The 226,791-nt window shown below is 35.5% G+C and carries 195 protein-coding genes, 3 tRNA genes and 1 pseudogene (1 of these 199 running past the window's edge); 138 read left to right on the forward strand and 61 right to left on the reverse strand.

Going from position 1 to position 226,791, the window contains the following annotated elements; all coding sequences use genetic code 11:
* Positions 1 to 406 carry the final stretch of an OmpA family protein gene (locus MR062_RS06510; protein ID WP_242203286.1) on the forward strand. 458 nt of this gene lie to the left of the window's left edge, so the window shows 406 of its 864 coding nt (coding positions 459–864); its start codon lies beyond the left edge, outside the window; its stop codon occupies positions 404 to 406.
* Between the two features lie 5 nt (positions 407 to 411).
* On the opposite strand, the gene MR062_RS06515 is transcribed toward MR062_RS06510, so the two are convergent.
* The 3 genes from MR062_RS06515 to rpiB form a co-directional block, all read right to left on the reverse strand.
* Positions 412 to 855, reverse strand: coding sequence for a GNAT family N-acetyltransferase (locus MR062_RS06515; protein ID WP_242203287.1), 444 nt, complete (start codon positions 853 to 855; stop codon positions 412 to 414).
* A gap of 107 nt (positions 856 to 962) precedes the next feature.
* Positions 963 to 1,880: a cation diffusion facilitator family transporter gene (locus MR062_RS06520; RefSeq protein WP_242203288.1), complete on the reverse strand. Its 918-nt coding sequence runs from the start codon at positions 1,878 to 1,880 to the stop codon at positions 963 to 965.
* Entirely contained in the window at positions 1,881 to 2,315 is a 435-nt protein-coding gene (rpiB, locus tag MR062_RS06525) for a ribose 5-phosphate isomerase B (RefSeq protein WP_242203289.1), read from the reverse strand.
* 627 nt (positions 2,316 to 2,942) lie between these two features.
* On the opposite strand from rpiB, the gene MR062_RS06530 reads away from it, so the two are divergent.
* The 9 genes from MR062_RS06530 (at position 2,943) to MR062_RS06570 (ending at position 19,755) form a co-directional block, all read left to right on the forward strand.
* Positions 2,943 to 5,189 (forward strand): ribonuclease R family protein, encoded by a 2,247-nt coding sequence (locus MR062_RS06530; RefSeq protein WP_242203290.1) that lies wholly within the window; start codon positions 2,943 to 2,945, stop codon positions 5,187 to 5,189.
* An 89-nt stretch (positions 5,190 to 5,278) separates the two neighbouring features.
* Positions 5,279 to 5,956, forward strand: a complete 678-nt coding sequence (locus MR062_RS06535; RefSeq protein WP_242203291.1) for a head GIN domain-containing protein — start codon at positions 5,279 to 5,281, stop codon at positions 5,954 to 5,956.
* Positions 5,957 to 6,134: 178 nt separating this feature from the next.
* Positions 6,135 to 8,951, forward strand: coding sequence for a helix-turn-helix and ligand-binding sensor domain-containing protein (locus MR062_RS06540; RefSeq protein WP_242203292.1), 2,817 nt, complete (start codon positions 6,135 to 6,137; stop codon positions 8,949 to 8,951).
* 218 nt (positions 8,952 to 9,169) lie between these two features.
* Positions 9,170 to 12,268 (forward strand): SusC/RagA family TonB-linked outer membrane protein, encoded by a 3,099-nt coding sequence (locus MR062_RS06545; protein WP_242203293.1) that lies wholly within the window; start codon positions 9,170 to 9,172, stop codon positions 12,266 to 12,268.
* Between the two features lie 6 nt (positions 12,269 to 12,274).
* Positions 12,275 to 13,843: a RagB/SusD family nutrient uptake outer membrane protein gene (locus tag MR062_RS06550; protein ID WP_242203294.1), complete on the forward strand. Its 1,569-nt coding sequence runs from the start codon at positions 12,275 to 12,277 to the stop codon at positions 13,841 to 13,843.
* Positions 13,844 to 13,875: 32 nt separating this feature from the next.
* A complete protein-coding gene (locus MR062_RS06555) occupies positions 13,876 to 15,711 on the forward strand; it encodes a hypothetical protein (RefSeq protein ID WP_242203295.1) in 1,836 nt (611 codons plus the stop codon).
* Between the two features lie 162 nt (positions 15,712 to 15,873).
* Entirely contained in the window at positions 15,874 to 16,680 is an 807-nt protein-coding gene (locus tag MR062_RS06560) for a glycoside hydrolase family 16 protein (protein ID WP_242203296.1), read from the forward strand.
* Positions 16,677 to 18,977, forward strand: a complete 2,301-nt coding sequence (bglX, locus tag MR062_RS06565; RefSeq protein ID WP_242203297.1) for a beta-glucosidase BglX — start codon at positions 16,677 to 16,679, stop codon at positions 18,975 to 18,977. Before MR062_RS06560 ends, bglX begins: the two co-directional genes overlap by 4 nt.
* A gap of 91 nt (positions 18,978 to 19,068) precedes the next feature.
* A complete protein-coding gene (locus MR062_RS06570; protein WP_242203298.1) occupies positions 19,069 to 19,755 on the forward strand; it encodes a LysE family translocator in 687 nt (228 codons plus the stop codon).
* Positions 19,756 to 19,787: 32 nt separating this feature from the next.
* On the opposite strand, the gene MR062_RS06575 is transcribed toward MR062_RS06570, so the two are convergent.
* Positions 19,788 to 19,858: transfer RNA gene (locus MR062_RS06575), tRNA-Cys, on the reverse strand.
* Positions 19,859 to 19,975: 117 nt separating this feature from the next.
* Positions 19,976 to 20,338 (reverse strand): dihydroneopterin aldolase, encoded by a 363-nt coding sequence (folB, locus tag MR062_RS06580; protein WP_242203299.1) that lies wholly within the window; start codon positions 20,336 to 20,338, stop codon positions 19,976 to 19,978.
* A 394-nt stretch (positions 20,339 to 20,732) separates the two neighbouring features.
* Between folB and MR062_RS06585 the strand changes: the two genes are divergently transcribed.
* From MR062_RS06585 to MR062_RS06600, 4 genes are all read left to right on the forward strand, one after another.
* Positions 20,733 to 22,730, forward strand: a complete 1,998-nt coding sequence (locus MR062_RS06585; protein WP_242203300.1) for a glutamine--tRNA ligase/YqeY domain fusion protein — start codon at positions 20,733 to 20,735, stop codon at positions 22,728 to 22,730.
* 90 nt (positions 22,731 to 22,820) lie between these two features.
* Entirely contained in the window at positions 22,821 to 23,300 is a 480-nt protein-coding gene (locus MR062_RS06590) for a DUF1761 domain-containing protein (protein WP_242203301.1), read from the forward strand.
* Between the two features lie 67 nt (positions 23,301 to 23,367).
* Complete coding sequence (locus tag MR062_RS06595; RefSeq protein WP_242203302.1) at positions 23,368 to 24,522, forward strand: GNAT family protein; 1,155 nt, start codon at positions 23,368 to 23,370, stop codon at positions 24,520 to 24,522.
* A gap of 64 nt (positions 24,523 to 24,586) precedes the next feature.
* Complete coding sequence (locus MR062_RS06600) at positions 24,587 to 24,805, forward strand: hypothetical protein (protein WP_242203303.1); 219 nt, start codon at positions 24,587 to 24,589, stop codon at positions 24,803 to 24,805.
* A gap of 58 nt (positions 24,806 to 24,863) precedes the next feature.
* Here MR062_RS06600 and MR062_RS06605 read toward each other — a convergent pair whose 3' ends face one another.
* A complete protein-coding gene (locus MR062_RS06605; protein ID WP_242203304.1) occupies positions 24,864 to 25,787 on the reverse strand; it encodes an SPFH domain-containing protein in 924 nt (307 codons plus the stop codon).
* An 84-nt stretch (positions 25,788 to 25,871) separates the two neighbouring features.
* Here MR062_RS06605 and MR062_RS06610 point away from each other — a divergent pair, with 84 nt between their 5' ends.
* Positions 25,872 to 26,555: a hypothetical protein gene (locus MR062_RS06610; RefSeq protein WP_242203305.1), complete on the forward strand. Its 684-nt coding sequence runs from the start codon at positions 25,872 to 25,874 to the stop codon at positions 26,553 to 26,555.
* Positions 26,556 to 26,592: 37 nt separating this feature from the next.
* On the opposite strand, the gene gltX is transcribed toward MR062_RS06610, so the two are convergent.
* A complete protein-coding gene (gene gltX / locus MR062_RS06615) occupies positions 26,593 to 28,107 on the reverse strand; it encodes a glutamate--tRNA ligase (protein WP_242203306.1) in 1,515 nt (504 codons plus the stop codon).
* A 255-nt stretch (positions 28,108 to 28,362) separates the two neighbouring features.
* Here gltX and MR062_RS06620 point away from each other — a divergent pair, with 255 nt between their 5' ends.
* The 6 genes from MR062_RS06620 (at position 28,363) to MR062_RS06645 (ending at position 37,340) form a co-directional block, all read left to right on the forward strand.
* Positions 28,363 to 31,758 carry a DUF4175 family protein gene (locus MR062_RS06620; RefSeq protein WP_242203307.1) on the forward strand — a complete coding sequence of 1,132 codons (3,396 nt, stop codon included), beginning with the start codon at positions 28,363 to 28,365 and terminating at the stop codon, positions 31,756 to 31,758.
* A gap of 14 nt (positions 31,759 to 31,772) precedes the next feature.
* Positions 31,773 to 33,182: a hypothetical protein gene (locus MR062_RS06625; protein WP_242203308.1), complete on the forward strand. Its 1,410-nt coding sequence runs from the start codon at positions 31,773 to 31,775 to the stop codon at positions 33,180 to 33,182.
* Positions 33,175 to 33,585, forward strand: coding sequence for an rRNA maturation RNase YbeY (gene ybeY, locus MR062_RS06630; protein ID WP_242203309.1), 411 nt, complete (start codon positions 33,175 to 33,177; stop codon positions 33,583 to 33,585). Before MR062_RS06625 ends, ybeY begins: the two co-directional genes overlap by 8 nt.
* Before the next feature lie 84 nt (positions 33,586 to 33,669).
* Complete coding sequence (gene mnmG / locus MR062_RS06635) at positions 33,670 to 35,541, forward strand: tRNA uridine-5-carboxymethylaminomethyl(34) synthesis enzyme MnmG (RefSeq protein ID WP_242203310.1); 1,872 nt, start codon at positions 33,670 to 33,672, stop codon at positions 35,539 to 35,541.
* A gap of 190 nt (positions 35,542 to 35,731) precedes the next feature.
* Complete coding sequence (locus MR062_RS06640) at positions 35,732 to 36,592, forward strand: class I SAM-dependent methyltransferase (protein WP_242203311.1); 861 nt, start codon at positions 35,732 to 35,734, stop codon at positions 36,590 to 36,592.
* Between the two features lie 229 nt (positions 36,593 to 36,821).
* Positions 36,822 to 37,340 (forward strand): OmpH family outer membrane protein, encoded by a 519-nt coding sequence (locus MR062_RS06645; RefSeq protein WP_242203312.1) that lies wholly within the window; start codon positions 36,822 to 36,824, stop codon positions 37,338 to 37,340.
* A gap of 151 nt (positions 37,341 to 37,491) precedes the next feature.
* On the opposite strand, the gene MR062_RS06650 is transcribed toward MR062_RS06645, so the two are convergent.
* Positions 37,492 to 37,896 (reverse strand): DUF6438 domain-containing protein, encoded by a 405-nt coding sequence (locus MR062_RS06650; RefSeq protein ID WP_242203313.1) that lies wholly within the window; start codon positions 37,894 to 37,896, stop codon positions 37,492 to 37,494.
* A gap of 360 nt (positions 37,897 to 38,256) precedes the next feature.
* On the opposite strand from MR062_RS06650, the gene MR062_RS06655 reads away from it, so the two are divergent.
* Genes MR062_RS06655 through MR062_RS06665 form a run of 3 tightly spaced genes read left to right on the forward strand, consistent with a single transcriptional unit; the run spans position 38,257 to position 42,157 of the window.
* On the forward strand, positions 38,257 to 38,769 hold the full coding sequence (locus MR062_RS06655; protein WP_242203314.1) for an RNA polymerase sigma factor: 513 nt from the start codon (positions 38,257 to 38,259) through the stop codon (positions 38,767 to 38,769).
* Positions 38,770 to 38,823: 54 nt separating this feature from the next.
* Positions 38,824 to 39,756 carry a FecR family protein gene (locus MR062_RS06660; RefSeq protein ID WP_242203315.1) on the forward strand — a complete coding sequence of 311 codons (933 nt, stop codon included), beginning with the start codon at positions 38,824 to 38,826 and terminating at the stop codon, positions 39,754 to 39,756.
* A 52-nt stretch (positions 39,757 to 39,808) separates the two neighbouring features.
* On the forward strand, positions 39,809 to 42,157 hold the full coding sequence (locus MR062_RS06665) for a TonB-dependent receptor plug domain-containing protein (RefSeq protein WP_242203316.1): 2,349 nt from the start codon (positions 39,809 to 39,811) through the stop codon (positions 42,155 to 42,157).
* Between the two features lie 6 nt (positions 42,158 to 42,163).
* On the opposite strand, the gene MR062_RS06670 is transcribed toward MR062_RS06665, so the two are convergent.
* Positions 42,164 to 43,318, reverse strand: coding sequence for a DNA polymerase III subunit (locus MR062_RS06670; protein WP_242203317.1), 1,155 nt, complete (start codon positions 43,316 to 43,318; stop codon positions 42,164 to 42,166).
* Between the two features lie 148 nt (positions 43,319 to 43,466).
* Between MR062_RS06670 and MR062_RS06675 the strand changes: the two genes are divergently transcribed.
* The 4 genes from MR062_RS06675 to MR062_RS06690 all read left to right on the forward strand — a co-directional run bounded on the left by MR062_RS06675 (position 43,467) and on the right by MR062_RS06690 (position 48,371).
* Positions 43,467 to 44,318, forward strand: a complete 852-nt coding sequence (locus MR062_RS06675) for a T9SS type A sorting domain-containing protein (protein WP_242203318.1) — start codon at positions 43,467 to 43,469, stop codon at positions 44,316 to 44,318.
* A 228-nt stretch (positions 44,319 to 44,546) separates the two neighbouring features.
* Positions 44,547 to 45,734, forward strand: coding sequence for a phosphoglycerate kinase (locus MR062_RS06680; protein WP_242203319.1), 1,188 nt, complete (start codon positions 44,547 to 44,549; stop codon positions 45,732 to 45,734).
* An 83-nt stretch (positions 45,735 to 45,817) separates the two neighbouring features.
* A complete protein-coding gene (locus tag MR062_RS06685) occupies positions 45,818 to 47,371 on the forward strand; it encodes a LysM peptidoglycan-binding domain-containing protein (protein WP_242203320.1) in 1,554 nt (517 codons plus the stop codon).
* A 25-nt stretch (positions 47,372 to 47,396) separates the two neighbouring features.
* Positions 47,397 to 48,371: a DUF4837 family protein gene (locus tag MR062_RS06690; RefSeq protein ID WP_242203321.1), complete on the forward strand. Its 975-nt coding sequence runs from the start codon at positions 47,397 to 47,399 to the stop codon at positions 48,369 to 48,371.
* 187 nt (positions 48,372 to 48,558) lie between these two features.
* On the opposite strand, the gene MR062_RS06695 is transcribed toward MR062_RS06690, so the two are convergent.
* Complete coding sequence (locus tag MR062_RS06695) at positions 48,559 to 48,738, reverse strand: Sec-independent protein translocase subunit TatA/TatB (RefSeq protein WP_242203322.1); 180 nt, start codon at positions 48,736 to 48,738, stop codon at positions 48,559 to 48,561.
* A gap of 116 nt (positions 48,739 to 48,854) precedes the next feature.
* On the opposite strand from MR062_RS06695, the gene MR062_RS06700 reads away from it, so the two are divergent.
* The 29 genes and pseudogenes from MR062_RS06700 (at position 48,855) to MR062_RS06840 (ending at position 82,171) form a co-directional block, all read left to right on the forward strand.
* The gene (locus MR062_RS06700; protein WP_242203323.1) at positions 48,855 to 49,724 is read left to right on the forward strand and encodes a M23 family metallopeptidase; all 870 of its coding nucleotides are present in this window, start codon (positions 48,855 to 48,857) and stop codon (positions 49,722 to 49,724) included.
* Between the two features lie 179 nt (positions 49,725 to 49,903).
* The gene (locus MR062_RS06705; RefSeq protein WP_242203324.1) at positions 49,904 to 50,995 is read left to right on the forward strand and encodes a hypothetical protein; all 1,092 of its coding nucleotides are present in this window, start codon (positions 49,904 to 49,906) and stop codon (positions 50,993 to 50,995) included.
* Positions 50,996 to 51,009: 14 nt separating this feature from the next.
* Entirely contained in the window at positions 51,010 to 52,512 is a 1,503-nt protein-coding gene (locus MR062_RS06710) for a GH3 auxin-responsive promoter family protein (protein ID WP_242203325.1), read from the forward strand.
* A 27-nt stretch (positions 52,513 to 52,539) separates the two neighbouring features.
* A complete protein-coding gene (locus tag MR062_RS06715; RefSeq protein ID WP_242203326.1) occupies positions 52,540 to 54,228 on the forward strand; it encodes a DUF6909 family protein in 1,689 nt (562 codons plus the stop codon).
* An 8-nt stretch (positions 54,229 to 54,236) separates the two neighbouring features.
* On the forward strand, positions 54,237 to 55,310 hold the full coding sequence (locus MR062_RS06720; protein ID WP_242203327.1) for a hypothetical protein: 1,074 nt from the start codon (positions 54,237 to 54,239) through the stop codon (positions 55,308 to 55,310).
* A gap of 219 nt (positions 55,311 to 55,529) precedes the next feature.
* A pseudogene (locus tag MR062_RS06725) lies at positions 55,530 to 55,604 on the forward strand (NAD-dependent epimerase/dehydratase family protein); the annotation flags it as partial.
* A 126-nt stretch (positions 55,605 to 55,730) separates the two neighbouring features.
* Positions 55,731 to 56,999 carry a nucleotide sugar dehydrogenase gene (locus MR062_RS06730; protein ID WP_242203328.1) on the forward strand — a complete coding sequence of 423 codons (1,269 nt, stop codon included), beginning with the start codon at positions 55,731 to 55,733 and terminating at the stop codon, positions 56,997 to 56,999.
* Between the two features lie 295 nt (positions 57,000 to 57,294).
* Entirely contained in the window at positions 57,295 to 57,906 is a 612-nt protein-coding gene (locus MR062_RS06735; protein ID WP_242203329.1) for a sugar transferase, read from the forward strand.
* Positions 57,907 to 58,086: 180 nt separating this feature from the next.
* On the forward strand, positions 58,087 to 59,235 hold the full coding sequence (locus tag MR062_RS06740) for a DegT/DnrJ/EryC1/StrS family aminotransferase (protein ID WP_242203330.1): 1,149 nt from the start codon (positions 58,087 to 58,089) through the stop codon (positions 59,233 to 59,235).
* Positions 59,236 to 59,817: 582 nt separating this feature from the next.
* Positions 59,818 to 60,825: a UDP-N-acetylglucosamine 4,6-dehydratase (inverting) gene (gene pseB / locus MR062_RS06745; protein ID WP_242203331.1), complete on the forward strand. Its 1,008-nt coding sequence runs from the start codon at positions 59,818 to 59,820 to the stop codon at positions 60,823 to 60,825.
* A gap of 99 nt (positions 60,826 to 60,924) precedes the next feature.
* Complete coding sequence (gene rfbB, locus MR062_RS06750; RefSeq protein ID WP_242203500.1) at positions 60,925 to 61,971, forward strand: dTDP-glucose 4,6-dehydratase; 1,047 nt, start codon at positions 60,925 to 60,927, stop codon at positions 61,969 to 61,971.
* A gap of 90 nt (positions 61,972 to 62,061) precedes the next feature.
* The gene (gene rfbA, locus MR062_RS06755; protein WP_242203332.1) at positions 62,062 to 62,931 is read left to right on the forward strand and encodes a glucose-1-phosphate thymidylyltransferase RfbA; all 870 of its coding nucleotides are present in this window, start codon (positions 62,062 to 62,064) and stop codon (positions 62,929 to 62,931) included.
* A complete protein-coding gene (gene rfbC, locus MR062_RS06760) occupies positions 62,928 to 63,473 on the forward strand; it encodes a dTDP-4-dehydrorhamnose 3,5-epimerase (protein ID WP_242203333.1) in 546 nt (181 codons plus the stop codon). Before rfbA ends, rfbC begins: the two co-directional genes overlap by 4 nt.
* Complete coding sequence (rfbD, locus tag MR062_RS06765; protein ID WP_242203334.1) at positions 63,470 to 64,309, forward strand: dTDP-4-dehydrorhamnose reductase; 840 nt, start codon at positions 63,470 to 63,472, stop codon at positions 64,307 to 64,309. Before rfbC ends, rfbD begins: the two co-directional genes overlap by 4 nt.
* Positions 64,310 to 64,408: 99 nt before the next feature.
* The gene (locus tag MR062_RS06770) at positions 64,409 to 64,990 is read left to right on the forward strand and encodes a hypothetical protein (RefSeq protein WP_242203335.1); all 582 of its coding nucleotides are present in this window, start codon (positions 64,409 to 64,411) and stop codon (positions 64,988 to 64,990) included.
* Positions 64,991 to 65,872, forward strand: coding sequence for an N-acetylneuraminate synthase family protein (locus MR062_RS06775; RefSeq protein ID WP_242203336.1), 882 nt, complete (start codon positions 64,991 to 64,993; stop codon positions 65,870 to 65,872).
* Positions 65,869 to 67,029 carry an acylneuraminate cytidylyltransferase gene (locus MR062_RS06780; protein WP_242203337.1) on the forward strand — a complete coding sequence of 387 codons (1,161 nt, stop codon included), beginning with the start codon at positions 65,869 to 65,871 and terminating at the stop codon, positions 67,027 to 67,029. The genes MR062_RS06775 and MR062_RS06780 overlap by 4 nt, the downstream gene beginning before the upstream one ends.
* A complete protein-coding gene (locus tag MR062_RS06785) occupies positions 67,029 to 68,249 on the forward strand; it encodes a polysaccharide pyruvyl transferase family protein (RefSeq protein WP_242203338.1) in 1,221 nt (406 codons plus the stop codon). The genes MR062_RS06780 and MR062_RS06785 overlap by 1 nt, the downstream gene beginning before the upstream one ends.
* Entirely contained in the window at positions 68,250 to 69,686 is a 1,437-nt protein-coding gene (locus MR062_RS06790) for a lipopolysaccharide biosynthesis protein (RefSeq protein WP_242203339.1), read from the forward strand.
* Positions 69,683 to 71,056 (forward strand): hypothetical protein, encoded by a 1,374-nt coding sequence (locus tag MR062_RS06795; RefSeq protein WP_242203340.1) that lies wholly within the window; start codon positions 69,683 to 69,685, stop codon positions 71,054 to 71,056. The genes MR062_RS06790 and MR062_RS06795 overlap by 4 nt, the downstream gene beginning before the upstream one ends.
* 55 nt (positions 71,057 to 71,111) lie before the next feature.
* Complete coding sequence (locus MR062_RS06800) at positions 71,112 to 72,260, forward strand: hypothetical protein (protein ID WP_242203341.1); 1,149 nt, start codon at positions 71,112 to 71,114, stop codon at positions 72,258 to 72,260.
* On the forward strand, positions 72,235 to 73,362 hold the full coding sequence (locus tag MR062_RS06805; RefSeq protein WP_242203342.1) for a glycosyltransferase family 4 protein: 1,128 nt from the start codon (positions 72,235 to 72,237) through the stop codon (positions 73,360 to 73,362). The genes MR062_RS06800 and MR062_RS06805 overlap by 26 nt, the downstream gene beginning before the upstream one ends.
* Positions 73,363 to 73,367: 5 nt before the next feature.
* A complete protein-coding gene (locus tag MR062_RS06810; protein ID WP_242203343.1) occupies positions 73,368 to 74,636 on the forward strand; it encodes an O-antigen ligase family protein in 1,269 nt (422 codons plus the stop codon).
* 14 nt (positions 74,637 to 74,650) lie between these two features.
* On the forward strand, positions 74,651 to 75,742 hold the full coding sequence (locus MR062_RS06815; RefSeq protein WP_242203344.1) for a DUF1972 domain-containing protein: 1,092 nt from the start codon (positions 74,651 to 74,653) through the stop codon (positions 75,740 to 75,742).
* A complete protein-coding gene (locus MR062_RS06820) occupies positions 75,739 to 76,893 on the forward strand; it encodes a hypothetical protein (RefSeq protein WP_242203345.1) in 1,155 nt (384 codons plus the stop codon). Before MR062_RS06815 ends, MR062_RS06820 begins: the two co-directional genes overlap by 4 nt.
* Positions 76,894 to 77,017: 124 nt before the next feature.
* Positions 77,018 to 78,412, forward strand: coding sequence for a UDP-glucose 6-dehydrogenase (locus MR062_RS06825; RefSeq protein ID WP_242203346.1), 1,395 nt, complete (start codon positions 77,018 to 77,020; stop codon positions 78,410 to 78,412).
* 253 nt (positions 78,413 to 78,665) lie between these two features.
* Positions 78,666 to 79,823 carry an ATP-binding protein gene (locus tag MR062_RS06830; RefSeq protein WP_242203347.1) on the forward strand — a complete coding sequence of 386 codons (1,158 nt, stop codon included), beginning with the start codon at positions 78,666 to 78,668 and terminating at the stop codon, positions 79,821 to 79,823.
* A gap of 10 nt (positions 79,824 to 79,833) precedes the next feature.
* A complete protein-coding gene (locus MR062_RS06835) occupies positions 79,834 to 80,820 on the forward strand; it encodes a UDP-glucuronic acid decarboxylase family protein (RefSeq protein ID WP_242203348.1) in 987 nt (328 codons plus the stop codon).
* Between the two features lies 1 nt (position 80,821).
* Entirely contained in the window at positions 80,822 to 82,171 is a 1,350-nt protein-coding gene (locus MR062_RS06840; RefSeq protein WP_242203349.1) for an undecaprenyl-phosphate glucose phosphotransferase, read from the forward strand.
* Here MR062_RS06840 and MR062_RS06845 read toward each other — a convergent pair.
* From MR062_RS06845 to MR062_RS06855, 3 genes are read right to left on the reverse strand one after another with little or no spacing between them, the layout of a single operon-like run.
* Entirely contained in the window at positions 82,168 to 83,334 is a 1,167-nt protein-coding gene (locus MR062_RS06845; protein WP_242203350.1) for a glycosyltransferase family 4 protein, read from the reverse strand. The genes MR062_RS06840 and MR062_RS06845 overlap by 4 nt on opposite strands.
* Before the next feature lie 2 nt (positions 83,335 to 83,336).
* Entirely contained in the window at positions 83,337 to 84,428 is a 1,092-nt protein-coding gene (gene wecB / locus MR062_RS06850; RefSeq protein WP_242203351.1) for a non-hydrolyzing UDP-N-acetylglucosamine 2-epimerase, read from the reverse strand.
* Positions 84,425 to 85,744, reverse strand: coding sequence for a phenylacetate--CoA ligase family protein (locus MR062_RS06855; protein WP_242203352.1), 1,320 nt, complete (start codon positions 85,742 to 85,744; stop codon positions 84,425 to 84,427). The genes wecB and MR062_RS06855 overlap by 4 nt, the downstream gene beginning before the upstream one ends.
* Before the next feature lie 155 nt (positions 85,745 to 85,899).
* Here MR062_RS06855 and purD point away from each other — a divergent pair, with 155 nt between their 5' ends.
* Positions 85,900 to 87,171, forward strand: a complete 1,272-nt coding sequence (purD, locus tag MR062_RS06860; RefSeq protein WP_242203353.1) for a phosphoribosylamine--glycine ligase — start codon at positions 85,900 to 85,902, stop codon at positions 87,169 to 87,171.
* Here purD and MR062_RS06865 read toward each other — a convergent pair.
* On the reverse strand, positions 87,166 to 87,393 hold the full coding sequence (locus MR062_RS06865) for a DUF6341 family protein (protein WP_242203354.1): 228 nt from the start codon (positions 87,391 to 87,393) through the stop codon (positions 87,166 to 87,168). The two genes, purD and MR062_RS06865, sit on opposite strands and share 6 nt — an antisense overlap.
* Positions 87,394 to 87,462: 69 nt before the next feature.
* Here MR062_RS06865 and MR062_RS06870 point away from each other — a divergent pair, with 69 nt between their 5' ends.
* On the forward strand, positions 87,463 to 88,386 hold the full coding sequence (locus MR062_RS06870) for a DUF6427 family protein (RefSeq protein ID WP_242203355.1): 924 nt from the start codon (positions 87,463 to 87,465) through the stop codon (positions 88,384 to 88,386).
* Here MR062_RS06870 and upp read toward each other — a convergent pair.
* Positions 88,375 to 89,034 carry a uracil phosphoribosyltransferase gene (gene upp / locus MR062_RS06875; RefSeq protein WP_242203356.1) on the reverse strand — a complete coding sequence of 220 codons (660 nt, stop codon included), beginning with the start codon at positions 89,032 to 89,034 and terminating at the stop codon, positions 88,375 to 88,377. The two genes, MR062_RS06870 and upp, sit on opposite strands and share 12 nt — an antisense overlap.
* A gap of 529 nt (positions 89,035 to 89,563) precedes the next feature.
* On the opposite strand from upp, the gene MR062_RS06880 reads away from it, so the two are divergent.
* Together MR062_RS06880 and MR062_RS06885 are read left to right on the forward strand one after the other, a co-directional pair.
* Positions 89,564 to 90,169 (forward strand): DUF4254 domain-containing protein, encoded by a 606-nt coding sequence (locus MR062_RS06880; protein ID WP_242203357.1) that lies wholly within the window; start codon positions 89,564 to 89,566, stop codon positions 90,167 to 90,169.
* 166 nt (positions 90,170 to 90,335) lie between these two features.
* On the forward strand, positions 90,336 to 91,376 hold the full coding sequence (locus MR062_RS06885) for a glycosyltransferase family 9 protein (RefSeq protein WP_317235786.1): 1,041 nt from the start codon (positions 90,336 to 90,338) through the stop codon (positions 91,374 to 91,376).
* Between the two features lie 107 nt (positions 91,377 to 91,483).
* Here the strand turns inward: MR062_RS06885 and MR062_RS06890 are convergent, their stop codons facing one another.
* From MR062_RS06890 to MR062_RS06900, 3 genes are all read right to left on the reverse strand, one after another.
* On the reverse strand, positions 91,484 to 92,542 hold the full coding sequence (locus MR062_RS06890) for a ferredoxin--NADP reductase (RefSeq protein ID WP_242203358.1): 1,059 nt from the start codon (positions 92,540 to 92,542) through the stop codon (positions 91,484 to 91,486).
* A gap of 228 nt (positions 92,543 to 92,770) precedes the next feature.
* Positions 92,771 to 93,052: a type II toxin-antitoxin system RelE/ParE family toxin gene (locus MR062_RS06895; RefSeq protein WP_242203359.1), complete on the reverse strand. Its 282-nt coding sequence runs from the start codon at positions 93,050 to 93,052 to the stop codon at positions 92,771 to 92,773.
* Between the two features lie 2 nt (positions 93,053 to 93,054).
* On the reverse strand, positions 93,055 to 93,279 hold the full coding sequence (locus tag MR062_RS06900; RefSeq protein WP_242203360.1) for a hypothetical protein: 225 nt from the start codon (positions 93,277 to 93,279) through the stop codon (positions 93,055 to 93,057).
* Positions 93,280 to 93,483: 204 nt separating this feature from the next.
* On the opposite strand from MR062_RS06900, the gene MR062_RS06905 reads away from it, so the two are divergent.
* The 20 genes from MR062_RS06905 to MR062_RS07000 all read left to right on the forward strand — a co-directional run bounded on the left by MR062_RS06905 (position 93,484) and on the right by MR062_RS07000 (position 112,724).
* A complete protein-coding gene (locus MR062_RS06905; RefSeq protein ID WP_242203361.1) occupies positions 93,484 to 94,962 on the forward strand; it encodes a DUF5687 family protein in 1,479 nt (492 codons plus the stop codon).
* A 12-nt stretch (positions 94,963 to 94,974) separates the two neighbouring features.
* Positions 94,975 to 95,670, forward strand: coding sequence for an ABC transporter ATP-binding protein (locus MR062_RS06910; protein WP_242203362.1), 696 nt, complete (start codon positions 94,975 to 94,977; stop codon positions 95,668 to 95,670).
* Between the two features lie 117 nt (positions 95,671 to 95,787).
* Positions 95,788 to 98,358 carry a type IX secretion system periplasmic lipoprotein PorW/SprE gene (gene porW / locus MR062_RS06915; RefSeq protein ID WP_242203363.1) on the forward strand — a complete coding sequence of 857 codons (2,571 nt, stop codon included), beginning with the start codon at positions 95,788 to 95,790 and terminating at the stop codon, positions 98,356 to 98,358.
* 10 nt (positions 98,359 to 98,368) lie between these two features.
* Positions 98,369 to 98,800, forward strand: a complete 432-nt coding sequence (locus tag MR062_RS06920; protein WP_242203364.1) for a bactofilin family protein — start codon at positions 98,369 to 98,371, stop codon at positions 98,798 to 98,800.
* Positions 98,751 to 98,993, forward strand: coding sequence for an AtpZ/AtpI family protein (locus MR062_RS06925; RefSeq protein ID WP_242203365.1), 243 nt, complete (start codon positions 98,751 to 98,753; stop codon positions 98,991 to 98,993). The genes MR062_RS06920 and MR062_RS06925 overlap by 50 nt, the downstream gene beginning before the upstream one ends.
* Positions 98,993 to 99,382, forward strand: a complete 390-nt coding sequence (locus MR062_RS06930) for a DUF6168 family protein (protein ID WP_242203366.1) — start codon at positions 98,993 to 98,995, stop codon at positions 99,380 to 99,382. Before MR062_RS06925 ends, MR062_RS06930 begins: the two co-directional genes overlap by 1 nt.
* A 193-nt stretch (positions 99,383 to 99,575) precedes the next feature.
* Positions 99,576 to 100,661 (forward strand): F0F1 ATP synthase subunit A, encoded by a 1,086-nt coding sequence (gene atpB / locus MR062_RS06935; protein ID WP_242203367.1) that lies wholly within the window; start codon positions 99,576 to 99,578, stop codon positions 100,659 to 100,661.
* A 32-nt stretch (positions 100,662 to 100,693) separates the two neighbouring features.
* Entirely contained in the window at positions 100,694 to 100,888 is a 195-nt protein-coding gene (atpE, locus tag MR062_RS06940) for an ATP synthase F0 subunit C (RefSeq protein WP_104735064.1), read from the forward strand.
* A gap of 79 nt (positions 100,889 to 100,967) precedes the next feature.
* Complete coding sequence (locus MR062_RS06945; protein WP_242203368.1) at positions 100,968 to 101,468, forward strand: F0F1 ATP synthase subunit B; 501 nt, start codon at positions 100,968 to 100,970, stop codon at positions 101,466 to 101,468.
* A 133-nt stretch (positions 101,469 to 101,601) separates the two neighbouring features.
* Entirely contained in the window at positions 101,602 to 102,138 is a 537-nt protein-coding gene (atpH, locus tag MR062_RS06950; RefSeq protein WP_242203369.1) for an ATP synthase F1 subunit delta, read from the forward strand.
* 58 nt (positions 102,139 to 102,196) lie between these two features.
* On the forward strand, positions 102,197 to 103,771 hold the full coding sequence (gene atpA / locus MR062_RS06955) for a F0F1 ATP synthase subunit alpha (protein WP_242203370.1): 1,575 nt from the start codon (positions 102,197 to 102,199) through the stop codon (positions 103,769 to 103,771).
* A 106-nt stretch (positions 103,772 to 103,877) separates the two neighbouring features.
* Positions 103,878 to 104,738 carry an ATP synthase F1 subunit gamma gene (gene atpG, locus MR062_RS06960; RefSeq protein ID WP_242203371.1) on the forward strand — a complete coding sequence of 287 codons (861 nt, stop codon included), beginning with the start codon at positions 103,878 to 103,880 and terminating at the stop codon, positions 104,736 to 104,738.
* A gap of 559 nt (positions 104,739 to 105,297) precedes the next feature.
* Entirely contained in the window at positions 105,298 to 105,804 is a 507-nt protein-coding gene (locus MR062_RS06965) for a hypothetical protein (RefSeq protein WP_242203372.1), read from the forward strand.
* A 58-nt stretch (positions 105,805 to 105,862) separates the two neighbouring features.
* Positions 105,863 to 107,323 (forward strand): oligosaccharide flippase family protein, encoded by a 1,461-nt coding sequence (locus tag MR062_RS06970; protein ID WP_242203373.1) that lies wholly within the window; start codon positions 105,863 to 105,865, stop codon positions 107,321 to 107,323.
* Position 107,324: 1 nt separating this feature from the next.
* A complete protein-coding gene (gene dut / locus MR062_RS06975; RefSeq protein ID WP_242203374.1) occupies positions 107,325 to 107,759 on the forward strand; it encodes a dUTP diphosphatase in 435 nt (144 codons plus the stop codon).
* A gap of 130 nt (positions 107,760 to 107,889) precedes the next feature.
* Positions 107,890 to 108,297 (forward strand): GIY-YIG nuclease family protein, encoded by a 408-nt coding sequence (locus MR062_RS06980; protein WP_394800527.1) that lies wholly within the window; start codon positions 107,890 to 107,892, stop codon positions 108,295 to 108,297.
* Positions 108,245 to 109,264 (forward strand): sugar phosphate nucleotidyltransferase, encoded by a 1,020-nt coding sequence (locus MR062_RS06985; RefSeq protein WP_242203375.1) that lies wholly within the window; start codon positions 108,245 to 108,247, stop codon positions 109,262 to 109,264. Before MR062_RS06980 ends, MR062_RS06985 begins: the two co-directional genes overlap by 53 nt.
* A 94-nt stretch (positions 109,265 to 109,358) precedes the next feature.
* On the forward strand, positions 109,359 to 110,720 hold the full coding sequence (locus MR062_RS06990) for a tetratricopeptide repeat protein (protein ID WP_242203376.1): 1,362 nt from the start codon (positions 109,359 to 109,361) through the stop codon (positions 110,718 to 110,720).
* 10 nt (positions 110,721 to 110,730) lie between these two features.
* The gene (locus MR062_RS06995) at positions 110,731 to 111,501 is read left to right on the forward strand and encodes a DUF4292 domain-containing protein (protein WP_242203377.1); all 771 of its coding nucleotides are present in this window, start codon (positions 110,731 to 110,733) and stop codon (positions 111,499 to 111,501) included.
* Positions 111,501 to 112,724: a murein hydrolase activator EnvC family protein gene (locus tag MR062_RS07000; RefSeq protein WP_242203378.1), complete on the forward strand. Its 1,224-nt coding sequence runs from the start codon at positions 111,501 to 111,503 to the stop codon at positions 112,722 to 112,724. The genes MR062_RS06995 and MR062_RS07000 overlap by 1 nt, the downstream gene beginning before the upstream one ends.
* Positions 112,725 to 112,773: 49 nt before the next feature.
* On the opposite strand, the gene MR062_RS07005 is transcribed toward MR062_RS07000, so the two are convergent.
* The gene (locus MR062_RS07005; protein ID WP_242203379.1) at positions 112,774 to 113,283 is read right to left on the reverse strand and encodes an acyl-CoA thioesterase; all 510 of its coding nucleotides are present in this window, start codon (positions 113,281 to 113,283) and stop codon (positions 112,774 to 112,776) included.
* Between the two features lie 239 nt (positions 113,284 to 113,522).
* On the opposite strand from MR062_RS07005, the gene MR062_RS07010 reads away from it, so the two are divergent.
* The 7 genes from MR062_RS07010 to MR062_RS07040 all read left to right on the forward strand — a co-directional run bounded on the left by MR062_RS07010 (position 113,523) and on the right by MR062_RS07040 (position 121,228).
* The gene (locus MR062_RS07010; RefSeq protein ID WP_242203380.1) at positions 113,523 to 114,689 is read left to right on the forward strand and encodes an HlyD family secretion protein; all 1,167 of its coding nucleotides are present in this window, start codon (positions 113,523 to 113,525) and stop codon (positions 114,687 to 114,689) included.
* A gap of 21 nt (positions 114,690 to 114,710) precedes the next feature.
* Complete coding sequence (locus MR062_RS07015) at positions 114,711 to 115,046, forward strand: HTH domain-containing protein (protein ID WP_242203381.1); 336 nt, start codon at positions 114,711 to 114,713, stop codon at positions 115,044 to 115,046.
* A gap of 85 nt (positions 115,047 to 115,131) precedes the next feature.
* Positions 115,132 to 115,281, forward strand: a complete 150-nt coding sequence (locus MR062_RS07020; RefSeq protein ID WP_242203382.1) for a class IIb bacteriocin, lactobin A/cerein 7B family — start codon at positions 115,132 to 115,134, stop codon at positions 115,279 to 115,281.
* Between the two features lie 40 nt (positions 115,282 to 115,321).
* Positions 115,322 to 115,480, forward strand: coding sequence for a hypothetical protein (locus tag MR062_RS07025; protein ID WP_242203383.1), 159 nt, complete (start codon positions 115,322 to 115,324; stop codon positions 115,478 to 115,480).
* A 719-nt stretch (positions 115,481 to 116,199) separates the two neighbouring features.
* On the forward strand, positions 116,200 to 117,729 hold the full coding sequence (locus MR062_RS07030; RefSeq protein ID WP_242203384.1) for a cysteine peptidase family C39 domain-containing protein: 1,530 nt from the start codon (positions 116,200 to 116,202) through the stop codon (positions 117,727 to 117,729).
* 266 nt (positions 117,730 to 117,995) lie between these two features.
* A complete protein-coding gene (locus tag MR062_RS07035) occupies positions 117,996 to 118,157 on the forward strand; it encodes a hypothetical protein (protein ID WP_242203385.1) in 162 nt (53 codons plus the stop codon).
* A gap of 905 nt (positions 118,158 to 119,062) precedes the next feature.
* The gene (locus tag MR062_RS07040; RefSeq protein WP_242203387.1) at positions 119,063 to 121,228 is read left to right on the forward strand and encodes a peptidase domain-containing ABC transporter; all 2,166 of its coding nucleotides are present in this window, start codon (positions 119,063 to 119,065) and stop codon (positions 121,226 to 121,228) included.
* Here the strand turns inward: MR062_RS07040 and MR062_RS07045 are convergent.
* Positions 121,225 to 122,565 (reverse strand): HU domain-containing protein, encoded by a 1,341-nt coding sequence (locus tag MR062_RS07045; RefSeq protein WP_317235789.1) that lies wholly within the window; start codon positions 122,563 to 122,565, stop codon positions 121,225 to 121,227. The two genes, MR062_RS07040 and MR062_RS07045, sit on opposite strands and share 4 nt — an antisense overlap.
* 108 nt (positions 122,566 to 122,673) lie before the next feature.
* On the opposite strand from MR062_RS07045, the gene dprA reads away from it, so the two are divergent.
* Complete coding sequence (gene dprA / locus MR062_RS07050) at positions 122,674 to 123,792, forward strand: DNA-processing protein DprA (RefSeq protein WP_242203389.1); 1,119 nt, start codon at positions 122,674 to 122,676, stop codon at positions 123,790 to 123,792.
* A 160-nt stretch (positions 123,793 to 123,952) separates the two neighbouring features.
* Here dprA and trpS read toward each other — a convergent pair whose 3' ends face one another.
* Positions 123,953 to 124,924: a tryptophan--tRNA ligase gene (gene trpS / locus MR062_RS07055; protein ID WP_242203391.1), complete on the reverse strand. Its 972-nt coding sequence runs from the start codon at positions 124,922 to 124,924 to the stop codon at positions 123,953 to 123,955.
* A 105-nt stretch (positions 124,925 to 125,029) separates the two neighbouring features.
* On the opposite strand from trpS, the gene MR062_RS07060 reads away from it, so the two are divergent.
* Entirely contained in the window at positions 125,030 to 125,761 is a 732-nt protein-coding gene (locus MR062_RS07060; protein ID WP_242203394.1) for a lysophospholipid acyltransferase family protein, read from the forward strand.
* Between the two features lie 222 nt (positions 125,762 to 125,983).
* On the opposite strand, the gene MR062_RS07065 is transcribed toward MR062_RS07060, so the two are convergent.
* The 4 genes from MR062_RS07065 to recA all read right to left on the reverse strand — a co-directional run bounded on the left by MR062_RS07065 (position 125,984) and on the right by recA (position 129,641).
* Positions 125,984 to 127,540 (reverse strand): PorT family protein, encoded by a 1,557-nt coding sequence (locus tag MR062_RS07065; RefSeq protein ID WP_242203395.1) that lies wholly within the window; start codon positions 127,538 to 127,540, stop codon positions 125,984 to 125,986.
* Positions 127,540 to 128,082, reverse strand: a complete 543-nt coding sequence (locus tag MR062_RS07070) for an RNA polymerase sigma factor (protein ID WP_242203396.1) — start codon at positions 128,080 to 128,082, stop codon at positions 127,540 to 127,542. The genes MR062_RS07065 and MR062_RS07070 overlap by 1 nt, the downstream gene beginning before the upstream one ends.
* Before the next feature lie 36 nt (positions 128,083 to 128,118).
* On the reverse strand, positions 128,119 to 128,541 hold the full coding sequence (locus MR062_RS07075; protein ID WP_242203398.1) for a hypothetical protein: 423 nt from the start codon (positions 128,539 to 128,541) through the stop codon (positions 128,119 to 128,121).
* 101 nt (positions 128,542 to 128,642) lie between these two features.
* Positions 128,643 to 129,641, reverse strand: a complete 999-nt coding sequence (gene recA, locus MR062_RS07080; RefSeq protein WP_242203400.1) for a recombinase RecA — start codon at positions 129,639 to 129,641, stop codon at positions 128,643 to 128,645.
* A gap of 412 nt (positions 129,642 to 130,053) precedes the next feature.
* Between recA and trhO the strand changes: the two genes are divergently transcribed.
* The 6 genes from trhO (at position 130,054) to MR062_RS07110 (ending at position 136,964) form a co-directional block, all read left to right on the forward strand.
* Entirely contained in the window at positions 130,054 to 131,127 is a 1,074-nt protein-coding gene (gene trhO, locus MR062_RS07085) for an oxygen-dependent tRNA uridine(34) hydroxylase TrhO (protein ID WP_242203401.1), read from the forward strand.
* Positions 131,128 to 131,131: 4 nt separating this feature from the next.
* Positions 131,132 to 132,376, forward strand: coding sequence for a peptidase U32 family protein (locus MR062_RS07090; protein ID WP_242203403.1), 1,245 nt, complete (start codon positions 131,132 to 131,134; stop codon positions 132,374 to 132,376).
* Entirely contained in the window at positions 132,376 to 132,606 is a 231-nt protein-coding gene (locus MR062_RS07095) for a ferredoxin (RefSeq protein WP_242203404.1), read from the forward strand. Before MR062_RS07090 ends, MR062_RS07095 begins: the two co-directional genes overlap by 1 nt.
* Positions 132,607 to 132,845: 239 nt before the next feature.
* Positions 132,846 to 134,036, forward strand: coding sequence for a PSP1 domain-containing protein (locus MR062_RS07100; protein WP_242203405.1), 1,191 nt, complete (start codon positions 132,846 to 132,848; stop codon positions 134,034 to 134,036).
* Entirely contained in the window at positions 134,023 to 134,517 is a 495-nt protein-coding gene (locus tag MR062_RS07105) for a gliding motility lipoprotein GldH (RefSeq protein ID WP_242203406.1), read from the forward strand. Before MR062_RS07100 ends, MR062_RS07105 begins: the two co-directional genes overlap by 14 nt.
* A gap of 101 nt (positions 134,518 to 134,618) precedes the next feature.
* Positions 134,619 to 136,964 (forward strand): penicillin-binding protein 1A, encoded by a 2,346-nt coding sequence (locus tag MR062_RS07110; protein ID WP_242203407.1) that lies wholly within the window; start codon positions 134,619 to 134,621, stop codon positions 136,962 to 136,964.
* Between the two features lie 157 nt (positions 136,965 to 137,121).
* Here the strand turns inward: MR062_RS07110 and MR062_RS07115 are convergent, their stop codons facing one another.
* Positions 137,122 to 139,089, reverse strand: a complete 1,968-nt coding sequence (locus tag MR062_RS07115; RefSeq protein WP_242203408.1) for an acetoacetate--CoA ligase — start codon at positions 139,087 to 139,089, stop codon at positions 137,122 to 137,124.
* Between the two features lie 545 nt (positions 139,090 to 139,634).
* Between MR062_RS07115 and MR062_RS17635 the strand changes: the two genes are divergently transcribed.
* The gene (locus tag MR062_RS17635; protein ID WP_262916823.1) at positions 139,635 to 139,757 is read left to right on the forward strand and encodes a hypothetical protein; all 123 of its coding nucleotides are present in this window, start codon (positions 139,635 to 139,637) and stop codon (positions 139,755 to 139,757) included.
* Here the strand turns inward: MR062_RS17635 and MR062_RS07120 are convergent.
* From MR062_RS07120 to MR062_RS07155, 8 genes are all read right to left on the reverse strand, one after another.
* On the reverse strand, positions 139,752 to 141,434 hold the full coding sequence (locus tag MR062_RS07120) for an ABC transporter ATP-binding protein (protein ID WP_242203409.1): 1,683 nt from the start codon (positions 141,432 to 141,434) through the stop codon (positions 139,752 to 139,754). The two genes, MR062_RS17635 and MR062_RS07120, sit on opposite strands and share 6 nt — an antisense overlap.
* A gap of 163 nt (positions 141,435 to 141,597) precedes the next feature.
* Positions 141,598 to 142,311 carry a 3'-5' exonuclease gene (locus tag MR062_RS07125; protein WP_242203410.1) on the reverse strand — a complete coding sequence of 238 codons (714 nt, stop codon included), beginning with the start codon at positions 142,309 to 142,311 and terminating at the stop codon, positions 141,598 to 141,600.
* A 4-nt stretch (positions 142,312 to 142,315) separates the two neighbouring features.
* On the reverse strand, positions 142,316 to 144,514 hold the full coding sequence (locus MR062_RS07130) for a S41 family peptidase (RefSeq protein ID WP_242203412.1): 2,199 nt from the start codon (positions 144,512 to 144,514) through the stop codon (positions 142,316 to 142,318).
* A gap of 81 nt (positions 144,515 to 144,595) precedes the next feature.
* Positions 144,596 to 145,756 (reverse strand): serine hydrolase domain-containing protein, encoded by a 1,161-nt coding sequence (locus MR062_RS07135; RefSeq protein WP_242203413.1) that lies wholly within the window; start codon positions 145,754 to 145,756, stop codon positions 144,596 to 144,598.
* Positions 145,757 to 145,830: 74 nt separating this feature from the next.
* Positions 145,831 to 146,361, reverse strand: a complete 531-nt coding sequence (locus tag MR062_RS07140; protein ID WP_242203414.1) for a methylated-DNA--[protein]-cysteine S-methyltransferase — start codon at positions 146,359 to 146,361, stop codon at positions 145,831 to 145,833.
* Complete coding sequence (locus tag MR062_RS07145; RefSeq protein ID WP_242203415.1) at positions 146,361 to 147,449, reverse strand: CNNM domain-containing protein; 1,089 nt, start codon at positions 147,447 to 147,449, stop codon at positions 146,361 to 146,363. Before MR062_RS07145 ends, MR062_RS07140 begins: the two co-directional genes overlap by 1 nt.
* A gap of 24 nt (positions 147,450 to 147,473) precedes the next feature.
* On the reverse strand, positions 147,474 to 148,772 hold the full coding sequence (locus MR062_RS07150) for a serine hydrolase domain-containing protein (protein ID WP_242203417.1): 1,299 nt from the start codon (positions 148,770 to 148,772) through the stop codon (positions 147,474 to 147,476).
* A 409-nt stretch (positions 148,773 to 149,181) separates the two neighbouring features.
* On the reverse strand, positions 149,182 to 150,255 hold the full coding sequence (locus MR062_RS07155) for a PA0069 family radical SAM protein (protein WP_242203418.1): 1,074 nt from the start codon (positions 150,253 to 150,255) through the stop codon (positions 149,182 to 149,184).
* A gap of 312 nt (positions 150,256 to 150,567) precedes the next feature.
* Between MR062_RS07155 and MR062_RS07160 the strand changes: the two genes are divergently transcribed.
* On the forward strand, positions 150,568 to 151,923 hold the full coding sequence (locus MR062_RS07160) for a sulfatase family protein (protein WP_242203419.1): 1,356 nt from the start codon (positions 150,568 to 150,570) through the stop codon (positions 151,921 to 151,923).
* A gap of 218 nt (positions 151,924 to 152,141) precedes the next feature.
* Entirely contained in the window at positions 152,142 to 152,606 is a 465-nt protein-coding gene (locus tag MR062_RS07165; RefSeq protein ID WP_242203420.1) for a DinB family protein, read from the forward strand.
* A 14-nt stretch (positions 152,607 to 152,620) separates the two neighbouring features.
* Here the strand turns inward: MR062_RS07165 and MR062_RS07170 are convergent, their stop codons facing one another.
* The 5 genes from MR062_RS07170 to MR062_RS07190 all read right to left on the reverse strand — a co-directional run bounded on the left by MR062_RS07170 (position 152,621) and on the right by MR062_RS07190 (position 157,597).
* Complete coding sequence (locus tag MR062_RS07170) at positions 152,621 to 153,403, reverse strand: enoyl-CoA hydratase/isomerase family protein (protein WP_242203421.1); 783 nt, start codon at positions 153,401 to 153,403, stop codon at positions 152,621 to 152,623.
* Between the two features lie 4 nt (positions 153,404 to 153,407).
* On the reverse strand, positions 153,408 to 154,859 hold the full coding sequence (locus MR062_RS07175; RefSeq protein WP_242203422.1) for a sensor histidine kinase: 1,452 nt from the start codon (positions 154,857 to 154,859) through the stop codon (positions 153,408 to 153,410).
* Positions 154,860 to 155,067: 208 nt separating this feature from the next.
* Positions 155,068 to 155,613, reverse strand: coding sequence for a CopD family protein (locus tag MR062_RS07180; RefSeq protein WP_242203423.1), 546 nt, complete (start codon positions 155,611 to 155,613; stop codon positions 155,068 to 155,070).
* A 3-nt stretch (positions 155,614 to 155,616) separates the two neighbouring features.
* Positions 155,617 to 156,648 (reverse strand): ferrochelatase, encoded by a 1,032-nt coding sequence (gene hemH, locus MR062_RS07185; protein WP_242203424.1) that lies wholly within the window; start codon positions 156,646 to 156,648, stop codon positions 155,617 to 155,619.
* A gap of 64 nt (positions 156,649 to 156,712) precedes the next feature.
* Complete coding sequence (locus MR062_RS07190) at positions 156,713 to 157,597, reverse strand: helix-turn-helix transcriptional regulator (protein WP_242203425.1); 885 nt, start codon at positions 157,595 to 157,597, stop codon at positions 156,713 to 156,715.
* 203 nt (positions 157,598 to 157,800) lie between these two features.
* Between MR062_RS07190 and hemA the strand changes: the two genes are divergently transcribed.
* The 10 genes from hemA (at position 157,801) to hemB (ending at position 167,834) form a co-directional block, all read left to right on the forward strand.
* A complete protein-coding gene (hemA, locus tag MR062_RS07195; protein WP_242203426.1) occupies positions 157,801 to 159,072 on the forward strand; it encodes a glutamyl-tRNA reductase in 1,272 nt (423 codons plus the stop codon).
* 141 nt (positions 159,073 to 159,213) lie between these two features.
* Positions 159,214 to 160,800, forward strand: coding sequence for a hydroxymethylbilane synthase (gene hemC / locus MR062_RS07200; RefSeq protein WP_242203427.1), 1,587 nt, complete (start codon positions 159,214 to 159,216; stop codon positions 160,798 to 160,800).
* Positions 160,801 to 160,909: 109 nt separating this feature from the next.
* Positions 160,910 to 161,935: a uroporphyrinogen decarboxylase gene (gene hemE / locus MR062_RS07205; protein WP_242203429.1), complete on the forward strand. Its 1,026-nt coding sequence runs from the start codon at positions 160,910 to 160,912 to the stop codon at positions 161,933 to 161,935.
* Positions 161,928 to 162,689, forward strand: coding sequence for an EI24 domain-containing protein (locus MR062_RS07210; RefSeq protein WP_242203430.1), 762 nt, complete (start codon positions 161,928 to 161,930; stop codon positions 162,687 to 162,689). The genes hemE and MR062_RS07210 overlap by 8 nt, the downstream gene beginning before the upstream one ends.
* The gene (locus MR062_RS07215; protein WP_242203431.1) at positions 162,673 to 163,218 is read left to right on the forward strand and encodes a GNAT family N-acetyltransferase; all 546 of its coding nucleotides are present in this window, start codon (positions 162,673 to 162,675) and stop codon (positions 163,216 to 163,218) included. The genes MR062_RS07210 and MR062_RS07215 overlap by 17 nt, the downstream gene beginning before the upstream one ends.
* A gap of 1 nt (position 163,219) precedes the next feature.
* Positions 163,220 to 163,567: a 5-carboxymethyl-2-hydroxymuconate Delta-isomerase gene (locus MR062_RS07220; RefSeq protein ID WP_242203433.1), complete on the forward strand. Its 348-nt coding sequence runs from the start codon at positions 163,220 to 163,222 to the stop codon at positions 163,565 to 163,567.
* 705 nt (positions 163,568 to 164,272) lie between these two features.
* Complete coding sequence (gene hemF, locus MR062_RS07230) at positions 164,273 to 165,175, forward strand: oxygen-dependent coproporphyrinogen oxidase (RefSeq protein WP_242203503.1); 903 nt, start codon at positions 164,273 to 164,275, stop codon at positions 165,173 to 165,175.
* Between the two features lie 23 nt (positions 165,176 to 165,198).
* A complete protein-coding gene (locus tag MR062_RS07235; protein WP_242203435.1) occupies positions 165,199 to 166,326 on the forward strand; it encodes an ImmA/IrrE family metallo-endopeptidase in 1,128 nt (375 codons plus the stop codon).
* Positions 166,327 to 166,329: 3 nt separating this feature from the next.
* Positions 166,330 to 166,833, forward strand: coding sequence for a DUF4411 family protein (locus tag MR062_RS07240; RefSeq protein ID WP_242203436.1), 504 nt, complete (start codon positions 166,330 to 166,332; stop codon positions 166,831 to 166,833).
* Between the two features lie 8 nt (positions 166,834 to 166,841).
* Positions 166,842 to 167,834 (forward strand): porphobilinogen synthase, encoded by a 993-nt coding sequence (gene hemB, locus MR062_RS07245; RefSeq protein ID WP_242203437.1) that lies wholly within the window; start codon positions 166,842 to 166,844, stop codon positions 167,832 to 167,834.
* Positions 167,835 to 167,926: 92 nt separating this feature from the next.
* On the opposite strand, the gene MR062_RS07250 is transcribed toward hemB, so the two are convergent.
* Entirely contained in the window at positions 167,927 to 168,520 is a 594-nt protein-coding gene (locus MR062_RS07250) for a hypothetical protein (protein ID WP_242203438.1), read from the reverse strand.
* 318 nt (positions 168,521 to 168,838) lie between these two features.
* Between MR062_RS07250 and MR062_RS07255 the strand changes: the two genes are divergently transcribed.
* On the forward strand, positions 168,839 to 169,711 hold the full coding sequence (locus tag MR062_RS07255; RefSeq protein WP_242203439.1) for an AraC family transcriptional regulator: 873 nt from the start codon (positions 168,839 to 168,841) through the stop codon (positions 169,709 to 169,711).
* Positions 169,712 to 169,713: 2 nt separating this feature from the next.
* On the opposite strand, the gene MR062_RS07260 is transcribed toward MR062_RS07255, so the two are convergent.
* The 5 genes from MR062_RS07260 to MR062_RS07280 form a co-directional block, all read right to left on the reverse strand.
* A complete protein-coding gene (locus tag MR062_RS07260) occupies positions 169,714 to 170,370 on the reverse strand; it encodes an HD domain-containing protein (RefSeq protein WP_242203441.1) in 657 nt (218 codons plus the stop codon).
* A 5-nt stretch (positions 170,371 to 170,375) separates the two neighbouring features.
* Positions 170,376 to 171,368, reverse strand: a complete 993-nt coding sequence (locus MR062_RS07265) for an acyl-ACP desaturase (protein ID WP_242203443.1) — start codon at positions 171,366 to 171,368, stop codon at positions 170,376 to 170,378.
* A gap of 9 nt (positions 171,369 to 171,377) precedes the next feature.
* The gene (locus tag MR062_RS07270; protein WP_242203445.1) at positions 171,378 to 172,115 is read right to left on the reverse strand and encodes a lysophospholipid acyltransferase family protein; all 738 of its coding nucleotides are present in this window, start codon (positions 172,113 to 172,115) and stop codon (positions 171,378 to 171,380) included.
* Positions 172,116 to 172,140: 25 nt separating this feature from the next.
* Positions 172,141 to 172,536: a hypothetical protein gene (locus tag MR062_RS07275; RefSeq protein ID WP_242203446.1), complete on the reverse strand. Its 396-nt coding sequence runs from the start codon at positions 172,534 to 172,536 to the stop codon at positions 172,141 to 172,143.
* 156 nt (positions 172,537 to 172,692) lie between these two features.
* Complete coding sequence (locus tag MR062_RS07280; RefSeq protein WP_242203447.1) at positions 172,693 to 173,103, reverse strand: BrxA/BrxB family bacilliredoxin; 411 nt, start codon at positions 173,101 to 173,103, stop codon at positions 172,693 to 172,695.
* A gap of 118 nt (positions 173,104 to 173,221) precedes the next feature.
* Here MR062_RS07280 and MR062_RS07285 point away from each other — a divergent pair, with 118 nt between their 5' ends.
* Positions 173,222 to 173,965 (forward strand): TerB family tellurite resistance protein, encoded by a 744-nt coding sequence (locus MR062_RS07285; protein WP_242203448.1) that lies wholly within the window; start codon positions 173,222 to 173,224, stop codon positions 173,963 to 173,965.
* An 84-nt stretch (positions 173,966 to 174,049) separates the two neighbouring features.
* On the opposite strand, the gene MR062_RS07290 is transcribed toward MR062_RS07285, so the two are convergent.
* Entirely contained in the window at positions 174,050 to 174,289 is a 240-nt protein-coding gene (locus tag MR062_RS07290) for a hypothetical protein (protein WP_242203449.1), read from the reverse strand.
* Positions 174,290 to 174,518: 229 nt separating this feature from the next.
* On the reverse strand, positions 174,519 to 175,538 hold the full coding sequence (locus MR062_RS07295; RefSeq protein WP_242203450.1) for a S66 peptidase family protein: 1,020 nt from the start codon (positions 175,536 to 175,538) through the stop codon (positions 174,519 to 174,521).
* Positions 175,539 to 175,763: 225 nt separating this feature from the next.
* On the opposite strand from MR062_RS07295, the gene metG reads away from it, so the two are divergent.
* From metG to MR062_RS07360, 13 genes are all read left to right on the forward strand, one after another.
* Positions 175,764 to 177,872, forward strand: coding sequence for a methionine--tRNA ligase (metG, locus tag MR062_RS07300; RefSeq protein WP_242203451.1), 2,109 nt, complete (start codon positions 175,764 to 175,766; stop codon positions 177,870 to 177,872).
* Between the two features lie 154 nt (positions 177,873 to 178,026).
* A complete protein-coding gene (locus MR062_RS07305) occupies positions 178,027 to 178,497 on the forward strand; it encodes a lipocalin family protein (RefSeq protein WP_242203452.1) in 471 nt (156 codons plus the stop codon).
* Positions 178,498 to 178,500: 3 nt separating this feature from the next.
* Positions 178,501 to 179,205, forward strand: coding sequence for an OmpA family protein (locus MR062_RS07310; RefSeq protein ID WP_242203453.1), 705 nt, complete (start codon positions 178,501 to 178,503; stop codon positions 179,203 to 179,205).
* A 115-nt stretch (positions 179,206 to 179,320) separates the two neighbouring features.
* Positions 179,321 to 180,163, forward strand: coding sequence for a helix-turn-helix domain-containing protein (locus MR062_RS07315; RefSeq protein ID WP_242203454.1), 843 nt, complete (start codon positions 179,321 to 179,323; stop codon positions 180,161 to 180,163).
* A gap of 91 nt (positions 180,164 to 180,254) precedes the next feature.
* Positions 180,255 to 180,419: a hypothetical protein gene (locus MR062_RS07320; RefSeq protein WP_242203455.1), complete on the forward strand. Its 165-nt coding sequence runs from the start codon at positions 180,255 to 180,257 to the stop codon at positions 180,417 to 180,419.
* 94 nt (positions 180,420 to 180,513) lie between these two features.
* Complete coding sequence (locus MR062_RS07325) at positions 180,514 to 181,062, forward strand: carboxymuconolactone decarboxylase family protein (RefSeq protein WP_242203456.1); 549 nt, start codon at positions 180,514 to 180,516, stop codon at positions 181,060 to 181,062.
* Between the two features lie 26 nt (positions 181,063 to 181,088).
* The gene (locus MR062_RS07330; RefSeq protein WP_242203458.1) at positions 181,089 to 181,460 is read left to right on the forward strand and encodes a cupredoxin domain-containing protein; all 372 of its coding nucleotides are present in this window, start codon (positions 181,089 to 181,091) and stop codon (positions 181,458 to 181,460) included.
* Between the two features lie 90 nt (positions 181,461 to 181,550).
* On the forward strand, positions 181,551 to 183,677 hold the full coding sequence (locus tag MR062_RS07335; protein ID WP_242203459.1) for a Tex family protein: 2,127 nt from the start codon (positions 181,551 to 181,553) through the stop codon (positions 183,675 to 183,677).
* A gap of 108 nt (positions 183,678 to 183,785) precedes the next feature.
* Positions 183,786 to 184,379 (forward strand): TetR/AcrR family transcriptional regulator, encoded by a 594-nt coding sequence (locus MR062_RS07340; protein WP_242203461.1) that lies wholly within the window; start codon positions 183,786 to 183,788, stop codon positions 184,377 to 184,379.
* 255 nt (positions 184,380 to 184,634) lie between these two features.
* Positions 184,635 to 187,013, forward strand: a complete 2,379-nt coding sequence (locus tag MR062_RS07345; protein ID WP_242203463.1) for an efflux RND transporter permease subunit — start codon at positions 184,635 to 184,637, stop codon at positions 187,011 to 187,013.
* Between the two features lie 23 nt (positions 187,014 to 187,036).
* Complete coding sequence (locus MR062_RS07350) at positions 187,037 to 187,810, forward strand: outer membrane lipoprotein-sorting protein (protein WP_242203464.1); 774 nt, start codon at positions 187,037 to 187,039, stop codon at positions 187,808 to 187,810.
* An 88-nt stretch (positions 187,811 to 187,898) separates the two neighbouring features.
* A complete protein-coding gene (locus MR062_RS07355; RefSeq protein WP_242203466.1) occupies positions 187,899 to 189,098 on the forward strand; it encodes a hypothetical protein in 1,200 nt (399 codons plus the stop codon).
* Between the two features lie 10 nt (positions 189,099 to 189,108).
* A complete protein-coding gene (locus MR062_RS07360) occupies positions 189,109 to 189,357 on the forward strand; it encodes a hypothetical protein (RefSeq protein ID WP_242203468.1) in 249 nt (82 codons plus the stop codon).
* Between the two features lie 101 nt (positions 189,358 to 189,458).
* Here the strand turns inward: MR062_RS07360 and MR062_RS07365 are convergent, their stop codons facing one another.
* Positions 189,459 to 190,043, reverse strand: a complete 585-nt coding sequence (locus MR062_RS07365) for a tetratricopeptide repeat protein (protein ID WP_242203469.1) — start codon at positions 190,041 to 190,043, stop codon at positions 189,459 to 189,461.
* Positions 190,044 to 190,605: 562 nt separating this feature from the next.
* Positions 190,606 to 191,037 (reverse strand): tellurite resistance TerB family protein, encoded by a 432-nt coding sequence (locus MR062_RS07370; RefSeq protein WP_242203470.1) that lies wholly within the window; start codon positions 191,035 to 191,037, stop codon positions 190,606 to 190,608.
* Between the two features lie 354 nt (positions 191,038 to 191,391).
* Here MR062_RS07370 and MR062_RS07375 point away from each other — a divergent pair, with 354 nt between their 5' ends.
* The 3 genes from MR062_RS07375 (at position 191,392) to MR062_RS07385 (ending at position 197,090) form a co-directional block, all read left to right on the forward strand.
* Entirely contained in the window at positions 191,392 to 191,910 is a 519-nt protein-coding gene (locus tag MR062_RS07375; protein ID WP_242203471.1) for a ferritin, read from the forward strand.
* Between the two features lie 401 nt (positions 191,911 to 192,311).
* Complete coding sequence (gene mfd, locus MR062_RS07380) at positions 192,312 to 195,731, forward strand: transcription-repair coupling factor (RefSeq protein ID WP_242203472.1); 3,420 nt, start codon at positions 192,312 to 192,314, stop codon at positions 195,729 to 195,731.
* A gap of 30 nt (positions 195,732 to 195,761) precedes the next feature.
* On the forward strand, positions 195,762 to 197,090 hold the full coding sequence (locus tag MR062_RS07385; RefSeq protein ID WP_242203473.1) for a TlpA family protein disulfide reductase: 1,329 nt from the start codon (positions 195,762 to 195,764) through the stop codon (positions 197,088 to 197,090).
* Positions 197,091 to 197,208: 118 nt separating this feature from the next.
* Here the strand turns inward: MR062_RS07385 and MR062_RS07390 are convergent, their stop codons facing one another.
* The 6 genes from MR062_RS07390 to MR062_RS07415 all read right to left on the reverse strand — a co-directional run bounded on the left by MR062_RS07390 (position 197,209) and on the right by MR062_RS07415 (position 204,040).
* Entirely contained in the window at positions 197,209 to 197,568 is a 360-nt protein-coding gene (locus MR062_RS07390) for a YraN family protein (RefSeq protein ID WP_242203475.1), read from the reverse strand.
* Between the two features lie 146 nt (positions 197,569 to 197,714).
* Positions 197,715 to 198,875, reverse strand: coding sequence for a metal ABC transporter permease (locus MR062_RS07395; protein WP_242203505.1), 1,161 nt, complete (start codon positions 198,873 to 198,875; stop codon positions 197,715 to 197,717).
* Positions 198,868 to 199,995, reverse strand: coding sequence for a metal ABC transporter permease (locus MR062_RS07400; RefSeq protein WP_242203477.1), 1,128 nt, complete (start codon positions 199,993 to 199,995; stop codon positions 198,868 to 198,870). Before MR062_RS07400 ends, MR062_RS07395 begins: the two co-directional genes overlap by 8 nt.
* Positions 199,995 to 200,732, reverse strand: a complete 738-nt coding sequence (locus tag MR062_RS07405) for a metal ABC transporter ATP-binding protein (protein ID WP_242203479.1) — start codon at positions 200,730 to 200,732, stop codon at positions 199,995 to 199,997. Before MR062_RS07405 ends, MR062_RS07400 begins: the two co-directional genes overlap by 1 nt.
* Before the next feature lie 105 nt (positions 200,733 to 200,837).
* Entirely contained in the window at positions 200,838 to 201,746 is a 909-nt protein-coding gene (locus MR062_RS07410; protein ID WP_242203480.1) for a metal ABC transporter solute-binding protein, Zn/Mn family, read from the reverse strand.
* A 50-nt stretch (positions 201,747 to 201,796) separates the two neighbouring features.
* Entirely contained in the window at positions 201,797 to 204,040 is a 2,244-nt protein-coding gene (locus MR062_RS07415) for a TonB-dependent receptor (RefSeq protein WP_242203482.1), read from the reverse strand.
* A 101-nt stretch (positions 204,041 to 204,141) separates the two neighbouring features.
* Between MR062_RS07415 and MR062_RS07420 the strand changes: the two genes are divergently transcribed.
* From MR062_RS07420 to MR062_RS07445, 6 genes are all read left to right on the forward strand, one after another.
* The gene (locus MR062_RS07420; protein ID WP_242203506.1) at positions 204,142 to 204,798 is read left to right on the forward strand and encodes a metal-dependent transcriptional regulator; all 657 of its coding nucleotides are present in this window, start codon (positions 204,142 to 204,144) and stop codon (positions 204,796 to 204,798) included.
* A 118-nt stretch (positions 204,799 to 204,916) separates the two neighbouring features.
* Positions 204,917 to 205,507, forward strand: coding sequence for an RNA polymerase sigma-70 factor (locus tag MR062_RS07425; protein WP_242203483.1), 591 nt, complete (start codon positions 204,917 to 204,919; stop codon positions 205,505 to 205,507).
* Positions 205,508 to 205,575: 68 nt separating this feature from the next.
* Entirely contained in the window at positions 205,576 to 206,526 is a 951-nt protein-coding gene (locus MR062_RS07430; RefSeq protein ID WP_242203484.1) for a FecR family protein, read from the forward strand.
* A gap of 79 nt (positions 206,527 to 206,605) precedes the next feature.
* The gene (locus MR062_RS07435) at positions 206,606 to 210,082 is read left to right on the forward strand and encodes a TonB-dependent receptor (RefSeq protein ID WP_242203485.1); all 3,477 of its coding nucleotides are present in this window, start codon (positions 206,606 to 206,608) and stop codon (positions 210,080 to 210,082) included.
* Between the two features lie 10 nt (positions 210,083 to 210,092).
* Positions 210,093 to 211,667 carry a RagB/SusD family nutrient uptake outer membrane protein gene (locus MR062_RS07440; RefSeq protein ID WP_242203486.1) on the forward strand — a complete coding sequence of 525 codons (1,575 nt, stop codon included), beginning with the start codon at positions 210,093 to 210,095 and terminating at the stop codon, positions 211,665 to 211,667.
* A gap of 137 nt (positions 211,668 to 211,804) precedes the next feature.
* Positions 211,805 to 215,179 (forward strand): VCBS repeat-containing protein, encoded by a 3,375-nt coding sequence (locus tag MR062_RS07445; RefSeq protein WP_242203488.1) that lies wholly within the window; start codon positions 211,805 to 211,807, stop codon positions 215,177 to 215,179.
* 235 nt (positions 215,180 to 215,414) lie between these two features.
* On the opposite strand, the gene feoB is transcribed toward MR062_RS07445, so the two are convergent.
* The 3 genes from feoB to MR062_RS07465 all read right to left on the reverse strand — a co-directional run bounded on the left by feoB (position 215,415) and on the right by MR062_RS07465 (position 218,927).
* The gene (gene feoB / locus MR062_RS07455) at positions 215,415 to 217,514 is read right to left on the reverse strand and encodes a ferrous iron transport protein B (RefSeq protein WP_242203490.1); all 2,100 of its coding nucleotides are present in this window, start codon (positions 217,512 to 217,514) and stop codon (positions 215,415 to 215,417) included.
* A complete protein-coding gene (locus MR062_RS07460; protein ID WP_242203491.1) occupies positions 217,507 to 217,740 on the reverse strand; it encodes a FeoA family protein in 234 nt (77 codons plus the stop codon). Before MR062_RS07460 ends, feoB begins: the two co-directional genes overlap by 8 nt.
* A 518-nt stretch (positions 217,741 to 218,258) precedes the next feature.
* A complete protein-coding gene (locus MR062_RS07465; RefSeq protein WP_242203492.1) occupies positions 218,259 to 218,927 on the reverse strand; it encodes an SCO family protein in 669 nt (222 codons plus the stop codon).
* 171 nt (positions 218,928 to 219,098) lie between these two features.
* Between MR062_RS07465 and rseP the strand changes: the two genes are divergently transcribed.
* Both rseP and MR062_RS07475 read left to right on the forward strand, forming a co-directional pair.
* Positions 219,099 to 220,442, forward strand: coding sequence for an RIP metalloprotease RseP (gene rseP / locus MR062_RS07470; protein WP_242203493.1), 1,344 nt, complete (start codon positions 219,099 to 219,101; stop codon positions 220,440 to 220,442).
* A gap of 180 nt (positions 220,443 to 220,622) precedes the next feature.
* Positions 220,623 to 220,696: transfer RNA gene (locus tag MR062_RS07475), tRNA-Asn, on the forward strand.
* A gap of 162 nt (positions 220,697 to 220,858) precedes the next feature.
* Here MR062_RS07475 and MR062_RS07480 read toward each other — a convergent pair.
* Positions 220,859 to 222,292 carry an amidohydrolase family protein gene (locus MR062_RS07480; RefSeq protein ID WP_242203495.1) on the reverse strand — a complete coding sequence of 478 codons (1,434 nt, stop codon included), beginning with the start codon at positions 222,290 to 222,292 and terminating at the stop codon, positions 220,859 to 220,861.
* Between the two features lie 416 nt (positions 222,293 to 222,708).
* Here MR062_RS07480 and MR062_RS07485 point away from each other — a divergent pair, with 416 nt between their 5' ends.
* Entirely contained in the window at positions 222,709 to 223,299 is a 591-nt protein-coding gene (locus MR062_RS07485; RefSeq protein ID WP_242203497.1) for a hypothetical protein, read from the forward strand.
* Positions 223,300 to 223,607: 308 nt separating this feature from the next.
* Positions 223,608 to 224,027: a hypothetical protein gene (locus MR062_RS07490; protein ID WP_242203498.1), complete on the forward strand. Its 420-nt coding sequence runs from the start codon at positions 223,608 to 223,610 to the stop codon at positions 224,025 to 224,027.
* A 176-nt stretch (positions 224,028 to 224,203) separates the two neighbouring features.
* Here MR062_RS07490 and MR062_RS07495 read toward each other — a convergent pair whose 3' ends face one another.
* Both MR062_RS07495 and MR062_RS07500 read right to left on the reverse strand, forming a co-directional pair.
* Positions 224,204 to 225,049 carry a sulfite exporter TauE/SafE family protein gene (locus MR062_RS07495; protein ID WP_317235792.1) on the reverse strand — a complete coding sequence of 282 codons (846 nt, stop codon included), beginning with the start codon at positions 225,047 to 225,049 and terminating at the stop codon, positions 224,204 to 224,206.
* A 311-nt stretch (positions 225,050 to 225,360) separates the two neighbouring features.
* Positions 225,361 to 226,104, reverse strand: a complete 744-nt coding sequence (locus tag MR062_RS07500; protein WP_242203499.1) for a hypothetical protein — start codon at positions 226,102 to 226,104, stop codon at positions 225,361 to 225,363.
* Between the two features lie 342 nt (positions 226,105 to 226,446).
* Here MR062_RS07500 and MR062_RS07505 point away from each other — a divergent pair.
* A tRNA-Arg gene (locus tag MR062_RS07505) sits at positions 226,447 to 226,518 on the forward strand.
* Positions 226,519 to 226,791 lie beyond the last annotated feature (273 nt).

Genomic DNA, 226,791 nt, shown 5'->3' on the forward strand with positions numbered 1-226,791 from the left:
AAAGGCGACTGCCGAAGTTATTAAAGGCGAGATTAAAGTAGGGGATAAAATCCGTTTTGAAAATATTTTGTTTAAAACGGGTTATAGTACCGTAACGACAGAATCTAAAAAAACACTGGAAAAAATCGCTAAATCCCTCGTAGAGCGTAAAAATATTTACTTTACCATTCAAGGACATGTATGTTGTACGCAATATAGCCGGGATGCCGTAGATAGAAAAACCAAAAAACGCAACCTCTCTGAAGCCCGGGCAAAATATGTATACGAGTACCTAGCTAAAAAAGGGGTCGATAAAAAACGAATGCGCTATATGGGCATGCGAAGAAAATTTCCTTTAGGTGGTGATCCAAAATACGATAGGCGCGTTGAAATATTAATAACACACATTAGCGCAAGCAATAATTAAAAACACTACGTTTTAACCATCGCTATATGTGGAATACCATCTTCTAGATACGCCGCTCCTACCGCTACAAATCCAAGATTTATATAGAAGTTTCTTAAATAACACTGTGCCGAAATTTTAATAACGGTTTCATTAAAATAATCTTTTACAGCCTTAATGGAAGCATGCATAATATCATATCCATATTTATGTTGGCGTTCATTTTTAGCCACCACTACCCTACCAATACTGGCTTCCTTAAAATAAAGGCCTGGTTTGAATATACGCGTATAAGCTACTAAGTTTTCATTTTTATATCCCAATACATGCAATGCCTTTTGGTCTTTACCGTCAACATCTTGATATACACAATCTTGTTCAACAACAAAGACTTCACTACGTAATTGAAGGATATCGTAAAGCTCTTGAATGGTTAATTCTGAAAATTGTTTGGTTTGAATGTGTAGCATATAAAAGATAATTTAAATGGTGACTTCGAGAGCCTCAGTCACCATTATTAACTTCCATTAATAAAGATAATCTTTTAGAGATAAGATTCCTTTATAAAACATAATCTTTAATCCTGAACAATAACCTCCTTAGGGTCGTTTTTATCGTACTCTGGCTGAATGGTTACATGGTTAATATTAAACTGTTCATGTAAAACAGTTTCTATTTCCTCAAGTAATTTATTAAATTCTGAAACCGTTAAGTTCTCATACAAATCTAAATGCGCTTCCAAATGCAGCTCTTCGTCACTTAAGCTCCAAATATGAACATGGTGCAATTTTTTTACTTTGGATATGTTATTAACAAGCCTAACAACATCTTTTATATTGATGTGTTCTGGTGTAAATAACATTAATACTTTAGTTGATGTTTTTAAAAGATCGTACCCTACCCAAATTAAATATAAGGCTATTAAAAAAGTAAGCACACTATCTACCCAAAATACCTGGTAAAACTTCATTAACAAGCCACCAATTAAAACCGCAACACTGGCCAACATATCTGTTAATAAATGGAGATAGGCCGATTTTATATTAATGTTATTCTTAGAATCTTTCTTTAATAATAAAACACTAAAACCATTAAAAACTATAGCTATTACGGCCAACCACACAACTAAATTAGAATCAATAACTTGTGGGTGCTTAAAACGTTCAATAGCTTCCTTTATTAAAATAATAGCAACAATTATTAAAGTAGAAGCATTAACAAAAGCCGCTAAAATTTCAGCACGTTTATAGCCAAAAGTTCTATTAACAGAAGCTTTTTTTTTAGATAATTTAGAGGCTACATAACTTACAATTAATGAAAGGACATCACTAAAATTATGAAGGGCATCACTTAATAAGGACAAACTCCCCGAAATTAAACCACCAACAACCTGGGCCGCCGTAATCAATACATTTAAAAGAATAGAAATCATAAGATTCTTATCCTTCATATCATGATGATGGGTGTGGCTATACGAATGGTGACTGTGTGCCATTTAGCAAGATAATGGAATTTTATCTATTCTACCTTGATGGCGACCACCTTCAAACTCTGTATTTAAAAACGTATCCACCATTTCAACAGCTTGTTGTACCGCTGTAAATCGTGCAGGAATACATAAAATATTGGCATTATTATGACTGCGAATAAGATGCACAATCTCCTTATTCCAGCACAATCCAGCTCTTATTTTTTGGTGTTTATTAGCCGTCATGGCAACACCATTGGCACTACCACAAATAAGTATACCATAAGTCGCTGTTTTATTTTCTACATCGTCTGCAACAGGATGCACAAAATCGGCATAATCTACACTACTACTATTATCTGTACCATGGTTTATAACGGTAAAACCTTTAGTTTCAAGATATTCTTTTATAGCAAATTTATAATCGGTACCAGCGTGGTCGTTTCCTATAGAAATAGTCATAATCTTATATGTTTAATTAACTACTACAAAGGTAACAATTATAAACATTGTGCATTACTATATTCATTACTTGTTAATAACTGTTTATTCTTTTCTAAAAGAAAAATTAGGAGTATTCAATTATTTTTTACAAACAAAAAGCACTTGTAAATAACCAAAAAAGAAAGCCACTTTTTTTAGAGATTTTATCAGTCTAAAATAAACCGTAATGAACACCACTTTTAAAAAAAGTTATAAGATAAAAGAAGTTAATTTAGGTTGTTAACAACTGTGTATGAAAATTTAAAAATCATTATAAATTAAACTGTTAAGAAGATATGTTATGTTAATAGCTATTTAATAGAATGTAAATTTTAAATTATCAAAATAAAGTTCGAAAAAGTTATACCAGATATTAACAAGCTATAATAACCATTATTTATTTTTTTAAATTTTAAAAAGAAATTATTATTAATGTATATAATGTGGATAACCATGTTTTAAACTTAAAATAACAAGGCTATAATAGTAGTTAATATTAAAATCGTAGCTTTGTAAAAAATAAATAGCAGTTCTTCTCCTAAACTTAAGCTATTTAATAACACAATTTCCAGTATCTTAGGAAATAAATATGATTACAAGAATTACATGAGCAGAAAGAAAAAAGGGAAATCCAGAAAAGGAGTTCCAAACCTAACAAATACAATCTTAAGTATTTTAAAAAAAGAAAAGAATAAAACATTTAATTATAAACAAATTGCTGCCAAACTAGGTGTTAACGATGCCAGTAGTAGAAACCAAATCATTAAGACCTTAGCCAAATTAGCGGCAAAAGAAGAAATCATTCAAGTAGAGCGCGGAAAGTTTAAAGCCGTCGTTAATGCAGAATATCATATAGGAATTTTAGATCTATCGGCTAGAGGATCTGGATATGTTATTTGTGATGGTTTTGATGAAGATGTATTTATAGCATCAAATAATATTAATAAAGCCTTAAATGGTGATGAAGTAGAATTCTATGTTTACAAACGCCGTAAACGTGGTAAGATGGAAGGTGAAATTACCAATGTTATAAAAAGGGCAAAATCCGATTATGTAGGTGTTATACAAATACAAAAGAATAGTAATTATGCATTTGTAGTACCCGATAGTAATTCCATGTACAAAGATATTTTTGTACCCATAAACAAAACCTTTAAAGCTGAAGATGGCGATAAGGTATTAGTGAAATTTGAAGATTGGCCAGAGAACGCCGATTCCCCTTATGGAAAAGTAGTTAAGGTACTTGGTAAACCAGGAGAACATAATACCGAAATACATGCCATTTTGGCCGAGTATGGTTTACCATATGAGTTTCCTTATCAAGTAGAAGAATATGCTAATACTTTAGATACTTCTATTACTGAAACTGAAATTGCCAAACGTAGGGACATGCGTAAAGATTTAACCTTTACCATAGATCCAAAAGATGCAAAAGATTTTGATGATGCCTTGTCGTTTAAAGTCTTGGATAATGGTTTATATGAAATAGGTATCCATATAGCCGACGTGTCCCATTATGTAAAAGAAGGCTCTGTTTTAGATGAAGAAGCTTACCAACGGGCAACGTCCATATATTTAGTGGATCGGGTAGTACCTATGTTACCCGAAATATTATCTAACAATGCTTGTTCGTTAAGACCACACGAAGAAAAATACACTTTCTCTGCAGTTTTTAAAATTAACAATAAAGCTGAAGTAAAGGATCAATGGTTCGGTAGGACCGTAACCTATAGCGATACCCGTTTTGCTTACGAAGAGGCACAAGCCATTATAGAAAATAATAATGATTTTGACATTCCTGCGAAGGCAGGAATCCATAACAAACCAGATATTAATACAGAAATACCACAAGACGTATCCCTCACAGGAAAAGCCTATAATACACAACCAGAAATTGCTGAAGCTATTTTAGTTTTGGACAGACTCGCTAAAGTGATGCGAAAAAAACGCATGAAACAAGGCGCTATTTCTTTTGATAAAGTTGAAGTAAAATTCAATTTAGACGAAGATAATAATCCGGAAGGAGTATTCTTTAAAACCAGTAAAGATGCCAATAAACTAATTGAAGAATTTATGTTATTGGCCAATAAAAAAGTAGCTGAATTTATAGGAAAACAATCGCCTAAGAAAACATTTGTCTATCGTGTACATGACGAACCGGACGATAGTAAATTAGCGGCTTTACAAAACGTAGTTGGGCGCTTTGGATATAAGCTTAATTTTAAGGACAGAAAATCGATTACGTCCTCGCTAAACAACCTGTTACAAGATGTGGTAGGTAAAAAAGAACAGAACCTGGTAGATACATTAACCATACGAAGTATGAGTAAAGCCGAATATACCACTCAAAATATTGGGCATTATGGTTTAGCTTTCGATTATTACACGCATTTTACATCGCCTATTAGGCGTTATCCCGATGTGATGGCACATCGCTTACTGCAATACTATTTAGATGGCGGAAAGTCGGTTAGTGAAGCCGATTATGAAGAAAAATGCCAACATTCCAGTAATATGGAAAATTTAGCGACCAAAGCAGAAAGGGATTCTATAAAATACATGCAAATAAGATTTATGGAAGACCATAAAGATCAAGCTTTTGCAGGAGTAATTTCTGGTGTAACCGATTGGGGTATTTATGTGGAAATTATAGAAAACAAATGCGAAGGCATGGTAAGTATAAGAGATATAACAGACGACCAATATGCTTTCGATCAACAACACTATGCTTTAGTTGGTAGACATACTAAAAATATGTACCAACTAGGAGATGAAGTTATCGTTAAAGTAAAAAATACCGATTTGGTTAAAAAACACCTTGATTTTAATCTAATAGGAAAAAATGTAGATTAAGATAAATTCTGAATTATTGTGGAATAATTATTGATATGATGCGTTAAACAGTAAAAATATCAATCATTAAAAAAATAAATTATAAGCACATGAAAAGAATAATCATTTTAATTACAATTGTTCTAACATCAACAACCTTTGCCCAAAAGGCAGTAGATAAAGAAGTAGGAGAGTTTACCGAATTAAAAGTATATGATCTTATAGAGGTAGAAATGGTTAAATCCAGTGAAAATAAAGTTGTTATAACAGGAGAAAATAAGGAAGACGTTATTGTAACCAACAAAAATGGGAAGCTTAAAATAAAAATGACTTTGAATGAGATTTTTGATGGCGCAGAAACTAAAGTAGTGTTACATTACACCCATGTAGATATTATAGATGTAAATGAAGGCGCTAAAGTGTATTCAAACGATACTATAAAGCAATTTGAAATCGATTTCAAAGCACAGGAAGGTGCTACTATTGCAATACCTATAGATGTAAAATACGCTAATATAAAAGCCGTAACAGGAGGTATTATAAAAACATCGGGACATTCAAATAGTCAAGACATATCACTATCTACAGGAGGGGTTTATAAAGGAACCGATTTAAAGACTGAAAAGACAGAAGTTTCCATTAATGCTGCAGGAGAAGCATATGTAAATGCATCAAAATTGGTTGATATAAAAATTAGGGCAGGAGGTGATGTATTTGTTTATGGTAATCCAGAAACTGTAAACGAAAGTAAAGTTTTTGGAGGTCGCGTAAAACGTATGGAAAACTAGCATTTAAATAAATATGCAATAAAAACCCAATACTTTTTAGGTATTGGGTTTTCCTTTTTTATGTGATACCTTGGAATAATATACATAAGTACTATTTCATTTCTATACACTAACTATACATAATAGCGTTTATCCTTTATTTTTATTAACTTAGTAACTATACAATATGTGTTTTGTTATGAAGCTGAAAAAAGGGATAGTACTTTTATTATTGAGTTTAATTTGTTGGGTTTCGGTGGCTCAGGAACACCCGCCTATTAATGTATATACACCTAACGATTATGGAGCCGAAAATCAAAATTGGTCCATTTCCCAGGCGGCAAACAAATACATATATGTTGCCAATAATAAAGGTCTTCTGGAATATAATGGAGCCGAATGGACCCTTTATCCTTCACCTAATCAAACCATTATACGATCTGTAAATGCCACTACCAAGCATATTTATACCGGAAGTTATAAAGAGTTTGGGTATTGGACTAGAAATGAACTAGGCATATTAATCTATCATTCGCTTTCCAAAGAACTCAAAATATCATTTCTGGAAGATGAAGAATTATGGAATATTATAAGCATAGACGATTGGGTGTTGTTTCAATCCTTAAAGCGCATTTATATTTATAATAAAAGAGACCATTCCTATTCTATAATTAATTCCAACACAACCATCTATAAAATGTTCAGAATAAAAGAGAGCATTTATTTTCAAAAAGTAAAGGATGGTGTATATGAAATAAAAAATGGTGTCGCCAAGTTGATTTCAAACAACGATATTTTAAAAGAAAACTTATTGGTTAATATTTTTAATCATAACGGACGTCTTTTATTTCAAACTGAGGACAATGGCTTTTATGTTTTTAACAATCCTGGACTAAGTAAATGGCAAATTTCAGCTAACGATGTCCTTAGTAAACATAGAATATTTAGTAGTAAACAATTAAAGGACAATAGCTTCTTATTGGGAACTATTTCTAATGGTATTTTCCATCTTACTCCCGAAGGTGACATTAATTATCAGATCAATCAAACCAGTGGATTAAGTAATAATACTGTACTTTCTGTTTTCGAGGATACAGAAAATAATATATGGCTTGGCCTGGAAAATGGGATTAACTGTATAAACATAAAATCACCATTTAGTATTTACAACGATCAATTAGGAAATATAGGAGCAGTGAATGCCTCGGTTCTATATAAGGGTCATTTGTATATAGGAACCAACCAAGGGCTCTTTTATAAGAGAATAGGGGTCGATCATAAATTCAAATTTATAGAAGGTACCCAAGGCGCTGTATGGTGTTTATCGGAACTAAAGAATACCTTGTTTTGTGGCCATAATTCAGGAACTTTTATAATAAATAAAGATAAAGCAAGACTAATAGCAGATGTGTTAGGTACCTGGAACCTCAGGGCAATAGAAAACAAGGAGGATGTATTGCTTCAAGGAAACTACAGTGGTTTATATATTCTTGAAAATAAGGAAGGAGAATGGCAGCTAAGAAATAAGATTGAAGGTTTTGATATATCAAGTCGATACTTTGAAATGCTTAACCCAACAGAAGTGTTTGTTAGCCACGAGTATAAAGGTGTTTTTAGAATAGAGTTGGATGAAACACTAACAAGAGCTACTTTGGTTACCATTGAGACTTCGGTTGAAAAAGGATTGAAAACCAGTTTATCTAAATATCAAGACCATATATTATATGGCCATAAAAAAGGCATTTTTAAATTTAATTTAAAAGCGCGTAAATTTATAAGAGACTCGGTTTTTAGTGCACTGTTTAAAGAAAAAGAATATACCTCTGGAAAATTGGTAAATGATAATGTTAATAATTGGCTTTGGAGCTTTTCTTTGAATGGATTAAATTATTTATCTCCTAGAGAATTAAGTCATATCCCTAAAATAAACCGCATATCATTTCCGAGTAATGTAAGAAATGATGTTTCGGGTTACGAGAACATTAGCCATATTGGTGATAATAAATATTTGTATGGCACCTCTATGGGGTATGTCATAATTGATCTGAATAAACTATATAACAAACCTTTTGATGTAAATATCAACCAGATTACCAATAGCACTTTCAAAAATACATTTAGATCCAATTATATAGATAAATCCAAAGATGGACAATTTAGAAACAGAGAGAATAATATCGAATTTAACTATAGTGTTCCGGTGTATAATAAATACTTAGTACCAGAATATCAATATAAATTAGAGGGCATATATAACGAATGGAGCCCTTGGTCTACTAGGTCCAGTGAGTTATTTGAAAATTTACCACATGGCGATTACACTTTTCATGTAAGAGCTCGTTTGGGAAATGAAATTTCAACAAATACCGAAAGCTATAGTTTCAATATCCAAGCACCCTGGTATCTTACCAGAACAATGATAGCGCTATATGTTGTTCTTTTTATACTATTTTCTTTGTTAATGCACAATATATATAGGCGGTATTATAAAAGACAAAGAGAAAAGCTCCTCCAAAAAAACAAAAGGGAAATGGAGTTAAAAGAGCTTGAAAACAAGCAACAACTCATGCGCTTAAATAATGAAAACTTAAAGCAAGATGTTGAAAATAAGAATAGGGAATTAGCTATATCTACCATGAGCTTGATTAAAAAGAATGAATTTTTAAACAGTATAAAAAAGGAACTAAAGGAAGTTGGTAACAACAATAAAAGCTTGAAACATGTCATTAAGATTATTGATAAAAATCTTAACAATACAGACGATTGGCATGTATTTGAAGAAGCCTTTAATAATGCCGATAAAGATTTCTTAAAAAAGGTAAAGACACAACACCCATCATTAACCACCAATGATTTACGGCTTTGTGCATACCTCAGGTTAAATTTATCATCAAAAGAAATAGCTCCGTTGTTAAATATATCGGCCAGAAGTGTGGAGGTAAAACGGTATAGATTGCGTAAAAAAATGGAATTATCGCATGAATCAAGCCTTACTGATTACATTTTAGAAATTTAGATTCGCTACAAATGTGAATTTTACCTATACAACACCACAACATTGATGTCTTTTGTGGTTTTTGAAGTTATGTTATGAATATGGTTAAAAACCCACTGTTATTGCTGTTTTACAAATAAAACAGAGGTTTTTTTACGATGTATATTTTTTGTTGAGGTATAAAATTAAGATACAACAATATTAATATATAGGTTTACATAAACTCAAAAACTAAACTTATGAGACATAAGCTCTTTAAAATTTTAATGTTATTCTTTATAACATATTCCAGTGCCCAGAATCTGGAAATTAAAGGAAAGGTTCTGGACGAAGGTGGAATACCTATTCCTGGAGTCAACATCCTTATAAAGAATACAACCAAAGGAACTGTTACAGATTTCGATGGTGGCTTTACAATGACCGATGTAGCCTCTGGAACAATTCTTTCATTTAGTTATATAGGGTATATAACCAAAGAAGTAACCGTAAACGACAACACCGAACTAACAGTAGTATTGGAGGAAGATATTGCTAAGTTAGATGAGGTAGTAGTAGTTGGATACGGTACACAACGAAAAAAAGAAGTTACTGGTGCTGTTTCGGTGGTAGATTCCGAAGCCATTGAAAAGCTAAACCCCCAAAGGGTGGAACAAGCTTTACAAGGCCAAATTGCTGGGGTAAACGTAACGGCCTCGTCTGGTGCTCCTGGAAGCGGATCCAATATTAGGATTCGTGGTATTACTACCAATGGAGATAACAGACCATTAATTTTGGTAGATGGTAACGTTATTGAGGACCTGTCGGTTATTAACCCTAATGATATTAAAAGCATAAACGTGCTTAAGGATGCCACAGCTGGTATTTATGGTGTACGTGGTGCCAACGGGGTTGTTTTAATTACTACCAAAACAGGCCGTAAGAATTCAGAATTAAAATTCCAGTTCGATGCTTATACTGGATTTCAAACAACCAGTAAAGAAATTGATCTTTTAGATCCGTTAAACTTTGCCATCTATGTTAACGATGCCGCAGATAATACAAGGTATTTTGTCTATCCACAGGAAGGTACCGATTGGCAGGATGAGGTGTTTCGAACTGCAGCCATTTCAAATGTAAATTTTAGTGGTAGTGGTGGTACCGAAAAATCGGCCTATACTTTTGGTGTATCCTATTTAGATCAAGATGGAATTGTTGGCGGAGGTAAGTCGAACTACAATAGGTTTACGGGCCGTTTAGGGTACCAGTACGATATTTTAGATAACCTTAAATTATCGGCAACAGCCTTATATACTAACTCTACAAAAAATAACTTACCCGAAGGCGGTATAGGTTCTGTGCTGTATAGTGCAGTGAACATTAATCCCGATTTGCCCGTAAGAGATGAAAATGGGGAATTTTCACAGGCTAATGATATTTCACAGATTGAAATTATTAACCCATTGGCACAAATAGCCAATACCTATAATATGACAAGGGTTGATAAATACAGCGGAACACTGGGGTTGGATTATACATTTTTGGAACACTTTACCGTAAGTTCTAAAATCCAAATAAATTATTCAACAGTTTTAAACGATGTGTTCAATCCAATAGTAAATTATGGTAATGGTAAGTCTTCTAACAGAGCCGATAATGAAGTGCAGGATTTTAGGGACTTATATACCGATTATACCTGGGATAACTATATAAATTATAATAACACTTTTGGAGATGATCATGATTTAACAGTGTTATTGGGTACCTCAGTATTTAGAACCAGAGGGCACTTTTATGGAATGCAGGGCATGATGTTACGCAATGGCAGTAATTCAGTTTCAGATGCTTTTGCCAATATTCCTCTAGCAGAACGAGTTGAAGGTGTTATTACAGACAGAATTACCGATGCTTCAAAAGCGGTAGGAGGAGATCAATTCGATTCACGATTATCATCAACTTTTGCAAGAGTACAATATAGTTATAAAGGTAAATACCTGTTATCAGGTGTATTACGTAGGGACGTGTCCTCTAGATTTTCTACTATTAACAACAATAATGTAGGCTACTTTCCATCAGGGTCGATTGGATGGAATGTCTCAGATGAAGATTTTTTCAATACCGATGGATGGATAAGCTCTTTAAAATTAAGGGCAAGTTACGGTATTATTGGTAATGATAGAATAGGTGATTTTGCCTATGTAACACTTTTAAATGGAGAAGCTACCATAGATTCTGGTAATACCACAGCAGAAGACGATTTGCTAAATGGTGTTGGAGCAGGTAGACTGGGAAATATAAAGCTAAAATGGGAGGAACAGGAAACAGCCAATATAGGTTTGGATGTCAGACTATTTAATAATAAAATAAGTATAACAGCCGATGCTTTTAGAAAGCAAACTAAGGATTTGTTAATTGCACCACAGGCTTCTGGATTACTCGGTACAGCCGCTCCTGGTGCATCAGCTCCTTTTATCAATGCCGGTACGGTAGAGAATAAAGGTCTTGAATTTATGATTAGTTATGAAGATAATTTTTCTGAAGATTTTAAGTTTAATGCCAGTTTCAACTTTACATATCTTGAAAATGAAGTGACTTCATTAAATGGCAACCAAGCACCAGCATTAGGAGAATTTGGAGTTGGTATTAGTCAAAATGATATATCACGTATGGTTGTTGGTTTACCATTAGGTTATTTTCATGGCTATAAAACCGATGGGATTTATCAAACCCAAGATGAAATAGATGAATTAAATACCAATGCCACAGCAAATGATAATATATACCATGCAGGTGCTGCTCCAGGTGACTTAAAATTTGTAGACACTAACGGCAACGGCTATATAGATGATGGCGATAGAACAAATATTGGAGACCCCATTCCAGATTTTACAATGGGCTTTAATATTGGGTTCTCCTATAAAAACATAGATTTTAGTGCCAATGCATTTGCTTCCGTTGGAAATGATATGGTAAGGGATTATGAACGTAAGGATTTATTTGCCAACAGAGGAACATACATGCTGGAAAGATGGCAAGGTTCTGGTACAAGCAATACAATACCTCGTGCGGTATCTGGAGCCTCTATTAATACCGACTTATTTTCAGATTTTGTTGTTGAGGACGCTTCCTTTGTCCGTTTACAAAACATACAATTAGGGTATACACTTGGCCCTAAAGCATTGAAGAATACTGGGGTAGATAAGCTTAGAATTTACCTGTCGGGAAACAACGTCTTTACTATAACAGATTACAAGGGTTATGACCCATCTGCTACGAACGGAGCACCTCTTGGAGGGGGCATAGACAAAGGATTTTATCCTATTGCTGCTACTTATTTATTAGGAGTTAATTTAAATTTTTAAAAAAAGATGAAAAAGATTATAAACTTAAAGTATTTAATATTAACTGCACTGGTAATCTTCACATCTTGTGATGACTTTGTAGAGGTAGATCCTATAGGACCAGATGCTGCTAATTTTTTCAATACTGAAGAAGAGTATGAAGATGCTTTAATTGGAGCCTACGATTTATTACAGGCCACGTTCTGGAATAATTTATTAGCAGTTTCTGCATCGGATGATTTTGGTTCTGGAGGAGATGCGTTTAATTACGATCAACCTGTAGTACAGAATGTAAACTACATGATACAAACGCCAGACGATGGAGAACAATTACGGTTTGTTTGGCAATATATGTATGCGGGAATCAATCGTGTAAACTATTTGTTGGAGAATAAAGACAAATTAGATTTTTCCGGAAAGGAAAACATGATAGCCCAAGCTTATTTTTTAAGAGCTTATTACACGTTTGAATTGGTAAAATTTTATGGCAATGTTCCTTTAAAAGTAGAAGAGCGCAATGGCGTAAATAGAATAGTAGACGCACAGGTTTTAGCAGGAGACCAATTAACAATGGAAAGAACAGCTAGTAAATCTGCAGCATATGGTTTAATACAAGAAGATTTAAAAGAAGCCATTCCTAATCTACCAGTTACCCAAGATATGCCTTATAAAGCCACAAAAGGCGCTGCTCAGGCACTTTTAGGAAAGGCTTATTTGTATGATGGAAAGTTTGGTGATGCCGCTACGGTTTTAAATCAAGTTATAACAAGCGGTCAATACAGTTTAACAACAGGAAACGATTATCTCAATCTGTTTTTGACAATTGGAGAAAATGGGCCAGAATCTGTTTTCGAGATCCAGTATACCAATGTTGAAGGCGCTGGTTGGGATTGTTTAGTTTGTAGTGAAGGGTCTTACTTTGTTCAGTTTAATGGACCAAGATCGCCTTTTGATGATTCGGTATATGCTACTGGATGGGGATTCTTGTTGCCTTCACAAGCACTGTACGACATTTACGATAATAACGACATAAGAAGGGATGTAACCATTCTGGACCTTAGGGCGCTAAGCGATGCAGGAGATAATTCTAAATATTCTGCACCTAGGGAAGATACAGGTTTTTATAATCATAAATATGTACCAAGAAAAGATGATAAAGGAGGAAACCAAAGTGTTGCAGAACTTGTACATAAGAACAATTACAGATCTATCCGTTATGCCGATGTGCTACTTATGGCAGCCGAAGCCGAGGCGCAAAGTGGCGGAGCTAATGCAGAGACCTATTTAAATATGGTAAGAGCAAGGGCGTATGGAGATAATAGTATGGACTATGCGGCTAGCGAAGGCCCTCTTTTAGATGCGATATATGAAGAGCGCCGAAAAGAGTTGGCTGGTGAAGGACATCGGTTTTTTGATCTCGTAAGAACAGGAAGGGCTAAAGCAGCATTTGATGCTTATAATGCTTCAAAACCAGAAGATTTTGTAGCGGTTAATTTCACGGAAAACAAAAATGAAGTTTTCCCGATACCTAGAATAGAACTAGAACTTGCTCAAGCAGAAGAGCGCTGGGGACAAAACCCAGGCTATACGAATTAAAACTAAACTACTAAACTTAAAAAATATTAAAAATGAATTTAATTAAAAAAGGATTATACATGGTAGCAGCACTTGTGTTGAGTATTGCTCCAGTTTCTTGTAATGATGACGATTTTGAAGTTCATGATATACAAGTGTTAGACTTTGTTGTTGCTACTCTTAATGTTGAAGGCACTAAAATAGGCGTGCTTCCAACTACAGCAAATGCAGATAATAGAATTATTTATACCGTAGATTTTGGTGCCACTTCAGACGACACAGATGTGATGCAAACCAGTGGCCCTATGTTAACCTATACTTATCCTAATGAAGACGCAACGTATACTATTACAGTTACTGCTTCTTTAGTAAATACTCAAGACGTTTCTGTTTCAAAAGTTATTGAGATTAAAGAATACATACCGCCATCAACTGGACCAGGTAATACCATAGTAGGTACTTGGCGTTTGGCACCAGAAGCAGGAGCTATAGGTGTAGGCCCTGCTCTAGATGATGTTTCTTGGTGGTCTAATAGTGTAGAAGATGTCACTACAAGAGCCTGTTTGTTTGATGATGCCTATGTCTTCGGTGAAGATGGATCATTCCAAAATGTATTGGGAACAGAAACATGGGTAGAGGCATGGCAAGGAACAGATCCAGAAGCATGTGGTTCACCAGTGTTCCCTCACGATGGCACAGCAACAGCAACTTACGATTATAATGAAGGTGCTGGTACAGTAACCATAAATGGCAAAGGTGCTTTTTTAGGTTTAGCTAAAGTAATTAATGGCGGGGAGCTTGCTAATCCAGGAGATGCAGTAGATTCTATAACCTACATAGCTAAATTAAGCGGGGACATTTTAGAACTTGATATAGAAATAGCAGGTGGCGGTTACTGGTCTTTCAAATTGAAAAAAGATGCACCCCCAGCAATAGCAGGAACTTGGCGTTTGGCACCAGAAGCAGGAGCTATAGGTGTAGGCCCAGGGCTTAATGATGTTTCATGGTGGTCTAATTCATCTGAAGATGTCACCACAAGAGCCTGTTTGTTTGACGATACCTATGTCTTTAATGAAGACGGATCATTCCAAAATGTATTGGGATCAGAAACATGGGTAGAGGCCTGGCAAGGTAACGATCCAGAGGGGTGTGCTGCACCAGTATTTCCACATGATGGAACAGCAACCGCAACTTATGATTATAATGCTTCTGCAGGCACCGTTACAATAAATGGTAAGGGTGCATTCTTGGGCTTAGCTAAAGTAATTAATGGAGGAGAACTAGCCAACCCAGGAGATGCAGTAGACTCTATAACCTACATAGCTAAATTAACTGGAGATGTAATGGAACTCGATATAGAAATAGCGGGTGGAGGTTATTGGTCTTTCAAACTTGTAAAAGATGCGCCTCCTACTGTTATTGGTACTTGGAAACTTGCTCCAGAAGCAGGAGCTATAGGTGTAGGACCTGCATTGAACGATATTTCATGGTGGTCTAATTCATCAGAAGATGTCACCACAAGAGCTTGTTTATTTGACGATGAGTATGTCTTTAATGCAGATGGATCATTCCAAAATATTTTGGGATCGGAAACATGGGTTGAAGCCTGGCAAGGAAACGACCCAGAGGGTTGTGCTGCACCAGTATTCCCACATGACGGAAGCGCAACAGCAACCTTTGTACACGATGAAGGTGCCGGTACCATAGCAATAAGTGGTAAGGGAGCCTTTTTAGGATTGGCAAAAGCCATAAATGGGGGTGAGCTTGCAAACCCAGCCGATGCACCAGATTCTGTTACATATTTGGCTAAACTTACTGGAGACGTATTGGAGTTAGATATTGAAATAGCTGGCGGAGGTCATTGGTCTTTCAAATTGGCACGACAGTAAATAATAATAATAATAATAATAATAATGTGTGTTGCTATTATTAATTGAGAGGGGTTATTTTATTAGAAGCTGATAACACACAGTTTATTGGTAAAAGGAGGTGTGATACAACGCCTTCTTTTGCCTTCTCTCTTTAAAATCCTTAGAAATAAAATGTTTAAAATGCTATATACCATTTATATAGGGTTATTGCTTCTTTTGTCTTGTTCCGGAGGTAACGAGGAGTCAACAGTGCCCGAATTAGAAGAAACATTGGTTTGGAGTGATGACTTCAATACCGATGGCACTCCGGATCCCTCAAAATGGAGTTTTGAAATAGGAAACGGTTGTGATAAACCAGCAGGTTGTGGTTGGGGCAACGGCGAATCGCAATATTATACCAACCGTTTAGATAATGCCAAAGTAGAAGATGGTGTATTAAAAATAACAGCCAAGAAGGAAAGTTATCAGGGAGCATCATATACATCGGCCAGATTAATATCAAAAGACAAATATGAGTTCACTTATGGTAAGGTGGAGATTAGGGCAAAACTACCAAGTGGTTCAGGTACTTGGCCTGCTATATGGATGTTGGGAGCCAATATAGATGAGGCGGGTTGGCCTGCTTGTGGTGAAATTGATATCATGGAACATTGGGGGCATAATCCAACATTGGTTTCTAGTGCTACCCATACACCAGCATGCCATGGGGGCTGCGGTAGTACCAAAGTTGGAGAAACGACGGTTTCAGATTATGCAACAGCATTCCATGTATATACTTTAGAATGGACTGAAGATACCTTGCGTTTTTCATTGGATGGAAGCTTTTTGTATGCTTATAAACCAGACGTTAAAGATAGTAGCAACTGGCCTTATAACAAGCCACAGTTCTTTATCCTAAATATAGCTATGGGAGGCAGTTGGTTTGATATAGATGAAAATTTTACAGAATCGACCATGGAAATAGATTATATAAAAGTATACCAATGAAAACAGATTTAGAAAGTTTATACATAGCCCTTTTTACCCTCCTAATACTGTTTTCTTGTAACAATAATCAGGAAGGTGAAGATTCAGATAAGAATATTGCAGAAGTTTCCGAATCAATAGATAATAAAGTTGCAGATTTATTGGATAGGATGACCCTTGAAGAAAAAATAGGCCAGATGAACCAATACAATGGTTTTTGGGATGTCACTGGGCCTACGCCAGAAGCTGGAGATGCAGCTAAGAAGTATGAACATTTAAAAAAGGGCTATGTGGGCTCCATGTTAAATGTTACTGGTGTCGATGAGGTTAGGGCCGTACAAAAAATAGCAGTCGAAGAAACCCGTTTGGGCATACCATTAATTATAGGGTTCGATGTTATTCATGGATATAAAACCATTAGTCCAATTCCACTTGCAGAAGCAGCCAGTTGGGATTTAGAAGCTATAAAAAAATCGGCGGAGGTTGCAGCTAAAGAAGCTGCGGCAGCAGGCATTAACTGGACCTTTGCGCCTATGGTGGACATTTCAAGAGATGCCCGTTGGGGGCGAGTTATGGAAGGTGCTGGCGAAGACCCTTTTCTAGGATCAAAAATTGGTGTAGCAAGGGTTAAAGGGTTTCAAGGCGAAGATTTGTCGTTGCCATCAACCATTGCAGCCTGTGCTAAACACTGGGCAGGATATGGTTTTGCTGAATCAGGAAGAGATTACAATACCGTCGATATTGGCACATCAACATTAAACAATATTGTATTCCCGCCGTTTAAGGCTTGTAGTGAAGTTGGTGTAAAAACATTTATGAATTCATTCAACGAATTGAACGGCATACCCGCTACAGGTAATGCCTATTTGCAGCGTAATATTTTAAAGGATAAATGGAAGTTTGATGGTTTTGTAGTTTCCGATTGGGGATCAATAAACGAAATGATAGCCCATGGTTATGCCAGAGATAAAAAACAAGCAGCAGAATTAGCGGCTAAAGCAGGATCGGATATGGATATGGAGTCTTATGCCTATGTAGATGAATTGGCTAATTTGGTTAGAGAAGGGACGGTTTCAGAATCACTTATAGATGATGCCGTTACACGTATTTTAAAAGTTAAATTTGAATTGGGTTTATTTGATGAGCCGTATAGGTATTGCGATAAGGAGCGAGAAGAAACAATAATTGGGAGCGAAGAAATTCAGGAAACGGTTTTGGATATGGCAAAAAAATCCATAGTACTTCTAAAAAATGAAAACAACATACTGCCACTTAAAAAACAAGGACTGAGAATAGCTTTAATAGGAGCCTTAGCAAGCGATAAAACCAGCCCCCTTGGAAGCTGGCGCTTGGCAGCCGATGACAGTACGGCCGTTTCAGTTATGGAAGGGATGTTACAGTACAAGGAAAACAACTTAGAGTATGCAAAAGGAGCCGATGTTGCCTTAGGTGAAACAAGTTTTCCATTTGAAGTTAAAATAAACACTACAGATAAAAGCGAATTTAAACGTGCGATTGGCATCGCTAAAAATGCAGACGTCGTTGTAATGGTCTTGGGTGAGCATGGTTTCCAGAGTGGAGAAGGTAGAAGTAGAACATCATTGGATTTACCAGGGGTACAACAAGCGTTATTAGAGGCAGTATACAAGGTGAATAAAAATATTGTTTTGGTGTTGAACAATGGAAGGCCCTTGGCCATTACCTGGGCAGACAAACATATTCCTGCTATTGTAGAAGCTTGGCAGTTGGGAACGCAAAGTGGTAATGCCATTGCACAGGTGTTGTATGGCGATTACAATCCGAGTGGTAAGTTGCCTATGACATTTCCAAGAGATGTAGGGCAAGTGCCTATTTATTATAATTATAAGAACACGGGAAGACCTGTAATTCCAGCGCCTAACCAAGTATTTTGGTCCCACTATATCGATGAAAGCAATACCCCTTTATATCCATTCGGACACGGGTTAAGTTATACATCGTTTTCTTATAGTAATTTAAGGACTGAAACACTGTCCCAAAATGAAATTAAGGTTTCTGTAGATGTAAAAAATGTTGGACCTGTAGAAGGCAAGGAAGTTGTACAATTGTATATTGGTGATTTGGTAGCAAGTATTACCAGACCCGTTAAAGAGCTGAAGGGTTTTGAAATGGTTGCGTTAGACGCCAATGAGTCTAAAACGGTCACCTTTGTGTTAACAAACAAAGAATTAGGATTTTATAATAATGAAGGCGTATTTGTTACGGAACCAGGAGCATTTAAAGTATTTGTTGGCGGAAGCTCAGATACCGTCTTGGAATCCGGTTTCGAATTAAAATAAACCGATTACGGATATTCAATAAAAATCCGAAAAGTAATGTGGTACTAGAGTTTAAAATATTTCTTTTCTTTGTGTAAAGATGTTTTTACACATGTTAGACGATGTTTTAGCAGCGATCCCTTTTGGAATTATATTGGCTTTTACAATTGGCCCAGTTTTTTTCGTCCTATTGGAAACGAGTGCTACCAAGGGATTTAGAAGTGCTTTAATATTTGATTGTGGTGTAATACTCGCCGATATTCTTTTTATTTTAGTGGCTTTTTTCAGTACCAATAAATTACTTGAAAAGATAAAAGACGACCCTAATTTTTTAATATTTGGGGGTGTTTTGCTGGTTGTTTATGGGTTTACCTCTTTCATAAGAACTTCTAAATCTTTTCGGGAAATTGTTAAGGAATACCATAAAATTGATATCCAAAAAAAGTACGGCAAACTGTTTTTAAAAGGCTTTCTGCTTAATTTTATTAATATAGGAGTACTACTGGGTTGGGTTGCTTTTATCGTAATAGCGAATACCATAACAGATTCTACAGAAGGCGTAATAACATTCTTAAGCACCATACTTTTAGTTTATTTTTTAGTGGATATGGTTAAGATTGTAGTTGCCAAAAAACTAAGGAACAGATTAACTCCGAGACTCATTTTTAAAACAAAAAAAATAATAGCATTGGTGATCCTAGGCTTTGGGGTATTATTATTGGTCCAAGGGTTTTTTCCAAAGGAAAAAGAACTTATCAAGGAAAAACTGGAACAGATAAAGATCAATCCTATAAAATAAAAAAAGCCTCCAGAATTAACTGAAAGCTTTTGAGGCGTCAAGCGGATTCGAACCGCTGTAGAAGGTTTTGCAGACCTCTGCCTAGCCACTCGGCCATGACGCCATTCGAAAAAAAACACATCAAAGTTTGCTTAGATGTATCCTTATTTATTTGTCATTCCTGTGACGACAGGAATCTGCTGCAAATGTAAAAAAAAATAAGAGTTTACAATACTTAAAATTACTTTTTACGTTTTTGAGTCATTTTTACGGTTACTTGTTCTACATCACCACCTATTGGCGGATTAAGCTTACTTACACTAACAGAAGCTTTTGTTACCAACTTATCCTCGTTAAAAATACGATCTAAAATACGCCTGCATACGGTTTCAAGTAATTGTGAAGGTTTATTCATTTCTTCTCGTATAATGCGGTTTAAAAACACATAATCTACAGTGTCCTTTAAATGATCACTTTTAGCCGATGGTTGCAAATTGGCTTTTACCTCCAAATCTACGCGATAATCACTCCCAATTTTAGTTTCTTCTTTTAAACAGCCATGGTGGGCAAATACACGAATATTTTCAACTTTTATAATTCCCATCTAATCTTATTTAAGTCGAACTCATTTAGACTTTTTAGGTTGAAGCGAAAATTACCCTTTTTTGTTCATTTGAAGGCTTTTTTGAGTTGCATAGCTGGGCTACAGAAGGAGAAAAAGACAAAAAATGAACAAAAAAGGGTAATTTTATAGCCAATTGAAAAAGTTTAAATGAGTTCGTCGGCAAAATTACCTAATTTTGCTCAAAAGTACTTGAGTTTTTTAATTTGATAATTCAAAAAAAAACAAATTAAAAAATTACATGTACTAATGAAATGGTTACTGAAGTGAAGCTGAATTTTGTATTTAATTAATCACAAAATTTAGCTTTTACTGAAGAAAATAAATTGTTTAATCATAAGAGTTTCCAAGCATTAAGTTTGGATGTTTAGTTTATATGTCTGAAGAAAGAAAATCCCTTAATTTCATAGAGCAAATTATAGAAGACGATTTGGCGAATGGTATGCCAAAAAACAAATTGCGTTTTAGGTTTCCACCAGAACCCAATGGATATTTACATATAGGACACACCAAGGCCATAGGGATAAGCTTTGGAATGGGGGAAAAGTACAATGCTCCAGTTAATTTACGTTTCGATGATACCAATCCAGCTAAGGAAGAGCAGGAGTATGTAGATGCAATAAAGCAGGATATTGCTTGGTTAGGGTATCAATGGGACAAAGAACTATATTCTTCAGATTATTTTCAAACCCTTTACGATTGGGCCATTCAATTAATAAAAGAAGGTAAAGCTTATGTCGATTCACAATCAAGTGAAGCCATGGCCGAGCAAAAAGGAACCCCTACACAACCCGGAGTAGATGGCCCATTTAGAAATAGGAGTGCTGCAGAAAATTTAGACTTGTTTGAGCGCATGAAAAATGGCGAGTTCGAAGAAGGCGAGCATATATTGCGTGCTAAAATAGACATGCAACACCCTAATATGCTTATGCGTGACCCCATTATGTACCGTATCTTAAAAAAAGATCATCATAGAACAGGGAGCGATTGGTGTATTTACCCTATGTACGACTGGACCCATGGCGAGAGCGATTATATTGAGCAAATCTCACATTCGTTATGTTCGTTGGAGTTTAAGCCTCATAGAGAGCTTTACGATTGGTTCTTGGACCAAGTAGTCGATCCAGACAAATTAAGGCCTAAGCAACGTGAATTTGCACGTTTAAACCTAAGTTATACCATTATGAGTAAACGTAAGCTACTTAAATTGGTGGAAGATGGTATTGTTAATGGTTGGGACGACCCTAGAATGCCTACCATTTCAGGATTACGTCGAAGAGGCTATACACCAAATGCCATTAAAAAGTTTGTGGAGACCGTTGGTGTGGCCAAGCGTGATAATGTTATTGATGTATCGTTGTTGGAATTTTGTGTGCGTGAAGACCTCAATAAAGTAGCACCTCGGGTGATGGCCGTTTTAAATCCGGTTAAATTAGTAATTACTAATTACCCTGAAGATAAAGTAGAATGGCTAGAAGCAGAAAACAATCCAGAAGATCAAAATGCTGGGTATAGAAAAGTGCCCTTCTCCCGCGAATTGTATATTGAAAAGGAAGACTTTAAGGAAGAAGCAGGAAACAAGTTTTTTAGGTTGAAGCTGGGCGGAGAGGTACGCCTTAAAAATGCTTACATCATCAAAGCTGAAAGCGTAGTAAAAGACAATGAGGGAGATGTAACAGAAATACATTGCACCTATTCCGAAGATACCTCCCGTAAAGTTAAGGGAACCTTGCATTGGGTGTCTATAGAACATGCAATTAAGGCAGAAGTTAGGGAATACGATAGATTGTTTATGGATGAAGCTCCAGACAGTCACCAAGACAAGGATTTTATGGAATTTTTAAATCCGAATTCTTTAAAAACTGTTGAAGCTTATGTAGAACCAAGCCTTAAAGAAGCTAAGAAAGGAGATAGGTTCCAGTTTCAACGTTTGGGGTATTTTAATGTTGATAATGATACTGCTTCAGACCAATTGGTGTTTAACAAAACAGTTGGATTAAGAGATACTTGGGCCAAACAAAAGGCTAAGCCAAATCAAAATAATACAACACAAAAGCAAAAGCAAGAGCCGCCAAAACGAAAGGCAATTGATGTGATACAGCAGTTGGGCAAAAAGTACACCAATTTACCCGAAGCCAAGCAGCAAAAGGTTAAGGCCGAGATTCAAGAGTTGGCGAAGAACGTTAGCTATGAAGAATTGGCTCCTTTATTCAATACGGCAGTAAAGAAAGTAGGAACCCGCATAGCTGTGGCAATTACTTTAGGGGTGCTGTTAGATAATGGATTGTCTAAAAACGAAGAAATTTCAGGTTTTGTAACTAAGGCTCTTGAAGATAAAAATGAGTTACTTGTTGCCGAGGTAAAGTCTCTTTAATGGTGTTGGATTAGTTTACAAAATGTTAAAATAAAATAAGGTTATTCTTATTTTAACTATATTTAACTACTAACTAATCTTTATATCATTATGGAAATTAATTTTTTAGCAGTTCTTGTTGCTGCAGTTTCTGCCCTTGTTGTTGGGTTTATTTGGTACAATCCTAAAGTATTTGGAAATGCATGGATGCAAGCCGCAGACATGACCGAAGAAAAGATGAAAGGCGCCAATATGGCTAAGATTTTTATTCTGGCTTTTATTTTTGCTTTTTTATTAGCATTAGCTTTGTTGCCAATGACTATTCACCAAATGGGAGCTTTTAGTTTAGCCCAAGGAGAATTAGGGATGTTACCTTCTTATGACACGTTTATGGCAGATTACGCTAATGAATTTAGAACGTTCAAGCACGGTGCTCTGCATGGTGTTATTGGAGGACTTTTTATTGCATTGCCTATTTTAGGTACCAATGCATTATTTGAGCGTAAAAGTGCTAAATATATATTAATTAATAGTGGGTATTGGATAGTTACCATGGGTATTATGGGAGCAATTATATGCGGATGGCAATAACTATTTTGTAAAGTTTTAAAATAAATAAAGACTGAAGCGTTTTAACTTCAGTCTTTTTTCTTGGATATTGAAAACATTTCATATTTATAAATCATATAAGGAACTTCCTTCGTCTTGGGATGATTTGGTAAGCCACGATGTTTTTTTACAAACGACTTATCTTGAAGCCTTAGAGCAAGCTACCCCAAGCAATATACATCTTTTTTATATAGGTGTTTTTAATAACGATACACTTGTAGGAGCCGCTATTATACAACGGGTACAGCTTTATCTTAAAGACATGTTTAGAAAGACTACGGTATCTTGTATCAAGGAGTTCTTTAAAGATCTTGTGTCAAGGGTTTTAAAAGGTAATGTTTTGGTTGTTGGTAATTTAATGCATACCGGCCAACATGCTATTTACTTTAATGAAAACCAAATTAACCAAACCTACTTTTTCAACGCTATTTTTCAAGGGTTGGATGTTTTGATAAAGCAAATAAAAGAAACCCACGGTAAAAAAATAAGGGCACTTATTATGAAAGACTTTTTTGTGGGAGATACTATACTTAAGGATAAAAGGATTTTAAAAACCCATGGATTATATGAAGTTGCTGTTCAGCCCAATATGATTTTACCAGTCCCCGAACATTGGTCTTCAATAGATGATTATATAAAGGCCTTGCATAAGAAATATAGACACCGGTATAGACGGGCTATAAAGAAATTTGGGGCAATACAAAGTAAGGAATTGGATTTGCACTTCATTGAAGCCAAGTCAAAAACCCTACACCAACTGTATTTAAACGTCTCTAACAATGCTAAGTTTAATACCTTCATTTTACCTAAAAACCATTTTTATAGCTTAAAGCTAAAATTGAAAGAAAACTTTAAAGTATTTGGGTATTTTTTAGAGGATGAATTAGTTGGTTTTTACACCCTTATTTTAAATGAACAACATTTAGAGACTTACTTTTTGGGTTACGATGCAGAGCACCAATACCCTAATCAACTCTACCTAAATATGCTGTATGATATGCTGGAATTTGGTATTGAAAATAGGTTTTCATCCATAGTTTATGCAAGAACCGCAATGGCCATAAAGAGCTCGGTAGGAGCGAAGGCTGTACCAATGGTTTTATATATGAAGCATACTAACACAATCATGAACGCCATTTTAAAACCAATTTTCGCACTAATGAACCCAAAACAGAACTGGGTAGAACGGCATCCATTTAAATAAATTACTGAAAACGAATAGCTTATATAGATGAATTTTATTATTTTTAATTGTAAAAGCTTTCGGCATGGACTTAGAAACCAATAAAATATTGAAAGACATTTCGGTTTTGACGCTTAAAATTCAAGAGGATTATCCAGAGTTGCAAAAGTATCTAGATGAACAAAGAAGCACCCTCCCACACGATGATTTAATTGGCAGCACTTTAGACTTAGATGCGTTGCAAAGCTATAGGGATGGTTTAAAAGAGCTGATAGACCATTACAAGGAAAATCATATGCATTAAATTAAAGAGACTGTCTAAAAGCATAAGTTTCAAACAGCCTCTCTTTTGTAGGTTAAAGTTATTTACCTTTCTTTTTAGCTTCTTTCATGGCCTCACCAATTTGGTTACTGGCAGCAAAACTGGCTACCATGTCGTTAAGCATATTACTACCCGCTTGAGGGGCATTGGGTAATAAAATGAGGTTACTATTGGTTTCCTCTCCTAAAGATTGTAGGGTGTCGTAATGCTGTGTTACAACAATTAGCGCCGAAGCTTCTTGGCTATTAATACCAACACGATTCAATACTTCAACCGATTCTTCCAAACCGCGTGCAATTTCACGACGTTGGTCCGCTATACCCTGTCCTTGTAAACGCTTGCTTTCGGCTTCAGCCTTGGCTTTTTCCACAATTAAAATACGGGCAGCATCACCTTCATATTGAGCCGCTATTTTTTCGCGTTCGGAGGCATTAATACGGTTCATGGCAGCTTTTACCTGGGCATCGGGATCGATATCTGTAACTAAGGTTTTTATGATATCGTAACCATAATCTATCATGGCATCGTTTAATTCAGTTTTTACAGCAATAGCAATATCATCTTTTTTTACAAACACATCGTCCAGTTTCATTTTGGGCACTTCTGCGCGAACCACATCAAATACATAACTGGTAATTTGGTCGTGGGGATAATCCAATTTATAAAACGCATCATATACTTTATCCCTTATCACCTTGTATTGCACCGATACTTTTAAGCGTACAAAAACGTCATCTAAGGTTTTGGTTTCAACAATAACATCCAGTTGCTGGATTTTAAGGCTTAATCGTCCAGCGATTCTATCAACCAATGGGATTTTTATTCTTAGTCCAGAATGTCGTATGGCTTCAAAACGACCAAACCGCTCAACAATAGCCGCTGTCTGTTGTTTTACGATGAAGAAAGCTGAAATTAGGATAATTAGCCCAAAAAAAAGGGCAATGGGTAAGAAAAGATAGTTCATGATAAATGTTTAATTAGGTTTAAAAAATTAAGATACAAAAATTGTACTATATTTGATGGTTACATGTAACTAATTAACCAACAAATGATACAAAACCTTCGTACACTATTAGTAGTACTATTACTTACTTTTGTTACAAAAAATTTTGCACAACATAAAACCTATAAAATTACCAATGGCATTGGTATCTTTGGAGGACTTACCAAATTAGATATTAAAACCGATAATTTTATCACCAAACAAGGCAATGGATTTTTATTCGGAGCTTCTGCAACGGTAGACATTCCCCACAGGTGGTATAACATGAGTTATGGCATGCAGCTTTCTGAAAACTATATAACTATAGAAGGAAGACCTACATCCTTAGGATCTGGGCAAGAGCTAATAGAGTACAAATTGTTTGCAGCCCAACTGGCTTTATTGGGACATATTAAATTAATAGGCAGCCATATAACCATTGATGTTGGTCCTATGCTACAGTATAATGGAGAACTTGAACTGAAAGATAAAAATAAAGAGGGCTACTACATTAATAACTATACAAACTTAAAAGCAACCGATATTAGCTCCATTTCCCAATTCAATTTTAACGGCTTAATAGGCGCATCGGTAGGGTATAGCTTCTTTAGGTTTAAGGCCCAATATATTTATGGGTTTACCAATATTTTAAAGAAACTTGAAAACAAAAATTTAGACACAACTGGTGGTGATGCCCGTTTTAAAGGCAACCAGTCTATGTTGGTTTTTGGAGCAATGGTTTCTTTTTAAAACGGGTTAATTATAGTAATGATCTTTAATTAACTTTTTACTGCAATTTGCTAACCATAGCCTTAATGCGGCTAACCGTTTCAGTTTTGCCAATCATAAACATGATATCGAATACATCGGGGCCTTGTAGCGCACCAACCAAAGCTAAGCGCAGTGGCATCATAACTTTCCCAAACCCTATCTCGTTGCTGGTTATCCAACTCTTTATGGTTGTTTGAAGGTTTTCTGCTGAAAATTCATCAATAGCATTTATAAGAGCCACGATTTGTCCCATGATTTCGGAGGTATCATCCTTAAAGGCTTTTTTGGCTGCTTTTTCGTCATATTGCTTAGGAGCCTTAAAAAAGTAATAGGTTAAATCCCAAAAATCGCTAATAAAAGTAGCACGTTCCTTTACCAACCCAATAACTAAAGCAATATAATTCACATCAATATTACCTAAGGTATCGTGTTGTGATTTAAACGCTTCGGCTAAAGCGTCATTGCTTTGTGTTTGCATGTAATGGTGGTTAAACCACGTTATTTTATCAGGATCAAAACGCGCTCCAGCCTTGTTTACACGAGCAATATCAAAAGCATTGATAAGTTCATCCAAACTAAATATTTCTTGTTCGGTACCTGGGTTCCAGCCTAAAAAAGCTAAGAAGTTAACAACCGCATCTGGAAAGTAACCGTCTTCCTTATACCCTCTCGAAATGTCGTGTGTCTTTGGGTCTTCCCATTCTAATGGGAACACAGGAAAACCTAGTTTATCGCCATCGCGTTTGCTTAATTTACCTTTTCCGGTAGGCTTTAAAATTAATGGCAAATGAGCAAATTCTGGAGCTTCCCAACCAAAGGCTTTATATAATAAATAATGTAATGCTAAAGATGGCAACCATTCTTCACCGCGAATTACATGGGTAATTTGCATAAGGTGGTCGTCTACAATATTCGCCAAGTGATAGGTAGGCATACCATCACTTTTAAACAGGATTTTATCGTCTAGGATATTAGTGTCAATCTTAATATCTCCCCGAATCATATCTTTTAAATGTAGTGTTTCGTCTTGGGGCGATTTAAACCGAATTACATAATCTTCACCGGCATCCAATTTAGCTTGGGTTTCTTCTTTACTAAGCGATAAAGAATTGGTTAATTTTAAACGATTATGCCAATTGTAAATAAAGGTCTTGCCTTTGGCCTCATGATCTTTTCTATGAAAATCTAAGGTTTCGGCAGTATCAAAAGCATAATAGGCATTACCAGATGCAATTAACGTATCGGCGTACTGTTTGTAAAGTGTTTTGCGTTCACTTTGTCTGTAAGGACCAAACTTTTCGTTTTTCCCTGGACCTTCGTCAAAAGGAATGCCACACCAATTTAATGCCTCAACAATATAGTTTTCTGCACCTTTAACATAACGGTTTTGATCGGTATCTTCAATTCTTAAAACAAAAGTTCCGTTATGTTTTTTTGCAAATAAATAGTTAAATAAAGCAGTTCTTACACCACCAATATGTAAAGGTCCTGTTGGGCTTGGCGCAAAGCGCACACGTACAGTGTTGGTCATTTTTTGTTATTTTGTGCAAAAGTACATGAATTTTTTTCATTTTAAATTTTATAGATTCAAATGAGAAAAATTATATGGACTAACAGAGTGGTTACTGAGGGAATACTAATTTTTGTTTCCTAAAAATCACAACATTTGGCATTGCCGAAGTAAGATACAATTAACACATTATTATAAGCGCTGTACTAAATAAAATTGTAGTTTAGTCTATTAGAACAGTTTTTTATTCCGCAGTTGCGGAAATCTATCTAAACGATGACCAATTTCAATACCATATTAAACAAGCTGGAGCAATTTATAAGGAAGTATTACCTTAATGAGTTGCTTAAGGGGGCAATCCTTTTCTTTGCCATAGGGCTCTTGTATTTTTTATTCACCCTGTTTATTGAATATGTATTGTGGTTAAATCCCACGGCAAGGACTGTTTTGTTTTGGTTGTTTGTGATTGTAGAGGCACTCTTAATGGTTAAGTTTATAGTAATGCCTTTAGGCCGGTTGTTCAAACTTCAAAAAGGGATAGATTATCAAGTGGCTTCAAAAATTATTGGCAGGCATTTTCCAGAAGTTAACGATAAGTTACTTAATGTCCTTCAACTGAATCAAAATCCTTCGAAATCAGAATTACTATTGGCCAGTATCGAGCAAAAGTCTATTGAACTTAAGCCCATTCCGTTTAAGCTGGCTATAAATTTCAAAAAGAACACCAAGTATTTAAAGTATGCTGCGATACCTCTGTTGATAATACTTTTAAGTTCCGTAACGGGTAATATGAGTTGGTTTAGCGATAGCTACAAACGGGTGGTACATTATAAAACGCCTTTTGAACCGCCGGCACCCTTTCAATTTTTTGTAGTGAATGAGGAGTTAAATACGCTGGAGGGCAATGATTTTAAACTTATTGTGAAAACAGTTGGGGAAGTTGTTCCAGAGCATGTTCAAATACAATACAATAACGAATCTTATTTTTTACAGAAAGCAGGGACAGGGGCATTCGAGTTTGTGTTTACAAAACCTAAAAGCAATATAGAATTTCAACTAATTGCCAATGAAGTGGAGTCGAAACCGTATACCTTGGGTGTTATAGAAGTGCCTGAGTTGGTGAATTTTGAGATGGTATTGGACTATCCAAACCATACAAAGAAGCATAACGAAGTTTTAAAAAGCACGGGCAATGCTGTGGTTCCAGAAGGGACTAAAGTAACGTGGAATTTAAATACCAAGTCTACAGATGCAGTACATCTTTTTGCTAAGGACACACTTCTTTTCGAATCGGAGGAGAATAGCCATTTCGAGGCCTCTAAGCAGCTTTTTAATAATTATGCTTATACTATTAGTACGAGTAATAAAAACATCCGTAATTATGAGAATTTGGCCTTTAAAATTACTGTTGTTAAAGATGAGTTTCCTGAGTTAGACATCAAGGTGGAAATTGATAGCTTAGACCAACAAACGCTTTATTTTTATGGGCAGGCAAGTGATGACTATGGGTTGACCAAGCTGGAATTGGTGTATTATTCTATTGATAATGAGAATGATAAGATATATAAGGCTATAGCTATTCCAAATTCTAATGTGGCACAATTTATAGATGCTTTTCCTAACGATTTAGGTATTCAGCCAGGGGTGCCTTATGAAATGTATTTTCAAGTATTTGATAATGACAGGGTTAATGGTTTAAAGCGTGTTAAAAGTAGCGTTTTTACCTATAGAAAGCGGACCCAAGAAGAAGAGACCAAAAGACAACTTGAGCAACAAAGCGAAACGATTAAAGATTTAAATAAATCATTAAAGAACTATAAGCAGCAGGAAGTAGAGCTTAAGGAACTTACAAAGACCCAAAAGGAAAAGACAACTTTAAACTTTAATGACAAAAAGAAGTTAGAATCATTTTTAAAGCGTCAGGAACAGCAGGACGAGATGATGAAAAATTTCAACAAAAAGCTCAAGGATAATTTAGAAGAGTTTCAAAAGGAAAACCCCGAACAAGATACTTTTAAGGATGATTTAAAAAGGCGTTTGGAAGAACAGGAAGAACAGTTAAAACAAGATGAAAAGTTATTAGAAGAACTTAAGGAGCTCCAAGAAAAAATTAACCAAGAAGAGTTGGTAAACAAACTAGAAGAGTTGGCTAAGCAAAACAAGAACAAAAAACGCAGTTTAGAGCAACTTTTAGAGTTAACCAAGCGGTTTTATGTTGAAAAGAAATTAGAGAAGCTTAGAGATAACCTAAACAAATTAGCTGATGATCAAGAACAGTTATCCAATGCCCCTGAAGAAAAAAACACCAAAAACAAGCAAGACGATTTAAACAAACAGTTTGAAGAGTTTAAAAAAAGTATGGAACAATTGGAAAAGGATAGTAAGGAACTAAAAAAGCCAATTGAAATACCGCGAGATATATTAGATGAGCAAGAAGTAGACAAGGAGCAACAAAAGGCTTCGGATGCATTGGAAAAGAAAGAACAAAACGCTTCGGAAAACAACAATCAAGAACAGCAGGACAAATCCAAAGAACAATTAAATAAGGCACAGCAAAGTCAAAAGAAGGCTTCTAAGAAGATGAAAAAAATGAGTGAGATGATGCAGGGTTCTATGCAGGCTGGTGGAGGAGACCAAATGCAAGAAGATATGGAAATGCTAAGACAAATTTTAGATAATTTGGTGTTGTTTTCTTTCGATGAAGAAGCCTTAATGAACAATTTTAAGGACATAGATGACAACCATAATAAATATGCCTCATTCTTGCGAAAACAGCATGATCTTAAAGAACACTTCGAGCATATTGATGATAGTTTATTTGCTTTGTCGTTGCGCCAACCAAAGATTTCAGAACAAGTTAACAAAGAGATCACAGAGGTTTTTTTCAATATAGATAAGGCGTTGGATATGTTGGCAGAGAGTCAAGTAGCTCAAGGTGTTTCCAAACAACAATTTGCTATTACAGCAACCAATAATTTAGCTGATTTTTTGAGTAATATTTTGGACAATATGCAAGAAAGCTTAAGTATGTCCCCAGGTCAGGGAGGAGGAGATATGCAGTTGCCAGATATTATTATGAGTCAGGAAGAGTTGAATAAAATGATGCAGGAGGGCATGAAAGAAAGTGAAAATGGTCAGCAAAAAGATAAGGGTAAGCAACCAAAGAATAATGGTGAAAGTGATCAAGAAGGGGAAGACCAACAGCAAGGTAAAGATGGAAAGCAGACTGGAGGTGAAGGAGAAAATAATTCTGATGAGTTTTTAAACGGTAAATTGTTTGAAATTTACCAGCAACAACAACAATTAAGAAAAGCTTTAGAAGAGCGTTTGGATAAAGAAGGTAAAGGTGGTATTGGAGATCATATTTTAAGGCAAATGGAGGATGTAGAGCTTGAGTTATTAAACAGAGGATTTACCAATAGAACCTTACAAAAAATGATGCAACTGCAACATCAATTGTTGAAATTGGAAAACGCAACCTTTCAGCAAGGAGAAGACGATAAACGTGAGTCTGAAACTAATAAGGATAGATTTGATAACAATACAAATAATCAAATCCCCAAGGCCAAACAATATTTTAATTCTACTGAAATATTGAATAGACAAGCCTTACCTTTGCAACTTGAATATAAGCGTAAAGTTCAGAATTATTTTAAAATTCAACAGGATTAAATCATATGAATATTATGAGGAACTTTTTTACCCTAATTACCTTTTTGGTTTTTAGCTTCTACACATTTGCTGATAATAAGATTCAATTGGAAGATCATTATAAAGTTATAGGTACTTTTTCAGGTGATATTGAAAAGTCTAATTCATTTCATATTGTTATAGCAAAAAATAAAGAGAGTAAAATGTATGAAATTATTCCGGTATCTTATTTTGAAATGAATTTAATAAGATTACCATCAATTTCATTTAAAAAGCAACCTTCTATTAAATCCTTTCATTCTAATAATAATGTTGTTAGTCTCATAGTTGCTATAGGAAATTCTTATCCAATTCAAAAGAAGATTTTGGATGTTAATTTTGTGACTGGTGAGTATAAATTATCGAAATCTATTACCGTAAACAAGTTAAAAGCCATAGTTAGAAAAGAAGATAAAAGTTATATAATAACTGGTGATGAAGGTAGGTTATACCTTACAAAGATAAAGAGTTCAGATCAACTAGTTTCGGTTAAAATTGTTAAAGGAGAGAATAACGCCCTTTTTTTTAAAAAAATATCCAATTCTAGTTTTAGCGCGGTTGACACAGATGAATTTGTTAAAAATGGCCCTGTACAACCTTACAAGGTTTATTGTTATGATGACGATGTTATGTATATCACAAAAGACAATTTTTCAAAAAAGCACACATCTGTTATTAGTGTGATGATTGATACTACAGACACGAATACCAATATTGGTTCTGTAGAGTTTAGCTATGAAAGGTTTAAATCACCTAAAGAAGCCTCTTCTTTTCTTCATAATGGTAAGGTTTTTCAATTTGTCCTTGATAAAAAATTGGGGTTGATTAAAATTACCGATTTTAAAACTCATGAGTATAAAAGTCTATTGTTGAAAGAGGAATTATTATATTCTAAAGGTGAAGGATTTGATGATTTAAACAACTTTTTAGACCAAGCATCTAAAGGTAAGTATAAAAGCACGATTACTGTAAATGAGTCTACAGACGGAAGGCTTATTATTAGATGTGATTATGTTAATCCAACGGTCTATGGATATAATTATAATTGGTGGTGGCATCATCAACAGTTTATTTGGCATCATCAGCAAATGATGATGAATAATATTCCAAAGTTTGGACCTAACAGCAATTGGTTTAATGCTTTTAAAAGCTTTGATTATTATGCAAAAGACCATTACTTTGAGATTGTTCTTGATAAGGAGTGTAATATCATTACTAATAATGGGGAAACCATAAAACCATTAGTCCCTACCATTGAAAAGAAAAAGTATACAAAAGAAGTTGATGAAGATGAAAGCATAGATTTTGTTTCTTCTGTTTTCTTAAAAGATGAATTTGTATACTTCTATTTTGATAAGAACTACGATTCGTTTAGGGTTTCAAAAAAAGCTATTATCAATGATTGAGTTTAATTACGAAACCGATTTCAATTTAAAAGATGAATCGCTTATTAGCGATTGGATAGCCAACGCTATTGTTTTGGAGGGCTTCACTCTAGGAGACATTAATTATGTGTTTTGTGATGATGATTATTTGTATAAGTTAAATGTTGAGTTCCTTAATCACGATACGTTAACAGACATTATTAGTTTCGATTATACGCTAGGCAAAACAGTACATGGTGATATTTTTATTTCTGTTGAACGCGTTGAAGATAATGCCAAAGACTTTAACGTACCGTTTTATAACGAACTGTGTCGAGTCATTATCCATGGTGTGTTGCATTATTGTGGTTATAAGGATAAGACTCCCGACGATGCTAAGTTGATGCGAAGTAAAGAAGACTACTATCTACAGTGCTTAACCTAAAAGTCAAGAATTAGGCGTATATTTGCAAGCTAAAAATTTATAAGTGTTCCACGTGGAACGTTGTAAAAATCAAAACGGTTAATTATGTTTAACGAGGTTTATGATGTTATAGTTGTTGGAGCGGGTCATGCAGGAAGTGAGGCGGCAGCCGCGGCGGCTAATATGGGAAGCAAAACCTTATTGGTTACCATGAATCTGCAGAACATCGCCCAGATGTCCTGTAATCCTGCTATGGGAGGTATCGCTAAGGGGCAAATTGTTCGTGAGATTGATGCGCTTGGTGGATATAGTGGTATTGTTTCAGATACTTCGGCTATACAGTTTAAGATGCTAAATAAATCTAAAGGACCTGCTATGTGGAGCCCTAGGGTGCAGAGTGATCGTATGCGATTTGCTGAAGATTGGAGGTTACTTTTGGAGCAAACACCCAATCTTGATTTCTACCAAGAAATGGTGTCTGGTTTGCTTATTGAAAATGATTGCGTTGTTGGGGTTAAGACATCGTTGGGTGTTGAAATAAAATCCAAAACCGTTGTACTTACTAATGGGACTTTTTTAAATGGATTGATCCATATTGGTGATAAAAACTTTGGGGGTGGTAGAGCTGGTGAAAAAGCTGCTACCGGAATCACCGAACAGTTGGTCGATTTGGGTTTCGATTCAGGAAGGATGAAAACTGGAACACCACCAAGAGTTGACGGACGATCTTTAGATTATTCCAAAATGTTGGAGCAACCAGGTGATGATGATCCTGAAAAGTTTTCCTATTTAGATATAACTAAACCATTAGAGAAGCAGCGATCGTGTTATATGACTTATACAAGTGAATTGGTTCATGATTTACTTCGAGAAGGGTTTAACAGGTCGCCAATGTTTAATGGTAGGATTAAAAGTTTGGGGCCACGTTATTGTCCTTCGATAGAAGACAAGATCAACCGCTTTGCAGATAAAGACAGGCATCAATTATTTATTGAACCAGAAGGGTGGAATACGGTTGAGGTTTACGTTAACGGATTTTCTACATCCTTGCCAGAAGATGTTCAGTTTAAGGCATTGCGGTCTGTGGTTGGGTTTGAAGGCGTTAAATTTTTTAGACCAGGTTATGCTATAGAATATGATTATTTTCCGCCTACACAGCTTAAACATACTTTAGAAACTAAGTTAGTTTCTGGTTTGTATTTTGCAGGACAAATTAATGGGACTACAGGCTATGAAGAAGCGGCGTCCCAAGGTTTAATGGCGGGTATTAATGCGAGCTTAAAAGTTAAGGAGAAAGAACCTTTTACTTTAAAAAGAGATGAAGCTTATATAGGTGTTTTGATTGATGATTTGATTACCAAGGGAACCGAAGAGCCATATAGGATGTTTACGTCAAGGGCAGAATACAGGACCTTGTTGCGTCAAGATAATGCAGATTTAAGATTAACGCCCAAAGGTTTTGAAATTGGTTTGGCTTCAGAAAAGCGTTTAAGACGCATGGAAGAAAAGCATAATGCTGCTAAGGAATTTGTGTCGTTTTTTGAAACCACCAGCGTGAAGCCTGAAGAGATAAATCCTATTTTAGAAAGCAAAAATTCGGCACCAGTTAATCAGTCAGGTAAGTTGTTTAAGATTTTTGCACGTCCTAATGTTCAAATGGATGACATTAGAAAAGTTGAAAGCGTAGAGGCTTATATACAAGAAAATAATTTGGATAGGGAGGTTGTTGAGCAAGCAGAAATTCAAGTTAAGTATTCTGGTTACATAGCTAAGGAAAAGAATAATGCTGATAAGTTAAGCCGATTGGAGTATGTCAAAATCCCAGAGAATTTCGATTACTCTAAAATCAAATCCATGAGTTTTGAGGCTCGGGAAAAGCTTAAAAGGATTCAGCCAACAACGGTGTCGCAGGCCTCCAGAATAAGTGGTGTTTCACCAAACGATATTTCCGTTTTGTTGGTTTATATGGGTAGGTGATTTTATTGTGTTCCACGTGGAACATGTGTTTTTTTAAAAAAAAAATAATGTTCCGTTGTCGCGTTTTGAGTCAAGGTCATTGGTCGAGTTTTCAGTATAAATTAAAAACTAAAGCGTTTACAGGGAGCATACGTTTTAAAAGACAGCAGAAAAATGTCTTCATAAATCTTTAGAAACTATTCGTAAATTAGTGGTAGAAGAAAAATCAAATCAGAACTATTTAAAGGTAAAAGACCATTCGGTATCCGGAGAAACATTTCAATTAATGGAAAACACCGAATACGGTTTTTTGGAAACCACACCTTCACCTTCGGCAGAACAATTACCTAAATACTATAAAAGTGAAGATTATATTTCACATACCGATGCCAAAAGAAATTTGTTTGAAAAGGCATATCATTTTATAAGAACAATTGCCCTAAAGAAGAAACTAAATTTAATCAATAGTTATACTGGCAAGAGTAAAACGTTGTTGGATGTTGGATGTGGTACTGGAGATTTTTTGAAAGTGGCACAACAAAACCAATGGATGGTTTCTGGAATTGAACCTAACGAACAGGCTAGGGGTATAGCAAATAAAAAAAACAATAATTCTGTTTACGATACAGAACAACTTTATAAATTTGAAAGCAACAGTTTTGATGTCATTACATTGTGGCACGTTCTAGAACATTTGCCAAATCTTAAAGATCAAATAACATTATTAAAAAAGCTATTAAAGCCAAAAGGAACTTTAATAGTTGCTGTACCAAATTATAAAAGTTTTGATGCAACGTATTATAAAAACTTTTGGGCTGCCTACGATGTGCCTCGCCACCTTTGGCATTTTAATAAGGATTCTATACGTAAATTGTTTACTAAGCAATCTATGGAAGTTGTAAAAATAAAACCGATGTGGTTCGATGCCTTTTATGTGAGTCTACTCTCTGAAAAATATAAAACAGGAAAAATGAATTTTGTTAGAGGGTTTTGGTTTGGCTTACGTTCAAATTTAAAAGCCATTATAACAAAAGAGGCTTCGTCTTTAATTTATGTCATTAAAAACAAGTAAAACGCAATTACGGGCTTTTTAAAGGCTTTTTGCGCTTTTTGCTTGTGATTTGTTGGCTGATTTTAATTTTGTGCTTAAAATGCCTTAAATCGATTCTTTTTTAATAGAATTAAACTATTGTTTTAAAAAGAATCTATAATTTATTTTTATAATTAAAAATGAAAACTTTTCAGCACTAAATTACGTGCTACTTTACTACTTTTGTTCGAATTCTAAAATTAGGGTAATAATGAAAAATATAATTTATGTTTTAGCAGTAGCTTTTGCATTTACTGCCTGTCAAAAAGAGAAAAAGATTGGCTATGTAGAAAATGGCACTGTAATTAATGGATATCAAGAGAAAAAGGATATTGAAACAAAATACCAAGCAAAGGAAGAAACTTTTAATAAAAAAGCAGATAGTATTGGTAAAGCATTTCAGTTAGAAGTACAGCAAACACAAATTGACGCTAGAAAGTCTTCACAAAAAAAGGCACAAGAACTTATGCAAGGTTTACAACAAAAACAACAAGTTCTACAACAACAAATGCAATTTGAACAACAACAGTTGACCCAAGCCTTTCAAACCGAAATGGATTCTTTGATTGTAAAGGTTAAAGATTTTGTAAAAGACTATGGTAAGAAAAACAATTACACATACATTTTAGGGACTAGTGATGCAGCGGCATCGGTTTTGTACGGAACCGAAGAAAATAATTTGACCCAAACTATTTTGGATGCCTTAAATGCTGAATATAAAACAGAATAATATTTTAAGAATCATATTAAAAAGCCCTGTGACAGTTTTGCCACAGGGCTTTTTATTTGTCCATTACAAAAAAAACCTCCGACATTAGGTTGACGGAGGCACACAAATAAAGTTTGAACCCTCATTCTCTTTTATTTGTTCTTTTAGCTATCTATAGTTCTTTGTTTATGTTAATGACTATATATTCTAATAAATTATGTAATTCCAATAAGTTACCCTTAGCTCTTGAAGATTGATAAACAACCTTCCTATTATTAAATTTTAATATGGTTAATGGGTTCTCCCGTCCTTTGGCCTTGCCAACTTCGTTAGGTGTTAGGTTTCTTGCAAAGCTTTTAATTCTATTAATAACATCTAACGATATTTCTGTTTTGTGTACACCAATTTTTTCAACATTTGATATGCCTTTATATATAATATTTCCGTCATCAAAAATCCACAAATCGTACACAGGGCCATTGTTTGAGCTCTTCCCTTTAAATAAACTTAAGAAAGCATCATGCGTGTTTTTGTTTAACGGTTGCTTGCTCGCAAAATAAGAGGTCAATAAGGTCATAGTAAGCTTTGTTCTATTCTACATTAATTCAAGTTGCAAACTTGCGACAAAGACTTACTGATTGGGGACATGCTTTGACGCAAATTAGCTAACTCAACATTTTCACATAATTAAATTCTGAACGCAATACGTATTATATCCTATTTTAAACCAAATCCTAAATAACATATAAACACCGTAAAGTATTTCAAAACAGTTGTAGGCAAAATGGTAAATATGGGGCTTGGGGCTAAAAAACAATAGTATTAATTGGGGCGTCAACACTATTGTTTATATGTAAAACAGTTAAAAAACATATTACCCTACTTTTTTATTTAAATTTTTTACTTTTGGTGAATAAGCCTCGTTATTAGTATACTTATGAATAGGGACACCAAATCTGTTTGCGAACAAAAAAACTACGAACAGCTCTTTAATGCCCATTCCAAAACCTTATTCAACTTTATATACTATAAATGTGGTGATACCCAACAGGCTGAGGATATTGTTCAAGATGCGTTTGTGAAGCTTTGGCGCAATTGTGCTAAAGTGCACTTTCAAAAGGCAAAATCGTTTTTATTTACAGTAGCTAGAAACCTTTTTTTAAATGAGGTAGCACATAAAAAAATTGTGCTTCAACATGAAGCTGCACCTACTAAAAGTTCTACCAACGAAACCCCAGAGTTCCTTTTAGAGGAGCAGGAATTTATGCTAAAACTTAAAAATGCTATTGCCAATTTGCCAGAAAAGCAACGCGAAGTGTTTTTGTTAAGTAGGATAGATAAAAAGACTTATGCCGAAATATCAGAACTGGTGGGTATATCGGTTAAAGCGGTAGAAAAACGTATGAGTTTGGCTTTAATGGCCTTAAGAGATAAATTAGGCAACATTTGAAGTAGGGTAAAACCAAAAACAACTGTTTTATAATTATAAGAAGGATAACATAGCATGGAAAATTTTAATAAAGATGAAACTTTTTTAGCGCGCTGGATAGCTGGAAAGCTTAGCCCCGAAGCGCTTAAAGAGTTTGAAAATTCTAAAGATTATCCAGTTCTTAAAAAAATTAATGATGCGTCCCAAAATCTAAAAGCACCTACTTTTAACGATCAAGCACTATTAACAAAATTAAAAGAACTAAATAAAACACAGCCAAAGGATAAGGTTAGAAGGCTTATGCCCAAATGGGCTTATGCTGCGGCAGCAGTTTTGGTAGTGGCTCTAGGTTTACTATATGTCATGACCATGAGTTCACATTACCAAACAGGTTATGGCGAGCAATTAGCTGTGTTGCTTCCCGATGATTCTTCAGTAAAGCTTAATGCGAATTCCCAGTTAGAACACAAAACTCTAAATTGGAAGTCTAACAGAATACTAGAATTGGAAGGCGAAGCTTTTTTTGATGTAGAAAAGGGTGAGTCGTTTAAAGTATTGACCAGTTTGGGTATGGTTGAAGTTTTGGGAACCGAGTTTAATATGATATCACGAGGTACTTATTTTGAAGTCCAATGTAGGGAAGGGAAAGTAAAAGTAACCAGTAATGTATTAAGTAAAGAGGTGATTTTATTGCCAGGAAAAGCAGTAAGGGTTGCTAACAATGCACTTGAAGAATGGGCATTCGATTTAGATGAAGCTAATTGGACACTGGGAGAATCAACGTTTTTCAATACCCCTATATCACAAGTTTTACTGGCTTTGGAAAATCAGTTTAATATTACGTTTGATAAATCTAACATCGATTTGAATAAACGCTTCACGGGAGCATTTACCCATAAAGATTTAAGCTTGGCATTAAAAACCGTATCGGCTCCAATGGGTATTTCTTTTACTGTAGACAAGGAAAATGGTGTAATTCTGCTTAATTCATATAATAATAGCCACTAATTCGGTTATTTTATCCTAAATTTGGATATCCCTGGATTAATAAGAATAGTAAATGAAGTATCGCTTATCGGCTCTCTTTTTCTTTGTTACTGTAAGTATAATTGCCCAGCAAACCACTACGGTTAATTATCTAAACACTCCTTTAAGCGAAGCTTTTGCAGATTTAGAAAAAACCTTTAATGTAAAGTTTTCCTTTAATTCAGAAATAGTCAATAATAGGGCCATAACCTTTAATTTAAGCGAGGCCACATTAGATGAGATTCTAATTAATATTGAAGAACAATTATTCCTTAAGTTCAAAAAAGAATCAAACCGTTATTATACGGTTAAGCTTGTAAAGAAACAGTTAACCGATACCCAAGAGCTAGATGAGGTGTTGATTGAAGAATACATTACATCTGGGATTAGTAATGATAAAGATGATGCTTCGGTATCGATTTCACCAGAAAAATTAGGCATTCTTCCAGGGTTGACCGAACCCGATGTTTTACAGAGTATACAATTGATTCCTGGGGTACAAAGCCCTTCAGAAACTGCTTCAGATTTGTTTATAAGGGGAGGCACACCAGATCAGAATTTAATTCTTTGGGATGGTATCAAAATGTACCATACAGGGCATTTTTTTGGAACAATTTCTGCGTTTAATCCTTATATCACAGATCAGATAAAACTTTATAAAAGTGGTACTAAAGCGAAATATGGAGGTCGTATTGCTGGCGTTATAGATATTGAGTCCGATAAAACCATTCCAAAATCAACGGAGGGCGGCTTTGGATTTAACATGACCCATACCGATGCCTTTATTAAGGCGCCCTTAAATAAAAAAACAGCTGTTTTGTTTTCTGCAAGACGCTCTATTACAGATGTTTTTGATACTGAAACATTTAGAAACTTGTCAAAAAGGGTGTTTCAGGAAACTAAAATCTCAAATGGTAATAAGGTGTTTGGTGACGACGAAGTTACAACAACCAACGACCTATTCTATTTTACAGATTTCACGGCAAAAGTAATTGTAAATCCAAATGAAAAAAATGCGCTGGAGGTAAGCAGTTTGTATACTAAGAACAAATTAGATTATGGTTTTTTGATTGAAGCTTTTGAAGAAGCATCACAAGATAAATTAGACATTGTAAATCAAGGCATAAGTTTAAATTGGAAACATGATTTTAATGCGTCCTTTTCACATAACTTTAATGCCTACTACTCCAATTTCGACTTAGAATACGTTGGAACGAATAGCATTTCAGGCGAACTTGATAACCAATTAGATAAACATAATAGCATTAAAGATTTTGGAATGGCTTATAATTTAGATTGGAATCTTAGTGAAACATCGTCGATTGGCTTGGGCTATCAGTTTTCTTCAAATCAAGTAAAATACAAATTAATTTATGAAGCACCGGATAGCCCAGAGGATAACTTTGTTAAGTCTAGTATAGAAACCAATAATATAACACACGCACTCTATTTTGACCATCAATATAAATTGGATAAAAAATGGTTTGTTAATACAGGCTTAAGAGCTAACTATTTTTCAGTTATAAACAAGTTTTATATTGAACCTAGGTTGCAGCTTAGCACTAATTTAAACCCGTTTTTAAAATTTAAGGTTTCTGGGGAAAGGTTACACCAATCGGTAAGTGAGGTTTTAGAGTTCAATACCCGAGAATTTGGACTGGAAAATCAAGTTTGGGTATTGTCAGATGGTGAAGAAATCCCCATATTAAAAAGTACCCAGTTAACCACAGGTTTCGTGTTTAGCAAAAATGGATGGGGTATAGATTATGAAATGTATTATAAAAAGGCAAATGGCTTAACAACATTAGGGTTCGATAGGATAGAAGATTTTTTCTTTAAAGGAAAAAGTAATGTGTTTGGAATAGATTTTTTAGTTAAAAAGAAAATTCAAAACTACAGAACATGGCTTAGCTATTCTTTGATTAATAATGATTTTGAATTTGAAGCCATTAACGATGGAAAAAAATTTCCGGGCAATACGGACATTACACATAATTTTGTTTGGTCGCATACTTATGAATGGAATCATTTTAATGTGTCATTGGGCTGGAACATAAGGACTGGAATACCGTTTACAAAAGCGACAGGGATCCAGGACACACCCGATGGTGCAGAAATTGTATTTGAAAGCACGAATAGTTCGCGTTTACCAAATTACCATAGGTTGGATGTTTCTACCACTTACACGTTCAATATTTCAAAAAAAAGTAATTGGAAAGGGAAGTTAGGATTGTCGTTACTAAACATATACAATAGAGAAAATATGTTAAGCAGAACTTACGAAATAAGGCAAAGCACCCAAAATAGTGAAGACGAGCTTAGGGAAATAAATAAGACATCTTTGGGTTTAACGCCAAATATGGTTTTTAGGGTTGAATTTTAATACCAATCAAGCCGATTTTTTGTGTAGCAATCGCGTAAGTTTAATAGATAAATCGGTTAAAATAATTTTAGAATTACCATTGCGCTCAATATGATATATAGCATCTTGAATTTCATCACTAATTTCAAGGATATTGTTGTTGTGAATGAAAGGCGCGAAATTTTCCAGTTTAAAGTTTTTAGACTTAGGCTCTAAAAACACCAACTCTTGGGCATTGTAATTTAACAGTAGGGCTTGCCTAATAAAATTAAGGCAAAAATGTAAAAATTGCTTTTGGGTTTCACGACCGGTTTTTGCAATATCCTCGCTCCAAGAAATAAGATCGTGAATGGCCGCTTTGTTTCCTTTGGCTTTAAAGGCACTGCGAATCCAGAAAATAAACCAAGTTTCAAATTGCAAATCTTCAGAGTCCTGATACACTAAATCGCAGGCTTTATTATAATTGCCATTAGCCTGGTGTGCAATTTTAGTGGCAACAGCAGTATCCAAATCGTAACTACTTACTAAGGCCTGGGTAATCACATTTTCGGCAAGAGGGGGAAAATGTAATATTTGGCAACGCGATCTAATCGTGTTTATTATTTGCTCTTCATCTTCAGCAATAAGAATAAAAATAGTTTTGTTTGGCGGTTCTTCAATAAGTTTTAAAAGTTTATTGGCACAGGCAAGGTTCATTTTCTCGGCCATCCATATGATCATGACTTTATAGCCTCCTTCATAGGATTTTAGAGATAACGATTTTACAATATCCTGTGCTTCATCAACACCAATTTGCCCTTGCTTATTATCAACCCCAAGGAGTTTGTACCAATCAAACAAGTTACCGTATGGCTGGTCGTTTAATAATTGTCGCCATTCTTCTAAATAATTGGCAGAAACAGGGTGGCTTTTTGCTTTATCGCTAGTAACCACGGGAAATGCAAAATGTAAATCGGGGTGCGAAAAGGTTTTAAACTTAATATTACAAGCTTCATTCCCTGTATTGTTTTCTCCGTTTATATTTTTACAAAGTAGGTATTGGGCATAGGCTATTGCCATGGGCAGGGTGCCACTGCCCTCATTGCCAACAAACAACTGGGCGTGTGGAATTCTTTGATTGTCAACACTTTGTGTCAAGTGCTTTTTAATGTGGTCTTGGCCTAATACGTCGCTAAATAACATGGAACAAATATAGTAGAAAAGGTAAATTTAAGTGCAATAAGACTAAATAAAAGGCGAATCGTCGAGTTTTGTGGGGGCGGTACACTTTTTGTATTAGATTTGAAGTGCTCGTTAATCTATTCGTTTTTAATTGCATAAAGTTAAAATCATGAATAATACTACTAAAACTACACTTCTTGTTTTGCTTGTTGGCATGTTTTTAATAAACGCACAGGTAGCAAAACAAGGCTTTGAAAATAAAACAGAAGATAACTGGGCTTACACTTCAAACATTCCTTTTTATTCCAAGAATAATAAAACAGATGTTTGGTTGAACCAACCTGGTTCTAATGGACGTATTCCTGGGCCTTTTGCAGGATCCAGTTATTTGGCAGGCAGGGATTTAGATAATCCTTACACTGAACAGTATACAGGTTTAGCATCACCTGAACATATTCTTACCTTCACGCCAATTGTTGTAAACGGATTATCTGCAGAGGTCTCATTTAGAGTGCATTATGTTGGTCTTAATGATACGGATTATATTTATTATGAGCTGAGATACGATAATGATTCAGATTGGAACTATTCAGATTATAAAGAAAATATTTTTAAAACAACCAAATCGGGAAATTTTAGTTCTACAGGTTGGGAGAAAATCAATTATGAAGTTCCTTCGGGGCATAGCCATGTTAGAATGCGATTGGTGGTGTATCAAAACGGAAATGAATATTTAGGGTTTGATGATTTTGAGCTTAAAACCGCAACCTTATCCAATAAATACAACTTAATAGAGGGCTTTGCTTTTGGTCCCAACCCAACTTTTGATGTTGTGACTTTTAAAGCCAATACCGTTTTAGAAGAGGTTTTGGTGTATAATGTTCTTGGAAAGGAAATAATAAGGAAAAAAGGTAATCTTAAATCTATGTCAGTCGATTTAAGCCACGTGCCAAGTGGTATTTATTTAGCACAAATAAAATCGGGAGAGATTGCCCAAACCTTAAAGCTTATTAAAAAATAGCAAAAGATAATTATAATTTTCGCTTTAAATCCGAAAAGTCCAAGCCATGGTTTTTTCGGGTTTTTTTATGTCAAAAGATCAGTGTTTAATAGAAAATAGTTAAGGCAATGAATATTTTTTGAAAATTTATTCAGCTTCAAACGTTTTCGTTAAAAAACACATTTTTTGGCACTTTTTAATTAGTTACATTTGTGAATCAATTACTTAAAACCTAAAAAAAGGATATCAATGAAAACGCTCAACGATTTTAATTTCGAAAATAAAAAAGCCTTAATACGAGTCGATTTTAATGTACCGTTAAATGAAAGCTTCCAAGTTACAGATGCAACTAGAATTGTGTCTGCAAAACCAACTATTATAAAAATTTTAGAGGATGGCGGAAGCTGTATTTTAATGTCGCATTTGGGGCGTCCAAAAGGAGTTCAAGATGAGTTTTCTTTACGCCATATTGTTCCTAAAGTTGAAGATGTGTTAGGCGTAGAGGTTAAGTTTGTTGACCAATGTGTTGGTGAAACAGCAGAAACAGCCGCGGCAAACTTAAAGCCAGGTGAAGTTTTGTTGTTAGAAAACCTAAGGTTCCATAAAGAAGAAACGGCAGGCGATGTAGATTTTGCAAAACAACTATCAAATTTAGGCGATGTTTATGTAAACGATGCTTTTGGAACTGCCCATAGGGCCCATGCTTCTACAACTATAGTCGCTCAATTTTTCCCTGAGCATAAGTGTTTTGGAAATTTATTGGCTCAAGAAATTGAAAGTATCGAAAAGGTTATGAAAACTGGTGAAAAACCTGTTTTAGCCATACTGGGAGGTGCTAAGGTGTCTTCAAAAATTACCATTATTGAAAATATTTTAGATAAGGTAGACCATCTTATTATAGGTGGAGGAATGTCTTTTACTTTTGTTAAAGCCCAAGGCGGGAGCATAGGGAACTCTATTTGTGAGGATGATAAAATGGATTTGGCCCTAGATATTTTAAAGCAGGCCAAAGCAAAAAATGTACAGGTTCATATTCCAGTTGATGTGGTTGCAGCCGATGCCTTTAGTAACGATGCCAATACCCAGATAGTGGATATAAATAAAATACCAGATGGCTGGGAAGGTGTAGATGCAGGCCCACAATCTTTAGAACAATTCCATGATGTAGTAAACCAGTCTAAAACCATACTATGGAACGGACCATTGGGTGTTTTTGAAATGGAAAGTTTTGCCAAAGGAACCATTGCTTTAGGAAATTCTATTGCCGAAGCCACTAAAAATGGAGCCTTTTCATTAGTAGGAGGAGGCGATTCGGTGGCAGCTGTTAAGCAATTTGGTTTTGAAGATAAGGTGAGTTATGTAAGTACTGGTGGTGGCGCTATGCTAGAAAGTTTAGAAGGAAAAACGCTTCCAGGAATAGCCGCTATTTTAGAATAATTAAAATTATTTTTTATAAATACCTTAAAAAATACGAATTTAGCCGTATAATCGTTCAAACTATAATTAAAAGAATAGATTATATGGCTTTTCGTTTTTTTATATGCGTCCTCCTTTTTAATCTTGGGTTTTGTTTTTCACAAACCCAAGACACCCTCCAGGTAAAGAAATTCTTGGTAAAAGACTCATTAGTCGATAGTAATAAGTTAGGCTTAAAGCCAGTTTTGGCAAACCAAGATAGTATTTCAATAAAGCATATTGAAGATCACGATCTTGCAGCCCAGTTTGATGGTAAATGGCAAGAGGAACTATACAGCAATCAACTATTTGATTCCATTTACAAATCGATTACCGATTTAACCTTCGAAGACGTTGATTACCCAGAACTTCATACAGATACACTCAAGGCGCGCTTAAAAGCATTAGATGCCAAAACACCTTTTAATGTTGAGTATAACCCTTCATTAGAAAGTGTTATTAAATACTACCTGAAAAGCAGAAGGGAGTTACTCCAAAAGCTAATTAGCCTTAGTGCGTTTTACTTCCCTATGTTCGAATACGAATTGGATAAGTATGATTTGCCATTAGAAATCAAATATTTAGCTATAGTGGAATCGGCGTTAAAACCACGTGCAAAGTCAAGGGTAGGGGCAACGGGCTTATGGCAGTTTATGTTTGCCACAGGTAAGATGTATGGTTTGGATGTAAGTAGTTATGTCGATGAACGCTGTGACCCTATAAAATCTACCGAGGCAGCAGCCAAATACTTGTCTAAACTGTATGAGATTTTTGGAGATTGGGATTTAGCTTTAGCGGCGTATAATTCGGGACCCGGTAATGTTACCAAAGCCATAAGGCGATCTGGAGGCTATAAAAACTATTGGAACATTAGGCATAATCTACCTCGGGAAACGGCTGGCTATCTACCTGCTTTTTTAGCTAATATGTACATTTTTGAATATGCCGAGGAACATGGTTTTAAAAAAATAAAACCAGAACATACTTTAGTAGAGACCGATACTATTAGGGTAAAACACATGATTACCTTAGATCAAGTTTCAGAAGTAACAGGAACACCTATAGAAGCACTTCAATTTTTAAATCCATCATATAAGTTGGATATCATTCCATTTATAAAAGGAAAAAATTATGTGTTGCGCTTGCCAAGGAATGTCTCTGGTGCTTTTGTAAATAATGAAGAACAGATATATGCTTATGTAAAGGAAGAGTTTGCTAAAAGGGAAAAACCATTACCCCAATTTTTTAATACGAGTGATAGGGTACGTTATAAAGTAAGGTCTGGGGATTATTTAGGAAAAATTGCAAGACGATATGGTGTTAGGGTTAGCCAGATAAAACGATGGAATGGTTTACGGAGCAATAATTTAAGAATTGGCCAGCGCTTAACCATATACCCTAGAAAGCCATATGTGGCGTCCGCTTCAACAACCACTAAAGCAACAGCTTCTAAGCCACTTTCAGGAAATATTACAACCTACACCGTAAAAAGCGGAGACTCTTTATGGAGTATTTCCCAAAAATTTTCTGGAGTTTCTGTACAAAATATTAAAGATTGGAACGGTATTAGTGGTACAAAGTTAAAACCAGGAATGAAGCTTAAAATAGCCAAAGGCTAAATTCTGCAAAAAACTAGCTTTAATTATGCAAAAAATTCTTTTAGTAATCGTATCTGTTTTGTCTATAGTATCTTGTAAAGATGATAAAAAAGAAGAAAGATTTTTAACGGATTCTTCGGGGATTATAAATGAAGTTTCGGTAGTATTGGATAACACATCATGGAAAGGTCGGGTAGGTGAGGCGATTCGTGATGTGCTGGCAGCACCAGTATATGGTTTGCCTCAAGACGAGCCGTTATTTACCATTAACCAAATTCCCACTAGTGTATTTAGTGGCTTTGTTACCAATAACAGAACCATTCTAAAAATAGAAATGGGTAAGGAGGCTGAAACTAAATTTTTAAACAATGTTTATGCAAAACCTCAAAAAGTTGTTGTAGTTTCAGGAAAAACAAAGGATGAAATCATTCATCAGCTTAAAGAAAATGGCGATCGAATAGTTGATGTATTCAAAAAAATGGAGGTTAACGAAAAACAACGTTTAATAAGAAAGGCTCTGTACAATTCCAGTTTTATAAAGGAAAAGATAGGCGTGGATATTCAATTTCCAACGGCCTATCGTGTTGCAAAAGACACTAGCTCCTTTTTTTGGATTCGAAAAGACATCAATACAGGTACGTTAAACTTAATGGTCTATGAGTTATCACATGATAAAATTAAGCGTAACGATAGTATCATTAATCAAATTATAGCTATCAGGGATTCTATAGGCAAGGCACATATTGCAGGTCCTACCGAAGGCACATATATGAGTACCGAAAATGCTTATACGCCATTTCAAACAGAAACGATTTTAGACAATAAACCTGCTTTGGAAACCAAAGGGATGTGGGAGGTAAAAAAGGCGTTTATGGCCGGGCCTTATATAAACTATGCTATTGAAGATAAAATAAACAACAGATGGATAGTGGCTGAAGGTTTTGCATTTGCGCCGTCGGTAGAAAAACGCGATTACATGTTCGAGCTAGAGGCTATTATAAAATCCATAAAAATCAAATAACCTCTTTGTATTAAAGAGACTTCTAAAATTTAAAATTCAAGGCTTTCGAAAAATTAAAAACGGAGTTTACCTGCTGTAAATGAGTGTTTTAATTTTGAAGCGTAACGAAGAAGTTTGAGTTTTAGAAGTTTATTTAACAAAAAAGGCCAACGCATTGCGTTGGCCTTTTTTGTTAAACAGAAACATCTTATTCTGTTTTGTTATCTTTTGGTTTATCGTCTTCTTTGCTAGCGTCTTTAAATTCTTTAATACCGCTGCCTAATCCACGCATTAATTCTGGTATTTTTTTTCCTCCAAACAACAATAGCACAACTATTACAATTAATGCTATTTGCATGGGCCCTATTGCTAATATATATAAACTCATAATTAAATAATTTAGAGCAAAGTTAATAATTAAAGTTTAATAATCCCGTTTATAGCATAACTTTAGCATTTCTAAAAATAGGTTGTGGGATAATTTTATTTAATTTTGTTTTCAATATGGGCAAGAATAAAAAAGGAGCCAAAAAAATTAGAAAAAAACTACTCGATAAATATCGTTTGGTTATCCTTAACGAAGATACTTTTGAAGAGCGTTTAGCCTTTAAGCTTACGCGGCTTAATGTGTTTGTATTTGTATCTGTGGCTGTAATCATTTTAATGCTGTCTACCTATTTTTTAATAGCGCATACATCCTTGAGGGAGTACATCCCAGGATATTCATCAACAGCCTTAAAAAAGCAAGCGACTGAGTTAAGTTTTAAAACAGATTCGCTACAAAGGGTTATTGCTTTAAACGAAAGCTATTATAATTCCATTAAAAATGTATTGAAAGGCGACATTAGCGCAGAAGACTTAAAGAAAGATTCCATTATCCAAGCGGTAAAATTAGAAGCCAGTGAGGTCGATTTAAAACCTATTGCCGAAGATTCCCTATTACGTGAAAAAGTAGATAAAGAAGATAAGTACAATTTGTTCGAATCGGCTACATCGGCTACCAGCTTTGTGCTATTTCCACCAGTTAGTGGAACAGTAAGCGAGCCATATAACCTAAAAGAAAAGCATTATGCTATAGATGTCGTAGTTGCAAAGGATACTCCGGTTAAAGCCGTGGCAGACGGTACCGTGATTTTTGCAGAATGGACTGCCGCAACAGGTAATGTTGTTATTATTGAGCACAGCCATGGCTTAATTTCGGTGTACAAACACAATGGGGCATTAATAAAATCGCAGGGCGATTTGGTAAAGGCAGGTGAAGTTATTGCAACAGCAGGAAATTCTGGAGAGTTATCTACAGGACCTCATCTGCATTTCGAACTTTGGAACGATGGTTACCCTATTAACCCTTCAAATTTTATAGATTTTGAATAATTTTAAGCATTAAGACTAGACCTGGACATATGCTTTTGTTTGAACCTAACACCTTACACTGCAAACCCAGTTTTAATTATTTTTGATGTTTTATAATGTAAAATATAGCTAAAAGTTATGACTCGATATACCAAAAATTAACCTTAAAACCAATTATACTAACCAATTTAACCCAAAAAATGAATAGAGAATTACCCCAGCAATCTCCTTCGGAAGAAGTTGATTTAGGACAATTATTTAAGCTTATAGGAAAAGCTTTTGATCGATTATTAAATTTTATTAGGTCTATTTTTAAATCCATTCTAAACGTTATCGTTTTTATTTTAAAAAAAATTTTAGACAACTATAAACTCATCGCAATATCAGTAGGTATTGCTGCTGTTTTAGGTTTTGGACTGGAAAAAACGTCCAGTAAGGTCTATGCTTCAAAGATGCTGGTCAAGCCTTATTTTGATTCTAAATACCAGTTGGTAACTAATGTAGATTATTATAATGCGTTAATTCAAGACAAAAACCACAAACGTTTAGCTGAAATATTCCAGATCGATCAAAACAAGGCAGAGGCGCTGTTGGAATTTGAAATTAAGCCTGGACCAGAAACCCATAACGACCAATTGCTTCAATATGAAAATTTTATAAAGCAAATTGATAGCGCTAGACAGCAAGATATCCGTTTTGAGGATTTTATTGAGAACAGAAGTGTTTATTCTGGTACATTATTTGAGATTAAGGTCAGGTCTTTAAAAAACGACATTTTTAGGGCTTTGGAGCCAGGGTTAAATTCAAACTTTACGAATGAATACTCCAAGAAAAAAATGCAAAAGAGGGATTCGTTAATAGTTGTGGAAGAAGCCCGAATTAAAGAATCGTTAAGCCAAATCGAAGCTTTAAAGAAGGTGTATGTTGAAGTGATGCAAACGGAGTCTAAATCCAACACAGGTTCCATTACATTAAAGGATGGTATGTCTATGGTTCAGGAGCGGGTAAATACACGAGAGTATGAATTACTGTCCAAAGAATTGGAGCTAAGAAACGAGTTGACCAAATTAACGGCACAGCAAATAGAAGAAGACGCCTATTTTGATGCTGTTTCGAGTTTTCAGGAAATAGGATCGGTAGATAAAGATATTTGGAACAGGTATTGTTTGGTATTTCCTGTTTTGGTTTTTATTGTTTTAATAGTTGTCTTTATACTAAACCAATTAATACAGTTTGTAAGACGTTATGAGTTTTCTAGAGAACAATTTGAAGTCTCCGGAAAATTAACCTAGTTAAGAAAAAATTGATGTTATCATTAAAATCGGCTTTAGCCAAACCATTTGCAAAGCGAATATATAAGCGCATTCAAAAGTGGGCCAATAACCCTATTGAAACACAGGAAAAGGTCTTTCAGGAATTAATAGCTAAAGCGGTATCGACTAGGTTTGGAAAGGATCATGATTTTGTGAGTATAAACAACCATGACGATTTTGTAAAACGCGTTCCCATTCGAGACTATGAAGGTTTAAAACCTTATGTAGAATCTGTTGTAGAGGGAGAAGAGAACGTGCTTTGGCCAGAAAAGCCCATATATTTTGCCAAAACATCTGGTACTACCTCTGGAGCTAAATACATTCCAATAACCAAGGAAAGTATGCCTAGCCACGTTGAAGCGGCGAGAAATGCCATTTTAATGTACATCCATGAAACAGGGAATAGTCGTTTTGTTAATGGAAAAATGATCTTTCTACAAGGCAGCCCCATACTAAAAGAACAAAATGGCATTCAAATAGGAAGGCTTTCGGGTATTGTGGCGCATTATGTGCCTAAATATCTTCAGAAAAATAGGTTGCCGTCTTGGGAAACCAATTGCATTGAAGATTGGGAAACCAAGGTAGATGCTATAGTTGAAGAGACCTTACCAGAGAATATGACGGTTATTTCAGGTATACCGTCCTGGGTACAGATGTATTTTGAAAAACTGCAGCAAAAGACAGGAAAGAAGGTTGGTGACATTTTTAAAAATTTTAACCTTTTTATTTTTGGAGGGGTTAACTACGAACCTTATCGCGCTAAATTTGAGAGTCTTATTGGGCGCTCAGTCGATAGCATTGAGCTGTATCCAGCGAGTGAAGGCTTTTTTGCCTTTCAGGACAAGCAGCACGAAAAAGGCATGTTGCTTCAGCTTAACTCGGGGATATTTTATGAATTTGTTAGGGCCGATGAATTTTTCAATGACAATCCCAAGCGTATTACCATAAAAGATGTTGAAATAGGGGTCAATTACGTGATGATTATTTCAAGCAATGCAGGGCTCTGGGCCTATAATATTGGCGACACGGTCGAGTTTACCTCAACTAATCCCTATCGTGTTATTGTTTCTGGACGTATCAAGCATTTCATATCGGCTTTTGGCGAGCATGTTATAGGCAAGGAAGTAGAGCAAGCCATGGAAGAAGCTGTAAAAAATACTGAGATCCGTATTTCAGAATTTACTGTAGCTCCTGAAATTAATCCAGAAGAGGGATTGCCTTACCACGAATGGTATATCGAATTTGAAAATGAACCAGAAGATTTTTCAGCTTTTGCTAAACAGATAGACCAATCGCTTCAAAATCAAAATACCTATTATTTCGATTTAATTCAAGGTAAAGTGTTGCAGCCTTTAAAAATTACTAGGGTGGTGAAAGATGGATTTCAAGAGTATATGAAGTCGGTTGGTAAATTAGGGGGTCAAAATAAAATACCTAGGCTATCTAACGACAGGAAAATAGTTGAAGCCATAAAAGCCTTACATTTGGTGAAATAAAGTATCTTTGCCCTAGCAAAACAGACAATGAGTAACAAAAAACTACACGAGAGAACCAGGGCCCAGGAGAGCTCTAATGCTATTGAGCGTATGTACGTAACCATGCGGCATTTGTTCAATAGGGGGTTTTATAAGCCTATGGGGATTTCGGGCGAAACTTTGCGGGAATCGTTACTGTTGCTCAAGCCCGAAATCTATGGTTCTGTAGGTGATGAAAAAGCCGAGTTAGAGGGCTTGCTTTATGTTATGGACAGGTTGCCTATAGGTATTGAAGAATGCACCTATATTAACCTAACCAGTGATGAAGGTTATGCTAATTCGCACTTTAAACCCATTATTCCAGAAAAACGCCGACGTAATTGCTACAGAATAGATGCAGAGCAAATGAATATTGAGATTACCAGGGGACGTTCAGAAATTTATGATATTTTAACCCACCTTACGTTTCTCTTTATAGAATCGCATAAAATAAGCAAACGGGTCGTTATAAATGGTGATGGCGCTACGACTAGAGATTGGAAAAAGCTTGAAAAAGCAGTCTTGTCCAAAAAGAAACTTACTCAAGAAGAACGTGAAGTCGCCATTACCCATACGGCTTATATATTAGGGCGCACCTTTAAGGAGCTAACCAATATTTATAAAGCTTTCGCAACACCACAACAGCCCGAACGCTTATTACGTATTGTGTATTGGTTAGGCAAGTTGGCTATTGAAGAACAGGTAAACCACAATAAACGAACCATAACCTTTAGTCCTGTTTTACGGGAGCGTATTGGCCATCATATACATGGGGAGATTTGGGCAAACAACATTAAGGAAGTTCTGCATAAAAATAACATGCTAGATAGGGAGGTTCATATTATAAGTGCTAATATGCATAGTGTTATGAATACGCTTTTTGCGCCAAAGGCATTAAGCTCTATGACTGCTAAAAACGATATATTTGATGTTTATGAATTGCTAAGTAAAACGGATAGTGAAACCTATCGTCAAAAAGTCAATAAAGAGGCAGTTAAGAACGGCATGACTTATATTAAGGACACTTCGGGGACCAATATAGATGTTCAAATTTTTGATTCAACGCGAATCAACCCTTCCGAAGTAGATATTAATATGGATGAAGCGTATATAAAATCAAAAAAGCCAATTATATTGGTTATGGATTATGCGTTTGGAGAGCAAGCCTACGAAACAATAGATGAACTTTTAAAACCTTACAAAGTGAAAGGAGAAAAGGCGCATCTTAACGTGAAATCAATTTCTATTATGGGTAAAGCGGGTATCCTTGAAGGAGGGAAAGGTGATATTATGATACCTTCGGCACATATTTTTGAGGGTACTGCAGACAATTATCCCTTTAAAAATGAGTTAAAGAAGGAAGATTTAGAAAGTCAAGGGGTCAATGTATACGAAGGCTCCATGATTACCGTTTTAGGGACTTCTTTGCAGAATAAGGACATCTTAAAGTTTTTTTATAACTCCACGTGGAATGTTATAGGCTTGGAGATGGAAGGTGCCCATTACCAAAAGGCAATTCAGGCGGCTTCAAAAATAAGGCACAATATAAACCCCAATGTAAAAGTGAGGTATGCCTATTACGCTAGTGATAACCCTTTGGAAACGGGAAGCACATTGGCTTCGGGAGGGCTTGGCACTTCTGGGGTTAGGCCTACCTATGTAATAACAAGAAAAATTTTAGAACAACTATTTAATTAAAAACAGATATGAGTAAAGATTTGCCACAACCACAGCAATCGGAAGAAGTGGATTTAGGACAGTTATTTAAATTAATAGGTAATGCTTTTGAGCGCTTTTTTAAATTTATAGGAAGCCTTCTAAACAAATTGTTTTTGGCCTTCGTTTGGTTGGTGTTTTTTGTTAAACGTCATTTTATAAAGCTTGCAATCGCAGGGATTATAGGTATAGTTTATGGATTTACCCAAAAAAAGATATCCGCTCCAGTATATAAGTCAATGGCCGTAGTGAAACAAAATTATCCAACAGGGGAAAGCTTGTATACTTTAATAGACTACTTAAATGAACTCGTGTATCAGGGAGATTCAGTCTCTTTAAGTGATAAGCTTAAAACAGATGTCTCTAAAGCTTCAGCAATAGCGGGCATTGGAATAGAATCCATTTTAGATGAAAACCAAAAACTAAAGCTTTTTGATGATTATAAAAAAGAGTTAGATTCGGTTTTAGCTTCTACCATAAAGTATGAGGACTTCTTAAAAAATTCTGATGATTTTGACCATAAGTACCAACGCATTACCCTTTATGCAACATCTCAAGAGAACTTTAATGAAGTCTTTAAAGCTATCGTAAAAAATATAGATTCTTCGGAGTTCTTTTTAAATGAACACAAAAAAGATATAGCGGAATTAGAGAACAAAGAAAAGGTTTTAATAGAATCCTTAAAAAAATCGGATACTTTACAGAAGGTGTATCAAAAAGTTTTACAAGAATCTACCCAAAAAACATCCGATGCCCAAACCAGTATCAGTATTAAAAACACGGAAGACAAAAGTGTGACTAAGGAATATGAGCTTTATAATAACGATATAGAACTTAGGCGGGAACTGGTTGAGATTCAAAGGGAAATTGAAGATAAATCACATATCATTGAGATTGTCTCCATGCAACAAAGCGAAGGAACCATAGACAACACCTACGATTTATTGGCATTAAAAACCGAAAGTAAATTGGTGCTTGGGATCCTATTTTCGGCTGTATTATTTCTAATGCTTCTTGGTCTTGAATTTGTAAGATACCTAGAGCGATTTAAAGACAAGATTTAGATAGATAATATAAAGTAGTATCCGTTGTGCGGTTTGAATCAAAAAGGTCATGATGTGTCAGTTCGAGTGTTCCGACGTTTACTGTCGGGACGTATCGAGAACTATTTCAAAGGCCTAAATTTTACCTGCCTCCCGGTAGGCAGGTTCTCGATAGTTCTGCTGAGCAGGGTCCAAGTACAAATTTTATAAAAAAACACATAATTGGTTAATAGTAAAAAGATGAAGAATATTCTAATAACAGGAGGTGCAGGTTTTATAGGTTCCCATGTGGTTAGGTTATTTGTGAACTCTTATTTACAATTAAATTGAATTAGGGAACGTAAGAAGGATTTTAATTATAAATAGCGAATTGCATTAAACTAAACTGCATCATATCGGGCTAAAAGTTTTTAAACCTTTAATTTTCTTATTTTAGACCCCATGGACATCAAAGCAAATAAAATAGCAGTAATAGGATTGGGTTACGTAGGCCTTCCGTTGGCCATTGAATTCTCTAAAAAGGGATTTCAAGTGGTGGGGTTTGATATTGATGAAGACCGCGTTTCAGACCTCAAACAAGGCATTGACCATACTAAGGAAGTTGAACAATCAGACTTTTTAGAGGCTAAAAACATCCATTTTACATCGCAAGAAAACCAAATTTCAGATGCCGATATTTATATTATAACCGTGCCCACACCTATAGATGCGTTTAACAGGCCAGATTTAACCTATCTTGTTAAGGCAAGTCAATTGGTAGGTAGGCAGTTATCCAAAGGGAATATTGTGATTTATGAATCGACGGTGTATCCGGGCTGTACTGAAGAAGTTTGTGTGCCAGAACTGGAAAAGGCTAGTGGATTCCAATTTAACGAAGACTTTTATTGTGGCTACTCCCCAGAACGGATTAACCCGGGGGATGCCGTCCGAAAAGTCCATAACATCGTAAAGATCACTTCTGGAAGTACACCGGAAACCGCTAACCTAATAGATGCGTTGTATAACCAAATTGTAACGGTTGGCACCCATAAAGCTTCTAGCATAAAAGTGGCTGAAGCAGGAAAGATTATAGAAAATATTCAAAGGGATGTTAATATATCGCTTATCAACGAGCTGGCTTTAATATTTGACAAACTGGGAATAGATACGCTTGAAGTTTTGGAAGCTGCTGGGACCAAATGGAATTTTTTACCGTTCCGACCAGGATTGGTTGGAGGCCACTGTATAGGGGTAGACCCCTATTATTTGACCCATAAAGCGGAAAGTTTGGGCTATTACCCCGATGTTATTCTCTCAGGAAGGCGTGTTAACGATAATATGGGGATTCATGTTGCCAATAAGGTCATTAAGTTGCTGGTTGAAAAAGGGAGTATTATAAAAGGGGCTAAGATTTTGGTGCTGGGTATAACGTTTAAAGAAAATTGTCCCGATATACGAAACTCTAGGGTTATTGATGTGATACGGGAATTGGAAGGCTTTGGTGCCTCGATAGATGTTTACGATCCCTATGCGTTGCCAAATGAGGTGAGTAAAGCTTACGATATTACTTTAACCCATGAGTTGCACTATAATTATGATGCCGTAGTATTGGCTGTAGGGCATAATGAGTTTAAATCTATAGATTACACCAAGTTCAGAACCAATAAAGACTGTGTGGTTTATGATGTAAAAAGTGTGTTGCCTAAAGATTTGGTTACTGATAGGCTCTAAAGATAGTAGTGTCATTTCAACAAGGAAAGCTGTTCAAAGAATAATTTACCTTGTCATTCAGAACAAGCGTAGCGAAGTGAAGAATCTCAAAAAAAACAAGATTCTTCAGTCGGTCGTACCATCCCTCCTTTTGAATGACACATCAGAGCTGTCAGACTGAGAATGGTTGCTGAGGTACTTGCAAAGAGTAGTTGGAGTCAAAGCGAACCAGACAGCAGACAGTGATTTTTTTATTAAAAAGTAGAATTTTCAATTTTCAAAGAAATTAACTGAAAGGCGTTTGAATATTAAGTGAGTGAAACCAAAAGAAATAATCATAAAAAGAATTTTCGATATTGCATTAGCACTATTAGGGTTGCTGGTTTTGGGGTGGTTTATTTTACTGTTGATTTTTTGTGCGGTCATAAACACAGGACAACAAGGCATTTTTAAACAAAAGCGAGTAGGCCAAAACGGAAGGTTATTCAGTATCTATAAATTGAGAACGATGAAGGACCTTCCGAGTAATGATAAAATGATAACAGCGTTTGGTCAGTTTTTGCGAAAAATGAAGTGGGATGAGTTGCCTCAATTATGGAATGTGCTTAAGGGAGATATGAGTTTTGTAGGGCCACGACCAGATGTTGTGGGTTACGCTGATCAATTAAAAGGTGAAGATAGAATAATATTATCAGTAAAGCCGGGTATTACTGGATTAGCAACTATATGTTTTAAAGATGAAGAAGAATTGCTCTCCAAACAGAATGATCCTAAAGCTTATAATGATAAGGTAATTTGGCCTAAAAAGGTAGAATTGAACAAGGCCTATATTGCTGAATATAGTTTTTCTAAGGATATAACTATAATTATAAAAACTATTTGCTTGTCATTCAGAAGGAGCCCTGACGATTATAGTCAGGGAGACTGAAGAATCTAGGTTTTAATACCTAGAACACCTTGACAGTTATTTTAACCTGTTTTTGATGAATTGTCAGTTCGAGTGATTTTCGAAGAATGAGAAAATTGTATCGAGAACAGTTCAATCAAATTAAATGTTAGTCAGAAAGTTCCTTTTCCTATCTTTAGACAATACAAACAAAATTCATCCATGGATTTTAAAATAAAATTGTCATCACCCCATATGAGTGGCGATGAGTTAAAGTATATACAAGACGCTTTAGACAGTAATTGGGTAGCTCCAGTTGGGAATAATATAATTTGTTTTGAACGGGATTTAGAAGCCTATTTAGGGGAAAACAGTCATGTAACAGCATTATCGTCTGGTACGGCGGCCATACACTTGGCTTTGGTTATGGCTGGGGTTAAGGAAGGTGATGCCGTTATTTGTCAAAGCTTAACTTTTGCGGCATCAGCATTTCCCATTCTGTATCAAAAAGCCATTGCTGTATTTGTGGATAGCGAAAAGGACACATGGAATATGGATCCTGTGCTCTTAGAGGAAGCGATTCAAGACCGAATAGCAAAAGGCAAAAAACCTAAGGCTATTATTGTGATTCATATATTCGGCATGCCCGCAAAAATGGATGAACTGCTTCAAGTTTCAAAAAAGTATGACATTCCGCTTATTGAAGATGCCGCTGAAGCATTGGGTAGCACATATAAAGGGCAAAAATGTGGCACCTTTGGTGATTTTGGTATTTTGTCGTTTAATGGTAACAAAATGATAACAACTTCAGGTGGAGGGGCATTAATTTGTAAGGATGAAAAACTAAAGCAAAAAGCCATTTTTTTAGCCACACAAGCTAAAGACGATGCCATATGGTATGAGCATAGTGAAATAGGATTTAACTATCGTTTGAGTAATATTTCAGCTGGTATTGGTCGAGGGCAAATGCAAGTGCTGGATGATTATATTGAAAGACGAAGACAAACAAACCTGTTTTATAAAACGTTGTTTCAACCTTATGATTTTGTTCAGGTACTTTCAGAACCCTCATCAAATTTTTGCTCCAATTATTGGTTAACCTGTATTCAGATGGAGTCAAATAAGAATAATAAAACGTCTTTGGGATTGTTGAAGCATTTAGAGGAGAACCATATTGAATCTAAACCCCTTTGGAAGCCTTTACATTTACAGCCCATATTTAAGAATTGTTTGTTTTATGGTAAAGGAGTCGCTGAAGACATTTTTAAAAAAGGATTATGTTTGCCTTCTGGGTCAAATTTAACTGAAACTGATAAAGCATTCATTGCAGAAGTTGTATTGGAGTATTTAGATGCTTGTCATTTAGAGTGAAACAAAATGGAACGAAGAATCTCTAGAAAAAAAGAATAGATTCTTCAGTTGGTCGTATCCTCCCTCCTTCTGAATGACACAAGGCAAAATGATAGGTTGTTGTATTGCAGAGTTGAGCCTATCAAAGTGCTAAGATTTCGAGAGTAAACTTCTTAGTTTTTAGAGCATAGTTTTATCCGTCATTGCGAACGCAGTGAAGCAATCTTTAAGTTAGGTAGGCGTTAACTATGGGATTACTTCGTGCGCTGAGCTCCTTAGTAATGACGAAGCGCATTTTTTTGGTTGTATTTCAGATTTAGGCGGGGATGAATGCTATAAGATAGGTGAGGATATGGTTTGCCTAAAGAATCAACATACAACGACAATGCGAATCTTTCGGCTATCGGTCAAGACAGGCTAAAGTGAAGCAGTCTCTTGGCTATAGGGATAACAATCAACAGATTGCTTCAGTCGTGCCTCCTTCGCAATGACGTATTTTATTATCTTTTAATAATTGAATTTCAAAAATCAATCTCAAGAAAACTTTAATTACCTTAAATTAGCCAAATCGTTATGGTCTAAGAAAAAACCTGAAAACTTAACATGATTGACTACAAAGGAAAAACCATATTAATCACGGGAGGCACGGGGTCTTTAGGAAAGGCCATTACGAGCTTACTGTTAAAGGAACATCCAGAATTAAAACGGATATGTGTATATTCAAGGGATGAGCGCAAACATGCCCTAATGATACAGGAGTTTCCTTTAGAAAAGTATCCTCAAATAGATTATGTAATAGGAGATGTTAGGGATAAGGAGCGTTTAATTAGTGTGTTTTATGGGGTAGATTATGTTATTCACACTGCAGCCATGAAAGATGTTCATACAGCAGAAATTAATCCTGAAGAATGCATTAAGACCAATATTGGCGGAGCCCAAAATGTCATTGACGCTAGCATAAAGTCGAATGTCAAAAGAGTAGTGTCGCTTTCAACAGATAAAGCATGTGCTCCTAACAGTTTGTACGGAGCCACAAAATTGGTGTCGGATAAGTTGTTTATTGCTGCAAATTCTAAAAAAGATAGAGAATACACGAAATTTACAGTAGTACGTTGCGGTAATATAATGGGGTCCAGTGGTTCTGTTGTGCCATTTTTTTTAAAGAAGAAAAAAGAAGATGGTGTTTTACCAATAACCGACCCTAATATGACACGGTTTAATATATCACTAGAAGCAGGAGCAAAAATGGTGTTATTGGCCTTAGAAAATACTTGGGGAGGTGAAATTTTTGTGCCTAAATTGCCTTCTTATAGAATAATGGATGTGGTCAATGCCATCGGACCAGAGTGTGAAAAACCCATTATAGGAATACGACCAGGTGAAAAAATACATGAAGAAATGATTTCGGAGTCCGATGCGTTTTATACCTACGATTTGGGTATGTATTATGTTATATTACCTTCAAATGTTAGATGGAATATAAATGAATTCATAAAAGTGCATAAGGCTAAAAAAGTACCCTTTGGTTTTAGTTATAACTCGGAAGAAAATACGGAATGGGAATCTATAGAAAATTTAAAGGGCTTAATAGGTAAGGATGTCATTGACTGAATTGAGGTTTTAACAATTTTATCGATTAAATAAATTTATTAACAAGAGAATTATAGTATTTTTGCCACAAATTTAGAAGTACATATGTTAATTAAAGGAATAAAAAAAATACTTATAACAGGCGGGGCTGGCTTTATTGGGTCGCATGTAGTAAGATTATTTGTAGAAAAATATCCGAGCTATCATATTTTTAATTTGGATGCACTGACGTATGCGGGTAACTTAGAAAACCTAAAAGATATTGAAGATAAACCAAATTACTCTTTTGTTAAAGGGGATATTACCGATAAAGGTTTTATAAATGAATTGTTTAATACACATAAGTTTGAAGGTATTATACATTTGGCGGCCGAATCGCACGTAGATCGTTCTATAACCGATCCATTAGCTTTTGTAAAAACCAATATAATTGGAACGGTTAATTTGCTAAATGCGGCTAAAGAAACTTGGAAGAACGATTTTGACAATAAGTTGTTTTATCATGTTAGTACGGATGAAGTTTATGGAACGTTAGGTCAAACTGGACTTTTTACTGAAACCACTGCATATGACCCTAATTCGCCATATTCTGCATCAAAAGCGAGTTCAGATCATTTTGTAAGAGCCTATGGAGAAACTTATGGACTGCCATATGTGATATCAAATTGTTCCAATAATTATGGGCAAAATCAATTTCCAGAAAAGCTAATCCCTTTATTCATAAACAATATAATAAATAATAAACCGTTGCCTGTTTATGGAGATGGAAACTATACGCGCGATTGGTTATATGTAAAAGATCATGCTTTAGCAATAGATTTGGTGTTTCATAAAGGTGAAACTGAAGAAACTTACAATATAGGCGGTTTCAATGAATGGAAAAACATCGATTTAGTTAAGCTTTTGTGTGCTCAAATGGATAAAAAATTGGGAAGACCAAATGGAGCTTCAGAAAAACTAATTACTTATGTTAAAGATCGTCCAGGCCATGACCTGAGGTATGCCATAGATGCTTCTAAGATCAATAAAGAATTAGGGTGGAAGCCTTCGGTAACCTTTGAACAAGGACTGGAAATTACAATAGATTGGTATTTAAATAATGAAAATTGGCTTAATCATATAACGAGCGGTGAGTATAAAAGTTACTATCAAAAACAATATAGTTAAATGAAACATCCATTGGTCAATATTCAATCATACAGAGGGGTGATAATTAGGATGTTGCATGAGACCATAAAGAACAATAAAAATTAGCTCATGAAAGGTATTATTCTTGCAGGAGGATCAGGAACAAGATTGCATCCGCTAACTTTATCTGTAAGTAAGCAGTTGATGCCTATTTACGATAAGCCCATGATATATTATCCGCTTTCAACTTTGATGTATGCGGGAATTCGAGAGGTGTTGATTATTTCTACACCGAAGGATTTACCTCTTTTTAAGGATCTTCTTGGTGATGGAGAGAAGTATGGTTGCCGTTTTGAATATGCGGTCCAAGACGAGCCAAATGGGTTAGCGGAAGCCTTTATTATTGGTGAAGAATTCATAGGAGATGATAAGGTTGCACTGATATTAGGGGATAATATTTTCTACGGAACAGGTTTAGCTAAGCTATTACAAGCGAATAATGATCCTGATGGAGGTATTATTTATGCCTATCGCGTTCATGACCCGGAACGTTATGGGGTTGTGGAGTTTGATAGTGTGGGTCAGGTGATTTCTATTGAAGAGAAACCAGAAAACCCAAAGTCAAATTATGCCGTCCCTGGGATTTATTTTTATGACAATGCGGTAGTGGAGATTGCTAAAAATATTAAACCAAGTCACAGGGGCGAGTTAGAAATTACCGATGTAAACCGAGAGTATCTTAAACAGAGAAAACTAAATGTAAGTATTTTAGATCGTGGGACAGCCTGGTTAGATACGGGCACTTTTCAATCGTTAATGCAGGCGTCACAGTTTGTCGAGGTGATTGAGGAACGTCAAGGTTTAAAAATAGGTGCGATTGAGGGAGCAGCCTATGAGATGGGCTATATTAACGAAGAACAATTTAAAGCTTTAGCAGAACCGCTTTTAAAAAGTGGTTATGGTAAAAATTTATTGGGGTTACTGAATAAAAAACAATGATTGTAAGGGAGACAAAGTTGAAAGGCTGTTTTATAATAGAACCTAAAATTTTTAATGATAGTCGAGGGTATTTTTTTGAAAGTTTTAATCAAAATACATTTAATGAATTAATCGGTCAAAACATTAGCTTTGTTCAGGACAATGAGTCGTTTTCTTCAAAAGGGGTGTTGAGAGGACTTCATTATCAAACTGGTGAATATGCTCAGGCAAAATTGGTAAGAGTGGTTAAAGGACGTGTTCTTGATGTTGCAGTTGATTTAAGAAAGAGCTCTCAAACATTCGGAGAATATGTTACTGTAGAGTTGTCAGGGGAGAATAAGAACCAATTATTTATCCCAAGGGGATTTGCTCATGGATTTGTCGTTTTAAGTGACACCGCTATTTTCTCTTATAAATGTGATAATTTTTATCATAAAGGGTCTGAAGGCGGTATTATTTTTAATGATAAAGAACTAAATATTGATTGGAAATTACCGGAAAAGGAACTTGTTATTTCAGAAAAGGATTTAGTATTACCCCAATTAAAGAATTCTAAATTATGATAAACGTTTTAGTTACTGGAGGTAATGGTCAGCTAGCGTCTTGTATTAAAGATATTGAAGCTAAGTATGATGATTTAAACTTTATTTATACTGACTATCAAGATCTGGATATTTGCGATTTAGATCAGGTACAGTCTTTTTTTAGTGATAACAAAATTGACTATTGTGTCAACTGCGCTGCTTATACGGCTGTTGATCAAGCTGAAAATGAAATAGAAAAGGCATACAATATTAATGCCAATGGTGCTAAAAATTTGGCTATGGTATGTAAGGAATATGAAGCGATTTTAATACATATTTCTACAGATTTTGTGTTTGATGGAAATAAAACAGAACCCTACACAGAAAAAGATAAGCCAAATCCAATAAGTGTTTATGGCGCTTCCAAATTGCAAGGCGAAGTTGAGATACAAAAGGTTTTAAAAGAGCATTTTATTATTAGAACCTCTTGGTTGTATTCAGAATATGGGAATAATTTTATGAGAACCATGTTAAAATTATCTGAAACTCGTGATGAAATTTCTGTAGTTTCAGATCAAATAGGTACACCTACCTACGCTGGTGATTTGGCAGCAGTGATCATCAAAATTATTAGGATCAAATCAAAAGATTTTGGGCTTTACCATTACAGTAATGAAGGTGCTGTTTCCTGGTTTGAGTTTGCTAAGGCCATTTTCGATTTGTCAAAAGTAAAGATAATCATAAAGCCTATTAAATCAAAAGACTATCCTGTGCTAGCAAGACGACCTGTATACAGTGTTTTAGAAAAATCTAAAGTAAAAAAAACTTTAGGAATAGGCGTTCCGTATTGGAGAGATAGTTTAGTCAAAATTTAAAAATTGTCAATGTGTATAATCCTTTTGATTTTGTGGTTGAGAATGGTAGTTATAGAAATTTAAAATATATATTTGACAAATAAAATAAGGAGTTAAAAAATGAAAAAGAAATTAATTTTAATGCTTTTGATTGCTGGTTTTACCTCATGTAAAAGTGATAAAAAGAGTGAAATGCAAAGTTCTAAGGACGAGATTAACCTAGATTCTTCAAGTAAATTTAATAAAAAAGCAGAAAATGAGATTCACAATAGTTTGATCGTTACTATTGATGCAATTGTTACAAAGGATGATACGTTTCACCTTATGTACCTTAGTGATAATATTACATCTTGGAGTTCTAAAGGGTTGATTAAAACAAAGGTTAAGGGAGATGAGGTAGCACAAAAGATACAGTTTAAATTTCCCCAAGGTGTTTTTCCAACCAAATTTAGAATTGATCTAGGGTTTAACGAGGAGCAAAAAAGTATTGATTTATATAAGATGACTTTTCAATTTGAAGGCAAGGAAGTTATTGTTGAAGAACATTTGATTGAAAAATACTTTACCCCAAATATATATGCTAAATATGTTGAAGGGAATATGGCTGATTTAAGATTTCAAGAAATAAATAACAAATATAATCCTTTGATTATTACAACAGATTACTTTATTAATAAACTAGAAACAAAATTATATTTATAGATGAATTATTTACCCCCAAAAATTATTGCAGAGATAGGATGCAATCATAAAGGAGAATTTGATATAGCTATTGAGCTATTAGATTTAGCAAAACAGTGTGGAGCGGATGTTGCTAAATTCCAAAAGAGGAATAATATTGAATTATTGACTGAAGAGCAATATTATGCGCCTCATCCTAACCCAGCAAATTCTTATGGAGACACATATGGTGCGCATAGAGAGTATTTAGAATTTTCTGTAGACCAACATAAGTTGTTAAAACAACATTGCGATATTATTGGTCTTGAATACTCAACCTCAGTATGGGATGTAACTTCGGCACAAGAAATGATAACTTTTAATCCATCTTTATTAAAAGTGCCTTCAGCTTGTAATAATAATTTTGAAATGCTTGAGGTCTTAAGAGATGATTTTAAAGGAGAAGTTCACCTGTCATTTGGAATGACTAATCAATGTGAAGAAAGGGAAATAGTTAATTTTTTCGAAGAAAAAAGCCAGGCCAAGGATAGGTTGGTGGTTTATTCATGTACTTCGGGCTATCCTGTACCTTTTAAAGATGTATGTTTGTTAGAGATTTCCAGATTAATTAAGGAATATGGGAATAGAGTAAAGTATGTCGGCTTCTCCGGTCATCATTTAGGCATAGCCATTGATAATGCCGCTTACGCACTTGGTGCTAATTGGATAGAAAGGCATTTTACTAAAGACAGAACTTGGAAAGGTACAGATCATGCAGCCTCATTAGAGCCTTCAGGAATGAGGAAGTTGTGTCGGGATTTAAAAGCTACATATGAGGCTTTGAGTTATAAGCAGGAAGAAATTTTGGATATAGAAAAAGTTCAGAGAGATAAGTTAAAATTTAAAAAAAGTATAAACCGTTGAAAGTTATAGCTTTTTTGCCTGTTAGAGGAGGAAGTAAGTCCATACCATTAAAGAATATCAAAAGTTTTTGTGGAGAACCCTTGCTTTATTGGGCTGCTAAAGCAGCACAAAATACACCTGAAATAGATGAAGTAATTATTGCTACAGATTCACAAGATATTAAAGATGTTGCCCTAAATTTTAATTTTAGTAAAGTAAAAATCTATAATAGGTTGTACGAAAATGCTAATGATGTTTCAAGCACCGAAAGTGTTATGTTAGAGTATATAGATAGAGAGGATATTAAAGATGAGTATACCTTTATATTAATTCAAGTAACATCACCTTTTTTATTGTCCAATGACTTGTCTAAAGGTATTAAGCAGTTAGAAGAATCAAAAAAAGATTCCTTGTTAAGTTGTGCTAAGATTAAACGTTTTTTTTGGAGTAAAGAGGGGCGATCTATAAATTATAATTATAATAACAGACCTAGAAGGCAGGATTTTGAAGGTTCATTAATAGAAAATGGAGCCTTCTATATCAATAAGGTAGCAAACATCAAACAATTTGAAAACAGATTAAGTGGTAACATTGAGGTCTATGAAATGCCAGAATACAGCATGGTTGAAATTGATGAACCTGATGATTGGTTTCATGCTGAATATTTGATGAAAAAGCATGTGCTAAATAGTTCTAAAAAAACTATAAAACTTTTTTTGAGTGATGTTGATGGCGTATTAACTGATGCTGGTATGTATTATTCTGAAAATGGAGATGAGCTTAAAAAATTTAACACACATGACGGTAAAGGGTTTGAATTGCTGAGGAATGCAAGTATTAAAACGGGGATTATTACCTCAGAAAATACCGCTATTGTTGAGAGAAGGGCGAATAAACTTAAAGTAGATTATTTGTTTCAAGGAAAAGAACACGGGGGAAAATTAGAAGCGGCAAAGATTATTTGTGATGAATTAAATATTAGTTTAAATGAGGTCGCTTATATTGGGGATGACGTCAATTGTTATGAATTGCTCAAAAGTGTTGGATGTGCCGCTTGTCCAAATGACGCTTTAGATACGGTAAAGTCTATCCCTAATATTCATGTTTTATCAAAAAAAGGAGGAGAAGGCGTGGTTCGTGAGTTTGTTGAAAAGATAATAAGCACTAAGATTTTTTAATGAAAGTATTTTTAATTAGACTTCTTAACTTTGTGTTGAATTTATTTTCTTTTGTCTTATTGATTGTAATTTTTTTTATTTCAAAATTACTTATAAATAAGAGCAAAAAAGAAATTAAAAATATTACTTGGTTTGGAGCATATGGTAATGGTAATTTAGGAGATGATTTAATTTTTTATTCCTTAAAAAGGTTATTAAAGAAAAACAAGTTTAACATTAATCTTTCAGTAAGGGATTTAAATAAAGCTAAAAATTATGGGGTTCCAATTTTTATTAAAGGTGAGCAGTTTTATCATTTTTTTAAGTTCATAAATAGGATAAAGAATTCTGATGGTGTTTTTTTAGGAGGAGGAGGGCTTTTAGAGTATTATTATCCTAGCAAGCAAGCTTATCGTATGATAATGATTTATTTGTGCCCATTAATGATTGCGAGAATATTTGGCAAACCTGCATTTGTTTTAGGAATAGGGGTGAACAAGGGAAGAATTGAAAATGGATTAATTAGATTTATTTATAATCAGGTTTTGTCAGAGTCTAAACTTATTGTGACAAGGGATAATAAGTCAAAAGAAGGATTAATAGAAAATGGAGTTGAAACGGAGATAATATGTTCTTACGACCCAGTTTTGAGCTTGGATTTACCCCAGACTAAATTGAATAGTGGAAAAAAGAAAATTGGGTTTATATTATGGCCATATTTTTTATGGCCTCATTTTTATGAAAATTCTGAAAATATCAGTTCTGATAAGCTTGACCAGCACAAACTATTTTTAAATAAGATTAATGAATTAATTGAAAGTTTAAAATATAAGTATGAACTAGAATTTTTAACTTTTCATTTTAGTGATACAATGGTGTATCGAGAATTAAATTTTAACTCCGAACCTAAGGCTGAATTAAATAAATTTTTGAGACAGGTTACATCCCTAGATTTATTAGTTACCATGCGTTATCATGGTCAAATTACTGCACTTTTATCAGAAACGCCTGTTGTGTCATTAAGTGTGCAACAAAAGATGGATGAGTTGATGAAAAATTACGAATTAGAAGCGTTTAATTATGATGTTAATAATTTTAAGGTTGATAAAATTTTAGATGATATCAATTATATTTTTAAACATAATGCAAAAATAGTTAAACAAATAAATGATAAAAACATTTTATTGAAGGGTGAAATAAATAAGGCCTATGGAGAATTAAATTTTAATGTTCAAGTTTAAATGAGTCAGAAATTACTAGCGAGTTTTTCTTTGTATACATTAGGTCAGTTGCTTACTCAGTTGTTGTCAATCGCATTATTGCCTTTATATTTAAAAAAGCTTACCCTCGAAGATTATGGTATTGTAGCCTCATTAATGTCCGTGGCAACTTTTTTTAACGCTTTGATGCAATACGGATCAGGTCCTACAGTAATGCGATATTATTATGAGTTTGGTAAAAATTCAACAGAGTTTAAAGGCTTTTTTACATCCATTTTGGTGTTTAATTTTCTTGCGAATATTATTTTGACTGTGTTGATAATTTTTGTTTATGAGAACATTTTTTCCTTTTTACTGCCAGATATAGAAATATCAACATATATCTATTACATTATTTTTTATTCTTTCTTTTTTGCTTTTCCTATTCTTAATTTAAGTCTCTTTAGAGTAGAGTCTAAACCAATAAAGTTCTTGCTTTTCAGTATTGCACAATTTGTTATTTCTTTTGTGTGTATTTATTATATGGTTGCTGTGTTAGATGGTGGAGCATTTGGGAAAATTAAAGGGGAGTTTTGGGCACGAGTACCATTATTCATTATTGGTTTTTATTTGTTTAAGAAGTATATAAATTTTTCAGCCGTTAGATTGTCCTACATTAAAGAAGGATTGAAATATGGCATTCCTTTGATGTTTCAAGCTATTTTATGGTGGGCCTTATATAAGTTAGATTATTTTTTAATTAACAGAGAACTTGGAAACGAAGGTGTGGGATTATTTAATGTCGGCTTTCAAGTATCTTACCTATTAATTACTTTAGGGATTTCTTTTTCTTTAGCTTGGACACCTCATTTTTTTTCCATAGCAGAAAAAGAAGACACCAAAAGATTATATGGGAACCTCGTTGGAAATTTTTTAATGTTTTTATCTTTTTTAGGGTTGATAGCTATATTATTTACTTCTGATGGACTAATTTTACTGCAAGCAGAGGATTATTTAAAGATTAACTTATTTTTACCCTATTTAATATTGGGAGCTATCTTTCAATCTGGATATTATATGGTTCAACAATTATTATTTTATTCAAAAAGAACAATTTTAATTCCAATTATTTTAGGAGTTTTCATGACTTTAATAATTACTTTGGAATATGTTATTTTGCCTGATTTTGGGTTACTTGGCCTAAGTATAATAAAGTGCTTTGGATTTATTGGGATATTTACGACAACCTTGTTGGTTGGTTTAAAATTTTATCATTTTAAATTAAATTTCAGAAAAGTTTATACTGCACTTTTTTTTTTAGCAGGAAATTCAATTTTAGTTTTTTATAATGAAATTTTATATTCTGGAATTTTGACAAAGATTATTTTGGTTTTGGCTAACCTGATTTTAATTTGGAAAATTAATTTTTTTACTTTAGAAGAGAGAAGATTTTTTAAAAGCGTAATAAGAAAAAAATGACCAATATTTGTTTTGTATCCAATTTCCATAAAACCTATTTTTTTGAAGAAGTAGCACTCGAATTAAAAAATAAAGACTATAATATATTTTGGTTATGTTTTGAAAGGAAAATGCTTATTCATTTAGAAAAGAAGTTTCCCAGCGAAAACATATTACTATTGTCTAGAAATAGTATTGAAAATAAACCTAAAAAGATTGCAGATTTTAAATTAAATGAATTAGTAAATGGCGATAGGTTTTTAAGGCATCAAACTGATTGGGCGTACCAATATTTAATAAGGATACAACAACCTGTTTTAAATTTCATTAAGGAGAAGAAGATCAATTTTATTTTTGGAGAGGTAACACACGCTCATGAAATATTAATTCATAGGCTAGTAAATCGGTTCAAAGAGTTAAATTGTAAATATTTGCATCCTCAATCTGTTAGAATACCAAATAAGAGATTCTTTTTTTTAGAAGATGAGTTTCAAGCTGAAATTTTTAATGATGATAAAATTCATAATGACAATTGGGAGGTAGAGCTAGAAACAATTGTCGCAGTTAGACCTAGAAGAGTTGCTCAAGTGGACAGCGATGTTAAGAAAGAACTGTCGGTAAGTGGAAAATTCGATAGGTTAAAAAGGTTCTTTACACAAGAAAATATATCTAAAGACTTGCCTAGTGTTATAGAAAACCGAAAGAAAAGGTCTAAAATAGCGCTAAAAGAAGAGTTTAATAAATTAACATATCGATTTGTTAAAACAGCTGATGAATCCATATTAAACAACAAAAAGTTTGTAGTTTACACATTGCATATGCAACCAGAGGCCTCAGTTGATGTTGTTGGTGTATATTATGATGATCAGTTACGGAATATAAAAAATATATGGCGCATTTTACCAGATGAGTGGTATATAGTCATAAAAGAACATTCTAATGCAATTGGAAACCGATCTTATTCTTTTTTCAAAGAGTTTTTAAAATTAAGAAATAGCATTCTATTGAATGAAAAGGTCGATTCTCATTTAATTATAGATAAGGCTGAAGCTATTTTTAGCGTTTCTGGAACTATTGCTTATGAAGCAGCTTTAAAGGGTAAGTATTCTTTCACTTTTGCGAATATATTTTTTAACAAGCTTAAAAATTGTTTAAAAATAACATTAGATGATTTTAGGAATATTGGAAGTATAAATGAACTTTTTGATATTTTGAAAGAAAGGAATGAAGAAAAATTATCGATTCCTGAGTATTCTGAATATTTATATCAAAGAAGTTATAATGGAATTGTTGATGCTCCTGTTAATTCGGTTGACTGGCATGATCAAGACAATATAAAAGTAGTCTCTGAATCGTTTAATGTGTTTTTAAATAAATTTGGAACTAGATAATTATAATATTAATATCTCGAAATTTATAATTTCCGCTATAGCATTGGGTTTAACGATGAGCGGAATTACCTTAATTAACATAGGGGTTAATGTAAGGGTGATACATGTATTATTACCATTGATTTTTTTTGGGTTGCTTATTGTAAGGTTTAGGTGGCTTATAAAGGCTTTTAATAAAATTAAGAGACTTAAGTTATTTAAAGTTTATTTAGTTTTATTATTGATTTTACTGTATACGACTTTAATTATTAGTCCTGAGACTGTTTCTGGTTTTAAATTATGGATGACACTATTTATTAATAGTATTTTGGGCTTGGTTTTTTACGGGGTGCTTTTAGAGCAAAAGATAAATATTTCATTTTTTAATAACCTGTCTTACCTTAGCGTTAGTATTATATCGTTAATTGTTGTTTTTCAGTTTGTATTAAGCGTTTTAGGCTTTTATGAACCTCATATGTTTGGGAAAAATGGATTTTTTATGTTAGGTCGACCTGCAGCATTTTTTGGAGATCCCGGTTGGTTAGCATATTGGCTTATAATATTTAGCTTAATCGTATTTGAAAATCGAAGAATAGGAATAATTAGTACGTTTAATTTTAGCTTATTTTTAATTTGTATTTTATTCGGTCTTGTAATATCTCAATCTAGAGTGGGTATTTTTTTTATAGGATTAAATTTTTACTTGCTTGTTTTACATAAAAAGATTTCGAAAAAGGTTTTACTAATACTTATAGGTGTTTTGGCAGGAGCTTTATTAATAGTTGGAATTTATTTTGGATTATTGAAAATACCTGAAAATTTGTATTATGATATTGTTAAATTGAGGGCAAACCCAAGGTTTTATGATGCTGTCACAATTTATTCTGAATTCGTTAATTCAGGTAATATTTGGTTCGGTAATGGGTTAGGGTCATTAGATAGGTTAGTTGAGATTTATCCTTGGAGAAATTATACCGATTCGCATAATGTAATTTTTATTCAAATGCTTAATGATGCTGGTATTATCGGCGTATTTGTTTTAGTGTATTTTATTTATAAATTAAAAAAAAGATTAAAAACTCGAATAGGGAAAATTATGTATGTAGAATTTATTATTCTCTTGTGTTTCCATAATATTTTTCCATATTTTCAGTTGTTTTGGTTTTTATTGCCATTAATATTTGTTTTGGATAGAAAGTATGAAGAAGAATTTAAATTCTATTAAGAGTATTGCGGTTGTAGATTTTGTAGGAATTAAAGCTGGGATGGATTTGTATGATGTTAATTTATGTAAATCATTGCAAAATAAAGGTATTGAAGTGGTTTTACTATCTAATTTTGAGCATAAGGATATAGATTCAGAAAAAGTTTTTAAAGATAATCCGGAAGGAGTTATTAACAAGTTAAATAATATTTTTTTTGGTCACATTAATGCGTTTAGGATAATTAGAAGGAAGAAATATAAAACGGCTTTATTACATTCATTTTCTTTTCAGTTAAAGGATTTGTACATTTTTATTTTGGCAAAATTATTCAAGTTAAAAGTAATTTTGGTGCTTCATGATGTTTCAGGCTTTGCAGGAAAGGATATAAAAGTGATAAGGAAATTAATTTTAGAATTTTTAGCGAATAAAATAGTTGTTCATAATAAGTTTTCTAGGGATGTTTTGTTTAATTATGCGAATAAAAGAATTAAGGATAAAACGGTAATTATTAAGCACGGTAGTTTTACAGAAAACACTTTTAAAAAATATTCGAAATATGACGCAATAAGAATAATGGGGTTGGATAAATCTTACAGGTATATTCTTTTTTTTGGTCAAATTAAAAAGGCTAAAGGATTAGACTTACTATTAAGAGCGTTTGCTAAAACTGAAATTGAAGATGTAAAATTAATCATAGCAGGAAAACCTTGGGAAGATTCTTTTGATGAATATCAAACATTAATATTAGAATTGGGAATAAAGGGTCGGGTAATTCCATATATTGAATATATAGATAGAGAAAAAAGAGATCTTCTTTTTTCTCTATCAGACTTTATTGTTTTACCATATTATGAGATTTATCAAAGTGGTGTATTACTTATGACAATGAGTAATAGGATTCCTGTAATAGCTTCAGATTTAGAACCTTTTCGAGAAGTTATAAAATCTAAAAATGGATTATTATTTAAAAGTAATGATTATTGTGATTTGGCTATTAAGATTGAATATGCTCTGAACAATAGGGAAGTAATGAATAAATTCTCCCTTAATGCCTTTGATTTGATGAAAACTAAATATAGTTGGAATACTATTGCAATCCAGTATTCTCAAATTTTAAATTAATTATAATGAGGTATCTAATTAACCTGTTTAAATCAAACTTTAATGTATTTTATATAAGTGTTGGTTTAGTTTTAATGACACTTCCTTTTAATTATGGTTATAACAGTGTAGCAATAATTTTAATGATAATTTGCAGCATCATTAATGTATTCAATAATCCATCACAATTAAAACAGATTCGTTTTTTGGGACATAAAAAATACATATTTCTTGTATTGTTAGGAGTGACTTATTTATTATCGATTATATGGTCCATTCATTCAGAAGCTACAATTAAATCTTTAAGCGTAAAAATCCCTTTAATTATATTTCCTTTTGTATTTGCTATATCACCTAAGGTAAAAAAAAATGACACTAAGTTAGTGTTTGGTCTTTTTATACTAAGTGTGTTAGTGGTTGATTTTTATTGTTTGATAAATAGTTATTTACATTACTCTATTTATCATGATAATTCAGTGTTTTTTTATCATAAACTATCAGAAAACGCAAATTTAAATGCTATTTATTTATGTGCATTTAATGCTTCTTCAATTTTATTTATTGTAGTTGGAAAAGTATATAAAAACGAAGTACTTAAATGGTCTATTCTTATTTTGTTGTTTTTATTTGTTTTTTTAACAGCTTCTAAAATGGTTGTTTTTAGCCTTATTACTAGTGTTTTAGTTAATAGTGTTTTCCGCCACTCAAAAAAAAGGCGGAATGTTATAATGTTTGTTGTACTAATAGTGTTGGTGGCTGGTATTGGATCGAACACAAAAGTTTTGAAAGGTAGGGTTTTAGAATTAATCAATGCTAATTTTGAAATGGCGTGGGTAAATAATGATTTAAGTCAATTGGGGGTTGATGGTATTTCAATAAGAGTATTTCAATATCGAGCTCTTTTCGAAATTATTCAAGAAAATCCAATAAGAGCTTTTTTTGGTTTTGGCTTAAAGGCTCATAAAGTTAAGTTAAATGAGAAATATGAAAAATATAATATATATAATGTAGATGATGATTTTAAAGGAGTTAAAGGTCTTGATTTTCATAATCAATATGTTTGTACCTTCCTGTCAATTGGTTTATTTGGATCTTATTTTTTGATTGCCTTTTTGATTAGTATTATTTCATTGGCATTTAGAACAAATGATAAATTAATGTTTGTGCTTTCAGTTTTTTTTGCTCTAATTTTTTTAACAGAAATGTATTTGGAGCTACAAAGAGGGATCATTTTATTTGCCACATTGTTGCTTTTTTTGATTAAAAGGAATGAGCAAGGTTTTAGTTTTAATTAAGTTAGATTTATAGTTTGAGGATAGCGATTTTAGGTACTAGAGGTGTGCCAAATAACCACGGAGGTTTTGAACAGTTCGCTGAGTATTTTTCAAAATACTTGGCCGAAAATGAGCATGAGGTATATGTTTTTAATTCACATAACCACCCATATCAAGAAAAAATGTGGGAAGGAGTTCATATTTTACATGAATATGATCCCGAATATAAAATAGGTACTGCGGGGCAATTTATTTATGATTTAAATTGTATTTTAAGGTGCAGGAAAATGAAGTTCGACATTATCCTACAATTAGGGTATACAAGCAGTTCTATCTGGAGTTTTTTATTTCCAAAAAAAAGCGTAATCGTTACCAATATGGATGGCTTAGAATGGAAGAGATCGAAGTATAGTAAGAATACCCGGTATTTTCTAAAGCGAGCTGAAAAGTGGGGAGCTATGTATAGTGATTTTTTAATTGCAGACTCTGTTGGAATACAGGATTACTTACAAAATAAGTACAATAAAACTTCTGAATTTATTCCATATGGGGCAAGTATCTTTATTGATGCAAGTGAAAATATTCTATCGGATTATGGCGTTATAAAAAGAAAATATTCTATGTTGATCGCCAGAATGGAACCAGAGAATAATATAGAGACTATTTTACAAGGATTTCATAAATCTAATAGTAAATTCCCCTTCTTGGTTATAGGTAAATTAAATAAGTATGGAATTTATCTAAAAGAAAAATATAAAGAAGATTCTAGAATAAAATTTTTAGGAGCCATTTATAATCAAGAAGATTTAAATAACTTGAGATATTACTCAAGGTATTATTTTCATGGTCATTCAGTAGGAGGAACAAACCCATCATTATTAGAGGCTATGGCATCTAAAGCACTAATAATAGCTCATGATAATATATTTAATAAAAGTATTTTGGCTGAAAATGCTGAATATTTTAAATCACATCTTGATATTCAGGAAATCTTTGTAAAAGATCAATATATTAAGTATAAGGAAGTTTTTTGTTTGAATAACACTAATAAAATCAAGGATAAATATAGTTGGGAAAAAATTAATGCTCACTACGAAAAATATTTAATAGGATTATTAAGCGAATGAACTTAAATCAAATAATAGAGCTTAAGAGTAATAAAAAGTATTTGCTAATAAAAATATTACTTTTATTTATACTATTACACTTCTTTGCAGATTTTCTTTGTAAACTAGATTATTATTCTGATATAGAATTTCCTCCTATGAATAGGATTTTGAAGGGAGTTTTTCTTTGTTTTTCTTTATGTTATTCTATCTATAATTTTGTTAATCATAAACATAAAAACATTTTTTTGTTATTTCCTTTAATATTTGCGTTTTACATTTTTAAAGTGAATGACTATAAAAATTTAGAAACTTTTATAAGATACTTTTTTTGGTTAGGAGTGCTTCCCTTATTCTATGATATTTATCTAAAAAAGGAATATTCAATCTTTTTCAAAGATAAGGTGTACTTTATCTTTAGAAGTTTAATATTATTTAATATTATTATAATAATAGTTGATATTATGCTGGGATTTAATTATACTAAAACCTACAATGGTACTAGATTTGGTTATAATGGCATTCTTTTAAACCAAATGCAAACACCATATTTTTATTTAACATTATTATTCGTTTTTCAAAAGAAGAAGAATAGTTTGTTATTAATAATGGTAGCCTTTTTATCCATTTTATCAGGTATTAAAGCCGCATATCTAGGTTTATTTCTGTTTTTAATATTTAAAATAGGATATATTAATAAGAATAAAATAAGTTATAAAAAGCAGGTAATATCAATTGGAGTGGTTGTGACAATTTTTGTTTTTTGGATGTATCTTTTTCTTCAGACAAAAATTTTTTCATATTTGAGAGAAACCCATGGAATAATTACAGCTTTGACCTCTGAAAGAAATCTCAATTTAAAAACTATTTTGAATGAGTTGGACAATCAAAATTTTAATTTTTTTATAGGATCAATTTCTTTAAGCTCATATAGGTCAGAATTTGGAATTGTTGATATTTTTCTTTTTTTAGGTTTTTTTGGGATTGTATTATATACTCTGTTATTTGTCTCAATATTTAAAACTTTTATAAATAATAAATTAGTCGTTAGTTATTTTATTATAACCATGATAATAGTTGCGGTGGCTGGTAATTTTTTATATTTTCCATTTAATTGTTTTATGTTTTCTATTGGAGTGATTTTTTTAACGAATTGGAAAACAGACATTTGATTAATAATGGCATAGCCTAGAAATAGTTGTCTACCTTGATGTTTTTTGAATCAGATTTATTAATAGAGATGGTATTTTCTAATCCTAGTAAAAAACTCTATTTTTGAATTACGAAAATATTTAAATGATAAAAACCATTTGCTGTATCGGTGCTGGATATGTTGGCGGGCCTACTATGGCTGTCATTGCCCAACAGTGCCCACATATAACCGTAACGGTAGTAGATATTAACGAAAAGCGCATTGCAGCTTGGAATGCTAGTGATTTAAGCCAATTGCCGGTGTTTGAGCCAGGTCTGGATAAGATTGTTTCAGATGCACGTGGTAGAAACCTGTTTTTTTCAACCAATATTGACCAGGCTATTGATGAAGCCGACATGATTTTTATCTCCGTAAACACCCCCACTAAAACCTATGGTAAAGGCAAAGGCATGGCAGCCGATTTAAAATATATCGAACTCTGTGCACGCCAAATCGCTAAAGTGGCCAAGCAAGATAAGATTGTAGTCGAAAAATCCACTTTGCCAGTGCGTACAGCCTCAGCCATTAAAAACATTTTAGAAAACACAGGTAATGGAGTGCAGTTTCAAATTTTATCCAATCCTGAGTTTTTGGCCGAAGGGACTGCTGTTGCCGATTTATTAAACCCAGATCGCGTATTAATAGGTGGTGATACCACTAAAGAAGGTCAACAAGCCATCCAAACTCTAGTGGATATTTATGCCAATTGGGTGCCACAAGAACGTATTTTAACCACTAACATATGGTCGTCTGAGTTGTCCAAGCTAACAGCCAATGCGTTTTTAGCACAACGTGTATCGTCTATTAATGCCATGTCGGCCATTTGTGAAAAATCGGGAGCCGATGTTAATGAAGTTGCTAAAGCAATTGGTATGGATAGTCGTATAGGACCTAAATTTCTAAAAGCATCTGTGGGGTTTGGAGGGTCTTGCTTTCAAAAAGATATTTTAAATCTGGTATACATTGCTAAAACATATGGACTAAAAGAGGTTGCAAACTATTGGGAACAGGTCATCCTCATAAACGATTACCAAAAAAACCGATTCTCCGATAATATTGTGAGTACACTATACAATACAGTAGCCGGAAAGAAAATCGCTTTTTTGGGCTGGGCCTTTAAAAAGGATACCAACGATACACGAGAATCTGCGGCCATACAAGTGGCAGATAACTTGTTAAATGAGCAAGCCCATTTAGCAGTTTACGATCCTAAAGTCACCGAAGAGCGTATGTACGCCGATTTAGACTATTTAAATACGCGTACCGAACAGGACAACAGGGATTTGTTAAACGTAGAGACCAATCCTTATGAAGCTTGTAAAGACGCTCACGCTATTGTGGTCTTAACCGAATGGGAAGAATTTACAACCTACGACTGGCAGCAAATATACAATAGCATGCATAAACCCGCTTTTGTGTTTGACGGCCGAGGTATTTTAGATACGGAAGCTCTTATAAACATTGGCTTTACTTGCTATACCATTGGGAAAGGATCTTAATGTTGATGTAGAAGGAGGCTAAGTGTTTCAGGTGATGAAGGTTTCTTTGGACTTTAGTCTCACTCAAGGTCATTGCGAGCATGACGAAGCAATCTGTAAGTTTTGTGGACATAACCATGAGATTACTTCGGTTACTGTGCTCCGTCGTAATTGACAGGCCATGCTTCGTTATAAATAATCGAAGACTAGAATATAAGAATGCACAATTTCGGAATTCAATTCCGAAATTGTGCAATTTTTAATATATTTGCATATGATTTTAAGGATTGCACAAAATGAACTTCTAAATTTGTCTCAACAATATAAAGCCATAGCTGTTGTTGGGCCAAGGCAGTCGGGAAAAACCACATTGGTAAAAAGTGTATTTCCAGATAAACCATATGAAAGTTTGGAAACCCCAGATATAAGAGCTTTTGCATTAGAAGACCCAAAGGGGTTTTTAGGCCAATTTCCAAATGGCGCTATATTGGATGAAGTACAACGTGCCCCAGAGCTGTTTTCTTATTTACAACAAATATTAGATGAAAAAAGGGATACAGCTCAGTTTATACTTACGGGATCCAATAATTTTTTGTTGCAACAAAAAATTTCGCAGAGTCTTGCAGGCCGGGTTGGCTACCTCAATTTATTGCCCTTTTCTCTATCAGAAATAAAAGAAATAGCGCCAAAAACCATTCATGAAAAATTATTTAAGGGGTTTTACCCACCACTATACGATAAACCTTTTGAAATTCAAAAATGGTTTTCAAATTATATACGAACTTACATAGAAAGAGATGTGAGGCAATTGCGGGGAATAGATAATTTATTGGTCTTTGAGCGATTCATCAAGTTGTGTGCAGGCAGAATAGGACAATTATTAAACAAAAATGCACTGGCTGTTGAAGTTGGTGTTGATAGTAAAACCATTGAATCTTGGTTAAGTGTATTAGAGGCTAGTTTTATAGTGTTTAGATTAAGGCCGCACCATAGCAATTTTAATAAGCGTATTGTAAGAATGCCCAAATTATATTTTTACGATGTTGGTCTGGCAAGTGCCTTTTTAGGAATCCAAGAGGCAAGTCAATTAGAGTTACATCCTTTTAAAGGGATGTTGTTTGAAAACATGGTTATCGTTGAACTCTTAAAAGAAAGATTAAATAAAGGAAAGCCAAACAATTTATATTTTTGGAGAAATAGCAGGGGAAATGAGATAGACATTGTAATAGATAATTTTGATAAATTAGTGCCCCTTGAAATAAAATCCGGAAAAACGATAACAAAAAACTATTTTAAGGGATTAAACTATTGGAATAATTTAACGGGGTTCACAGGAGGCAAAGTCATTTATGGGGGAGAAGATTATCAAAAAAGAAGCAATGGTTTTGAAGTTATTCCTTTAAATTTGTTAGCTGAAAAGATCAATAACTAAATAAAGTCTATTGAAACGCGTTTTAATAACAGGAGCAGCAGGGTTTTTAGGATCACATTTATGTGACCGATTTATAAATGAAGGCTATCATGTTATTGGTATGGATAACTTCATCACTGGGGATCCAAAAAATTTAGCCCATTTAACTGAGCACCCCAATTTTGAGTTTGTTGAACACGATGTTACCGAATTCGTTTCAGTTGAAGGGGATTTAGATTATATTTTGCATTTTGCCTCACCAGCGAGCCCTATCGACTATTTAAAAATTCCCATTCAAACCCTAAAAGTAGGCTCATTAGGAACCCACAACCTATTAGGTTTGGCTAAGGCGAAAAAGGCCCGAATACTTATTGCTTCAACCTCCGAAGTGTATGGAGACCCATTAGTACACCCTCAATCGGAAGATTATTATGGCAATGTCAACACCATAGGACCTCGTGGAGTTTACGATGAGGCAAAACGGTTTCAGGAGTCCATTACCATGGCCTATCATCGAGTACATGGGTTAGAAACACGTATTGTTCGCATTTTCAATACTTATGGGCCTCGTATGCGTCTTAATGATGGTCGAGTAATTCCTGCCTTTATAGGGCAAGCTTTAAGGGGAGAAGATTTAACGGTTTTTGGAGATGGCTCACAAACACGCTCATTCTGCTATGTGGATGATCAAATAGAGGGTATTTATAGATTGTTGTTGAGCGATTATGTTTACCCAGTCAATATTGGTAATCCACACGAAATCACAATTAAAGAGTTTGCTGAAGAAATTATTAAGTTAACAGGAACCCAACAGAAAATTATATACAAAGAGCTGCCTCAAGACGATCCTTTGCAGCGGCAACCCGATATAACATTAGCAAAAAAACTGTTACATTGGGAGCCTAAAATAGATCGTGCAGAAGGCTTGCGAATAACATATCAATATTTTAAAAGTCTTCCTAAGGAGGAGCTGTATAAAACGGAGCATAAAAATTTTAAGAATCATATAAAGTTATAATTTGAGTTATAAAAGAAGCAGATATTCTAATTTCATAAAACCTATATTTGGTTTAATAGACCTCAGTATTATTATTGGGTGTATATTTCTTTTTGAAATTAATTTAATATCCACGAGTGTCTTTATTGTTTATATAGCCTTATTGTGGATTGTTATAGCGGTAAAAAACCATTTTTATGAGGTGCAAAGACATACTAGGTTTATTCAAGTCGTTCCGTTGCTCTTTCGGCAGTTTTTGTTTTTTGGGCTAATATTATATGCTTATATAGGTGTTTTTAAGCAGCCAAACATTAGTAGGCTGGCTTTGGCAAAGTATTTATTGTTTGTGTTTTTGTTAATTTTAGCTTTTAAACTGTTTACGCTTTTTTTATTAAGAAAGTATAGGGCAGTATTAAAAGGGAATACAAGAAATGTTATTGTTATTGGGGATAATGAAAAAACCAGACAACTCATAAAGACCATTAGAACGCGATTGGATTATGGTTATAATTTTAAACAGCAATTTAAAATTAATGATAACCATGCTTTAAGGACATGTTTTGATTACATTATCGAAAACGATATTGATGAAATCTATTTTTCGGTTGCTGAGTTATCCAACAGGCAAATAAATAGTTTGGTTGATTTTGCCGATAATAACCTTAGAGAATTAAAGTTTATACCCGATAATAAAGATATATTCTCTAAAAAATTGAAATATGAATATTACGATTATATTCCGGTTTTGTCCATTCGAACCATTCCTTTACAGGAGCCGGTTAATAAATTCGTAAAACGTTTGTTCGATATTCTGTTTTCAGTATTTATAATAGTGTTTGTACTATCATGGTTAACGCCAATTTTGGCTATTATTATAAAATTAGAATCTAAGGGTCCTGTGTTTTTTAAACAATCCAGAAACGGATTTAACTACGAAGAGTTCGATTGTTATAAGTTTAGGTCGATGACCCCTAATAAAGATGCCCACCTACACCAAGCTACTAAAGGGGACCATCGTATCACAAAAGTAGGGGCTTTTATTAGGAAAACCAGTATAGATGAATTACCACAGTTTTTTAATGTATTGTTTGGAGATATGAGTGTGGTGGGGCCAAGACCGCATATGGTTAGCCATACTAATTTATATGCACAACGCGTAGATAAGTTTATGGTAAGACATTTTGTAAAACCGGGCATTACAGGATTAGCTCAAGTGAGTGGTTTTAGGGGAGAAATAGAAAGGGAAAAGGATATTATCAATAGGGTGAAATATGATATCTTTTATATCGAGAACTGGTCCTTGTTATTAGATTTAAAAATTATTTTTCAAACCTTTACCAACGCGTTAAAGGGCGAAGAAAAAGCCTATTAAATCATTTTGACAAATTGGTTTAATTGCAAATGGTAATCAAAAGATTCTAGAGCTGTTTGTTGAATTTGATTTTTGAAGGTGCTATTTCGAGGTTCAGAGGGATCAATGGTTGAAATCACATGGTTTAAGTTATTGTAATCTCCAGCTTTAGCAACCCAGCCTAGCTTATTGTCTTTTACAATATGTTCGCCTTCACCACCACCAAAATAGAGTATAGGTAAGCCCAAACGAGCGTATTCAAAGATTTTTGAAGGCACCGATCCATAGATTCTATCGACCAATGGAATAACGGCAATATCATATGTCATTAATGCTTTGTGCAATTCGGGTCTTGAAACTTCACCATGATATACGATATCCAACTCAGGATGTTTCGAAATAAATGCTTCGATAGTATGCTTTTCAGCACCAGAGCCATAAATATGAAAGCTAAGGGTTGAATAGTTCAATTCTTGGCATAATTTATAAATCCCTTGCGCTACACCCAATAAACCAGCATAAACCAATTTTAATAATTTTGAAGTAGATTGAGTTTCAATAATTTTGGGAGGTTTAGAATTTGGATAATTACGATATAAGAACGTCTCTTTTTCAGGATAAATAGAGAGGATGTGGTTTAAAATTTCAAGGCTTTGTCCCAATATCAAGTCGGCATGCTTATAATTAAAGCGTTCCATTTTTTTTAAAAGGGAGTAACCTAAGCCTTTTTGTAAAGCCCCAAGTTCTAGACCGGCTAAAGGCCATAAGTCGCTTACATTTAGAATGAGTTTTCTTTTTTTCGAACGTAAAAAGAAAACAGAAGTGAAAGCCACTAGTAACGGAGGGGATTGCACAATGACCGTTTTGGGGATTTTGTACCAAAGCAAAAACCACATCAGGCTAAAGCTATAGGATAGCATAGCAATAAGACGTAGCACCTTATTTTTGGAGTTGCTGGCAAAGAGCCATAATCTATGAATGGTAATTTGCTGCTCTGTTGAGGTATGCTTAAAAGTACCACGATAGCTGTCAAAAATTTTTCCGTTAGGGTAATTGGGTAAGGGCGTAACTACCGAAACCTTAAAATGATGTGTTTGTAAGCCTTCAGCCAATTGAAAGATACGATTGGAAGCCGCACCCATTTCCGGGGGAAAATAATTGGTTATAATGAGGACTTCCTTCATGATCACTTAAAAATAGTTGTTAAATGATTAACAATTCTTTCAGCTGTATGACCGTCCCACAATTTAGGAACGGTGCCTTGTTTCCATGTGCCTGCAAATAGTGTTTTAAAAGCGCTTTTAATTTTTTCAATATCATTACCAACTAAAATATTAGTGCCCAAATCACAGGTTTCTGGGCGTTCGGTAGTATCTCTTAGTGTTATGCAAGGCACATTTAAAACAGTAGTTTCTTCAGTAATGCCACCAGAATCAGTAATAACGCCCAAAGCGTGTTTAACCAAATAATTAAATTCCAAATACCCTAAGGGGGCTACAACATGAAGGTTTTCAAAATTCAAACTTAACCTATGCAACAGTTTTTGTGTTCTTGGATGTACTGGAAAAATAATGGGGAGACCTTTGCTGTGGCTAACCATTTGAGTGATTAGTTGCTTAAGCTGCTGTTCTTCATCAACATTATTGGGTCTATGGAGCGTCATGACCAAATAGTTTTTCTCGCTCAACTTTAAATTATTCCATAGACTAGGTTTCTTTAATTGATTTTCATGTTTAAGCAGTGTGTCTATCATTACATTCCCCACATAAAAAATATTGGATTCCGAAACCCCCAAACGTTTTAAATTGGCATTGGCATAAGTTGAGGTCGTAAAAAAATAATCGGTTAGGCTATCGGTTACAATACGATTGATTTCTTCTGGCATGGTTAGGTCTCCAGATCGGATGCCCGCTTCAACATGGGCTACTTTTATATGGGCTTTTTTGGCCACAATAGCACAGGCCATAGTAGAGGTAACATCGCCCACCACCATAACTAAATCGCATGGGTTTTGTTGTAGTTCCTTTTCAAAACCAATCATAATGGCTGCCGTTTGCTCGGCTTGGGAGCCACTTTTTACGTTTAAGTTTACATTTGGATGCGGAATATTTAACTCTTGAAAAAAAGAGCCACTTAAGTTTTTATCGTAGTGCTGTCCAGTATGCACAAGTCTGTAATTTATGCTGATACCCTGTGCTTTTTTATTTTCTATGGCTTCTATTATAGACGCAATTTTCACAAAGTTTGGCCTGGCACCGGCAACTATAGTAATGGTCATGTGTTTTGGTTTAAAAGGGATGTAAACTGCTTCAATTTACCACTTTTCGATCGAACTAATTTATCCCGTCTTTCAAAAGTAATTTGAAGGCCTTTTTCCAGATAGACTTCCATTTCGGTAATGATGTGTTTTATGTTTTCTTCTGAAAGCACTTCAGAACTTACATAAATGACCTTAAAAGTATCTGGCTTTAATTGCTCAATAACAAATGCTTTAACCTTGCTGTCCTTTTCAATAATGCTTTTGGTGACATAATAAAAGGTTAATCCTGCTGCTTTTTTACCACTAGGTAAAATAACCATATCATTGGTTCTTCCAATCAGTTTTTTAAGAATGGGAGTTTTTAGGGTACTATGTTCTGAAAGCATACCAATATCACCAATATCGTAACGAATAAAAGGCTGGGCCTTGTTGTATAGCGAGGTAATCACCAATCGACCTTCTTCACCGTGTGGTAAAACATTATTGTGTTCGTCAAGCACTTCCACAAACAAAGTCTCACTATTGACTTGCCATTGGCCTTTTGGGTTTTCAAAAGCTATTAAATCGAGTTCCGAGGCGCCATATTCATTAGCAACAGGAATACCAAATTGTTGCTCCAAGAGTGTTCTGTCATCTTCAAAAAGCATTTCGGAAGTCGTCATGCAAACCTGTAAAGATGGACATACCGTTTTAAGAACTATGTTTTTACCTTGTAAATATTTAGCAAACTGTACCATGGGGCTGGTGTAGCCGTTTAGGTATTCCAGTGGCTTTGTTTTAAAAACCTTTAACCAGTTTTCAAAACCCGCATCGCTTAAATCGAAAACATTAAATCGGGTTCTGCAGCTTATAAAATCCTTGAGTTTTTCTATATAATACCCTTTTTTGTCTAAGGGGATACCATAAAAGCGTCCTTGTTTAGAGTGGTTAAAATCGATATTATACCACCCAAACCGATTTTGGATAACTGCCCAAGTTAAAGCATGGCAAAATTTGTCTTTCGAAAATAGGAAAGGCTGTCCCGAAGCCCCAGATGTTTTATCGATGTAGATATTTTGTTTTGAAAAACCTTCAGACCAAAGGGTTTCTAAAGGATGCTGTAAATCCGATTTGGTCATAATGGGGATGCTGTTCCAATCTAACGGATTAGCACTTGTGGCAAAGGATTGATAGAAAGGATTATGCTTTAGGTGAAAGGCTACAATATCATGCTTTTTGGACTCAACGTAAGCTTTAAATTCAGTTTCATTTATATTTTGAATGCTTTTTAGCGTGCGTTGTGCTTCCCGTATGGGAAAGCCTTTAAGTTTTAAAGCAAGATTGAACAAATTCAAAATGAAGATTTTTTGTAAAGTAAATAAAAAATAGTCGTGTATTAGTCGCATTAGTTTTATTTTTGCACTCGGAAAAACAACTTTTAATGTATCGCATTGAAAAACTTTAACTTGTCATTCCCATGTAGATGGGAATCTAAGAAAAACACAAGACAATGAACATCTTAATTTTAGGATCTGGCGGAAGAGAACACACCTTTGCTTGGAAAATAGCCCAAAGCCCAAAATGTAAAAACCTATTTGTAGCTCCAGGTAATTCTGGAACGGCCAAAATAGCAACCAATATAAATATTGGGGTAAACGATTTTGAGTCGATTAAAGCAATTGTTTTGGACAAAGCTATCGATATGGTTGTGGTGGGGCCAGAAGACCCTTTGGTTAATGGTGTTCATGATTATTTCTTAAACGACGAGGCTATTAAACACGTAAAGGTGATTGGCCCTCAAAAAGAAGCTGCCGAATTGGAAGGCAGTAAGGAATTTGCCAAACAGTTTTTATACCGTCATAACATTCCAACAGCAGCTTACGAGAGCTTTACAAAAGACACTGTAGAGCAGGGCTATGCCTTTTTGGAATCCTTAACCCCTCCATATGTATTAAAAGCAGATGGTTTGGCCGCTGGTAAAGGTGTGGTGATTTTAAATGATTTAGAAGAAGCTAAAGCCGAATTAAAGCAAATGCTGGTCGATGCCAAATTTGGTGAAGCCAGTACCAAAGTAGTTATTGAAGAGTTTTTGGATGGTATTGAATTAAGTTGTTTTGTGTTAACCGATGGCAAAAACTATAAAATACTACCAACAGCCAAAGACTATAAGCGTATAGGAGAAGGCGATACAGGATTGAACACAGGAGGTATGGGTGCAGTGTCTCCAGTACCATTTGCGACCCCGGAGTTTTTAAATAAAATAGAAGAACGTATCGTTAAGCCTACTGTAGAAGGTTTTAGAAAAGATAACTTACCTTATGTGGGATTTGTGTTTATCGGTCTCATTAAAGTAGGCGACGACCCTAAGGTTATAGAATATAACGTGCGTATGGGCGATCCTGAAACCGAAGTGGTTTTCCCGCGTTTAAAGAACGATTTGGTCGACATTCTTTTGGCTATGGCCAATGGTACATTAAATACCATTGATATTGAAATTGATGAGCGAGCAGCAACAACCATCATGTTAGTGTCTGGAGGGTATCCGGAAGCTTATGAAAAAGGCAAGGAAATAACAGGGCTTGAAGCTGTCGAGGACTCCATTCCTTTTCATGCTGGAGCGCAGCTTGAAGATGGAAAAATAGTAACATCTGGTGGGCGTGTTATGGCAATTACTTCTTACGGAGATACTTATCAAGAGGCCATAAAAAAATCTTACCAAAATATAGAAAAACTACATTTTGATAAGATGTATTATCGTAAAGATATTGGATTCGATTTATAAAAATGAATGCGAAGAAACAGTTTTGTCTTCTTCGTTGTTGTCATTAAATAATTTAAGTTGCTTTAACCAGTATAACATGGCAATAAATCCTATGGCTAGGAACAACCAAGAAATGGTGTTAGCTGCAAACCAGTTGTCAAGTTCTAATGCTCTTAACGCATCATAAGGAGCAAAAAGAACATTAACAAACAAATCTTCAATAGCGTAAAAGAAATCTTTCATCAGTTTATTTATTGTTTTCTAACCGCAATTAGTTAGTATATTTACAAGGCAAAAATACAAAAACAGTTAATGATTACAAGCATTTTTAGTAAATCTAAACCAATTAATTTCATACTGGTATTTTTTATTACTGCCTTGGCATTTTTAATAGCTAATATTAAAGTTGGGGCAACATTGGTAACCCTAACTTTAGTTATAAAGCAATTCGGTTTATTTTTTGTTTGTTATAGCACCATCTTGCTCCTTAATTTTATTGTTAGTAAAAACGGACTGACAAGAAATAACAATTACGAAATATTATTATACAGCCTGTTTCTTCTGTCTTTATTGGAAACCACACAGCATACAAACATACTATGTGCCAATTTTTTTGTTTTACTCGGATTAAGGCGTATTTTAAGCATTCGGTCGCAAATAAGCTTGAGTAAAAAGTTATTCGATGCCGCATTTTGGATTGCCATTGCTGCATTATTTTACTTTTGGGCTATCTTGTTTTTCTTGCTCATTATTATAGCATTGCTACTATATACCGATAATAAATTGAATCACTGGATTATTCCTTTTATAGGCGTATTGACCGTGTTTGTTTTTACGGTTTGTTTCTCCATAATTTATTTTGGTGATTATTTTGGGGCTTTTAAAAGTTTGCCACAAATAAACTACGATTATACTAGTTATAACACACCTGTTTTTATTGTTGTAGTAAGTGTGCTGTTGTTGTTTGGATTATGGTCATCCTTATTTTATATAAAACAGATGAAGCAAAAAAAGAAAGCCCATAGACCTTCATTTACACTTATTTTAGTAGCCTTTTTAATAGCTTTGGCAGCAATAGTCTTAGCGCCAATAAAAAATGGCAGTGAATTTTTGTTTCTGTTCGCTCCGCTAGCCATTATCATTACAAATTATATTGAAATCATTAAGAAAAAATGGCTTAGGGAAGTCTTTTTGTTCTTGTTTGTTTTATTGCCATTGGTTGCTTTAATGTTGTAGTTTTTTGCCAAACGCTAAATCGCCTGCATCGCCTAAACCAGGAACGATATAGCCTTTGTTATTTAATGTTTCATCAATTGTTGCAATCCATAAATGCGTATCATTAGGGAAGTGTTTGCCAATAAAATCAACACCAGTTTGTGATCCTATTACACAAACCAAATGAATGTCTTTGGGCGCACCAAAAGGTTTAAGAGCTTCAAAAGTAGCTTGTAAAGATTGCCCCGTGGCCAACATGGGGTCGGCTAGGATAAGTGTTTTACCTTCTATTGAAGGACAAGCTAAATATTCAACCACTATATCAAAACTTTCAGGATGCTTTTTATGTTGCCTGTAAGCAGAAATAAAAGCATTGTCGGCCATATCAAAATAGTTCAATAACCCATTGTGTAGCGGTACGCCAGCCCTTAATACAGAGCATAACACGATGTCGTTTTGGGGCAAAAGAATATCCGATGTTCCCAAAGGCGTTTTAACGGGCGTTGTCTTGTAATTTAGGGTCTTGCTCATTTCGTACCCTAAAATTTCGCCAATACGCTCAATGTTTTTCCTAAAACGCATACGGTCGGTTTGGATTCCCGTATGTCTAATTTCAGAAATAAAGGTGTTTAGAATAGAATTTTGCTCGGAGAGGTTGTGGATATGCATAGGACACAAAAGGTTTATGATGATTAAAATTAACTAAATTTAAATACCCGTTGTGCATTTTGGGTCAAACTAATTCTTAGAATGTCAGTTCGAGTGTCCGCCAAAGGCAGGACGTATCGAGAACTATTTTAAAGACTAAAATTCTTGCCTGCCTGCCGGTAGGTTCTCGATAAAAATTTTACTCATTTCAATCGTAAAATTCACTCGAACTGACAGAATTTTATCAAAATGCACAACGGTTAAATATAAAGTATATTTCTTCAGTAAAAAGCTAAATGTTGTGTCTAAAAATCACAAAATTTAGTTTCACTTTAGGAACCGCTTTACCAGCCCAAATAATTTTTTTTATTTGGTTTTGACAACTTTCAAATGAAACACCTATGCCTAAATTTTAGACATACAATAGGGATGATGATTTGGGTGTTACATGCGATGTCCTGAGCTTGTCGAAGGATGACCATTAAATAAAAAATAAATATTAACACATGAAAAAAATCATGTACTTTTGTTCAACAAAATAAAATACACCATGTTTACCAATAAAGCGAATAAAATATTTCAAGACGTTATTGAAAAATACCACGTGATTAACACTGTAGACCAACCCTTTGAAAATGCCTATCCCAAAAGCGATTTAATAGAGCATTTGTTGTATAGAAAATGTTGGATTGACACGGTACAATGGCATTACGAAGATATTATCCGCGATCCACAAATAGACCCTGTTGCGGCTTTAAAATTAAAGCGCCAAATAGATGCTTCCAATCAGGACAGGACAGATATGGTAGAGTATATAGATAGCTATTTTTTAGAAAAATATAAAGATATTTCAGCTAAGGCCAATGCGACCATTAATACAGAAAGTCCAGCTTGGGGGATAGACCGATTATCTATTTTGGCATTGAAAATTTATCATATGAATGAAGAAGCTACTCGTGAGGATGCCTCTTCAGAGCATAGAGCAGCTTGCCAGAAAAAATTAGATGTGTTGTTGGAACAACGTGTGGATTTATCAACCGCTATTGATACCCTTTTAAATGATATTGAAAATGGGGATAAGTATATGAAAGTATACAAACAAATGAAGATGTACAACGACGACGAGCTTAACCCTGTATTGCGTTCGCAGAAATAATTAATACGTCGTGTGCCCATTTTGAATTAAAACGCGGTATGTCAGTTCGAGTGTGCCGACGTTTACTGTCGGCATGTATCGAGAACCTATAGTGAAAAAAATTTCTCAATAGTCCTGATGGGTAAAGCCGAAGTACAAATTCGCTAGAAGTGCAGGCGTTTCAAAATTGAAAGACGGAAAGGTTATGCAAATTAAGCCCAAACACATTTTGGTAATCCGCCTATCTGCCATGGGTGATGTGGCTATGACCATTCCCGTGTTGCGAGCATTGACCGAACAATATCCAGAACTTAAGATTACGGTGCTAACCCGTACTTTTTTCACGCCTTTTTTTCGGGATATCAATAATGTAACGGTTTTTCCAGCAGATCTAAAAGGAGAGCATAAAGGTGTTTTCGGACTTTACAAATTGGCACGGCAACTTAATAAAGAAAACCGGTTTTATGCGATAGCCGATTTGCACAATGTGTTAAGAAGTAAAATCTTAAAACAGTTTATAAGATGTAAGCGCTTTGTTTCCATCGATAAAGGACGGAAAGACAAAAGAGCATTAACAAAAGGGCGGCTTTTTAAACAGCTAACAACTACCCGCCAGCGCTATGCCAATGTTTTTGCAACTTTAGGATATCCGTTAGACTTATCCAACCCATCATTTCCAAAAAAAGCAGATTTAAACGAAAATATAGAAGCTGTTGTTGGAAAAGATTCTAAAACCATGATTGGTATTGCGCCATTTGCGGCCCATAAAGGGAAGCAATACCCCTTAAATCTAATGAAAGCAGTTATAGAATCGCTTTCAAAGGAGTATAAGGTTGTTTTGTTTGGCGGGGGAGATGAAGAGACAGCTATATTAAATGCAATTGCATCTGCCAATACAGGGGTTGTTAATATTGCGGGTAAACTGTCCTTAGAAGAGGAGATGGATGTCATTTCAAATGTAGAAATTATGCTGTCCATGGATTCTGGCAATGCCCACATGGCAGCCATGTTGGGCGTGAAAGTGATAACTATTTGGGGTGTCACACATCCGTATGCCGGTTTTGCACCCTTTAACCAACCTTCAGATTATGCTTTGCTTTCCGATAGAGATAAATACCCAAAAATCCCAACTTCAGTATATGGTAACAAATACCCTGAAGGCTATGAAAATGCAGCAGGAAGTATTTCACCTGAAACTGTTGTGGAAAAAATCAAGTCCGTCATTTAGAATTTTGTCATTCCTGCGTGTTACCCTGAGCTTGTCGAAGGGAAGGCAGGAATCCACTAAACAAAGGTTAGGGATGTAAAAAAGAGTTTCTTTTCCGCAAAAAGGGTCTACACATCATCATAATCCACCACCACAGTTGGTGTAGTAGGGTGTGCTTGACAAGTTAAAATTAAACCTTCAGCAACTTCACTATCGGTTAAAATATTGTTTTGTCGCATGGTAGCTTCACCGTCTTTAATACGTGCCAAACAACTACTACAAATACCACCTTGGCAAGAGTAAGGAGCGTCTAGATCTTCATCAAGGGCCGCTTCCAGTATGGTTTGTTTGGCAGACATTTCAAACGTGGTTTCTTCATCATCAACAATAACCGTGATTTTGGTTTTGCCAGAAGGCGCTGCAGTAGTATCTTCTACTTCATCAACTTTGGCGGCTTTAAACAGTTCAAAATGAATGCGGTTTTCATCAATATCATGTTCGGTAAGTACATCTTTAACCGTATGTATCATGGCTTCGGGACCGCATAGGTAATAAGCATCCACCTCAACATGTTTATGTTTGTTTTTCATGACATAATTGACCGTGCTTTTTTCAATACGGCCAAAAATGGAATCGTCGCTATCTTCTTGGCTAAACACAAACTGAATGGAAAAACGGTCTTTGTATTGATGCTGAAGATCCAAAAGCTCATTTAAGAACATGGTATCTTCGGTAGTTTTATTGCCATACACCAAAATGACTTTACTGTACACCTCCTCTTCCAAAGCACATTTTATAATGCTCAATACAGGTGTAATACCACTACCGGCGGCAAAGGCTGCAATGTTTTTGGTTTTAGAATCGTTAGGCTGAAAAGTGAACCGCCCCTTAGGAGGTGCTACTTCTAGAGTATCTCCAACTTTTAATTGCTTGTTCGCATAAGCAGAAAAGGTGCCATCTGTAACTTCTTTTACGGCCACTTTTAAATCGCCACTTTTTGGGGAAACACATAACGAATAATCACGGCGTACCTCTTTGCCTTCGATTTCCGTTTTAAGGGTAATGTATTGTCCTGCTTTAAAAGCAAAAATATCTTTTAAGTTTTCGGGAACATTAAAAGCAATGCTTACGGCTTTATCGGTTTCTCTTTTTATGGCCTTTACAGAAAGTTTGTGAAATGATGACATTTGATAATTTTTGACAAAAGTACATGAATTTTTTTATTAGAATATTCAAAAAGATCAAATGAAAAAATTACATGGACTAACGAAGAGATTACTGTGTCCTTCGGCCATGCTCATGATAAACTTAGGTTGAAGTTTGGTTACCGAAAAGAAGTTAAATGTTATACTTTTTAGAAACACAATTTCTCATCACTAATCATCTTGGTATATTACTCATTATGTCTTTTTTTACTATTTAAATAGCTCTGAATGGGTTCCTATCCTTATGAGTTTAATTGTCATGCCCTCTTCAATTTGAAACCAAATAATCAACAAGTCAGGTTTAATATGGCATTCCCAATTATCACTATACTTTCCCTTTAATTTATGGGGTCTCATACTTGCGGGAATTTCTTTTACGCCATTAGCTTGCAACTTTTGCAAAACTTCACGTGTCAAATTAAAATCTGTTCCTTTTGTCTTGATCTTTTTTAAATCCTTTTTAAACCTTGTTGTTGGTATTAATTCATACATGTTCACAGACTTTCAAGAAACGAATCTAAATCTTTAATAGGCTTTAAATTTTTGTTGTCATGGGCCTCATTAATGGCCTCTATTGTATCCGCATTTGGAATATCTCCAACACTTTTAAACAAGATGTACTCAACATAATTATTGAGGCTTCTCTTTTGGGAGGAAGCTTTTTCTTTAAGGATTTCTAACAAATCCTTTTCAAGCCTAAATGCAGTCTGTATTTTCATAGTTATTAATTTAAATGGGCATTACATACAAAATTACAAAATAACAATATGTTATACAAATGTTATACTGTTGATAAGCTAAAACCATGTAAATAAAACTCAGTTTTTTATAGAAGATAAATAGTGAAGTCCTTTAGGATATTTTAAATTTGGTTGTAACAAATAGAGAGATTGTATTACTAATGAACAAATGCTCCCAAGAATATGTTTAAACACTTCATAGTATTAGAATGGAAATCCTTTATACGCTCGGCAAGCTTTGGGAAGAGTGTCGCTATTAAAATACTCATGGGCTTTTTGGCCATGTATTTTATGGTCATGTTCTTTGCAATGGGATTTTTTATGGACAAAATCCTCAAAGAAGTCTATCCAGACCTGGATCCGTTGGTAGCGTTTAATGGCCTGTTGTTTTATTGGATTATAGCCGACCTGCTTCTTCGGTTTTTCTTTCAAAAACTACCTGTAATGCAAGTAAAGCCCTTATTGGCCTTGCCAGTAAAGCGAAGTGAAATTGTGAATTACGTTTTAGGAAAATCGATATTGTCGTTCATTAATTTTTTACCCCTGTTCGCTATTGTCCCGTTTGGAATTAAATTAATGACAAAGCATCACGAAGTAACAACCGTATTGATATGGATGCTAATTATTGTGCTCATTACACTAATAAATAGTTTCCTGAATTTTATCATCGAAAATGCATCGGCTAAAACAGAACTTTCTTTTTTGCCCATTATCCTTTTTGTGGGCGCGCTTTTTGCATTAAACCATTTTCAGATCATAAACATTGCAGCCGGCCTTTCAAAAGGAGTTATGGCTATTATAGCAAATCCAGTATTCTTGGTCGTTCCTGTTTTGTTGTTGCTGGCACTGTACCTGTACAATTTTAAGATGTTAAAGCAAGTCCTGTATCTGGACAGTGGTTTAAAAACCAAAGTAAAGGAGGTAAAGGCCTCGAGCATGGAATGGACGAAGAGTTTTGGAGATATTGCGCCATTCTTGCAATTGGATTTAAAATTGATTTGGCGTAATAAACGTACCAAATCATCGGTTTGGATTGTGCTCATAGGGTTATTGTATGGGTTGTTTTTTTATCCACAACCTGCTTATCAAAATATGCCTTGGCTTTTTGTGTTTGTAGGCGTGTTTTCAACGGGTATTTTTTTAATCAATTTCGGGCAATTTATTCCGGCTTGGGACAGCGGCTATTACAAATTACTTATGAGTCAAAACATTAAATACGAGCAATATTTAAAATCTAAATTCACTTTAATGGCACTTAGTGTGGTTATCCTTTTTGTGTTGGGAATTCCATATGTCTACTTTGGGTGGAAAATCTTGTTGGCCCATTTTGTGGCGGCCATTTATAATATTGGAGTTAATACCCATGTGATTCTGTTAGGAGGGTCTTTTAATAGGAAAAAGATAGATTTAAATCAGAAGGCGGCATTTAACTATCAAGGGACAGGAGCCGTACAATGGTTAATAGGGATTCCATTATTATTGGTGCCTATGGGGCTTTTTGCACTGCTCTATTTTTTAGTGGAGTTTGAACTTGCCTGCTTGGTTTTAACTGTTTTTGGAATTGTAGGGATTGTTTTCCATGAAAAGTTAATGAAAGCCATCACCCAAAAATACCTCACATCAAAATATAAAATGATTAATGCTTTCAATCAAGAAAGCTAAACGTACAGGATTATGATAACAACATCAAATTTATCAAAGGCATATAAAGGCAATCAGGTTTTGCATATTGAAAATCTTGATATTCCCAAAGGTCAAAGTTTTGGTTTGGTAGGCAATAACGGGGCTGGTAAAACCACGTATTTTAGTTTATTGCTGGATTTAATTAAACCAACAACAGGGCATATTACTTCAAATAGCATACAAGTCGATAAAAGTGAAGCATGGAAACCATATACTTCAGCTTTTATTGATGAAAGCTTTTTAATTGGGTATTTAACTCCAGAAGAGTATTTCTATTTCATAGGCGAGTTACGTGGGCAAAACAAAGCCGATGTCGATAAATTAACTGGTCAGTTTGAAGATTTTTTCCATGGTGAAATCTTGAAACAGAAAAAATATTTGCGCGATTTAAGTAAGGGTAATCAAAAAAAAGTAGGTATTGTGGCGGCTCTCATAGGAAATCCGGAAGTTGTTGTTTTAGATGAACCTTTTGCCAATTTAGATCCTACTACCCAAATACGCCTTAAAGCCATTATTAAAAATCTTGCCGAAAAAGGAGGAGTAACGGTGTTGATTTCCAGCCACGATTTAATGCATGTTACTGATGTATGCGAGCGTATCGTGGTTTTGGATAAAGGTGAAATTATAAAAGATTTGGCAACTAATGCAGCAACCTTAAAGGAGTTGGAAGCCCATTTTGCGGGATAGCAGTTAATCCAAAAGTCATTCTATTTTTTAGGTTAATCAAAAAAGATGCTTATTTTTACCTACTTGCATAATATATGTAAGCGATTACAGTTATTATAATACTAAACAATCAAGGTATTGAAAGCATTTTCCAAGGGCATACTGGCAATAGTTATTTCCATTGTTTTACTGGCAAGCTGTTCGAGAAAGAAGGATAATTTTGTGAGTAGAAACTACCATGCCGTTACGGCAGAGTTCAACCCGCTTTATAATGGTTATTTAGCTTTAGAAGAAGGACGTATTAACCTTAACGAAAGCTATCAAGACAATTATTGGGAAATTCTACCAATAGAGCGCATGGAGGTGCTGGATGAGGTCATGCTTCCTGGGCAATCTAAAAGCGAAAATTTTTCTAGGGCCGAAGAAAAAGCGGTAAAGACCATCCAAAAGCACAGTATGAATATTGATGGCAGGGAAAAAAACCCGCAAATGGATCAAGCCTACCTGCTTTTGGGAAAAGCCCGTTATTTCGATCAGCGTTTCGTGCCAGCCATTGAAGCCTTCAATTATATTCTATACAAATATCCCGCAAGCGACAAGATCAATCAGGCCAAAATATGGCGCGAGAAAACCAATATGCGTTTGGAAAACAACGAATTGGCAATAAAAAACCTAAAGCGATTACTAAGACAAGAACATGTTGAAGGCCAAGATTTAGCCGATGCTACTTCTACGTTGGCCCAAGCCTATTTAAATGAAAAAATAATAGATACCGCCATTGTGCAATTGGAAATCGCTTCAGCGGCAACCAAAAGCAATGATGAACGTGGGCGCTATCGTTTTATTCAAGGACAACTTTATAATAAATTAGGTTATAAGGACAGTGCCAATATAGCTTTCGATAAGGTGATTGAGCTCAACAGAAAAACACCAAGAATCTATATGATTAGTGCCTATATCGAAAAAATTAAGAATTTCGATTATGCAAATGGCGATAAAGTGGCATTAAGGGAATTGCTTACTGAGCTTGAAGAAAACCGCGAGAACAGGCCTTATTTAGATAAAATTTATCATCAAATAGCAGCGTACCATGCTATTAATGGTTCAGATTCGTTAGCCAAAGTGTATTATAATAAATCGTTGCGAACCAATTCTCCAGACAAGTTTTTAAAAGCCAGAAATTATCGAATTCTTGGTGATATGAATTTTGATGTGTCTTTGTATAGTGATGCGGGACAGTATTACGATAGTACGATGGCCAATTTGGTTGAAGATTCGAAACCATACCGGGTTATTAAAAAGAAGCGTGATAATTTAGATGATGTCATTTATTACGAAGCAGTTGCACAAACAAATGATAGTCTGCTGCGTTTAATAAACCTACCCGAAGCAGACCGATTGGCATATTTTGAAGCTTTTACCGATAGTTTAGAGCAAAAGGCAAAAAAAGAAAAAGAGCTTCGCGAAGCTACCGAGCGTAATAAAAGTGGTGTGATTACGGTGAACAATAAGCTTCCGGGTCAAAGCACCAACCCAAGTTCTGGTAGGTTACCAGGACAAACAAGCACTTTTTATTTCTATAATGCTTCAACATTAGCTTATGGCAAAAATGAGTTTGTTAAAATTTGGGGTAATAGAACACTCGAAGATAATTGGCGTTGGTCCAGTAAAGTAGGTTCTAATAGTTCGGGAGTTGTATCAGGCGGTAACTTGTTGGCTACAGCAACCGAAGAGGAGCGCTACGATCCGCAATTTTATATTTCTAAAATTCCTTCCAAAGAAAAAGAAATAGACAGTATATGGAAAGAACGCAATTACGCCTATTATCAGTTGGGTTTGATCTACAAGGAGAAGTTTAAGGAGTACCAATTGGCAAAGAGTAAATTTCAAAATTTGTTGAACAGTAATCCAGAAGAACGCTTGGTGTTGCCTTCAAAATATAATTTGTATAAAATTTATGAACTGTTGGGACAAACAGGAGAGGCAGAAATAGCCAAGAACGATATTGTTACAAACTATCCAGAATCGCGTTATGCAACTATTTTAACCAATCCAGAATTGGCTAGTTTGGCCGATGAAAATAGCCCAGAAAGTGTATATGAAGCACTTTATGCGCAGCATTTAAATCAAGAGTATGAAACCGTAATAGACAAGAGTGAAGAATACATCAAAGCCTTTGATGGCGACGCTATAGTTTCTAAGTTTGAACTGTTAAAGGCTACAGCAACAGGGCGTTTGTATGGTTATAAGCCTTATGGCGAAGCCATTAATTTTGTAGCGGTCACGTATGCTAATACTTCCGAAGGCATTAAAGCACAGGAAATTCAGTCGAAAGTATTGCCACAATTATCCAATAGCGATTTTGTTGAGGCTACCGATAGTATTCCAAACCACTATAAAGTTGTTTTTAGGTTTGATAAAACAGAAAACGAAAGCATGTTAGGGTTCAAACAAGAGTTGGATACGATACTAAAGAATATGAAGTATTACGATTTAAAATCGTCTGTAGATGTTTATGATCCCAAATTGGCTTTTGTAGTAGTTCATGGATTTAACAACAGACAAATAGCGCAAACATTTGATCAATTATTAACCGAAGAAAATAAGCGTAAAATAAACAAATCCTATTTTGCAATCTCATCGGCGAATTATCAAATAGTTCAAATCCATAAGAACTTGGAAGCGTATTTAAGTTTAAATAATAATTAAGTTACATATTATGTTCACTGATAATAAAAAAGACAAAAACAAAAACATGGTAGAAGGAACATCAAGTCAAAATATTATTGCCCAAGGCACCAAAATAGTTGGAGATTTAAATAGTGAAGGCGACTTAAGAATTGACGGTGCAGTAGAAGGTAATTTAAAAACCACAGGCAAGGTGGTTGTTGGTAAAAAAGGTTATATTAAAGGAACACTACAAGGTACAGATGCGTATTTTGAAGGTAAGTTTGATGGTAAACTGGCACTAACAGGAACCTTAACCCTAAAAGCCGCTGCACATATACAAGGTGAGGTAGTTGTGGGTAAATTAGCTGTAGAGCCAGGAGCTACATTTAACGTAACCTGTATGATGAAGGGAGCAGTAAAAGAAATGAATAATGGCCAGCAACAAAAACAACAAGGATCAGGGTCCGAAAAAACAGCTTAAAAATGCCGCCCAGCTTTCGGGCATAGCCATTCAAATGGGGGTTACCATATACCTATTTGTGCTTTTGGGTAAATGGCTGGACACCAAATATAATAATGGTGACAAACTATTTATAATTATAATGACGCTTCTTGGCGTAGGCATATCGCTTTATGCCGTTCTTAAGCAAATTAACAGAATTAACAATAATTGATGCAGCATCCTTTTTATGGCTTTGTTATAAAAGCAACAGGCCTTTTAACGATCGTCTTTGGAATACATTTAGCCCTATTACACTTTTTAGGCTTTCCATTATTTGAAAACAAAATTATACTATCTTACACCGTAAACCTTCTATTGGTGATTGGTGTTTTTGGTTTGTTGTATATGCTTAGGGATAAATACAAAAGTCAACTTGGCTTTCTGTTTCTGGCAGGAAGTGTGTTGAAATTTGCAGTCTTCTTTATCGTGTTCTATCCTTTTTACAAGCAAGATAATGTAATTACTAAGTTGGAATTTGCTTCGTTTTTTGTGCCTTATGTAGTGGGGTTAATTTTAGAAACCTTAAGCCTAGGCAAATGGCTTAATAAAATAGATGAGTAATAGTTGGTGTATAGATTTTAATTATGTTGATAATTAGATTTATAACTTCAAAAGTCGACTCTCATTAAGCTGTGTTTTTTATTGAAAATCCCAATAGATTTAACAATACGAAATAAAAGAAAAAATTGTTTTTGTTTTTGAGATAAAAAACTACCTTTGCAGCGATTTTTAAGCCACTATTATATAAAGTGATATGCGAAGAAAAATAGCTTTAAAGCCAATAACCCTATTACTACTTTTACTAACCTTTGTTTCTTACGGAAAAGAACAACATGGTCACGGTGAAGCCAAAACCGATAAGAAATCTGAAGTTGATGCGTTTATAGCTCACCACTTAAAAGACTCTTATGATTTTAATTTGTTCTCTTGGACAACAGAAGAGGGTGTGGAAAAACATTTTGGTTTTCCATTGCCAGTGATCTTGTGGGACAATGGGTTAAAAGTGTTTTCGTCTTCGAAGTTCCACCATGGAGAAGAAGTTGCCGAGGTTGGTGGAAGTTATTACAAATTACATCATTCAAAAATCTATAAGGTTGATGGGCCAAATGGTGAAATTGTTGAAGATGAACACCATCATGCTGTAAACGAAAAGCCTTTGGATTTTTCTATTACCAAAAACGTCGCTTTAATTATTATGGTTTTTGCTATCATGTTCTTTATGTTTAGCAAAATGGCCAAGTCCTATAAAAAGAACAATGGTATGCCAAAAGGTATGGGGCGTTTCTTGGAGCCTATTGTACTGTATGTTCGTGATGAAATAGCGATACCAAACATTGGAGAGAAAAAATATAAGAAGTACATGAGTTATTTGTTAACCGTGTTTTTCTTTGTGTGGATAGTTAACTTGTTTGGTTTAGTGCCTATAGGGATGAATGTTACCAATAATATAGCAGTTACGCTATGTTTGGCACTTATTACTTACGTTATAACTACGTTTTCTGGTAATAAAGACTATTGGAAACATATTTTCTGGATGCCTGGGGTGCCAGTGCCTATGAAAATTATTTTAGCACCAATAGAATTATTGGGAACGTTTATTAAGCCTTTTGCATTAATGATTCGTTTGTATGCGAATATCACAGCAGGACACGTCGTGCTAATGAGTATTATTGGATTAGGATTTTTAGCCAAAAACTTTATAGGAACACCATTGTCGTTAGTATTGGCATTTGTGCTGTCTATATTAGAGTTGTTAGTAGCAGCGTTACAGGCGTATATTTTTACAGTGCTGTCGGCATTGTATTTTGGGATGGCAGTTGAAGAACACGACCATCATTAATATTGAATGTTTAATTTTTAATTATATATTTTATGGAAATTCCAGCTATCGTAGGTGCAGGTTTAGTAGTAATTGGAGCAGGTATTGGTATTGGTAGAATCGGTGGTTCTGCTATGGAGGCAATCGCTCGTCAACCTGAAGCTACAGGAAAAATTCAAACGGCTATGCTTATTGCAGCAGCGTTAATTGAAGGTATTGGATTTGCTGCATTATTTGCAGTAAACTAAAAAAGCTAAGCAACAGCTATAACGGTTGGTTATAGCTGTTCTTTTTAATTAAACAGAAGCATTTTAGAATATAATTATTATGGAAAAATTATTTGAAGACTTTTCGTTAGGGTTATTTGTTTGGCAAGCACTATTATTTATTGCTTTAGTATTATTGTTAAAGAAATTTGCTTGGAAACCAATATTAGATTCAGTTAACGATAGAGAAGAAGGTATAAAAGATGCATTGGATGCTGCTGAAAAAGCGAAGTTGGAGATGGAAAATCTTCAAGCTGATAATGAAAAGTTGTTAAAAGAAGCTAGAACAGAGCGTGAAGCCATGTTAAAAGAAGCTAGGGAGATGAAAAATAAAATGATTGAGGATGCTAAAGATGAAGCTAAAGAAGCATCAGCTAAGTTAATCGCCCAAGCCCAGGCTTCTATCGAAACAGAAAAGAAAGCTGCTATAGCCGATTTAAAAGCGCAAGTAGCCAATCTATCTATAGAAATAGCAGAAAAAGTAGTTCGCGAAGAATTATCTAACAAAGACAAACAAGTAAAATTGGTAGAGTCTATGTTGGGTGAAGCAACGCTGAATTAAAAATTATTTTGGTCACTGAGGTGATAGGCAGAGCTTACCTGTGCTGAGTGCAATTGAAGTATCGAAGCCCATTCGAAGTGACATTATAAAGAAAAGTATAATTAAAAGACACCCCGCTTAGCGGGACATAAATATGGCAGGAAGCAGAGCAGCAATACGTTACGCAAAAGCAGTTTTAGCATTGGCAACAGAGCAAAAGAACGCCGATGTTGTAAACGAGGATATGAAGTTGATTGCTAATACCATTGACCAAAGTGTAGAACTTAGCGACTTATTGAATAATGCGGTTACTAAGTCTGAAACGAAAAAGGCTGCACTGTTAGCAGTTTTTCCAAAACTTAATGCCGTTACAACTGGATTGTTCGACGTGTTAATTTCGAACAAAAGAATCGATATCTTAAATGATGTTGCTAAAAAGTACAGCGTATTATATGACCAGTTAACAGGTAAGGAAGTAGCTCAAGTAACAACAGCCTTTCCCATGACTAGTGATTTAGAGCTAAAAGTATTGGCAAAAATCAAGGAGTTAACAAATAAAGCGGTAGAGCTAGAAAATATAGTAGATGAAAGCATTTTAGGTGGTTTCATTTTAAGAATTGGAGACCAGCAGTATGATGCTAGTGTCTCTAACAAGCTAAACAAATTAAAAAGAGAATTTACATTAAATTAATAAATGGTTAGCATAGATTTCTATAGTCTATAGTCTAACGTCTAATATCTAAAAAAAGATGGCAGAAGTAAAACCAGCTGAAGTATCAGCAATCTTAAAACAACAACTTGCAGGATTTGAAGCATCAGCTTCATTAAATGAAGTAGGAACAGTACTTACTGTAGGTGATGGTATTGTACGTGCATACGGATTATCTAACGCACAATACGGTGAGTTAGTAGAGTTTGATGGTGGCTTAGAAGGTATTGTACTTAACCTTGAAGAAGACAACGTTGGTATCGTGTTATTAGGTCATTCAAAAAACATTAAAGAAGGATCTACTGTAAAGCGTACCGGTAAAATTGCTTCTATTAACGTAGGTGAAGGGATTGTAGGTCGTGTTGTTGGTACATTAGGGAATCCAATAGATGGTAAAGGACCAATCACTGGAGAAACTTTTCAAATGCCTTTAGAGCGTAAAGCTCCTGGTGTTATCTTTCGTGAGCCAGTAACCGAGCCATTACAAACGGGTATTAAATCTATTGATGCCATGATCCCTGTAGGACGTGGACAACGTGAGTTGGTAATTGGAGACCGTCAAACAGGTAAAACGACAGTTTGTATCGATACCATCTTAAATCAAAAAGAATTTTACGATGCAGGTAACCCTGTATACTGTATATATGTTGCTGTAGGTCAAAAAGCATCTACCGTAGCAAACATTGCAAAAACATTAGAAGATAGAGGCGCTTTAGCTTATACTACTATTGTTGCCGCAAATGCATCAGACCCTGCGCCAATGCAAGTATATGCGCCTATGGCCGGTGCTGCAATTGGAGAGTATTTTAGAGATACAGGTCGTCCAGCATTAATTATTTATGATGATTTATCTAAACAAGCGGTAGCTTACCGTGAGGTATCTTTATTATTACGTCGTCCACCAGGACGTGAAGCGTACCCTGGAGATGTTTTCTACTTACACTCTCGTTTGTTAGAGCGTTCTGCAAAAGTGATTAACGATGATGCCATCGCTAAAAACATGAACGACCTTCCAGAGTCTTTAAAGCCTATCGTAAAAGGTGGAGGTTCTTTAACGGCTTTACCAATTATTGAAACACAAGCAGGAGACGTATCGGCATATATTCCAACGAACGTAATTTCTATTACAGACGGACAGATATTCTTAGATGGAGATTTATTTAACTCTGGTGTACGTCCAGCAATTAACGTAGGTATTTCGGTATCTCGTGTTGGTGGTAATGCACAGATTAAATCCATGAAAAAAGTAGCAGGTACCTTAAAACTAGACCAAGCACAATATCGCGAATTAGAAGCGTTTGCTAAGTTTGGTTCAGATTTAGATGCTTCAACTTTAAATGTAATTGAAAAAGGTAAGCGTAACGTTGAAATCTTAAAGCAAGCACAGAACGATCCTTATACAGTTGAAGATCAAATTGCAATTATATATGCAGGATCTAAAAATTTATTAAGAAATGTTCCTGTTGAAAAAGTTAAAGAATTCGAAAGAGATTTTATCGAGTTTTTAAATGCTAAGCATAGAGACGTTCTAGATACGCTTAAAGCAGGAAAATTAACCGATGAGGTTACTGATACTTTAACAAGTGTTTGTAAAGATTTAGCTGCGAAATATTAATAGCCCCTCCCGACCTCCCCAAAGGGGAGGAGTTAAAAGGAGGATTTAAATAGATTAAGTATAACCAATAAAAATCCCTCCCCTTTGGGGAGGTTAGGTGGGGCCAATGGCAAACTTAAAAGAAATACGTAACAGAATATCATCGGTATCTTCAACGATGCAGATTACCAGTGCCATGAAAATGGTATCGGCTGCGAAGTTAAAGAAAGCACAAGATGCTATTACGGCAATGCGTCCGTATGCAGATAAGCTTACCGAGCTTTTACAAAGTTTGAGTGCAACGCTTGATGCCGATTCTGGGAGTAAATTTTCAACACAACGCGAGGTAAACAAGGTTTTAATTGTAGCTATAACCTCTAACAGAGGGTTAGCAGGAGCATTTAATTCCAACATCATTAAAGAAGTTAATAGATTAGCTTCTCAAACCTATGCAGGTAAAGATGTGTCTTATTTAGCAATAGGTAAGAAAGCTAACGATGCGTTTAAAAAGACCAATAAGGTTATTGCTAACAAAAGTGAAGTTTTCGATGATTTAACGTTTGAAAATGTTGCTGAAATCGCTCAACTTTTAATGGATAAGTTTGTTGCTGGTGAGTTTGATAAAATTGAAATTGTCTATAACAAATTCAAAAATGCAGCGACTCAAATTGTAATGACCGAACAATTTTTACCAATTGTTCCTGTTGAAGGAAGTGCCAATACAAACGCCGATTACATTTTTGAGCCAGGAAAGGCAGAGATTGTTGAGCAATTAATACCTAAGTCTTTAAAAACACAGTTATATAAAGGCATAAGAGATTCTTTTGCCAGTGAGCATGGTGCACGTATGACAGCGATGCACAAAGCAACAGATAATGCAACAGAATTAAGAGATCAGTTAACCTTGTCTTATAACAAAGCACGTCAGGCAGCAATTACCAACGAAATTTTGGAAATTGTTGGTGGAGCGGAAGCGTTGAACAATTAGGCGAGAGCCAAATGTTCAAAAAAAGCGGAAGCATTGAACAATTAGGCGAGAGCCAAATGCTCAAAAAGAGCGGAAGCGTTGAACAATTAGGCGAGAGCCAAATGTTCAAAAAAAAGCGGAAGCATTGAACAATTAGGCGAGAGCCAAATGCTCAAAAAGAGCGGAAGCGTTGAACAATTAGGCGAGAGCCAAATGTTCAAAAAAAGCGGAAGCGTTGAACAATTAGGCGAGAGCCAAATGTTCAAAAAAAGCGGAAGCGTTGAACAATTAGACGAGAGCCAAATGTTCAAAAAGAGCGGAAGCGTTGAACAATTAGGCGAGAGCCAAATGTTCAAAAAAAAGCGGAAGCATTGAACAATTAGGCGAAAGCCAAATGTTCAAAAAAAAAGCGGAAGCATCGAATAATAAATAGTTATGGTGGTTGAGGTGTCACACTGAGCGCAGTCGAAGTGCTCTCGAAGCCAGCATAAAGAGATATCAAACCCGTCAGGTTTTAAAACCTGACGGGTTTTTTTATGGAACACTATTTGATTCACTACTTTTATAGAAACAATAAAGGATGAAATTAGTAAAGCAAATTATGTTTTTTGGTATCATAACGCTGGTAGCTGTTAGTTTTTCACAATGTGCTTCAACACATAAAATGCTAGACAGTATTGCAGTAGTGTTTGGAGAAGTGTATTATCAAACTTGGGTTGCAGGGGTGAAAGATGCTGGTTCGGGTATCAATCTATACATTCCCATAAAAAGTAAACCAGATAACATTGTTATGGATAGTGTTTATTTTAAGGGGAAAAGGGCAAAACTAGAGCAGAGTAACCCAAAGCTTTATATCGCTAGGTTTTCTAATACTTTAAATAAGCCGGATATTGTAATGAGCAATGCCCCCTATGCAGAGTATGGAAATAAAGTCCCAAGGCTTAAACAGCATACCCCTTTTGAGTTAAAAGACAATGAATGTATTTTAAGCTATGTAGAGAACAATAAGAAGAAATATTATAGAATTTCCGGTATTATTAAAAAGGAACCTATCTTTTATCCCAGTGCACCTCCAAAGAAGCAATAACTTATCTTTGGTTTGCATTAGCTAAAAATGTATTTTTAGCCATATAAACGGCATGTCCTTGGGCGCACTCAAAACACTTTTTAAACAAACTTTTATTTATGGCTTGGCAACGGTGCTGCCACGCATGTTAAGTTTTCTCTTAGTGCCGCTTTATACTACAAAAGGCGTTTTGCCTTCGGTAGCAGAATATGGAAAAGTATCGGTTATTTTCTCATACTTTGTTTTGTTTAATGTGGTATTGGCTTATGGCATGGAAACCGCTTTTTTTAGGTTTTTTAATAAAGAGGAAGACAAAGCCAGTGTTATTGGTACTTCAACCATTTCGTTGGTAATTTCATCATTAGGTTTTTTCCTTATAGCCTTATGTTTTCAGAACCAAATAGCGAATTTTATCGATATTGATGTTAAATACATTGTACTGGTTATTTGGATTTTATTATTGGATGCCTTGGTCATTATTCCTTTTGCATGGTTAAGGGCTACAGAAAAGCCTATGCGTTATGCGGTTATTAAAATTACTAATGTTGTTATTAACCTAGGACTCAATATTTTCTTTTTGTTAGGGCTTAAGGGCTTGGCTTCAGACTATAACCTTTTCAATACCATTTATGTTCCAAATTTTGAAGTGAGTTATATTTTTATAGCCAACCTTGTAGCAAGTGCAGTTACCTTATTGTTAATGCTATCTTTTTACTTAAAGGTTAAGTATACTTTCAATAAAAGTTTATGGCAGACAATGTTTAAATACGCTTTCCCCGTTTTAGTTGCTGGCATTGCCTTTTCCATAAACGAAACATTTGATAGAATACTGCTAAAAGAATTATTGCCAGAGGATATCGCCGAAACCCATATAGGCATGTACTCGGCCTGTTATAAAATAGCACTCTTTATGACCCTGTTTGCAACAGCGTACCGTCTTGGGATAGAACCGTTCTTTTTTAGTCATGCTAAAAGTGAAAACCCACAAAGAAATTATGCGCGCATACTGGAGTTTTTTGTAGCTCTAGGGTCTATAATCTTGCTTTCGGTAATTGTGTTTGTAGATGTATTAAAACCTATAATAGTAAGAGATGAGGCCTATTGGGAAGCCATGTGGGTTGTCCCCGTTATTTTAATTGCTAACTTTTGCCTGGGTATTTATCATAACCTTTCGGTTTGGTATAAAATTACGGATAGGACAAAATTTGGCGCATACATTTCTATTATTGGAGCTATCATCACGCTTTTTATGAACATCCTATTTATTCAAACCTATAGTTATAAGGCATCAGCTATAGCCACATTATGTGCTTATGCAACTATGATGGGGTTGTCCTATTTCTATGGAAGAAAATACTATCCCATCCCTTACAATATGAAGAAAATATTGGGGTATTTAGGTCTATCAATAGGACTATCAGTATTGTCGTTTTATCAATTTAGGGCGAATTATATTATTGGAATCTCGATGTTAATTGTATTTTTGGGAATCGTATTTTTTTCAGAAAAAAACCAAATTAAACAATTGTTAAAACGATAGTATGAACATTAAGATCATAAACAAATCCAGCCACGAGACACCAAATTACGAAACCATTGCATCGGCAGGTATGGATTTACGGGCTAATTTATCAGAACCAAGAACCTTAAAACCTTTAGAGCGCAGTATCGTAGGCACGGGCTTGTTTATAGAATTGCCTGTTGGTTACGAGGCTCAAGTACGTCCGCGCAGTGGTCTGGCAGCCAAAAAGGGGATTACCGTTTTAAACGCTCCAGGAACCATAGATGCCGACTACAGAGGTGAAATAGGAGTCATTTTAGTGAATTTATCCAATGAAGATTTTGCCATACAAAATGGCGAGCGTATCGCGCAATTGGTAATAGCCAAACACGAGCGTGCCGAATGGATAGAGGTTGAAGAACTCTCTGATACCGATAGAGGTGCAGGTGGGTTTGGAAGTACAGGGGTGAAATAGTTTCCTGCGAAAGCAGGAATCTCTTAATCGATTGAAATGTGTATAAGAATGGCTACGATATCACAAAGAAGAGCATTATAAACTGAAACCAGTTGTTTGTGGACGGCTGGGAGTTTTTTAGGTTACTAATATGGGATATTGGTATGTATACATCATGACAAACAAACCTAATGGAGTTTTGTATATTGGTGTAACGGATAACATAGATGAACGAGTAAAAGAACACAAGTTAAAAATTTATCAAAAATCATTTACAGCAAAATACAATTGTGATAAGTTGGTTTATTTTGAAGCGTTTGAAAATGGAGATAAAGCTGTAAAAAGAGAGAAGCAGTTTAAAAAATGGAAAAGGGATTGGAAAATACAGCTTATAGAAGAGATGAATCCAAGTTGGATGGATTTGAGCATGAATTGGAATTTAAATTTTAGAACATTAAGAAAGTCACGTTTAATTAAAAAGACCCCTGCTTTCGCAGGGAATGAATATGAAAATAATAGTCCCCATGGCTGGTCGAGGTTCTCGATTGCGCCCACATAGTTTAACCGTACCAAAACCTTTAATTCCTGTAGCTGGTCAGCCTATCGTACACCGATTGGTGACCGATATAGCCAAGGTTTTAAAACAACCAATCGAAGAAGTGGCCTTTGTTTTAGGCGATCCTGCTTGGTTTGGTGACGATGTTGTTTCCAGTTTAGAAGATTTGGCCAAAAGTTTAGGTGCGAAAGCATCTATTTACCGTCAAGATAAACCCTTAGGAACCGGACATGCCATAATGTGTGCAAAACCGTCACTATCAGGACCAGCGGTAATTGCCTATGCCGATACGCTAATTCGAGCAGATTTCGATCTGGATCCTACAGCAGATAGTGTGATCTGGACAAAACAAGTCGAAAACCCAGAGGCCTATGGCGTAGTGAAACTTAATGGTAATAACGAAATTATGGAGCTGGTAGAAAAGCCAAAAACCTTTGTAAGCAACCAAGCCGTTATAGGCATATATTATTTTAAGAATGTAGACGTCTTAAAAGATAAGCTACAGGAAGTTTTAGATGAAAACATAACCAATAGTGGCGAGTACCAAATTAATGACGGTATAAAGCGTATGATGGCCGATGGCTCTATATTTAAAACAGGTACTGTAGATGAGTGGATGGACTGTGGTAATAAAGCCATTACAGTAGAGACCAATGCTAAAATGCTAGGGTTTTTACAAGAAGACGGCGAAGAGCAATTGATAGACCCCACTGTGCAATTGGAAAATGCGAAAATTATAGAACCTTGTTTTATTGGTAAACATGTAAAGCTGATTAATACCACTATAGGTCCCAATGTATCGGTGGGGGAACATACGGTTATAGAAAATACCAACGTTAAAAATAGCTTAATCCAAAACCATACAACCATTAAAAATGCTAATTTAGACAATGCTATGATTGGTAATCACGTTACCTATAATGGCGATTATGTTTCGGTTAGTATTGGTGATTATTCAGTTTTGGAATAAATTCCTGTGCAAGCCGGAATACCATTAATTTTAGTTTGGAATACTATTTGAAAACAATTTGTCATATCGAACGGAGTGAGATATCACATAATTAATGAAACAGAACACATACATACTTGTTTTATTTTTCGGAATATTTATTATTTCCCAAGGGATTTGTGCCCAAGTCGATTTTAACAAAACACCCAATGACGACTTAGGCAATGTAGAAGACCAATTTCAGGAATACTTTTATGAAGCCTTGAAGCAAAAGGGTATAGAAAATTACGACCGGTCGGTTGAAGCCCTTTTAAAATGCATTGAACTAAACGACGAACCAGCCGTTTTATATTTCGAACTGGGAAAAAACTATAACAAGCTTAAAAATTTTGGAGCAGCAGAAGATGCTCTAAAAAAAGCGGTTAGCAAGGCACCAGAAAACGAATGGTTCTTAGACGAGCTCTATGGGTTTTATGCCGCTCAAAACGATTATAGCAAGGCCATAAAAACGATCAAGCAATTGGTTAAATACCATCCCGATTACAAAGAGGATTTAGCGGCTCTTTACGTAAGGACAAAAAAATATGATGATGCATTGGAACTTTTAGATGAATTGGATAAAACCCTAGGCATCTCAGTAAGTCGGGATGTATTGAGAAACAAAGTGTATAAAGCGACAGGACGTAAAAAAGACCAAATTAAGAATTTGGAGCAACGTGTTGATGATAACCCTAACAAAGAATCTAACTACTTGGCCTTAATTTTTCGTTACAGTGAAAACAACCAAAAAGACAAGGCGTTTGAAGCGGCAAAAGAGCTATTGAAAATTAATCCGAACTCCCAATTGGTCCATTTGGCGCTATATAAGTTTTATTTAGATGATAATAATACCGAACAAGCAATAGAGTCCATGAAGGTGGTGCTAAAAAGTACACAGGTAAAACCCGATGCCAAACTAAAAGTACTTTCAGATTTTGTAAAGTTTGTTGAAAAACATCCAGAATATGAAGCCGATTTAGTTGAAGCAACCACCTTGGCCGAAAATCATAGCGATAGAAAGACATTAGAAGAACTGGGGCAATATTATTTGGCTAAGGGCAACAAACAGAAAGCACTAAGTTATTTTGAATCGGTGTTACGGTTAGATAACAATAACTTTAATGTCTTAAAAAATGTATTGTTATTGAAATTAGATTTAAATCAGTTTGAACAAGCACAGGAGCAAAGTGCCGAGGCGCTTTTAAAGTACCCGTCACAGCCTTTATTTTATTTAATTAATGGCGTAGCTTTAAATGCATTAAGCCAGCCGGAAAAAGCCTCTGGGGTTTTGGAAGAAGGTTTAGACTATATTATAGACGATACAAAAATGGAAATCGATTTTTATACCCAACTGAGTAAAGCCTATAGCACACTAAACAATTTAGCCAAAGCAAAAACGTTTAGTGATAAGGCAAAGCAATTACAAAACCCTAATTAAAATAGCATTCTTGAAAACGCATTATTATACTATACTTTTACTCCTGTCCTTAATGGCGTTAAATTGTAAATCGTCTAAAAGTTTAGGTACAGGAGAAGCGAATTACAATTTATCTGCAAAGCAAGTTATAAGGGAGAATATTAAGCGAACACCAGAATTTAAAACCTTGGCTTCCCGAGTTAAAATAAACATTGTTGATGGTAAAACCTCTAAAGGCTATACCGTTAATTTGCGCATGGAAAAAGACAAGAAAATTTTATTGACTTCCTCGCCAATTTCTTTGGTTAAAGCCTTAATTACGCCAGATAAGGTGAGTTTTTACAATAAGTTGGACAACACATATTTTGATGGTGATTATACGTATTTAAGTAAATTGTTGGGCACAGAACTGGATTTTCAAAAGGTTCAAAACTTGTTGTTGGGTGAAGCATTATACAATTTAAAAGACGATTCGTACAAGACGTTTATTCACGAGAAAAAGTATGCCTTACAGCCCAAGCGGCAATCGGAATTATTAGAGATTTTTTATTTATTAAGCCCATCGCATTTTAAAATTGAGTCACAGCAAATATCACAGTCCAGCTTGCTAAGGCACTTACAAATAGACTATCTACAATATCAGGAAGTAGCTAAGCAATCGCTTCCCGAGCGTATAAAGGTTTTTGCTGTTGAAGCAAACGAAGAGCTAATGGTCGAAATGGAATTTAAAGGTGTGTCACTAAATGAAAATTTAAGGTTTCCGTTTAAAATTCCATCAGGATATGATGAAATACAATTGTAATGACTAAAAATAATCACATATTTAGGATTGTATTATTTGTTTCGTTATTGCTAACAACCTTTGCTTTTTCACAAAACAGGAAGCAAGAGCTGGAAACCCGAAGGCAAGAACTACGCAGGGAAATTCAAAAAATAAATAAATTACAGGCCGAAAATAAAACGAAGGCCAAATCGGAATTATCACTTATAGAAGATTTCAATTATAAAATAAGTGTGCTTAACAACCTAATTAAGGTCACCAATCAGCAGGCCAATTACCTGTCCCGAGAAATTAATTCCAATCAAAAGAAAATATCATCGCTTCGGGAAGAATTAAAGCAATTAAAAGAGGATTACGCTGCCATGATAGTGAAATCCTATAAAAGTAAAAACAAGCAAAGTAGGATAATGTTTTTGTTGTCTTCAAACAATTTTAAGCAAGCCTATAAGCGCATACAATACATTAAGCAATACGCCAGCCACCAAAAGCAACAAGGTGAAACAATTAAGGAGAAGACCCAAGAATTGCAAGAGATAAATCAAGATTTATTAAAGCAAAGGGCAGCAAAAGAAAAGCTTATTGCCGACAATAGGGCTACCCAAAAATCATTGGAGGCTACAAGGCAGAAGCATACGGCCTTAATGCGGACCATTAAGAAAAATATTAAAAGGTATACTGCACAAATAAATGCGAAACAAAAAGAAGCGGCCCGTATAGACCGTGAGATTGATAAATTAATTAAAGCTGCTATAGCACGTTCCAATAAGCGGGCGGGTAAATCGACATCATCAACTAGTTTTGCCTTAACCCCTGAAGAAAAAATATTGGCTTCAAACTTCCTTGCTAATAAAGGCAAATTGCCTTGGCCTGTAGAAAGTGGTATTGTAAAAGTGCGTTACGGTAAGCAACCCCACCCCATTAATAAAACACTTACCCTTAATAGCAATGGTGTACGTATTGCAACTTCAAAAGGAACGAAAGTACGGGCGGTATTTAATGGCGAAGTTATTGGTGTTATAAGAATTAAAAATGCCAATCCGTTTGTTATGATTAGGCACGGAAACTATATTACAACTTATAAAAACCTATCTAAAGTTTATGTAAAAGACGGTGATAAGGTTTCTACAAAACAAGTAATAGGGGAAGTGTCCACCAATAAGTTTAATGGAGAAACCTTATTGTGGTTTTCGGTATTAAAAGAAAGCAGACCACAAGACCCATCGACATGGGTTTATAAGATGTGATGCCTAATGACACCATGTTGAACTTATTTCAACATCTAAAAAAAGAACATCACTCAAAAAGTGCCTTTAATTCGGTAGCGTCATTGGGCTTTATTTTACCAGCCAATAAAAGACTTAGTTGTTTACGGCGCAGGGCAGCAGCATAGCGCTCTTTTTCCAGTGCTGTTTCTGGTTTAACTTCTGGTACAGAAACAGGGCGTCCTGTATCATCAACTGCTACAAAAGTGTAAATAGCTTCATTGGCTATAGTACGTTCACCCGATTCGCGATCTTCAATCCAAACATCAATAAATACTTCCATAGAGGTTTTAAAAGCACGGGATACCTTGGCTTCAACCGTAACAACACTTCCTAATGGTACGGCTTTGCTAAAAGCCACATGGTTTACAGAGGCCGTTACTACTATGCGCCTACTATGGCGACGGGCAGCAATACTGGCAGCACGGTCCATACGTGCTAATAGTTCGCCTCCAAATAGGTTGTTTAACGGATTAGTTTCTCCAGGCAAAACCATATCGGTAAGTATGGTTTTCGATTGTTCGGGCGTTTTTGCTTGCATTATCGTTGTTATTTTGATGCTGCAAAGGTAAATGTATTTTTATAGTTAGAATAATATATAATAACCAAAATTCCATTGGAGAATTTATGGCTTTACTTTAGTTAAACTTAAAAAAGAAAGAAATATTTATACATTTTGACAGAAAATTAATATATAAAAAAATTTTTTATTGTTATATTTGAAGGAGAAATACTTCAATGTATTTTTTTTAAAGGAAATTGACCATTAGCCCCAAATTAATGAAACAAATTTTCCCAAAGAGCATTATAGACAGTACCGTAGAGGTGCATAGATTTAAACATAGCACGAAGAGCCAAGTAATATATAGTATTATTTTGGCGGCCCTAATCATTGCTATAGCTTTATTACCTTTTATAAAAGTAGATATTTATTCTTCGGCAAGAGGAATTATAAAACCTGGAAAGGAGCGTCTATCCATTACTTCATTGAACTCTGGAAGAGTGCTTAAGGTTAATCTAAAAAATAATGCTTTGGTACATAAAGGGGATACCCTACTGGTTTTGGATAACACTATTGTTGATGAAAAATTAGAACTATCTAAACAACAAATAAAAGAGTTGCATTTATTTATTGAGGACTTGTTCTATCTATTGAAAAGTAAACGTATTAATGTTTCAAATTTTAAATCGAATAAATACAAACAAGAATACTTATTGCACCAGCAAAATCTAATGGAGTTACAGATACGCTTTAAAAAGCTGGAGCAAGATTTTAAAAGAAGCGAGCAATTATTTAATAAAGGCGTTATAGCTAAGCTAGAGTTTGAAAATACAACATTAGACTACAATCTGGCAAAAAGTAACTTAAACCAATTACACCAAAAGCGCCATAGTGCATGGCAAACCAATCTTACAGAATATAAAAACCGCTTGCTTGAATTGGAAAGTAATAAAAACCAATTAGAGCAAAATAAGTCACAGTTAGTAATCACCGCCCCTATAAGCGGTATTTTAATAAATACACCAAGCTTAGAGGTAGGGAGTTATATTAATGTAGGACATTTTATTTCTGAAATATCGCCAAATACAGCTCTATTGGCAGAGTGCTACATAGCTCCAAAAGATATAGGATTGTTAAAGCTTAATAACCCTGTGAATTTTCAAATAGATGCTTATAATTATAACCAATGGGGATTGGCAACAGGACAAATTATTGAGATAGGACAAGATGTAGAGTTTGTAGAAAACACGCCCACATTTAAAGTTAGGTGCCGTATTAATGAAAAAGAACTTAAGCTTAAAAATGGGTTCAATGGTAAATTAAAGAAGGGAATGACCTTTAATGCTCAATTTAAGCTAATAGAACGTTCCCTTTTTGATTTGTTATACGATAAGGTAGACGATTGGGTTAATCCCAGCCAAAAAGAGATTGTAAATAAAGATTAAAACCCCTCAAATTTAGAATGTATGAAGAGCCTAAAAACATTAGAACGCCTACAACAACTGCACCAGCGTATCGCACAGGAAAACACAGGAACACCAAAAGAATTTGCCAACTACATGAATATTAGTGAGCGGTCGCTTTATAAGCTTATAGAGCAGTTAAAAGACCTTTCGGCGCCTATTTGCTATAACCGTACCAATAATACCTATTATTATTGTGACGATTTTGAGTTACAAATAAGCATATCGGTAACAGCTCTGAGCAACAACGAAGTCATAGAGGTTTTTGGTGGCAGTTATTTTTTAAAGAAAAATACCTTACTGCAAGGTTTGTGCAGTGGGCGCATTTATATTAGCTAAATCAAGACAAGATACTGGACGCAGTAAGGTTAGACGTAACCAATGTTTTTGGTAAAGAATAATGTTTAATTTAAAATTTAAAAACATGAAAGATTTAGAAAATTATGGTGTTCTGGAAATGAATGCTAGAGAGATTAAGGAAACTGAAGGAGGGATAATTCCTTTGTTAATTCTTGCTGTTGATGTATTTGCCGTGTCTTTTTTTGCAGGAGCATATTATGAATTGCGGCAATAATAAGTTATGAACGAACAAATAGATTAAAATCAAATTTATTATGAAAAACTTTAAAAATAACTTAGAGGTACTGTCTGAAGAAGAATTAGTAAATATAACTGGAGGTTATATAAGAGATCGTATACTATTTTTATTTAATGTTGCAAAGGATGGCTGGGATGCTGGGCGAGCTTTTGTAAGATGGGCAAACTCACTCTAAAGCTTTTAATTTTATAAATGAGGCTAATCTGCTCTTTAGCCTCATTTTTATATCTTTATAACAAAATTCATATCATTTCAGACAAGATGAAAACAATAAATAATAATAAAAAAATCGTATTCTTTATAATTACTTTTTTAATTATTATTGGACTTATTTCAGGAATTCTATTTGTTAGATTATTTAATTAAATTATTATTTTAGGAATTAATAAAATAAAGGATGCCTTTTCGATAAGAACATGGAAAATATAATAGAGGAAAGTCCAGATTTATTTAAACAAACTTCAGAATACAAAGAAAATGTTCTAAGCATAAAAGAAAGGATAAAGGCTCAGTATTCTAAATCAATTATAAACGAGAAAAGCTTTCTTAAAAAATTGCAAATATTTCTGAAGTCTAAAATAGAGATATATAGAAAAATTAGAGATTTGACTTCTTATAGAAATATGTATTGATCGATTGTTATAATTTAATCATAAGAGTTTAGAATTGACTAAAACAAGTCTTTATTAACTAAACATTCCGTATTTATTACGCCTTTAAAAATATTTTGGAACAGTTAAAGTATCGTGTCCTTACTTTTTCTTCAAAGGACTATAGGTGCTTTAGTTTCAAAATTCTTATCAATATTATATTTAATAATTCTAGTTACTTAAATTTTACCACTGCAAACATTTTGCAGTAAATCCACTTAATATTGCCGTATAACTTCTATTTATGGCAAAGATCACAATAAAACAACATGATATTTCAGACTGTGGTGCAGCTTGTTTAGCATCTATTGCTGCACACCAAAACTTACACATACCAATTGCCCGAATACGACAATATGCAGGCATTGATAAAAAAGGCGCCAATGTTTTAGATCTAATAGAGGCGACTCAAAAATTGGGGCTGTTATCCATCACTTTTGGAAATAGTTTTAACAGTGATGATGATATTCATCATTTAAAATCTAATGGTGAGGCTTATTTTTTAAGGCCTCGCCATAATTTATTAAAAAGCATGATTATAAAATATATACTCGTTTTAATAATTTGTGTTGTTTCTATTAAGGTCAAAGCTCAGCCTAAGAATGAAGATTTGACACTGTCAAAACATGTGTATTCTTTTTTATTGATAGATGGAATTGACATGATGACAATGAAACAGGCTAATGAAAATTACTTGTCGGTAAATAGAATTTTAAATAGACTAATAGATAATAAAGAATCAAAAATAGACGAACTTTTTAAAGTTAGTATTTCGTTCTTAGGACTTATAATTACTCATGAAGAAGGGCACAGATCAGTATTAACAAATTTAGAAATTGGATCCATAAATCAACCTTTTTCTTTTTTCAAAGGGGTAGCCTATGTAAAAGGGGTTACAGATGAGACTTTGATTAATTTAAGACAAAATCGTTTTCAAGATTATATTCGGTTACATACGGGAGGTTTAGAAGCAGATTACAGTATTACTAATAAAACAGAAAGTTTAATTGCTCTTGAAGTAGAAGAGTATGATAATCTTAAAATAGATTATATTGTTCATAAATTGTCACATATAGGTTATTTTTTAACGGCTCTTATTCCAAAGCTGTCCCCTAATTTAAAAGAAGAAGATAATGAATTTGAAAGGGATATTGTAGGTCATGACATTTTTGGAGCGATAAGACATCTACATAGACCAGAAATGAAATTTTATAGGTATACCAATTATGATGATTTAACAAAAGAGGAAAGAAAATTTGTAAACAAAGTATCCTTTTTATCATTATTAAATTTAGCTAATCCAATGGTCTTTGGTAAAAATAATTTTGAAATTAATAAATCATTAAAAATAAACGCTGGATTAGGGTATACACTTGCTCCTTTTGGAGGTTTTATAGATGAAAATTTGTGGCTTATCTATAAAGATAAAATTAAAATTCACTCTTATATAAGACAATTCCATAATAAAGACAATTGGTTTTTAGGCGGAGGATTAAATGTATTGAACTATTCTTTTTATCGAGAGAAACTTTTATTAAACTTTGGAATGCATTTTTGGTCCCAACCAATAGAGTTGTCGTTTATAGAGAAGAATGGAAATTTTGGTTACGGAGGAAATATTAATTTGGGTTATAAGATATACAATACTTTAAACAATAAACAGAGTATTTATTTAAATACAGGATTAAGTTATAAAGAAGCTGGGTTTATTCCTGAATATGCAAGTTTAGACAAAAATGCAAAGTTTAATTTTGGTTTTTTGTTATTGTGGTAAAAAGACTTTTGTAATTATAGCAATGAGATAGATGCCTAAAGGTTTAGTTTTTATGCTTTACTGCAAGGTTTGTGCAGTGGGCGCATTTATATTAGCTAAATCAAGACAAGATACTGGACGCAGTAAGGTTAGACGTAACCGTTTTGGTTTTGATGTGAGTGTTGTTGTAATGTTTACGTTATTGCATTAAGGCGCCGCCTAAGTGATCTGTTTTAGAAAACCGTAAATACTACAAGGCAAATGTTTAACAATTAAAATTTAAAAACATGAAAAATTTAGAAAGTTATGGGGTTCTGGAAATGAAACCCAAAGAGATGAATGAAGTTAGCGGGGGAGTTTTAGGCTTGCTTGCAGTTGCCGCTATAGCATTATTAGCTTCAAGTTGTGCGCCTGGTTGTGCAGCAGCAAAAGCTGTTTATGAAAGATAGTTTGTGTGGAAGTTAATATAAAACAACGGCAAATGACATGATTATTTGTCGTTGTCTTTATTTTATTATGTGTTTAAAGCATATTAGAAATAGTATATTAGTGTTTGTTTTTAGGCTTTTGGATTTATATACAACACATATTGCAACACCATTTAATTTTAAAAATCAAGAGCAAAATTTTTTGGTAAAGGACTTTAGGTTAAGTAAAACTGCATTTTTCGTTGAGGAGACAATATTTGCTTTTTTCCTGATAGGAATATATTTGGTATCGACTAAAAAAAGTAGAGTTTTCAAGATCAAATCTGATACTTTTTTAGATTATTTGAAAACGTTTTTTTTTAACAAAATAGAGAAGAATAACGTTTTCAAATATTTTTGTTCTTTTTCATTAAAAAGAACATTTTATTTGTATGGAACAATAATTCCAAAATTATATATAACTATAAGTATGATTTTGTCATTAAACAATTACTGGGTATACTTTTTTGTTAAAGGTATTGAGCCAGCTAAATCTTCTTATAGATATTTTGATAGGATTTATGTGGTTGATTTTATGATTTTCTATTTACCAATTGTTTTGTTTTTTGTTTTTATATATCAAAAATTAAAAAAAGAATATAGAAGAAATAATATGATCCTAAATAAAAGTTATAGCCTATAGTAATACATTATTAGATGCGGTTTTAAAAAAGTCTCACCATGACAATCAACTTTAAAGTTAAACAAGAAGAGGATTTTAAACACCTAACAGGGATAAGTATAACTCCTATCAAAGATGAATTACTACAGTTGTTAATAAATAGAAATTTTAACTTTAATGATATAGAAAAAATTAAGATCTAAATATCTTTTACTGCAAACATTTTGCAGTAAACCCACTTAATATTGCCGTATAACTTCTGTTTATGGCAAAGATTACAATAAAACAACATGATGTTACAGATTGTGGCGCGGCTTGTTTAGCATCCATTGCTGCACACCATAACTTACACATACCTATTGCTCGAATACGACAATATGCAGGCACCGATAAAAAAGGCACCAACGTTTTAGGTCTAATAGAGGCGGCTCAAAAATTGGGTTTTGAAGCTAAAGGGGTTCGAGGTGAGTTTAATAGTTTGTTTAAAATACCTAAACCAGCAATAGCGCATATTATAGTAAAAGAACAATTGCACCATTATGTGGTGATTTATGAGGTTAGCAAAACCCATATAGCCATTATGGACCCTGGAAATGGGAAATTGCATAAAAGAACACATGAAGAATTCACCAAAGAATGGACAGGGGTTTTAGTGCTATTAATGCCAGAGGATAATTTTACCGTTGGCAATGAAAAAGTATCCATTTACAAACGGTTTTGGTTTTTATTAAAACCCCACAAATTTGTTTTAATACAAGCTTTGGTTGGTGCCGTAGTTTATACCTTATTAGGCTTTTCAACCTCTATATATATACAAAAGCTAACAGATTTTGTGTTGGTTGGTGGTAATACAAGATTACTCAATTTATTAGGGGTCATTATGATTGCCTTACTTCTATTACAGGTGACAATAGGAGCTTTTAAAGATATTTTTCTAATAAAAACAGGACAACAAATTGATGCGCGTTTAATTTTAGGGTATTATAAACACTTGTTAAAATTGCCACAACAATTTTTTGATACCAGGCGGGTTGGAGAAATTATTTCCCGTATAAATGATGCCGTTAAAATACGCACCTTCATCAATGGGGTGTCGTTAAGTTTAACCGTAAACTTTTTAATCCTTTTATTTTCATTTGGATTAATGTTTTTCTACTATTGGAAACTGGCACTAATAATGTTATTGGTTATTCCGCTTTATACTCTTATCTATTTTATAATCAATAAACTTAATAAGAAAACAGAGCGCACTATTATGGAACGTAGTGCTGATCTAGAAAGCCAATTAGTAGAATCGTTAAACTCGGTTGGCACTATAAAACGTTTTGGATTAGAAAGTTTTGCAAATATTAAGACAGAGACTAGATTTATAAACTTGTTGAAAATAGGTTATAAGTCAGCTTTAAACTCAATTTTTTCAAGCACTAGTTCTAATTTTATAGCTCAATTATTTACTGTTGTTTTATTGTGGAGCGGTTCATGTTTTGTTATAAAGCGGGAGATTACTGTAGGGGAACTCATGTCTTTCTATGCCATTATAGGCTATTTTACAGGGCCTGTTGCAAGTTTAATTGGAGCCAATAAGCAAATACAAAATGCACTTATCGCAGCAGACAGGTTGTTTGAGATCATGGATTTGGAAGTTGAGGAATCAGAAAATAAAATCATGTTGTCAAAAGAAAAGATAGGAGATATTTGCTTTAAAAATGTGAAGTTTAGATATGGTACACGTGTAGAGGTTTTCAAAGATTTTAACTTAACTATTCCTAAGGGAAAAATAACAGCAATTGTTGGAGAAAGTGGCTCTGGAAAATCAACACTAATGTCTTTACTTCAAAATATTTATCCCATACAAAATGGCCAAATTAGCATTGGGGATTTAGATTTAAAACATCTAGATCAGGAAAGCTTAAGGGAATGGGTTAGTGTTATACCTCAAAAAATAGATCTTTTTGCAGGAAACGTTGTCGAAAATATAGCTGTAGGTGATTTTGCTCCCCAAATGGAACACATTATACACATATGTAAATCTATTGGTATCCTGGAATTTATAGAAAACTTGCCAAATGGCTTTGGCACTTACTTAGGAGAAAATGGAACATCCCTTTCTGGAGGGCAAAAACAGCGAATTGCCATTGCTAGGGCACTCTACAAAAATCCAGAAATATTAGTATTAGACGAGGCTACTTCTTCCTTAGACAGTAAATCTGAAAACTATATTCAAAAGACCATAAGTAGCTTGAGGGAGCAAGGAAAAACAATTATCGTTATTGCCCATAGGTTAAGTACTGTTGTCAATGCCGATAAAATTGTGGTATTAGACAAAGGTATAGTCTTGGAACAAGGTTCCCATAAGGAACTATATCATAAAAAAGAGCATTATTTTAATTTATGGCAGCAGCAAATGCCTTTGGTTAATAATGTGCCTTAATTTTCAACCTTTACAATAAATGGTTTGTCATGAAATGGACTTTCAGCTTTCAGCTTTAAGGCTTTAGAAGCCATTTTTAAATCATTAAAAGTTTCATTATAAACAAAATAGTAGTCGCTTTGCGCATCAAAGAAAAACCGGATGCTAGGGTAACCTTTAGATTTTAGGGTTTTTATGAACGCATCCCTTTGCGCTGCATCTTTAAAAGCATCTAAAACTAAATAAAAGCCGTTATTAATACCGTTAATGTCTTTTACAATAGGAATGATATTTGGGCTTTTTCTAAAGTCAAAATCATCTGCAGGAGTAGTCTCTGTATTTAGTTCAGAATTTAATGCAATTTCTTCTAACTTTTCAAGATCTTGCTCATTTAAGGCATTAGTATTGTCGTGTGATACGCGTTCACTAATGTCTCGGTCTACTTTTATCCAAGCGTCTTTATTATGGGCTTTTCGAATATCTCTAACCGCTTGAAGTGCATCTGAGCCTTTTTCGTAACTGGCATAAATAACTTCATGAAGGCCATATTTATTCACTCCAGCATACCTTGCGGGATACCCTAGGGCCTTAAGCTGATCAATCATTTTTATAGAGTTTTCCTCTACTCTAAATGCACCAGCAACAATATGGTAATTGCCCGTTTGTTTAATAGCATTAAGGGTAATGGCCGGAAGCGTATTCAGGCTAAAAGTGGCTTCCTGTATCTTGGTTTCAAGTTGCTGGTTAGCTTCTTCTTGTGCTAATTGGTTGTGGGTCTCAATTTTATTATAACGGCTTGAAACGCCAAAACCTCCTAAAGTTAAAGCAATTAATGCGACAGCGGCATACCTTAAGTAAGGTTTGCTCTTACGTTTTTCTGGAGTAACCCCTATAGGAATAACACTTTCTACAGCTTCGGCGGTTTCTTTATAGACTTCCCGAACTACAGCAGTAGATTCAAACTTTGACAAACCGAAGGCATCGGTTAAATAGTTAAGCTGATAGGTAGGCTCAAACAAAATTTTACCTTCATTGTTAAAAACAATCTCACCAATATTTTTAAAGGTAAGTGTTTCGCCTTGTGTTAAGTAAGACTTTAATAGTTTTACGCGCTTAGCTATTTTTTTATTGGCAACCTCAAAGGGTATTTTTTCTACTTCGGCAATGTAATGTGCCAGTAGGCCATCGTTCTTTTGAATTTGCTCGTTAAAGGATAATACTTTCTTCGGCGGAAAAAACGCATGGGTCGATTCGTCTATGGTCGCAGATACACGGCGCGTTAAAAACGCACCAAATCCTGGGATGGTAACACATTCGTATCTGTAAAGTAAGTCGCTAATGTAGGTTTCGAGTTGCATGAAAACAAAGTTAAAAAATTATGGATATGAATAAAATTTAGAATGTAGTATTTATTAACAGTTTAAAATATTTCTTTACTTGCAGGTTGTAACAACATGAATTTCAGTATGACAGAAAACAACTTGCTTTACACTTTAGCATTACAGCATGTCTCCAATATAGGGGATATTACCGCTAAACGGCTTATTGCACATTGCGGCTCTGCCGAAGCAGTATTTAAGGAAAACAAACAAAAACTGCTTAAAATATCTGGAGTAGGGCAAACTATGTTGTCGGAATTGTTTAAGACCAATCATCTAAAAGAAGCAGAAAAGGAATTAAACTTTATAAAAAACAACAATATAAAGTTCTCTTATTTTGAAGACGAACAGTATCCCACAAAGCTAAAGCACTGTATTGATGCTCCTATTTTATTATTTGAAACGGGGAACATAAATTTAGATGCTCGACCTATTATAAGCATTGTGGGCACACGAAAGATAACCACTAATGGTATAGCATTTTGTAAAAACCTCATAGAAACTTTAAAGCCATACAATCCGGTTATTGTTTCGGGATTCGCCTATGGTACAGATATTACGGCGCATAAAGCAGCCCTTAAAAATGGATTGCAAACCATTGGCTGTTTAGCGCATGGGTTGAATCAAATTTATCCAAAAGCCCATAAAAAATATGTTGCCGATGTAGAAAAAAATGGAGGCTTTTACTCCGATTTTTGGAGCTCTGATACTTTTGATAGGAATAATTTTTTGAAGCGCAATCGCATTATAGCTGGATTAAGTGAAGCAACCATTGTTATTGAATCTGCCGAAAAAGGGGGCAGCTTGGTCACTGCCGATATAGCCCATTCGTATAATAGGGATGTGTTTGCCGTTCCAGGGCGAATAAACGATAGTTTAAGTGCTGGATGTAACAATTTGATTAAATACCAAAAGGCGCACATGCTCACTACCCCAATGGATATACCATATTTGTTAAATTGGAAGTTGGAAGGTGTTTCTACAGGCTCAACAGCCAAACCTGTAATTCAAAAGCAACTATTTGTTGAGCTCAATACTGAAGAAAAAGTAATTTATAACTACTTAAAGTCTAATAACAAACAACAGCTGGACGTTATCGCTTTAGACTGCAATATGCCTATTTTTAAAGTAAGCAGTACCTTATTGAATATGGAATTAAAAGGTGTTATAAGGCCTTTGCCGGGGAAGTTATTTGAGGTTATTTAGTTTTTTGCGCGCTATAAAAAAGCGAACGATAGTAATAACAAAAAGAACTAATCCTATAATGATTAACCAGTCAAAGACTTTGCTCGACACTAGTCTTGAATTTACTATCAATGCCATGGCAGTGGCATTAAGTACCGTAAACTAAATAAGCTTTTTCATTTCAATACCCAACCTTCTCTCGAACCCTATGCAATACCTTATCGGCCACACGCTTTGCTTTTTCGGCACCAATGTTTAAGGCTTTATCTATTTCGTTAAGATTGTTCATGTAGTAGTGGTATTTTTCACGTGGCTCTGCAAAACGTGTAATGATAAGCTCAAACAAGGCTTGCTTTGCGTGACCATAACCATAACCGCCTTTTTCGTAATTAGCTTTCATGGTGGCTATTTCTTCTTCGGAAGCCAATAATTGATACAATGCAAAGCAATTACAGGTAGCCCAGTCCTTTGGGTCTTCAAGAGGGGTGCTGTCTGTTTTAATAGACATAATTTGCTTGCGCAATTTTTTATCATTCAAAAAGATATTGATGGTATTGTCCCTACTCTTACTCATCTTTTCGCCATCGGTACCAGGAATGAGCATTGTGTTTTCTTGAATTTTACCTTCGGGCATCACGAAAGTCTCGCCACCCATTTTAGCATGAAAGCGAGAGGCAACATCGCGAGTCATTTCTATATGTTGCAATTGGTCCTTTCCAACAGGTATGATATTGGCATCGTACAATAAAATATCGGCAGCCATTAGCATAGGGTAGGTAAACAACCCTGAATTCACATCTTCCAAGCGGTCGGCCTTATCTTTAAAACTATGCGCAAGTGTTAAGCGTTGGTAGGGGAAAAAGCAGCTAAGGTACCAGGATAATTCAGTTACTTGAGGAATATCACTTTGTCTGTAAAATACAGTTTTTTCAATATCCAATCCAAAAGCCAGCCATGTGGCCGCAGTAGAATAAGTGTTCATTCTAAGCGTTTCGGCATCTTTAATTTGGGTTAAGGTATGCAGATTGGCAATAAATAGATAGGAGTCGTTTTCTGGGTTTTCAGCCATTTTAATAGCTGGTATAATAGCGCCTAATATATTGCCTAAATGAGGTGTTCCTGTACTTTGTATGCCTGTAAGTATCCTTGCCATAACATTACCTGCAAAAGCAGGTATCTCTTTAAAGGTTAAACGAAAGAAGCAAAGGTAATTTTTTTAATAAAAATAGCTCAATACAATTATGTATTTTTGGTGTCTATGGTTGTATTTAAATATGTGTTTTGGGTGCTTTACCGCATTTGGTTTTATGTTTTGGTGGCATTGCCTATAATTATTTTGTTTCCGGTATTGTTAATTTCCATTTCTAAAGAATCGTGGTATCCGTTCTTTTTTAAACTGGCCCGTATATGGGCAAAGGTCATTTTGTTTGGGATGGGGTTTAGGGTGAAGATAGAAAGTGAACAAATACCGGAAAAAGGTAAAAGCTATATGTTTATTGCAAACCATACCTCGATGACCGATATTATGCTGATGCTCGTTTCGGTTAAAAATCCGTTTGTATTTGTGGGGAAAAAGGAGTTGGCAAAAATTCCATTATTCGGTTTTTTTTACAAACGTACCTGTATTATGGTAGATAGGAATTCTGAACGAAGTAGAAAAGCGGTGTTTTTAAGGGCACAACGCCGATTGAAACAAGGACTTAGTATTTGCATATTTCCAGAAGGAGGCGTGCCAGAGGCCCATATTATGCTCGACAATTTTAAAGATGGAGCGTTTAGGTTGGCTATTAACCACAACATTCCTGTTGTGCCATTAACATTTTTAGATAACAAAAAGCGGTTTTCCTATGTCTTTTTTAGTGGAGGGCCTGGAGCTATGAGGGTTAAAATCCACAAGTTTTTACCTACCGATAATTTAACCGTTGGGGATACCAAAGCCTTAAATAAACAAGCGAGAACTATTATTTTGAATCAGCTTACCAAAAATTAACAGTATGTCAGGTCGGGCGCAATCGAGGCCTTATTAAATAGTATAGTTTAATTACCTCTCGATTGCGCTTGAGGTTGTACCATTAACAAGATTTATATTGATTTATAAATCGAAATTCCTGTAACAGGAAATCAAAAAAAACTGCCCTTTTTTAAAAGAGCAGTTTATTTGATGTTGGTTTTAAAGCTTTAGAAAAACCAACATCCAGATCTAACCAAAAACCTAAAATTTAATAGCAAACCCAGTATAAACCCCTATAAAATAAGGTTTAAAATTACCAGAAGTATTGCTAAATGTGTTTATTTGATATTTGAAGAGGGGCTCTACATTCAAATCCAATTTCTTTGATATTTTATAGTTAAGGCCAAGGCCTAAATTAGCACTATAGCTTACATTGTTAATATTGTTAGCTTCACCAACAAGTGTTCTTGAGCTACTGGTTTCGGAGAAAACTTTATTTTCGTTTAAGAAAAATGAGCTAAACCCACCAATTAGATTAACGCCAAATTTTTTATCAAGAAGGGTGTATTGAATTTCCAACGGAATTTCTATATAACCAAATTCCTGATTAATAGAAGCGCTTTCTGCCGATGCTAATAAACCGCTACTGCCGTTTTTGGAATTGAAATTATCTGCACTAGCAAACAATGTGTTATTGGAGCTGCTTATGGTGTTTAAATTGCCTTTTGTACTGGAATCTATATTGGGTAGGGCAGCACTAATGGTATTTTCGTTAGAGCTAATAGATTGAAAAACCACAACATCGTTGGTGTTATAGCCCAAACGTACCTTATTGATACCAGAACGAATGCGTAACTTCTTATTAATGGCATAACTGGCCTTAATGCCATAGCTCATGTTTAATTCTCCAGATTTTGCATTGGTATTAAATTGTGGGTCTATTGAAGAGCCTTCGCCCAAACTATTAAAATAAACAGGCGCAGCGTTTGGGGCAACACTCCACCTGTTAAATTTCTCCTCTTCAATAAGCTCTTTAATGTCTTTATCTATTAAATCTTCAATGGATTGTTCTTTTGTGTCCGTTGTATTGGTTTGTGCCACTGCCAAAGAATCAGCGTTTTGGGTATTTAAAATGGCATTCTTTGCTTTGTCTTTATCAAGCACACTTTTATTGTTGTTTGCAATATTTTGTGGCTCGTTCTCCGAAGCCTTGTTGTTTGCAATTGTTGTGTTGTTGTCTTGGGAAGTCTCTTTTAAAACATCTGGTTTTTGTATTATAGGATTGCTAATACTATTATTTTCTTCTGAAGTGATGCGCTCTTTTGCTATAGCTTCAGAAGTTATAGTATTTTGCCCTTGAGCAGATGTGGACTGGATTAACTTTGCAGGATCGGTATTTTGTGTTGAACTTCCATTGGTTTTAGTATTACTGTCATCGGTTTGATTTGTTTCAGAATTGGCAATAACATCTTTTGACCCTATGATGGTATTGTCATTTTGATTCTTTATGGCTTCAGAAGAAGGATTTTCATCATTATGTTCAACATGTTCTGCCTCATCGCCCGATTCGGTATCTACAACTTGATTTGTTGGAACATTAATACCTTCAGAATTAAAATATAAACCGCCCAGTGTAAGCAACAACACCAATAGGGCGGCCACACCGGCATAACGCCACCAAATGGGAATAACGCGGCGTTTTTTCTTTTTCTTGTTGAGTTGCGCTTCAATAGCATCCCAAACTTCATCACGAGGGCTTGCCTCGAAGTCTTTGAACTTCTCTTGGAATAATCTATCTATATGTTTTTTATCACTCATTATAATGACTGAATATGTTCACTTACATTGTAATTTTCAACGGTCTCTTTCAAAATCTGTCTGGCCCTCGAGAGGTTAGATTTTGAAGTGCCGACACTAATCTTTAACATGTTGGCTATATCTTTATGGGAATAGCCGTCCAATACATAAAGGTTAAAAACAAGGCGATATCGATCTGGTAAATTTTGTATGGCCTTTAAAAGATAATCTAACGAAATATCATCTTCATTAACCTCTATTTCATAATCTTCTACTTCATTTTCATTAACTATGTTAAACACTTTTTCGGCGCGGTAACGCTGTAAAGCGGTGTTAATAGTAATGCGCTTGAGCCAGCCTTCAAAAGAACCTTTGCCTTTGTATTGTTCAATTTTATTGAAAATGGTTAAAAAGGCGTCTTGCAGGTTATCTTCGGCTTGGGCATAACTGTTTGAGTACTTTAAGCAAATTGAGAACAACTTGCTCGAAAAGAGCTTATATAATTCCTCCTGTGCTTTAGTATCATGGGTTTTACAATGTGCTATGAGTTGCTCTAAACTCAAATTATAAACGCATTAACAGTTAGTGTTCTTTTATTATTAATTTATAACGGGTACTTCTATGGTTAAATATTGGTCTTCACCATTAGTGTCTTCACCTTGCCAAAATTTAAAGATGTACGATCCGTTACCTGTTACAATAAAATTGAAACTAGCTTCAACCAATTCGTCTTCTAGGTCGGTACAGCTTGTGTTTCCCGAATCATGTTCGAAAACATAAGTTATAGGCGCAACGGTACGTATGTTATTGTCTTTCACATAATAGAAATTTCTAAATGCGTGACAGGTTGATGGCCTATAATATCTTACGGTTATGGGGTAAACTTCACCCAATTCAAACTCATCTGGAATATCGACACTTTCTACAGGCAATATTTCTAAGTCGTAGTTTGTGTAATCGTCATCAGTACTACAAGACACAAACAGGGTCACTATACAACAAAGGATAAAAAACTTTTTCATTTACTTATTTTTTCAAGACTCTTTTTCCTTTAGATGCTAATAGAAATAAAAGGTTGCGCCAAAAACAAAAAAATCTCGATAAGTTCGAGATTTTTTTAATGCTATTCCTTTTTTAAGAGCTCTTTTATTTTGTCTTCCAGCTCATCCAAAAGTTCTGGATTATCTTTTATTATTGCTTTCACAGCGTCTCGTCCCTGGCCTAGTTTGGTGTCGCCATAACTAAACCACGAACCACTTTTCTTGACAATTTCCTGTTCTACGGCAACATCCAAAACTTCACCTACCTTAGAAATACCTTCGCCGTACATAATATCGAATTCGGCAGCCTTAAAAGGTGGTGCTACTTTGTTCTTTACTACTTTAACCCGTGTTTTGTTTCCTAAAACGTCACCGTTGCTATCTTTAATTTGGGTAGAACGACGTATATCCAATCGAACAGAAGCATAGAATTTTAAGGCGTTACCACCAGTGGTAGTTTCTGGGTTACCAAACATAACTCCAATTTTTTCACGCAACTGGTTAATAAATATTACGGTACAGTTGGTTTTACTAATGGATGCTGTTAATTTTCTTAAAGCTTGTGACATTAAACGTGCGTGAAGTCCCATTTTTGAGTCTCCCATTTCGCCTTCAATTTCACTTTTAGGGGTTAATGCTGCAACAGAGTCTATAATAACAATATCGATAGCTCCCGAACGAATAAGGTTATCGGCAATCTCGAGCGCCTGTTCCCCATTGTCGGGTTGCGAGATAATTAAATTATCAATATCTACTCCTAGTTTTTCTGCATAAAATCTATCAAAGGCATGTTCGGCATCAATAAAAGCTGCAATACCACCGCTTTTTTGTGCTTCGGCAATAGCATGCAATGTTAAGGTTGTTTTACCCGAAGATTCCGGGCCGTAAATTTCTATAACCCGACCTCTTGGATAGCCGCCTACGCCCAATGCAATATCCAATCCTAAAGAACCTGATGAGATGGCTTCGACATCTACAACGGCAGCATCGCTCATTTTCATTACAGTTCCTTTTCCATAAGCCTTGTCTAACTTATCCAAAGTAAGTTTAAGGGCTTTTAACTTTGCTTCTTTTTCACTCATTTATTTTGTTATTCTCTAGTTATGCACGCTAAAGTACTATAAGTTTTTTCAGAATACAATACATAACCAATTTTGTTATTAAGAATTTAGAAAAAGAAAATGTTTTAAGACGCAACCTTTTTACACCTATTGCATCTACTGGTTAACGTGGGGAAAATTTTGCTATGAAGAAGAACAATAAAAGCCCCTTTTTTAATGGAATGCGTTAGGTGTTTCGGCAAGTGTTTTGTTTGTACTTGCTGTGAAGCCAATGGTGACTAACCATAATTGGTGACTTTAATTGTGAATGAGCCAATATAAAGAGACTATCTGGATGACACATTTCAGGTAGTCTCTTTTTTTTATGGTTTCCAGTTAAAATTGTACTTTTGCGCTTCAAAATAATTTCTTTAATCTTAAAAATTAGTATAGCATGCAACTGTACAATACATTAAGTGCAAAAGAAAGAGCGGAATTAATCGATAAAGCAGGAAAAGATCGATTAACACTTTCTTTTTATAAATATGCCAAAATTGGCAACCCTCAGGTTTTTAGGGATCATTTGTTCATTACTTGGGATGCCTTGGATGTTTTGGGTAGGATTTATGTAGCACACGAAGGCATCAACGCACAATTATCGCTTCCGGCCGATCGGTTTCACGAATTCAAAAAACATTTAGATTCAATAGATTTTTTAAAGGGTGTCCGTTTGAATATTGCCGTAGAGCAAGACAACAAATCTTTTTTGAAACTTAAAGTTAAGATAAGGCACAAAATTGTTGCCGATGGCCTGAATGATGATACTTTCGATGTTACCAATAAAGGCGTTCATGTAGATGCCGAAACGTTTAATACGCTTATTGAAGACGACAATACCGTACTGGTAGATATGCGTAACCATTACGAAAGTGAGATAGGCCATTTTAAAAATGCCGTGACACCAGATGTAGATACTTTTAGGGAATCTTTAGATATTATTGAAGATGATTTAAAGGAACACAAGGAAGATAAAAAGCTCGTGATGTACTGTACTGGAGGTATACGTTGCGAAAAGGCCAGTGCCTATTTTAAACACAAAGGGTTTAAAAATGTGTACCAATTGGAAGGCGGTATTATTGAATACACCAGGCAGATAAAAGCGCAAGGGTTGGAAAACAAGTTTTTAGGACAAAATTTTGTGTTTGACGATAGACGAGCCGAGCGTATTAGTGAGGATGTAATAGCCAATTGTCACCAATGCGGTAAGCCATTCGATGTGCATACCAATTGTGCCAATGAGGCCTGCCACTTGTTATTCATTCAATGTGATGAGTGTAAGGAAGAAATGAACAATTGCTGTTCTACTACCTGTAAAGAGATACATGCTTTACCTTACGAAGAACAAAAAGCACTACGCAAGGGACAGGGCAATAGTAACGATATTTTCAAAAAAGGGCGCGCCGATCATTTGCCTTATAAAAAGGACTTAAGAAATATTTTTGAAGTTTTAAAAACCAATAAGGAATAGGCTGATGCAGAAGATAGAATTAATGGCCCCGGCGGGTAATTTTGAGTCCCTGCAAGCGGCTTTGGATAATGGTGCCGATTCGGTGTATTTTGGAGTAGAACAGTTAAACATGCGTGCCAGGGCTTCCATTAACTTTACTTTGGATGACCTTCAGGAAATTTCAGACCGGTGTAAAGCGAAAAACGTTAGGACGTATTTAACCTTAAATACGATTATTTACGATCATGATCTGTCCATTATCAAGACGTTAATTACCAAGGCTAAAGAAGCCAATATTACAGCGGTAATAGCGATGGACCAAGCGGTGATAATGGCGGCTAGGGAAGCGGGAATGGAAGTGCATATTTCAACCCAAATCAATATTACAAACATAGAAACGGTAAAGTTTTATGCCCTATTTGCCGATACTATGGTGTTGAGTCGTGAGTTGAGTTTGCGCCAAGTGAAAAAGATAACCGAGCAGATTGAAAAAGACCAAATAAAAGGGCCGTCTGGCAAATTGGTCGAGATTGAAATATTTGGTCATGGCGCATTATGTATGGCCGTGTCGGGTAAATGCTATATGAGTTTACATTCCCAAAACTCGTCGGCTAACCGTGGTGCTTGCAAGCAAAATTGTAGAAAAAAATATACTGTAGTCGATCAGGAAACCGGGTTCGAAATGGAACTGGATAATGAGTATATCATGTCGCCCAAGGATTTGTGTACTATCGATTTTTTAAACGAAGTGGCCGAAGCAGGTATTAAAGTTTTAAAGATTGAAGGTAGGGGTAGAGCGCCAGAATATGTTGCAAAAGTTATTAAATGCTACAGGGAAGCTATCGATAGTTTATACGACGGTACTTACGATAAAGCCAAAGTAATTACTTGGATGCAGGATCTGGAGAAAGTATATAATCGAGGTTTTTGGAGTGGTTATTATTTAGGTCAAAAACTGGGTGAATGGAGCAAGGGATCGGGTTCGCATGCCACCCAAAAGAAGGTGTATTTAGGCAAGGGCATGCATTATTATCCCAAGCCAGAGATAGGCGAGTTTAAAATAGAAGCTTACGATGTTGCTCTTGGCGATACTATTTTAATTACGGGGCCTACCACTGGAGCTAAAGAAGTTGAGGTTAAAGAAATGTTGGTGAACGATCAGCCTTTGGAAAAAGCAAGCAAAGGTGATTCGGTTACTATAAAATTGCCTTTTAGAATCCGTCCTTCAGACAAGTTGTACAAAATGGTTGAAAACAAAGTTGAAGCCTAATGGTAGTTGTAACGCTCCAACGTCAAAAATGTATTGGCTGTAACTATTGTGTGGAATTGGCACCGCAGCAGTTTCAAATGTCCAAAAAAGATGGGAAATCGGTGCTGTTGCGTTCCGCGGAGAAAAAAGGGTTTTTTACCTTAAAGTCTAATGATGTCATGATTTTAGAACCTTGTGAGAATGCTTCAAAAGCATGTCCGGTAAAAATCATTTCTGTAAAGCATGTTTAAGTATATGATATGTTCTTTTTTTAAGTCTTGGGAATAATCATATCTTTACAAAAGAAACCGACAGGATTAAAAGAATCTTTAAACACACAGTGAAATGATTATTTTAATCATAAAACTTACTTGTCGGCAGGCAGGGGTTACATGTGGCCTTTGAAAAAATAAATGTTAACACATGAAAATGAATTATAAACCTTTAATTCGATATAAGTTAATTATTATCGAATTCAATATAACAATATATGGCTTGTAACAGTTGTTCAACTGGTAAAGACGGTCAACCTAAAGGATGTAAAAACAATGGCACTTGTGGTACCGATAGTTGTAATAAACTAACGGTATTCGATTGGTTGTCCAATATGTCGCTTCCTAGTGGTGAAAAACCATTTAATTGGGTAGAGGTACGTTACAAAAACGGTAGAAAGGAATATTACAAAAACACCGAAAACTTAACTTTAAGTATAGGCGATATTGTAGCAACCCAAGCCCAATCTGGACATGATGTAGGGATGGTAACCTTAACGGGAGAGTTGGTGCGCGTTCAAATGAAACGTAAAAACATAAGCACCAGTGACGATGGCGCACTAAAAATTTATAGAAAAGCGAGCCAAAAAGATATTGATATTTGGTCTGCTGCCCGCGATAAGGAGGAGTCTATGAAGGTTAAGGCCAGGCAGTTTGCAATAGATCTTAAATTGCAAATGAAAATTTCTGATATCGAATTTCAAGGCGATGCCAGTAAGGCCACATTTTATTATACAGCCGAAGAACGTGTGGATTTTCGTGAACTCATAAAAGTGTTTGCACGCGAATTTAGAATCCGTATTGAAATGAAACAGGTAGGATTTAGGCAAGAAGCCTCTAGGCTTGGTGGTATAGGGTCTTGTGGACGCGAATTGTGTTGCTCTACTTGGTTAACCGATTTCCGTTCGGTTAGTACATCGGCGGCAAGGTATCAGCAGTTATCGTTAAACCCGCTTAAATTAGCAGGGCAATGTGGTAAATTGAAATGCTGTTTGAATTATGAATTGGATACCTATTTAGACGCCCTAAAAGATTTCCCTAAAACAGATATTAAATTACAAACAGAAAAAGGCACCGCGGTTTGCCAGAAGACAGACATCTTTAAGGGGCATATGTGGTATGCCTATGAAGGGGAATGGATGAATTGGCATAAGATTACTACAGCTCAGGCCAATGAAATTATTGAACTAAATAAGAAGAAAAAAACGGTAGCTAGTTTAGAAGAGTATGTTTCAGATTTAATTGAAGATACTAAAGCAGAGTTTGAAAACGTTGTAGGTCAAGACAGTTTAACACGTTTCGATAATCCAAAGCGTCATAAAAAACGTAAAAACAATAGGAATAGAAACAATAACAGAAACAAGAATAGAAGAAAGAAATCCCAAAACAGTAAAAATGCACCTAAATAGAATATGCCTTAGTTTATTGAGTCTTATTTTTATAATGGTTTCTTGTGATTCTAATCGTGTTTACGACGTGTATAAATCGGTGCCCAATGCGTGGCATAAAGATTCCATAACAAGTTTTAAAATAAACCCGCCAGATTCTATAAACCCGTATAACCTGTTTGTTAATTTACGAAATACCAATGCCTACAAATACAATAACTTATTTTTAATTGTAGAGATGGCGTTTCCACATGGGAAAACGGTAACAGACACCTTGGAATATCGCATGGCAGACCCCAGTGGTAAGCTGTTGGGGACAGGGTTTACCGATGTTAAGGAAAACAAATTGTGGTATAAAGAAGGCGTGGTATTTAAGGAAAGTGGGGAATATACCGTGAGCATACAACATGCCATGCGAGAGAATGGCAAGGTTAACGGTGTTGTAGAATTAGAAGGTATCACCGATGTTGGTTTTAGAATAGAAAAACCTCAAAATAAATAAATATTGCATCAAGTGGAGATTGTCTATATGTGATTTATTTTGTCATTCAGCATGGCACTTTTTTGACAGTCTCAGTATCAAGATGCATTAATGAATAGTACATGGCAAAAACAAAAAAACAAACGCAAAAAACGCAAGACTTTTCAAAATACATCCGTTGGTTTTGGATGTTGTTTGTTGTTGGAATACTTTCAGCAGTCCTTTTGTTCTTAGTGGCTTCGTGGGGATTTTTGGGAGAACTACCAGACCATACGGTTCTTGAAAATCCTAAAACCAATTTAGCGACCGAAATTGTTTCTTCTGATGGTGTTACGCTTGGGAAGTTTTATTTTGATGATAATAGAACGCCTGTAGGATTTGATGAGTTACCTAAACATTTAGTTGATGCCTTGATAGCAACTGAAGATATACGCTTCCATGAACATTCTGGAATAGATGCCCGAGGTACATTGCGTGCTTTTGTCATGCTAGGTAGTGGTGGTGGAGCCAGTACTATATCTCAACAGTTGGCAAAACAGTTATTTACCAAGCAAGTCTCAAAAAGTAAGCTTGAACGAGCTTTCCAAAAAGTAAGGGAATGGGTAATTGCCATACGTTTAGAACGCCAATATACCAAGGAGGAAATTATTTCTCAATATTTTAATATCTACGACTTCTTGAACAATGCCGATGGTATTCGTAGTGCGGCCCGTATTTACTTTGGCAAAGAACCGAGGGATTTAGAGTTAAAAGAATCGGCCATGTTGGTAGGGATGTTCAAAAATTCGGCACTTTATAATCCTAGAGTAAATCCTGTTGGTGTAAAGAATAGGAGAAACGTGGTGTTAGCTCAAATGGAAAAGTATGGATACATTACGGAACAAGCCAAGGACTCTTTACAAAAAACAGAACTGGATTTAAATTATACTCCAGAGTCCCATAGAGAAGGTATCGCTACCTATTTTAGGGAGTATTTAAAAACCTTTATGAAAGATTGGATTCAAAAAAATCCAAAACCCGATGGCACCAAATGGAGTTTATATAACGATGGGTTGAAAATTTATACTACGATAGATTCCCGCATGCAACAGTATGCCGAGGATGCTGTAAAGCAGCATATGGCAAGACTGCAGGCTGAGTTTTTTCATCAGAACACACCAAAGCGTAACCCAACAGCACCATTTTTAGATTTAACTACAGGAGCCATAGATACGCTTTTGCGCAATTCGATGCGTCAGTCTGAGCGATGGAGGCACATGAGATATGATTTAAAGAAAGATGTTGAAGAAATAAAAGCATCATTCTATAAACCAATACCGATGACGGTTTTTGAATGGAAAGATGGACAACCTTCAGAAAGGGATACCATTATGAAACCTATAGATTCAATGCGGTATTACAAGTCGTTTTTAAGAACGGGTATGATGTCCATGGATCCACAAACGGGACATGTTAAAGCTTGGGTTGGAGGGATTAATTACCGCCATTTTCAATACGATATGGTTAAGCAAGGGAAGCGTCAGGTAGGGTCTACCTTTAAACCCTTTGTCTACGCAACGGCTATAGACCAATTGCATTTATCACCTTGCGATGAATTTCCAGACACCCCTTTTTGTATTGAAAAGTGGAAGTATGGCAACCCAGAAGAGTGGTGCCCTAAAAACTCAGGTGGTGATGCAGATTATGGTAAGGTAAGAACTTTAAAAAACGCTTTAGCAAATTCAGTAAACACAGTAACGGCGAGATTGATGGATAAGGTAGGCCCACAACCCGTTATTGATTTGGCAAAGAAATTAGGTATAAAATCTACAATTCCACCAGTACCTTCTATTGCTTTGGGTACTCCCGATTTAAGTGTTTACGAAATGGTAGGGGCCTATGCCACCTTTGCCAACAAAGGGGTCTATACAAAGCCTGTTTTGGTAACCGCTATTGAAGATAAAAACGGTACGGTTTTATACCAGTTTAAGCCTGAAACGCGTGATGTGTTAAGTGAAGAAGCTGCTTATGTTACCGTAAAACTCCTGGAAGGGGTGACGCAATACGGTTCCGGAGCACATTTACGGACAAAAGGAGCCGATTCATATAGGCGATATATCAAAGATGTTGGAACAGGTTACCCTTACCAATTTACAAACCCTATAGCAGGGAAAACAGGAACCACACAGAACCAGAGTGATGGTTGGTTTATGGGTATGGTGCCTAATTTAGTAACAGGTGTTTGGGTAGGTGCCGAAGATAGAGCGGCGCATTTTTCATCAATTTCTTATGGACAAGGGGCTGCTATGGCTTTGCCAATTTGGGGAGTATATATGAAAAGCTGTTATGCCGATGAGGATTTAAATATTTCTAAAGACGAGTTTGAAGCACCTGCGGAGCTTACTATAAATGTAGATTGCTCTAATGTTCTAGAGAAGGAAAATCCAGGCGATATTGATGAAGCTGTCCCGGACGATTTGGAATTTTAGTTGAAAAAATATTCTTTATTTAAATATAAACCCTTCTGTCATTACGAGGAGAGAAGTATGAACGACGAAGTAATCTGTTAAAATTAAAGCCATATAGATATAAAGTAACAGATTGCTTCTTCGCAAGACTCATCGCAATGACACTGCTGTTGTGGTTCTAAATCGTTTTAGCAAATTCAATAAAGAAATTAATTGATTCTGGGTTTTTCATGGAATCGATATTAATCGATTTTTCTACAGGCATTTGCAACAAGATCTTTTTTACGGGAGCTTCCATTTTTTTGCCGCTTATGGTATAGGGAATATCCAAAACTTCAATGATAGTATCGGGTACATGCCGTGGGGAATACTCTTTTTTAAGTTGGCTATTAATTTGAGTTTTAACGTCATCGGTTAAGGCATAAGACGGTTTCATTTTTACAAATAAGGGCATAAAATGGTTGCCGCCTTCTAATTCTAAATTAACAATAAGCGAATCTTCAATAGCTTCTATTTTATTAATGCTTCGGTAAATTTCGCTGGTGCCAATGCGTATTCCATGTCGGTTTAAGGTAGCGTCCGATCGACCATAAATAACAATACCATGGGTTTGGGAACTTATTTTTATAAAGTCACCATGACGCCATTTTCCTGGGAAATGTTCAAAATAGCTAGACTTGTAACGTTCATTATTAGTGTCGTTCCAAAAATAGATGGGCATGGAGGGCATAGGTTGGTCTATAACCATTTCACCTAAATCATCCTCAACAGGTTGCCCGTTATCGTCGTATGCATATAATGAAACACCTAAAGCACGACATTGTATTTCACTGGCATGAACGGCGTTAAATGGTGTGCCTCCAACAAAGGCTGTACAGACATCGGTGCCACCAGCCATAGAGCATAGCCATACGTCTTGTTTTATGCTGTCGTATACATATTCAAAGGCTTCATAAGGTAAAGGAGCCCCTGTAGAGCTTATGGATCGTAACCTTGTTAAATTATATTGGTTTTTTGGTAATATATTGCGTTTCATACTGGCTACTAAAAACGGGGCACTGGTGCCAAAGTGATTAATGTTTGTTTCTTCTGAAAACTCCCAAAGTTTATAAAAATCGGGGTAAGTTGGAGATCCATCATAAAGTACAATGGTGGCTCCCATTAATAATGGGGATTGTAGAAAATTCCACATCATCCAGCCTGTTGTGGTGAACCAAAAATAACGTTCGCCTTCATGTACGTCGTTATGGAAAGCCATGTACTTTAAATGTTCCAATAAAATACCGCCGTGAGAATGAACAATAGCTTTGGGCAATCCTGTTGTACCAGAAGAATACAATACCCAAATAGGATGATTAAAATCTACAGGTTCAAAAACAAGCGTATCGCCTTGAGTTTTAAAGATATCGTTTATGTTTATAAATGCTTTTGGAAAATTAGCGGTCGATACTTTGTTTAGATAAGGCAGTACAATAACCTGCTCTAAGGTAGGTAGTGCTTTGGCAATATCTTTAGCTACCGTAGTTTTATCGTACGGTTTTCCATTGTAGTAATAGCCATCTACTGTTATAAAGACTTTGGGTTTAATTTGTACAAAACGATCTATGACGCTTTCACTTCCAAAATCGGGCGATGTACTGGACCAGATGGCTCCTATTGAGTTTACCGCTAAAAAAGAAATGGTTGCTTCTGGAACATTGGGCAGAAAGGCCACAACACAGTCTCCTTTAGTAACGCCAATAGATTTTAGGTAAGTGGCCATAGATGCCACTTTAGTTCTTAAGTCGTTCCAAGATAGTTCGAGATAATCGCCTTGTTCGTTGTTAAAGATGATGGCGGTTTCATCATTAAGGTGTGTATGCCTAAATACATGTTCGGCATAATTTACTTGTGCCCCAGAAAACCATGTTACATTGGGCATGGTGCCTTTGGTTAAAATTGAACTGTAGGGCTTGTGTGAAATCACCTTAAAATAGTCCCAAATACTTTTCCAAAACTCTTGGATATGATTTACAGACCATTGCCATAAATCTTCATAGGTGTTAAAATGCAAATCATGGTTATTTGCCAGCCAGGTTTTGTATTTGAATAAATGACTATTTTCTTTAAAGGAAACCGATCCTTCCCATATTTTTTTATTGGACATTTTTAATGGTTTTAAGCGACCTAAAGATAAGCATTATTCAAGGAATGAAGGCTTATAATAGTACCTGGGATGTACGACAAATTTCAGACTTAGGCTACGGGATTGATAATGGTTAATAAAGATTGAATGGATTGAAGAGATTGATGGGATTTAAAAGGCAAACTGGATGTTAGAGGTTGGAGATTAGAAGTTACTTGTTGGGAATCAAGATTTTTTTGTGATGTACTGAACTAACAATTAAAGCCCCGCAAAAGCGATTGGAGCGACAGCTTTTTTAAAATTCCAAAAATTTTAAAAAACTATAGCGTAAAGCGCGGTGGCTTGCCATTTGCCCAAAAAATGATCGCAAAAAGATAATTGTGGCATAACCTTGTGCTTTGAAATGAGGCAATATAAATCTAAATGTTAAAAAAATACGCATTTCATCGATTTAATATGTTTTTTATCTATTATTTTGAAAAAAAGTTTCATCTTTACAATCCCAAATGAACCAAGCCAAATTATAAATTTGCCTCAAGTCTACCATAAATTTTAACCTACTTAAAATGGAACCAAATCTACCTGAGCAAATAGAATTTAAAGACAGTAGATTGAAGGAAACGCTTCAAGAGCTTTTGCAGTTTGTAAGAGGGTTACTGTATTTAACTAAAAAAGTATTCATGCTATAAACCTTTTGGAATAGCATGAATTAACTTTTTAGTGTACTCTTTTTTAGGATTGTTGTAGATCACATCGGCATCGTCTAATTCTTCAATTTTACCCTTGTTCATAACCAGTAGCTGATCGCTCATATATTTTACTACAGCTAAATCGTGTGAAATAAAAATATAGGTAAAGCCAAAATCTTCCTTAAGTTCATTTAATAAGTTTAAAACCTGTGCTTGAACCGATATGTCCAAAGCAGAAACCGACTCATCACAAACAATGAGTTTGGGTTGCAGTGCAATGGTTCTGGCTATGCCTATACGCTGACGCTGTCCACCCGAAAACTCGTGTGGATAACGATTAAAATAGTCTTCTGATAGCCCCACCCGGTTTAAAATATCCAAAACCTTAGCCTTGCGCTCTTCGTTGGTATGGCCAATGCCATGTACCACCATAGGCTCCATGATAGCTTCTCCAACAGGTATTCGAGGGTTTAGGGAAGAAAAAGGGTCTTGAAAGATAATTTGAATCTCCTTTCTAAGTTTTCGTATTTCAAGATTTGAAAGTTTGGTAATGTCTATCCCGTTATATAAAATGGTGCCTGCTGTTGCTTTATCGAGTTGTAGAATGGCATTGCCCAAAGTAGATTTACCACACCCAGATTCGCCTACCAAGCCTAGGGTTTCGCCTTCGTAAAGTTTAAAGCTAACTTGGTCTACTGCTTTAAATGCAGCTGGCTTGGAAAACCACCCCGATTTTGAAATATATTCTTTTTCAACATTTACCACTTCCAATAGTGGTGGTTTACTATACAATGTTTCGTGCAACGATTTGCGTTGTTGGGGTGTTATAATTTCGTCTGAAAGCGTATTGTTTAGGTAGTCTTGAATGGTGGGCAATGTTTTTAATCGGGTATCTAACGACGGCCTTGAATTAATAAGCGCCTTGGTGTAATTATGCTGTGGATGTTTAAAGATGGATGCCACATCGCCCTGTTCTACAATACTGCCTTGGTACATTACTAAAACGCGATTGGCAATTTCTGAAATTAAAGCCAAATCGTGTGTAATAAAGATGATGCTCATTTTGGTTTCTTCCTGAAGCGTTTTTAAAAGTGTGATGATTTCCTTTTGAACTGTTACATCAAGTGCTGTGGTAGGCTCATCGGCTATTAAAATATCGGGTTTGCAGGCAATGGCCATGGCTATCATAACCCGTTGTTTTTGTCCGCCGGAAATCTCATGGGGATAGGCGTCGTAAATACGAGACGGGTTGGGAAGCTTTACCTTTTCAAATAACGCGATGGTTTCTTCTCTGGTCGCTTGTTTAGAGAGGGTGGTATGCTGTAACAGGATTTCCTGAACTTGTTTGCCGCAGGTCATAGACGGATTTAGGGAACTCATGGGTTCCTGAAAAATCATCGCCATTTTTTGGCCGCGTATTTGCTGAAATGCTTTATTGGTAAGTTGCGTTACATCCTGTTCGTTATAGATAATGGAACCCGAGGTTATGGCTGATGTCTTTTTGGGCAATAAGCCTAAAATAGCTAACGAGGACACCGATTTCCCCGAACCCGATTCGCCAACAATACCCAATATTTCATTGCTATAGAGTTGGTATGAAATACCATGAATCACTTCATTGTTTCCAAATGCAATGGAAAGGTTTTCTATTTGTAATAAAGGTTTTTTTGTTGCCACGAATACACGAATGTTTTTAAAATTCAATTTTATTTTGAATGTCACCTCGAGCGCAGTCGAGAGGTCTGTTTTTAGGTTTTATTTGGTGAGGTCTCGACTGCGCTCGACCTGACAAGTAGTTGTTATGTTCTATTTTCTATCTTCTAACCTCTAGTTTCTTTGATTATACATGAATAATTTCATCCTCACTTAAAAGTGCATCACCGCGAAGCCTTAAAAATATTTGTGCCACTGCAATGGTATCTTTTTCGCAATAAGTAATGATACGGTCTATATCGTTCTCTTCATAATACACCCTAAACACTTCGCTGCCATCAATATCGTCTTTTGGGGAGGGTATGCCCAACACGTTGGTCAATAGTTTTAGGGAGGTGTAGGTTTTGTAATCCCCAAATTTCCAGAGTTCCAAAGTGTCTAAATGTGGGACTTCCCAAGGTTTCTTGCCAAACAGATTCAACTTATAGGGTAGTTCCATGTTATGGATGATCATACGACGTGCAATATACGGAAAGTCGAATTCCTTACCGTTATGGGCGCACAGTAAATGTTTGGTTTGGCTAAAATGTGAAATCAATAGGTTTTTAAAATCCTTTAAAAGACTAATTTCGTCACCATGAAACGAAGTTACTCTAAAGGTTCTGGTATCGCCTTGAAGGCTAAAATAGCCCACCGAAATGCAAACGATTTTTCCAAACTCTGCCCAAATACCTGCGCGTTCGTAAAATTCTTCTGCGGTGAACTCGTCTTTACGTTGGTATTGCGATTTGAGCTCCCAAAGGGTTTGTTTGGTGGCGTCCAAATCTGAAAAATGTTGGGTTTCCGGAACGGTTTCTATATCCAGAAATAGAATGTTTTCTAGGTTAAGTTTACTAATCATAAAACTAATTGGTATTTATATATTCAATAGCTTTTTCTAGAACTTCATCACGTCCTTCCTTAATACCCTTTATGGTAGGTTTAACCTCAATATCTGGAATTATACCCACCCGTTGGGTTTCTGTGCCATCGGGGTAATAAACACCAATGCCAGAAATCATGGTTTGCAGGCCACCAGGAAGATTGATTTTCGAAACATTGCCATCGGCTCCAGCTGTGGTGCTACCCATAACGATAGTCTTATTGCCCGCTTTAAAAGCCATGGCTGTATATTCTGATTGACTTTGAGAATGCTCATTTACTAATACAACCACTTTTTTCCCCTTATAAGACCAAGACCTATCAATACCAACTTTGCGGCCATTTCTAAAAGTAAACTCTCCTGGGTTATTTTTATTCCCTTGTGTAAATTTCACAAAGTTTGTTCTATTGGAATTTAGAAAGTTTCCTAATGAAAATGGGACAAATGCAGAAGGGTAATTGCGAATGTCAACTATAATTCCTCTAGCATTTTTGAAATTAGACTTAATGCTATCTATGTCCTTTTTCTTAATATATTTTAGTGTAATATACCCTATATTATTGTCAAGCATTTTATAGCTTTTACCATTTGGTTCTTTTTTGTAGCCAAAATAAAAATTTAGATTTTCCTTATTATATAATTTTAAGTCTTTGGTTAAACTTTTATTGTTATGAGTATAGGTAATAGATATGGTATTTGAATTTGCCCTTAAAATATCAAAAGACATGTTTCTGAGTCTTGTAGGTTGATTGGAAGCAGGATAGAGATTATGATTTTCTTTTATAAAAGTTTCAACCGCTTTTCCATTAACATGTGTTATAACATCACCAATTTCCAAACCGCTTTCTGTTTTTAATTCTGGGTTAAAGTAATCATCAATAACCAATTTATTTTCTACAAAGCACACGTGAAAAGGAGGGTAGTAATTACCGCGTTGTTCTTGAATTTTATTATTTCCTCCCCATAGGTTGGCGTGAGTGTCTTTTATGTCTGCAATAATTTGAAGGGCCGCTAATTCATATTTTAATTCACTATCTGCATTTATGAATTTAGGAATATATTCAATTAGACAACTGTTCCAATCCTTATCAATTAAATGTTTGTAAGGAAAGAAATATTGAATCATGTTCCAATATCGGTATAATGCTAAGAGGCGAAAACCAGCATCAGGATATTTCATGTCATAATATGGATTTTCATTTGTGAACTTTGGATTGTTCACATTTGGAATCATACTAATATAGTATTGATCCCCTTGGTGCCTGTTGGTTTGAATATATTTGAGTTTTGAAACTAAGATGTTTGATAGCCCTTTATTGTCAATCCAAGCTAAATCAGGTTTTAAAAACGCTTCTTTCGATGTTTCTTTGCACGATTTACACGGTTTTAATTCTCCTAGTCGCTTTATCCAATCTGTTAGTAAACTATCTCGTTCTTTATTGGGTTTTACTTTTTGATAATTAGGTAGAAACCTAAATAGTTCATAATCCCAATTGTAGTTTCCTCCTCCAATAGCAGGATGATAGTATTTTAAAAAGCCCCAAATACGCCCCAGTAAATCAAGGTTGTTAATTTGATTTTCATCTAAGGTTAAAAAAGTAATTTTTGAACCTGTATCGAATTCTGTATCTAGCTGTGGTTTGGTCAGTACTTTTTTAGGAGTATTCTCAAGTGATTTTCCGTCTACAGTTATTTTTAAATTGTCTACCCATATTTTTCCAGTTCCAGCAAGAATGCCCCCAAATACAATTGTTTTAGCATTGTTATTTAAAGAAAGCTCAATTTCATATTTTTTCCATTCTGTGGTTCCAGTGATACCACGCGATTTCATATTATCAAAGGCAATGTATGGATCAATACGCATCCAGAGGCCAGCCCAACCACTACTAACATTTTCCGTTTTGATGTATCCGGTTAGTTTAATTTTTTTACCACCAAAATCTGCTGGGATTTTGTATGATAATGCATTAAATTCAACATTTTGACTATTGCTTTTTATTGATGCACATATGTTGCCGCTTTTAGATATTAATTGTTCGTAAGAAATTGAATAGTCGCCATCTCCAAAAACACTCCAATTTTTGGCCTTTCCATCTTCTAAAATTTCGAAATCTAAATTGAGGTTTTTTTGGGCAAAGATTGAATGCGATAAGATTAATAATAATAAAAAAGATCTTTTCATAATGATTGATTAATGTTAATGCAATCAAATAAAACTTAAAAAAAATTCTTACAATCTAAGAAAATGTTAAATAACATAATATTAAGATTCCTTGCCTAACATTTTATAAGCTTCTTCAATGTAAACATCAACATCTTCGGCAAATTCATCCATAACAGTTTGTGGTGTTCGTTTATGACCCAACCTTACAATAATAATATTGTTTGTTCTGTCTACAATAACCATTTGTCCTAAATGCCCCCGCATGATAAATAATGATTTGCCGTCTTTGTTGTGCAACCACCAGCCATAACCGTATTGTGGGCTTTCGGGAAATCGGGGTGTTACCGATGTGGCAACAAATGTGGAATCTAAAATCTGTTTGCCTTTCCATTTGCCATGGTCTTTATAAAGCTTGCCAAAACGCGCAAAATCTTTGGCGTTACTGGCAATGCAGCAATAGGCCTTAACCATTTGGTTTGCCTCACTGTCCAACTGCCAAAGGGCTTCGTTTTCACATCCAAGCGGCTTCCAAAAGCTTTCAGATAAATAGTTATATAATGTTTTGCCTGTGGCTTTTTTTATAACCATGGCTAGGAGTTGTGTGTTTCCACTTTGGTATTTAAAGGATTGTCCAGGAGCTTCAACTACTTTTACTTTGTTAAGCATCATGGCTTTTAAATCATCATCAAAGTAAGCTCGGGTAGTAATGGAAAAAGGCGAATAATAGGCTTCATCCCAATCGCTTCCCGATGCCATACTGGCTAAATCGCCTACCGTTAGTTTGGCAGCCAACCCATTGCAGTATTCAGGAAAAAAATCGCATACGGGTTGGTCTAAACTTTTTATATAGCCTTCCATAATGGCTTTGCCCAAAAGTCCAGACACATAACTTTTTGCCATGGAAAAGGAATTGGATTTTGAGTTATCATTAAACTCGTCGTAATAGTTTTCAAACCAAATGCTATCGTTTTTTATGATAACAAAAGCTATGGTGCCATAGGTGTTGTTGGTTGTGGTTAATCGTTCTGTTTCTTTAGCGCTATTATAGTTTTTATGGTCTGGCCATGGTTGGGGTGTGCTGTTTTCAATAATTCTATTGTCGAAGTGTTTATAGTCTTCTAAAAAGGCTGTGGTATGTCCGTTTAAATAAATGGTGCGAACGGCTTTAATAAGGTAATCGGTATCGGTTATATAGAGCACTATGATGAGTGCCCCAAATAGGATAACCAACCATTTTAGAAGTTTTATGATGTGTTTCATGAGCTTGCTTTAACTTGAATTAAATATAGGAAAATTAATTCATCTTTTTTTGAAAAGCAGTTGAGGTGCAATGGTTAAAAAAGCGATTGCTGTTTGTACGGACTCTCATGGTCCAGCAACCATTGTTTTCTGTGGAGTCCTCCGGCATAACCCGTTAGGCTGCCATCGCTACCTATAACACGATGACATGGAATAACGATCCAAATGGGGTTTTTGCCATTGGCGTTGGCTACCGCCCTAATGGCTTTTACATCACCCAGTTGTTTAGAAAGTTCTAAATAAGTGGTGGTTTTGCCATGTGGGATTTGTTCTAAAGCCTTCCAGACTTGTTTTTGGAAATCGGTGCCCTGTGGATTTAATTTTAAGTTGAATTGTTGCCTAGTCCCTTCAAAATATTCGTTAAGCTGAATGACGCAATCTTCTAATAGAACAGGAATAATATCTGTGGTTTTTTCTTCAGATTCCCACTTACGCGGGAAAGACAAATTATTTGTTCCTCCTTCGGGGGAATTTAAATTATTAAGTACTGTAATTTCGGTAATACCATCTTCATCACCAACAATTTTGGTAAACCCTAAAGGTGTTTCGATGATGCAACTTTCCATTACTTTTTGGTATTATCGTCAATAAAGATGCCTAATTTTTTAGCGCGGGTTTCCCAGCTTTTTCTAGCCAGGAGTTGCAAATCCGAGACATTATCGCTTTCATCCATAATCTCTAAGCCCAATAGGGTTTCTATCACGTCTTCCATGGTTACCAAGCCATTAACGCTACCATATTCATCCACGGCTAAAGCCATATGGTTTCTGCTTTCTACCAGTTTTTCAAATAGGGTAGGAATAGACAGATTTCTATTAACAACAATAATGTTCCGTTTAATATCGGCTAGTTTTTTATTGCCGTTGTCCAAAGCCATTTCCTTAAATACTTCGTCCTTTAAAACAAGCCCGACAATATTGTCTGGGTCGCCCCTGTATATAGGAATTCTGGAAAACCTTAGGTTGATGTTTTTATTAAAAAAGTCTTCAACGGTGGTGGTTTCATCTTCAATTTTCATGACTGTTCTAGGGGTCATCACATCTTTTGCAAAAACTTGCTTAAAGTTGAGCAAGTTTTTAATGATAATACTTTCGTTTTCTTGAAAAACCCCTTCTTCATGGGCTATATCGGTCATGGCCATAAAGCTTTCCCTGCTTAGCACGCTACCATGGTGACCCTTACCTCCAATTAATTTTGTGGTAAGCTGTAATAGCCAAAGAAGCCCAGTCCATTTTAAAGGGAAGATTAAAATGATGAGTGTTTTTGATGCGAAATTGGCTAGGCTTTTCCAGTAGGTGGCCCCTATGGTTTTTGGAATAATTTCTGAAGCCACTAAAATTAAAAAGGTCATTATGGCCGAAACGATGCCCACTGTATTGATTCCGAAAAGCTCTACTTTATAAGGTAATTTTTCAGCTTCGATACCTACCATCATAGCCCCTAAAGTATGGGCAATGGTATTTAGGGTGAGAATGGCAATTAAGGGTTTGTCTACATCTTTTTTTAAGGATTCTAGGGTTAAAGCATAGTCTTTGCCTTCTTGTTTTTTAATGTTTATAAAGGTTGGTGTAACACTAAGTAACACGGCCTCTAGTATAGAACATAAAAACGAAAAAAAAATGGAAACGGTTGCCCAAAAAATTAATGTGCTCATAGCTTGTTATAAAGGTCTAAAGTACTAATTATTTTGGGAATTAATGGTAGTTAAATTGGCTGTGTAGAACACTTGTTGTAAAGCAGGTCTTATATTAAGATCATAGATGTTTCTATGTGTTCTTGTGGGATAAACACGATTGGATAAAAAGATAAACACAAGCTCGTTATCGGGGTCTGCCCATACAAAAGTCCCCGTAAAACCAGAGTGACCAAAACTTTTGGGACTTACCTGAGGTGCTGGGTAGGCTTCTTTTATGCTTAAAGTATCATTTCCAATTAAAGGCTTGTCGAACCCTAATCCGCGCCGGTTATCGTTTTCTGGATATTGAATTCGTGTAAATTCCTCAACCGTTGAGGTTTTAAAATAGTGTTTGCCGGCATAGGTGCCTTTTTGTAATAGCATTTGCATATAAATAGCTAAATCTTTGGTTGTTGCAAACAATCCGGCATTGCCAGAAACCCCACCAAAAAGTGCTGCGTTCTCATCGTGTACCCAACCTTGTGTTAGAGTGTTTCGGAAGATGGAGTCGTTTTCTGTGGGGACTATAGTATTTTTAAACGCTTTTGTTGATGGTAAGTAACCTAGTGTTTCACAACCTAAGGGTCTGTAAAAATGGTTTTGAAGATAGCTTTGGTAGTCCTCACCTGTTATGTTTTCAATTAGTTGCGGGTAAATTAATGAGGCCAATCCCGAATAGAGATAAACTTTATCGTCACTTACTTTAGAGCGTTTAATCTTTCTGAAGACCTTGCGATTAAATCGATTTTTTATGTAGAGGTTTGGATAGGCTTGATTCGAAAACCCTTTGCGTTTTTCGGTTTGTACAAATCGTTTTTTAGGTTTGCCTTTTCTAAGGACGTCACTTAAAAATATAATGTAAGGTTTCATACCCGCTTGGTGCGCTAACAATTCACGAAGGGTAATATCTTTTTTATCGGCTCTATGTTTCCATGAAGGCCAATAAGTGCTAAAAGGTTTGTCGAGGTCTAATTTGCCTTCTTCGTAAAGTTTCATTAAAGCAGGTAAGGGACCAACAATTTTGGTAACTGAAGCTAAGTCGTATATGTCATTCAATTGTACTTTTTGGATGCTATCGTAGGTATGGAAACCATATGCTTGATGAAAAATGATCTTACCCTGTTTGGCAACCAATACCTGAGCACCTGGGAAAGCTTGTTCCTTAATTGCCCGTTGCATTATGGAATCGACTCGATGTTGAATGTACCGTGAATCCAATCCAACCAATTCTGGGCTGCCGTATTGCAATTGGCCCTGTACTGTGCTAAAAATGAGTAAAAAGAGTAGCGTAAAGTTTCGCATATGCTTTAGGGATACTAATTGGTTTGAAAGTTACAAAAGTATTTTTTAGTACGCTTATGAAGGCCTAGTAAACTTGGTCTTTAAGGGTGAAGAAATTGTAGGGATTGAAAAGGGAAATTGGATGTTGGATGCCAGAGGCTAGAGGCTGGAAGCATAGAAATTTTAGTTAACTAATAATTTTTTGGACATGACAAAAATCCTTGTGTCTTTTCTTTTGTGTTTTAATAAGACCCTTCCGACTTTAAACTCTTAAATGAGTTTAAAGCCACCTTCCCTTCTAAAGGGAAGGAGTTGTGGTTGTTGATTTATTTAAACTCCTTTCCTTTTAAAGGAGGAGTGGCTGCGGTGGCTTGCCATTTGCCCTAAAAACCATTTGCTAAAATTATTTGTAATGTGTTATTAAGAGGGGTTAAAACAGTTTTAACTGACCGTGTTTGTAACTTTCGTGAAGCGATGTGTTTAGTTTGGGCATTCCTTTACCCTTAAAATATTTTTGCCTAGCCAATTTTACAAGGTTGTTAATCTGTTCGGCTATTTTGCCTTCACCACGCATGCGTTTTCCGTAACGGCTATCGTTTAAGGTGCCGCCGTGGCAACTTTCAATTTGGCGCACTATTTTTTCGGCGCGATCTGGCATGGTCTTTTTTACCCAATCGGTAAAAATTTCACCTATGGCACCATTCAACCTTACTATGGTGTGGGCAATGGACAAGGCACCATTTTCTGAAGCGGCTTTGGCCAAAGGTAAAATTTCATGACTGTTAATGGATGGTATTATGGGGGCCAGCATGACATTAACGGGAATGCCATTTTCGCTAAGGGTTTTAACGGTTTCCAGACGTTTTTTTATGGTTGCCGTTCTGGGTTCTAAGATGCGTCTGGTCTCTTCAGAAAGTGAAGTGATGGATATATTAACGGCAATTAATTGGTCTTTCGCCAAGGCCTTTAAAATATCCAAATCCCTTAAAACCAAAGCGTTTTTGGTAATGATAGCAACGGGGTGTCTGTATTTTAAATATACTTCCAGGCATTGTCGGGTAATTTCAAATTGTTGTTCTGCGGGTTGGTAGCAATCGGTGTTGCCGGATAAAACTATGGGGTAGGCGTTCCAGCTTTTCTTTTTTAGTTGTGCTTCCAATAGCTTTGGGGCATCTTTTTTAACCAAAATACGTCGTTCAAAATCCAACCCCGCACTATAGCCCCAATATTCATGGCTGTTACGGGCATAACAATAAATGCAACCGTGCTCGCAACCTTGGTAAGGGTTCATGCTGTACATTAATCCTAAATCGGGACTGTCTACTTTATTTACTATGGTTTTAGGGAAAACAGGTAGGTAAAGGGTTTTGTCTTTGTCGGCCAGCTCACCTTCCTTACTACAATATTCCAAAAAATCGTCACGTAGTTCATGGCTCAATTCGAAGAATCGGTTGGAGACGTTAAGCTGTGCGCCACGCCCTTTTATGGTTGATTTTGGGTTCATTGTAGAAAAATTAACGGTTACATATTATATAGGTAACGCTATGAAAATTGAGATTGCTTTATAAAAGGATTGAAAATCAATTTAAAATCTAGTGAGGTCTCTACTGCACTCGACCTGACGTTTTTAATTATTGAATTTCAGATTTTTAATTTATAGCCGAACTCAAGTTTAAAATTACTTATAATTTGAATGGCAAATTGTTAAAACAAAAATGGGTTATCAACAAAAGCGGTTTTGCTTTGCCATAAAAAATGTCGAACTTAGTCAGCTACTTATAATATCAAGTTTTCCACAACATTAGAAAATGAAACAATGAACAAAAAAGTACCTTTCCTTTTGTCCCTTTTATTGATTACCGTTTGGTCTTGTAATAAGTCTGTTTCCAATGAGCCTACTAAACCAAAGCGTCCTAACATTATATTGGTGTATATGGACGATATGGGTTATGGAGATTTGGAATGTTATGGCAACCCTATTATTAAAACACCTAATTTAAATAAAATGGCTCAAGAGGGGATTAAGTTCACTTCGTTTTATGCGCCAAGTTCAGTCTGTACACCGTCTAGGGCAGGGTTGCTTACTGGAAGGTATCCCGTTAGAAATGCACCAAATAATTTTGGGCCAGAATCTAAAGATGGGCTGCCGTTAACCGAAGTGACCATGGCCGATGTTTTAAAACAAGCGGGCTATGTTACTGGGGCTATAGGGAAATGGCATTTGGGACATTTACCAGAATATTTACCAACCTCCCGTGGCTTCGATTATTTTTATGGCTTGCCCTATAGTAACGATATGATTCTGCCCTGGTGCCCATGGCTTACAGACGAGGACAAACTCTATATGTATGAAAATGAGAAGCCTATTAAGGAAATAGGAAAGCAGCAGGACAGGTTAATGTTGGATTACTCCAATAAGGCCATTGCTTTTGTAAAGAAACATAAAGAGGAACCTTTTTTCCTTTATCTCGCTCATGCCATGCCTCATTTACCTATTAGTGCACCAAACGAATTTAAAAACACGTCGGAGGCGGGCTTATATGGCGATGTGATTGAAACTATAGATTGGACTATTGGCGAGCTTCTTAAAACCTTAAAAGAACAAGGCTTGGAGGAGAATACCCTTGTGGTGTTTACGAGCGATAATGGCCCTTGGCATAATTTACCAGACCGTATGCTTGCCGATGGAGTAGAGCGTTGGCATACTGGAACGACAGGGCTGTTTAGAGGGGCTAAGATGACCACTTATGAAGGCGGCTCTAGAGTTCCTGCTATTATGTATTGGCCCAAAACCATTGCAAAGAATCAAGTGAACAGGGATATTGTAACGGGGCTGGATTTGTTTCCAACATTTGTGGCCTTGGCAGAAGGGGAGTTGCCCAGCAAATACACCATTGATGGGAAAAACCTTTTGGGAGTGATTACCGAAAACCAAAAATCGCCACGCCATTCCTTTATGTATTGCTCTGGCAAGACTGTTGAAGCCATAAGGGAAAATGAATGGAAATTAAGAATTACCGAAGCCGATAGCATACAGCTCTTTAATCTAAGCGAAGACCCAAGCGAACAATATAATCGTGCACAAGCATTCCCTGAAAGGGTAAGTGAGTTAAAAGATAAAATGGAGGTCTTTGCTGCGGAGACGGATTCGAGGGTTTATGTTGAGCTATAGCTTAGGTGTTTGTCATGTAGAATAAGCGAAGTATGAGCGACGAGACATCTCATTAGGAAAGGATTTTTCCTTATGCTTCGTTCGGAATGAAGAATCTTTTATAAAAATTTTAATGCCTTAAGATGCTTTATTCTGCTTTGAATGAACAAAATGGAACACTTTTTAGACAGTTCCCCTTGAGATAATATGATTCAAATTAATTTCAGGTAAATAAGCCAATGGAAAGAGGCAAAGCTTTAGCAAATCGATTAAAAGAAGTTTTATTGGATGGCCAGTGGATTGCAAACACAAATTATAAAGTTCAAATAGAAAATGTAAATTTGAAGGAAGCCACTCAAAAAATAGGGTCTTTGAATTCAATCGCAGCCCTTACTTATCACATTAATTATTATTTAGAAGGATTACTACATGTTTTTAAAGGTGGCAAACTTGAAATAAGGGATAAGTATAGCTTTGATATGTCGCCTATAGTATCGGAAAAGGATTGGACAAATTTAGTTGAAGCATTTTTATTTAATGCTAAACTATTTGTGATTGAAGTTTCAAAGATGTCAGACAGTAAATTAGACGAACCTTTTGTTGATGAAAAATATGGAACATATCAGCGTAATATTGAAGGCGTTATTGAGCACAGCTATTATCATTTAGGACAGATATCATTAATTAAAAAAATGATTTCCTAACGTTAGTCAACGTATTATTTACCTTGAAAATCAGCTTTTCGTTTTTCTAAAAAGGCAGTTGTACCTTCTTTAAAATCTTGGGTTGCAAAAGCTTTTCCAAAAGCTTCAATTTCAATTTTAAAACCATCAACACCATCTTGATAATTAGCATTTATGGCTTTAATGGCTGCTGTAATAGCTACGGGAGAATTTCTGGAAATTTTTAAGGCTATTTTTTCACAAAGCGCAAGCAGTTTTTCTTGGGGAGTTACATGGTTTACCAATCCGTAGGCCAAGGCTTGGTTGGCATCGATCATGCCTGCTGTCATAATAAGTTCCATAGCCCGGCCTTTACCAATTAATTGTGGCAAACGTTGTGTGCCGCCATATCCAGGTATAACGCCTAAGGACACTTCGGGAAGTCCCATTTTAGCATTATCGCTAGCAACCCTAAAATGGCAGGCCATAGCCAATTCGAGTCCGCCACCCAAAGCAAATCCATTAACAGCAGCAATGACCGGGGTGCTTAAATTTTCGATAAAATCGAACAACAACTCTTGACCTTTAGCTGCGAGTTGCATACCCTGTTTGGCATTAAAATGAGCAAATTCGCTAATATCGGCACCTGCTACAAAGGCCTTGTCGCCACTACCCGTTACAATAATAACTTTTGTGCCTTTGTCCCTATTGGCTACATCAAAAGCCTCATGAAGTTCTTGAATGGTGTCCTTATTTAGGGCGTTTAATTTGTTAGGGCGGTTAATAGTAATGGTAGTGATGCCATTGTCTTTTTTGGAAATGATATTTTGATAAGCCATAATTTTATGCTTTTGGAAATGTTACTTTAAATACGGTGCCTTTATCTTTTTCCGACTCAAATGAAACGGTGCCGTTATAGGTCTCAACAATGTTTTTAACCATAGCCAATCCTAATCCCATACCACTAGACTTTGTAGTGAATTTGGGCTCAAATACTTTGCCTTTATTTTCTTCTGAAACCCCAGAGCCATTATCGGCAACCGTAATAATAACATTGTTGTTTAACTCACTTACATGGACAATAATTTGTGGTGCTTCGTCTTTTGAGATGGCCTGGGTGGCATTCTTAACCAAATTTGTAACGACCCTAATAAGCTGAGTTCGGTCAAACTTAGCTATGATTTCTTCGGTATTACTTGTAAATATTATGTAATCTTCATTAAAAATATCCAATGCCAATTTTACAATTTTAACCACATTTAAGGTTTCGTTTTGTTGGGCAGGCATTTTGGCAAAAGTAGAAAATGCCGATGCGATAGAACTCATCGTATCGATTTGCTGGATCAATGTTTTGCTATATTCGTCAACCTTAGTGACAATATCAGGGTCTTGGGGGTCAAACTTTCGTTGAAAGTTTTGAACCGTTAAGCGCATGGGTGTTAACGGATTTTTAATTTCGTGCGCCACTTGCTTTGCCATTTCCCGCCAGGCTTGTTCTCGCTCACTAGTAGCTAATTTAACGGCACTCTCTTCCAATTCGTCAATCATACTGTTATAGGAAGATACTAATGTGGAGATTTCTTCACTGGTATCATCAATTACAATCTTTTCATTGCGCTTTTCCAATCGTGTCTCATTAATTTTATCGCTAATGGCCTTTAAGGACTTGGTAATGTATTTTGATAATAAAAAGGCGATGATAATAGCGGCAATAAGTACAAACAAATAGGCCAGTCCTAATCGGGCCAAGAACTCGTCTAACTCTTTGGCCAAAAAGTCATCCCGTTCTAAATACGGTAAGTTTAGGATCGCCAAAGGTTTAAATTTTTTATCGGTTATATAGGTATAAGAAGACCGATAAGTCTCGCCGTTTTCTTTGTGTTTATCTACAAATCTATGGTCTGCCCTATTGGAAACCGCATTTAAAATTTCGGCATTGAGACAGCTTTGTAAGGTGTCTTGGGACAATAAAGCTTTAGAAGATTTTAAAAGTGTGCCCTCCAAATCGTAAAGGTTAATCTGTAACGAATGGATGTCGGCTATTTTGTTGAGTTCGTCTTTAAAAATTAAAGGGACCTTTTCGGTTATAACGGGATAGGAGGTTTCCTTTATAACGTTATTGAGGTGTCTTTGAATTGCCCGTTCCTTACGCTGTAATCGTTGTTCATTATAGTCTTTGGTTTCTTCGTTGTATTGTAAAATGGAAACTATAGCTATGATGATCGATGCCAATAATACGAGCAAGATCATGGCAATAAAAATACGGGTACGTAAAGAGAGGCTTTTTAATTTCATTGGTCTAAAGATAGCAATAATCACACCAATTATTTGTAGTGTTGTCCTAGATTTGGGTGTACGAAATCATTAACGATTGATGGTTAACGATTAAGCGCTCTAGAGCCAAGAGGCAAGACCCTAAACGAATGAGGATTTAAGAACTGTGTAAGATTGAACAAAATTGATGTAAGATCGACTTCCTTGAACATTGAATCTTGGACAGGCTCTAGGCCTCAGGATTTTTTTCTCTAATGTTTTTATAGATTTTGAAGCCTAGCATGATAAGAACCCCTAAAACAATAATGCCAACAATGCCCCATACCCAATCGATAGCGCTTTTTAGGATGACCAAAAACACAACCGCAAACAAGATAAAGGTGGCACCTTCATTCCAAATACGCATGAAGCTGGATGATTTCTTCACCACATCGTTTTGTAATTGTTTAAAATATTGATGCGTCTTTAAATGGTATATAAAAAGCAATACCACAAAAGCTAGTTTAACCTGCATCCAAGGCTGTTCTAACCAAAACGGTTGTAGGATAAGCAACCAAATGGCAAAAATAGTTGCTAGAATAGCCGAGGGCCAAGTGATGATGTACCATAATCGCTTTGCCATTAGCTTTAATTGTTTACCTAGAATTTCTTTATCTGGTGAAGGCTTATGGAAGGCTTCAATTTGATAGACAAACAACCTTGGAATATAAAATAAACCAGCAAACCAGGTAATCACAAAAATAAGGTGGAATGATTTTATGTAGAAATAGGCCATAATTTATGCGGTTTCAATGTTAGACATAGACCACTCGTTTATCCAATTGGCTAACAAATCTACAAACTCTTGATCATCATTTAAGCAAGGGATGGTAGTAAATGTGTCTCCTCCCATTTCATGGAAAATCTCTTGGCCTTCCATTGCAATTTCTTCAAGGGTTTCTAGGCAATCGCTAACAAAAGCAGGAGTTACAATAGCCATATGTTTAATACCCTGCTTGCCCAATCGCTCAATGGTCCTGTCGGTATAAGGTTGTAACCAGGGATCGAATCCCAATCTTGATTGGAATGATGTGGAATAGGAGCCTTCTTTTAGCTGTAATTTTTCAGCCACTAATCTAGTCACTTCCAAACACTGGTGACGGTAACAAAAGTCATGAGCCATGCTTGGTGTAACACAGCATTGGCCATCTATTTTGCAATGGGATTTGGTGATGTCACTTTTTCTTATGTGGCGCTCGGGAACACCATGGTAGGAAAACAACAAATGCTCGTACGGTTTCCCTTCTAAATGGTTTTTTATAGCGTTTGAAAGGACGTCAATATAATCGGGCTTGTTATAAAATGCAGGTACCGATTCTATTTTCAACTGAGGAAAATGGGTTTGTCTTATCTTTTCGGCTAGAACCAAAATGGTTTCAGTTGTAGCCATTGCAAATTGAGGGTATAATGGAAACAACAAAACTTCATTCACCCCTTTGTCTACCAATTCTTGAAGCCCTTTTTCGATGGTCATACTGCCATAGCGCATGGCCAAGGCTACAGGAACGTTTACTTGTTTTTGTATTTTATGCTGTAGCCGTTCAGAAAGGACAATAAGGGGTGAGCCTTCATCCCACCATATTTTTTTATAGGCAGCTGCAGAAGCCTTAGGTCTTGTTTTTAGAATGATACCTCTTACAAGCAAAGCCCTTGCCGTGTAAGGGAGGTCAATAACACGTTCGTCCATTAAAAATTCACCCAAGTATTTTTTTACATCTTTTGGTTCTGGGCTATCTGGGGATCCTAAATTAACAAGTAAAATTCCTTTCATTAATTATGTGTTGTGAGCGACCTGTTAGGTTTTTAAAACCTAACAGGCCTTAAGTTTTGGTTTATTATGTTAAAGACATTAAATATTTTTTTGGCGTGGTGCCATACTTTTTCTTAAAAGCAGCAATAAAATGACTGGCTGTACTATAACCAATTTTATGACCTACTTCGTTTACATTGTTTTCGCCCGATTCCAATAATTTACGGGCGACTTCCATTTTATAGTCGAACAAAAAGCTAAATACCGAGTCGCCATAAATTTGTTTAAAGCCTTCCTTTAGTTTTTTTAAGTTCAAGCCAATCTCGTCTGCTAATTCCTGTAAGGTTGGTGGTTCTGCCATACGGGCTACCATAATATCCTTGGCTTTTCTAATCTTTATAACATTGGTTTCATCGACCAAAAATGGACATTGTTCAACATCTGCTTCCTCACTTCTATTAAAATATAAGCTTAACAACTCATAGGCTTTACCTTTAAAATATAGGTTCTTTATAGACGAATTAAGGTTGTAATTAATCAATTGGTTTAATACAATAGCCATTGATGGCGAAATAATACCATCCTTATAATATTTTTTATCCCTATTATCGGCATTTAAAAACGAAATATAGTCGGCTTCCTGAGAAAATAGACTATGAAATTTTTTAATGGTTATTAAAATGGAAAGCACCCATGAATTGGGTTCTAACTGTAAGTTTATTGGCAGTTCCCGTTGCGGATTGTAAAGCAATAGGGAGCTTTCTTCAGAAATGTCTAAAGCATATCGGCCTTGGTTAAAAACAAACTTGGTGGAGCCTTTAACACAAAAGTGAAACTGAATAAAATCGCTATCTATTTCTTTAGCAATACTTTGAGCGACATTTTTTTCGTTCTTAAATGTTAATATTAAAAAGCCATCATCAATTTTGGTTTCCTCAAAAGTACTTTGAGCGATATTTTCTGAGTCCATTTTTTTATCTGCTTTTAAATTTTATTTAGATTGGTTCTAAATAAATGATTCTGAAACCGTTGAATTCACTACAAAAGTATGACATTTATCATATTATTTACGAAAAAGTGTTTAAAAAACGAAAAGCGATACTAAAAGTTCTTTTAGCGTTATTTTTTTTCAAACTATCATTCTACATTTGTTTCCGATTTTTAGGTATTAGCATGCAGAAGTACAATATTTCACGTAGTAATTACTTTTATGCCATTGGCTTAAGTTATAAAAAGGCCGATGCGCATGTAAGGGGACGCTTTAGTTTAGACGAAATGTCTAAGCAACAATTGCTTGGTCAAGCAAAAGAAAATGGTATTGAAAGCCTTATTGTGACCTCTACATGCAACCGTACCGAGATTTATGGCTTTGCACAGCACCCTTACCAGCTTATACAACTCTTATGCGATAATACTGAAGGTACTGTTGAAGAGTTCCAAAAAGTGGCCTATATTCATAAAAATAGCGATGCCATTGCGCATATGTTTCGTGTTGGGTCAGGTTTGGACAGTCAAATATTAGGTGATTTTGAAATTATTAGCCAATTAAAGGCCAGTGCCCGGATCTCAAAAAAGCTAGGATTGCTTAACCATTTTTCCGAGCGATTGGTGAATGCCGTAATACAGGCCAGTAAACGTATAAAAACAGAAACCGAAATTTCATCTGGTGCGACTTCAGTATCATTTGCTTCAGTACAATATATCTTTAATAATGTTGATGATATTTCTAATAAAAACATCCTGTTATTTGGTACTGGTAAAATAGGTAGAAACACCTGTGAAAACCTGGTAAAGCATACCAAGAATGAACATATAACCCTTATTAACAGAACCAAGGATAAGGCCGAAAAGATAGCAGGCAAATTTAATTTGTTAGTAAAGGATTATGCTAATTTACAGGAAGAGATAAGCCATGCCGATATATTAATTGTAGCTACAGGTGCTCATCGTCCAACAATAGACAAACATATTCTTCAGCTTAAAAAACCGTTGTTAATTTTAGACTTGTCCATTCCAAAGAATGTTAATGAAAATGTTGTGGAACTGGAAAATGTGGCCTTGGTTCACCTTGATCACTTATCACAGATTACCGATGAAACCTTAGAAAAACGTCGAGAACATATTCCATTGGCAGAATCTATTATCGAAGAGGTTAAAGTTGAGTTCAACAGTTGGTTGGAAACCCGAAAGTTTGCCCCAACCATAAAAGCATTAAAGCATAAATTAAGCGATTTTGCCGCTGCTGAACTAGATGCACAACGTAAAAAATTAGCTGACTTTAATGAAGCCCAAGCTGAATTGATCAGTAACAATATCATTCAAAAGATAACAAACCACTTTGCCCATCATTTAAAAGACGATGGCGTTTCTACAGACGAAAGTCTAGAACTAATTAAAAAAGTGTTTCAGTTAGAAGAACTTCCAAAAACTAATGAACTCATTTAAACTTTTTTGATTGAAGCCAAAATTAGATATTTTTTGTTCAGCTGAAGGCTATTTTGAGTTGTATAGCTGGGCTACGGAAGGAGAAAAAGACAAAGAGTGGGTAAAAAAAGAGCAATTTTATAGCTAATTGAAAAATTTTAAATGAGTTCAGAATCTAAAACCATAAAAATTGGCACGCGCGATAGCGAACTAGCATTGTGGCAAGCCAAAACCGTACAGCAACAACTTGAGAGCTTAGGGTATAAAACCCAATTGGTTCCTGTTAAATCTACAGGAGATATTGTTCTTGACAAGCCGCTTTACGAATTAGGAATTACAGGTATTTTTACACGTACCTTAGATATCGCGATGCTAAACCACGATATCGATATTGCAGTACATTCACTTAAAGATGTGCCAACTGTTTTACCAAACGGTATTGTACAAGCTGCTGTTTTAAAGCGAGGGAATGTTAATGATACGCTTGTTTTTAAGAACAATGAGGAGTTTTTGGGTGCAGAACATGCCGTTGTTGCTACAGGGAGCCTACGCCGTAAAGCACAATGGCTTAATCGCTACCCCACCCATACTATAGAAAACTTAAGGGGAAACGTCAATTCAAGGTTACAAAAGCTAAAAGATAATGCCCATTGGGATGCTGCTATTTTTGCGGCAGCAGGTATTGGTAGAATAGGCATTCGCCCAGATCAGGCCATAAATTTAAGCTGGATGGTGCCTGCCCCGGCACAAGGTGCTATAATGATTACCGCTTTAGATGAAAACGATTTTGCAAAAGCCGCTTGTGCAGAACTAAACCATGAAGAAACTGAGATATGTACGGCTATTGAACGTGAGTTTTTAAATAAATTAGAAGGAGGTTGTACCGCACCTATTGGTGCTTTAGCACAAATAAAAAATGATGAAGTTTCTTTTAAAGGAGTGCTTTTAAGTACAGACGGATCTAAGAAAATAGAAGTTACCCGAGTTGATAAATTGGGCAAACATCACGATATGGCAACCTTTTGCGCCAATTATATTATTGAGCGAGGTGGCAAGCGTTTAATGGATACCATAAGGAAATCCAATAAAACAACCAATGTCTATTCCACAAAATCGTTAACCGAAGATCAACGTTTACTGTTGAATGAAAATGTAGTTGCAGCAAGTAGCGATTTTATTAAAATAAGCTTAAATCGTATCCATCCGCATGTCTTAAAAAATGAAATACAGAATGTTATCATTACTAGCAAAAATGCGGTTGAAGCTTTATTGACCAATTATTCTGCCATAGAACTGCAATTTAAAAATATCTATTGCGTAGGCCGTAGAACAAAGCGTTTAATCGAAAAGAAAATTGGCCCAGTAAAGCATGCTGAAAAAAATGCTAAAAAGCTAGCAGAATACTTGGTTGAATTTATAGATGGTACTGAAGTGACTTATTTCTGTAGTGACTTAAGGTTGGATGATTTACCCAATATATTAGAGCAAAACGGTATTAAGGTTAACGAAATAGAGGCTTACCAAACCAAGTATGATGGTGTAAAAGTCGATGATACTGTGGAAGGAATTATGTTCTATAGCCCATCGACTGTAGAAAGTTATGTGCAGCACAACCATAAAGAGGTTATTGCTTTTTGTATAGGAGAAACCACAGCTAAAGAAGCCCAAAAACACTTTAAAGATGTGAGGATTGCCAAAGTTCCTACAGTGGAAAGTGTTATTGAATTAGTGAACGAACATTATATATAATTGTCATTCCTGCGAAGGCAGGAATCCACTTAAAAAATTAAGTTTCAATTAAAAAGAATCCTGTTGTAGTTTATCTTAAGCGATAGTCGAAAGGCAGGAATGACAAAATATGATAAAAAACGATTTATTTTTAAGAGCACTTAAAGGGGAAACTGTAAACCGTCCACCCGTTTGGATGATGCGACAAGCTGGGCGTTACCTGCCAGAGTTTATGGCCATTCGAGAGAAATACGATTTTTTTACACGATGCCGTACCCCAGAATTGGCCAGTGAAATAACAGTACAGCCTATTCGCAGATACGGAATGGATGCCGCTATTTTATTTAGCGATATCTTGGTGATTCCACAGGCCATGAATATTGAGGTTCAGATGAAACCCAATTTTGGACCGTATTTACCCAATCCCGTGCGTTCCCAAAAAGATGTGGATAATGTTATTGTACCCGATGTTACAGTAGAATTGGATTATGTTTATCAGGCTATAAAGGCAACCAAAGCATTATTAAACGACGAGGTGCCTCTTATAGGTTTTGCGGGATCACCTTGGACTATCTTGTGTTATTGCGTGCAGGGGCAAGGCAGTAAAACCTTTGATAAAGCCAAGGAATTTTGCTTTACAAATCCTGTAGCAGCGCATCAGTTACTTCAAAAAATAACCGATACCACCATAGCTTATTTAAAAGAAAAAGTTAAAGCCGGTTGTAATGCGGTACAGATTTTCGATTCTTGGGGCGGCATGCTATCCCCAACCGATTATCAGGAGTTTTCATGGCAGTATATCAATCAAATTATTGAAGCTTTAAAAGACGATGCACCAGTAATTGCCTTTGGTAAAGGCTGTTGGTTTGCATTAAACGAAATGGCACAAAGTAATGCATCGGCTTTAGGAATAGATTGGACCTGTTCTGCCCGTAATGCGCGTTATTTAACTGGTGGTAATATTACCTTACAGGGTAATTTCGACCCAGCTCGTTTGTTGTCTCCTCCTTCGGAAATAAAGAAGATGGTACACCAAATGATTAATGAATTTGGAAAGGATAAATACATCGTAAATTTAGGTCATGGTATTTTGCCAAACGTTCCGTTAGAAAATGCCAAAGCCTTTATTGATGCGGTAAAAGAATACCATGTTTAAAAATATTGGCATAGGAATTAATGCTTATTTTGGTGCTTTTGGGTTAATTTCAAAACTTAAGCTCTGGAAGTATTTTGTAGTTCCTATGTTAATAAGCCTTATAACGGCCATAGTCATTTCTGTAATGGCTTATGGTTTGTCCGACAATGTAGGGACTTATATTTCAAAAGCTTGGATATGGGAATGGGGCAAACAAACCTTTTCTACCATTAGCAATGTTATTGGAGGGCTCGTCATTATCGTTATTGGCTTAATTCTTTTTAAACATATTATTATGGCGCTCTCAGCACCATTTATGAGCCCGGTGTCCGAGAAAATTGAAACCCATATAACAGGAAATCCATCGCATAGCCATAGAAACACCTCCTTTTTGCAACAGCTCTGGCGAGGCATACGTATTAATGGGAGGAATTTGTTTATGGAATTAGTGCTTACCATTCCCATATTACTATTAAAGTTTATTCCCGTAGTCAATATATTTTCAGCCATTTTATTGTTTTTAGTGCAAGCCTATTATGCTGGTTTTGGTAATATGGACTATACTTTGGAACGACATTTTAAATACCGGGAAAGTCTTCATTTTGTAAGGCAGCATCGCGGGTTGGCTATAGGTAATGGCATTGTTTTTTTATTGTTTTTGCTAATTCCTATCGTTGGGGTTATTTTAGTATTGCCGCTTTCGGTAACAGCAGCCACATTAAAAACGGTTGAAGCATTGGAATTAAAACGTAAACCCCATGCAGCTTCACTTTGAACCCTATAATATAGTACCCATTCAAGCAAAAGATGCATGGCATATCTGTAATTTTGTAGTTGCTAACGAAGACCGATTAAAACGTTATTTTCCTGTGACATTAAGGGAAAATTTAACACCCGATCTTTCAAAAATATTTACAGAGAAAAAGGTAAAAGAGTTTCATTCAAAAGAAGAATTTTTATTCACTATAAAACAAAATAATGAGACCCAATTAGTGGGGTTAATTTATTTAAAGGCACTTGACTGGAACAAGAAGCATGGCGAATTAGCCTACTGCATAGGGTATCCGTTTGAAGGCAAAGGCATTACAACAAACGCCGTAAGGTTGTTGTCGGATTATGCGTTTGAAACCTTTAATTTAAATACCCTTAAAATAATAGTCCATAAATCGAATTTGGCCAGTATAAAAGTTGCTGAAAAGTGTAATTTTACTTGGATAAAAACCTTAAAGAAGGAGCATGCGCCTCCAGGAGAGCCACCATTGGATATGGAACTCTATGAATTATATAATAAAATAGAAACATAATATGCCACATTTTGTAATAGACTGCTCGAACGATATTTTAGAAATGCAAGACCCTAAGGATGTTTTGCTTCAAGTGCATAACGAAGCAACCAATTCTGGGTTATTTGATGAAGCTGATATTAAAGTGCGTCTCAACCCTTTTGCAGATAATTATTTGGTTGGAGGAAAAGAATCCTCTTTCATACATGTGTTTGCAAATATAATGGAGGGAAGAACTACAGAACAAAAAGCAAAGCTCTCAAAACAAATTGTACGGAGCCTTAAACTACTGTTTCCAAACATTCCATTTATTGCCATTAATATTAGGGATTTTGAAAAAGCAACTTATTGCAACAAAACAATGGTGTAATTTATTAGACCTGGTAGGTTTTTACTTCGACTGCGCTCAGTACAAGCAAAACCTGATAGGTCTATGTATTAAAAAAAACATTATATGGAGAAGCTTGAAAAAGACCATTTTTATCATATCTATAATAGAGGAATAAATAGTTGCTCCATTTTTCAAGATGATGGCAATATGCTTTATTTTTTAGAGCTTCTAAAAAAACATTTAGAGCATAAAGTGAACATTGTTGCATATTGTCTAATGAACAATCATTTTCATTTACTGGTAAAAGTTATTGAGGAAGAGCATACAGTTATTCAAGCTTTTTCAAATCTTTTTAAAGCCTATGCTAAAGCCTTTAATAAGCAGCAAAATAGGACAGGGAGTTTGTTTGAAAAGCACTTTAAAAGAAAACAAATTAAAGATGAAACTTATTTAAAGAATCTAATCCTGTACATCCACAGAAACCCAAAAACACATAATGTAGTTAAGTGTTTTGAAGACTATAAGTTTTCGTCTTATAATTATTACTTCAAGGAAGAAACCAGCCTCATTTCATATACTAAGCCGTATGTAATTAACTTATTCGATAGTGCTGATAATTTTAAATATAGCCACAATAAAATGGATGTAGATAATATAGACCTACAAGGTTTTGAAAACATTGTAGGTCATGAACATCATGAAGCTTCCAACCTGCAAGGTCTCAAAGACCTTGTAGGTTTGTCTATGAAAGACAAATTCTACCAATACATACAGGAACTACAGGACACTATTACATCAAAACTGGAAAGTATCGATGGGAAAGCAAAATTTCGTGAAGACCTATGGCAACGGCCAGAGGGTGGTGGCGGACGTACCCGTGTTATTGAAAATGGAGAGGTGTTTGAAAAAGGTGGTGTTAATATTTCGGCGGTACACGGTAAGTTGCCACAATCTATGCAAGCCTATTTTAAAGTTGGAGATGTCGATTTTTTTGCCTGTGGCCTCAGTTTAGTTATCCACCCTAAAAACCCTATGGTGCCAACCGTGCATGCCAATTGGCGTTATTTTGAAATGTATGATGAAACCGGACATATTGTAGACCAATGGTTTGGTGGCGGACAGGACTTAACACCTTATTACCTCTTTGAAGAAGATGCCAAACATTTTCATCAGGTATGTAAAACAGCCTGCGACAAGCATAACACTGAATTTTATCCCAATTACAAAAAACGTTGCGACGACTATTTTTACAATGCCCACAGGAATGAAGCGCGTGGTATAGGCGGTTTGTTTTTCGATTATTGCAAGGCATCCAATAACATGACTATGGAAGACTGGTATAGCTTTGTAACCGAGGTAGGAAATAGCTTTTTGGAAGCTTATGTGCCCATTGTTGAAAAGCGAAAGGATTTGCCTTATACCAAAGCCCATAGAGATTGGCAGGAAATACGTCGAGGCCGTTATGTAGAGTTCAATTTGGTGCATGATAAAGGGACTTTGTTCGGATTAAAAACCAATGGCCGAATAGAAAGTATTTTAATGAGTTTGCCTCCACACGTACAGTGGGTTTATGATCACCATCCTGAAGCTGGTAGTGAAGAAGAAAAATTAATTGAAGTTTTACAGAACCCTAGGGATTGGGTGTAAGTTTTATTTGCTAAATTTGGATTATGACGACTAAAATAAAAATATCACCTAAAACTTTAATTTGGGCTACTGAGAGAAGTGGACTGAATATTGATAGTTTACATGATGTTTATCCAAAGGCTATTGATTGGATAAGAGAAGAGTCGGAACCAACAGTTAAGCAATTAGAAAATTTTGCAAAAAAAATTCATGTTCCTTTTGGCTTTTTATTTTTAAAGAAACCTCCAAAAGAAAAGTTGCCAATAACATTCTATAGAAGTAATGGAGTGGTAATTAAAAACCCTCCATTGGTTATAAAAGATTTAGTAAATCAAATAAAGACCAAACAAGAATGGTTAAAAGATTTTTTGATTGAAACTAATTATGAAGAATTAGGCTTTATAGGTTCATTAAGAAACTTTGAAAAAATCAATCCAATAGATGCTGCAGAAGTAATTAGGAAAGCTTTGAAGCTAAATAAGACTTGGTACGAAGACACCAAGAAGAGCAATGTTTTTAGATATTGGATTGACAAAATAGAAAAAAATAGAATTTTTATTATTTCTACTGGTTATGTTGGAAATAATAGAAGAAGTGTTGATGTAGAAGTATGTAAAGGATTCACTTTAGTAGATAAATTTTGTCCTTTTATATATATAAATACAAATAATCTTGGCGGAGGTAGAATATTCACACTTATTCACGAATTAGTTCATGTCTTTGTTGGAAATAGTATTGGTATTGGGTATGAACCAATTCATCCATCTTCCCAACCCTTAGAAAAATTCTGTGATAGTGTTTCTTCCGAGATTTTAGTCCCTACTTCTTTTTTCAAAGTGAGTTGGAATTCGACCAATGATACTTTTTCTGAAAAAATATCAAGATTGGCTAATCAATATCATGTTAGTAAATTGGTAATAGCCAAAAAAGCTTTAGATTCTAATTTTATAGAACAATCTGATTTCTGGGCATTTTATAATTATTATACAAATATTCCATTTAAAAAAGGAGTAGGTGGAGATTATTGGAATTCTAAACCATATGAAGTCAGTAGAAAATTTTACTCATTTGTTGATTCTGCTTTAAAACAAGGAAAAATTTTACCGTCTAGTGCTTACAAATTAACAAACATGAAAGCAAACACTTATGATAACTTTAAAAAGAACTCTTAGTGAATGCTTTATATTTTAGATACAAACATATTAGTTTATCCAGATAGAATTAGTCATCCTATGGATATTTATCCTTCATATTGGGATAAAATGGCCGATTTACTAAGGTTTGAAAATGTTATTTCAATAGATAAAGTAAAGGATGAAATTTATAGGCATCAAGATGGGTTGACCAATTGGTGTAAATTAAATACTCAAAAATCATTTTGGGCTTTATCTGTCAATTGTATGGTTGAGTATGCTGAGATACAAAATTGGGCACAAAACAAAGATTACAACGAACGAGCTTTGATTGAATTTGCTGACTCTAAAAATGCAGATGCATTTTTAGTTGCTTATGCATTAAATAAAAAAAGGGTTGAAGATGTTGAGGTATCAATAGTTACTTTAGAAGTAAGTGCTCCAGAAAGTAAGAGAGCTATTAAAATACCTGATATTTGTTTGGATTTCGATATCAGGTTTATAAATAACAATGATTTCTTTAGAGAAATAAAAGCAAGTTTTTAATTAAGATTATGTTCCCATTAAGACGAAACCGAAGACTAAGAACCAATGAGGCCATTCGCGCTCTGGTTCGTGAAACCATAATTTCCCCAAACGATTTTTTAGTGCCACTTTTTGTGGTTGAAGGTAAAGGGGTGAAGGACGAAATTCCTTCTATGCCCAACTACTACCGTTATAGTTTGGATTTGTTGGAGCAAGAGGTTAAATCGCTTTGGAATTTGGGCCTAAAGTCGGTATTGCTTTTTGTAAAAGTTCCAGATCACTTAAAAGATAATGAGGGCAAGGAAGCGTTGAATCCAAATGGACTCATGCAACGTGCCATTAAAACGGTAAAAAATGCCTGTCCTGAGATGTTGGTCATGACCGATGTGGCTTTGGATCCTTATTCCATGTATGGCCATGATGGTATTATTGAAAATGGCCTTGTAGTAAATGATGCGACGACCGATTTTTTAGCTGAAATGAGCCTGTCCCATGCCCAAGCCGGAGCCAATTTTGTTGCACCAAGCGATATGATGGACGGCCGCATTTTAACCATCCGTGAGGCTTTAGATGATGAAGGTTATATCAATACGGGTATTATGAGCTATTCGGCTAAATATGCTTCAGCTTTTTATGGACCCTTTCGGGATGCTTTAGATTCTGCTCCTGTAGATTTGGTGGACATCCCAAAAGATAAGAAAACGTACCAAATGGATCCGGCAAATAGGTTTGAGGCCATTAGGGAAAGCGAAATGGATATCGACGAAGGTGCCGATATCGTTATGGTAAAGCCAGGGCTTTGCTATTTGGATATTGTGCGCGAGATTAAAAATGAAGTCGATGTGCCTGTAGCGGTGTATCAAGTATCCGGTGAATATGCGATGCTTAAAGCAGCTGCCGAAAAAGGATGGCTGGACCACGATGCCGTTATGATGGAACAGATTATTGCCATTAAACGTGCTGGGGCCGATATTATAGCATCTTATTTTGCCAAGGATGTTGTTAAGCTATTGAATGGTTGATCTTCTGCTTAAATTTTGAAAATTGAAAAGTGGGCCACCACAGCCCACTTTTCAAACTAAACTAAACTAAACTAAATAAGACATTAATTAAACTAATTATTAATGAATGTTGTAAACTGCCTACCCTCAGTTAGGCAGACTATTTTATATGAACCTTTATTGGATAACTTATAAGCTCTTTCAATGGAGGTAGTCTCTTCTATTTTCTCAGAATGGATCAAATGATAGCCTCCTGCTTCAAAATAAACTTTAACTTCTAGAGGTTCTCGATCTAAAGACAGTTTTGTTAAGTATAAGATGCTATCTTTAATTCTGGTTACAGGCTTAAAAACGGTGGTCTCCTTATTTTTATCGAAAATAACAGTATTTGTTCTTACTGTAAAAGGTACCGTTTTAATCTCAACGTCTTTTTCAAGTTCAAAAATGTAGTCACCGTCTGGAAGCGCGGTTAAATCGAATCCTTTTTTATAATTGCCATTCTTTTCAATTAATTCTTTATAGAGTGTAATGCCACTTTGGCCCTTAATAGTAAGCAAGTTTCCTTTTTTTACATTTTCTAGTGTGAACACAGTTGCTTTAATGTCTGTGCTAACATGGTTGTCAATAGTACTGGCGAATCCAATAACCGTAACTAATAATGTTACCATTACGATTCCTTTTTTTACGTTTTTAATTAGATGTTTCATCTGTTAATATTTATTGTTTTTTAATGGTCAGACCTGCCTTGCCGGCAGGCAGGTGCGATGCCCGAATTATCATACCGGTTGAGTTTGCAACTTTTGTTAATGGACATTTCATGATTTGGAATTTAATAACGTTCAACATGGGCAAAGTTATATTGAAACAAGACTTAATAAAACATCAAATTTTGCAATTTTGTATGCTATATTATCTGTTATTTTAATGTTAATTATGTGTTGAGTTAAAATAGCATATAATCTAGTTAATTAAATATATATTTGAAGTGGTGTTTAATTGTAAATTTGTTTAAAAATTATTCTGTTATGATTAGTAAAAAACCTACTTTAGAAAAGCTTAGCCCAAGCTTTGGAAGTTCTTTATTAATAAAACAGCATCTGGAAAAGGTAGATAAGATAAATGCATTTTGGCATTTTCATCCAGAGTTAGAGCTTGTATATATTAATAAAGGACAAGGTAAAACACATATTGGCAATCACTTATCGTATTTTAATAATAGTCAGCTTATTTTAATCGGTGCCAATTTGCCCCACAATGGTTTTGCAGACCGGTTAACGGCCAATGGTTCTGAAACCACTGTACAGTTTAAACAGGATTTCCTAGGGAAAGATTTTATAGAGATTCCAGAAATGGCCAATGTGGTAGCCTTGTTCGATAGGGCTAAAAAGGGGATTCGTTTTAAGATTGAAACTAAAGCTGTAATAGGTCCCAAAATTAATAAATTGACTAAATATGAAGGGCTTGAGCGTGTTTTGAAGTTTTTGGATATCCTCAATTACTTGGCGAATACAGATGATTATACCTTATTGAATGCCGATGGTATTGCGTTAGAAATTAATCCGCAAGACAGCGATAAAATCAACGTGATATATCATTATGTGAATGCCAATTTTCAAAGGCATATCACTTTAGATGAAATCGCTAATGAAGTGAGTATGACGGTACCCGCATTTTGCAGGTATTTTAAAAAAACAACGGGAAAAACATTTACGCAATTGGTTAATGAATATAGAGTTGTTCATGCCACCAAGTTGTTAAATGAAAGCAAAATGAGTATTGCAGATGTTTGCTTCGAGTGCGGGTTCAATAATTTTTCCCATTTTAACAAACAATTTAATGAGATTGCTGGGAAGAGTGCCTCACAATACAGAAAGGAAATTAGGCAAATTATTCAATAATCTTAAGCGTTTCCATCCCATTCGGCATAAAACTGATCGAGAAACTTTTCCATAAAGGCATGGCGTTTTGTAGCAATTTGTTTCCCCGTTTTGGTATTCATTTTGTCCTTAAGCAATAGAAGCTTTTCATAAAAATGATTAATGGTCGGGGCGGTTGAGGTTTTATACTCGGTTTTGCTTAGGCTTAAATTGGGTTTAATCGCAGGGTTGAAAAGTGGCCTGTTTTTAAATCCACCATAATTAAAGGCCCGGGCAACACCTATGGCGCCAATAGCATCAAGTCTATCGGCATCTTGGACAACTTTCAATTCTTCTGAAGTAAAAAGGGTTTCGTTGCCCAACGATTTGTTAAACGACATGTTCTCAATAATCTGGACGACATGTTCAATAATTTGCGAGTCAACATTCAATTTAAACAGAAATTCCCGGGCAATTTTAGGACCAATACTATCATCACCATTATGAAATTTACTGTCTGCAATGTCATGCAATAAAGCGGCCAATTGTACCACAAGTAAATTTACGTTTTCGGTTTTGGAAATAAGCAAGGCATTACGGTATACGCGTTGTGTATGAAACCAGTCGTGCCCACCTTCGGCATTGGCAAGGGTTTGTTTTACAAAAGAAATGGTGTTATTTATAATTTCTTCCGTAGACATATAACTTATTTTGCAATAGCAGGTTCAACCCATTTAAACTGATAGGAGTTTTCAGGAATTTTAATTCTATCTGCTAAACGGTACATTCTGTTAGGAAGCGCCATTAAGTAGTCTCTTGCTTTTTCGGCTTCGTCGTTTAGGTTGGTAATTTTATCAATTTCCCAACGGTTAATTAACTTTTGCAAAATGTCTACATAATCTTTAGAGGTGTAAACCCCAATACGCTGAGCTGTATTTGAAAACTCTTCGAAGGCTGTGCTTATTTTTCCTCCAGATTCCCTTAAAAAATGAGCAGGCATCGTAATTTTCTGCTTCATCATATCATGAAATGCCATCATCATTTGGCTAGGATCTACTTTAAAAATACGTTCTACAAACTCTGAATAGGCATTATGGTGGCGCATTTCGTCTCCAGAAATAATTTGGCACATTTTCCCTAACTGTTTGTTGCCATTTTTCTTGGCGAGTTTAGCAACACGGTTATGCGAAATATAAGTGGCCAATTCTTGAAAACTGGTATAGACAAAGTTTTTATAGGGATCTCTATCGGTGCCAATATCAAATCCATCAGAAATTAGGTATTGCGTGGTTTTTTCTATTTCACGCATATTAACGCGTCCCGATAGGTAAAGGTATTTATTGAGCACATCGCCATGACGGTTTTCTTCCCCTGTCCAATGTTTTACCCATTTAGACCATGCATTTTTGCTATCTACTTGGTCAACACCTTCAACTTCCATAAGCCAAGACTCATAGGTTGGTAAGGCTTCTTCGGTAATCATATCGCCAACCAAAACCACCCAAAAGTCATAGGGCAATTCTTTAGAGAGCTCTCTAATTTCTTTTACTTCTTCAAAGAAAGAATCGCTTTCAGAATTAGGCAAAAAATCGGTAGGTTGCCATATTTGTTCTATGGGTATTAAGTACTTTTTTATTAAAGCTTCTACGTCTTTTTCCAAAAACTGCATTACTTCCAATCTCACATTCTTTAACGACATATAAGTATTTTAAGGGTGTATATCTTTTTTAATGGTGGTCTCTATAGTTTCTAAGAGATCCTTTTTATTGGCAAAGGTAGCCAATTCTAATGGTTTATGTACGGTAAAGGTGATATGAGTTCCAAGTCCCATAGGGAATTTACCGTATTGTAGCATTTTCCATGAGTTGTTTATTGAAATGGGAACTATTAAGGCCGATGGGATTTTTTTAAACAGCATTTCCAGGCCTTTGGTTTGGAAGGGTTTGGGGACGCCGTTTTTACTTCGGGTGCCTTCTGGAAAAATAACGGCCGCTCGGTTGTTGGCTTCAATGTACTCTCCAAATTTCATAATAGCTGGTAAGGACTGTCGTGGATTTTTTCTGTCGATTAAAACCGAACCTCCATGACGCAAGTTGTAGGATACACTGGGGATGCCTTTGCCCAACTCCATTTTACTAATGAATTTGGCGTGGTGTTTACGCATATACCACATAATAGGAGAAATGTCGTATAAACTCTGGTGATTGGCTACGATTATAAGGGGCTTCTCTGTACTTATATGGTGCGGATTGTTAAAGGTGAATCGGGTGCCTAAAACATGGGTGCATTTTAACAGACAAAACTGTAAAATGTCAACACTTACTTTATGGGCCTGATAACCTAAGACGTTAAAACAAAACCATTGTATGGGATGAAAAATAACAAGCGTTAATCCGAATAACAGATAATAAATACAGGTTAATGGGTATGACAAGACTTTTAGCATGCCCCAAAAATAAATAAACTAGGAGTTAGAACACAGCAACACAGCTGTTATTTTCACATTTAATGTCTATTGGTTTGGCAGCCAATGAGCAATCGGAAACAATGCCCCATTTTTGGTTATACTTATGTTCCTGAGCATTATAATCTTGAACCTTTGATTCAAGTGCATTCACATCTATTGAGGTGGAATAGATGAGGTAGCTCCAAGGGCCGCCACAAGGCTTACTACCAAAGGCGATAAATTTACATTCGGAGGTTTCGTTACAAATTGAGGTGCTTGCTAGGGCTTCAACTTCAGATTTAAAATCTTGTAATTGGGCAAGTTCCTGTTCTTGGGTTAATGGTGTGTCATCATCGCATTGAAAAGCGGTAAAACTTAAACAAATAAGGAGTAAAATAGCGGTAAAGAAAGACTTTTTCATAGCGCTTTTTTACCTAATAGATGTTCAAATAATTAAAAGGTTGCGTGGGGACATAAAAAACCACGATTTCCTTCTATTTATAAAGAACAAACGTGGTTTAATTTTATCAATTGGGTATCCCCTTTCTCTTTGGAGATGGGATAGCGAAAGAGGCTTCTAACAATGTTCGTTATAAGCATCCATTAAATTTTCGGCAATAAGCTCTGCTGGGCGCCCTTCAATGTGATGTCGCTCTAGCATATGTACCAATTCGCCATCTTTAAATAAGGCCATACTTGGCGAGCTTGGAGGAAAGGGGATCATATACTCCCTTGCTTTCTCAACCGCTTCTCTATCAACACCGGCAAAAACCGTAACAATATGGTCTGGGCGTTTGGCATTCTGCAAGCTTAATCTAGCGCCAGGGCGTGCATTGGCAGCGGCACAACCACAAACCGAGTTTACGACAACTAATGTGGTACCTGTTTTTGCTAAAGCAGCATCTACTTGATCTGCTGTTTGTAATTCTTCAAATCCAACACTGGTTAAATCCTCGCGCATTGGTTTCACTAATTCTGCTGGGTACATATTTTTAAATTTTAATAATTAACGTTTTAGGACTGCAAAGATACCAATTGTGTAACAAAAACACGAGGTAATCAACTAACTAATATTATATTTACCGATAAATAAAATTGATGATTACATGAGTTTTTCAAAATGGATAGGAGCAGCTTTGGGGTGGTCTTTTGGAGGCCCTATTGGGGCTATTATAGGGCTGGCCGTTGGTGGTATGGTAGATTCTATAGGTAAGGATGCCAGCTATAAATATGAGCCACAACAACCCTATCGACGACAACCTGTTACACAGCCAGGCGATTTCGAAGTAAGTTTACTCATTTTAGCCTCCATAGTCATTAAGGCCGATGGCAAACAGGACCAACGCGAATTGGATTTTGTGCGCCAACAGTTCGTTGGCATGTATGGTAAAGAGCGTGCCAACCATGCATTTCGTTTGTTTAAGGAAATAAATAAGCAAAAAAATATTTCTACCAGGCAAGTCTGTTTGCAAATTAGGCAGATGATGCAGCACCCATCGCGATTACAACTTATTCATTTTTTATTTGGCATAGCCAAAGCCGATGGTATGGTTACCCAAGACGAAGAGCAACAAATCCATATCATGGCAGGTTATTTGGGTATTAGCACGGCAGATTACGAAAGTATTAAGGCCATGTTTTATAACAGTAGCGACAATGCCTATAAGATTTTGGAAGTTGAAAAAACGGCTACTGACGACGCTATTAAAAAGGCCTATCGTAAAATGGCCAAAAAATACCACCCCGATAAGGTTATTCACCTTGGGGAAGAACACCGCAACGGGGCCGAAGAAAAATTTAGACAAGTACAAGCGGCTTACGAGCAATTGCAGAAGGAGCGAGGGTTTTAGAATTTTTAACTTGAAGAAAAAAATAAAGCCCAACTAATCTTTAACTGATTAGTTGGGCTTTAGTATTTTTAAGTATAAGAAAGGTTATTTACTTATATAAATTCTTGTTTCCTCTCCCTTATCAAAAATCATTACGATTTCATGTTTTGTGTTAAGATATACAGATTTTAACTCCCAACCTTCAGCCTTAGAGGTTTCTATTAAGCATTTACGAACATCTGGGTTGAATAGGTTTAACTTGGTGTTTAGGGTCATGTCGTCTGCTTTTACATTAAAAGACAATAAAAGCAAAACTGTAGCGAATAATAATTGTAACTTTTTCATAACGATTTGGGTTTTAGTGAATTATTACAATACAAGATTATAGCATACCATTTTAATTGCTAAAAAAAATGGTTGATTTTCAGTTTTTTACCGTTCATTCAACGATTACTCCGTGAAGTGTTTATTTTTTCGGATGAAATAACCCGAAAAAATAAGTTGTATATGGTTGGTTTTTAGAGGATTTGCTTCAAAAAAAAGATGCTGTTGTAAGATTCCAAATCAATGATTTTTATTCTTCAAAGACTACTGTAGATTGCTCTTTGTTTACTGTTAACTTAATGGGTTTTCCCAAAATTAAGGCCCGATTGTCTTTTTCATGACCTGCCGGCATGTTAAAGGCTATGGGAAAATCGTAATCGGCTAAAGCATCTAAGATAAGTTGCTCAATAGAGGTGCCCCAAAGGGTTGTGTTTTTTCTAAGCTTGGTCATGTCACCAACAATTAGGCCTTTGCAATTATCAAAATAACCCGCTCGTTTTAAGCTTTGCAACATACGGTCTATATGGTATTTATATTCGCCTATTTCCTCAATAAATAGAATCTTTCCAGAAGTATCTATACTGGTTTTAGAACCCAGCATGGTATGCAACATGGTTAGATTGCCACCAACCAACTGGCCAGAAGCTTGCCCAGTTCTGTTGTATTTCGATCCTTTTAAGGTATAGTGCAATGCATTTCCAAAAAGGGCTTCTTTAAACGTAGCGATAGTTTCTTCAATTGTACTCAAATCGTCCGGTATGCTAGTGCACATCATGGCGTGGATGCTTTCAATACCTTCGTTATGGATTTGATTATGGAGCGCAGTGATATCGGAATAACCAATAACCCATTTAGGGTTTGCTTTAAACTTCGTCCAATTGAGCTTATCTAAAACCCTAACGGTACCATAGCCACCTCGAGCGCACCAAATGGCTTTAATTTTAGGATCGTCCAAGGCTTTTTGCAAGTCTTCACAACGTTCGTCATCGGTGCCAGCGAAATGGTTGGCTTGGTTGAACACGTGTTTCCCAACTGTGGCATGGAGCCCCCAACTTTTTAGTAATGCTTTAGCTTGATCGATTTCTTGGGTTCTATTATTGAGGATCCCTGAAGGCGCTACAATAGCAACCGTATCGCCTGCTTTTAAATATGGTGGTTGTATCAAAGTGGTTACGTGTTTTGTTGATGCTGTATTTTGTGCTGCAATCGGTTTTATTCCGAAGAAAAAAACAGCACAAATTAAACTAATGCTCAGTAGGTTTTTAGACATACTGTAAATGTACATTTTTTTTCACACGTTTAAATTTAATAATTATAAACCATAGGTTAATTATGAAATTTAAACGAATGTAAACACTTCATTCTCGAATTTAAAATTTGTAAACACTCGTTTCTAAATCGCTGTTAAAATGTGTACTTTTACGGCCTTAAACAAATTAAGTTAGACGTGTTTTGTTTCCTTGAGTACGCTAGACCTGACATAATAAATTAAAAAATGAATAAACCAAAACGACCTGCCTCGCCGTCAGGCAGGTATACCATTACCACCGCATTACCATATACTAACGGTCCTATTCATATTGGGCATTTAGCAGGGGTATATGTGCCAGCCGATATTTATGCACGCTATTTAAGGTTAACAGGACATGATGTCGCCTTTATTGGGGGTAGCGACGAGCACGGTGTGCCTATTACCATTAAGGCTAAAAAAGAAGGTGTATCGCCACAGGATATCGTTGATAAATACCATGCCATTATTAAAAAATCGTTTGAGGATTTTGGTATTACTTACGATAATTATTCTCGTACGTCGGCGCCTATTCATCATAAAACAGCATCAGAATTTTTTAAAACCTTATATGATAAAGGCGAGTTTATTGAAGAAACTACAGAGCAACTTTACGACGAGCAGGCCAACCAGTTTTTAGCCGATAGGTTTGTAATTGGTACTTGCCCTAAATGTGGTAACGAAGAGAGCTATGGCGATCAGTGTGAAAATTGTGGAACAAGTCATAATGCTACCGATTTAATTAATCCTAAGTCGGCATTAACAGGTAATACACCAACTTTAAAGCAAACCAAACACTGGTTTCTGCCTTTAGATAAGCATGAGGATTTTTTGAAAGAATGGATTTTAGAAGGGCATAAAAAAGATTGGAAACCTAATGTGTACGGACAGGTAAAATCGTGGATTGACGATGGATTGCGTCCGCGTGCCGTAACGCGCGATCTGGATTGGGGTATTCCTGTGCCAGTTGAAGGCGGAGAAGGCAAAGTGCTTTACGTATGGTTCGACGCTCCTATAGGTTATATTTCATCAACTATTGAATGGGCCGAACGTGAAGGAAAAAATTGGGAGCCTTATTGGAAAGATGAAGAGACTAAGCTAGTGCATTTTATAGGAAAGGATAATATTGTATTTCACTGTATTATTTTCCCAGCAATGTTAAAGGCTGAAGGTTCTTATATTTTACCCGATAATGTACCGGCCAATGAATTTTTAAACCTGGAAGGCAATAAACTATCCACATCAAAAAACTGGGCGGTTTGGTTACCAGAATATTTAGAGGAGTTTCCAGGGCAGCAAGATGTGTTGCGTTACGCCTTAAACGCCAATGCGCCTGAAACCAAGGACAACGATTTTACGTGGAAAGATTTCCAGGCCAGAAACAATAACGAATTAGTGGCCATTTTTGGAAATTTTATAAACCGAGTGGTCGTATTGACCAATAAATACTATAACGGTATTGTGCCAGAACCTTCTGAGTTTTCACAAGTAGATGAAGAGACATTGGCTGCAGTAAAAGCCTATCCTAATGTTATAGCGAGCTCTATTGAGCGTTACCGATTTAGGGAAGCAGGGCAGGAATTGATGAATTTAGCCCGATTGGGAAATAAATATTTAGCCGATGAAGAGCCGTGGAAGGTAATTAAAGTAGATGAAGCCCGCACACAAACTATCATGTATGTTGCGCTTCAAATTGCTTCGGCGTTGGCAACCCTGTGCGAACCGTTTTTACCATTTACTTCCGAAAAGTTAAAGAACATCCTTAATGTCAGTTCTAGTGATGTGACACAGGCGCATAGTATCGAGAACACTTGGAACGACATTTCAACAAAAGAAGTGTTGCTACCAGCAGGACACCAAATAGGAAAGGCAGAATTACTGTTCAGTAAAATAGAGGATGAAACCATCCAAAAACAGTTGGATAAGCTTGAAGCTAGTAAAAAGGCCAATGAGGCTGCCAATAAAACGGTAGAGCCACAAAAAGAGACTATCACTTTTGAGGACTTTACAAAACTGGATATTCGGGTAGGCACCATTTTAGAGGCCGAAAAAATGCCAAAGACCAAAAAACTGCTTAAACTTAAAGTGGACACAGGTATTGATGTGCGTACTATTGTTTCTGGTATTGCAGAAAGTTTTACCGCCGAAGAAGTGGTGGGCAAACGCGTAACGGTTTTGGTAAACCTTGCACCAAGAGCTTTACGTGGCGTGGAAAGTCAGGGTATGATCTTAATGACCGAAACGCCAGAAGGTAAGTTGGTTTTTGTAAATCCAGACAGTGGTAATGAGGTTGCCAATGGGTTGCCAATAAGTTAATTCCTTGTTAAGATAATTTAATGGTTAAAAATTAAGGCCTTCATTATCAGCAGGGTGTATTCTTTTTCTATTTAAAGGAGTGGTTATCTTTTTAGTTAGACATCTAAAAGCATAGGTAAATTCGTATATTTATTCAGTTTTAAATATATAACATATGAAACGAATTACTTTATTGCTTATTGCCATTACCGTGTTTTCCTGTGGTACATCAAAAACGGTAAGAGCGTCTAAAAAAGAGATTAAAGGAACATGGGTTTTAAACACTATAAAATATAGTGCTTTAGGAACTTTTAATGTGACCTTGTTAAATGATGCTTCAAAAGAATGCTTTGAAGGCAGTGTTTGGAGTTTTGTCCCTAATAATAATACGGGAACCTATGCCATTAGCAAATCCGATTGTTCTACAGGAATGCGTTATTTCAACTTTACCATTCAAGAAGTAGACGAGCAAACAGGACTTTATAATTTTCTGTTGAAGCCAACCAATGAAAAAAAGAAATCGGATACCAATCAAGGGTTCCGATTAAAACTAACGAACCTGTCTGCAACGACTATGCAGTGGCAGCAAACAGTTTACGTAGATGGAAAGCCATTTATTATTAATATGAATTTTGTTAAACAATAAGATATGAAAACATTTATAGAAAAGATAGGAATACTAATGTTAGTAGGTGTTTTAGCCATTGGTTTTACCAATTGCAAAGCGGTTCAAAATGCCAATAACAAGCAAAAAGGCGCTGTTATAGGAGCTACAGGAGGTGCTATTTTAGGAGCCATTATTGGGAATAATGTTGGAAAAGGCGGCCATGGCGAGCTAGGCGCTGTTATAGGAGGTGTTATTGGAGGAGGAGCAGGTGTGCTTATTGGAAACAAAATGGACAAACAAGCCCAGAAAATTGAAGAGGAAATACCAGGAGCCCAAGTAGAGCGTGTCGATAATGGTATTGTGGTAACCTTCGATGAAAGTAGTGGCGTGTATTTCGATACAAACAAGTACAATATTAATGCAGGATCAGAAGAAACTTTAAATAAGCTTATAGGGGTATTTAGAGAATTCCCAGACACCAATATTCTAGTCGTTGGCCATACCGATAGTGTTGGAGACGCTAATTATAATATGACGCTATCTAAAAACAGAGCGAATGCCGTAACCAATTACTTAACCGCAAACAGTGTTAGTATGAGTCGCGTTACTACCCATTGGTATGGTGAAGAGCAACCCGTTGCAGATAATGCTACAGCAGAAGGGCGTGCAAAAAACAGACGTGTAAACATAGCCATTGTTCCAAATGAAAAAATGATTGAAGACGCAAAAAAAGAGGCCGGGCAGTAAGTCTTCAATTAAAAGTTTATGAAAAGCTTGTTCCTTTATAAAGGGCAAGCTTTTTTATTTGATATTGATTTATACAGCATTGTAATGTTATTTCGATAGCATAGACTAAGGCTACATGCAAAAAACATTTACAGAGTTTTCAACCAATGCCATTTTAAAGATAGGAGACGAGTCTCTTTTAGAAGCTTATAAAACGGTTAAGCGCCCAGAATTATTTACCTTTATTAGGACCAAGGAGTTTGAAGCAAAATTGGTAATAGACGATGTGCCATATACTATTGCGCCTAATAGCATATTGGCCTTAACTTCAACGCAATATCTTCAATTTGTTTTAGGTAAGGACTTAGTGGTTTACCAATTCAACAGGGAGTTTTATTGTATAAAAGACCACGACCATGAGGTAAGTTGTGCTGGACTGCTGTTTTTTGGGAATATACATGTACCGAATATAAGCCTAAGCACAGATGAAAATAAAAAACTGCACATGCTACATGAGGTTTTTATTGATGAAATTGAAACCAAGGATACCATCCAGGCAGAAATGTTGCGTATGCTCATGGCACGTTTCATTATTATCTGTACGCGTTTGTTGAAAACCAAGAAAGGCTACTTAGAGAGATCTAAAAATGCTAAAGTGGATTTGTTGCGCGAATTTAATATGCTGGTAGATACCCATTTTAAAACAGAGCATAAAGTATCTTTTTATGCCGAAAAATTATTTAAGTCACCCAAAACCTTATCTAATAGTTTTGCCCAGCTAAATACAAGTCCTTTACAAATTATACATGACCGTATAGTGCTGGAAGCAAAGCGGCAATTAATCTATACCGACAAATCGGCTAAGGAAATAGCGTATGATATTGGTTTCGAAGACGCTTCACATTTAAGCCGTTTATTTAAGAAACATACCAAAATCTCACCTTCAGACTTCAAAAAACAACTCCAAAAGGCTTCATAGGGAACAATTGACAATCTTTAGGGAATTCTAACCATTTATCGGGAAGGTTTTATCATTCATCTTTGCACTGTATAATTAAAACAATTAAGTTATGAATGTAAAGCATAAATCTATTTTCAATTTAATTGAAATATTTAAGGGTAAAGGAAAAGAGCAAATCAAAAGCATTAGCTCCGAAACCCATTGTGAACAAAAACAGATTCACGATTACTATTGTGATGCTGAAAAACCTCATGTAGCGCTAGCATCTGTCTAAAAGGAAAAATTGACAAGATTAAGGGAATAGTATACATGGTCTAACCTTAATACAAACAACATCTTTGTATCAAATAAATTAAAAAATTAAAAAAATGAACACATTTAAAGTACCAACACGAGAAGAAGTAAGCGAGAATAATCAAGCTATTTTCGACAAACTTAATAAAGCTTTAGGTTTTGTGCCTAACATTTATGCTACATATGCCCACAGCGATACGGCATTGGAGAATTATTTAAATTTTTCTAACGCCAAAACCTCATTGTCGGTTAAAGAAAAGGAGGTGATTAATTTAGCGGTAAGTGAAGTAAACCAATGCGTTTACTGTTTATCTGCCCATACGGCCATTGCTAAAATGAATGGTTTTACAGACGAACAAATTTTGGAGTTAAGAGCTGGTGAAGCCTCTTTCAATAACAAATTAGATGCCTTGGCCAGACTTGCAAAGAACATTACAGAAAACAGGGGTAGAACCGATGAAGCTGTTCTTGAAAACTTCTTCAATGCAGGATATACCAAAGGCAACTTGGTTGATGCCATTGCAATGGTTGGCGATAAAACCATTTCCAATTATTTACATCGAACAACACAAGTGCCAGTAGACTTTCCTGAAGTTAGGCCATTTGAGACGGTAACAGTATAATGAACATCAATAAATAAGTTTAAAAGATGAAAAAGATCATATCCATTTTAGTACTGGTATTGGCACTTGCTATAAATGCCAATGCCCAACAAGAAGTTAAAACAATTGCACTAGAACAAACCAAAGGAGAGTTTACCCAAAAATCATTAAAGGTAAGCGAAGGTACTTATGTCTTTAAAGTGTCCAATAATCATGTAGGTAGAGATGTAGGCTTGGTATTGGTTCCAAAAGGAAAAGATGCCAGTAAGCCAGAGAACCATATTACATCTGCTTATGTAACCCAAGTGGTTAAAGATGGCAAAGTTGAAAATTCAAAGCCAACGGTCTTAAAAAAAGGAGAATATGTGTATTTCTGTCCGTTAAATCCAACACCACAGTATAGATTAATAGTAGAATAATTAGTAGCTAGATTGATGAAGAAAAAGGTTATCTTGAACAGGATAACCTTTTTTGTTTTTGTTATTTTCGCTTTTCATTAGTTTAAGCCTATGACAGCTCTAGTTTCCTATATTGTTTCCAGTAGCCAACTTCCAGAACAGTCGGTTAAGAATACCATTGAATTGCTTAATGAAGATTGCACGATTCCCTTTATATCACGATATAGAAAAGAACGTACAGGCAATCTGGATGAGGTCCAAATTGGAGATATTGTAAAATTTAAAGAACAATTTGAAGCTTTGGAAAAGCGGAAAGAAACCATTTTGAAAGCTTTAAAGGAGCAAGAGGTCTTAACGGTGGAATTGGAGCAGAAGATTAAAGAAGCTGTAGATTTAACTGTTTTGGAAGACCTCTATCTTCCGTATAAAAAAAGCCGAAAGACCAAAGCTGAAAAAGCCAGACAAAACGGATTGGAGCCTTTGGCAAAAATCATCATGGCACAACATGCTAACGACATTGAGTCAATAGCCTACAAGTATGTAAAAGGTGAGGTAAACTCAGTTGACGATGCTTTGGAAGGTGCCCGTCATATTATGGCCGAATGGATTAATGAGCGTACCGATTTTAGGAATCAAATTCGATATCAATTAGAACGTTTTGCAACAATTTCCTCTAAAGTGGTGAAATCAAAAGAAACCGAAGAAGGTGCCCAAAAATTTAAGGACTATTTCGATTGGAACGAATCCTTAAGTCGTATCCCTTCACATCGCCTGTTGGCCATGTTACGAGCCGAAACCGAGGGCTATATTAAAACCAAAATAGCTATTGATGACGAACGGGCCCTGGACAAAATGGAAAACCGTTTAATACGTTCCAATAACGATTGTACCGTGCAAATTCAATTGGCAATTATAGATGCTTACAAACGATTATTGCTCCCTTCTTTAAGCAATGAAGCACTTCAAAACGCCAAGTCTAAGGCCGATGAGGCGGCTATTTCGGTATTTGCTAAAAATTTAAAGCAGTTATTGTTGGGGTCGCCATTAGGAGAAAAGCGCGTGTTGGCTATCGACCCTGGCTATCGTACTGGTTGTAAAGTAGTCTGTTTAGATGCCCAAGGCGGGTTAATGTATAACGAAACCATTTATCCGCATCCACCAAAGAGCGATAGTGTTGGTGCTATGAAAAAGCTAAGCTCACTTACCGATGCCTATAAAATAGAAGCGATAGCTATTGGTAATGGTACGGCATCAAGGGAAACGGAGGCGCTAATTAGAAAGATTAGGTTTAAAAACGATATTCAAGTGTTTGTGGTAAGTGAAGCTGGGGCCAGTATTTATTCGGCATCAAAAATCGCTAGGGAGGAGTTTCCTAACTACGATGTTACGGTTCGTGGAGCGGTATCCATTGGGCGACGCTTACAGGACCCTTTGGCGGAGCTGGTGAAAATAGAACCTAAATCTATAGGGGTAGGGCAATACCAGCACGATGTAGATCAAACCAAGCTTCAAAAAGCGTTGGACATGGTTGTTGAGCATTGTGTAAATGCCGTTGGTGTAAACGTAAATACAGCCAGTAAAAGCCTCTTGGCTTATGTTTCTGGAATAGGTACTAAACTGGCAGAGAACATATTTAACTTTAGAAAAGAAAATGGTCCGTTTTCATCAAGGAAAGCCATAAAAAAAGTGCCTCGTTTAGGGGATAAGGCCTTTGAACAAAGTGCTGCATTTTTAAGAATAAAGGATGCCGATAACCCTTTGGACGATTCGGCAGTGCATCCAGAAAGTTATGCCATTGTTGAGCAAATGGCCAAAGATTTAGGGGAAACGGTTAAAGCGTTAATAGGGAATTCGGCATTGATCAAAAAAATCGATTTAAAGACGTATTGCACAAAAACCGTTGGGTTGCCTACTTTGGAAGATATTGTAAAAGAGTTGGAAAAACCTGGGTTGGATATTCGAGAGCAAGCCAAGGTGTTTACCTTTAACCAAAATATAAAAACCATTACCGATTTGCATGAAGGGCAATTGCTTCCCGGGATCGTAAATAACATTACCAATTTTGGTTGTTTTGTGGATGTTGGTATCAAAGAAAGCGGGTTGATTCATGTGTCCAATTTATCCGATAGTTTTGTTAAGGATGTAAACGACCATGTGCATTTGCACCAACAAATTATAGTAAAAGTTTTGGATGTTGATGTACTGAGGAAACGTATCCAGCTAAAATTATATAAGTAGACCGACAGTTTTTATGCGGGGTTTCGATACATTTAGTAAATTTTAACATTTAAAATTTGGATTTACTAGACGAGTGGTCATATTTTTGTCAAGGATAAAACGGATAGAATGAAAACGGCGAAACACGATACTAAAGCTAATTTCCTTTTAGAAAGGGGCATGGAGATTTTATGGAGTAAGGGATACAATGCAACAAGCGTTAACGATATCGTTCAAGCTGCAGATGTTCCCAAAGGCTCGTTTTATTTTTATTTCGATTCTAAGGAAGACTTTGTGGTAAAGGCCATAGAAAAGTATTTTGCGGCTATGTTCACGCCTGCTAAGGCCATTCTGGACGATAAGACAAAGTCCCCAAGAGAAAGACTGATTACTTTTAATGAGTTTAGGCTCGATGTCCTTAAGAATGAAATGGGCTGTAAGATGGGGTGCATGGCTTGTAATTTGAGTAGTGAAATGTCTGAGCATAGTGAACAAATTAGGAATGCCATTTTGGTTAAGAATGAATATGTACTATCGCTCATCACAGCAGTTATTCAAGAAGCTAAGGATTTAGGGGAAATAACAAATCCAATGAGTGCTGAGGATATTGCATCTTTTATTGAAGATGCCGGTAAGGGAGCCATGATTAGCATGAAGGAAATGAAAAGTTCGTATCCTATTGACAATGTGATGAACATGATAGAGCACATATTGTTGAAATAGGCACATATAGTTTTTTAGTAAATAATAATCGACCGGTCTTTATATTTTGTTATAGTAGTTAACAAATTTGTTCCGAGCGTAATTTGTGTTACTTATTTAGTTAAGTACCATTAATCAATAACCGACCGGTCAACTATTAAATTTTAATTAGCTCAATAATGATGTGAAACAGTACAATAGTATAAATCAAAAAAACAAAATTAATATAAATAACCGACCGGTCAAATATAATCAAGTCAAACACTAAATCAAATTATGAATGCACTAAAGAAAGCAAAAAGTTTTACAAATAAGTTTGCCACAAACTGGGCGAAATTTGTAATTAAATGGAAATGGCCAATGTTAATATCAACATTGGTACTAGCTATGGGGCTAGGGTCAAAGGGAAACATGGAGTTCGATGGCGATTACCATGTGTTTTTTAGTAAATCAAACCCCGAACTGGAAGCTTTTGACGCTTTACAGGAAAAGTTTACTAAAGACGATAATGTTATTTTGGTTTTAACACCATCTAACAAAAACGTATTTACAAAAGAAAACTTAACGGCCATTGAAGAATTAACGGCCGAAGCATGGAATACCCCCTATTCATCTAGGGTAGATGCTATTACCAATTTTCAATACACGCGTGCCGAAGGAGACGATTTATATGTAGACGACCTCTCTTATGAATCGTCTTTAAAAACCAATGAAGAGATTGCCAAAATAAAGGAAGTAGCCCTTAAGGAGCCTTTGTTGGTAGATCGAATTATTAATAAGGAAGGTAGCGTAACGGCAATCAATATTACCGTAAAATTACCCGGGGAAAACGTTAATGAAATCCCTGGTGAAGTGACACCTTTTGTAAGGAATATGATTTCCAACTTTAAGGATAAATACCCCAATTTTGAAATTCACTCTTCAGGATTGATTCCTATGAATACTGCATTTTTTGAAGCATCCATGAAAGATATGATGCTTACCATGATAATGCTGGTTATTGTAATAATTACTACGTTAATTCTAACAAGAAACTTCTATAGCATGTTGGCTACCCTTGTTGTGGTGATGTTTTCTATTGTTAGTGCGGTGGGGTTTGTTGGCATTATGGGCATTAAGTTAACGCCACCGTCGGCTGTATTCCCAACCATGATACTTACGCTTGCGGTGGCCGATAGTATCCATATTTTGGTAACCATGTTACAAAAGATGCGTAAAGATGGCCTAAGCAAAATTGATGCTTTGGTAGAATCTATGCGCTTAAATTTTATGCCGGTTTTTATTACTAGTTTAACTACCGTTATAGGGTTCTTAACCATGAACTTTGGCGACGTACCGCCATTCTGGGATTTAGGGAATATTACCGCTTTCGGAATGATGATGGCGTTCCTGTTCTCAACAACAACTCTGCCAGCTTTAATGGCTATTCTACCAGTTAAAGCGACTGCCAAACAAAAGGAAAGGGAAGTTAAAAAGACAGGCTGGTATACTAGTATGGGCAATTTTGTGGTGAAGCAACCGGCAAGATTAGCATTTGTAGCCCTATTAGCCATTGGTGGGTTAACCTATTTGGCAAATCAGAATGTATTTAATGATGAGTTTATCAATTACTTTGATAAAACCGTTGAATTTAGAAATAGCACAGACTATATAAGCGAAAATCTAACGGGTATTTATAATGTTGAATATGCTATTGGTAGTGGAGAAAGTGGGGGTATCAATAATCCAGAGTATCTAAAGAAACTAAATGCTTTTGAAGATTGGTTAAAAGAGCAACCAGAAGTTATTCACGTCAATGCGTTTAGCGAGGTAGCCCGAAGGGTGAACCGTTCCATGCACGGCGATGATGAGGCTTTTTACCGTGTACCCGATAACCGCGAAGAAGCCGCACAGTATCTATTGCTTTACGAATTATCCTTGCCCTTTGGTTTGGACCTTAACAATCAGATAAACGTAGATAAATCGGAAACAAGGGTTACGGTAACCTTAAAAAACATTTCCAGTGCCGAAATGATTGAATTTTCAAAACGAGGAGAGCAATGGCTGCGTGATAACACCCCAGAACCCATGCATGCCATTGGTGTGAGCCCTACACTAATGTTCTCAAAATTGGGCTTTAGACAGGCCGATAGTATGTTCAATGGAAACATCGTAGCCCTGATACTAATTTCTTTGGTGTTGATAATTGCTCTTAGAAGTTTTAAACTGGGGCTGTTGAGTATCATTCCAAATGTAGCACCTGTTTTAGTTGGGTTTGGTATCTGGTTCCTTTACAAAGGGCAAATTAATACGGGAATGGTTATTGTTTTTGGTATGACCCTAGGGATCATAGTCGACGATACCGTGCACTTTATGAGCAAGTTCTTAAGGGCCCGAAGGGAACTGGGGTACAATGCCAAACAAGCCGTTATTTACGCTTTTGAAACCGTTGGAAAAGCCTTGGTGACTACTACGGTTGTATTAATAGCCGGGTTTGCGGTACTATCAACCTCGTCGTTCGCATTAAATAGTTATATGGCCAGAATAACGGTAATCATAATCATTGCGGCCTTGATCATAGATTTCATTCTGTTACCATCATTATTGATCCTTACGGCCAAAAAAGAGATAAAGCCCATTATGGCACCAGAGCCTAAAGTAGCTTTTGATAAATAATTCAAAAAAACAAACTTTTAAAAATGAAAAAAATAATAGTATTAGCAGTTTTAATGTTAAGTTCAGTAATAGTCAATGCCCAATCGGCAGAAGTACGCGGATTGGAAATAGCCAAAGCCGCCGAAAAAGCAGATTTGGGATTTGGTAGTTCCATAGTGGAGCTAAAAATGATTCTTAAAAACAAAAATGGGCAAACTAGCGAGCGTTCTTTAACGACCAAAACCTTGGAACTTACAGAAGATGGCGATAAATCTCTAATCGTATTCGAAAGCCCGAAAGATGTAAAAGGAACAGCCACATTAACCTTTACCCATAAATTTGGAGCCGATGACCAATGGTTGTTTTTGCCGTCCATTAAAAGGGTAAAAAGAATTTCTTCCAACAACAAATCGGGGCCATTTGTGGGGAGTGAGTTTGCGTATGAGGATTTATCGTCCCAAGAGGTTGAAAAATACACCTATAGGTTTTTAGAGGAAAAAGGCGATTTATTAATCGTGGAGCAGGATCCAGTAGACCCAAAATCGGGTTATACCAGACGTGTGATTACTTATAATAAGGATAAAGGATATAGAATTGAAAAGGCCGAATTCTACGATAGAAAAAACGCTTTGCTAAAAACCTTGACGTATAGCGATTATAAAATTTATAAAAACAAATTCTGGAGGGCCGGTACCTTTCATATGGTAAACCATCAAAGTAATAAGGAAACCATACTTCATTTTAACAATTATAACTTCGATGCCAGCCTAACAGAGGCCGATTTCACCCAAGCTGCACTGCAAAGGGCAGGAAAATAAACTATTGGTGACTAACGTAGTTTGATTAATGCTAGGAAACAGGGTGCCAGATGATAGTGCCCCTGTTTTCCTTTTTGATTTTTAAATAATGAACAGATTTTCAACAGTTTTATATATTGTTTTTGGCTTAAGTGCGATAGTCTCCTTTTCACAAGAAAGTAATGTAACGCATGATTTCGAATTAGAATTAGGATTGGAATACCGATATTTTATAGACCATGCCCAATTTATGGGGCAAAAACAACATTTTCCATCGTTTTCCCTTCAACCTAAATATGCGTTAGACTGGAACGATGGAGCAGAGAGCATCAACGCAACCGCCTTTTTTAGATGGGATGTAGATGATTCCAGAACGCATTGGGACATCAGGGAGCTATATTTTCAAAAGACCAAAAATAATTGGGAGCTTAATGTAGGTCTTAAAAAAGTGTATTGGGGCGTAACCGAAAGCAATCATTTGGTGGATATTATAAATCAAACCGATGTCGTAGAGTCTTTCGACGGCGAACAAAAACTGGGACAGCCCATGGTACAATTTGTCGTTACAACAAATACTGTGGGAACCTTTAATTTTTTCTATTTGCCATATCACCGCAAACGGAATTTTCCTGGTGAAAAAGGCCGATTTCGTTTTCCCGTTGTAATTGATAGGGACGAGATTCTCTATGAAAGTAGGGCCCAGGAATGGCACCAGGATTTTGCTTTTAGGTGGTTCCATTACTTTGGTGCTTTCGATGTGGGGCTGTCACATTTCTATGGCACGGGTAGAGAGCCCCTATTTATGTTTGATAATACAGGAAATATCAATGCTTTTTATCCGGTAATTAACCAAACTGGATTAGACCTTCAGGTAACTCACAATGCCTTTTTGTGGAAACTCGAGTCTATTTATAGAAATGCCGAAGCACAAGATTTTTTTGCCTTAACGGCCGGATTGGAGTTTACTTTTAGTAATATAGATGGCAATGGCTTGGATATTGGGCTTCTAAGTGAATATCTCTATGATGAGCGTGATGCCCTAGCCTTAAATGCTCTACAGAATGATGTGTTTTTTGGTAGTAGAATAGCTTTTAACGATACCCAGGATACTTCTATTTTATTAGGAGGGATTACCGATTTGGAATCGAGCAGTAAAATTTTCAGTATTGAAGCTTCCAGACGCTTTGGAAGTAACTGGGTCGCCGAGGTTGAAGCGAGGGTTTTTAGCGGGATAGAGGCCAACGAATTTATATTGTCAAATTTTAGGGATGATAGCTTTTTTAGGTTGCGTATATCGAGGTTTTTTTAAACAAATTGAAATGGTATTTAAGATTAAATCAAATCAGGATTACTCAGAAACCTTTAATGATTTTCAAATAATTTTTAAGGAATGTGTATTGGAAATAGCAGGAGATAATGAGCTTGATAATCGATTTGATATCAATGTTGTTGAACCATTTTTAATCAATAGTTGGTTGGGAGCATTGCTTAGAACTGAATCTAGAGAATCTATTAGTAACTCACTTGGCGATTTTAGGGCTTTCATAATTCAACAACTATCAAATTGAGAGCTTTTAAGGCATTTAAACCTGTATAGGCATAACTTTAATCCGTTAATTGAACAGAGTTGTTAATGTATCCAAAAATTCCCCTGCATTTTACAGGGGAATTATAGCAATCCATTCAGACTATTTTTAAACCAATTATTTGAAGCATTTTTATCAACTTCATTCTTGTCTTCATCTTTCATAGCCCGTTCGGCATTGTTTTTCTCCTTTCTTTTTTTGTCCACTCGAGCCAAAACATCATCTACATAAAAAGAAAAATCGTTGTTCATACTCAACTGCTTTGCATTTTTAAGTGCTTTTTTGGCAGCATCATAATCTTCTAAAGCTTCAAACAAATAGGCTTGGTATAGTTGAATTAGAGCTTTGTCTATCCCTTTTATACTTAAGGCAAAATCGATAAGCATTTGGGCTTCTTTAAAATCATGGGAATGAATTAAAACCATAATGTAATCTGGATAGATAAATGTGGCTTCTATATTAATGGCCAAGGCTTTTTCGTAGTAGCTTTTAGCCGTTTCATAATCTCCCAATTGTTCCCAATGTACCCGTGCCATTAAGCATAGGGCTTTTACACTATTTGGGTTGTATGATAAAGCATAGTTTAAGGCTTCTACTGCTTTTTCCAGTTCCCAAGGATAGGTTTCTAATGCCTTGAATAAATACAGGTTATTCGTATTTGTTTCCATTGTTTTTTTAATTAAAAAATAAATAAATCGTTAGGCTTCCAGCTGAAAAACTGAAAGTGGCTTTCCGTTTGGATATGGTTACCCTTTAAAGTCTTGTTAGGAAATCAATCCGAAACAGTGGTTTTCTTTTGCTTCGGATCTTTTCTGGAAAGTGTGCTACAGAAAGGACCGAAGCCTGCTCAATGATCCTGGATCATTAAATGCCGTCATAATTACTATATGCTTTAACATGGCTTCTAAATGTTTATTAATAAATGTTTTTTAAGCAGTTCGACGTTTAAAACTGCGATGCAAAGATGAAAACAATTTTTTAAAATCCAAATAAAAAATTTGATTTATTTTACTGAAAATCAAATAGTTATGCTGTTTTTGGACAAAAAAAATCCTGTCCGCTTATTAGCAGATAATGAGTGTTGTGGCAAATGATTGTCTTTCAAACGCTTACTCTTCAATGCTTATATTTTATCTTTTAAAAAGTTGTTTCAAATTGTTTTCATTTTTTTTCATAAAAAAAGCGCCCAAGATTTTTTGGACGCTTTAAGTTATGTGGTAGATTGTTTTTTTACCTATTCATGTTTTTAATTTGGTCCATAAAAGTGTCTAAGTCTGCTCCATTACTCACTAATGTTAAAGCCTTATCCACTATGTATTTTGCGTTTATGGCATGAAACCCAAGTCCAACTGCAATTTTTCTAAGTAATACTTCTTCGTGATCACCTTTAATATGGTCTACATAAACCATACGAGCCAAATCGAACAAACGTTCCAAACGTTGGTCGTAAGATACTGGAGGATTAATAGGGTGTGCTTGATAATCCTTTAAAATGGCCTTATAATCCGTTTCATTAATACCTAAGCTTTGTGCTAGCCTATCTAAAAATGCTTTTTCTTCGTTGCTAATAACGCCGTCATCCATGGCAACGCGCACGATTGCCGCAAAATGATCCTTATTACGCTTTTTAAATCCACTATCAAATAAATCCGAAATAGACATGTTTTTTATTCTTTATTAATGCTGCAAACCTACATATTTTTTTAATAAACTAAGTCGAAAATTTCATTTTTTTGGTTGTTGCTTAAAGGCTTGGTTTTACCTTATTTTTTAAAATGGACAGGATGAAAAAAAGAATAGCAATTTTAACACATTTTAGGTAAAGCTTATGCCTATAGGATTTCAATTAAGCTAAATATTTCATTAACTTTCTTCTGTGAAACTAAACTTTGTTTAAAAAAGGTACAAAATTTAGCTTCACTTCAGTAACCACTTCGTTAGTCTAGGTATTTTTTTCATTTTTTACGTGAATTTACAAATGAAAAAATTCATGTACTTTTGTAAAAAAGCAATATCATGTTATCAAAATCTATAGAAAAGGCATTAAACGATCAAATTAGAATCGAGGCAGAATCGTCCCAAATATATTTAGCTATGGCCTGTTGGGCAGAAGTTAAGGGTTTGGAAGGTGTTGCCGGATTTATGTACAGCCAGTCTAACGAAGAGCGAGACCACATGCTTAAGCTCATTAAATTTGTAAATGAACGTGGAGGTCATGCCCACATATCGGCATTAAATGCACCTAACGTTACTTTTGAATCTTTTAAGGAGATGTTTGAAAAGCTTTTTGAGCATGAGGTTTTTGTTTCAGAAAGTATTAATAATTTGGTGCACATCTCGCTTCAAGAAAAAGATTATGCTACCCATAACTTCTTACAGTGGTATGTGTCTGAACAAATTGAAGAAGAAGCCATGGCCAGAACCATTTTGGATAAGATAAACCTTATAGGTAATGACAAAGGCGGTTTGTATTTATTTGACAGGGATATCGTTAATTTAACTGTTAACTCAGCTTCCATGGACAATCCTGAATAAAAATTCGTTTAATGATCTCAGTTTTAACATTTAATCTTATTTAGATTTAATAAAAATAACATATTTTTGCCGAAAATTTTAACGATGTGGTTTAAGCCACTTCAATCTGTAGTTTAAGATTTGGGCAAGAAGAAACAAAAAAAGAAGATTAAAAAATTGCAGGAGTTGGGAGTCATTACGTCCAGTAAAGTAAAGACCAGCTGTTGCAAAAAATATAAAAAATGCGAAACCAAGCGTTGTAAAAAATGCCCGTGTTTCGATTTTCTTAAAAAAGTAGCATAAATAAAGCGAACTTAAAAGGTTCGCTTTATTTTTACCTTTTAGCTTAGAAAATATAAGATTTAATAGAGCATAACATAATCGGTTCAAAATCTTATCTTTGCCATCCCAAAACAATATTAGTGAGTCATATTACCCTCTCGCAAACTTTTGCACAGGTTTTGCAAACGCAAAATCTGCGAACTGCTATTGCCCAACCTCAGGACAAGGCTACATCAAAAATACATGTAAAGGGCCTTGTAGGTTCCTCGTTTTCTTTTGTTATTTCAAGTGTTTTTAAGGATGCCGAAAAACCTTTTTTACTCATTTTTAATGATAAGGAAGAAGCAGCACATTACCTAAACGATTTAGAGCAGTTGCTTAGCGATAAGGATGTATTGTTCTACCCAGGAAGTTACCGTAGACCTTATGAAATAGAAGAAACCGATAATGCCAATGTATTACTGCGGGCTGAGGTTTTAAATAGAATAAACTCGCAAAAAAAACCGGCCATAATCGTCACCTATCCCGATGCGCTTTTTGAAAAAGTAGTGACGAGAAAAGAGTTGGAGCGTAATACCTTAAAAGTAACTGTTGGTGATGATCTATCCATAGATTTTATTAACGAAGTCCTTTTTGAATACCAATTTAAGCGTGTGGATTTTGTAACCGAACCAGGTGAGTTTTCGGTTAGGGGAGGTATCGTAGATGTGTTTTCGTTTTCTCATGATGAGCCTTATCGTATTGAGTTTTTTGGTGATGAGGTAGATAGTATTAGAACCTTTGATGTAGAAACGCAGCTTTCTTTAAATCAAATTAAAAAAATTAACATCATCCCCAATGTTGCTAATAAATTTCTGGAAGAAAAGCGGCAGAGTTTTTTAAAATATATCGCTCAAAAAACAGTAGTCTGTTTAAAAAATGCCGATTTACTGTTTTCAAGAATAGATGATTTTTATGAAAAAGCAGAGGAAGCGTTTAAAAACTTGTCAACAGATATAAAACATGCAGCTCCAGACGAATTGTTCTGTAATTCAACATTGCTTAAGCAGCAACTGTTGGATTATTCATTGATTGAGTTTGGTACTACATCATACTTCAAAGAGACCTTTGCGAATGAAGCAAAGCAATCTGTTGTTAATGAAAAGATTACCACGTCGCAAGCTCGTCGTAATGACAAAATTGAATTCAAAACAATCCCCCAGCCGTCATTCAATAAACAATTCAATTTGCTTATTGAAGACTTAAATAACAATCACGACAAAGGCTATACCAATTATATTGCTTGTATTAGTGAACAGCAGGCCAAGCGGTTCCATGATATTTTTGATGATGCCCATTTAGATGTCAAGCAATACACCACTATTATTTTGTCATTGCATCAAGGGTTTATAGACCACGACAATAAAATAGTATGTTATACCGATCATCAAATTTTTGAACGCTATCATAAGTTCCATATTAAAAATGGTTATGCCAAAAAGCAGGCCATTACCCTAAAGGAACTCACTAATTTGGATATAGGTGATTACGTGACCCATATCGACCATGGGATAGGTCGTTTTGGAGGACTACAAAAGATTGATGTTGAAGGAAAAAAACAGGAAGCCATTAAGCTTATATATGGCGAACGTGATATCTTATATTTAAGCATCCATTCGTTGCATAAAATTACCAAGTTTAATGGTAAGGACGGTAAACCACCTAAAATCTATAAGCTGGGTAGCAATGCCTGGAAAACACTTAAGCAAAAAACAAAAGCTCGAGTAAAACACGTGGCGTTTAATTTGATAAAATTATATGCCAAGCGAAAAACCGAAAAAGGGCACCAATACCATCCAGATAGTTATATGCAACACGAGCTGGAAGCGTCGTTTATTTATGAGGACACACCAGATCAAAGCACGGCAACAGCCGATATTAAGGCCGATATGGAAAGCGAGCGCCCTATGGATAGGCTGGTGTGTGGTGATGTAGGTTTTGGTAAAACCGAAGTAGCTATTCGAGCGGCGTTTAAAGCAGTGGATAATGGAAAACAGGTTGCCGTTTTAGTACCTACAACTATTTTGGCTTACCAGCATTACAGAACGTTTTCAAAACGGCTAAAGGATTTTCCCGTAACCGTAGATTATCTAAATAGGTTTAGAACGGCCAAAGAAAAACGACAAACCTTGGAAAGCCTTGAAAAAGGAGGTGTCGATATTATTATTGGCACCCACCAATTGGTTAATAAAAATGTGAGTTTTCGGGATTTGGGATTGCTTATTGTAGATGAGGAACAAAAATTTGGTGTGGCGGTAAAAGAAAAACTAAAGACCCTAAAAGATAATGTAGATGTATTAACGCTAACTGCAACACCAATACCTAGAACACTTCAGTTTAGCTTAATGGCTGCACGGGATTTATCGGTTATAACCACGCCACCACCAAACCGTTACCCTATTGAAAGCCACGTTATTCGATTTAATGAAGAAACCATAAGGGATGCTATTAGTTATGAAATACAACGTGGCGGACAAGTTTTTTTCATCCATAACCGTATAGAAAACATAAAGGAAGTGGCGGGCATGTTACAACGTTTGGTCCCCGATGCCAAAATAGGTATAGGACATGGCCAGATGGAGGGCAAAAAATTGGAACAGCTTATGTTGGCCTTTATGGATGGTGCTTTCGATGTGTTGGTTAGCACTACCATTGTTGAAAGCGGACTCGATGTGCCCAATGCCAATACTATTTTTATTAATAATGCCAATAATTTTGGATTGAGTGATTTGCATCAAATGCGTGGTCGCGTAGGACGAAGCAATAAAAAAGCATTTTGTTATTTCATTACTCCAGAATATTCGGCAATGACCGAAGACGCCAGAAAGCGTATCACTGCTTTGGAACAGTTTACCGAATTAGGCAGTGGTTTTAATATTGCGATGAAGGATTTGGAAATTCGTGGTGCAGGCGATTTGTTGGGTGGTGAACAAAGTGGTTTTATTAATGAAATAGGCTTCGATACCTATCAGAAAATATTAAATGAAGCCATTGAGGAATTGAAGGAAAATGAATTTAAAGACCTGTATCAAGATAGCAAGGAAGATAAAGTGTACGTAAAAGATGTAACCATCGATTCCGATTTCGAGCTGCTATTCCCAGATAGTTACGTTAATAACATAGCTGAACGATTAAACCTATACACACAGCTTAATAATATTAAAACTGAAGAAGAATTGCATACTTTTGAGTTGGCATTAATAGATCGGTTTGGAGAATTGCCACCTCAAGTGACGGATTTGTTAAATAGTGTCCAAATAAAGTGGTTGGCCACAAAAATTGGGTTCGAAAAAGTGGTGATGAAACAGGGTAAATTTATTGGGTATTTTATAAACGACCAGCAAAGTAGTTTTTACCAAAGCCCCGCATTTACCAAAGTATTGCAGTTTGTACAAGCGAACCCCAATAGATGTAGAATGAAGGAAAAGCAAACCAGAAGCGGGTTACGCTTAATGTTAACTTTTGAAAACATAAATACCGTAAAACAAGCTTTAAAAGCTTTACAGCCCATTGTGGTGTAATTATTGTTCTAACAAAATAAATTATTAAAATTGAGACGTTTAGCTGTCATCTTACTTTTACTGCCAAGCTTGCTTTTGGCACAGCATACTATAAGTGGTATATTTTCGCCTGCTGAAGATTATAATGTGGTGCTTCTGTATAAATCAACACCTACGGTTTCAGAGTATATTTCCAGTGCAGAGATAGAAGAAGATGGAGGTTTTCAGTTTGAATTAGATTCTACGGTCACTAAGGGTATGTATAAAATTGTTTATGCCATTCCGCAGGAAGATTACAATTTTGATGTGATTTATAATGCTAAGGAAGATATAGAACTAACCTTTAATTCTGAAACAGGAGTTACATTTGAAAAATCTTTCGAGAATAAATTATTGGCATCTTACACCAATAGTATGGCTATGGTTACACAAAGCTTAGGGAATTATTATAACCAACAGCTTAAGGATACTACAGCGTTGAAAGCCATTTTTAAAACCCAGAAGGAAACCCAGGAAAACTTTGAGAAGGCAGCTAAGGACCATATTGTGTTCGAATTTATTAAAGCGAATAGACCATACATCCCAGAAGGGGATATCGATTTTAAGACTTATGTTAAACTATTGAAAAGCCATTATTTTGATTATGTCGATTTTAATAATGAAATACTTCAAAGCTCTAGTTTTTTAGAAGAGAAAATGTTGAATTACGTTTTTGGTTTGACTTCCAATGAGAAAGATGAAACGGCTAACTATAAAGATAATATAGATGTATTTTGTGAAGTTTTGGAGCCTACAGCTCTTGAAATCAAACGCATTTTGTTAGTCGATTTATGGCAACAAATGGTTGATTTAAATAAAGAACAAGTGGCCAACTATATAGCCGAAACGTATTTAATGGACATTGCTGTAACGCTAAACGACCAAAGTCTACTACATGGGTTAATCCTGTATAAAGATACTTCGATAGGGAGTGACGCACCAGATTTTTTAGTTGAAGGAGATAAGGGTGATGGGAAAACAGCCAAAAAGCTAAGTGAATTAAAAGGGTATAAAAATTACGTTATAGTGTTTTGGAGTACTACGTGTTCGCATTGTTTGGAGCAAATTCCCCAGTTGAGCGCCTTTTTCAAAACTACAGATAACGAACCTACAAAGGTTATTGCCATAGCTTTAGAAGAAGAAGATGCCAAGTGGAAGATTGAAAAGTTAAAACACCCAGAATTTATCCATGTGTATGGTAAAGGCAAATGGGACAACGAGATAGGCAATAGCTATGGGGTTACAGAAACCCCCACTTATTTTATTCTGGATAAAGACAAGAAAATTGTTGCTAAACCTGAAGATATTGATGAGTTGAAGACGTTCTTTGGAAATGAGTAGTTAAAGCGGGTTTCTTAATATAGAAAAGCAAGAGTTCATAGCAAACCTTAAGGTTTAATAAATAAGATTGCTTCGTCTTTCCTGCTTCACTCTTCGCAATGACAAAGATATCAGGGAGTCAAAAATGGTAAAATGCATTTTCTAAATGCTCAACATTAAAAGATTTACCATTTTTAATTATGGCTATGATATCAAACCGTACTTCAAGGTCTAGCTTGTTTACTGTAATGTATTCATCTACAGCTTTTACAAGATTTTTTATCTGTTTGGGTTTTACAAAATCCTGCGGGTTTCCAAAATCGGAAGTCGAACGCGTTTTCACCTCTACAACAGCAAGGGTATCGCCATGTTGAGCAATAATATCAACCTCGGCTTTATCGAAGCGGTAGTTGCATTCTAGAATGTCGTATCCCTTTTTTAATAGCAAATCGACTGCCAGTTGTTCGCCTTTTTTGCCAAGTTGGTTGTGTTGTGCCATTGCTGTACTTTGTGTTTTGTCATTCAGAAGAAGGCCAAAGGTCGACTGAAGAATCTATTACAGTTAGAAAATATTTTAATTCTGAATGGTTAAAATAATAAAAAGTATAGATTTCTTCACTACATTTTATTTATCCCTAAATGATACTACCCCCTAAACAAAAAGAAATCGTCTTTCATGTGTTCAATTTGGGCATCTTCGTTGGTGATAATATAGTCGATAGCTTGGGTGGTAAAATCGTTGCCTTTATTGGTAAGGGAAACAATGTGGTTTTCAATGGCAATCATATTGTTTTTTAGGGCCAGGTCCAACACCGTTTTGCTCCGTACTTTCTGCCAGTTTATATGCTCGTTTAAGTGATTGACATGGCGTTCGCTTTCTTCGGTATGATTTTTTAAATGGAGTAAAAAAGTTAATAACGAGACTTCGGTACGTTGTTGTTTTTCCCGGTACAATACTGCAATAATACCTTTGCTTGGGGCAAAGAGGTAAACCGTTAAGAACAAAAGGCCCAGCATAGAAGTAATAGATCCTGCAATAGAAGCGTCCAGCCAATGGGCGACCCAATATCCAGAAATGGCGGCAAATACTCCAAAACAAATGGCGTAGCCCAACATGCGCTTTAAATTATTGGTCAATAGGTAAGCGCTAGCAGCGGGAGCGATCATTAAAGCAACAACCAGAATGGCTCCTACGGCATCAAAAGCACCAACAGTAGTAACCGATGATACTGCCATAAGTCCGTAATGGATGATTGCTGGTGAAAATCCCAGAGAAGCTGCTAAACCAGCATCAAAAGTACTCACCTTTAACTCTTTAAAAAAGGCAAATAACAAACCAATGGTTACTAATAGGATACCTCCAATAATCCACAAGGATTTAGGGCCAACATCAATACCGGAAATTATAAGCCTGTCAAAGGGTGCAAAAGCCAATTCTCCCAGCAGAACGGCATCGACATCTAAATGGACGTCGTTGGCGTTCTTGGCAATTAAAATAACTCCAATACTAAATAGTGCAGGAAAAACCAAGCCTATGGCGGTGTCTTCCTTAACCAAACCTGTTTTTTGAATGTATTCCACTAAAACCACTGTTACAATGCCAGTAAGGGCGGCTAAAAGAATAAGTAAGGGCGAATTTAAATCTTGCGTGATAAAAAAACCAATTACAATGCCAGGGAGTATGGAATGACTAATGGCATCGCTTATCATGGCCATTTTTCGCAATACCAAAAACGTGCCTGGGATGGCGCAGGCAATTGCCACCAAACTGGCGATGAGTTGGATTTCTATTTGGGCGTTACTCATCATTTTGGGTTTGCTGATTATACAAATTGGCCGCTGTTTTATAACCTTCTTGGGTTAAACTCCATTGATTGCCATCTAGGCTCACATAGTTTTTTCGAACTAATTTTTGAAGTGTCCCTCTAGTGTAACCTTGAAAATTGTTTAAAATTTTAATGGCATGGGGATGTGCTATGTTTTCATGTGTTTTGGCAATATTATACATAAACGAGAGAGTCTTGTGCAATTGGAGGTCCCGTCTGTTTTTTATAAATCGGATTTGCTTAAATAACAAGCCCCGACTGGGTGAAAAGACAAAGGAGACCAGCACAAAAATACTGGCAATAATAACGATGACAGGACCCGTAGATAAATTGTTTTGACTGGCACTCACAGCGGTGCCAAATACACCGGACAAGGCCCCAAATATAGCCGCTATAATAACCATACGCCCAAGGCTATTGGTCCATTGTCGTGCTGCCGCTGCTGGAGCCAATAGCATGGCACTCATTAAAACCACACCAACAGTTTGTAAGCCCAAAACAATAGCCAAAACAATAAAAGTGGTAATTAAAATATCTATAAATTTAGTGTTGAAGCCAAGAGTTTTTGTATAGTCGGCATCAAATAGTAGGATTTTAAATTCTTTCCAAAACAATAGTAATATAAATAAACAAAAACCTGTTACTATGGTCATCATCCAAACATCGCTTTCCACTAGGGTGGCCGCTTGCCCAAATAAATATTTGTCCAGTCCTGCTTGATTGGCATTGGGTTGTTTTTGGATAAAGGTGAGTAACAACATGCCAAAACCAAAGAATAGTGATAAGATAAGCCCTAAAGCTGTATCAGATTTTAGATGTGTCTTTTTTATGATGCCCCTAATCCAAAAGGTGCCTATTAGTCCACTAACTAAAGCTCCCAATAGCAGAATATTACTGTCTTTAGCTCCCGTGATTAAAAAAGCGATGGCTATACCTGGTAATGCTGCATGCGAAATGGCATCACCCAATAGGCTTTGTTTACGCAGCACGGCGAAACTTCCTAACATGCCGGTAACCGCTCCCAATATGGCTGTCCCCAAGGTTATTGTCCTAAGGGTGTAATCTGTAAAGACTAAAGAAAAATATTCTTGTAAATCCATTATTCTTGAATACTTACTTTATAATTGATGCCATAGGTTTTGGTTAAATTATCGTCGTTAAAAATATCCTTAACGGGACCAGTAGCTATTTTTTTAACATTTAAAAAAGTGACCCAATCGAAATATTCTGGGACGGTCTGTAAATCATGATGCACAACAATTACTGTTTTTCCTGCTTTGCGGAGTTCTTTTAGGATATTGATAATGGCTATTTCGGTAGTCGCATCAACTCCTTGAAATGGTTCGTCCATAAAGTAAATGGAAGCGTTTTGTACCAAGGCACGTGCTAAAAATATACGTTGTTGCTGTCCGCCAGATAACTGGCTTATCTGTCTGTTTTTAAAAGGTAGCATGCCTACTTTTTCCAATGCTTCCAAAGCAGCTTTCTTTTCTTTTTGTCCTGGGCGTTTTATCCATCCCAAGCTACCATAAGTCCCCATCATAACTACATCAAGTGCCGTGGTTGGGAAATCCCAATCTACACTCCCTTTTTGGGGCACATAAGCCACAAGAGACCTTTGTTTGTCGTATGGTTTTCCATAAATGCTAACACTGCCTGCAATGGGCTTTAAAATACCCAAAATAGACTTTATAAGAGTGGACTTGCCTGCGCCGTTAGGGCCAACAATAGCCATAAGTACGCCTTCAGGGATTTCCAGATCGATATCCCAAAGCACAGGCTTGTAGTTGTAGGCTACGGTTAAATCGTCTACTTGTACTGCAATAGTTTGTTTCATTTTTTTTGTCATTCCCGCGTGTCACACTGAGCTTATCGAAGCGAAGGCAGGAATCTTATTCATTAAAAGATTACCACGTCGTTTCACTCCTCGTAATGACAGGACTTATTTAAGAGCATTAACAATTGTGTTTACATTATACTTAAACATGCCAATGTAGGTGCCTTCAATGGTTCCTGCACTTCCTAAAGCATCAGAGTATAAAGTGCCCCCAATATCCACATGGTGGTCTTTAGAGTTTACAGCTGCTTGTAAGGCCTCTATAGTTCGTTTAGGTACCGAGCTTTCCACAAAAATGGCCTTCACTTGGTTTTCAATAATAAAAGTAGCCAATTTTTGAACATCTTGAACACCTGCTTCAGTGGCCGTCGATATACCTTGAAGACCAACAACATCAAAACCAAATGCCCTGCCAAAATAATTAAAGGCATCATGTGCGGTGACCAATATACGTTTGTCTTCAGGTAATGTTTCAATAATGGTTTTAACTTCAGATTCTAATGCTGTAAGTTGTTCCAGATATTGTTTTCCGTTTGCTTCAAAAGCTTGTTTGTGTTTAGGGTTTGCTTCAGAAAGTATTTTTACCACATAATTGGTGATGGTTTTCCAATAACTGATATCGAACCAAACATGGGGGTCGAAATTACCTTGAAAAAATTCAGATCCTATAAGTGTTTTAGGGTCTAAAGCATCAGAAAGGGCTACGGTTGTTTTATTTTGATGCTCCATTTTTTCAAAAACTTCAACAAGTTTCCCTTCTAAATGCAATCCGCCATAAAAGATGATGTCAGCATCGGCTAACTTTGTGACATCGCCTTCGCTTGCCTTATATAAATGGGGGTCAACACCACTGCCCATAAGGCCCTGTACATTAATAAGATTACCGCCTATGTTGGTGACTAAGTCGGTAATCATGGTAGTTGTGGTGACCACGTTTAATTTAGAGTTGTCTTTTTTTTCGTTTTTACAACCATAAAGAATCAATATTGTAAGTAATAATACTAGTTTTTTCACCCGTTCAAATTTTTACGAAATTAAGAATAAAAAACATAAGCATATTAACATCATTTTAAAGTGTAGCGTAGCCCTATAAAAATTCGTCTGCCTTGGTTTGGACCATAAACATAGGAGGGATCGAAAGTTAAGGCATAAGGATTGTCTGGCGTAGCTTGTACATTTCCTGCAGTATCGAATTCTACATTTTTATCAAATGGGTCGTGTGACCGGGCTATGATAAACGGATTGCCTTTGTTTGGTGTCCAGTCCAAAATGTTTTTAACGCCGACATAAAATTGCAAGTTAGCATCGGTTTCATAAGTGAGTTGAATATTTTGAATACTCCAAGTTGGAGATTCTTCGCTTCTTGGGTCCAATTCGCCTAACGTAGGCAATCGCATGGGGCCATAAAGATTACCTGTATAGTCTAATGTTAAGTTCGAAGGGTAGTGTTTGTACGAAACAGACCAAACTCCCGTAAATCGTTCGGTTAGGATTTGTCTGGTTTTTACACCATTTTCTTTTTGTGATACATCTTGAAAGGTAGCTCCTGCCGAGGCTTTTATGCCACTTCCCAATACGGCATCTACATTAAGGCTTAAGCCTTTGGTAACTGAACTTCCATCTAGATTTTCATAAATGATTTGGTTGGGGTTGGTATCGTAGTCTGGGATGATGGCGTTTGTAAAATAAGTGTACCAAGCAGAGGCATCTACAGTGAAAATTTGCCCACCTTTGGTATAGATCTTTTTTAAATAATTTAAGTTTATGTTATAAGACTGTTCTGGGTCTAAGGTGCCTTTTATAATAACATCCCTGGAACCGGTTAAAGCGGCGTGTTCTTCAGTAAAAAGATTTACTACTCTAAATCCTGTTCCGGCATTTAGTCTTATAATATCATTGTTGGTTGGTTTGAATCTATAAGCTATACGAGGCGTGAAAATTGAGCCATGTCGGCTATCATAATCATATCTAGCACCTAGTAAAAGATGGTGTTTTTCAGAAAGCTGTATCTCATCCTGTACAAATATGGACGGAATGGTTACTTCGTCTGGTTTTAATGTGGCAGGGGTGTTGTCGTTGTAAAAATTATAACGGGCGGCCAGACCAAATAGCAAATCGTGATGATCTAATTTTTTATCCCATATCAATTGACCAAAGCCAATGCGTTGTTGTGCCATATAGGGCATGTTGCCATAATATGAGTTTTGGTCATGGTCTGAATAGGAAAATTGAAAATTGACAAGTTCAGAAATGGGTAATTGGTAATTTCCAATAATTTCGTAGCGGGAAGTATATATGCTTTCGCCATAAACAGCATCACCGCCCCGGTACTTTTTGTCCCATTGCATTTCGCCTCCCCAACGATCTTCATAGAAGTAGCGTCCAGCTAAAGAGAATAAGCGGTTTTGTTTGCGCTTAAAGTTCCATTTTTGAAATATTGAAATCCGATCCTGTAATGTTACATCGGTAAAGTTATCATTATTGTTATCTATGGCATTGGAGTATTTAAAGTAATTGGCGCCAACTAATACATCGGCTATTTTGCCCACAGAAGATTTAAAACCTAAGTCGAAGTTTGCCTCGCCCCAGCCACTTACAAAATTATCCACAAAGAACAGGGGCGCATTTTCCGGAAGCTTCGTAATAATGTTAATGAGCCCTCCAACAGCCTCACTGCCATAAAGTGAAGATGCAGGGCCTTTAACAACTTCAACTTGCTCGATTAGGGAGTTAGGAATTCCAGATAACCCATAAACTGTGGAAAGACCACTTACAATGGGCATACCGTCAATAAGAACCAAGGTATAAGGGCCTTCTAGGCCATTAATATGTATATCTCCAGTATTACAGACATTACAATTAAGCTGGGGGCGTACGCCATTAACATTTTGTAATGCTTCAAAAATGTTAGGTGTTGGATTCTTTTTGAAGAACGTTGGGGAATATACCTCTACGGGAACGGGACTTTCCAGCCTTGAAACAGCTTTTAATGTTCCAGTAACAACAATTTGTTCTAATGATTCTGATTCCTGTAAGTTGAAATTGAGTACGGTATTGTTGTTTGTTATGTTAATTATTTTGCTTTGTTTTTTGTAACCCATGAAGGACGCTATAATGGTATGGTTTCCTTTTTTTAATGACGTTATATTGTAATTGCCATTTTCGTCTGTAGTTGTGCCAATTGAAGTTCCTTTAATGTAAACATTGGCGTAGGGCATGGGATCGCCTTCGGTAAGGACTTTTCCAGATAATTGTTGAGCACCGGCTTGAAAAATAGATAAGGTTAAAAAAAGTATTACGTATCTCATTATTTTAATTTTTTGCAAATATAAATATAAATTTAGATTAATCTAAAAATTAATTTAAAAGAATAATTAAATTATATTTGTGCTTTAAGTTTAAAGGCATGATTACATTAACCGAAGAGAATTATATTAAGGCCATATATCAGTTGGGTAAATATGGAACGGTAACGGTAAGTACGAATAGTATTGCTGATGCCTTGGATACTAAAGCATCTTCGGTTACCGATATGGTTAAAAAGTTAGCTGAGAAGGATTATCTTAATTATAAACCGTATCAAGGCACTAGTTTAACCCCTAAAGGGAAGAAAATTGCAGCCGATGTGGTTAGAAAGCATCGCCTTTGGGAAGTGTTTTTAGTTGAAAAATTAAACTTTTCATGGGATGAGGTCCACGAAATAGCCGAGCAACTGGAGCATATTAAATCTGAAAAATTAATCAATGAATTGGATAAGTTGCTAGATTATCCAACCCATGATCCGCATGGCGATCCTATTCCGGATAAGTACGGCGATATTAAGAAAACCGACAAAATTCTTCTTTTTAGCCTAACGGAAAATGCCAAAGGGGTTTGTGTCGGGGTTAAGGACACGTCCTCAGCATTTTTAAAGTACTTGGATAAACATAATATTGCCCTTGGCTCTGAAATAAAGGTTTTGTCTCGGGAAGATTTTGATGATTCTATGGTTATTCAAATAGATGGTGTTACCATGAGTATTTCTCAAGCAGTAGCTAACAATTTGTTTGTGAAGGAGAAAGGATGATTTTTTTAAGTAGTCTGGTATTAACCATCTCCAGTTATGATTTTTACACATTTTAGCTTCAATAAAAGGTTTGTGCGAAGTTACTGATTGTTAGTAAGATGTCTTAATTTTAATTATATTGCCCGATAAATTAATTAATCTTATCAAAAAGCCATTAAAAAAGACAGTCCCTTTAGATAAAACCAATAAAAAGGATTTATTTGACTTGTTGTATAATTTGCACTACGATTTATTGTTGCAAATTGTTAGGCAGTATGTGCCTTCAATTGAAGATGCAGAAGAGGTACTTCAAGATGTGTTTATGAAGGTATGGCATAATTTTGACAAAATTGACATGAATAAAAATGTCACAGGGTATTTGTTTAAAATAACTAGAAATACTTGCTTGGATTTTTTAAGAAGTAAACGGCATGCTTTGGCTCTAGAAACAAATTCCCTTCAACAAAAAAACTTATTAAACTTTCATGCTTTAACTAATGATACAGCTTCTACAATAATTAAGAATGAGCTTGAAGCATTAATAAACGAGAGTATAGAATCTCTGCCAGAAAGGTGCCGCTTGGTTTTTATTAAGAGTAGATTTGAAGGCATGAAGCACAAGCAAATATCATCTGAGTTGGATATTTCCAATAAAACAGTGGAGAATCATATTTCTAAGGCAATCAAGCACTTAAAGCAATCTTTAAAAGATTATTTACCTTTTTTCTGATTTTTTTTTACCTAGGCACTAGGGGATACCCTTTCTTTTTTCCGTATTAATAGTGTAAGGTTACCTAAATGAATAATAAAGACATTTTAAAACTAATTAAAGGACAACTTTCTCCAGAGGAAGAAAAGCTTGTTGTTGATTGGTTGCTAAATAATCCTAAAAAAAGGAAGCAATATGAAATACTTAAAGCTAAAGAAGTGGCATTAAGTTTAAGAAAGACCAATAAAACAGCTTCGACTAAAACAAAATTAAACCGATTTTCAAAATATGCTGCTATTTTGCTAATAGCATTGGCATCTACTATAGTAACATGGCAGGTATTATTTAATAATACCCATTTGGATGATGCTAACATAAATGATGCTTCATTGGTTTTGGTAACAACACAAAAGGCCGAGACAAAAGTGATTACCTTGGAGGATAGTACAAGAATAGTCTTGAATTCCAATAGTGCATTATCTTACCCCAAACACTTTAAAGGGAATACTAGGGAAGTAGCTATTAAAGGAGAAGCTTTTTTTGATGTTACTAAAAATAAAGAAAAACCTTTTATTGTAACTACCAACGAAGGCTTGAAAATAAAAGTGCTAGGAACTTCATTTAATGTAAAGTCTTATCCTGAAGACAGGAAAATGGAAACCACCTTGGTGTCGGGAAAAGTAAAAGTAATTGAAGAGCGAAGAAATACCGTTGTAGAATTGTCCCCATCTCAAAAGGCTACTTATATTAAGAAAGAAGACAAAATGATTGTTGAACAGGTAAATACCGTCAACTTTACTTCGTGGAAAGAGGGGAGATTGATTTATAACGAAACCCCAATGCGGGAAGTTATTAAGGATTTAGAGCGCATGTATGATTTGAAGTTTGATGTTGCTTCAGATAAAATTCTTGATTATAAATATAAGGGCGAGTTCGATAATTTAAATATAAATCAAATACTTGAACTGTTTGAAATATCATCACCTATAACCTATAAAATACAAAATAATATTATAAGACTAGACATTGAAAATAAATAGGGTAAGTGTCATCACCACTTACCCTATAAGCTAATTATTTAGCACATTAAGTATTAAACAATTAAAACCAAACAAAAGTATGAAAAAAAACCAACACTTTTTTTCAGGAATCCCTATTCTTCGGATTATGAAAATTTATTTAATCTTACTTTGCGTTACACTTACAAAAATCTTTGCAAGTGAAGCTTATTCACAGAGTATAACCTTAAATGCAGAAAACACAAGAATTAAAAAAATTCTTGCAGAAATTGAACAAAAAAGCGAGTTTAGCTTCTTTTACAACAGTAGTATTGTTAACGTTGGCTTAAAAAAGTCTCTGGCAGTTGAAGACGTAGAAATTAATGATGCCCTAAGGCAGTTGTTTGAAGATACGAACATAGATTTTAGTTTTCTAAGAAATCAAATCATATTATTTCCTAAGGATAGGCCAGAATTAAAATTAAAAATAGAGAATCTATTTAAGGAAAGGGAAGCCAATATTACATCTTCCCTATCTCCAACAAAGGTTAAAGAGTACCTTCATTCTGTACTGCAAACCAGTGTTAGTGGACAAGTTGTTGATGCTAATGGGAACCCCCTGCCAGGGGTGACCATATTGGTTAAAGGTACATCAAAAGGAGCTACCACAGATTTTGATGGGAACTATTCAATTAGTGCCAATAGCCCAGATGATATTTTAGTGTTTTCATACGTGGGTTTTGCCACACAAGAAGTTTCTATAAATGATAGGGCTATAATAAATGTAACCATGTCCGAGAGCACTTCAGAACTTGATGAGGTTGTAATTATAGGATATGGAACTCAGAAAAAGGTTAACCTTACAGGATCTGTTGCGACCATAAAGTCCGATGAAATTGTAAAAAACAGCACATCAAATATTAGTAGTGCTTTATCTGGAAGGTTAGCAGGTGTTATAACCATACAAAGTTCTGGGGAACCAGGCAGTGATGCAGCAAGCATTAGGGTAAGGGGGCTTAGTTCATTAAATTCAAATTCACCATTGATTTTGGTTGATGGTATTCCCAGGTCCTTAAATAATATTAACTCCAATGATATTGAAAATATAAGTGTGCTTAAAGATGCAGCTGCAGCGGCTATCTATGGTATGCGGGCAGCTAATGGTGTTATATTGATTACAACAAAAAGAGGGAAAGGAAAAACCAGCTTTAATGTAAACATATATTCTGGTGTACAAAAGCCTACTAGAATGCCGAATTTTTTAGATTCCTATGATTATGCGACACTTTTAAACGAGGCCAATGCTAATGATGGGGTTGCTGCGGCATATACCGATGAAGATTTGCAAAAATTCAGGGATGGCTCTAGCCCGGACACACACCCCAATACAGACTGGATTGATGAAGTGTTAGATTCATCTTCCTCTATGCATTCCATAGATATCTCTGCCAGTGGTAGTAATACAGAGAATACTATAAAATATTTTACCTCTTTAGGCTACCTATATCAAGATGCCATTTATGATAACAATAATTACGATCGTTTTAATTTCAGATCAAATCTTGATATAGATATTAATGAAAATATGTTATTACAGGCCAATTTTTCGGGAGCTGTGGAAAACAGAAAACGCCCAGGAATAAGCGCCGGAACATTATTTTCAAATCTTATGAGAACCCCTCCAACAGAAGTTAATCGATACTCAAATGGAGGCTATTCCATATTTGCACTAGAACCATCTATTAATAGTGGTGGTTATCGAGAAGAAGAAGATTTTGATTTTCAATCAAAAATAGCCTTGAATATTAAATTTCCATTTTTAGAAGGGTTAAGCCTTATAACACAAGTGGCTTATGATCGTTCGGCTGGTGGAAATAATAATAATAGGGATAATTTCACGGGCAGTGTTACCTCATTTACGGTGCCGAAGACTTATACAGTATTTAATCCTAGTACAGGGGAATTTTCTTTGAGTACGCCTGGTGACAGAGGGGAAACCGCTAGTTTGTCCGAATCGAGAGCAAAAGGATACCAGTTAACAACAGAAGCTATATTGAATTATTCTAAAACGATTAATAAGCATGATTTTGGTGCAAAATTCGTTTATTCAAGAACAGAATCAGAATATAGTATTTTGTCTTCTGGGATTAGTAATTTAACGGGAACGTCAACACCTTTATTTGTAGCAGGAGATGCCGAAACCAGGTCAATTTCTAATGGTACATTTAAAACGGCTATTTTAGGTTATGCAGGGCGTTTTACTTACGGTTATGATAATAAATACTTATTGGAGTTTAATGGAAGATACGATGGTTCCTATAAATTTAGTAAAGCCTCTAGATTTGGGTTCTTCCCTTCATATTCATTGGCATGGAGAGCATCTGAAGAAAAATTTCTACAAGATTCTGAAACCATTAGCAATTTAAAATTAAGATTCTCTTATGGGGAACTTGGAAGTGATTCAGGTGTAGGTGCTTTTAGGTATTTAGAGTTTTTTGGATTTGGAGGACCTTTCGTCGATGATTCTAGTGTTGCTCAAACCATTAGCAGTAGTGGGTTGGCCGATCCTGGAACCACTTGGGAAAAAGCAAAGACTTATAATTTAGGTTTGGAATTGGGACTATGGAATAATGCACTATCTATAGAAGCTGATGTTTATGCTAAAAGAACCACAGATATTTTAACAACGAGATCTTTACAGGTTCCCAGCACTTTTGGAGCATCGTTACCTTATGAAAATATTGGCGTTGTAGATAATAAAGGGTTTGAGATTATTATAAACCATACGGGGCAAGGTAAAGATTTTGACTACTTTACCAACTTTAATTTTGGTTATGCGACAAATAAGGTTGTTGATATAGCCGAAGCCGAAGATGTAGACCCTTTAAGAAGGCTTACAGGAAGGCAAATAAGAGCCCAATCTAGAATTGGGTTCATAGCTGAAGGCTTGTTTTTGACCCAACAAGAGATAGACGATTTAAATGCTGCTGCTCCAGATGGAGTTTACCAAACCCAAAACCCGCAACCAGGAGATATTAAATATGCCGACCTTAATGGAGACGGTAAAGTAGATAATGATGATAGAACATTTATTGGAAAAATTGATGTTCCTGAGATTACTTTTGGTTTAAATCTAGGTTTTAATTACAAACAATTTGACTTTTCTGCATTATTTCAAGGTGCTGCTAATTTTGATATGTACTTATCCCAAGAATCTGCCTGGGCATTCTTTAATGGAGGAAAAGTGTTTGGAAGACATTTAGATCGTGCTCAAATTGGCACCGATGGCAATGTAATTAATTCCAATGCCAGTTATCCAAGATTAACTTTAATTAATAATGCTGTAAACGAACGTTTTTCATCGTACTGGTTAGTGCCGGGAGACTATATTCGTTTTAAGAATGTTGAAATTGGTTATAATTTCCCTCAAGGTGTATTGGATAAATTAGGCATAAACAAATTACGTGTTTACCTTAATGGAAGGAACTTAGCGACTTGGTCAAAAATTAAACATTTAGATCCAGAGAATCCTCAGGCTAGAGGTTGGTTTTACCCCCAACAAAAGGTTTATAATCTAGGCGTTAATCTACAATTCTAAAAAAAATATCATGAAAAATATAAAATTATTATTTTATATAGGGTCATTTGCTTTATTACAATTTTCTTGTACAAGTGATTCTATTGAGATTGAACCTCAAGGAGCTATTTCGTCTGATGTAGTGTTTACAGACCCTGCTTTTGCAGAAACATATTTAAATGCGGTTTATAATGGTGTGCCTCATGGATGGGGAGCTCCTGGTGGATGGTATATGCTTGATGCCGCTACAGATGATGCCGAAAACGCATATACGTGGCCAGCTTCAAATACACGATTTAATACAGCCAATATAACTGCAAATAATTCGCCTTTTAATGGATTATGGGGAAACGCTTATTTTCAAATAAGACGGTTAAATAACTTTATTCAAAATTATGATCAATTAGAAGGTAAAGAGGAAGTAAAGAATCGATTAAAAGGAGAGGCTCATTTTTTAAGAGGTTATTATTACACATTACTATTAAGAACTTATGGAGGAGTACCTCTAATAGCCATTCCACAAGAGTTAAGTGATGATTTGCTTGTTTCAAGAGACACAGCCGAGGAGACTTTAAATTTTATTGTTTCTGAATATGATACTGCTGCAAGTTTTTTTGAAAATGCGGAGTCTGCCACTTCTACAAGAGGATCTTGGGATGCTGCTATGGCCATGAAAGGGCGTGTACTTTTATATGAGGGCAAATTTTCAGAATCTGCTGCGGCATCAAAATTAGTTATAGATAATACTTCTCGTGATTTGGATGCCGACTATCAAAGTGTTTTTGTAAACGATGGCGCATCAGAAGTTATTTTTGATACCCAGTTTAGTGACCCAGATAAAGGACATTGGGGAAACCTGTTTAACACACCTAAGTCGACCAGCTCTGTGAGTGGTTGGGGAGGTACCTGTCCCACTCAAAATCTTGTAGATCAATATGAAATGAAGGATACCGGATTATTGCCTACTGAAGCAGGATCTGGTTATGACCCAAATAACCCATATGATGGTAGGGATCCTCGATTTGAAGCTTCAATTCTTTATGAAGGCTCTGTCTGGAAAGAAGTTACCTGGGAATTTAGGCCTGGTGGTCATGCTGGAATACAGACAAGTGGTGATTGGACCAGAACAGGTTATGCCATGAAAAAAATGATCCAGGAAGATAGAAACCATAATGATGCCAGTACACAACATTGGATTCATATCAGATTGGCCGAAGTATATCTTAACTATGCAGAAGCTTTAATTGAATCTGGTTCCAATTTGGATTTGGCCGTAGATGCTATAAATACAGTAAGGGATAGGGTAGGTATGCCGCCTATAGCTGTTGGAAGCCAATCTGAATTACGAATAAAGGTTAGACATGAGCGTAGAATAGAATTAGCTTTTGAAGAACATCGCTTTTGGGACATAAGACGTTGGGGAATTGCTGGAACTCCAGAAGTGCTGACCATCTATAGGGTAGATATGGATACCGATGGAAATCTTATAGATGACGGGAAAGAGATTTGGGAGACCAGAAATTGGGACAATGCAAACGTTAAACTTCCAATCCCTCAAGGTGAAATTGATAAGAATTCAAATTTAACTCAAAATTCGGGGTATTAATTATCACTACCTTTTCAGAATAGAGTTTATTTTGAGGTAATTTTTGTAGTTTACAGAGGCGGTCTAAAAAGTGTCATTCCGAATGATAAGAGAAATCACTTTTTAGGCAGCCTCTTTTTCAAATAGAAAATCGACAAATGAAAACAGTAACAATTTACATTATAGCTTTATTATTTGTGCTAAATGCTTGTAAAAAGGATAGTGCTATTCAGAAACCACAAGACCAGCTGGTAGCTGAAGACAAAAATGATTTGTTTACAGTTCTCCCTCCTGAGAGAACAGGTATTTTCTTTTTAAATGAGCTTAAGGAAAACCTAAGTAATAATGGCCTGTATTACGAGTACTATTATAATGGAGGAGGTGTTGCTGTGGCCGATTTTAATAATGATGATTTAATAGATATCTATTTTGTAAACAGTACTAAGTCCAACGCATTGTATTTGAATTTGGGTGACATGAAATTTAGAAATGTTACGAGAACGGCCAATGCTGGGGGTGGATACGGTTTTGGAACGGGTGTTACTTTGGTTGACATAAATAATGATGGGTTAATGGATATTTATTATTGTAAGTCTGGAAAGATAAATGATAAAGACCATAGAAGAAATGAGTTGCTGATTAATCAAGGAGCAAATCAAAGTGGTATCCCGCATTTTGAAAATAAGGCCAGTGATTATGGTTTGGATATTCCAGATTTTACAACGCAAGCTACTTTTTTTGATTATGATAAAGATGGAGATCTGGACATGTTTCTGTTAAATCATGGTATCGAAACATACGATGAAAACAATTTGAAAAAATTGATGTCCCAAAAATCGGAGTTCAGAGGAAATCGATTATATAAAAATAACAATGGAAAATTTGTAGATATTACAGATCAAGCTCAAATAATTAATACAATGATTGGTTATGGGCTGGGAGTGGCTGTGGCCGATTTAAATAACGACAGTTGGCCAGATGTTTATATAGGGAATGACTTTTCGGAAAAGGACTTTTTATATATCAATAATCAAGATGGTACTTTTCGGGAAGCCTCATTGGAAGCCTTTAAGCATATTTCTAATTTTTCTATGGGTAATGATATAGCAGATATAAATAACGATGGTCTGTTAGATATCATGGCCGTGGATATGATGGCAGAGGATAATTATTCCCAGAAAACAAGTATGAGTGGTATGGCCCCAGAGCGATTCTATAGAAACACAAACTTAGGCTTGCACCATCAATATATGTATAATACATTACAACTCAATAATGGTGTAAATAAAGAGACGAACACCCCTATGTTTTCAGACATAGCCCAAATGTCTGGTGTTTCAAGTACCGATTGGAGTTGGGCTCCTCTTTTCTTTGACATGAATAATGATGGATATAAAGATTTATTTATTTCAAATGGTATAAAGGGGGATTTTAGAAATAATGATTTTGTTAATTATAGAAAAAAGAAACAAGCCGAGGTTATTAAAAATCAAAAGGTTGATTCAAAGAGTTATATTACCGAAATCTTATCTAAAATGCCAACTCGTAAAAAGGAGAATTACTTTTATGTGAACAATGGAGATTTAACCTTTAAAAAACTTGATGTCCAACAGGATATTACAAACTCAAACGGTGCTGCTTACGCCGATTTTGATAATGATGGTGCTATCGACATAGTAGTTAACAACTCATCCGGTAATTCCTTTATTTATAAGAACAATGCAACTTCAAATAACTATTTAAAAGTAAAACTAAAAGGGTCTAAGCAAAACCTTGGAGCTCTAGGCGCTCGTGTTGAATTGTATTCTAGTTCGGGGCATCAAATCATCGAAAATCATTTTACTAGAGGGTTTCAGTCTGCTATGGCAGGGGCTGTTCATTTTGGTGTAAAACAAGATGATAAGATTGACAGTTTAAAAGTGTTTTGGAATGATGACACTAGCCATTTAGTTAAAAATATTAAACCAAATCAAACCATTACTATTTCTTATCAAGACGAACATAGTATTAATATTAAGCCCCAAAAAACTTCAGAAGGTTTGTTTACAGACATTACCAATCAATCTGGAATAAGTTTTAAGCATAAAGAAAATAGTTTTGATGATTTTGAAAAGGAAGTACTCCTGCCTCATAGAATGTCTCGATTAGGGCCAGCTCTAGCCGTAGCCGATGTTAATAATGACGGCTTGGATGACTTTTTTATTGGAGGAGCAAAAGACCAAGAAAGTGCTTTATACATTCAAACCCAATCGGGGACTTTTAATAAAAACTTGGAAGTATTTGTTAAAGACAGAAAACATGAGGACGTTGGAGCGGTTTTTTTTGATGCCGATAACGATGGTGACAAAGATTTATATGTTATTAGTGGAGGTACAGAATTAAGTGTAAATGATAACTATTATTTAGATCGTTTTTATGAAAATAAAGGCAATGGTAGTTTTATTAAAAATAACTCGGCTATACCTAATATTACCTCAAGTGGATTGCGGGTTTCCACTGCCGATTTTGATAATGACGGGGATATAGATTTGTTTGTTGGTGGTAGAATAAAGCCTGGTTTTTATGGTCGTCCAGTTAACAGTTACCTGCTGGAAAATGTTTCGGTAGAAGGTAAAATAATGTTTCAGGATGTTACCCAAAAATTGATACCCGATTTGGTAGAACATACCATGATTGCTTCTGTTGCTTGGGCAGATATGGATCAAGATGGAGACCAAGATTTGCTTATTGCCAATGAGTGGGGACCTATAGAATTATTTGTTAATGATTCTGGGGTCTTTAATGATAGATCTGCAGAATATGGTTTATCCGAGCATGTAGGTTGGTGGAGTGCTATAGAAGTAAACGATATAGACAACGATAATGATTTGGATATCATAGCGGGGAACCTAGGCCTAAATTATAAATACAAGGCTAGTTTTGAGAAACCATTTTATTTGTACTTAAACGATTTTGATGGGAATAATACAGACGATATTGTTTTGGGATACACTCAAGAGAGTCAGGTTTATCCAGTAAGAGGGCGACAATGTTCCTCACAACAAATGCCATTTATTAAAAAGAAATTCAAGACTTATAATGATTTTGGTTCGGCAAAAATAGAAGATATTTATGGAGAGAAGCTCAATGAAGGAATAAATTATAAAGCCACTTATTTTGCATCTGCTATACTAAAAAATGAAAGTGGAAAATTTGAATTTGAACCGTTTGAAAATAGAGCGCAACTGTCTTCTGTAAATAAAGTTTTAATAGAAGATTATAATAACGATCAAAATAAGGATATTTTATTATTGGGTAATTTATTTGGTTCTGAAGTTGAAACCCCAAGAAATGATGCCAATTATGGTTTTTTACTTCTAGGACATAACAATCGAAATAAGCAATTTGGATTTGTTTCTAATGACAAAGCTAACTTATGGGCTAATGGAGACGTTAAAGATGCTGCTTTTATAGCAGTTGGAGGGCAAAAAGCTATTTTAATTGCTCGAAACAACGATGTATTGTCTTTATTAAAAATCAATCCTAGTAAATAGGTTCAATATATGAAGTAATGACTTGTGGTTTGTTTTAAGCTTTAATTATTTTGAATATAATATGAGCTATTTAATGACAACCACAATCATCACCGCTACCACAGGATTTTTTTGGTTTAGATGATTTCCAAATGAATTTTTTAACCAAAAATAAAAGGGCTAAAACAATACATGTTATTACGAGTATATTTTGGATGATATGGTTCATGTTACCTTGGTCGTATATTATTTAGAATTATTTCAATACTTGAAAAGCAATTAAAGCCACGATATAGGCAAAACTACTCATAATGGTAAGTTGCAATACAGGCCATTTCCAGCTATTGGTTTCCCGTTTTACTATAGCCAGGGTGCTCATGCATTGCATGGCAAAGGCATAAAATAGCAACAGGGAAATACCCGATGCAAAATTAAACAGGGGGCCTCCTAAAATGGGGTTTACCTCGCCTGCCATTCTATTTTTTATGGTTTCTTCTTCATCGCTTCCCACACTATAAATGGTGGCCAGTGTGCCTACAAATACTTCACGCGCGGCAAAACTGCTCACGATGGCGATACCAATTTTCCAGTCGTAACCCAAAGGCCGTATTACGGGTTCTATAGCACGCCCGGTAATCCCTATAAAAGAGTGTTCCAATTTATGGGAGGCTATTTTTTGCTGTAATTCGTCTTCGTTTAAATTTTGGTTGGCCAATTCAGTTTTAACAATAGTTTCGGCATTGTTGAAATTCTCATTAGGTCCGTAAGATGCCAAAAACCAAAGAATTATAGAAATGGCTAGAATTATCTTACCGGCACCAAACACAAAGGACTTGGTTTTTTCAACTACAGCTAAGGCTACATTTTTAAAAAGCGGGAGCTTGTAATTGGGCATCTCTACCACAAAAAAGCTGCGGCTTTTAATTTTTAGTATTTTATTAAGAATATAGGCCGAAAGTACCGCTGTTCCAAACCCTATTAAATACAATAACATTAATGTTAAGGCTTGATAGCCCAAACCAAAAAAACGACCTTCAGGAATGACCAACGCAATAATGATGAGGTAAACGGGAAGCCTTGCAGAACAGGTGGTAAATGGTGTTACCAAAATAGTAATTAGGCGTTCTTTCCAACTTTCAATATTTCGTGTTGCCATTATAGCAGGAATGGCACATGCAGTACCGGAAATTAGGGGTACGACACTTTTTCCGCTTAATCCAAAACGACGCATAACGCGGTCCATTAAAAACACCACACGGCTCATATAACCACTTTCTTCTAAAACCGAAATGAACAGAAATAGAAAAGCGATTTGTGGAATAAATATAACGATTCCACCAAGTCCTGGTATTATACCTTCTGCCAATAAGTTGGTAAAGGCCCCTTGTGGCAATTGGTTTTTGGTCCATTCGCTTAATGAAGCAAAAGCACTGTCTATAAAATCCATGGGTACACTGGACCAATCGTATATGGCTTGGAAAATGGTCAGTAGAATAATGCCAAAAATGAGATAGCCCCAAACTTTATGGGTAATGATCCTGTCCAGTTTAATGCGTAGGTCTTTAGCGTTTTCTAAATCGATCGTCTGGCCTACTTTTAGAACGTCGTTTATAAATTGGTAACGTTTTATGGTTTCTTTTTGTTGGAGTCGTTTTAAATCGGCTTTACTTTTGGTTTTAAAAGAAGTAACATCCTCAATTTCCTTTCGGTCGGTTTTTCCAAAGTTAACATCTTGTGTTATCACTAACCATAACTTATAGAGTAATTGGTTAGGGAAGGCTTTACGTAAATTGTCAAAATATGTTTTGTCAATTTCTGAAGCATTTAAGCAAGGCGTTATTGAAATATCCTTGTAATTGGCAATGAGTTCTTTTAGGTTGTCTATGCCTTCTTTTTTTCTGGTGCTTACTAAGGCTATTTTTGTATTAAGGCGTTCTTCTAGATAACCAATGTTTAGGGAAATGCCCTTGTAGTCCATTCTATCGGCCATGTTAATGACCAAAATGGTAGGGATTTCCAAATCCTTAATTTGGGTAAAAAGTAAGAGGTTGCGTTTTAAATTTTCAACATCGCTAACTACAACCGCAACATCGGGAAAATCCTTGTCATTTTTATTGAGCAATAACTCAATAACGACGTTCTCGTCAAGTGATGAGGCATTTAAGCTGTATGTTCCAGGTAAATCAATTATATGGGCTTTAACACCTCGTGGCAATTTGCAGATGCCTTCCTTTTTTTCAACCGTTATGCCGGGATAGTTGCCCACCTTTTGGTTTAAACCGGTAAGTGCATTAAAAACTGATGTTTTTCCTGTATTGGGGTTCCCAATTAAAGCGACATTTATTTGTTTACCCATTTATTTTTTCAATTAAAATATGGATGGCGGTTTCTTTTCTAATAGCTAAATGCGACCCATTGATATTGAGGTACATAGGGTCTTGAAAAGGCGCCACTTGAACGAGCTCTACGGTATTACCAGGTAAGCAGCCCATTTCCAGAAGTTTTAACGGAATTAATTTTGACGAAACATCGGTAATAATGCCACGTTCGCCACGTTTAAGATGTGCTATAGTGTACTGCAAAGCTTATTTAGATTGATTTTAAAGAAGCAAAAGTAAGGTAAAAGTTTAGAAGTATAAAAGTTTAGGCGTTTAAAGTTTTGGAAAAGGAAAAATATGGTGGCTAAGGTGTCACACTAAGCGCAGTCGAAGTTGTCTCCTAAATATCATGTGTGTGCTTATTACTTAGTTGCTATAGAGAGTAAGCAAATTAAAGAGATTGCATAAGATAAAAGATTGAAGGGATTGAAAGTGAAAACAACAGGTTGGATATATTAAAATTGAGTTGTTAAAGGAGCATGGCCAAACGACTAATGCCTAATCTCCTGCAAAAGCGATAGGAGCGGCAGCTTTTTTAAAATATCTAGCAAGGGAGCCAAGACGCAAAGAATCAAGAACCAAGATGGCTAACAATTATAGTTGTTGAAAAACCTTGAATATTTTAAAAAACTATAGCGGATAGCGCGGTGGCTTGCCATTTGCCATAAATATTCTGCAAAAGAGATATTTGTTGAGTGCCCATTGCATGAGTAATGGAACGGTTACTTTTCTTTTTTTAAGTGTTTGATGTCTTCGAGCAACCTGTCAATATCCTCTGGATTGGTGCCGTCGTAAAATCCGCGAATTTGACGCTTTTTATCAATAAGCATAAAATTTTCGGTATGGATCATATCGTAATCCCCAGCATATGGATTGTCTTTTACCGCTAAATAGCTTTTTCTGGCCAAGTCGTAAATTTGCTTTTTGTCGCCAGTTACCAAGTTCCATTTGCTATCAATCACGCCTTTTTTCTTGGCATAACGCTTTAGTTGGGCCACGGTATCGATTTCTGGGGTAACAGAATGTGATAATAACATCACCTCATCGTCGTTTATAATTTTGTTTTGGATATCTACCATATGGTCTGTCATAATGGGACAAATGGTCTGGCAGGTCGTGAAAAAGAAATCGGCCACATAAATCTTCCCTTCATAATCGTTTTGGGAGATGGTCTTTCCATTTTGATTGGTAAGTGAAAAATCGGCTATTTTATGGTACTTTTTTTGGTATTGCATAGTGCTGTCAACCAATTCGGCACTTACCATAGCGGGCTGATATATAGGAAGCGGTTGATAGACATTAAGCGTATTGTATATAATGACGATGATTATTATAGAAAGAACCGTAAAAAAAACAGCAAATTTTCTGTAAACCTTAAAAAACGATAACATTTTAATGTTTTGATAAATTATAGATTTGGCAAAAATACAATGAAAGCCGTGTCTCTAAAAATTTATAGACCTTTAAATTCATGTTAAAACCAGTGGCATTATATAAAAACCTTTTTATACTTGGTTTAAAACCTTACTTTTGTGCGATTATAAAAATTTGACCGAAGTTATATGGAGTTTGTTATAAAAATATCTCAATTTTTATTGAGCCTTTCCCTGTTAATTGTTTTGCATGAATTGGGCCATTTTATCCCTGCAAAAGCGTTTAAGACGAGAGTGGAAAAGTTTTATTTGTTTTTTGATGTGAAGTTTTCGCTATTTAAAAAGAAAATAGGCGAAACTGTATATGGAATAGGGTGGTTGCCTTTAGGGGGCTATGTGAAAATATCGGGGATGATCGATGAAAGCATGGATACCGAACAAATGGCACAACCAGCACAGCCTTGGGAATTCCGTTCCAAACCGGCATGGCAGCGTTTAATTATTATGTTGGGTGGCGTTACGGTTAACTTTATTTTGGCTTATATAATTTATGTTCTAATTTCTTTTGTTTATGGAGATACTGATTTTTCAAGCAAAAGTTTAAAGGATGGGTATTGGATTGACAACCCTGTGTTAAATGATATTGGATTTCAGACAGGTGATAAAATAATATCAATAGATGATGTTACCATTAATTCTCATTCTGATGTTATAAAAAAAATAATCAGTGGTGAAAAATATTTGATTGAAAGAAATGGCGTTTCTCAAACAATTGAGATGCCTGTAGATTTTTTAGGACAGTTATCTTCAAGAAAAGAAAAAGGAAGCTTATTTAAGCTTAGAATTCCTTTTATGGTAGGGGAAGTGGTCGATACATTACAGAATAAAAGTGTAGACCTGAAAGAGGGAGATATTTTGTTGTCGGTTAACAATAAGGAAGTAAGATATTTTGATCAATTGTCTTCTGTTTTAGAAGGTTATAATGGAACAACTGTTTCAACAGTTTTTTTAAGGGGTGAAGATAAGATCGCTAGAGAGTTAAAAGTAGATTCCGATGGCAAATTTGGAATTATTCCAGCTAGGAATCTTGTAAGGTTTGACGAACTGGGTTATATAGAAGTTACACGTAAAGAGTATACTTTTGGGGAAAGTTTTAAAGGAGGTCTAGATAAATTTACTGAACAAATAGTTAGTTATTGGGATCAATTGGGCAAAATATTTTCGCCAGAAACAGGAGCATATAAAGGAGTTGGTGGTTTCAAGGCTATTTTTGATATATTTTCACCGCAATGGATATGGCAAGATTTCTGGGCTCTTACCGCATTTTTATCCATTATGTTAGGCGTCCTAAACTTATTGCCTATACCAGCATTAGATGGTGGCCATGTTATGTTTTTGCTTTATGAAATGGTGTCTGGAAGAAAGCCAGGAGACAAATTTATGGAGTATGCACAAATGGTTGGGTTCTTTATTTTAATAGCATTGGTGCTGTTTGCTAACGGTAATGATATCTTTAAAGCTATTTTTAATTAAAATTTTTAATTATTAAATTTGTAGTAATTAAAAATTAATATATATTTGCGCTCGCAAAAGCGAAAAACATTCCTCCTTACCTGCCTGCCGGCAGGCAGGGCTCAGAACTGAGCTTATGAAGTTCCGGCAGTATTGTAAGAGTAGTGAAGTCAATAAAAGACTTAAAAATGTTTTTAATATTCCTCCTTAGCTCAGTTGGTTAGAGCATTTGACTGTTAATCAAAGGGTCCTTGGTTCGAGCCCAAGAGGGGGAGCGTCGAAAGAGAAACGTCACCGAAAAAGGTGGCGTTTTTTTGTTTTGAAGCCTTTGAGAGAAGCCTGTCCCGAGCATAGTCGAGGGAAGAACAAGAGGGGTGCAAAAGACAAACCTCAACATAGGCATGTTGGTTTTTTTTTGTTTTTACCCAACGTAACTTCTAATTTATTTCCTTTTCATATTCACTAGCTAGTTTTTTAAGTAACTCATCTAACATGGTTCTATTATAAACTTTCAATTTTTTGATGAGCATATAAATATCTTTGGTCGCTTTAATGTCGTTTATCGGATTACTGTTCAATATGAGTAAATTGGCTACTTTACCTTTTTCTACATTTCCATAATACGCTGTAAGTCCAAAGTACTTTGGGCCATTGATGACCGATGTTTGTAATGCTTGTAAAGGAGATAAACCACCCTCAACAAAAATTTGAAGCTCTTCATGAAGTGCAAATCCAGGATAGATATATGAATTTAAGAATCCTGCATCGGTACCCGCAATAATCTTCATTCCCGATTGTTGTATTAAGGGTAATAAGCTTACCATTTTTTTGTATTTTTTATGGCGAGACTCTATAGCCTCTTGCGAGGCTTTATTGGCTCTGTTTACCCGCCAATCATATGTTTTTATTAGGCCTGGGCCAAGGTATTTTAGCTCCGGGTCTGAAAGATGATTATTTTGGTCAAGGTAAGATGTAATTCTGCTGCCTATAAGGGTGGGAACAATGCCAGTGCCATTGCTGCTCAATTTTTTGTACTTTGCTATAGCAGCGGCAGTATCAAAAGTTTGGGTCAATAACGATTGCGCTTCAGCATAACTCAATTTACCGTTTTTATAATCCTTAATTATTTCATCCTCTTGGGATGATGCCGCTTTTAGCATATACCCCATGTGTTCTATAGTTGTTAAACCAGCATTGGAGACTTCACTTATTGTAAGTTCGAATGGCGTATGTCCAGAGGTTTTATACCCTCTTATGGTGGCCTCTTTTATGCTTTTTAAAAACAGTTCTGGGCTTAATGCATTATCTGTAATTTTTACAAAATCCACCTTAAGTTTGTCAAGAGAATCTAGGGCTTGCCCCAATTCTTTTTCGTTTTCGATCTCCAAATCACCAGGCCAAATAGAGTTTTTTCCTTCTAATTTTGGTCCCGATGTGAGAATGTAAGGTCCTAATAAGGTGCCTTCTTGAATTTCTTTTTTCCATTTTAAAACGCTCGGACTAATATCGGCAGCACAATCTCTAACCGTAGTTACGCCGTTAGCAATATAAAGCGGTAAAAGGTTTTTGTTTTCGGCAATTAAAGTGTCGCCACCCCCAAAGTGTACATGCATGTCCCATAAGCCAGGTATAATAAATTTGTCCTTTGCATTTATGGTTTGGTTGCCTGTCCAGTTTTTTGCCGAGTTAAAGGATGTTATTTGGGCAATTGTATCATTGTTGATACCTATGGTTTGTCCGTTTATTACCTTTCCCGTATAAGTATCGACAATATTGATGTTTTTGATAAGAATATCAAATACAGGGGGCTTTTCAGTTTTGCAGGCAATAAATAGAATACTTCCTAATAAAAGTAGACCGATACTTTTCATGTTATATTATTTTTGTACTCCTTTGGTGTGTTTAGATGCTCTAAAATACAAATATTGTTAGGATTTATAAAAATGAACTATGTAAAGGAAGACGTAAAGTGGAGTTTAAAACCAATGATGTCCCAATGGAGATTGTGAGTGAACCTCTCGGTTATAATAATATGAAAATAACCCAAGATAGTTATGGTAAGGTTGTTCAAGGGAAAATTAGCTTGGAGATGGAAAGATTAAAAGGGAGTGAGTAGCTTCCTTTTTTTAACTTTAGTTGATAAGCAGTTGCAAATAGCAACTTTTTAAACATGTAATAAATATACTATGTTTTTAATATTTAAAGGTGGTTGTGTGGGTTATTGGTCTTAGTGAAATATTTTTGTTAGGTGTAATGGTTTTATTATAAATTAGTCATAAATTTAATTATGAAACTCTTTTCAACAATAGTCTTGATGTTTTTTACTTTACAATTGGTTGTAGCCCAAACCAGTGTAAATGGATTTGAATTTGATTTTAAAAAGTTTAAGGAAATTACAACAAAGTGGGAAGTTTACACCTCCAATTATTTTGTTTCTATTGACTATGATACAAATAAAAAAGTTCAAGTAAGGTTTAAAATACATTCTGAATCAAAAAAAAGAGAAATTTTTAATCCTAATGCTTTTTACCTAATAATTGAAGGTGAAAAAATAAAGGTACGACCAATTGACTTAAAGTATAATTATTTACATGGTTTTGTAGGGTTTGGTTTTATTACTCCTGAGAACAAAAACCTTAATCCAGACTCTTATGATTTATTTTATGATTATGACAAAGAAGGATATGAAAATATAGAGAGTAAAATGGATTTTGGAACTAAAAGAAAGCCCAATTTGCAACCTGTTTATTTTGGAAATAAAAAGTTTAAGGATAGAATTGTAGATGTTTATTTTTGTGTTCCTAAATCATTAAAAACAGCAGATATTTTTTACGGAGATTCTAAGTTAGCAGAGCTAGTATTTCATAAATTTGAATGACAAAGCTTTAAATTAGGAATCCATTTAGATAAGTATACTAATCATATTGACCTAAAATAACTTGTCAACTTTTTACATCAAAATTAAAGAGGTCTAATCTTATAAAAGGGTTATTCACTATAATATTAAAAAGGATTAATATCCAAATGTAGCACTTCTTCGGTCTCAATTATTGGTAAGGTCAACCTTGAATATTTGTGATAGCCATCATAGAAACTCACTAAAAGACTGTCAGAAATGTTATGCTTTTTTTTGTATCTTGAAGTGCTTCAAATATATAGCTTGATCTATTTCTAAAACTAACAACTATGAATTCTTTTGAAAACGCCAAAACCTTTTTTCACAATTGTGAGTCAGCCAAAGGATGGGAAGCATGTGCTGAATACGTTGAAGGGGAAGGCAAATTTAAATGTCAGTCTCAAGCTCTAGCCGAAGTTAACGATATAAAAACTTATGTTGAATGGATAGAAGGCTTGAGTAATGTAACAATGCCAGGAAGTAGTTATAATGTTCATTCTTCGGCCTATGATGAAGAGAATAACACAGCTATCTTCTTCTCAACATTTAACGGGACCCATTCTGGAGATGGAGGACCTATTCCTCCAACTAATAAGACAACACATACAGATTATGTTTACGCATTAAAAATGAATGATCAAGGTAAAGTAAAAAGTATGACCAAAATATGGAATGCTCCCTGGGCATTACGTGAGCTTGGTTGGATGTAAGACAAGAATTATTTCTAGAGGGTGTGTATAGAAATGGCAACGTCACCAAAAGGTGGCGTTTTTTGTTTTGATCCTTTTTGAATGGTAACAGAGTGACCTTAATGGGGATCAATCCCAAAAGTTAGTTAATTGATTAAACCACTAGTTTATTTTCAATGTCTTCTTTTTAGAGGTTATTATATTAAGAATTCTTTACACAGTATAACAAGCGCTACAAACATGGTCATCCACCCAAAGGATTTTTTAAGGTTTACACCTTTAATGTAAGCAGAAAGGTAGGTGCCAAAGAATATGCCTATTGTAGATAGTGCTGTAAAAATTAATAGGAACCCCCAGTTTATTTCTGTATTTCCAAGATCGCCCAAAAACCCAACTAATGATTTTATGGCAATAATGAACAATGTTGTTGCAACAGCTTTTTTCATTGGGATTTTCAGCAATAAAACCAGTGTGGGGATAATTAAAAAACCACCTCCAATGCCAATAACACCCGTTAACAGGCCAATAATAAGCCCGGCCAAAATAATTAATGGGTAGTTATGGCGATTTGAAAATTGAACTGTTGTAAAAAATTTGTTCTTTTTTATCATAGAAATGGCAGAAAATATCATAACCACGGCGAAGAAAGCCATAATTGCCATATCCTTAGTTATTACAAAGCTGTTTATAGCAATGATCTCCAAGGGAATTTCTGGCATTATATATTTGCGAACTATATAAACAGCTAAGAATGCTGGAATGGCAAAAACAATGGCTATTCTATAATCTATCAAGCCTTTCTTCCAATTATTTAAGGTGCCAATTGAGGAAGAAGTGCCAATCACAAACAATGAATAAGCAGTAGTGGTTATTGGGTTTATGTGGAACATGTAGGTTAATATGGGAATGGAGATTATAGAGCCACCGCCCCCTATTAAACCTAAGGTCACACCAACTATAAGCGCCCCAATATATCCTAAAACTTCTATGATTTCCATTAGTTGTTTAATTAAATTGTTTGGAAATAGGTGTTCATGTTTCATGCCTTTTTATTAATCTATTGAATATCAGTTAAATAAAATATTTAAGGAGGCCGAGTGCAGTTATTGTTTTTCGTGTATTTACGATATTTCGTTATTGCTTTAATGATATCTCGTGAATCTATAAAAGCATTAACAAGTATTGTTTTAGGTGAAAGATAGAATCACATAACTATGGAGGGGAGCGAGGCCTGATATGTTTATAGCTTTTATAATTGCTTTAAGTGTGAATTGTAATTCAAACAGTTAAAAATAAAGGCTCTACATTTCTGTAAAGCCTTTATTTGATGCCATAAGGAGGGTTGTATTGGGTTTTAGTAAGCATTAAATTCCCATAATTCTCGGTTAACAACAGGGAAATACTCTTTCCATAGTAGGTTGACTTCTTTCCAACTATTTTCACCATAGAGCTCTTCATAGCCTTCTTTGAAATGTTGGTTTATATCCAAATCGGCCAATTTCGTAAGAGGCAAGACTAAAGCCAAACCTCTACTGGTATTGGAAGGCCCAAACCTATTATAGAATTCTCTCATGTCTGTGTCCAGTTTTTCGTTAACACTTAACAGGCGTTTGATAAAAGCAGATAATGTTTTATCTTTTACCTCTCTATTAACTTTTAGAAACCAAACAGAAGCATATTTAATGCTTTCATTCGGTAGACTCACATAGGAAAGCGCTTTATTGAAACCCCAGTATTCGGTACGGCCATATTTTGCTATATGGGGAGCGACAGTGGTATTCCAGTGATTATTGTGTTCTTCGCTATCTGGTCGGCTATCTAGATCTTTGAAACTTGTTCCCACCATTTCCCAGACGTACCATCCGGCTTCATCACCGGTCATAACTAAATTTAGCGTAGCCTCATAGGGTGCGGTACTGTGGTAAGCTTCGTTGTGAGCTTTTACGGCCTTGGTAAAAAGGGATTCTTCACCAATTTTTGGTAAGATGTACTGTAGTTCGTAAAGGGTTTTATTGTTTTCATTTTGTGAAATTGAGAGCAGGGGTGTTAAATACAACGCAGTAAATAACAAAACAAATTGTAAGACATTTGATTTCATAGTTAATTAGTTTAGTAAGAAAGTTAAATTGCGAGGTAGAAAAGGGATAAATAGCCTCTAGTGCGTAGAATACATTTTTCTAAAAAAAATCGAACTATTAAAGTACGAAACATAATTATAAGGTGCAAAAAATATTTTTATAAAGAATTGAAAGACAGGAAGGGAAATAAAAGTTGTGCTTAAAGACGTTGTGAAGTTTTACTGTTTTAAGATTTTCAAAAAGAAAGGAATGTTAAAAAGAAGGTTATAGGGCTTGGTTTAAATAAAAAAGATTCATATAATTACGCGAATTTTAATTTAGGCTCCATAGTTCTAGGGATACCTGCCTGCGAGCCAGATTATGGCCTTATAGTTCAAGGGATAGAACAAAAGTTTCCTAAACTTTAGATCCAGGTTCGAATCCTGGTAAGGTCACTAAGGCAGGCAGGGAACAAAAATTTTCTAAACTTTAGATCCTGGTTCGAATCCTGGTGGAGTCACAAAGTGAATGCGCCAGAGTTGCGAAGCAACTGTAAAGCGAAGCTTTAAGATTCGAGGTTTACCCTGAGCGGTGCCGAAGGGAATCCTGGTGGAGTCACAAAGTGAATGCGCCAGAGTTGCGAAGCAACTGTAAAGCGAAGCTTTAAGATTCGAGGTTTACCCTGAGCGGTGCCGAAGGGAATCCTGGTGGAGTCACAAAGTGAATGC

The organism is Aestuariivivens insulae, assembly GCF_022662195.1.
In the GTDB taxonomy this organism is placed as follows: domain Bacteria; phylum Bacteroidota; class Bacteroidia; order Flavobacteriales; family Flavobacteriaceae; genus Aestuariivivens; species Aestuariivivens insulae.

What these genes read in the sequence shown, in the direction of transcription:
- MR062_RS06515 (WP_242203287.1), bottom strand. Translation starts at nt 855, where the DNA reads ATGCTACACATTCAAACCAAACAATTTTCAGAATTAACCATTCAAGAG.
- MR062_RS06520 (WP_242203288.1), bottom strand. Translation starts at nt 1,880, where the DNA reads ATGGCACACAGTCACCATTCGTATAGCCACACCCATCATCATGATATG.
- rpiB (WP_242203289.1), bottom strand. Translation starts at nt 2,315, where the DNA reads ATGACTATTTCTATAGGAAACGACCACGCTGGTACCGATTATAAATTT.
- MR062_RS06530 (WP_242203290.1), top strand. Translation starts at nt 2,943, where the DNA reads ATGAGCAGAAAGAAAAAAGGGAAATCCAGAAAAGGAGTTCCAAACCTA.
- MR062_RS06535 (WP_242203291.1), top strand. Translation starts at nt 5,279, where the DNA reads ATGAAAAGAATAATCATTTTAATTACAATTGTTCTAACATCAACAACC.
- MR062_RS06540 (WP_242203292.1), top strand. Translation starts at nt 6,135, where the DNA reads ATGAAGCTGAAAAAAGGGATAGTACTTTTATTATTGAGTTTAATTTGT.
- MR062_RS06545 (WP_242203293.1), top strand. Translation starts at nt 9,170, where the DNA reads ATGAGACATAAGCTCTTTAAAATTTTAATGTTATTCTTTATAACATAT.
- MR062_RS06550 (WP_242203294.1), top strand. Translation starts at nt 12,275, where the DNA reads ATGAAAAAGATTATAAACTTAAAGTATTTAATATTAACTGCACTGGTA.
- MR062_RS06555 (WP_242203295.1), top strand. Translation starts at nt 13,876, where the DNA reads ATGAATTTAATTAAAAAAGGATTATACATGGTAGCAGCACTTGTGTTG.
- MR062_RS06560 (WP_242203296.1), top strand. Translation starts at nt 15,874, where the DNA reads ATGCTATATACCATTTATATAGGGTTATTGCTTCTTTTGTCTTGTTCC.
- bglX (WP_242203297.1), top strand. Translation starts at nt 16,677, where the DNA reads ATGAAAACAGATTTAGAAAGTTTATACATAGCCCTTTTTACCCTCCTA.
- MR062_RS06570 (WP_242203298.1), top strand. Translation starts at nt 19,069, where the DNA reads ATGTTAGACGATGTTTTAGCAGCGATCCCTTTTGGAATTATATTGGCT.
- folB (WP_242203299.1), bottom strand. Translation starts at nt 20,338, where the DNA reads ATGGGAATTATAAAAGTTGAAAATATTCGTGTATTTGCCCACCATGGC.
- MR062_RS06585 (WP_242203300.1), top strand. Translation starts at nt 20,733, where the DNA reads ATGTCTGAAGAAAGAAAATCCCTTAATTTCATAGAGCAAATTATAGAA.
- MR062_RS06590 (WP_242203301.1), top strand. Translation starts at nt 22,821, where the DNA reads ATGGAAATTAATTTTTTAGCAGTTCTTGTTGCTGCAGTTTCTGCCCTT.
- MR062_RS06600 (WP_242203303.1), top strand. Translation starts at nt 24,587, where the DNA reads ATGGACTTAGAAACCAATAAAATATTGAAAGACATTTCGGTTTTGACG.
- MR062_RS06605 (WP_242203304.1), bottom strand. Translation starts at nt 25,787, where the DNA reads ATGAACTATCTTTTCTTACCCATTGCCCTTTTTTTTGGGCTAATTATC.
- MR062_RS06610 (WP_242203305.1), top strand. Translation starts at nt 25,872, where the DNA reads ATGATACAAAACCTTCGTACACTATTAGTAGTACTATTACTTACTTTT.
- gltX (WP_242203306.1), bottom strand. Translation starts at nt 28,107, where the DNA reads ATGACCAACACTGTACGTGTGCGCTTTGCGCCAAGCCCAACAGGACCT.
- MR062_RS06620 (WP_242203307.1), top strand. Translation starts at nt 28,363, where the DNA reads ATGACCAATTTCAATACCATATTAAACAAGCTGGAGCAATTTATAAGG.
- MR062_RS06625 (WP_242203308.1), top strand. Translation starts at nt 31,773, where the DNA reads ATGAGGAACTTTTTTACCCTAATTACCTTTTTGGTTTTTAGCTTCTAC.
- ybeY (WP_242203309.1), top strand. Translation starts at nt 33,175, where the DNA reads ATGATTGAGTTTAATTACGAAACCGATTTCAATTTAAAAGATGAATCG.
- mnmG (WP_242203310.1), top strand. Translation starts at nt 33,670, where the DNA reads ATGTTTAACGAGGTTTATGATGTTATAGTTGTTGGAGCGGGTCATGCA.
- MR062_RS06645 (WP_242203312.1), top strand. Translation starts at nt 36,822, where the DNA reads ATGAAAAATATAATTTATGTTTTAGCAGTAGCTTTTGCATTTACTGCC.
- MR062_RS06650 (WP_242203313.1), bottom strand. Translation starts at nt 37,896, where the DNA reads ATGACCTTATTGACCTCTTATTTTGCGAGCAAGCAACCGTTAAACAAA.
- MR062_RS06655 (WP_242203314.1), top strand. Translation starts at nt 38,257, where the DNA reads ATGAATAGGGACACCAAATCTGTTTGCGAACAAAAAAACTACGAACAG.
- MR062_RS06660 (WP_242203315.1), top strand. Translation starts at nt 38,824, where the DNA reads ATGGAAAATTTTAATAAAGATGAAACTTTTTTAGCGCGCTGGATAGCT.
- MR062_RS06665 (WP_242203316.1), top strand. Translation starts at nt 39,809, where the DNA reads ATGAAGTATCGCTTATCGGCTCTCTTTTTCTTTGTTACTGTAAGTATA.
- MR062_RS06670 (WP_242203317.1), bottom strand. Translation starts at nt 43,318, where the DNA reads ATGTTATTTAGCGACGTATTAGGCCAAGACCACATTAAAAAGCACTTG.
- MR062_RS06675 (WP_242203318.1), top strand. Translation starts at nt 43,467, where the DNA reads ATGAATAATACTACTAAAACTACACTTCTTGTTTTGCTTGTTGGCATG.
- MR062_RS06680 (WP_242203319.1), top strand. Translation starts at nt 44,547, where the DNA reads ATGAAAACGCTCAACGATTTTAATTTCGAAAATAAAAAAGCCTTAATA.
- MR062_RS06685 (WP_242203320.1), top strand. Translation starts at nt 45,818, where the DNA reads ATGGCTTTTCGTTTTTTTATATGCGTCCTCCTTTTTAATCTTGGGTTT.
- MR062_RS06690 (WP_242203321.1), top strand. Translation starts at nt 47,397, where the DNA reads ATGCAAAAAATTCTTTTAGTAATCGTATCTGTTTTGTCTATAGTATCT.
- MR062_RS06695 (WP_242203322.1), bottom strand. Translation starts at nt 48,738, where the DNA reads ATGAGTTTATATATATTAGCAATAGGGCCCATGCAAATAGCATTAATT.
- MR062_RS06700 (WP_242203323.1), top strand. Translation starts at nt 48,855, where the DNA reads ATGGGCAAGAATAAAAAAGGAGCCAAAAAAATTAGAAAAAAACTACTC.
- MR062_RS06705 (WP_242203324.1), top strand. Translation starts at nt 49,904, where the DNA reads ATGAATAGAGAATTACCCCAGCAATCTCCTTCGGAAGAAGTTGATTTA.
- MR062_RS06710 (WP_242203325.1), top strand. Translation starts at nt 51,010, where the DNA reads ATGTTATCATTAAAATCGGCTTTAGCCAAACCATTTGCAAAGCGAATA.
- MR062_RS06715 (WP_242203326.1), top strand. Translation starts at nt 52,540, where the DNA reads ATGAGTAACAAAAAACTACACGAGAGAACCAGGGCCCAGGAGAGCTCT.
- MR062_RS06720 (WP_242203327.1), top strand. Translation starts at nt 54,237, where the DNA reads ATGAGTAAAGATTTGCCACAACCACAGCAATCGGAAGAAGTGGATTTA.
- MR062_RS06730 (WP_242203328.1), top strand. Translation starts at nt 55,731, where the DNA reads ATGGACATCAAAGCAAATAAAATAGCAGTAATAGGATTGGGTTACGTA.
- MR062_RS06740 (WP_242203330.1), top strand. Translation starts at nt 58,087, where the DNA reads ATGGATTTTAAAATAAAATTGTCATCACCCCATATGAGTGGCGATGAG.
- pseB (WP_242203331.1), top strand. Translation starts at nt 59,818, where the DNA reads ATGATTGACTACAAAGGAAAAACCATATTAATCACGGGAGGCACGGGG.
- rfbA (WP_242203332.1), top strand. Translation starts at nt 62,062, where the DNA reads ATGAAAGGTATTATTCTTGCAGGAGGATCAGGAACAAGATTGCATCCG.
- rfbC (WP_242203333.1), top strand. Translation starts at nt 62,928, where the DNA reads ATGATTGTAAGGGAGACAAAGTTGAAAGGCTGTTTTATAATAGAACCT.
- rfbD (WP_242203334.1), top strand. Translation starts at nt 63,470, where the DNA reads ATGATAAACGTTTTAGTTACTGGAGGTAATGGTCAGCTAGCGTCTTGT.
- MR062_RS06770 (WP_242203335.1), top strand. Translation starts at nt 64,409, where the DNA reads ATGAAAAAGAAATTAATTTTAATGCTTTTGATTGCTGGTTTTACCTCA.
- MR062_RS06775 (WP_242203336.1), top strand. Translation starts at nt 64,991, where the DNA reads ATGAATTATTTACCCCCAAAAATTATTGCAGAGATAGGATGCAATCAT.
- MR062_RS06785 (WP_242203338.1), top strand. Translation starts at nt 67,029, where the DNA reads ATGAAAGTATTTTTAATTAGACTTCTTAACTTTGTGTTGAATTTATTT.
- MR062_RS06790 (WP_242203339.1), top strand. Translation starts at nt 68,250, where the DNA reads ATGAGTCAGAAATTACTAGCGAGTTTTTCTTTGTATACATTAGGTCAG.
- MR062_RS06795 (WP_242203340.1), top strand. Translation starts at nt 69,683, where the DNA reads ATGACCAATATTTGTTTTGTATCCAATTTCCATAAAACCTATTTTTTT.
- MR062_RS06800 (WP_242203341.1), top strand. Translation starts at nt 71,112, where the DNA reads ATGAGCGGAATTACCTTAATTAACATAGGGGTTAATGTAAGGGTGATA.
- MR062_RS06805 (WP_242203342.1), top strand. Translation starts at nt 72,235, where the DNA reads ATGAAGAAGAATTTAAATTCTATTAAGAGTATTGCGGTTGTAGATTTT.
- MR062_RS06810 (WP_242203343.1), top strand. Translation starts at nt 73,368, where the DNA reads ATGAGGTATCTAATTAACCTGTTTAAATCAAACTTTAATGTATTTTAT.
- MR062_RS06820 (WP_242203345.1), top strand. Translation starts at nt 75,739, where the DNA reads ATGAACTTAAATCAAATAATAGAGCTTAAGAGTAATAAAAAGTATTTG.
- MR062_RS06825 (WP_242203346.1), top strand. Translation starts at nt 77,018, where the DNA reads ATGATAAAAACCATTTGCTGTATCGGTGCTGGATATGTTGGCGGGCCT.
- MR062_RS06830 (WP_242203347.1), top strand. Translation starts at nt 78,666, where the DNA reads ATGATTTTAAGGATTGCACAAAATGAACTTCTAAATTTGTCTCAACAA.
- MR062_RS06845 (WP_242203350.1), bottom strand. Translation starts at nt 83,334, where the DNA reads ATGAAGGAAGTCCTCATTATAACCAATTATTTTCCCCCGGAAATGGGT.
- wecB (WP_242203351.1), bottom strand. Translation starts at nt 84,428, where the DNA reads ATGACCATTACTATAGTTGCCGGTGCCAGGCCAAACTTTGTGAAAATT.
- purD (WP_242203353.1), top strand. Translation starts at nt 85,900, where the DNA reads ATGAACATCTTAATTTTAGGATCTGGCGGAAGAGAACACACCTTTGCT.
- MR062_RS06865 (WP_242203354.1), bottom strand. Translation starts at nt 87,393, where the DNA reads ATGAAAGATTTCTTTTACGCTATTGAAGATTTGTTTGTTAATGTTCTT.
- MR062_RS06870 (WP_242203355.1), top strand. Translation starts at nt 87,463, where the DNA reads ATGATTACAAGCATTTTTAGTAAATCTAAACCAATTAATTTCATACTG.
- upp (WP_242203356.1), bottom strand. Translation starts at nt 89,034, where the DNA reads ATGCATATCCACAACCTCTCCGAGCAAAATTCTATTCTAAACACCTTT.
- MR062_RS06880 (WP_242203357.1), top strand. Translation starts at nt 89,564, where the DNA reads ATGTTTACCAATAAAGCGAATAAAATATTTCAAGACGTTATTGAAAAA.
- MR062_RS06890 (WP_242203358.1), bottom strand. Translation starts at nt 92,542, where the DNA reads ATGTCATCATTTCACAAACTTTCTGTAAAGGCCATAAAAAGAGAAACC.
- MR062_RS06895 (WP_242203359.1), bottom strand. Translation starts at nt 93,052, where the DNA reads ATGTATGAATTAATACCAACAACAAGGTTTAAAAAGGATTTAAAAAAG.
- MR062_RS06900 (WP_242203360.1), bottom strand. Translation starts at nt 93,279, where the DNA reads ATGAAAATACAGACTGCATTTAGGCTTGAAAAGGATTTGTTAGAAATC.
- MR062_RS06905 (WP_242203361.1), top strand. Translation starts at nt 93,484, where the DNA reads ATGTTTAAACACTTCATAGTATTAGAATGGAAATCCTTTATACGCTCG.
- MR062_RS06910 (WP_242203362.1), top strand. Translation starts at nt 94,975, where the DNA reads ATGATAACAACATCAAATTTATCAAAGGCATATAAAGGCAATCAGGTT.
- MR062_RS06920 (WP_242203364.1), top strand. Translation starts at nt 98,369, where the DNA reads ATGTTCACTGATAATAAAAAAGACAAAAACAAAAACATGGTAGAAGGA.
- MR062_RS06925 (WP_242203365.1), top strand. Translation starts at nt 98,751, where the DNA reads ATGGCCAGCAACAAAAACAACAAGGATCAGGGTCCGAAAAAACAGCTT.
- MR062_RS06930 (WP_242203366.1), top strand. Translation starts at nt 98,993, where the DNA reads ATGCAGCATCCTTTTTATGGCTTTGTTATAAAAGCAACAGGCCTTTTA.
- atpB (WP_242203367.1), top strand. Translation starts at nt 99,576, where the DNA reads ATGCGAAGAAAAATAGCTTTAAAGCCAATAACCCTATTACTACTTTTA.
- atpE (WP_104735064.1), top strand. Translation starts at nt 100,694, where the DNA reads ATGGAAATTCCAGCTATCGTAGGTGCAGGTTTAGTAGTAATTGGAGCA.
- MR062_RS06945 (WP_242203368.1), top strand. Translation starts at nt 100,968, where the DNA reads ATGGAAAAATTATTTGAAGACTTTTCGTTAGGGTTATTTGTTTGGCAA.
- atpH (WP_242203369.1), top strand. Translation starts at nt 101,602, where the DNA reads ATGGCAGGAAGCAGAGCAGCAATACGTTACGCAAAAGCAGTTTTAGCA.
- atpA (WP_242203370.1), top strand. Translation starts at nt 102,197, where the DNA reads ATGGCAGAAGTAAAACCAGCTGAAGTATCAGCAATCTTAAAACAACAA.
- atpG (WP_242203371.1), top strand. Translation starts at nt 103,878, where the DNA reads ATGGCAAACTTAAAAGAAATACGTAACAGAATATCATCGGTATCTTCA.
- MR062_RS06965 (WP_242203372.1), top strand. Translation starts at nt 105,298, where the DNA reads ATGAAATTAGTAAAGCAAATTATGTTTTTTGGTATCATAACGCTGGTA.
- dut (WP_242203374.1), top strand. Translation starts at nt 107,325, where the DNA reads ATGAACATTAAGATCATAAACAAATCCAGCCACGAGACACCAAATTAC.
- MR062_RS06980 (WP_394800527.1), top strand. Translation starts at nt 107,890, where the DNA reads ATGGGATATTGGTATGTATACATCATGACAAACAAACCTAATGGAGTT.
- MR062_RS06985 (WP_242203375.1), top strand. Translation starts at nt 108,245, where the DNA reads ATGAAAATAATAGTCCCCATGGCTGGTCGAGGTTCTCGATTGCGCCCA.
- MR062_RS06990 (WP_242203376.1), top strand. Translation starts at nt 109,359, where the DNA reads ATGAAACAGAACACATACATACTTGTTTTATTTTTCGGAATATTTATT.
- MR062_RS07000 (WP_242203378.1), top strand. Translation starts at nt 111,501, where the DNA reads ATGACTAAAAATAATCACATATTTAGGATTGTATTATTTGTTTCGTTA.
- MR062_RS07005 (WP_242203379.1), bottom strand. Translation starts at nt 113,283, where the DNA reads ATGCAAGCAAAAACGCCCGAACAATCGAAAACCATACTTACCGATATG.
- MR062_RS07010 (WP_242203380.1), top strand. Translation starts at nt 113,523, where the DNA reads ATGAAACAAATTTTCCCAAAGAGCATTATAGACAGTACCGTAGAGGTG.
- MR062_RS07015 (WP_242203381.1), top strand. Translation starts at nt 114,711, where the DNA reads ATGAAGAGCCTAAAAACATTAGAACGCCTACAACAACTGCACCAGCGT.
- MR062_RS07020 (WP_242203382.1), top strand. Translation starts at nt 115,132, where the DNA reads ATGAAAGATTTAGAAAATTATGGTGTTCTGGAAATGAATGCTAGAGAG.
- MR062_RS07025 (WP_242203383.1), top strand. Translation starts at nt 115,322, where the DNA reads ATGAAAAACTTTAAAAATAACTTAGAGGTACTGTCTGAAGAAGAATTA.
- MR062_RS07030 (WP_242203384.1), top strand. Translation starts at nt 116,200, where the DNA reads ATGGCAAAGATCACAATAAAACAACATGATATTTCAGACTGTGGTGCA.
- MR062_RS07035 (WP_242203385.1), top strand. Translation starts at nt 117,996, where the DNA reads ATGAAAAATTTAGAAAGTTATGGGGTTCTGGAAATGAAACCCAAAGAG.
- MR062_RS07040 (WP_242203387.1), top strand. Translation starts at nt 119,063, where the DNA reads ATGGCAAAGATTACAATAAAACAACATGATGTTACAGATTGTGGCGCG.
- MR062_RS07045 (WP_317235789.1), bottom strand. Translation starts at nt 122,565, where the DNA reads ATGCAACTCGAAACCTACATTAGCGACTTACTTTACAGATACGAATGT.
- dprA (WP_242203389.1), top strand. Translation starts at nt 122,674, where the DNA reads ATGACAGAAAACAACTTGCTTTACACTTTAGCATTACAGCATGTCTCC.
- trpS (WP_242203391.1), bottom strand. Translation starts at nt 124,924, where the DNA reads ATGGCAAGGATACTTACAGGCATACAAAGTACAGGAACACCTCATTTA.
- MR062_RS07060 (WP_242203394.1), top strand. Translation starts at nt 125,030, where the DNA reads ATGGTTGTATTTAAATATGTGTTTTGGGTGCTTTACCGCATTTGGTTT.
- MR062_RS07065 (WP_242203395.1), bottom strand. Translation starts at nt 127,540, where the DNA reads ATGAGTGATAAAAAACATATAGATAGATTATTCCAAGAGAAGTTCAAA.
- MR062_RS07075 (WP_242203398.1), bottom strand. Translation starts at nt 128,541, where the DNA reads ATGAAAAAGTTTTTTATCCTTTGTTGTATAGTGACCCTGTTTGTGTCT.
- recA (WP_242203400.1), bottom strand. Translation starts at nt 129,641, where the DNA reads ATGAGTGAAAAAGAAGCAAAGTTAAAAGCCCTTAAACTTACTTTGGAT.
- trhO (WP_242203401.1), top strand. Translation starts at nt 130,054, where the DNA reads ATGCAACTGTACAATACATTAAGTGCAAAAGAAAGAGCGGAATTAATC.
- MR062_RS07090 (WP_242203403.1), top strand. Translation starts at nt 131,132, where the DNA reads ATGCAGAAGATAGAATTAATGGCCCCGGCGGGTAATTTTGAGTCCCTG.
- MR062_RS07095 (WP_242203404.1), top strand. Translation starts at nt 132,376, where the DNA reads ATGGTAGTTGTAACGCTCCAACGTCAAAAATGTATTGGCTGTAACTAT.
- MR062_RS07100 (WP_242203405.1), top strand. Translation starts at nt 132,846, where the DNA reads ATGGCTTGTAACAGTTGTTCAACTGGTAAAGACGGTCAACCTAAAGGA.
- MR062_RS07105 (WP_242203406.1), top strand. Translation starts at nt 134,023, where the DNA reads ATGCACCTAAATAGAATATGCCTTAGTTTATTGAGTCTTATTTTTATA.
- MR062_RS07110 (WP_242203407.1), top strand. Translation starts at nt 134,619, where the DNA reads ATGGCAAAAACAAAAAAACAAACGCAAAAAACGCAAGACTTTTCAAAA.
- MR062_RS07115 (WP_242203408.1), bottom strand. Translation starts at nt 139,089, where the DNA reads ATGTCCAATAAAAAAATATGGGAAGGATCGGTTTCCTTTAAAGAAAAT.
- MR062_RS17635 (WP_262916823.1), top strand. Translation starts at nt 139,635, where the DNA reads ATGGAACCAAATCTACCTGAGCAAATAGAATTTAAAGACAGTAGATTG.
- MR062_RS07125 (WP_242203410.1), bottom strand. Translation starts at nt 142,311, where the DNA reads ATGATTAGTAAACTTAACCTAGAAAACATTCTATTTCTGGATATAGAA.
- MR062_RS07130 (WP_242203412.1), bottom strand. Translation starts at nt 144,514, where the DNA reads ATGAAAAGATCTTTTTTATTATTATTAATCTTATCGCATTCAATCTTT.
- MR062_RS07135 (WP_242203413.1), bottom strand. Translation starts at nt 145,756, where the DNA reads ATGAAACACATCATAAAACTTCTAAAATGGTTGGTTATCCTATTTGGG.
- MR062_RS07140 (WP_242203414.1), bottom strand. Translation starts at nt 146,361, where the DNA reads ATGGAAAGTTGCATCATCGAAACACCTTTAGGGTTTACCAAAATTGTT.
- MR062_RS07145 (WP_242203415.1), bottom strand. Translation starts at nt 147,449, where the DNA reads ATGAGCACATTAATTTTTTGGGCAACCGTTTCCATTTTTTTTTCGTTT.
- MR062_RS07150 (WP_242203417.1), bottom strand. Translation starts at nt 148,772, where the DNA reads ATGCGAAACTTTACGCTACTCTTTTTACTCATTTTTAGCACAGTACAG.
- MR062_RS07155 (WP_242203418.1), bottom strand. Translation starts at nt 150,255, where the DNA reads ATGAACCCAAAATCAACCATAAAAGGGCGTGGCGCACAGCTTAACGTC.
- MR062_RS07160 (WP_242203419.1), top strand. Translation starts at nt 150,568, where the DNA reads ATGAACAAAAAAGTACCTTTCCTTTTGTCCCTTTTATTGATTACCGTT.
- MR062_RS07165 (WP_242203420.1), top strand. Translation starts at nt 152,142, where the DNA reads ATGGAAAGAGGCAAAGCTTTAGCAAATCGATTAAAAGAAGTTTTATTG.
- MR062_RS07170 (WP_242203421.1), bottom strand. Translation starts at nt 153,403, where the DNA reads ATGGCTTATCAAAATATCATTTCCAAAAAAGACAATGGCATCACTACC.
- MR062_RS07175 (WP_242203422.1), bottom strand. Translation starts at nt 154,859, where the DNA reads ATGAAATTAAAAAGCCTCTCTTTACGTACCCGTATTTTTATTGCCATG.
- MR062_RS07180 (WP_242203423.1), bottom strand. Translation starts at nt 155,613, where the DNA reads ATGGCCTATTTCTACATAAAATCATTCCACCTTATTTTTGTGATTACC.
- hemH (WP_242203424.1), bottom strand. Translation starts at nt 156,648, where the DNA reads ATGAAAGGAATTTTACTTGTTAATTTAGGATCCCCAGATAGCCCAGAA.
- MR062_RS07190 (WP_242203425.1), bottom strand. Translation starts at nt 157,597, where the DNA reads ATGGACTCAGAAAATATCGCTCAAAGTACTTTTGAGGAAACCAAAATT.
- hemA (WP_242203426.1), top strand. Translation starts at nt 157,801, where the DNA reads ATGCAGAAGTACAATATTTCACGTAGTAATTACTTTTATGCCATTGGC.
- hemC (WP_242203427.1), top strand. Translation starts at nt 159,214, where the DNA reads ATGAGTTCAGAATCTAAAACCATAAAAATTGGCACGCGCGATAGCGAA.
- hemE (WP_242203429.1), top strand. Translation starts at nt 160,910, where the DNA reads ATGATAAAAAACGATTTATTTTTAAGAGCACTTAAAGGGGAAACTGTA.
- MR062_RS07210 (WP_242203430.1), top strand. Translation starts at nt 161,928, where the DNA reads ATGTTTAAAAATATTGGCATAGGAATTAATGCTTATTTTGGTGCTTTT.
- MR062_RS07215 (WP_242203431.1), top strand. Translation starts at nt 162,673, where the DNA reads ATGCAGCTTCACTTTGAACCCTATAATATAGTACCCATTCAAGCAAAA.
- MR062_RS07220 (WP_242203433.1), top strand. Translation starts at nt 163,220, where the DNA reads ATGCCACATTTTGTAATAGACTGCTCGAACGATATTTTAGAAATGCAA.
- hemF (WP_242203503.1), top strand. Translation starts at nt 164,273, where the DNA reads ATGAAAGACAAATTCTACCAATACATACAGGAACTACAGGACACTATT.
- MR062_RS07235 (WP_242203435.1), top strand. Translation starts at nt 165,199, where the DNA reads ATGACGACTAAAATAAAAATATCACCTAAAACTTTAATTTGGGCTACT.
- MR062_RS07240 (WP_242203436.1), top strand. Translation starts at nt 166,330, where the DNA reads ATGCTTTATATTTTAGATACAAACATATTAGTTTATCCAGATAGAATT.
- hemB (WP_242203437.1), top strand. Translation starts at nt 166,842, where the DNA reads ATGTTCCCATTAAGACGAAACCGAAGACTAAGAACCAATGAGGCCATT.
- MR062_RS07250 (WP_242203438.1), bottom strand. Translation starts at nt 168,520, where the DNA reads ATGAAACATCTAATTAAAAACGTAAAAAAAGGAATCGTAATGGTAACA.
- MR062_RS07255 (WP_242203439.1), top strand. Translation starts at nt 168,839, where the DNA reads ATGATTAGTAAAAAACCTACTTTAGAAAAGCTTAGCCCAAGCTTTGGA.
- MR062_RS07260 (WP_242203441.1), bottom strand. Translation starts at nt 170,370, where the DNA reads ATGTCTACGGAAGAAATTATAAATAACACCATTTCTTTTGTAAAACAA.
- MR062_RS07265 (WP_242203443.1), bottom strand. Translation starts at nt 171,368, where the DNA reads ATGTCGTTAAAGAATGTGAGATTGGAAGTAATGCAGTTTTTGGAAAAA.
- MR062_RS07270 (WP_242203445.1), bottom strand. Translation starts at nt 172,115, where the DNA reads ATGCTAAAAGTCTTGTCATACCCATTAACCTGTATTTATTATCTGTTA.
- MR062_RS07275 (WP_242203446.1), bottom strand. Translation starts at nt 172,536, where the DNA reads ATGAAAAAGTCTTTCTTTACCGCTATTTTACTCCTTATTTGTTTAAGT.
- MR062_RS07280 (WP_242203447.1), bottom strand. Translation starts at nt 173,103, where the DNA reads ATGTACCCAGCAGAATTAGTGAAACCAATGCGCGAGGATTTAACCAGT.
- MR062_RS07285 (WP_242203448.1), top strand. Translation starts at nt 173,222, where the DNA reads ATGAGTTTTTCAAAATGGATAGGAGCAGCTTTGGGGTGGTCTTTTGGA.
- MR062_RS07290 (WP_242203449.1), bottom strand. Translation starts at nt 174,289, where the DNA reads ATGAAAAAGTTACAATTATTATTCGCTACAGTTTTGCTTTTATTGTCT.
- MR062_RS07295 (WP_242203450.1), bottom strand. Translation starts at nt 175,538, where the DNA reads ATGTCTAAAAACCTACTGAGCATTAGTTTAATTTGTGCTGTTTTTTTC.
- metG (WP_242203451.1), top strand. Translation starts at nt 175,764, where the DNA reads ATGAATAAACCAAAACGACCTGCCTCGCCGTCAGGCAGGTATACCATT.
- MR062_RS07305 (WP_242203452.1), top strand. Translation starts at nt 178,027, where the DNA reads ATGAAACGAATTACTTTATTGCTTATTGCCATTACCGTGTTTTCCTGT.
- MR062_RS07310 (WP_242203453.1), top strand. Translation starts at nt 178,501, where the DNA reads ATGAAAACATTTATAGAAAAGATAGGAATACTAATGTTAGTAGGTGTT.
- MR062_RS07315 (WP_242203454.1), top strand. Translation starts at nt 179,321, where the DNA reads ATGCAAAAAACATTTACAGAGTTTTCAACCAATGCCATTTTAAAGATA.
- MR062_RS07320 (WP_242203455.1), top strand. Translation starts at nt 180,255, where the DNA reads ATGAATGTAAAGCATAAATCTATTTTCAATTTAATTGAAATATTTAAG.
- MR062_RS07325 (WP_242203456.1), top strand. Translation starts at nt 180,514, where the DNA reads ATGAACACATTTAAAGTACCAACACGAGAAGAAGTAAGCGAGAATAAT.
- MR062_RS07330 (WP_242203458.1), top strand. Translation starts at nt 181,089, where the DNA reads ATGAAAAAGATCATATCCATTTTAGTACTGGTATTGGCACTTGCTATA.
- MR062_RS07335 (WP_242203459.1), top strand. Translation starts at nt 181,551, where the DNA reads ATGACAGCTCTAGTTTCCTATATTGTTTCCAGTAGCCAACTTCCAGAA.
- MR062_RS07340 (WP_242203461.1), top strand. Translation starts at nt 183,786, where the DNA reads ATGAAAACGGCGAAACACGATACTAAAGCTAATTTCCTTTTAGAAAGG.
- MR062_RS07345 (WP_242203463.1), top strand. Translation starts at nt 184,635, where the DNA reads ATGAATGCACTAAAGAAAGCAAAAAGTTTTACAAATAAGTTTGCCACA.
- MR062_RS07350 (WP_242203464.1), top strand. Translation starts at nt 187,037, where the DNA reads ATGAAAAAAATAATAGTATTAGCAGTTTTAATGTTAAGTTCAGTAATA.
- MR062_RS07355 (WP_242203466.1), top strand. Translation starts at nt 187,899, where the DNA reads ATGAACAGATTTTCAACAGTTTTATATATTGTTTTTGGCTTAAGTGCG.
- MR062_RS07360 (WP_242203468.1), top strand. Translation starts at nt 189,109, where the DNA reads ATGGTATTTAAGATTAAATCAAATCAGGATTACTCAGAAACCTTTAAT.
- MR062_RS07365 (WP_242203469.1), bottom strand. Translation starts at nt 190,043, where the DNA reads ATGGAAACAAATACGAATAACCTGTATTTATTCAAGGCATTAGAAACC.
- MR062_RS07370 (WP_242203470.1), bottom strand. Translation starts at nt 191,037, where the DNA reads ATGTCTATTTCGGATTTATTTGATAGTGGATTTAAAAAGCGTAATAAG.
- MR062_RS07375 (WP_242203471.1), top strand. Translation starts at nt 191,392, where the DNA reads ATGTTATCAAAATCTATAGAAAAGGCATTAAACGATCAAATTAGAATC.
- MR062_RS07390 (WP_242203475.1), bottom strand. Translation starts at nt 197,568, where the DNA reads ATGGCACAACACAACCAACTTGGCAAAAAAGGCGAACAACTGGCAGTC.
- MR062_RS07395 (WP_242203505.1), bottom strand. Translation starts at nt 198,875, where the DNA reads ATGAGTAACGCCCAAATAGAAATCCAACTCATCGCCAGTTTGGTGGCA.
- MR062_RS07400 (WP_242203477.1), bottom strand. Translation starts at nt 199,995, where the DNA reads ATGGATTTACAAGAATATTTTTCTTTAGTCTTTACAGATTACACCCTT.
- MR062_RS07405 (WP_242203479.1), bottom strand. Translation starts at nt 200,732, where the DNA reads ATGAAACAAACTATTGCAGTACAAGTAGACGATTTAACCGTAGCCTAC.
- MR062_RS07415 (WP_242203482.1), bottom strand. Translation starts at nt 204,040, where the DNA reads ATGAGATACGTAATACTTTTTTTAACCTTATCTATTTTTCAAGCCGGT.
- MR062_RS07430 (WP_242203484.1), top strand. Translation starts at nt 205,576, where the DNA reads ATGAATAATAAAGACATTTTAAAACTAATTAAAGGACAACTTTCTCCA.
- MR062_RS07435 (WP_242203485.1), top strand. Translation starts at nt 206,606, where the DNA reads ATGAAAAAAAACCAACACTTTTTTTCAGGAATCCCTATTCTTCGGATT.
- MR062_RS07440 (WP_242203486.1), top strand. Translation starts at nt 210,093, where the DNA reads ATGAAAAATATAAAATTATTATTTTATATAGGGTCATTTGCTTTATTA.
- MR062_RS07445 (WP_242203488.1), top strand. Translation starts at nt 211,805, where the DNA reads ATGAAAACAGTAACAATTTACATTATAGCTTTATTATTTGTGCTAAAT.
- feoB (WP_242203490.1), bottom strand. Translation starts at nt 217,514, where the DNA reads ATGGGTAAACAAATAAATGTCGCTTTAATTGGGAACCCCAATACAGGA.
- MR062_RS07465 (WP_242203492.1), bottom strand. Translation starts at nt 218,927, where the DNA reads ATGTTATCGTTTTTTAAGGTTTACAGAAAATTTGCTGTTTTTTTTACG.
- rseP (WP_242203493.1), top strand. Translation starts at nt 219,099, where the DNA reads ATGGAGTTTGTTATAAAAATATCTCAATTTTTATTGAGCCTTTCCCTG.
- MR062_RS07480 (WP_242203495.1), bottom strand. Translation starts at nt 222,292, where the DNA reads ATGAAAAGTATCGGTCTACTTTTATTAGGAAGTATTCTATTTATTGCC.
- MR062_RS07485 (WP_242203497.1), top strand. Translation starts at nt 222,709, where the DNA reads ATGAAACTCTTTTCAACAATAGTCTTGATGTTTTTTACTTTACAATTG.
- MR062_RS07490 (WP_242203498.1), top strand. Translation starts at nt 223,608, where the DNA reads ATGAATTCTTTTGAAAACGCCAAAACCTTTTTTCACAATTGTGAGTCA.
- MR062_RS07495 (WP_317235792.1), bottom strand. Translation starts at nt 225,049, where the DNA reads ATGAAACATGAACACCTATTTCCAAACAATTTAATTAAACAACTAATG.
- MR062_RS07500 (WP_242203499.1), bottom strand. Translation starts at nt 226,104, where the DNA reads ATGAAATCAAATGTCTTACAATTTGTTTTGTTATTTACTGCGTTGTAT.